This is a genomic window from Kribbella sp. NPDC026611, assembly GCF_040638345.1.
In the GTDB taxonomy this organism is placed as follows: domain Bacteria; phylum Actinomycetota; class Actinomycetes; order Propionibacteriales; family Kribbellaceae; genus Kribbella.
The window spans coordinates 1-230,686 of the sequence record NZ_JBEZYC010000013.1 but is presented as its reverse complement, the minus strand read 5'-3'; the positions used below and the strand labels follow the sequence as shown (position 1 = coordinate 230,686).

General features: G+C 69.0%; 198 protein-coding genes, 1 tRNA gene, 1 other RNA gene and 3 pseudogenes (1 of these 203 cut by a window edge). 118 read left to right on the top strand and 85 right to left on the bottom strand.

From position 1 onward, the window contains the following. Positions 1-1,821, bottom strand: the 5' portion of a protein-coding gene (locus tag AB0E69_RS38225) for a CBM35 domain-containing protein (RefSeq protein ID WP_360158242.1). The gene continues 240 nt to the left of window position 1, outside the view; only the first 1,821 of its 2,061 coding nucleotides appear in the window; it begins with the start codon at positions 1,819-1,821; its stop codon lies beyond the left edge, outside the window. A gap of 343 nt (positions 1,822-2,164) precedes the next feature. Between AB0E69_RS38225 and AB0E69_RS38220 the strand changes: the two genes are divergently transcribed. Next, positions 2,165-3,508 carry a lysyl oxidase family protein gene (locus AB0E69_RS38220; RefSeq protein WP_360158239.1) on the top strand — a complete coding sequence of 448 codons (1,344 nt, stop codon included), beginning with the start codon at positions 2,165-2,167 and terminating at the stop codon, positions 3,506-3,508. Positions 3,509-3,607: 99 nt separating this feature from the next. On the opposite strand, the gene AB0E69_RS38215 is transcribed toward AB0E69_RS38220, so the two are convergent. Next, positions 3,608-5,128 carry an MFS transporter gene (locus AB0E69_RS38215; protein WP_360158235.1) on the bottom strand — a complete coding sequence of 507 codons (1,521 nt, stop codon included), beginning with the start codon at positions 5,126-5,128 and terminating at the stop codon, positions 3,608-3,610. A gap of 108 nt (positions 5,129-5,236) precedes the next feature. Here AB0E69_RS38215 and AB0E69_RS38210 point away from each other — a divergent pair, with 108 nt between their 5' ends. Further along, on the top strand, positions 5,237-6,121 hold the full coding sequence (locus AB0E69_RS38210; RefSeq protein WP_360158232.1) for a LysR substrate-binding domain-containing protein: 885 nt from the start codon (positions 5,237-5,239) through the stop codon (positions 6,119-6,121). Here the strand turns inward: AB0E69_RS38210 and AB0E69_RS38205 are convergent. Beyond that, positions 6,118-6,930, bottom strand: a complete 813-nt coding sequence (locus tag AB0E69_RS38205) for a UbiA family prenyltransferase (RefSeq protein ID WP_360158229.1) — start codon at positions 6,928-6,930, stop codon at positions 6,118-6,120. The two genes, AB0E69_RS38210 and AB0E69_RS38205, sit on opposite strands and share 4 nt — an antisense overlap. Before the next feature lie 18 nt (positions 6,931-6,948). On the opposite strand from AB0E69_RS38205, the gene AB0E69_RS38200 reads away from it, so the two are divergent. From AB0E69_RS38200 to AB0E69_RS38190, 3 genes are read left to right on the top strand one after another with little or no spacing between them, the layout of a single operon-like run. Next, positions 6,949-8,001: a type III polyketide synthase gene (locus AB0E69_RS38200; protein WP_360158226.1), complete on the top strand. Its 1,053-nt coding sequence runs from the start codon at positions 6,949-6,951 to the stop codon at positions 7,999-8,001. Next, positions 8,002-8,514, top strand: a complete 513-nt coding sequence (locus tag AB0E69_RS38195) for an isoprenylcysteine carboxyl methyltransferase family protein (RefSeq protein ID WP_360158223.1) — start codon at positions 8,002-8,004, stop codon at positions 8,512-8,514. Continuing rightward, positions 8,511-9,533, top strand: coding sequence for an FAD-dependent monooxygenase (locus AB0E69_RS38190; RefSeq protein WP_360158220.1), 1,023 nt, complete (start codon positions 8,511-8,513; stop codon positions 9,531-9,533). The genes AB0E69_RS38195 and AB0E69_RS38190 overlap by 4 nt, the downstream gene beginning before the upstream one ends. A gap of 205 nt (positions 9,534-9,738) precedes the next feature. On the opposite strand, the gene AB0E69_RS38185 is transcribed toward AB0E69_RS38190, so the two are convergent. Continuing rightward, positions 9,739-11,280: a helix-turn-helix domain-containing protein gene (locus AB0E69_RS38185; protein WP_360158217.1), complete on the bottom strand. Its 1,542-nt coding sequence runs from the start codon at positions 11,278-11,280 to the stop codon at positions 9,739-9,741. Between the two features lie 90 nt (positions 11,281-11,370). Here AB0E69_RS38185 and AB0E69_RS38180 point away from each other — a divergent pair, with 90 nt between their 5' ends. Together AB0E69_RS38180 and AB0E69_RS38175 are read left to right on the top strand one after the other, a co-directional pair. Beyond that, the gene (locus AB0E69_RS38180; protein WP_360158214.1) at positions 11,371-12,636 is read left to right on the top strand and encodes an FAD-dependent oxidoreductase; all 1,266 of its coding nucleotides are present in this window, start codon (positions 11,371-11,373) and stop codon (positions 12,634-12,636) included. Between the two features lie 270 nt (positions 12,637-12,906). Continuing rightward, on the top strand, positions 12,907-13,308 hold the full coding sequence (locus tag AB0E69_RS38175; RefSeq protein WP_360158211.1) for a VOC family protein: 402 nt from the start codon (positions 12,907-12,909) through the stop codon (positions 13,306-13,308). On the opposite strand, the gene AB0E69_RS38170 is transcribed toward AB0E69_RS38175, so the two are convergent. After that, the gene (locus tag AB0E69_RS38170; RefSeq protein WP_360158208.1) at positions 13,289-13,777 is read right to left on the bottom strand and encodes a hypothetical protein; all 489 of its coding nucleotides are present in this window, start codon (positions 13,775-13,777) and stop codon (positions 13,289-13,291) included. The two genes, AB0E69_RS38175 and AB0E69_RS38170, sit on opposite strands and share 20 nt — an antisense overlap. Before the next feature lie 34 nt (positions 13,778-13,811). Between AB0E69_RS38170 and AB0E69_RS38165 the strand changes: the two genes are divergently transcribed. Then, positions 13,812-14,651: a hypothetical protein gene (locus AB0E69_RS38165; protein WP_360158205.1), complete on the top strand. Its 840-nt coding sequence runs from the start codon at positions 13,812-13,814 to the stop codon at positions 14,649-14,651. Positions 14,652-14,657: 6 nt separating this feature from the next. Here AB0E69_RS38165 and trxA read toward each other — a convergent pair whose 3' ends face one another. Together trxA and AB0E69_RS38155 are read right to left on the bottom strand one after the other, a co-directional pair. Next, on the bottom strand, positions 14,658-15,047 hold the full coding sequence (gene trxA, locus AB0E69_RS38160) for a thioredoxin (protein WP_360158202.1): 390 nt from the start codon (positions 15,045-15,047) through the stop codon (positions 14,658-14,660). Positions 15,048-15,183: 136 nt separating this feature from the next. Next, complete coding sequence (locus AB0E69_RS38155) at positions 15,184-16,059, bottom strand: aldo/keto reductase (protein ID WP_360158199.1); 876 nt, start codon at positions 16,057-16,059, stop codon at positions 15,184-15,186. A gap of 754 nt (positions 16,060-16,813) precedes the next feature. On the opposite strand from AB0E69_RS38155, the gene AB0E69_RS38150 reads away from it, so the two are divergent. The 8 genes from AB0E69_RS38150 to AB0E69_RS38115 all read left to right on the top strand — a co-directional run bounded on the left by AB0E69_RS38150 (position 16,814) and on the right by AB0E69_RS38115 (position 26,840). Continuing rightward, entirely contained in the window at positions 16,814-17,776 is a 963-nt protein-coding gene (locus AB0E69_RS38150; RefSeq protein ID WP_360158196.1) for a conjugal transfer protein, read from the top strand. A gap of 52 nt (positions 17,777-17,828) precedes the next feature. After that, entirely contained in the window at positions 17,829-18,113 is a 285-nt protein-coding gene (locus AB0E69_RS38145) for a hypothetical protein (protein WP_233714649.1), read from the top strand. Continuing rightward, positions 18,113-18,676 (top strand): hypothetical protein, encoded by a 564-nt coding sequence (locus AB0E69_RS38140; RefSeq protein ID WP_360158192.1) that lies wholly within the window; start codon positions 18,113-18,115, stop codon positions 18,674-18,676. Before AB0E69_RS38145 ends, AB0E69_RS38140 begins: the two co-directional genes overlap by 1 nt. Beyond that, complete coding sequence (locus AB0E69_RS38135; protein WP_360158189.1) at positions 18,673-21,651, top strand: ATP-binding protein; 2,979 nt, start codon at positions 18,673-18,675, stop codon at positions 21,649-21,651. The genes AB0E69_RS38140 and AB0E69_RS38135 overlap by 4 nt, the downstream gene beginning before the upstream one ends. Continuing rightward, positions 21,648-23,657, top strand: a complete 2,010-nt coding sequence (locus AB0E69_RS38130; protein WP_360158186.1) for a hypothetical protein — start codon at positions 21,648-21,650, stop codon at positions 23,655-23,657. Before AB0E69_RS38135 ends, AB0E69_RS38130 begins: the two co-directional genes overlap by 4 nt. Before the next feature lie 156 nt (positions 23,658-23,813). Next, on the top strand, positions 23,814-24,593 hold the full coding sequence (locus AB0E69_RS38125) for a hypothetical protein (protein WP_360158183.1): 780 nt from the start codon (positions 23,814-23,816) through the stop codon (positions 24,591-24,593). Positions 24,594-24,608: 15 nt separating this feature from the next. Beyond that, complete coding sequence (locus tag AB0E69_RS38120; RefSeq protein WP_360158180.1) at positions 24,609-25,757, top strand: hypothetical protein; 1,149 nt, start codon at positions 24,609-24,611, stop codon at positions 25,755-25,757. Positions 25,758-25,781: 24 nt separating this feature from the next. Beyond that, complete coding sequence (locus AB0E69_RS38115; protein ID WP_360158177.1) at positions 25,782-26,840, top strand: M48 family metalloprotease; 1,059 nt, start codon at positions 25,782-25,784, stop codon at positions 26,838-26,840. A 176-nt stretch (positions 26,841-27,016) separates the two neighbouring features. Here AB0E69_RS38115 and AB0E69_RS38110 read toward each other — a convergent pair whose 3' ends face one another. Next, the gene (locus AB0E69_RS38110) at positions 27,017-28,120 is read right to left on the bottom strand and encodes a winged helix DNA-binding domain-containing protein (RefSeq protein ID WP_360158174.1); all 1,104 of its coding nucleotides are present in this window, start codon (positions 28,118-28,120) and stop codon (positions 27,017-27,019) included. 250 nt (positions 28,121-28,370) lie between these two features. Between AB0E69_RS38110 and AB0E69_RS38105 the strand changes: the two genes are divergently transcribed. From AB0E69_RS38105 to AB0E69_RS38080, 6 genes are all read left to right on the top strand, one after another. After that, positions 28,371-29,834, top strand: a complete 1,464-nt coding sequence (locus AB0E69_RS38105) for a M36 family metallopeptidase (protein WP_360158171.1) — start codon at positions 28,371-28,373, stop codon at positions 29,832-29,834. A 43-nt stretch (positions 29,835-29,877) separates the two neighbouring features. Continuing rightward, on the top strand, positions 29,878-30,801 hold the full coding sequence (locus AB0E69_RS38100; RefSeq protein WP_360158168.1) for an oxidoreductase: 924 nt from the start codon (positions 29,878-29,880) through the stop codon (positions 30,799-30,801). Positions 30,802-30,937: 136 nt separating this feature from the next. Then, positions 30,938-32,467, top strand: a complete 1,530-nt coding sequence (locus tag AB0E69_RS38095; protein WP_360158165.1) for an alpha/beta fold hydrolase — start codon at positions 30,938-30,940, stop codon at positions 32,465-32,467. Beyond that, positions 32,464-33,465 carry a lactonase family protein gene (locus tag AB0E69_RS38090; RefSeq protein WP_360158162.1) on the top strand — a complete coding sequence of 334 codons (1,002 nt, stop codon included), beginning with the start codon at positions 32,464-32,466 and terminating at the stop codon, positions 33,463-33,465. The genes AB0E69_RS38095 and AB0E69_RS38090 overlap by 4 nt, the downstream gene beginning before the upstream one ends. A gap of 78 nt (positions 33,466-33,543) precedes the next feature. After that, positions 33,544-36,021, top strand: coding sequence for a LamG-like jellyroll fold domain-containing protein (locus AB0E69_RS38085; RefSeq protein ID WP_360158159.1), 2,478 nt, complete (start codon positions 33,544-33,546; stop codon positions 36,019-36,021). 85 nt (positions 36,022-36,106) lie between these two features. Further along, complete coding sequence (locus AB0E69_RS38080; RefSeq protein WP_360158156.1) at positions 36,107-36,892, top strand: aldo/keto reductase; 786 nt, start codon at positions 36,107-36,109, stop codon at positions 36,890-36,892. 16 nt (positions 36,893-36,908) lie between these two features. Here the strand turns inward: AB0E69_RS38080 and AB0E69_RS38075 are convergent, their stop codons facing one another. Next, on the bottom strand, positions 36,909-37,772 hold the full coding sequence (locus AB0E69_RS38075) for a hypothetical protein (RefSeq protein WP_360158153.1): 864 nt from the start codon (positions 37,770-37,772) through the stop codon (positions 36,909-36,911). 224 nt (positions 37,773-37,996) lie between these two features. On the opposite strand from AB0E69_RS38075, the gene AB0E69_RS38070 reads away from it, so the two are divergent. The 3 genes from AB0E69_RS38070 to AB0E69_RS38060 are packed head-to-tail and all read left to right on the top strand — an operon-like array spanning position 37,997 to position 40,976. Continuing rightward, a complete protein-coding gene (locus tag AB0E69_RS38070) occupies positions 37,997-39,031 on the top strand; it encodes a MoxR family ATPase (protein ID WP_360158150.1) in 1,035 nt (344 codons plus the stop codon). Positions 39,032-39,060: 29 nt separating this feature from the next. Beyond that, positions 39,061-40,023: a DUF58 domain-containing protein gene (locus AB0E69_RS38065; protein ID WP_360158147.1), complete on the top strand. Its 963-nt coding sequence runs from the start codon at positions 39,061-39,063 to the stop codon at positions 40,021-40,023. After that, positions 40,023-40,976 (top strand): VWA domain-containing protein, encoded by a 954-nt coding sequence (locus AB0E69_RS38060; RefSeq protein ID WP_360158144.1) that lies wholly within the window; start codon positions 40,023-40,025, stop codon positions 40,974-40,976. Before AB0E69_RS38065 ends, AB0E69_RS38060 begins: the two co-directional genes overlap by 1 nt. Positions 40,977-41,031: 55 nt before the next feature. Here AB0E69_RS38060 and AB0E69_RS38055 read toward each other — a convergent pair whose 3' ends face one another. Then, positions 41,032-43,173: a glycoside hydrolase family 9 protein gene (locus tag AB0E69_RS38055; RefSeq protein ID WP_360158141.1), complete on the bottom strand. Its 2,142-nt coding sequence runs from the start codon at positions 43,171-43,173 to the stop codon at positions 41,032-41,034. Between the two features lie 179 nt (positions 43,174-43,352). Here AB0E69_RS38055 and AB0E69_RS38050 point away from each other — a divergent pair, with 179 nt between their 5' ends. Further along, on the top strand, positions 43,353-44,360 hold the full coding sequence (locus AB0E69_RS38050; protein ID WP_360158138.1) for a LacI family DNA-binding transcriptional regulator: 1,008 nt from the start codon (positions 43,353-43,355) through the stop codon (positions 44,358-44,360). A gap of 141 nt (positions 44,361-44,501) precedes the next feature. Then, the gene (locus tag AB0E69_RS38045; protein WP_360158134.1) at positions 44,502-44,999 is read left to right on the top strand and encodes a DUF3145 domain-containing protein; all 498 of its coding nucleotides are present in this window, start codon (positions 44,502-44,504) and stop codon (positions 44,997-44,999) included. A 269-nt stretch (positions 45,000-45,268) separates the two neighbouring features. On the opposite strand, the gene AB0E69_RS38040 is transcribed toward AB0E69_RS38045, so the two are convergent. From AB0E69_RS38040 to AB0E69_RS38010, 7 genes are all read right to left on the bottom strand, one after another. Beyond that, the gene (locus tag AB0E69_RS38040) at positions 45,269-45,814 is read right to left on the bottom strand and encodes a dihydrofolate reductase family protein (RefSeq protein WP_360158131.1); all 546 of its coding nucleotides are present in this window, start codon (positions 45,812-45,814) and stop codon (positions 45,269-45,271) included. An 88-nt stretch (positions 45,815-45,902) separates the two neighbouring features. Next, positions 45,903-47,327 carry a carboxyl transferase domain-containing protein gene (locus AB0E69_RS38035; protein WP_360158128.1) on the bottom strand — a complete coding sequence of 475 codons (1,425 nt, stop codon included), beginning with the start codon at positions 47,325-47,327 and terminating at the stop codon, positions 45,903-45,905. 19 nt (positions 47,328-47,346) lie between these two features. After that, positions 47,347-48,582 (bottom strand): beta-ketoacyl-ACP synthase II, encoded by a 1,236-nt coding sequence (gene fabF / locus AB0E69_RS38030; protein WP_360158125.1) that lies wholly within the window; start codon positions 48,580-48,582, stop codon positions 47,347-47,349. Between the two features lie 146 nt (positions 48,583-48,728). Further along, positions 48,729-48,977, bottom strand: a complete 249-nt coding sequence (locus AB0E69_RS38025) for an acyl carrier protein (RefSeq protein ID WP_130380551.1) — start codon at positions 48,975-48,977, stop codon at positions 48,729-48,731. Positions 48,978-49,065: 88 nt separating this feature from the next. Beyond that, positions 49,066-50,064, bottom strand: a complete 999-nt coding sequence (locus AB0E69_RS38020; RefSeq protein ID WP_360158122.1) for a beta-ketoacyl-ACP synthase III — start codon at positions 50,062-50,064, stop codon at positions 49,066-49,068. Then, positions 50,061-51,254 (bottom strand): acyltransferase domain-containing protein, encoded by a 1,194-nt coding sequence (locus tag AB0E69_RS38015; protein WP_360158119.1) that lies wholly within the window; start codon positions 51,252-51,254, stop codon positions 50,061-50,063. The genes AB0E69_RS38020 and AB0E69_RS38015 overlap by 4 nt, the downstream gene beginning before the upstream one ends. A 79-nt stretch (positions 51,255-51,333) precedes the next feature. Beyond that, entirely contained in the window at positions 51,334-52,563 is a 1,230-nt protein-coding gene (locus AB0E69_RS38010) for a helix-turn-helix domain-containing protein (RefSeq protein WP_360158116.1), read from the bottom strand. A 39-nt stretch (positions 52,564-52,602) separates the two neighbouring features. On the opposite strand from AB0E69_RS38010, the gene AB0E69_RS38005 reads away from it, so the two are divergent. Both AB0E69_RS38005 and AB0E69_RS38000 read left to right on the top strand, forming a co-directional pair. After that, positions 52,603-53,643, top strand: a complete 1,041-nt coding sequence (locus AB0E69_RS38005; RefSeq protein WP_360158113.1) for a PHP domain-containing protein — start codon at positions 52,603-52,605, stop codon at positions 53,641-53,643. A gap of 801 nt (positions 53,644-54,444) precedes the next feature. Next, a complete protein-coding gene (locus tag AB0E69_RS38000) occupies positions 54,445-55,452 on the top strand; it encodes a pirin family protein (RefSeq protein ID WP_360158110.1) in 1,008 nt (335 codons plus the stop codon). Between the two features lie 70 nt (positions 55,453-55,522). Here AB0E69_RS38000 and AB0E69_RS37995 read toward each other — a convergent pair whose 3' ends face one another. The 8 genes from AB0E69_RS37995 to AB0E69_RS37960 form a co-directional block, all read right to left on the bottom strand. Next, positions 55,523-56,050 carry a hypothetical protein gene (locus tag AB0E69_RS37995; RefSeq protein ID WP_360158107.1) on the bottom strand — a complete coding sequence of 176 codons (528 nt, stop codon included), beginning with the start codon at positions 56,048-56,050 and terminating at the stop codon, positions 55,523-55,525. A 79-nt stretch (positions 56,051-56,129) separates the two neighbouring features. After that, a complete protein-coding gene (locus AB0E69_RS37990; RefSeq protein WP_360158104.1) occupies positions 56,130-57,758 on the bottom strand; it encodes a helix-turn-helix transcriptional regulator in 1,629 nt (542 codons plus the stop codon). A gap of 34 nt (positions 57,759-57,792) precedes the next feature. Next, on the bottom strand, positions 57,793-58,878 hold the full coding sequence (locus tag AB0E69_RS37985) for an NAD(P)/FAD-dependent oxidoreductase (RefSeq protein WP_360158101.1): 1,086 nt from the start codon (positions 58,876-58,878) through the stop codon (positions 57,793-57,795). Between the two features lie 69 nt (positions 58,879-58,947). Beyond that, positions 58,948-59,955: an ABC transporter ATP-binding protein gene (locus tag AB0E69_RS37980; protein ID WP_360158098.1), complete on the bottom strand. Its 1,008-nt coding sequence runs from the start codon at positions 59,953-59,955 to the stop codon at positions 58,948-58,950. After that, on the bottom strand, positions 59,948-61,021 hold the full coding sequence (locus tag AB0E69_RS37975; protein ID WP_360158095.1) for an ABC transporter ATP-binding protein: 1,074 nt from the start codon (positions 61,019-61,021) through the stop codon (positions 59,948-59,950). Before AB0E69_RS37975 ends, AB0E69_RS37980 begins: the two co-directional genes overlap by 8 nt. Beyond that, positions 60,996-62,105, bottom strand: a complete 1,110-nt coding sequence (locus tag AB0E69_RS37970; protein ID WP_360158092.1) for an ABC transporter permease — start codon at positions 62,103-62,105, stop codon at positions 60,996-60,998. The genes AB0E69_RS37975 and AB0E69_RS37970 overlap by 26 nt, the downstream gene beginning before the upstream one ends. Next, positions 62,102-63,097: an ABC transporter permease gene (locus AB0E69_RS37965; RefSeq protein WP_360158089.1), complete on the bottom strand. Its 996-nt coding sequence runs from the start codon at positions 63,095-63,097 to the stop codon at positions 62,102-62,104. The genes AB0E69_RS37970 and AB0E69_RS37965 overlap by 4 nt, the downstream gene beginning before the upstream one ends. Before the next feature lie 26 nt (positions 63,098-63,123). Next, entirely contained in the window at positions 63,124-65,100 is a 1,977-nt protein-coding gene (locus AB0E69_RS37960; protein ID WP_360158086.1) for an ABC transporter substrate-binding protein, read from the bottom strand. A gap of 129 nt (positions 65,101-65,229) precedes the next feature. Here AB0E69_RS37960 and AB0E69_RS37955 point away from each other — a divergent pair, with 129 nt between their 5' ends. The 3 genes from AB0E69_RS37955 (at position 65,230) to hisD (ending at position 68,783) form a co-directional block, all read left to right on the top strand. Beyond that, entirely contained in the window at positions 65,230-66,030 is an 801-nt protein-coding gene (locus AB0E69_RS37955) for an IclR family transcriptional regulator (RefSeq protein ID WP_360158083.1), read from the top strand. Positions 66,031-66,118: 88 nt separating this feature from the next. Beyond that, positions 66,119-67,510 (top strand): hypothetical protein, encoded by a 1,392-nt coding sequence (locus tag AB0E69_RS37950; RefSeq protein ID WP_360158080.1) that lies wholly within the window; start codon positions 66,119-66,121, stop codon positions 67,508-67,510. A 10-nt stretch (positions 67,511-67,520) separates the two neighbouring features. After that, a complete protein-coding gene (gene hisD, locus AB0E69_RS37945; RefSeq protein ID WP_360158077.1) occupies positions 67,521-68,783 on the top strand; it encodes a histidinol dehydrogenase in 1,263 nt (420 codons plus the stop codon). Here the strand turns inward: hisD and AB0E69_RS37940 are convergent. The 9 genes from AB0E69_RS37940 to aceE form a co-directional block, all read right to left on the bottom strand. Next, positions 68,771-69,733 (bottom strand): dihydrodipicolinate synthase family protein, encoded by a 963-nt coding sequence (locus AB0E69_RS37940; protein WP_360158074.1) that lies wholly within the window; start codon positions 69,731-69,733, stop codon positions 68,771-68,773. The two genes, hisD and AB0E69_RS37940, sit on opposite strands and share 13 nt — an antisense overlap. A gap of 37 nt (positions 69,734-69,770) precedes the next feature. Continuing rightward, positions 69,771-70,514 (bottom strand): amidohydrolase family protein, encoded by a 744-nt coding sequence (locus AB0E69_RS37935; protein ID WP_360158071.1) that lies wholly within the window; start codon positions 70,512-70,514, stop codon positions 69,771-69,773. Further along, complete coding sequence (locus AB0E69_RS37930) at positions 70,511-71,386, bottom strand: amidohydrolase family protein (RefSeq protein ID WP_360158068.1); 876 nt, start codon at positions 71,384-71,386, stop codon at positions 70,511-70,513. Before AB0E69_RS37930 ends, AB0E69_RS37935 begins: the two co-directional genes overlap by 4 nt. After that, positions 71,383-72,486, bottom strand: coding sequence for an enolase C-terminal domain-like protein (locus AB0E69_RS37925; protein WP_360158065.1), 1,104 nt, complete (start codon positions 72,484-72,486; stop codon positions 71,383-71,385). The genes AB0E69_RS37930 and AB0E69_RS37925 overlap by 4 nt, the downstream gene beginning before the upstream one ends. Then, positions 72,483-73,241 carry an amidohydrolase family protein gene (locus AB0E69_RS37920; RefSeq protein WP_360158062.1) on the bottom strand — a complete coding sequence of 253 codons (759 nt, stop codon included), beginning with the start codon at positions 73,239-73,241 and terminating at the stop codon, positions 72,483-72,485. The genes AB0E69_RS37925 and AB0E69_RS37920 overlap by 4 nt, the downstream gene beginning before the upstream one ends. Beyond that, positions 73,238-73,912: a creatininase family protein gene (locus tag AB0E69_RS37915; protein ID WP_360158059.1), complete on the bottom strand. Its 675-nt coding sequence runs from the start codon at positions 73,910-73,912 to the stop codon at positions 73,238-73,240. The genes AB0E69_RS37920 and AB0E69_RS37915 overlap by 4 nt, the downstream gene beginning before the upstream one ends. A gap of 47 nt (positions 73,913-73,959) precedes the next feature. Further along, the gene (locus AB0E69_RS37910; RefSeq protein ID WP_360158056.1) at positions 73,960-74,937 is read right to left on the bottom strand and encodes a Gfo/Idh/MocA family oxidoreductase; all 978 of its coding nucleotides are present in this window, start codon (positions 74,935-74,937) and stop codon (positions 73,960-73,962) included. A 79-nt stretch (positions 74,938-75,016) separates the two neighbouring features. Continuing rightward, positions 75,017-75,538 (bottom strand): GNAT family N-acetyltransferase, encoded by a 522-nt coding sequence (locus AB0E69_RS37905; RefSeq protein WP_360158053.1) that lies wholly within the window; start codon positions 75,536-75,538, stop codon positions 75,017-75,019. Positions 75,539-75,636: 98 nt separating this feature from the next. Further along, on the bottom strand, positions 75,637-78,363 hold the full coding sequence (gene aceE / locus AB0E69_RS37900; protein ID WP_360158333.1) for a pyruvate dehydrogenase (acetyl-transferring), homodimeric type: 2,727 nt from the start codon (positions 78,361-78,363) through the stop codon (positions 75,637-75,639). Positions 78,364-78,671: 308 nt separating this feature from the next. On the opposite strand from aceE, the gene AB0E69_RS37895 reads away from it, so the two are divergent. The 3 genes from AB0E69_RS37895 (at position 78,672) to AB0E69_RS37885 (ending at position 79,656) form a co-directional block, all read left to right on the top strand. After that, the gene (locus tag AB0E69_RS37895; RefSeq protein ID WP_360158050.1) at positions 78,672-79,115 is read left to right on the top strand and encodes a DUF3052 domain-containing protein; all 444 of its coding nucleotides are present in this window, start codon (positions 78,672-78,674) and stop codon (positions 79,113-79,115) included. Next, positions 79,112-79,570 (top strand): peroxiredoxin, encoded by a 459-nt coding sequence (locus AB0E69_RS37890; protein ID WP_360158047.1) that lies wholly within the window; start codon positions 79,112-79,114, stop codon positions 79,568-79,570. Before AB0E69_RS37895 ends, AB0E69_RS37890 begins: the two co-directional genes overlap by 4 nt. A 14-nt stretch (positions 79,571-79,584) precedes the next feature. Continuing rightward, positions 79,585-79,656 (top strand) — tRNA-Val (locus AB0E69_RS37885). On the opposite strand, the gene AB0E69_RS37880 is transcribed toward AB0E69_RS37885, so the two are convergent. Then, a complete protein-coding gene (locus AB0E69_RS37880) occupies positions 79,616-80,320 on the bottom strand; it encodes a DUF4097 family beta strand repeat-containing protein (RefSeq protein WP_360158330.1) in 705 nt (234 codons plus the stop codon). The two genes, AB0E69_RS37885 and AB0E69_RS37880, sit on opposite strands and share 41 nt — an antisense overlap. 145 nt (positions 80,321-80,465) lie before the next feature. Here AB0E69_RS37880 and AB0E69_RS37875 point away from each other — a divergent pair, with 145 nt between their 5' ends. Further along, entirely contained in the window at positions 80,466-81,407 is a 942-nt protein-coding gene (locus AB0E69_RS37875) for an ATP-binding cassette domain-containing protein (RefSeq protein WP_360158044.1), read from the top strand. Then, positions 81,404-82,147: an ABC transporter permease gene (locus tag AB0E69_RS37870; protein WP_360158041.1), complete on the top strand. Its 744-nt coding sequence runs from the start codon at positions 81,404-81,406 to the stop codon at positions 82,145-82,147. The genes AB0E69_RS37875 and AB0E69_RS37870 overlap by 4 nt, the downstream gene beginning before the upstream one ends. On the opposite strand, the gene AB0E69_RS37865 is transcribed toward AB0E69_RS37870, so the two are convergent. Beyond that, positions 82,131-85,253 carry a BTAD domain-containing putative transcriptional regulator gene (locus AB0E69_RS37865; protein WP_360158038.1) on the bottom strand — a complete coding sequence of 1,041 codons (3,123 nt, stop codon included), beginning with the start codon at positions 85,251-85,253 and terminating at the stop codon, positions 82,131-82,133. The genes AB0E69_RS37870 and AB0E69_RS37865 overlap by 17 nt on opposite strands. A gap of 393 nt (positions 85,254-85,646) precedes the next feature. Here AB0E69_RS37865 and AB0E69_RS37860 point away from each other — a divergent pair, with 393 nt between their 5' ends. Beyond that, positions 85,647-96,038: an amino acid adenylation domain-containing protein gene (locus AB0E69_RS37860; protein ID WP_360158035.1), complete on the top strand. Its 10,392-nt coding sequence runs from the start codon at positions 85,647-85,649 to the stop codon at positions 96,036-96,038. Between the two features lie 508 nt (positions 96,039-96,546). Here the strand turns inward: AB0E69_RS37860 and AB0E69_RS37855 are convergent. Further along, positions 96,547-97,476 (bottom strand): ROK family protein, encoded by a 930-nt coding sequence (locus AB0E69_RS37855; RefSeq protein WP_360158032.1) that lies wholly within the window; start codon positions 97,474-97,476, stop codon positions 96,547-96,549. 225 nt (positions 97,477-97,701) lie between these two features. Between AB0E69_RS37855 and nagZ the strand changes: the two genes are divergently transcribed. Continuing rightward, on the top strand, positions 97,702-99,213 hold the full coding sequence (gene nagZ, locus AB0E69_RS37850; protein ID WP_360158029.1) for a beta-N-acetylhexosaminidase: 1,512 nt from the start codon (positions 97,702-97,704) through the stop codon (positions 99,211-99,213). Positions 99,214-99,240: 27 nt separating this feature from the next. Here the strand turns inward: nagZ and AB0E69_RS37845 are convergent, their stop codons facing one another. Continuing rightward, complete coding sequence (locus AB0E69_RS37845) at positions 99,241-100,449, bottom strand: ROK family transcriptional regulator (RefSeq protein WP_360158026.1); 1,209 nt, start codon at positions 100,447-100,449, stop codon at positions 99,241-99,243. A 107-nt stretch (positions 100,450-100,556) separates the two neighbouring features. Here AB0E69_RS37845 and AB0E69_RS37840 point away from each other — a divergent pair, with 107 nt between their 5' ends. From AB0E69_RS37840 to AB0E69_RS37820, 5 genes are all read left to right on the top strand, one after another. After that, entirely contained in the window at positions 100,557-102,194 is a 1,638-nt protein-coding gene (locus AB0E69_RS37840; RefSeq protein WP_360158023.1) for a glycoside hydrolase family 13 protein, read from the top strand. 204 nt (positions 102,195-102,398) lie between these two features. Then, a complete protein-coding gene (locus tag AB0E69_RS37835; RefSeq protein WP_360158020.1) occupies positions 102,399-103,220 on the top strand; it encodes a Nif3-like dinuclear metal center hexameric protein in 822 nt (273 codons plus the stop codon). A gap of 75 nt (positions 103,221-103,295) precedes the next feature. Beyond that, a complete protein-coding gene (locus AB0E69_RS37830; protein WP_360158016.1) occupies positions 103,296-104,009 on the top strand; it encodes a C4-type zinc ribbon domain-containing protein in 714 nt (237 codons plus the stop codon). Beyond that, entirely contained in the window at positions 104,006-105,130 is a 1,125-nt protein-coding gene (locus AB0E69_RS37825; protein WP_360158013.1) for a bifunctional RNase H/acid phosphatase, read from the top strand. The genes AB0E69_RS37830 and AB0E69_RS37825 overlap by 4 nt, the downstream gene beginning before the upstream one ends. Positions 105,131-105,134: 4 nt before the next feature. After that, complete coding sequence (locus tag AB0E69_RS37820; protein WP_360158010.1) at positions 105,135-106,568, top strand: RNB domain-containing ribonuclease; 1,434 nt, start codon at positions 105,135-105,137, stop codon at positions 106,566-106,568. A gap of 20 nt (positions 106,569-106,588) precedes the next feature. On the opposite strand, the gene AB0E69_RS37815 is transcribed toward AB0E69_RS37820, so the two are convergent. Then, on the bottom strand, positions 106,589-107,152 hold the full coding sequence (locus tag AB0E69_RS37815; protein ID WP_360158007.1) for a TetR/AcrR family transcriptional regulator: 564 nt from the start codon (positions 107,150-107,152) through the stop codon (positions 106,589-106,591). A gap of 48 nt (positions 107,153-107,200) precedes the next feature. Between AB0E69_RS37815 and AB0E69_RS37810 the strand changes: the two are divergent. Then, positions 107,201-107,692: pseudogene (locus AB0E69_RS37810) on the top strand (GNAT family N-acetyltransferase); the annotation flags it as partial. A gap of 1 nt (position 107,693) precedes the next feature. Here the strand turns inward: AB0E69_RS37810 and AB0E69_RS37805 are convergent. Then, on the bottom strand, positions 107,694-108,611 hold the full coding sequence (locus AB0E69_RS37805) for a hypothetical protein (RefSeq protein WP_360158004.1): 918 nt from the start codon (positions 108,609-108,611) through the stop codon (positions 107,694-107,696). Positions 108,612-108,668: 57 nt separating this feature from the next. Further along, a complete protein-coding gene (locus AB0E69_RS37800) occupies positions 108,669-109,814 on the bottom strand; it encodes a hypothetical protein (RefSeq protein ID WP_360158001.1) in 1,146 nt (381 codons plus the stop codon). Between the two features lie 102 nt (positions 109,815-109,916). Here AB0E69_RS37800 and AB0E69_RS37795 point away from each other — a divergent pair, with 102 nt between their 5' ends. Together AB0E69_RS37795 and AB0E69_RS37790 are read left to right on the top strand one after the other, a co-directional pair. Then, on the top strand, positions 109,917-110,648 hold the full coding sequence (locus AB0E69_RS37795; protein WP_360157998.1) for a DUF899 domain-containing protein: 732 nt from the start codon (positions 109,917-109,919) through the stop codon (positions 110,646-110,648). A gap of 26 nt (positions 110,649-110,674) precedes the next feature. Then, positions 110,675-111,664 (top strand): ABC transporter substrate-binding protein, encoded by a 990-nt coding sequence (locus tag AB0E69_RS37790; protein WP_360157995.1) that lies wholly within the window; start codon positions 110,675-110,677, stop codon positions 111,662-111,664. A 937-nt stretch (positions 111,665-112,601) separates the two neighbouring features. On the opposite strand, the gene rnpB is transcribed toward AB0E69_RS37790, so the two are convergent. Together rnpB and AB0E69_RS37780 are read right to left on the bottom strand one after the other, a co-directional pair. Next, positions 112,602-113,000: RNase P RNA component class A (gene rnpB, locus AB0E69_RS37785), an RNA gene on the bottom strand. 9 nt (positions 113,001-113,009) lie between these two features. Continuing rightward, a complete protein-coding gene (locus AB0E69_RS37780) occupies positions 113,010-113,378 on the bottom strand; it encodes a DUF952 domain-containing protein (RefSeq protein ID WP_360157992.1) in 369 nt (122 codons plus the stop codon). Positions 113,379-113,497: 119 nt separating this feature from the next. On the opposite strand from AB0E69_RS37780, the gene AB0E69_RS37775 reads away from it, so the two are divergent. Then, the gene (locus AB0E69_RS37775) at positions 113,498-114,973 is read left to right on the top strand and encodes a peptidase S10 (RefSeq protein ID WP_360157989.1); all 1,476 of its coding nucleotides are present in this window, start codon (positions 113,498-113,500) and stop codon (positions 114,971-114,973) included. A 122-nt stretch (positions 114,974-115,095) separates the two neighbouring features. Next, positions 115,096-115,425 carry a GNAT family N-acetyltransferase gene (locus tag AB0E69_RS37770; RefSeq protein ID WP_360157986.1) on the top strand — a complete coding sequence of 110 codons (330 nt, stop codon included), beginning with the start codon at positions 115,096-115,098 and terminating at the stop codon, positions 115,423-115,425. On the opposite strand, the gene AB0E69_RS37765 is transcribed toward AB0E69_RS37770, so the two are convergent. Next, positions 115,413-115,646: a hypothetical protein gene (locus AB0E69_RS37765; protein ID WP_360157983.1), complete on the bottom strand. Its 234-nt coding sequence runs from the start codon at positions 115,644-115,646 to the stop codon at positions 115,413-115,415. The genes AB0E69_RS37770 and AB0E69_RS37765 overlap by 13 nt on opposite strands. Next, the gene (gene map, locus AB0E69_RS37760; RefSeq protein WP_360157980.1) at positions 115,643-116,491 is read right to left on the bottom strand and encodes a type I methionyl aminopeptidase; all 849 of its coding nucleotides are present in this window, start codon (positions 116,489-116,491) and stop codon (positions 115,643-115,645) included. The genes AB0E69_RS37765 and map overlap by 4 nt, the downstream gene beginning before the upstream one ends. A 54-nt stretch (positions 116,492-116,545) precedes the next feature. Between map and AB0E69_RS37755 the strand changes: the two genes are divergently transcribed. Further along, complete coding sequence (locus tag AB0E69_RS37755) at positions 116,546-116,734, top strand: hypothetical protein (protein ID WP_360157977.1); 189 nt, start codon at positions 116,546-116,548, stop codon at positions 116,732-116,734. Positions 116,735-116,824: 90 nt separating this feature from the next. Here AB0E69_RS37755 and AB0E69_RS37750 read toward each other — a convergent pair whose 3' ends face one another. Then, a complete protein-coding gene (locus AB0E69_RS37750) occupies positions 116,825-117,412 on the bottom strand; it encodes a histone H1-like repetitive region-containing protein (RefSeq protein ID WP_360157974.1) in 588 nt (195 codons plus the stop codon). Between the two features lie 295 nt (positions 117,413-117,707). On the opposite strand from AB0E69_RS37750, the gene AB0E69_RS37745 reads away from it, so the two are divergent. Both AB0E69_RS37745 and AB0E69_RS37740 read left to right on the top strand, forming a co-directional pair. Continuing rightward, positions 117,708-118,454 carry a helical backbone metal receptor gene (locus AB0E69_RS37745; RefSeq protein WP_360157971.1) on the top strand — a complete coding sequence of 249 codons (747 nt, stop codon included), beginning with the start codon at positions 117,708-117,710 and terminating at the stop codon, positions 118,452-118,454. Between the two features lie 62 nt (positions 118,455-118,516). After that, positions 118,517-118,693 (top strand): hypothetical protein, encoded by a 177-nt coding sequence (locus AB0E69_RS37740; protein ID WP_360158339.1) that lies wholly within the window; start codon positions 118,517-118,519, stop codon positions 118,691-118,693. Here the strand turns inward: AB0E69_RS37740 and AB0E69_RS37735 are convergent. Beyond that, on the bottom strand, positions 118,690-119,187 hold the full coding sequence (locus AB0E69_RS37735; RefSeq protein ID WP_360157968.1) for an NUDIX domain-containing protein: 498 nt from the start codon (positions 119,185-119,187) through the stop codon (positions 118,690-118,692). The two genes, AB0E69_RS37740 and AB0E69_RS37735, sit on opposite strands and share 4 nt — an antisense overlap. A gap of 111 nt (positions 119,188-119,298) precedes the next feature. Here AB0E69_RS37735 and AB0E69_RS37730 point away from each other — a divergent pair, with 111 nt between their 5' ends. Beyond that, entirely contained in the window at positions 119,299-120,198 is a 900-nt protein-coding gene (locus AB0E69_RS37730) for an aldo/keto reductase (protein WP_360157965.1), read from the top strand. On the opposite strand, the gene AB0E69_RS37725 is transcribed toward AB0E69_RS37730, so the two are convergent. The 6 genes from AB0E69_RS37725 to AB0E69_RS37700 form a co-directional block, all read right to left on the bottom strand. Further along, positions 120,143-120,583, bottom strand: a complete 441-nt coding sequence (locus AB0E69_RS37725) for an alpha/beta hydrolase (protein WP_360158327.1) — start codon at positions 120,581-120,583, stop codon at positions 120,143-120,145. The genes AB0E69_RS37730 and AB0E69_RS37725 overlap by 56 nt on opposite strands. A gap of 24 nt (positions 120,584-120,607) precedes the next feature. Then, positions 120,608-121,768 (bottom strand): alpha/beta fold hydrolase, encoded by a 1,161-nt coding sequence (locus AB0E69_RS37720; RefSeq protein WP_360157962.1) that lies wholly within the window; start codon positions 121,766-121,768, stop codon positions 120,608-120,610. A 117-nt stretch (positions 121,769-121,885) separates the two neighbouring features. Then, positions 121,886-124,078, bottom strand: coding sequence for a 3-methyl-2-oxobutanoate hydroxymethyltransferase (panB, locus tag AB0E69_RS37715; RefSeq protein ID WP_360157959.1), 2,193 nt, complete (start codon positions 124,076-124,078; stop codon positions 121,886-121,888). Positions 124,079-124,290: 212 nt separating this feature from the next. Next, the gene (locus AB0E69_RS37710) at positions 124,291-126,063 is read right to left on the bottom strand and encodes an NAD+ synthase (protein WP_360157956.1); all 1,773 of its coding nucleotides are present in this window, start codon (positions 126,061-126,063) and stop codon (positions 124,291-124,293) included. A gap of 52 nt (positions 126,064-126,115) precedes the next feature. Then, positions 126,116-126,637 carry an AAA family ATPase gene (locus AB0E69_RS37705; RefSeq protein ID WP_360157953.1) on the bottom strand — a complete coding sequence of 174 codons (522 nt, stop codon included), beginning with the start codon at positions 126,635-126,637 and terminating at the stop codon, positions 126,116-126,118. Continuing rightward, positions 126,634-127,353, bottom strand: a complete 720-nt coding sequence (locus AB0E69_RS37700) for a GNAT family N-acetyltransferase (protein ID WP_360157950.1) — start codon at positions 127,351-127,353, stop codon at positions 126,634-126,636. Before AB0E69_RS37700 ends, AB0E69_RS37705 begins: the two co-directional genes overlap by 4 nt. Here AB0E69_RS37700 and AB0E69_RS37695 point away from each other — a divergent pair. After that, positions 127,352-128,500 (top strand): DUF418 domain-containing protein, encoded by a 1,149-nt coding sequence (locus AB0E69_RS37695; protein ID WP_360157947.1) that lies wholly within the window; start codon positions 127,352-127,354, stop codon positions 128,498-128,500. The genes AB0E69_RS37700 and AB0E69_RS37695 overlap by 2 nt on opposite strands. Here the strand turns inward: AB0E69_RS37695 and AB0E69_RS37690 are convergent. After that, positions 128,467-129,117: a dihydrofolate reductase family protein gene (locus AB0E69_RS37690; RefSeq protein ID WP_360157944.1), complete on the bottom strand. Its 651-nt coding sequence runs from the start codon at positions 129,115-129,117 to the stop codon at positions 128,467-128,469. The two genes, AB0E69_RS37695 and AB0E69_RS37690, sit on opposite strands and share 34 nt — an antisense overlap. An 81-nt stretch (positions 129,118-129,198) precedes the next feature. Further along, a complete protein-coding gene (locus AB0E69_RS37685; RefSeq protein ID WP_360157941.1) occupies positions 129,199-129,834 on the bottom strand; it encodes a peptidoglycan recognition family protein in 636 nt (211 codons plus the stop codon). 81 nt (positions 129,835-129,915) lie between these two features. Here AB0E69_RS37685 and AB0E69_RS37680 point away from each other — a divergent pair, with 81 nt between their 5' ends. Both AB0E69_RS37680 and AB0E69_RS37675 read left to right on the top strand, forming a co-directional pair. Beyond that, positions 129,916-130,395 (top strand): hypothetical protein, encoded by a 480-nt coding sequence (locus AB0E69_RS37680; RefSeq protein ID WP_360157938.1) that lies wholly within the window; start codon positions 129,916-129,918, stop codon positions 130,393-130,395. Next, positions 130,392-131,342 carry an HTTM domain-containing protein gene (locus AB0E69_RS37675; RefSeq protein ID WP_360157935.1) on the top strand — a complete coding sequence of 317 codons (951 nt, stop codon included), beginning with the start codon at positions 130,392-130,394 and terminating at the stop codon, positions 131,340-131,342. The genes AB0E69_RS37680 and AB0E69_RS37675 overlap by 4 nt, the downstream gene beginning before the upstream one ends. On the opposite strand, the gene AB0E69_RS37670 is transcribed toward AB0E69_RS37675, so the two are convergent. After that, entirely contained in the window at positions 131,268-131,675 is a 408-nt protein-coding gene (locus tag AB0E69_RS37670; RefSeq protein WP_360157932.1) for a hypothetical protein, read from the bottom strand. The genes AB0E69_RS37675 and AB0E69_RS37670 overlap by 75 nt on opposite strands. Positions 131,676-131,833: 158 nt before the next feature. On the opposite strand from AB0E69_RS37670, the gene glnA (AB0E69_RS37665) reads away from it, so the two are divergent. The 5 genes from glnA (AB0E69_RS37665) to AB0E69_RS37645 all read left to right on the top strand — a co-directional run bounded on the left by glnA (AB0E69_RS37665) (position 131,834) and on the right by AB0E69_RS37645 (position 136,616). Next, positions 131,834-133,174 carry a type I glutamate--ammonia ligase gene (glnA, locus tag AB0E69_RS37665; RefSeq protein ID WP_360157929.1) on the top strand — a complete coding sequence of 447 codons (1,341 nt, stop codon included), beginning with the start codon at positions 131,834-131,836 and terminating at the stop codon, positions 133,172-133,174. Between the two features lie 335 nt (positions 133,175-133,509). After that, on the top strand, positions 133,510-133,713 hold the full coding sequence (locus AB0E69_RS37660) for a hypothetical protein (RefSeq protein WP_360157926.1): 204 nt from the start codon (positions 133,510-133,512) through the stop codon (positions 133,711-133,713). 862 nt (positions 133,714-134,575) lie between these two features. Next, positions 134,576-135,589: an acyltransferase domain-containing protein gene (locus tag AB0E69_RS37655; RefSeq protein WP_360157923.1), complete on the top strand. Its 1,014-nt coding sequence runs from the start codon at positions 134,576-134,578 to the stop codon at positions 135,587-135,589. Between the two features lie 106 nt (positions 135,590-135,695). Further along, the gene (locus AB0E69_RS37650; protein ID WP_360157920.1) at positions 135,696-136,121 is read left to right on the top strand and encodes an Imm1 family immunity protein; all 426 of its coding nucleotides are present in this window, start codon (positions 135,696-135,698) and stop codon (positions 136,119-136,121) included. A 222-nt stretch (positions 136,122-136,343) separates the two neighbouring features. Continuing rightward, positions 136,344-136,616, top strand: a complete 273-nt coding sequence (locus AB0E69_RS37645) for a hypothetical protein (protein WP_360157917.1) — start codon at positions 136,344-136,346, stop codon at positions 136,614-136,616. Between the two features lie 15 nt (positions 136,617-136,631). Here AB0E69_RS37645 and AB0E69_RS37640 read toward each other — a convergent pair whose 3' ends face one another. Continuing rightward, on the bottom strand, positions 136,632-137,114 hold the full coding sequence (locus AB0E69_RS37640; protein ID WP_360157914.1) for a hypothetical protein: 483 nt from the start codon (positions 137,112-137,114) through the stop codon (positions 136,632-136,634). 136 nt (positions 137,115-137,250) lie between these two features. Here AB0E69_RS37640 and AB0E69_RS37635 point away from each other — a divergent pair, with 136 nt between their 5' ends. From AB0E69_RS37635 to trmB, 4 genes are all read left to right on the top strand, one after another. Continuing rightward, entirely contained in the window at positions 137,251-140,235 is a 2,985-nt protein-coding gene (locus AB0E69_RS37635; protein WP_360157911.1) for a bifunctional [glutamine synthetase] adenylyltransferase/[glutamine synthetase]-adenylyl-L-tyrosine phosphorylase, read from the top strand. Between the two features lie 1,075 nt (positions 140,236-141,310). Next, positions 141,311-141,625 (top strand): helix-turn-helix domain-containing protein, encoded by a 315-nt coding sequence (locus tag AB0E69_RS37630; protein ID WP_360157908.1) that lies wholly within the window; start codon positions 141,311-141,313, stop codon positions 141,623-141,625. Further along, the gene (locus AB0E69_RS37625; protein WP_360157905.1) at positions 141,622-142,059 is read left to right on the top strand and encodes an SRPBCC domain-containing protein; all 438 of its coding nucleotides are present in this window, start codon (positions 141,622-141,624) and stop codon (positions 142,057-142,059) included. Before AB0E69_RS37630 ends, AB0E69_RS37625 begins: the two co-directional genes overlap by 4 nt. Before the next feature lie 10 nt (positions 142,060-142,069). After that, on the top strand, positions 142,070-142,780 hold the full coding sequence (trmB, locus tag AB0E69_RS37620) for a tRNA (guanosine(46)-N7)-methyltransferase TrmB (protein WP_360157902.1): 711 nt from the start codon (positions 142,070-142,072) through the stop codon (positions 142,778-142,780). Here trmB and AB0E69_RS37615 read toward each other — a convergent pair. Then, positions 142,761-145,370 carry a family 78 glycoside hydrolase catalytic domain gene (locus tag AB0E69_RS37615; protein ID WP_360157899.1) on the bottom strand — a complete coding sequence of 870 codons (2,610 nt, stop codon included), beginning with the start codon at positions 145,368-145,370 and terminating at the stop codon, positions 142,761-142,763. The genes trmB and AB0E69_RS37615 overlap by 20 nt on opposite strands. Positions 145,371-145,509: 139 nt before the next feature. On the opposite strand from AB0E69_RS37615, the gene AB0E69_RS37610 reads away from it, so the two are divergent. From AB0E69_RS37610 to AB0E69_RS37585, 6 genes are all read left to right on the top strand, one after another. After that, on the top strand, positions 145,510-145,608 hold the full coding sequence (locus tag AB0E69_RS37610) for a putative leader peptide (RefSeq protein WP_360157896.1): 99 nt from the start codon (positions 145,510-145,512) through the stop codon (positions 145,606-145,608). A 64-nt stretch (positions 145,609-145,672) separates the two neighbouring features. Continuing rightward, a complete protein-coding gene (locus tag AB0E69_RS37605; RefSeq protein WP_360157893.1) occupies positions 145,673-146,590 on the top strand; it encodes a sulfite exporter TauE/SafE family protein in 918 nt (305 codons plus the stop codon). A 30-nt stretch (positions 146,591-146,620) separates the two neighbouring features. Next, positions 146,621-147,685: an ABC transporter substrate-binding protein gene (locus tag AB0E69_RS37600; protein WP_360157890.1), complete on the top strand. Its 1,065-nt coding sequence runs from the start codon at positions 146,621-146,623 to the stop codon at positions 147,683-147,685. A gap of 10 nt (positions 147,686-147,695) precedes the next feature. Next, the gene (locus tag AB0E69_RS37595; RefSeq protein ID WP_360157887.1) at positions 147,696-148,493 is read left to right on the top strand and encodes an ABC transporter ATP-binding protein; all 798 of its coding nucleotides are present in this window, start codon (positions 147,696-147,698) and stop codon (positions 148,491-148,493) included. Further along, positions 148,480-149,382 carry an ABC transporter permease gene (locus tag AB0E69_RS37590; protein WP_360157884.1) on the top strand — a complete coding sequence of 301 codons (903 nt, stop codon included), beginning with the start codon at positions 148,480-148,482 and terminating at the stop codon, positions 149,380-149,382. The genes AB0E69_RS37595 and AB0E69_RS37590 overlap by 14 nt, the downstream gene beginning before the upstream one ends. A gap of 180 nt (positions 149,383-149,562) precedes the next feature. Further along, positions 149,563-149,919: a PLD nuclease N-terminal domain-containing protein gene (locus AB0E69_RS37585; protein ID WP_360157881.1), complete on the top strand. Its 357-nt coding sequence runs from the start codon at positions 149,563-149,565 to the stop codon at positions 149,917-149,919. 7 nt (positions 149,920-149,926) lie between these two features. On the opposite strand, the gene AB0E69_RS37580 is transcribed toward AB0E69_RS37585, so the two are convergent. The 5 genes from AB0E69_RS37580 to AB0E69_RS37560 form a co-directional block, all read right to left on the bottom strand. After that, on the bottom strand, positions 149,927-150,223 hold the full coding sequence (locus AB0E69_RS37580) for a WhiB family transcriptional regulator (protein WP_360157878.1): 297 nt from the start codon (positions 150,221-150,223) through the stop codon (positions 149,927-149,929). A gap of 187 nt (positions 150,224-150,410) precedes the next feature. Continuing rightward, positions 150,411-150,809 (bottom strand): fluoride efflux transporter CrcB, encoded by a 399-nt coding sequence (gene crcB / locus AB0E69_RS37575; RefSeq protein ID WP_360157875.1) that lies wholly within the window; start codon positions 150,807-150,809, stop codon positions 150,411-150,413. Continuing rightward, positions 150,773-151,168 carry a fluoride efflux transporter CrcB gene (crcB, locus tag AB0E69_RS37570; RefSeq protein ID WP_360157872.1) on the bottom strand — a complete coding sequence of 132 codons (396 nt, stop codon included), beginning with the start codon at positions 151,166-151,168 and terminating at the stop codon, positions 150,773-150,775. Before crcB (AB0E69_RS37570) ends, crcB (AB0E69_RS37575) begins: the two co-directional genes overlap by 37 nt. Further along, positions 151,161-151,706 carry a histidine phosphatase family protein gene (locus AB0E69_RS37565; RefSeq protein ID WP_360157869.1) on the bottom strand — a complete coding sequence of 182 codons (546 nt, stop codon included), beginning with the start codon at positions 151,704-151,706 and terminating at the stop codon, positions 151,161-151,163. The genes crcB (AB0E69_RS37570) and AB0E69_RS37565 overlap by 8 nt, the downstream gene beginning before the upstream one ends. Before the next feature lie 9 nt (positions 151,707-151,715). Beyond that, positions 151,716-152,096 (bottom strand): hypothetical protein, encoded by a 381-nt coding sequence (locus AB0E69_RS37560; protein ID WP_360157866.1) that lies wholly within the window; start codon positions 152,094-152,096, stop codon positions 151,716-151,718. A gap of 269 nt (positions 152,097-152,365) precedes the next feature. Between AB0E69_RS37560 and AB0E69_RS37555 the strand changes: the two genes are divergently transcribed. Genes AB0E69_RS37555 through AB0E69_RS37545 form a run of 3 tightly spaced genes read left to right on the top strand, consistent with a single transcriptional unit; the run spans position 152,366 to position 156,873 of the window. Further along, positions 152,366-153,448 carry a 3-deoxy-7-phosphoheptulonate synthase gene (locus tag AB0E69_RS37555; protein WP_360157863.1) on the top strand — a complete coding sequence of 361 codons (1,083 nt, stop codon included), beginning with the start codon at positions 152,366-152,368 and terminating at the stop codon, positions 153,446-153,448. 53 nt (positions 153,449-153,501) lie between these two features. Continuing rightward, the gene (locus tag AB0E69_RS37550; protein ID WP_360157860.1) at positions 153,502-155,571 is read left to right on the top strand and encodes a phosphocholine-specific phospholipase C; all 2,070 of its coding nucleotides are present in this window, start codon (positions 153,502-153,504) and stop codon (positions 155,569-155,571) included. A gap of 18 nt (positions 155,572-155,589) precedes the next feature. Continuing rightward, positions 155,590-156,873 (top strand): glycoside hydrolase family 32 protein, encoded by a 1,284-nt coding sequence (locus tag AB0E69_RS37545; protein WP_360157857.1) that lies wholly within the window; start codon positions 155,590-155,592, stop codon positions 156,871-156,873. Here the strand turns inward: AB0E69_RS37545 and ybaK are convergent. Together ybaK and AB0E69_RS37535 are read right to left on the bottom strand one after the other, a co-directional pair. Further along, on the bottom strand, positions 156,860-157,345 hold the full coding sequence (gene ybaK, locus AB0E69_RS37540) for a Cys-tRNA(Pro) deacylase (protein ID WP_360157854.1): 486 nt from the start codon (positions 157,343-157,345) through the stop codon (positions 156,860-156,862). The two genes, AB0E69_RS37545 and ybaK, sit on opposite strands and share 14 nt — an antisense overlap. Continuing rightward, a complete protein-coding gene (locus tag AB0E69_RS37535; RefSeq protein ID WP_360157851.1) occupies positions 157,332-158,003 on the bottom strand; it encodes a helix-turn-helix domain-containing protein in 672 nt (223 codons plus the stop codon). Before AB0E69_RS37535 ends, ybaK begins: the two co-directional genes overlap by 14 nt. 75 nt (positions 158,004-158,078) lie before the next feature. Here AB0E69_RS37535 and folE point away from each other — a divergent pair, with 75 nt between their 5' ends. Next, positions 158,079-158,690 carry a GTP cyclohydrolase I FolE gene (gene folE / locus AB0E69_RS37530; protein WP_360157848.1) on the top strand — a complete coding sequence of 204 codons (612 nt, stop codon included), beginning with the start codon at positions 158,079-158,081 and terminating at the stop codon, positions 158,688-158,690. Positions 158,691-158,745: 55 nt separating this feature from the next. On the opposite strand, the gene AB0E69_RS37525 is transcribed toward folE, so the two are convergent. Beyond that, on the bottom strand, positions 158,746-159,069 hold the full coding sequence (locus AB0E69_RS37525) for a hypothetical protein (RefSeq protein ID WP_360157845.1): 324 nt from the start codon (positions 159,067-159,069) through the stop codon (positions 158,746-158,748). A gap of 269 nt (positions 159,070-159,338) precedes the next feature. Between AB0E69_RS37525 and AB0E69_RS37520 the strand changes: the two genes are divergently transcribed. From AB0E69_RS37520 to AB0E69_RS37475, 10 genes are all read left to right on the top strand, one after another. Beyond that, positions 159,339-160,736 (top strand): 3' terminal RNA ribose 2'-O-methyltransferase Hen1, encoded by a 1,398-nt coding sequence (locus AB0E69_RS37520; RefSeq protein ID WP_360157842.1) that lies wholly within the window; start codon positions 159,339-159,341, stop codon positions 160,734-160,736. Next, positions 160,733-163,252, top strand: coding sequence for a polynucleotide kinase-phosphatase (locus tag AB0E69_RS37515; RefSeq protein ID WP_360157839.1), 2,520 nt, complete (start codon positions 160,733-160,735; stop codon positions 163,250-163,252). The genes AB0E69_RS37520 and AB0E69_RS37515 overlap by 4 nt, the downstream gene beginning before the upstream one ends. Before the next feature lie 104 nt (positions 163,253-163,356). After that, positions 163,357-165,225, top strand: a complete 1,869-nt coding sequence (locus AB0E69_RS37510) for a beta-L-arabinofuranosidase domain-containing protein (protein ID WP_360157836.1) — start codon at positions 163,357-163,359, stop codon at positions 165,223-165,225. Beyond that, complete coding sequence (locus AB0E69_RS37505; RefSeq protein WP_360157832.1) at positions 165,225-166,919, top strand: ABC transporter substrate-binding protein; 1,695 nt, start codon at positions 165,225-165,227, stop codon at positions 166,917-166,919. The genes AB0E69_RS37510 and AB0E69_RS37505 overlap by 1 nt, the downstream gene beginning before the upstream one ends. After that, the gene (locus AB0E69_RS37500; RefSeq protein ID WP_360157829.1) at positions 166,916-167,872 is read left to right on the top strand and encodes an ABC transporter permease; all 957 of its coding nucleotides are present in this window, start codon (positions 166,916-166,918) and stop codon (positions 167,870-167,872) included. Before AB0E69_RS37505 ends, AB0E69_RS37500 begins: the two co-directional genes overlap by 4 nt. Beyond that, a complete protein-coding gene (locus tag AB0E69_RS37495) occupies positions 167,869-168,852 on the top strand; it encodes an ABC transporter permease (protein WP_360157826.1) in 984 nt (327 codons plus the stop codon). Before AB0E69_RS37500 ends, AB0E69_RS37495 begins: the two co-directional genes overlap by 4 nt. Continuing rightward, positions 168,849-169,652, top strand: a complete 804-nt coding sequence (locus tag AB0E69_RS37490; RefSeq protein WP_360157823.1) for an ABC transporter ATP-binding protein — start codon at positions 168,849-168,851, stop codon at positions 169,650-169,652. The genes AB0E69_RS37495 and AB0E69_RS37490 overlap by 4 nt, the downstream gene beginning before the upstream one ends. After that, entirely contained in the window at positions 169,649-170,470 is an 822-nt protein-coding gene (locus AB0E69_RS37485) for an ATP-binding cassette domain-containing protein (protein ID WP_360157820.1), read from the top strand. Before AB0E69_RS37490 ends, AB0E69_RS37485 begins: the two co-directional genes overlap by 4 nt. Beyond that, on the top strand, positions 170,463-171,740 hold the full coding sequence (locus AB0E69_RS37480; RefSeq protein WP_360157817.1) for an alpha/beta fold hydrolase: 1,278 nt from the start codon (positions 170,463-170,465) through the stop codon (positions 171,738-171,740). Before AB0E69_RS37485 ends, AB0E69_RS37480 begins: the two co-directional genes overlap by 8 nt. A gap of 57 nt (positions 171,741-171,797) precedes the next feature. Next, positions 171,798-172,484, top strand: a complete 687-nt coding sequence (locus AB0E69_RS37475; protein ID WP_360157814.1) for a GntR family transcriptional regulator — start codon at positions 171,798-171,800, stop codon at positions 172,482-172,484. Here AB0E69_RS37475 and AB0E69_RS37470 read toward each other — a convergent pair. Then, entirely contained in the window at positions 172,472-173,065 is a 594-nt protein-coding gene (locus AB0E69_RS37470) for a TetR family transcriptional regulator (RefSeq protein WP_360157811.1), read from the bottom strand. The two genes, AB0E69_RS37475 and AB0E69_RS37470, sit on opposite strands and share 13 nt — an antisense overlap. A gap of 76 nt (positions 173,066-173,141) precedes the next feature. Between AB0E69_RS37470 and AB0E69_RS37465 the strand changes: the two genes are divergently transcribed. After that, positions 173,142-173,561, top strand: coding sequence for an ester cyclase (locus AB0E69_RS37465; RefSeq protein WP_360157808.1), 420 nt, complete (start codon positions 173,142-173,144; stop codon positions 173,559-173,561). A 1-nt stretch (position 173,562) separates the two neighbouring features. Here the strand turns inward: AB0E69_RS37465 and AB0E69_RS37460 are convergent, their stop codons facing one another. Then, positions 173,563-174,537, bottom strand: a complete 975-nt coding sequence (locus AB0E69_RS37460; RefSeq protein WP_360157805.1) for a carbohydrate kinase family protein — start codon at positions 174,535-174,537, stop codon at positions 173,563-173,565. 105 nt (positions 174,538-174,642) lie between these two features. On the opposite strand from AB0E69_RS37460, the gene AB0E69_RS37455 reads away from it, so the two are divergent. From AB0E69_RS37455 to AB0E69_RS37430, 6 genes are read left to right on the top strand one after another with little or no spacing between them, the layout of a single operon-like run. Then, on the top strand, positions 174,643-175,278 hold the full coding sequence (locus AB0E69_RS37455) for a class I SAM-dependent methyltransferase (RefSeq protein ID WP_360157802.1): 636 nt from the start codon (positions 174,643-174,645) through the stop codon (positions 175,276-175,278). 56 nt (positions 175,279-175,334) lie between these two features. Then, positions 175,335-175,940 (top strand): ABC transporter ATP-binding protein, encoded by a 606-nt coding sequence (locus AB0E69_RS37450; RefSeq protein ID WP_360158324.1) that lies wholly within the window; start codon positions 175,335-175,337, stop codon positions 175,938-175,940. Further along, positions 175,937-177,496 carry a DUF6297 family protein gene (locus AB0E69_RS37445; RefSeq protein ID WP_360157799.1) on the top strand — a complete coding sequence of 520 codons (1,560 nt, stop codon included), beginning with the start codon at positions 175,937-175,939 and terminating at the stop codon, positions 177,494-177,496. The genes AB0E69_RS37450 and AB0E69_RS37445 overlap by 4 nt, the downstream gene beginning before the upstream one ends. A 51-nt stretch (positions 177,497-177,547) precedes the next feature. Beyond that, positions 177,548-177,889, top strand: a complete 342-nt coding sequence (locus tag AB0E69_RS37440; RefSeq protein ID WP_360157796.1) for a PadR family transcriptional regulator — start codon at positions 177,548-177,550, stop codon at positions 177,887-177,889. Further along, a complete protein-coding gene (locus tag AB0E69_RS37435; RefSeq protein ID WP_360157793.1) occupies positions 177,886-178,389 on the top strand; it encodes a hypothetical protein in 504 nt (167 codons plus the stop codon). Before AB0E69_RS37440 ends, AB0E69_RS37435 begins: the two co-directional genes overlap by 4 nt. Beyond that, positions 178,386-178,952: a hypothetical protein gene (locus AB0E69_RS37430; RefSeq protein WP_360157790.1), complete on the top strand. Its 567-nt coding sequence runs from the start codon at positions 178,386-178,388 to the stop codon at positions 178,950-178,952. Before AB0E69_RS37435 ends, AB0E69_RS37430 begins: the two co-directional genes overlap by 4 nt. Positions 178,953-179,021: 69 nt before the next feature. Here AB0E69_RS37430 and AB0E69_RS37425 read toward each other — a convergent pair whose 3' ends face one another. Together AB0E69_RS37425 and AB0E69_RS37420 are read right to left on the bottom strand one after the other, a co-directional pair. Next, positions 179,022-179,888 carry a peptidoglycan recognition family protein gene (locus tag AB0E69_RS37425; protein WP_360157787.1) on the bottom strand — a complete coding sequence of 289 codons (867 nt, stop codon included), beginning with the start codon at positions 179,886-179,888 and terminating at the stop codon, positions 179,022-179,024. Between the two features lie 106 nt (positions 179,889-179,994). Beyond that, complete coding sequence (locus AB0E69_RS37420; RefSeq protein ID WP_360157784.1) at positions 179,995-181,050, bottom strand: LLM class flavin-dependent oxidoreductase; 1,056 nt, start codon at positions 181,048-181,050, stop codon at positions 179,995-179,997. 79 nt (positions 181,051-181,129) lie between these two features. On the opposite strand from AB0E69_RS37420, the gene AB0E69_RS37415 reads away from it, so the two are divergent. From AB0E69_RS37415 to AB0E69_RS37395, 5 genes and pseudogenes are all read left to right on the top strand, one after another. Further along, positions 181,130-182,548 (top strand): DUF2252 domain-containing protein, encoded by a 1,419-nt coding sequence (locus tag AB0E69_RS37415; RefSeq protein ID WP_360157781.1) that lies wholly within the window; start codon positions 181,130-181,132, stop codon positions 182,546-182,548. Positions 182,549-182,727: 179 nt separating this feature from the next. Continuing rightward, positions 182,728-183,114 (top strand): DUF4234 domain-containing protein, encoded by a 387-nt coding sequence (locus AB0E69_RS37410; protein WP_360157778.1) that lies wholly within the window; start codon positions 182,728-182,730, stop codon positions 183,112-183,114. Between the two features lie 55 nt (positions 183,115-183,169). Further along, positions 183,170-183,697 (top strand): annotated as a pseudogene (locus AB0E69_RS37405) (aldo/keto reductase); the annotation flags it as partial. Beyond that, positions 183,693-183,968, top strand: coding sequence for an aldo/keto reductase (locus AB0E69_RS37400; protein WP_360158321.1), 276 nt, complete (start codon positions 183,693-183,695; stop codon positions 183,966-183,968). The pseudogene AB0E69_RS37405 and the gene AB0E69_RS37400, both read left to right, overlap by 5 nt. Positions 183,969-184,063: 95 nt before the next feature. After that, on the top strand, positions 184,064-185,938 hold the full coding sequence (locus AB0E69_RS37395; protein WP_360158318.1) for a glycoside hydrolase family 76 protein: 1,875 nt from the start codon (positions 184,064-184,066) through the stop codon (positions 185,936-185,938). 302 nt (positions 185,939-186,240) lie between these two features. Here the strand turns inward: AB0E69_RS37395 and AB0E69_RS37390 are convergent, their stop codons facing one another. Continuing rightward, a complete protein-coding gene (locus tag AB0E69_RS37390) occupies positions 186,241-187,254 on the bottom strand; it encodes an aldo/keto reductase (protein ID WP_360157775.1) in 1,014 nt (337 codons plus the stop codon). Positions 187,255-187,362: 108 nt separating this feature from the next. On the opposite strand from AB0E69_RS37390, the gene AB0E69_RS37385 reads away from it, so the two are divergent. Next, the gene (locus tag AB0E69_RS37385) at positions 187,363-188,196 is read left to right on the top strand and encodes a helix-turn-helix transcriptional regulator (RefSeq protein ID WP_360157772.1); all 834 of its coding nucleotides are present in this window, start codon (positions 187,363-187,365) and stop codon (positions 188,194-188,196) included. Here AB0E69_RS37385 and AB0E69_RS37380 read toward each other — a convergent pair. Then, on the bottom strand, positions 188,171-188,740 hold the full coding sequence (locus AB0E69_RS37380) for a helix-turn-helix domain-containing protein (protein ID WP_360157769.1): 570 nt from the start codon (positions 188,738-188,740) through the stop codon (positions 188,171-188,173). The genes AB0E69_RS37385 and AB0E69_RS37380 overlap by 26 nt on opposite strands. Before the next feature lie 84 nt (positions 188,741-188,824). Here AB0E69_RS37380 and AB0E69_RS37375 point away from each other — a divergent pair, with 84 nt between their 5' ends. Beyond that, the gene (locus AB0E69_RS37375; protein ID WP_360157766.1) at positions 188,825-189,694 is read left to right on the top strand and encodes an aldo/keto reductase; all 870 of its coding nucleotides are present in this window, start codon (positions 188,825-188,827) and stop codon (positions 189,692-189,694) included. 6 nt (positions 189,695-189,700) lie between these two features. Here the strand turns inward: AB0E69_RS37375 and AB0E69_RS37370 are convergent, their stop codons facing one another. From AB0E69_RS37370 to glnA (AB0E69_RS37360), 3 genes are all read right to left on the bottom strand, one after another. Beyond that, entirely contained in the window at positions 189,701-191,464 is a 1,764-nt protein-coding gene (locus AB0E69_RS37370; RefSeq protein ID WP_360157763.1) for a hypothetical protein, read from the bottom strand. A 77-nt stretch (positions 191,465-191,541) separates the two neighbouring features. Continuing rightward, positions 191,542-193,230, bottom strand: a complete 1,689-nt coding sequence (locus tag AB0E69_RS37365) for a sialidase family protein (protein WP_360157760.1) — start codon at positions 193,228-193,230, stop codon at positions 191,542-191,544. A 153-nt stretch (positions 193,231-193,383) separates the two neighbouring features. After that, positions 193,384-194,808 carry a type I glutamate--ammonia ligase gene (glnA, locus tag AB0E69_RS37360; protein ID WP_360157757.1) on the bottom strand — a complete coding sequence of 475 codons (1,425 nt, stop codon included), beginning with the start codon at positions 194,806-194,808 and terminating at the stop codon, positions 193,384-193,386. A gap of 190 nt (positions 194,809-194,998) precedes the next feature. On the opposite strand from glnA (AB0E69_RS37360), the gene AB0E69_RS37355 reads away from it, so the two are divergent. Further along, positions 194,999-195,457, top strand: coding sequence for an RDD family protein (locus tag AB0E69_RS37355; protein WP_360157755.1), 459 nt, complete (start codon positions 194,999-195,001; stop codon positions 195,455-195,457). Here the strand turns inward: AB0E69_RS37355 and AB0E69_RS37350 are convergent. The 3 genes from AB0E69_RS37350 to lipA form a co-directional block, all read right to left on the bottom strand. After that, a complete protein-coding gene (locus AB0E69_RS37350) occupies positions 195,454-196,734 on the bottom strand; it encodes a cyclopropane-fatty-acyl-phospholipid synthase family protein (protein ID WP_360157752.1) in 1,281 nt (426 codons plus the stop codon). The genes AB0E69_RS37355 and AB0E69_RS37350 overlap by 4 nt on opposite strands. 149 nt (positions 196,735-196,883) lie before the next feature. Beyond that, positions 196,884-197,579, bottom strand: a complete 696-nt coding sequence (locus AB0E69_RS37345) for a DUF4191 domain-containing protein (RefSeq protein WP_360157749.1) — start codon at positions 197,577-197,579, stop codon at positions 196,884-196,886. Between the two features lie 11 nt (positions 197,580-197,590). Beyond that, the gene (gene lipA / locus AB0E69_RS37340; protein ID WP_360157746.1) at positions 197,591-198,529 is read right to left on the bottom strand and encodes a lipoyl synthase; all 939 of its coding nucleotides are present in this window, start codon (positions 198,527-198,529) and stop codon (positions 197,591-197,593) included. Positions 198,530-198,585: 56 nt separating this feature from the next. Between lipA and AB0E69_RS37335 the strand changes: the two genes are divergently transcribed. Together AB0E69_RS37335 and AB0E69_RS37330 are read left to right on the top strand one after the other, a co-directional pair. Then, complete coding sequence (locus AB0E69_RS37335; RefSeq protein ID WP_360157743.1) at positions 198,586-199,932, top strand: sensor histidine kinase; 1,347 nt, start codon at positions 198,586-198,588, stop codon at positions 199,930-199,932. After that, entirely contained in the window at positions 199,929-200,603 is a 675-nt protein-coding gene (locus tag AB0E69_RS37330; protein ID WP_360157740.1) for a response regulator transcription factor, read from the top strand. Before AB0E69_RS37335 ends, AB0E69_RS37330 begins: the two co-directional genes overlap by 4 nt. Here AB0E69_RS37330 and AB0E69_RS37325 read toward each other — a convergent pair. Continuing rightward, entirely contained in the window at positions 200,558-201,901 is a 1,344-nt protein-coding gene (locus AB0E69_RS37325; protein ID WP_360157737.1) for a hypothetical protein, read from the bottom strand. The genes AB0E69_RS37330 and AB0E69_RS37325 overlap by 46 nt on opposite strands. Positions 201,902-202,095: 194 nt before the next feature. On the opposite strand from AB0E69_RS37325, the gene AB0E69_RS37320 reads away from it, so the two are divergent. From AB0E69_RS37320 to AB0E69_RS37310, 3 genes are all read left to right on the top strand, one after another. After that, positions 202,096-202,977 carry an ATP-binding cassette domain-containing protein gene (locus AB0E69_RS37320; RefSeq protein WP_360157734.1) on the top strand — a complete coding sequence of 294 codons (882 nt, stop codon included), beginning with the start codon at positions 202,096-202,098 and terminating at the stop codon, positions 202,975-202,977. Continuing rightward, complete coding sequence (locus AB0E69_RS37315) at positions 202,974-204,125, top strand: ABC transporter permease (RefSeq protein WP_360157731.1); 1,152 nt, start codon at positions 202,974-202,976, stop codon at positions 204,123-204,125. The genes AB0E69_RS37320 and AB0E69_RS37315 overlap by 4 nt, the downstream gene beginning before the upstream one ends. 109 nt (positions 204,126-204,234) lie before the next feature. Next, the gene (locus AB0E69_RS37310) at positions 204,235-205,197 is read left to right on the top strand and encodes a LysR family transcriptional regulator (RefSeq protein ID WP_360157728.1); all 963 of its coding nucleotides are present in this window, start codon (positions 204,235-204,237) and stop codon (positions 205,195-205,197) included. Positions 205,198-205,205: 8 nt separating this feature from the next. Here the strand turns inward: AB0E69_RS37310 and AB0E69_RS37305 are convergent, their stop codons facing one another. Next, a complete protein-coding gene (locus AB0E69_RS37305) occupies positions 205,206-207,059 on the bottom strand; it encodes a hypothetical protein (protein WP_360157725.1) in 1,854 nt (617 codons plus the stop codon). A 129-nt stretch (positions 207,060-207,188) separates the two neighbouring features. On the opposite strand from AB0E69_RS37305, the gene AB0E69_RS37300 reads away from it, so the two are divergent. Next, complete coding sequence (locus tag AB0E69_RS37300) at positions 207,189-208,571, top strand: sulfatase-like hydrolase/transferase (protein WP_360157722.1); 1,383 nt, start codon at positions 207,189-207,191, stop codon at positions 208,569-208,571. Here AB0E69_RS37300 and lipB read toward each other — a convergent pair. After that, positions 208,553-209,224 carry a lipoyl(octanoyl) transferase LipB gene (gene lipB, locus AB0E69_RS37295; protein ID WP_360158315.1) on the bottom strand — a complete coding sequence of 224 codons (672 nt, stop codon included), beginning with the start codon at positions 209,222-209,224 and terminating at the stop codon, positions 208,553-208,555. The genes AB0E69_RS37300 and lipB overlap by 19 nt on opposite strands. A 181-nt stretch (positions 209,225-209,405) precedes the next feature. Between lipB and AB0E69_RS37290 the strand changes: the two are divergent. From AB0E69_RS37290 to AB0E69_RS37280, 3 genes and pseudogenes are all read left to right on the top strand, one after another. Next, positions 209,406-209,864: pseudogene (locus tag AB0E69_RS37290) on the top strand (protein kinase); the annotation flags it as partial. Between the two features lie 2,190 nt (positions 209,865-212,054). Beyond that, positions 212,055-212,234: a hypothetical protein gene (locus tag AB0E69_RS37285; RefSeq protein WP_360158336.1), complete on the top strand. Its 180-nt coding sequence runs from the start codon at positions 212,055-212,057 to the stop codon at positions 212,232-212,234. A gap of 100 nt (positions 212,235-212,334) precedes the next feature. After that, entirely contained in the window at positions 212,335-212,919 is a 585-nt protein-coding gene (locus AB0E69_RS37280; RefSeq protein WP_360157719.1) for a dihydrofolate reductase family protein, read from the top strand. A 42-nt stretch (positions 212,920-212,961) separates the two neighbouring features. On the opposite strand, the gene AB0E69_RS37275 is transcribed toward AB0E69_RS37280, so the two are convergent. The 3 genes from AB0E69_RS37275 to lpdA all read right to left on the bottom strand — a co-directional run bounded on the left by AB0E69_RS37275 (position 212,962) and on the right by lpdA (position 217,541). Beyond that, positions 212,962-213,852, bottom strand: coding sequence for a TIGR01777 family oxidoreductase (locus AB0E69_RS37275; protein ID WP_360157716.1), 891 nt, complete (start codon positions 213,850-213,852; stop codon positions 212,962-212,964). 88 nt (positions 213,853-213,940) lie between these two features. Then, a complete protein-coding gene (gene sucB, locus AB0E69_RS37270; protein WP_360157713.1) occupies positions 213,941-216,040 on the bottom strand; it encodes a 2-oxoglutarate dehydrogenase, E2 component, dihydrolipoamide succinyltransferase in 2,100 nt (699 codons plus the stop codon). A gap of 127 nt (positions 216,041-216,167) precedes the next feature. Beyond that, positions 216,168-217,541: a dihydrolipoyl dehydrogenase gene (gene lpdA, locus AB0E69_RS37265; protein ID WP_360157710.1), complete on the bottom strand. Its 1,374-nt coding sequence runs from the start codon at positions 217,539-217,541 to the stop codon at positions 216,168-216,170. A gap of 195 nt (positions 217,542-217,736) precedes the next feature. Here lpdA and AB0E69_RS37260 point away from each other — a divergent pair, with 195 nt between their 5' ends. Both AB0E69_RS37260 and AB0E69_RS37255 read left to right on the top strand, forming a co-directional pair. Beyond that, positions 217,737-218,054, top strand: coding sequence for a hypothetical protein (locus AB0E69_RS37260; protein WP_360157707.1), 318 nt, complete (start codon positions 217,737-217,739; stop codon positions 218,052-218,054). A gap of 11 nt (positions 218,055-218,065) precedes the next feature. Next, entirely contained in the window at positions 218,066-218,395 is a 330-nt protein-coding gene (locus AB0E69_RS37255) for a cupin domain-containing protein (protein WP_360157704.1), read from the top strand. Here AB0E69_RS37255 and AB0E69_RS37250 read toward each other — a convergent pair. Continuing rightward, on the bottom strand, positions 218,384-219,880 hold the full coding sequence (locus AB0E69_RS37250) for a leucyl aminopeptidase (RefSeq protein ID WP_360157701.1): 1,497 nt from the start codon (positions 219,878-219,880) through the stop codon (positions 218,384-218,386). The genes AB0E69_RS37255 and AB0E69_RS37250 overlap by 12 nt on opposite strands. A 98-nt stretch (positions 219,881-219,978) precedes the next feature. Between AB0E69_RS37250 and gcvT the strand changes: the two genes are divergently transcribed. The 7 genes from gcvT to AB0E69_RS37215 all read left to right on the top strand — a co-directional run bounded on the left by gcvT (position 219,979) and on the right by AB0E69_RS37215 (position 230,563). Next, positions 219,979-221,085 (top strand): glycine cleavage system aminomethyltransferase GcvT, encoded by a 1,107-nt coding sequence (gcvT, locus tag AB0E69_RS37245; protein WP_360157698.1) that lies wholly within the window; start codon positions 219,979-219,981, stop codon positions 221,083-221,085. 115 nt (positions 221,086-221,200) lie between these two features. Then, positions 221,201-224,023 carry a BTAD domain-containing putative transcriptional regulator gene (locus tag AB0E69_RS37240; RefSeq protein WP_360157695.1) on the top strand — a complete coding sequence of 941 codons (2,823 nt, stop codon included), beginning with the start codon at positions 221,201-221,203 and terminating at the stop codon, positions 224,021-224,023. 386 nt (positions 224,024-224,409) lie between these two features. Next, entirely contained in the window at positions 224,410-225,417 is a 1,008-nt protein-coding gene (locus AB0E69_RS37235; RefSeq protein ID WP_360157692.1) for an ABC transporter permease, read from the top strand. Between the two features lie 41 nt (positions 225,418-225,458). Next, positions 225,459-227,216 (top strand): ABC transporter substrate-binding protein, encoded by a 1,758-nt coding sequence (locus AB0E69_RS37230; protein WP_360157689.1) that lies wholly within the window; start codon positions 225,459-225,461, stop codon positions 227,214-227,216. Between the two features lie 97 nt (positions 227,217-227,313). Then, entirely contained in the window at positions 227,314-228,306 is a 993-nt protein-coding gene (locus AB0E69_RS37225; protein ID WP_360157686.1) for an ABC transporter permease, read from the top strand. Positions 228,307-228,437: 131 nt separating this feature from the next. After that, on the top strand, positions 228,438-229,475 hold the full coding sequence (locus AB0E69_RS37220; RefSeq protein ID WP_360158312.1) for an ABC transporter ATP-binding protein: 1,038 nt from the start codon (positions 228,438-228,440) through the stop codon (positions 229,473-229,475). A gap of 17 nt (positions 229,476-229,492) precedes the next feature. Beyond that, entirely contained in the window at positions 229,493-230,563 is a 1,071-nt protein-coding gene (locus tag AB0E69_RS37215) for a dipeptide ABC transporter ATP-binding protein (RefSeq protein ID WP_360157683.1), read from the top strand. Positions 230,564-230,686 lie beyond the last annotated feature (123 nt).

Genomic DNA, 230,686 nt, shown 5'->3' with positions numbered 1-230,686 from the left:
GACGCTGATGCCGTTCAGCGTCACGCTGGCGTCGTACCCGATGTTGCCGATCTTCTGACCGCCCGAGCACAGGTTGCAGCCGGAGATCCCGGCGTTGCCGGTCAGCGTGCTCGTCGACGCCTCGGCCTCGTAGCGGACCGGTCCGCCCGACTTCGACGTGTACATCGTCACCGGCGCACTCGCGCTGGAGGCCCGGCCGTGGTCCACGCCCCGCACCGTGAAGCTGTACTGCGTCTGCGGCAGCAGCCCGGTGACCACCACGCTCGTGCTCGAGCTGGTCGCCACCTGCCTGCCGTTGGCGAACACCTGGTACGACGACGCGCCCGTGCTCGGCTGCCACTTGAGCGACACCGTCGTACGGCTGACGTCGGTCGCGGTCACGCCGGCCGGAATCGTCACCGACGGACGGTTGTTCGGCGTGATCTTGTACAGCTTCGAGCCGTGGGCAGGCAGCTGGGCGCTGACCGACCCGGACACGTTGCGGGTGTTCTGGCCGGCCCAGATGTCGCGGACCGTGGCCTTGCCGTCGATGCCGACTTGAGCGAAGTCCCCGGTCACCGTGGCCGGGGTGTCAGCCAGGTTGAAGAGCGCGACCGTGACGCTGCCGTCGGCGTTCTTGGCGTACCAGGTCTGCTGCAGCTGGTCCTGGTTCAGCGGGCGCGCCGGGACGCCGGCCTGGTCGATCGCGATGACCTCGCGGTTCGTCAGCAACTTGAGGCCGTACGCGTCGAGCTTGGTCAGGTCGTCGCCGGAGAACAGCGGCGCGGCGTTGATCGCCCAGAACGTCATGTACGACTGGCGCTCGGTCTCGTTGAGGCCGTCCATCGCGCCGACGCCGACATCGAGCGCGTCCAGGTTGTTCCAGTGGCCGGGTCCGGCGTCGTCGACCCACTGCGCGACGTCCCACCAGCGCTGCTTCACCGAGGAGTCCCACTTGACGATCGTGTCGCAGTAGCACTCGACGTCGGTGTCGATCCGCCAGCCGTTCGAGTTCTGCTTCCAGACGTCGGCGTACCGGTGGCTCAGCGACCAGGACAGCGTGTACTGCATCGGGCGGCCGGCGTTCTGCACCGCACGCCACCACGCCTCGACGTCCTCGGTGTTGTTGTGGTTCGGGTCGTCCGGCGCGCCCTTCCAGGAGCCGGGGCCGACGCCGTCCATCTTGATGAAGTCGACGCCCCAGGAGGCGAACAGCTTCGCGATCGAGTCGGCGTACTTCTGCGCGCACGGGCTCGCGTAGTTGATCTTGTACGCCGCGTCCCAGCCGTTGGTCTTGCGGAGGTCGGGGTACACGATGTCGCGGGTGAAGCAGCCCGGCGCGTCGTAGATCGGCGTGTTGCCGTCGCGGTACACGTCCACGCCCAGGCCGACGGTGGTGTAGATGCCGAACTTCAGGCCGAGCTTGTGGATGTCGTCGCCGACGGCCTTCATTCCGCGCGGGAAGCGCTTCGCCATGGCGACCGGGCGGCCGTACTCGTCGCCGCCGTCCTGCCAGCCGGCGTCGACGTTGATGTACTCGTAGCCGTACGGCTTGAGCTTGGTCGCCAGCGCCTGCGCCTGGGTGAGGATGTTCTGCTCGCTGATGAAGCTGCCCGGACCGTCCGGGTTGACGCCCGGATAGTTGGTCGACTGCAGGCTCCAGCTGCTCCAGCCCATGTAGGGCTTGGCCGCGATCTGCGGGTACCTCGCCGGAGTCGGCTGAGCCACCGCGGCGGTGGGGGCTGCGGCGGTAGGGGCTGCGTCGGCGGGGGCGATCACGGCGGCCGTCGATACCAGGGCGACGGCGGCGAGCACGATCGTGGAACGGCGTCTCAAAGACATGCGATGTTCCTCCGGGGGAGGAGTGAGCGGACGCGGCCGAGCCTAGGGCCGCTTAATTTACGGCGTCAAGTATTCAGCGTCTGTGACTTGCTGTAACGAGACCGCCATGGAGCTGTGATCAACTTCCGCTGGCCCGGGGCGTCTACCGAAGGAGAGCCGGCTCGTGAGGACGCCGGCCCATGCATGAGGGGGTTCCATCATCAGTACCTCGAGAAGAGCCGGCCGGACGGCGATTGCCGCGGCCGGTGCTGCCGGACTGGTCGCGCTCGCGGTCACCGGCGCGTCCGCGGCCTCGTCCGCGACCGCGCGGCCGGCGCTGAAACTCGTTGCTGGTAGCAACGATGTGACGCTGGCCTACGACCCGGAGTACGGCGTCGCCCTGGACCTCGGCACCCACCTGGTGGCCGGGAACGCACCGATCGAGGTGCGGGCCAACCGGGCGAGCTACTCGTCCCCGGTGGTCGCGTACCAGTACGTGAACGGCAAGAAGGGGAGGCAGCTGCCGAAGGGCCTGGTCACGGACTTCAACGGGCTCGGGACGTTCCTGCACGTCACGATCACCGACTCGACCGGCAAGAAGGTCGTCGACAAGGATCAGACGATCTGCCTCAACGGGGATGGCTCGCGGACCCGGCCGGACGCGCCGGCCACCTCGCCGTACCCGGAGGGCTGCTCGGCGAACCCGTTCACCAAAGGTGCGGTCTGGGGTCTGCAGACCGGCTGGTCGGCGAACACCTTCTGGTACGGCGACGAGCCGACGCAACTGCCGGAGGGGAGCTACAAGGCCACGGTCACGGTGAACAAGGCGTACCGCGACTTCTTCAAGATGGCGGCGACGTCGCTGGCGCTGAACGTGACCGTGAAGAAGATGGACGACTGCCCGCACGGAGTCCGGGGCTGCCTCGCGGCCAAGGGCAAGGCGAACCCGAAGGCGGCGGCACTCAAGCCGCACGCGGCCCGGCCGACCGGGGCGGCGAGCGTGCCGAAGGGCCCGAAGCCGGACTTGGTGCCGGTGCCGGCCTGGGGGATCCAGGCGATTCCGGGTGAGGAGGGCACGCCGCAGGCGGCCCGGGACTACCTGCAGTTCTCGGCGACCGTGTGGAACGCAGGTCCGTCGCCACTGGTGCTGGACGGGTTCCGGCAGCAGGGCAAGGACCTGATGGACGCGTACCAGTACTTCTACGACGCGAACGGGAAGGAGATCGGGTACCACACCACCGGCACGATGGAGTGGGACGGACGGGACGGCCACAACCACTGGCACTTCACCGACTTCGCCCGCTACAGCCTGCTGAACGCCAAGCAGTCCGAGGTCGTGCGCAGCCAGAAGGAGGCGTTCTGCCTGGCCGCCACAGATGCGATCGACTACACGGTGAAGAACGCGAACTGGCACCCGTGGAACACCGACCTGCACACCGCCTGCGGCAACCACGGCTCACTGTCGGTGCGTGAGGTGCTGGACGTCGGCTCCGGTGACACCTACGTGCAGTCGCTGCCCGGCCAGTCCTTCGACATCACGGACCTGCCGAACGGCACGTACTACATCCAGGTCACCGCGAACCCGGAGAACCGGCTGTTCGAGGCGAGCACGAAGAACAACGTGGTGCTGCGCAAGGTCGTCATCGGCGGCACGCTGCACCACCGGACCGTGAAGGTCCCGCCGGTCGGCGTGATCGACGCACCCTGAGATCAATCTCTTGACCCCCAGGAGGTAGCTCGCTACCTCCTGGGGCACCAATCGTGCAGGGTCGAGTAAGAGGGAGCAACTCGACCCTGCACGGTGCGGTCAGCGGTGGAGGGGGCGGCGGCGGGTTCGCGCTGGGTGTAGGTGGGAGTCTGCGCGCGCGTGCTGTCTGCGGCCCAGGAGGAAGGGGCGCGACGTGCGGGCCGTGACCACCGGGGGTGTGGGGGCGGCCAGCTGGATTTCTGTTCGCTGGAGGTTGAGGCGGAGGGGCACCTGGCGCCAGGGGGAGCGGGTGAGGACCAGTGTGAAGCGGCCGTCTCGGCGCAACCGCAGACCGATGGCGACGGTGGCGATCGCCGGGATCAAGCCCGAGAGGAGCAGGGCTGATCGAGCGCCGAAGTGCTGGGCCAGGTAGCCGACCGTGGGCCCGCCGATGGCGCCGCCGCCGATGAAGACGAGGTTGTAGATCCCGGACACTCGCCCGCGGAGACCGTCCGGGGTGGTGAGCTGGACCATCGACTGTGCCGCGGTGAGGAACATCAGCGTCGCCATCCCCTGCGACGCGAGCACCGGGATGAACGTCCACAGCGACGGCTGCAGCGCGGCCAATACTTCGGTTGTCGTGAGCAAGCAGGCGATCCCGATCAGGTTCCGCAGGCGGCTCGGGCGGACCCGCCGCGCGGACAGCAGCGCCCCGGCCAGTGCCCCGACCGCGACGACGGAGTTGAGTACGCCGTACCCCGAAGCGCCGGTGTGGAAGACGCGATCGGCGAAGGCCGTCAGCGTCACCGGCAGGCTGATCGTGAACATCCCGTAGATCCCGACCAGCGCGATCGCCCACCGCACGGCCGGCTCGTGGAACGCGTACTGCAGGCCGGCCCGGAGACCGTCGCGGATCCGCAGCCCCGCACTCGCCTTGCGGGCGGCGTGGAGACCAGGCATCTCGCTCTCGCGCATCCGCAGCAGCGCGGTGATCGACGCGAAGAACGTGAGCGCGTTGAGCGCGAACGACCAACCGGCGCCGAGGGTGCCGAGCAGCACCCCGCCGAGCGCCGGCCCGATCAGGCTGCCGAGCTGGAACGTCGATGAGGCCATGCTGATCGCGTTGCGCAGCCGGTCGCGGTCGACGAGCTCGGTGACGAACGACTGCCGGGTCGGGTTGTCGACGGCGGTTGCGAGGCCGAGGAACGACGCCATCAGGTAGACGTGCCAGACCTGGACGCCGCCGGTGAAGGCGGTGGCCGCGAGAACCGCGGCGCAGGTGCCCATCGTGGCTTGGGTGACCAGCAGGATCTTGCGCTTCGGGAAGCGGTCCGCGATCACCCCGCCGTACAGGCCGAGCAGCAGGGTGGGCAGGAACTGCAGCGCGGTGGTGATGCCGACCGCGGTGGCACTGCCGGTGAGCGTGAGCACCAGCCAGTCCTGCGCGATGCGCTGGATCCAGCCGCCGGTCGAACTGACCAGCAGACCGCTGACCAGGAGGCGGAAGTTGCGGACCTGCAGCGCGCTGAAGGTGTCCTTGAAACCGGGGCGGCGCTGCGGCTCCCGGAGCTGGTTCGGGTTGGTGGTGCGGTGGAGGTGGAAGTCGGTGGACGGGACAGAACCGGTGGCCCGGGTGGTCAAGAGGAATCCCTACACGAGTGGGCTTACAGGGGAGGACATCTCCATCCTTGCGGTTCGGTGCTGGATTCTGACAGCGAATTACTCCTATTAGTCTTATAGCGTCACGTAATGGGAGGTGCATCGATGTACGACCCGGACCAGTTGCGCACGTTCCTGGCGGTCGCGCAGTCGCTCAGCTTCACGCAGGCAGCGGAGCGGCTGGGCATCCGGCAGCCGACGGTGAGTCAACACGTGCGCAAACTCGAGGCGGCGGTCGGTCGTCCGCTCTTCGTCCGCGACACCCGCACGGTGACGCTGACTGCGGACGGAGAGGCGATGGCTGGGTTCGCGCGCACGATCCTGGCCGCGCACGAAGAGGCCGCCGGATACTTCACCGGTTCCGAGCTCCGCGGCCGGCTGCGCTTCGGCGTGACCGACGACCTCGCGCTCACTCCGCTGCCGAAGATCCTCCGCGACTTTCGCCAGCTGTACCCGCGGATCGACCTCGAGCTGACCGTGGCCCAGAGCCCAAATCTGCTCCGCCGGGTCGAGTCCGGTCACCTCGACCTCGCGTACGTCAAGCACAGTGGTGGCGGCTACGAGCCGAACGGCCGGCTGGTACGGCGTGATCCGCTGGTGTGGGCCGGGATCGCGGGGACCCGCATCGCCCCGGACGGACCGGTCCCGCTGGTCGCGTACCAGGCACCGTCGCTGAGCCGCTCGCTCGGCGTGCAGTCGCTCGAGCAGGCCGGGCGGACGTGCCGGATCACCTGCATCGTCCGCGGCGTCAACGGCGTACTCGCAGCCGTCCGGGCCGGGCTGGGGATCGCGATCTTCGCGCGCTCGCTGATGCCGGCCGACCTCGTCGAGCCGCCGCCGAGTGCTGGGCTGCCAGAGCTCCCGCCGGTCGATCTTGTGTTGATCACCAATCCGCGTGCGGCGAAGGAGCCGGCCGAGGCACTCACCGCCGCGATCCTTGGGAGCAACGCGCCGCTGAAGCCGGACGCAGCCTAGACCAGCGCGTCTCCGCGCAGTACGAGGGTGACGATGCTGACCGCGGCGATGCCGATGGTCACGAGGAACGGTGCGTTGCGCCAGAGCAAGATGACCGCCAGCAGTGCAGCGACGACAACCAGAGCTATCCAGCCGACGACGCCGAGCGGACCGGCCGGTGCGATCACCAGGAGCCCGGTAGCGGCGGCCAGTGGGAGTGGCGCGAGCAGACGGGCGTAGGAGCCGAGCCGCTGCGGCCAGCCCCGCACACCGGTGGCCAGGTCGTCGGCCAGATCGGGTACGACGTTCGCCAGGTGGGCACCTACCCCTAGGAGGGCGCCGGCCGCGGTCGCCCACCACGGGGCCCAGACGTGGGCCGTGCCGAGGGTGACGAACGAGGGGAGTGCCCCGAACGCGACGGCGTACGGGAGCCAGGAGACCGCGGTCGACTTCAGGCCGAGGTTGTACGCCCAGGCGCAACCGACGAAGAGCAGATGAACCAACCCGGCCACCAGACCGTTGGCAAGGGAGACCGGAATTGTGACCACCAGCATCACCCCGGCCCCGACGGCCAGCACCCGGCGACTCACCAGTCCACGCACCACGGGCTTGTCCTGCCGGTTCACACTGGTGTCGCGGGCGGCATCTATCGCGTCATTGCTCCAGCCGATCGAGAGGTGGCCGGTGAGGATGGTTGCTGCGACGAGGAGACACCCGGCGGGACTACGCCCGGCCGACCACGCGACAGCCGTGACGAACGCGGTGACGGCGACCGTTGGTCCGGGGTGGCATGCCAGCGCCAGACCTTTCAGCGTCCTCAGGATCCGCACCGACGTAACGATGCCACGATGACGCGGATCGCAGCGGTCCGGCCCGCGTTGCCGCCGTACCGCTATCCGCAGTCAGAGCTGACGGAGGCGTTCGAGTCGATCTGTCTGCCCGACGGACGCGGCGCGGCCCTGCTACGGCGGCTGCACGCGAACGCGGGGGTGTCGCACCGGCATCTGGCCTTGCCGCTGGAGCAGTACGCCGCGCTGAAGGACTTCGGTGCGGCGAACGACGCGTGGATCGCGGCCGCGGTCGAGCTCGGGGCCGAAGCGGTCGCGGGTGCAGTGAAGGATGCCGGGCTGACGCTGGACGATGTCGACGTACTGATGTTCACCACGGTGACCGGGGTGGCGGCGCCGTCGATCGATGCTCGGGTAGCGATGCGGCTCGGGCTGCGGGAGGATGTCAAGCGGCTGCCGCTCTTCGGGCTCGGCTGCGTCGGCGGAGCGGCCGGGGTCGCTCGGCTGCACGACTACCTGAAGGCTTGGCCGTCACACGTCGCCGTACTGCTGTCGGTGGAGCTTTGCTCTTTGACGTTGCAGCGAGACGACGCCTCATTGCCCAACCTGGTCGGTGGCGCCTTGTTCGGTGACGGCGCGGCTGCGGTGGTGCTGACCGGGTCGGAGCATCCGGCGGCGACCGGGCCGTCGGTGGTCGCGACGCGCTCGCGGCTGTACCCGGACTCGGAGCGGGTCATGGGGTGGGACGTGGGCTCCGGTGGGTTCCGGATCGTGCTGGGGGCAGACGTACCGGAGGTGGTCCGGAGGTACCTCGGTGGCGACGTAGAGGGGTTTCTGTCGACGTACGGCCTGACGGTGCCGGACATCGGCACCTGGGTGAGCCACCCGGGTGGACCGAAGGTGCTGGAGGCGGTGTCGGAGACGCTGGGGCTGCGGCCGGGCGCGCTGGATCTGACGTGGAAGTCGCTGGACGCGGTCGGCAACTTGTCGTCGTCGTCGGTGCTGCACGTGCTCGGTGACACGCTCAAGCTGGATCCTTCTCCTGAGGGTCCTGGCGTGATGCTCGCGATGGGACCGGGATTCTGTTCCGAGCTCGTGCTGATGGAGTGGTAAATGTACGGCTGGTATCTGGGGTTAGTGCTGCTGGTGGCCGCTGAGCGGGTGGCGGAGCTGGTGGTGTCGCTACGCAACGCGCGCTGGAGTTTTGCGCAGGGCGGTGTGGAGTCCGGGAAGGGGCACTACCCGTTCATGGTCGCGCTGCACACGCTGCTGCTCGCGGCGTGCATGGTGGAGGCGCTGCACCGTCCCTTCATCCCGGCGCTCGGGTGGACGATGTTCGCGGTGGTGCTGCTGTCACAGGGGTTGCGGTGGTGGTGCATCTCGGTCCTCGGACACCAGTGGAACACGCGGGTGATCGTCGTACCCGGTCTGCACCTGGTTGCTCGTGGCCCGTACAGGTGGCTCCGGCACCCCAACTATGTGGCGGTCGTGGCGGAGGGGATCGCGCTGCCGCTGGTCCACACCGCGTGGGTCACCGCGCTGGTCTTCACGGTCCTGAACATCCCGCTGCTCGCTGTCCGCATCCGCAGCGAGGAAGCGGCGCTGAAGTCCGCACTGGTGACGTGAGCGACTTCGACCTCCTGGTCGCCGGCGCGGGTCCTGCGGGTGCTGCCACAGCCATCCGGGCTGCCCTCGCCGGCCTCTCGGTGGTCGTTGTCGAGCCGCGCTCGTCTCCGATCGACAAGGCGTGCGGCGAGGGGGTCGCGCACAGTGCGGTCGACTACCTGACCCGCCTGGGCGTGGAACTCGACGGCCACCCGTTCCACGGCATCCGCTACCTCGACGGGGTACACCAGGTCGACGCCCGCTTCACCGCCGGCCCCGGCCTCGGAGTACGCCGTACCACGCTCCAAGCGGCCCTGTCCGCCCGCCTGAAATCCCTCGACATCCCAGTCCTCCAAGCGCGCGTAGGCGCCATCACCCAAAACCAAACGTCGGTAACGGCCGCCGGTCTGACCGCCCGCTACCTGGCCGCCGCCGACGGCCTCCACTCACCCATCCGCCGCCAGCTCGACCTGTCTGCCCCGGGCGGTGATGAGGTACGGCGCGGGCTCCGGCAGCACTTCCAGGTCGCGCCATGGACCGACCTCGTCGAGGTGTACTGGTCCCGCCTTGGCGAGGCCTACGTGACGCCTGTTGCCGACGACCTGGTGGGTGTTGCTGTGCTCACCTCTGCTCGGGGGAGCTTCGACTCGCACCTCGACGCCTTCCCCGCGCTGAAACGACGGCTGGCCGGCGCTCGGCCTGCCAGCGCAGTCATGGGCGCCGGCCCGCTGAGACAGCGCGTGCGGTCGCGCACCGCCGGGCGGGTGCTGCTGGTGGGTGACGCCGCCGGGTACGTCGACGCGCTCACCGGCGAAGGCATCGCGGTAGCCCTCCGCACCTCCGCCGAGCTGGTCGACTGCCTCCGCGCCGACCGCCCGCAGGACTACGAAGCGGCCTGGCGACGCGTCTCCTGGGAGTGCCGGTTCCTGACCGCATCGTTGCTCTGGGCCCGCAATCGAAAGGCGCTGGCCGCACGCATCGTCCCCGCGGCCGCCGCGCTGCCCGACGTGTACGCAACCATCGTCAACCGGTTGTCGTAGGCAAACATGCCGCGGGCCCGGCGATCACTCAGACAACCGCCGGGCCACGCAAAGCCCGAGCTTCCTGGTGAAAAGCTCGGACCGAAGCCGTTCCGGCCTCCTGGTGAAAGGCCGGACCGGCTGGCAGGAACGACTCTGTCAGCCGGATGTTGCCCGGCAGTTGCCGGAATGTGAAGCCTTGTTACACGGCGTTGTGGCGTAGGTCTCAGTGCTCCGTTCGCACCGTCGCGATCTGCAGCTGCAGGGCGAGCCGCTGCATCGGATCCGAGAGCTCGAGCTCCGCAATCTCACCGATCCGCTTCATCCGGTGCCGCAAGGTGTTGGTGTGCAAGTGAAGCCGGCGCGCCGCCCGCTGCGGCTGCCCGGGGTAGTCCAGCCAGGCTTGCAACGTCTCGACGAACCCGGTGTCGTGCTCGATGTCGTGCCGGAGCAGCGTGGCGAGCGGACCATCCAGCTTGGTGGTATCAAGTGAGGTAACCGCTCGATGGACGGTCAGCACGTGCCACGCCTCTTCCACGCGCAGCGCAGGCCCCGCCGCGACACCTCGCCGTACCAGACCGAGCAGCTCGACCGCCTCGGCCCGTGAGCTCGGCAGGTCGGCCGGTCCGCGCGCCGGACCGCCGGCTGCGGCGACCGTACCCGGCGAGGACTCGACCACCAGCTTCTGCAACCAGTTCCACGACCCAGGTCCGTCCGCGTCCGCGGTGACGACTGCCAGCACGGTCCCGTCGAGGTCAGCCAGCTGCGGCTCGCTCCAACCATGCCGGCGGCCGATCGACTCCCACAGGTCCAGCTGCTGCGGTACGTCGTAGCCGTCCGGCGAGCCGAGCGCGACCACACGCCACGGGTGCGGCGGAAGGCGTACGTCGACCGGACTGTCCGGCGAGAACTGCCGCAGCATCGTCCGCAACCGGTCAATCGCACTACGCCGCGCCACGTCCGCCTGAGCCCGCAGCCGCAGCAGGTGCAACGCCAGCACCGACGCAGCGTCGCTGAGCTTCGCAGTGACCTCGTCACTCACCGGACCGTCCACTACAGCCCAGATAGACCCCAGCCACTCGCCACCAGCCCGGACAGGTACGACGAGACGCGGCCGGATGCCGTTAGGACCCGCAGGGACCAGGAACGGATCGCTGGACCGCGCCAGGCGCCGGAAGATGCCCCGCGCCCGGAAGTGAGCGATCACCTCCGGCGGTACTCGACGGCCGACGATCGTGGAGACCCGGGCCGGGTCGGTGAAGTCCTGCCCCGACGAGTACGCCAGTACTCGCGACTGGTTGTCCTCAATGGTCACTGGGGCGTCCACGATCGCGGCAGCCGCGTCAGCCAGTGCAAACAGCTCCTGGTGCACACCGGCGTCACCAGCGGCGGGGGAGTCCGGTGCGCCGGCCCGGTCGATGACGCCGCGCAGCAGCCAGACCACGTGGGCCCACGTGACGCCCGGCTGCAGCGCGACGAGCGTGAGCGTCGACCGCTCCGCTGCGGTGACCACGGCCGCCTCGTGCGCGAGCGCAGTACGCAGCACCACACCGGACGCAGCGCCGGCCGCACAGCGCTCGACCAGCTCTACCGCATCCTCTGCGTCGCGTAGACCGACTCCGAGGACCAGATCGCCCGGCTGGCCGGTCGCCGGCTCCTGCGGGTCGGCCAGGAACACGTCCCGCACCTCGCTGTCGCCCTTGCCGGTCACCACCACCTCGAACAGGGCAGGGCCGACGGCGGTGATCAGGTCAGACGCGGAGATCATAAGGTTATTGTGCGATGAGCACCGTAATTTGTCGCGTATATGGTGTGATCGCACCATGACAGCGGCTCTCGGCGGCCGCACCATCGATACATGACCACCGTTGGTTCCACGCATATCGTTCCGGATCGCGTCGCCGTCGTCGGCGCGGGCATGGTCGGTCTGGCCACTGCCTGGTTCCTCCAGGAGGCCGGTGTCGACGTCACCGTGCTCGACCGCGAGGGCGTCGCCGCAGGCGCGTCCTGGGGTAACGCCGGCTGGCTGACCCCCGGCCTGGCCACCCCGCTCCCGGAGCCGGCCGTCCTCAAGTACGGCGTCCGTGCGGTGCTGAGCCCCTCCTCCCCGGTGTACGTGCCGCCGTCCGCGAGCCCCCGGCTGGTCAAGTTCCTCACCCGCTTCGCTCGCAACAGCACCGCAGGCCGCTGGCAGACCGCGATGGAGTCGCTGGTCCCGATCAACCGGCAGGCTCTGACGGCGTTCGACTTCCTGGCCAAGGCCGGCGTCGAGGCGCAGACGTACGAGGCGAAGTCGTTCCTGGCGGCGTACCGGACCGTCGAGGAGCGGAAGGTCCTGCTGGAAGAGATCGAGCAGATCCACGCTGCCGGCCAGGGCATCGAGTTCGAGGCCATCACCGGCGACGACGCCCGCGAGATCGAGCCGTCGCTGTCCGACGAGATCGGCGCGGCGATCCGGCTGCACGGCCAGCGCTTCATCAACCCCGGTCAGTACGTCCAGCTGCTGGCCGACTCGGTCCTCGCCCGCGGCGGGCAGATCATCAGCGGAGTCGTGGTCAAGGACATCGTCGACGAGATCCGGGGCGTCCGGCTGATCACCGGCGACGGCGAGACCGACCCGTTCGACGCGGTCGTGATGGCGACCGGCGCCTGGCTGGGCGACCTGGCCCGGCAGTTCGGTGTCCGTACCGTCGTCCAGGCGGGCCGTGGGTACAGCTTCAGCGTGCCGATCGCGCACGTACCGGCCGGCCCGGTGTACTTCCCGGCGCAGCGGATCGCCTGCACGCCGCTGGGCGACCGGCTCCGCGTCGCGGGGATGATGGAGTTCCGCAAGCCCGAGGCGAAGCTCGACCCGCGCCGGATCGGCGCCATCGTCGAGGCCGCCCGGCCGCTGCTGCGCGACGCCGACCTGGACGCGCGGACCTTCGAGTGGGTCGGCCCGCGGCCCTGCACCCCGGACGGCCTGCCGCTGATCGGCGCCACCGCGTCGCCGCGCGTGTTCGCGGCCGGCGGGCACGGGATGTGGGGGATCACCCTCGGCCCGATCACCGGCCAGTTGCTGGCCGAGACCATCACCACCGGCCGTACTCCGGAGGAACTGCGCCCGTTCAACCCCCTCCGCTGACGACCCTCCGCTGACGGCCAGGAGGGGCCCAAGGACGTGGCCCCTCCATCCTGCTGACCGTTTCTGCGAGCAGCCCCTCTCGGTGACCCTGATCGGGCAGTGCTCCTCACACTGCCCGCGCCTCCGCCGGCCACCAACGTCGCCGCTCCGGTCAGCCACAGAGCGGGCCCTGGCTTTGTTTCCCTGCCCAGGGCCCGCTCTTCTGTCTTCTGCCGGCCCTGTTGTCTGCCGGCTTTGGTTTCTGTCGGTGGCCTCTGCCAGGGTGTCCGCATGGTTCTTCGCTGGTACACGGTCGTGGTCGACTGCCACGACGTTCGCAAACAAGCCGCGTGGTGGGCCGAGGCCATCGGCTGGAAGACGATCTACGCCTCCGACAACGAGTGCGTGAACATTCCGGGCTGGGTGGACGAGGCCGCGACGGAGGACACTCCGTGGGAGCAGATCGGGCCTGGCATGGTCTTCGTGCCGGTGCCCGAGGGGAAGACGGTGAAGAACCGTCTGCACTTCGACTTCGCGCCGCACACCTCCCAGGACCGGGACGCCGAAATCGCTCGGCTGGAGCAGCTGGGCGCGACGCGGGTGGACATCGGTCAGCCCGACAGCGCGAGCTTCACGGTGCTCGCCGACCCCGAGGGCAACGAATTCTGCGTGCTCAGCTCACGCGACTCGTAGTCCGGGTGCGCGCAGCCGACCGGAGTAGCGCGCCCAGGCCGAGCGCGCCGAGTCCGCCGGCGAGGTTCGTCGTACCCCACCAGAAGCCGTGCCGCGGACGCGCTTCCGGTGCGACGCTCCTCGCGTAGGCGTCGACCTGGTCCTGGATCTGCTCCTGGTCGTCCGCCGACAACCCGCCGTCGTCCGCGAGCTGCTCGGCCAGCGCGATCACGTCCGAGTTCTGCTCCTCGGTGAAGCCCGGGAAGGCTGCGGTCGTGCCGGCCGGCGCCGTCGGCAACGACGTACAGAACAGTGGCCTCCCGCTCTCCAGGCTCAGCTGGACCTTCTGCACGCCACAACCGTCGCCCGAGTGCTTGAACCCGACCTGGTAGTCGCCGTGCTGCAGCCACAGCTCGAGTACGCCGTACCCCGTCAGCGCGAGTCCGCCGACGACCAGCACCACCGTTGCAACCGCCCCGATCAGCCGCATGTCCCCATCCTCTCCTGTGGAAGGTGGCTAATCGGTGCAGATCCGGGTATGGATGGGGGCGATCAGCGATCGGGGACGACGTACGGAGGCGGCGGCGATGTCCGAACAAGCTGAGCACGGGGCTGCGCACCGGCAGAAGAACACGCCGGGGTGGACGGTGACCGCGCGTCCGATGATCGATGTGGCGGGGCGGATCCTGTGCCTCGTCCTGGGTGCCGCGCTGCTGGTCGCCGGGCTGGTGGGGCTGTTCACCGGCGCGACCGAGGGCGAGCTGCTGATCGTGCTCGCGGCGGGGCTGCTGCTGCTGGTGATGCCGTCGATCGTCGACCGGCTGGTCAAGCTGCGGGCCGGCCAGTTCGAGGTCGAGCTGATCCGGCAGATCGCGGTGAACGCGCGGAAGACCGCCGAGGCGCTCCGCCGGCTGGGTCTCGCCGACCAGCTGGATGCGTACGCGACCATCTACACCGAGCTGCGCGACCCGGAGCTCAAGGGCATTCGCGGCGAGGTCCTCGACCGCATCGTGCAGCGGGTGTCGAACGCTGCCGCGGTCGAGAAGTTCGACAAGGCGGAGGTACGGGAGCTGTTCCTGAACGGCTCACCGATCGTCCGGGTCCTCGCCCTCGGGCTGATGCAGGGCGACCTCTCGCTCGTCGACGGCGACGTCCTGCAGGAGGCGATCGACAGGTCGCTCACCGGCAACGAGCAGTACCACGCGCTGAAGGTGGTCCGGGACGGCTGGGGTCGGCTCTCGGACACCCAGCGGAACCAGCTCGTCAACGCGATCAAGACCAACGCCCGGATCGAGCGCGGTCCCGCGCGCCGCGAGGTGGCAAAAGAAATCCTGGGACTCGGGGTGAGTCCCAGGATTCCGTGAACTGAATCAGTGCGTGTGCGGCTCGGTGCCGTGCTCCGCCTCGTGGGCGGCGATCTGGGCCTTGACCTCTTCCATGTCGACCGCCTTGAGCTGGCCGATCAGGTCCTCCAGGCTCGCGGCCGGCAGGGCGCCCGGCTGCGCGTACAGGACGACGCCGTCGCGGACCGCCATCAGGGTCGGGATCGACCGGATGTCGAACGCCTGCGCCAGCTCGACCTGTGCCTCGGTGTCGACCTTGCCGAACTTGATGTCCGTGTGCTCTTCCGACGACTTCTCGAACACGGGTCCGAACATCTTGCACGGGCCACACCACTCTGCCCAGAAATCAACCAGCACCAGGCCGTCGCTACCGACCACCTCGTTGAAGTTCTCCTGGGTCAGCTCGACCGTTGCCACTACGACCTCCGAAAGTAGATGAGTACAGCGGTGTCAACAGCGAACTGCCCCGAAGTTGTTCCCGCGCGCCTCGTACCCAACCACGCCGTCCCGAAGCGACCGGAATCCGGAGCCGGGTTGTGACCTGGGCCACGTGTCAGATCGGCATGTCCACGAACGGTGACTCGTAGTCATGGACCTCCTGCAGGATCGAGGCGGCGGCCTCGGGGGTCAGGTCGGCGCGCTCGCGCTCTGCGACGATCATCTGGTTCAGCAGCCGGGTCTCACCCGCGGTCGCGAGGCCGGTGATCTCCGGGTGCCCGTTCAGCAGCCAGGCGGTCGCGGCGGTGATGTACCGCTGCTCGTCGAACGGCCGGTACCAGGTGTCGTACGCCTTCTCCTCGCCGTCGTGCCAGTTCCGCCGGGCGATCATCTTGATCGTCATCAGCGCCGCGTCGGACGCCTTGACGGCCTCGACCAGCGCCGCGTAGTCAGCGGCGTACTGCGGGTCGGTGGAGAGTTTGTAGTTGAGCGGCGTGAGCACGCTGTCGAAGTCGAACCGGCGCAGGCCCTCGGTGTGCACGGACGGCGCCTGCGCGGTGTGACCGGTGATGCCGATCGCGCGCACCATGCCCTCGTCCTTGGCCCGGACCGCGGCCTCGAGCGAACCGCCCTTGCCGGTGACGAGATCAAGGTTCTCCAGGTCGCAGACCGCGTGCATCTGAATGAGATCGACGTGATCGGTCTGCAGCCGCTCCAGCGACCGGTTGATCTCGCTCCAGGCCTCCTCGAAGGTGCGGCGGCCGGTCTTGGTGGCGAGGAAGATCCGGTCCCGGATCTCCGGCATCCGCGGGCCGAGCCGGAGCTCGGCGTCGCCGTAGTCCGCCGCCACGTCGAAGTGGTTGATGCCGGCGTCCAGGGCCTCCTGGATCGAGGCGTCGGCGCGGTCCTGGTCGACGCCTCCGAGCGAGGCGGCACCGTAGATCAGCACCGAGCTCTGGTGGTCGAGCCGGCCCAGTCGGCGAGTTTCCATCCTGGTCCTCCAGGGGTAGCAGGGTTACCACGACCTTATGCCCGCGCGGGCCGTCGGCAAGCGGTTGTCCACAGCCCGATTTTGACCCCTGCGGCACGGGAGAGTTTTCCACAGGGGCACCGGTAGATCGGTTACTATGCGTGATCAGTTGATCGGTTCTTTACCATGTTGTTCGCACGGATTTTCGAATCTGTCCGCGGCGTGTGGCATGGTGTGCGCTGCCTGGGCGACCGGAACGGGGATGAGAGAGGAGCTATGACGACGGTACCGAAGGTGTCACGCTTGCCCGGTGAGGGTGACACTGCCCGCGAGTGGGGTAACAGTATGGCTGCGGGGAGCGATGTTGCCTCCGGATCCTCGGCTGAGGTCTCCCGGTGGACAGTCGCTTGCCGTATTCTCCCGGCTACTGTCCGCGTAACTGCTGTCTGAGGGGCGGGTAGGGATGAGTTGGTGGCGAACTGCACTGAATCTGCCGCCAAAAGGTGAGCATTGGTCGGACCAGCGCCGGACCAAGAAGGCGAGCAGAGGTCGCCCACAGAGCACCGCACCGGAGTGGTGGGACCACCCCGGTGGACCGGTGTCACCCACCCCTCGCCAGGCGCAGGGCGTAGCAGCGCAGTACTCCGCTCCCCAGAACCAGGGCCCGCCTCCCAACGGTGGTGTGATGGCTCCGCCGCGTCGTCCTGCGTCGCGGCCGTCGGATGCTCCGCAGCACCAGCAGCCGCCGCAGCCCGGACCGCGGACACCCGAACGTTTGAAACAGCGTTCCCCCCATGGTGCCCACGGCGCGCACGCCGCGCCAGGGCCTGCGCGTGAGGTTCTCGAGCCGGGGCAGACCCCGTGGTCGACCGAGCCCGAGTCGTCGTTCTCCACCTGGGCCCGGCGTTTCTTTCGCGGCCTGGTGGTGGTCGTGCTGCTCCTGGCCGCGATCAGTGGCGTCCGGTCCTGGATCGCGCCGAACCGCACGCCGGAGACCGTGGTCACCGGGCAGAACAGCTTCCCGTCCGACGAGGCCCGCGCGGTCGCCACGCGGTACGGCGTCTCCTACCTGACGTGGGACGAGGACAACCCGGACCAGCGGCCCGCCCAGATCGGTCTGGACCTGGCCGCCGGACTGGACAGCCGCGCCGGCTGGAACGGTCGCGGCAAGCAGACCGCCTCGGTCGCCTACCCGGGCGAGGTGACGGTCGCGCCGGACGGGATCACCGCCGCGGTCGACGTCCGGGTCCGGATCCAGACCTTCGTGAAGCGCGGGAAGGTATGGGCCGCCGGACCGTTCAGTTGGGACCGGCTGTCGGTCCCGGTCGCCCGGACCACGGGCCGGGTGGTGGCCAGCGGGCCGCCGACGTTCGTACCGGACACCCGGGCGGCGCTGCCGGACAACATGCCGGACGCCGGCGCACCGGACGACGAGCTGACCAAGGCGACGGAGAAGGACGCCCAGGCGTTCTTCAGTGCGTACGCCGAGTCGGACGACAAGGTGTCGGCAGTGGCCGCACCGGGCTCGAACATCCGCAGCCTGGGCGGCGCGGTGAAGTTCGGCGACCTGAAGGACTGGCAGGTCTACGCGGGTAACGACGACGAGCGGCGGGCGACCGCAGCCGTCACCTGGGACGGGGTGGGCGAGACCACTCTGGACCAGACTTACACGCTCACGTTGAGGCGTACTGTCGCCACGGACGGAGCACAACGATGGCAAGTGGCAGCCGTCGGATGACCACAGCGACGAGCCGTCGGACGACCGAGGCAACAAGGGAGACACCGCAATGATGACGCACGAACTGGCTGCGAGCGTGGTTCAGCTTGCCGTGCCCATGGCCGACCCCAACGTCCCGACGGGTGCGGACTTCAAGGACTGGGTCCTGGTCATCGCGGGCAACATCTTCATCGCGATCCTCGTGCTGCGCGCCATCGGGCACTACTTCAAGCGCGAGTGGGGCGAGCTGTTCGGCCATATCGCGGCCGGGGTCCTGGTCGGTGGGCTGATCTACGCCAACAACCAGACCATCAACGTGCTCAAGGGCTTCTGGGGATTGCTCTCCGGGGGTAATTGATGCGAGTCGGCCGTACCCTCACTCACCACTTCGAGATCGAGACCCGGCAGTACGACCTGCTCGGCATCGATCTGGGAGAAGGCGCCCGGAGGCGGATGATCATCTTCGGTGCGGTGATCATCGTGCTCTGGGTCGCGCTGCTGTTCCCGTTCATCGGGGTGCCGCAGAAGACCACCGTCAGCCTGTACATCGTCCCGCCGTTCGTGATCACCGCGTTCGGCTGGCGTCCCGGTAAGTTCCACGAACGCCGCCGCCGCGTGACCGAGTGGGCCTTGTCGGTCCGCTACGCGTTGCGGGCCCACCGCCCGATCATCGGGCTCGGTGCCCGGGCCGCGGACAAGACGGAGTACCTGCCCTGGCGTGAGCGCGTCGCGACCCGCAAGGTGGCGGACCTGGCCAAGGCCAGAGTGACGCCGGAGTGGGAGCGCGAGGTCGTGGTGGAGCTCGATCCGATGGTCCGCGCCGGTGCGGACATCACCGTGAACCAGCGGGCCCGCCTGCTGGGTTCGGATCACGTACAACGGGTCAGTCGCAGGACGTCATCAGGGAAGAGGCCTGGATGAAGATCGCTGACAAGCTCCTGAACCTGGTGGGCGTCGGCCGCGAGCGCGGCCTGCCGCCGCCCCGCCTGGTCGCCATCGCCGACGGCTTGCTGGTGACCGAGCGCAGCGCCGAGGCGTGGTTCCTGATCTCGGTGGCGAACACCGACCTGGCCACCGAGGCCGAGCAGGACGCTGCCCTGGACGCGGCCGTCAGCGCGGCCGCGACGATCCTGGGCGACCGGCTCAGCCACCTCAAGGTCGTCTGGGGCCGCTCGACCGGCCAGGACTACATCGACTCCATCGCCGGCCACTACCGGCTGGGCGACCACGAGGCGTGGGCGCAGACCCGTGCGGACCGGATCGACGAGATGCGCATGCCGGAGCGGTATGTCGCTCTCGGCGTACACCTGTCGGACCGTGATCCGCGGGCGACCGCACAGGTCCGTGGGTCGATCAGCGACGCTCTTGGCACGACCTCCTGGCGCGTCAGCGCACGTGAGCTCGCGCACCTGGACGAGCGGGTGCGCAAGCTCGCTCGTCAGCTCGGCTCGACCGTGTGGCGGGCGCATACTGCGCCGGCTGAGGTCATCTCGTGGCTGATCAGCCGGGAGATGCACCGCGGTGCCGTGGCTGCGCCGCGGCGTGGTCTGATCACCGGTGCGTCGCTGGCGCGGCTGACGTCCGGCCGGGTGGTGCCGTACACCGACCACCTGCGGATCTACGACACGCGTGGGCAGATCGCGGCGTACACGACTGTGCTGGCGATGACGGACTTCCCTGAGGAGCTGGAGACGCCCGGCGCGGGGGAGTGGCTGCGGACGCTGTCCGAGATCAAGGCGATCGACGACGACGGCGACGAGATCGACGTCACCGTCGAGGCCTCGGTGCGGTTCCGGGTGCTCACCAAGAAGACCGCGCGGCACCTGGTCGACGAGACCCGGAAGAGCGCGAAGGAACAGCGCAGGTCGGCCGCGAAGGGTACGGCGGAGGAGACCGCCGACGAGATCGTCGAGACCGAGCGGGTCATGCGTGAGGTCAAGCGCGACATCAACCGGAGCGGTCTGACGCTGGTGGAGGACCACCCGCGCCTGCTGGTGAGTGCGGACACGCGTGAGGACCTGGAGGCGTACGTCGACGCGGTCATCGCGCACTACGCGGACCGGGGCATCACCGTGGCCGCAGGTGCCGACGAGCAGCGGGACCTGTGGCTGGAGTCGCTGCCGGGCGACCAGCTGCGCGTGCCCGACCTCGGACACGTGCGAGAGTCGACCGCCTTCTTCGGCTCGTGGTTCTGGGGCGGTGCGTCGATCGGTGACGCCACCGGGCCGGCCATTGGGTACCTGACCGGGTCTACGCCCGGTCTGGTGCGCTTTGACGCGGCTGCAGGCTCTGCGCTCGGTGACGCGACCACCACGCTCTTCCTGGGCCGGTCCGGTCGAGGCAAGACGACTGCGGCCATGATGGGCGGCCTTGACTCGGCCTTCGCCGGCGCATGGGTGCCGTTGCTCGACCTGAAGGGCGACGCGGCGGGCGTATCCGCGGTTGCTGCCGAGTACGGCGTACCGACTGCTGTCATTGAGATCACGGCCCAGTTCTCCGGTGCCGCGGACCTGCTGCGGGTGCTGCCGGTCGACGACGCGTTGCTGCAGGCACCGTCGCAGCTGATGCTGCTGCTGCCTCCGCACCTGCGTGGCGCGGCCGAGGCGCCGGTGATGGCGGCGACCCGTGCGGAGATCCAGTCGCCCGACCCCTCGTCGTGGGGAGTCATCCAGCGACTCTGCAACTCCGACTCCGAGACCGTCCGCACCGTCGGCTTCGCGTTGCGCGACCTGGTCGAGACGGGCCTCGGCTCGGTTGTCGCCGGCCCGCCGTCCGGTCTGTCGTCGCTGACCACCAACCCCGGTCTGTGGGTCGTCCAGATGCCCGGCCTGACCCTGCCGTCGCCCGAGTCGGCGCCGGAGTCCTGGTCACCGATCGAGCGCGTCGGTATGGCGTGTCTGCGCGGCTGCCTCGCCTGGATGGTCCGTACGACGGGCCGCCGCGAGTTCCGCGGCCGCTCGAAGGTCGTCATCGTCCCCGAGGTCCACCTGCTGACGAAGACGCCCGACGGCGCATCCTTCCTCGACTACATCGCCCGTGTCGGCCGTGCCCTCGGCGCGTCCCTCGTCCTGGACACCCAGGACCCGGCGTCGATCCTGAAGCTCCCCGGCCTGGTCGAGCAGATCACCACCTTGTTCGCCTTCAGCCTCCGCTCCCGCGAACAGGTCGACTCCCTCCTCGAACTCCTGGGCCGCCCGCAGACAGCGCCGTACCAAACGCTCGTCCGCGGCATCAACACCGCCGCCAACGGCAAGTCCATCCGCCACGGTCACTGCATCATGCGCGACCGCTGGGACGAGGTAGCCACCGTCCAGATCGACATCCCCAGCCAGCGCGTAGCAGCCCTCCTCCGCACCACTCCCGAATCCGAACACGCCAACACGCCCGCGGCTCCCGCCCCAACCCCCCAGCTACCCGCGGACCCCTTCGCCGAAGACTACGAAGAACCCCTCGAACCAGCCGCCACAGCCCAGGCCCACATCCCCTACGAAGAACCCCCCACCACCCCCCTCCAAGACACCCCCACCCCGGCCGCCCCACCGCCGCACGCCCCCTCAGCGCCGGTAGCCCAAGCTGCGGCCCCAGTAACCCAACCCGCGGCGCCGGTAGCCCAAGCCGCACCTCCCGTAGCCCAACAAACCGGCCACCCCCCAACCCCCAACGGCCAAACCCACAATCTCCCCGCCGCTGCCACCCCCGCCGCACCCTCCAACGGCCACACCCCCACAGAGCCCCCCCAACCCCCCGTCCGCTACGAATCCCCCATAGGCCCAGACGAGGTCTACGACCAGGAAGCAGACGAAGCGGCCTACAACGAGGCCATGTACCCCGCCCACAACGATTCCCCCCCAGACCCCAACCGCCCCCCACCCACCAACAAGGAGCACGTCGCATGAGGTGGCCCCGCCGCCTCCGAACCGCGGCCACCGTCCTCACCATCTCCTTCATCGTCACCGCGCAGGTAGCCCTCGCCGCCGACCCCAACCAAGGTCCGACGAACCCCACCGGCTTCGCCGACCTCCTCCCCACCCCCGACCTAACCCACGGCGACACCCGCACCCTCTTCGAGCAGTACACACCGATGGCGTACGGGCTGGACTTCGACACCGGCCTGACCGACACGTTCAACATGATCTTCAACGGATATGCGTACCTCGTGATGATGTACATCGTCGCGATCACGAGGGCGGCGATCTCCGTTGGTTGGTGGCTTTTCTCCTTCACGGATGTCAAGCCGCTGACGGACGCCACGTCGGCGACGATCGGTGCAACTGGTACACAGTTGGTGGGTTGGCTGCTGCCTTCGGCGCTGGCCTTCGGCGCCGTCGCCGCTTACACCCAGCGCCGTGCGACCGGGAGCGCGCTCGGGCAGCTGATCTGGGTATTTGTGGCAGGCGTGCTGAGCATCAGCTTCGCTGTTGCGCCCGCGACTTGGCTTAGAGGCGTCGACGGAGCGCGGCAACTCGGGGCAGGGGCAGTGATGTCCGCATCATCCGACGCGCTGGGTCCGACGATGCAGAGCCCCATCGCCTGGCCCGAGCCAGGATTCACGGGAACTGCGAAGGACACATTGTTGCGAAAGTCCGCCGACGCGAGTTGGCGCGGATTTGCGGTGACTCCATGGTGCATCGCCGAGTTCGGCTCGATTGCTGCTTGTGAGCGATATGGCAAGGGAATGCTTGACGTCGGGGTCAACCCGAAGGACAGAGCGGACTATGTGAACAAGGTCGTTGTCCCGGCTGAGGGCGGTGAGGATTCACCGACCGCGAAATGGGTGAAGGGAGACAACCCATTCGGCAGGACTGCCGTGGTCATGCTTGCGGCAATCGCGGCGACACTGTTCGGGTTCCTCAACATCGGCTTGGCCTTCACTGCGCTCATGGCATTCGTCGGCGCATTGCTTCTCCTCGTCGTCGGTGTTTTCTTTGCCTGTTTGTGGATTATTCCAGGCAGGCCGCGCCAATGGGGACTCAACTGGTTCGAGGCGCTCGTCGGATTGGTGCTCCAATCATTCCTGGCCATGCTTGTCTTCGGGACGGCGCTCACCTTGGTGACAGCGGTGTTCACCCTTACCGGCACGTTGGGCTGGCTGCCCGTAACTGGTCTTTCCATCGCGGTTCTCATCGTCGGCTTCCGGTTGCGGCGGTTGCTCGACAGTTTGACGACGATGATGCGGCCGGGCGCTGGAAGCATCATGCTCGGTGGAATGGCTCGGCGTGGGGCGATGAGCGTGGTCAGACGAGCCATGGGGGCACTCAGCAGTCGAGGTGCGTCCCCTGCGCCGACTGAGCGCAGCCGTGATCGCGTTCGCAGTACAGAGCCCAGCACTCAGCGCGTCTCTTCGGTTCGTGTGTATCGGCAGGCTCCGGTTGCTGGTTCTTTGGGTCGGGGCGGAGCCGCGAGTTCGCCTTACGAGTTGACGACCGGGGCCGAGCGGAGGCGGGCTGATGCCGGTGCATCGCCGGGTGGATTTGGGCCTGGCGGGCAGCAGGCCGCAGGCGCTGCAGCCGGTGGTCGGCTGGCTGCCGCCGCGAATCCCACGCGGACGAGTTCGGCGCTCAATCTTGCGCGTTCTCGGGCGCAGTCCAGGGATGCCAACAAGCGTCCCACCATCACCGTGACGTCGGCTGGTGTTGCGTCTGCTGGTGGGAGTTCGAGTAGTGGGAGTCGTGGCAACGCTGAGGCGCAGCGTGCCCGGCATTCGCGGCGGCCGGTGCAGGCGTCGGTCAATGAGGTTCGGTACGAGCCGCGGATCCACTCGCACTCGGCGAGCCTTCGGGAAGGACCGCCGAAGGGGCAGCGGGTGCGCCGGAAGGCGCCGAGCTCTCAGCCGCGCAGGTTCCGCGACTACTCCGCCGTCACGAAGGACGGCGTGACGGTGCACGTGCCGACGCGTAGGTGATGCCGGATGGCCCGGAAACCACGTTCGCCGCACGACCGCCGGGAAGGCGCGAGCCAGTCCCGTCATCGCGCCCCGGATCCGCAGGACGCGGACACCGGTCGTCAGCGGTCCGGAGGTCGGCAGCGGCCAAACGAGCCGGACGGTTGGCGCTCGTTGATGAGCACCGACTACGACTATCCCGAGGAGCTGGACGACCTCAGCGGCCGGGAACGCCGCCGCGCCAAGAAGACCTGGCGCCGTGACGACCACGCGCAGCGGATGGCCTGGTTGCGGAATCAGCGTCAGGCCGAGCCGACCAGCCCTGTGACGATCCTGGTCCTAGTTGTCGTGCTCGCGATCGTCATTCTCGGGATCGGCGGCGGACTGCCGCGCCTGTTGGGCGGGAAGAGCAAGGACGACGGCGCTCCGATCAGTTTGCTCACGCCCGGGCGCTCCGTCGTACTCCCCACCGCTCCCGGAACGCAGCAGAGCCAACCGACCGCGCCAACCTCCGCCGCCCTCACCACGCCGCCACCTCTCACCCAGCGCCCGTCGTCCGAGGCGACCGCGTTGGCGACTGATGTGGTCGGCGCCTGGGCAAGAGCCTTCTACACGCGCGACCCGAGCGCGGAGACGTACGCCGCTCTGGTGTCGAAGTGCGCGAAGTACATGACCCCCGAGGTGGCTTCGAGCTTCAGTGCGGCAGGCGACCCGACGTACGACGCTCTCAAGACTGATGGCGGGAAGTCGACAGTCATCTCAGTGCCGGTCGGCGCGCCTCCGGCCACCGCCGAGGCTCCTGTGGACACACCTGACCGGATCACGCGGTTCGTGAAGGTCACCATCGATGTCACCGGCAAGCACCCCCAGCGGTTCGAACTACCCCTGCTCGTCACCCTCGGCAATCCGAACGGCCAGTGGGTCATCAGTGAGGTGTCTGGCGGTACGGGGCCATGACGGCGGGGGACTGCGATGTTCGACGAGCGTGATCTCGGTCGAGGACTCCTCTCGGTCGCCAGCCGCGGCGTGTTCGTCAAAGGCGCTGCGGTGCTCGCGATTATCGGAGTCGCGAGCTTGCTGATGCTGGCGCCGTTCGGCGGTACCGGTCAGTCGCAGGCTGCCTGCCTTCCAGGCATCCCCGGACAGGTCGGCGACCCGAAGACGCGGATGCCGGTTCGCCTGGCGCAGGTCGGGTTCGCCAAGCTGATCGATCAGGTGGCGGTGCAGCGCGGTCTGCCGGGCAAGGCAACGCTCATCGCGCTGATGACCGCACTGGTCGAGTCGGACCTGCAGAACCTGACGTACGGCGATCTCGACTCGGTCGGTCTGTTCCAGCAGCGGCCCGCTGCCGGCTGGGGAACACGCGACGAGATCCTGAATCCGCACTATGCGATCGAGGCCTTCTTCGGAGGAGCAGAGAAGCCCGATCCGCCCGGCCTCGTGGACATCAACGGTTGGCCGTCGATGAATCTCGGAGACGCTGCCCAGGCGGTGCAGGTTTCGGGCTTCCCGGAGCGTTATGCGACACGCGAGACGGAGGCGCGTGAGATCGCCGCGCAGGCCGGGATCAATCTGACCAGATCCGGCGATCCGTACGCCGGTCGCGCGGATGCGCCGACCGGTGGTTCGGCTGCGGACGGACTCCAGGATGCGAATGAGTGTGGCCAGATCGGCGGCGGTCTGGTCGACGGCAAGCCCATCAACGGGGTCTGGCCACCGGAGGCCCAGAGCGTCACGGACCCGACCGGCACGGGTGGTCTGGTGACCCCTCGTACGGCGGCGTGGGTCGCGCTGGCTCGGAAGAACCTGGGCAATCTCAGCATGAGCTGCTGGGACGCCCATGCTTGGAACCCGACCAGTGACCATCCACGTGGCAAGGCGTGCGATGTCATGGTGGGCACTGACGCACGAAAGTCGGCGCCCGCCAGGGCTCGCGGCGACCAGATCGCCAACTGGGCCGTCAAGACCGCTGGGCAGACAGGCGTGCACTACGTGATCTGGTACGGCAAGATCTGGTCAGCGCGCCGCGGCACGTGGATCCCGTACAACGGCGGCGGCGTCTACGACCCCACAGACGCCACCGGCGGCCACTTCGACCACGTCCACGTCTCCCTCTACTAACCCGCCACCCCAAGGAGAACCCCAATGACCGGCCCTGGTGAGCCGAACGAGCAAAACGGCAGCTGGCAGGGCCCGTCAAACCAAGGCCCGATCCCCCCACCCCACGACCTCCCTCAAGGCAGCCAGCCGCCACGGGAACTGCCGGGTGCCGGCGGCGGTGATCCGACTCCGCCACGAGGTGCGGCGGCCTTTATCCCGGAGCCGTCCGCCTGGATCTCGCTTCTGACGGCTGTGCCGTGGTTCTTCTGGAGCTTGATCCTGGTCGTTTGGGTCGCCGGAGCGATCGGATTTGGCTGGGGGTGGATTGTGATCGCACTCTGGATCGCTTCGGGAGCGGTTACCTTTCTGGCCCCGACCGAGGCTGCCCTCGCGCGCTACCTGTTCCGCCTGCGCGAACCAACCTTGATCGAGCAGCAGCGTCTCGCGCCAATCTGGCATCAGTTGTTGCAGCGGGCCGACGTTCGCAGCGCACGGTACACGCTCTGGATCCAAGAATCGGAGGACGTCAACTCGACGCCGACGCCCGGACACCTCGTGGCTGTCACGCGGTGGGCGCTGTACACCCTGCCCCCGTCGCATCTCGAATCTGTCTTGGCGCACGAGCTTGGCCACCACCTCGGCGGCCGGTCGTGGCTCAACATGCTGAGCTTCTGGTATTCGATCCCGGCTCGGTGTGGATTGATCGCGGTGCGGGCCGTCGCCAGGTTGATGCGGCGAGTACCAGCGCTGGGGTGTTTGATCGGCGGTTTCCTCGGGATGGCGTACATCGGCCTCATCCTCGCGGTCTTCGCACTTGGGCACGGCTACATCTGGCCATTCCTGTTCGTCACGCCGTTTATCGCTCCGCCGTTCCTGGCTTGGCTCAACCGGTGGCACGTCAAGCAGGCTGATCAGAAGGCAGCTGCACTGGGCTATGGCAGCATGCTCGTGCAGGTCCTCTACGGCTGGCAGGTGCAACACCAGCAGACACTCGGTCGCGACGAGAGCCGACGCGCCCAGGTCATGTCGAGCAGACCGTCGCTGATGGAACGTGTACGCACCCTGGAGCGGACCGAGGGCATTCCGCCCAAATCCTGGGGCTGATCAGCGCGGCGCGGCCGAATGCGCACACCAGAGCGAACCTGGTGACGTCGCACGGGATTTCGGAGGCCGCAGCACACGGAGTTCGGATCCAAGAGATGCGCCGCGGCCTCATCGACGTCAACGGTGTTAGCGCACCTCTGCCGACGTCAGAACCCTACCGGAGCTTGTGGTGTGCGTCAGCCGTCGATCCGTTTGACCTCGTGAGTTGTGTCTGGGCTGGTAAAGGCCAGGAGGTTGTGGGCTTCGGCTTCTATTAGTTGCCAGGCTTTGGGGGTGAGTTTGATGAAGGGGGTGATTTCTAGGGTTGCGGTTTTATTGGTTTGTTTGGGGTGGGTCCAGAGGGCTGTGGGGGTGGCGTTGTGGAGGAGGGTGCCTTTGGTTAGGAGGGTGTTGAGGGGGAGGGATTGGCGGGGTTGGGGGGACTGCCAGCGGGTGCGGTCGGCGTGGGAGAGGAGGAGGTTGTCGTATTCGGGGAGGAAGCGGGTGGGGGCGGGGGTGTCTTCGGGTGGGAGGGTGAGGTGGGGGAGGTCGTAGAGGGTGCGGCCGGATTCTGCGTCGGTGTAGGTGCGGAGGTCGAGGCGGTCGAAGACTTCGTTGAGGCGGGTCAGGCCTGACCAGTTCTGGGCGTCGGCGATGGTGGCTGGGCCGTAGGCGGCCAGGTAGCGGAGGACCAGGTCGTCTGGTGACGGGGTGGCGGTGACCGAGGTGTTGAGCCACAGGTCGGCAGTGGAGATGGCGGCGTTGCCGCTCTGCTTCCAGAGGCCTCTTGGCGGGGTCTGGATGGTGGGGAGCAGGCAGCGGACGGCGTGGGCGAGGGCTGCCGGGTCTCGGTCGGGCCAGAGGGCGGAGAGGTGGTCTCGGAGCTGGGATGCGGTGGCGGGGCCCTCGGTCAGGCGGGCGACGCCGGCGGCTAGGACTGCGTTCATGTCGAGGCCTTCCAGGCGGTGGCGGCCGTAGGTCATGTTCTGGTAGACCTCGCGTTCCAGGCGCGGCTGGAGGAGCGGGCGGAAGGACAGGAAGTCGCGGCTCGAGACGAGGTGGATGGTTGCGCGCATCATCGAACCTCGGACGGCAACCCGGTCCTCCAGCAGGCGGACGAGATCGTTGGGGTCGAAGTTGGTGAGGCGGGTCCAGAGGCCGACGTACGGCGCCTGTGGGGACTGAGCCTGCATGCCGACCAGGTGCTCTATCGCTTCCAGTGCGGTTGCGTCGTGGCGGTCGAGGAGCCACTGGCGGTCGAGCGTGGCGCGGTTCAGGGCCTGGAGGCTGAGCTTCGGCATGGCGGGATCCTCTCGTGGTGAGCGGGTTCCACGCTAGGCCGGTTAGCGGACAGGACTTGTCCTCTACTCATCCGGCTGAATCGGACAGCGCGGTGCGGGCGAGGAGCACCACGGCAAGGCGGGTGAGAGGTTTTCCCTTGCGCGGGGGAAATGCCGGAAAGTTTTGCTTCCCAGGCGGGTGTCGGCCGAACTAGGGTTCGACGGATTGTAGTGGTTGCGTTACGCAAACACGGATGTGGGAGGGAAACGTATGAGTAGACGCCGCAAGGCGCTCGTGGCCGTTACCGCTGGGTTGGCCACTGTTTCGCTGGGGTTGTCCTTCACGAGCGCCGCGGGGGCCGCGCCGGGAGCGAAGACCGACCCGAACGGCCTGAAGCTGGTCAAGACCAAGACGTCGCTGTTCGGCACCCACTACTGGTACCAGCAGACCTTCAAGGGCCTGCCGGTCATCGACGGGTACTACGCCAAGCACGTGACGAAGAGCGGTACTACCGAGATTGCGGACGGGCGGGACGCCGTACCGGCGGACCTGGACGTCAGCGCCAAGGTCCAAGCGGCGAGCGCGACCCAGTCCGCGAACTCGGCCGTCACCGCGCGGGCGAACCGGGCCCGGATCGCCGGACCGGGGAAGAGCCTCACCCAGCAGCCGGCCGCGACCAGCGGGGCCGCGCAGCTCGCCGTCATCGGCGGACCGAACGCGCGCCTCGTCTGGAACGTCACCAGCCGTTCGACGGAGGGCGTCAGCCGTTCGCTCGTCGACGCCAAGACCGGCAGTGTGGTCGCCTCGAAGGTGATCAGCGACAACGTCGACGGGCACGGCTCGGTCTTCGACCCGAACCCGGTGGTGAGTGAGCAGAACGAGAAGCTCACCGACATGAACGACAAGAACCAGGACGCGTTGTTCCTGGCGCAGAAGAACGTGATCCTGCGCAACCTGGACGGTTCGGGCAAGCTCAACGGCAGCTACGTCAACATCAAGGAAGCCAAGGGCGGCATCGCGCAGAACAAGAACAACAACTTCATCTACCAGCGCGCGAACGACAAGTTCGAGCAGGTGATGGCGTACTACCACGTGAACCAGACGCAGGAGTACATCCACTCGCTCGGGTTCACCGACGTGAACAACGAGTCGCAGGACTTCTCGATCGACACCTTCGCCGGTGACAACTCGTTCTACGACCCGTCGACCGACATGATCACGATGGGCGAGGGCGGTGTCGACGACGCCGAGGACGCCGAGGTGATCTGGCACGAGTACGGGCACGCCATCCAGGACGACGTCGTACCCGGGTTCGGCGAGTCCGAACAGGCCGGCGCGATCGGTGAGGGCTGGGGCGACTACTGGGCGGTGACCAACTCGGTCCCGGTCAGCAAGGGCTTCAACCTGCCGTGCGTGATGGACTGGGACGCGACGTCGTACACCACCGACGAGCCGCACTGCCTGCGCCGGACCGACGGCACCAAGACCACCGACGACATCGACGGTGAGGTCCACGACGACGGCGAGATCTGGTCCCGCGCGCTCTGGGACATCCACCAGAACCTCGGCCGCACCAAGGCGAACAAGCTGATTCTCGAGGCGACGTTCTTCTACGACCCCGACACCTCGTTCGCCGCCGCGGCCCAGGACACCGTCCAGGCTGCCCGGCTGCTGTACGGCAAGGCCGCGGCCCAGACCGTGACCGACGCCTTCAAGGCCCGCAAGATTCTGTGAGTAAGTAAGTTACAGGTCATGCGCCCATGGTTACTGTGGGCGCATGACCTGGAGTACTGCGGACATCCCTGACCTGACCGGGCGACGGGCGCTCGTCACCGGCGCCACCAGCGGCATTGGGTACCAGACCGCGCTCGAGCTGCTGAAGCACGGCGCCGACGTCCTGATCGGTGCGCGCGACGCGGCGAAGGCCGAGCAGGCGGTGCAAGATCTGGCCCGGGCGGCAGGCCGCGCGCCGGCCGTGGTCGAGCTCGACCTCGCCGACCTCGGCAGTGTCGAGAAGGCGGCCGGCGAGGTCATCAAGACCTACGACCGGCTCGACATCCTGGTCAACAACGCCGGCGTGATGGCGCCGCCGTACCGGCAGACGATCGACGGGTTCGAGCTGCAGGTCGGCACCAACCACCTCGGCCACTTCGCTCTCACTGGTCGGCTGCTTCCTTTGTTACTTAAGGGAAGCAGGGTTGTCACGGTCAGCTCGTTCATGCACAAGACCGTCAGCGGGATCAGTGAGCAGGACTTCCGTCAGGGGCCCAGCGGCTATCGCAAGTGGGAGGCGTACGCGAAGTCGAAGCTCGCCAACCTCCTCTTCATGCTCGAGCTCGACCGCCGCGCCCGCGCCGCCAACGCCTCGGTGCTCAGCGCCGGCTCCCACCCCGGCTACGCCGCCACGCATCTCCAGGCCGCCGGTCCGGAGCTCGCCGGCCGGCAGTTGCAGGCGCGCGTCTGGAGCGCCGCCACCCGCCTCGTTGCGCAGTCCGCCGCGGCCGGTGCCTGGCCGAGCCTGTACGCCGCCACCGAGCCTGGCCTCCGCCCCGGTTCGTACGTCGGACCCGGCTTCCTCGAGTACCGCGGTACGCCGAAGCTCGTGCTGCCGACCCGTACCGCCCAGGATCCCGAGCTGGCCGAGCGTCTCTGGGAGTGGTCCGTCGAGGCAACCGGCGTGAACCCGACACCCACCGCGTGAATCCGGCACCCACCGCGTGAATCCGGCACGCCCGGGTGACTCCGACGCCCCACAGGAATCCGACACGCACCGTGCGGAACTAGTGACACAGGGGCACAACCTGGTTACCCTCCAGTAACGCTCAAGGAGGTCACCAGTGCGCCGTCTCGTCGCCGCCCTCGCAATCGCAACCGCCCTGATCCTGCTGACGCTCGGCCCGCCCGCTCAGGCAAGCCCCGGCTTCACCACCGCGTACGAGCGGATCCCGGGCGCCGGCGGGATCGAGCTCGGCGCCGTCGTCCTGACGCCGACCGGCCAAGGCGACGGCCCGTTCCCGCTCGTCGTGATGCCGTCGAGCTGGGGCGTCCCCAACGTCGAGTACGTCGGCCAGGGGAGCAAGCTCGCCACCGCAGGCTTCCAGGTGATCTCGTACTCGAGCCGCGGCTTCTGGGACTCGGGCGGCGCTATCGACATCGCCGGCCCGCCCACGGTCGCCGACGTCAGCAAAGTGATCGACTGGGCCGGCCAGCACACGCCGGCCGACACCAGCCGGGTCGCCGCGGTCGGGATTTCGTACGGCGCGGGTACGGCGCTGCTCGCCGCCGCGCAGGACCCGCGGATCAAGGCGGTCGGCGCGATGAGCGGCTGGGCCGACCTGATCCGCTCCCTCGACCCGAACGAGACAGTCGCCCTCCAGTCGGTCGCCGGACTACTTGCCCTCGGCAACCTCACCGGCCGGCCGGGGCCGGAGATGGCGTCGTTGCAGACCAAGTTCGTCACCGGCGACTTCGACGGCGCGATCGCCGAGGCCAAGCAGATCTCGCCGGTCCGGTCCGCCGCGACCGCGGTCGACCGGATCAACGCCAGGCAGCCCGCGGTGTTCCTGGCCAACGCGTTCGAGGACTCGATCTTCCCGCCGTCGCAGTACACCGACTTCTTCACCAGCCTGACCGGACCGAAGCGCCTCCTGCTGGCCCACGGCGACCATGCGACGCCCGAGGTGACAGGCGCGATCGGCCTGCCCAACGAGACGTGGGACGAGCTCGCCACCTGGCTCCGGCACTACCTGACCGGCGCGCCAGGCGACTCGAACCAGCCGGTGCAGCTCAAGTCGCAGCGCGGTGTCTGGCGCGGCTACCCGGACTGGGCAGCGGTCGGCCGACCGACCACGTCGTACCTGACCAAGACGGGCCTGTCGCAGACCGCGACCACATGGAGCACGAGGATCGGCGCGGGCGTGCCGACGGTCGCCGACAGCGGCGTGGCGCTGGTATCCGGCGCGCTGCAAGGCCTGCTGTCCATCCCGACCGGCGTAGCGACGCCGCTCGTCGACCGCAACTTCGCCGGCATCTGGTCAGGCCCGACGTACAGCCGGCCGACCGTCGTCAACGGCTCACCCACGCTGCACCTGACCGTCAATCCGTCGGCGACCACCAGCCTGTTCGCCTACCTGTACGACGTCGACGCGCTCGGCGTCGGCTCGCTGATCTCACACAAGCCCACCACGCTGCAGACCGCCGGCGCGATCGACCTGCGGTTGGAGGCGACGAGCTGGGAGGTGCCGGCCGGTCATCACCTCACCCTGGTCGTGGACACGGTCGATCCGCGGTACCTCGGCCGGAGCACGCTCGGCAGCACCGTCACCTTCGGCTCACCGTCCTGGCTCACCGTCCCGGAGGCGTCGTGACCGTCAGCCGTCGAGGATTCCTCGGCCTCGCCGCAGCCGCGGCCGTCCAGCTTCACCGCGCACCGAGCAACACCCTCTACCTCGGCACGTACGGCGCCGGCATCGGCATCGCGACGTACGACGCCAACGGTAAGCTCACCGCGTCCGGCACAATCGCGGGTGTGCCCAACGCCTCGTTCGTCATCCGCAGCGGCACATTCCTGTATGCCGTCAACGAGCAGGACGCCGGCGCGGTGACGGCGATCGACATCTCCGGCCCGCCGCGAGTGCTGAATCGTCAACCCAACAAGGGATCTGGCCCGTGTCATTTGGCGCGCATCGGCAACTATCTGCTGAGCGCCAACTACGGCTCCGGTGACATCGCGGTGCATCCGATCGCGCCAGACGGGAGCCTGGGGCAACAAACGGATCTGGTCCGGCACGAGGGTGCCGAGCCGCATGCGCACCAAGTCGTTCAGGCAGGCAACTATGTGCTGGCCGTGGATCTCGGGACCGACTCGATCTACAGCTACGCGCTCGCCAACGGCAAACTCGCGCTGAAGCACCAGGCGAAGGTGGAGGCCGGAGCCGGACCGCGCCATCTTGCCTTCGACCCCTCGGGGCAGTTTGCCTACGTTGCCGACGAGTTGGACAGCACGGTCACCATCTGCAGGTACGACGATGGTGTGGTGACGCCGATTTCGACCCAGCCGACGGCGCCGGCCGGTCCGCAGAACTACCCTGGCGAGGTGGTGGTCTCCAACGGCTTCGTCTACGTGACCAACCGTGGGCACAACAGCATCGCGGTCTTCCGTGCGCACGGCGCCGAGCTGGAGCTGGTCGGCACGCCGAGCTGTGGTGGTGACTGGCCGCGGCACTGTGCGTTCGATCCGAGCGGCCGGCTGCTGTTCGTGGCGAACCAGAAGTCGAACAACGTGACCACCTTCGCGGTCGACGGCGGCACGCTGACCCAGACGGGAGACTTCAGCACGCCGACCCCGGTCTGCGTGAATGTTTGATTCTGCGCGAGCTCTTGCGTTTCTGTGATGAGAACGTTTCCATGGGGACTGCCTTTCTCCGCCCTGAAAGGAAGCCCCATGCTCAGAGTCCTCGTTGCCGCGGCCCTCACAGCCTCCGCAATCCTGGCCCCGACGGCCCAAGCCCAAGCACCCCAGGCCCAAGCACCCCAGGCCCAGGCCCAAGCGGCCCCGTCGCTCACCACCCCGTGGACCAAGGACGTCTCACCGACCAACGCCCTCCCCGAATACCCGAGACCCCAGCTCACCCGCCCCGAGTGGCGCAACCTCAACGGCCTCTGGGAGTGGGCCCCAGCCGCCCCCGACGAGCAACCCCCGATCGGCCGCACCCTCACCGAGCAGATCCTCGTCCCGTACCCGATCGAGTCCCAGCTCTCCGGCATCCAGCGCCACGAGGACCGCATGTGGTACCGCCGTACCTTCACCGTCCCGAGTGATTGGAAGGGCAAGCGCCTGATCCTGCACTTCGGCGCCGTCGACTACGACGCCAAAGTCTGGGTCAACGGCCGGCAGGTCGCCACCCACCGCGGCGGGTACGACGGTTTCGACGTCGACGTCACCACCGCCCTGCACGCCAAGGGCCCGCAGGAACTCATCGTCTGGGCCGAGGACCTGACCGACGAGACGTACCAGCCGATCGGCAAGCAGCGCGAGACCCCCGACCACGGCATCTTCTACCAAGGCAGCTCCGGCATCTGGCGCACCGTCTGGATGGAGCCGGTCAACACGGCCTCGATCGAGCGCCTGCAGATCACCCCGGACCTGCCCAGCAAGTCGTTCAAGCTCACAGCGGTCACAGCCGGCCCGACGGGTCAAGACGTCGAGGTCACGGCGTACGACGGCCGCCGCCAGGTAGCGCAGCTCCGCGGCAAGGCCGACCAGGAGCTGAGCCTGCCGATCCCGAACCCGAAAACCTGGTCACCGGACAGCCCGTTCCTGTACGACTTCAAGGTCCGCCTGATCGACCGCGGCAAGACCGTCGACCAGGTCGGTTCGTACGCCGGGATGCGGTCCGTCGGCCTGAAACCGGGCGCCGACGGCAAGCTCCGGATCGCGCTGAACGGGAAGATCCTCTTCAACCTGTCCACGCTCGACCAGGGCTTCTGGCCGGACGGGCTGAACACGGCGCCGACCGACGCGGCGCTCAGGTTCGATCTCGAGCAGCACAAGCGGCTCGGGTTCAATACCGTCCGCAAGCACATCAAGGTCGAGCCGGATCGCTGGTACTACTGGGCCGACAAGCTCGGCCTGATGGTCTGGCAGGACATGCCGGCGTCGAAGACCGACGCGATGCCCGAGCCGTGGCGGACGCAGTGGAAATCCGAGCTGCGGGAGATGGTCGAGGAGCACAAGAGCTTCACCTCGATCACGGTCTGGGTGCCGTTCAACGAAGGCTGGGGTGAGTGGGACCAGGCCGAGACCGGCCGGATCGCCGACAGCGTCAAGGCCGAGGACCCGTCCCGTCTCGTCAACGCGCACAGCGGCGTGAACTGCTGCAACTCGCACGGCGACTCCGGCCGCGGTGACCTGATCGACTACCACGCGTACCTCGGCCCGGCGACGACCGCGCCGGCCGGTACCAGGGCCGCGGTGGACGGCGAGCACGGCGGGTTCGGGCTCAAGGTCCCGGACCACATGTGGTTCGGTGACGGGTTCGCGTACGAGATGACGCCCGACTCGGCCACCCTGACGAGACGGTACGTCGAGAATCAGCGCGACGTACTCAAGTCCGCCAACCAGTGCGGGATCGGCGGCTCGGTGTACACCCAGCTCACCGATGTCGAGGGCGAGCTGAACGGTTTCTTCACCTACGACCGGCGGGTCCCGAAGATGGACTTCGCCCAGGTCCGGACGGTCAACCGGCAGATCATCGCCGGCGCGGACGGCAGCGGCACCGGCGGACCGAACCCGGGCCCGGGCACACCAGGTGCTGACGGCATCCACTTCTACCCGCTCGACGGCAGCGCAGAAGATGCTGTCGGCAACAACGACGGCACATTGCAGGGCGGCGCGGTCTTTGCCGAAGGCAAGAACGGCCAAGGCGTTGCGCTGAACGGATCCGGGCAATATGTCGACACCGGCGCCGCGCTGCTCGACACCAGCGGCAACTACTCGGCGAGCGCCTGGGTCAAGCTGAACAAGGCCGACGGCTCGTTCCAGACCTTCGTCAGCCAGGACGGCGACCGCGACAGCGCGTTCTTCCTGCAGTACTCCGGCCAGGACCAGCGGTTCGCGATGAGCTTCCCAGGCATCCGTGCGCTGTCGCCGACCAAGCCGAACCCGGACCAGTGGTACCACGTCACCGGCGTCCGCGACGTGGTCAAGGGCGAGCTGAAGCTGTACGTCGACGGTCAGTTGGTCGCGACCAAGAGCGCCTGCAGCCTGGACGCGAGCTCGACCGGCAACACCGTCATCGGCCGGGCCAAGTTCGGCGGCAACCAGGTCGACTTCCTGGACGGCACGATCGACCAGGTGCACGTCTACGACCGCGCACTCACCGACGAGGAGGTGCGCGCCCTGTACGAATCCGGTCGATAGGGCCCCGGGCCCTCGTTCGAGATGCGAAGTCGTCGCAAACCCCCGATCCTGGTACTACCCAAACCGACCTGGGGAGGTGAGCGCGGTGGCCGCACCGAGTCACGTGCTCTCTCCCCGGTCGACGGTCGGGTTCCGGCCGCCGCGGTTCGGCCTCAGCGGCTCGCACCTCGGCGAGCCGGCGCCGGACGCCGCGGTCGCCACCGTGGACGCGGCGTACCAGGCCGGGATCCGGTTCTTCGACACGTCACCGGCGTACGGCGACTCCGAAGTACGACTCGGTACGGCGCTGCAGAAGCGACCCCGGGGTGAGTTCCTGGTCTCCACGAAGGTCGTCGGCGACCCTGAGGAGTCTGTGCAAACGAGTCGTGAACGGCTCGGCCTCGCCGTCGACCTGGTGTTCGCGCGCGAGGAGTCGGCGTACCCGGTCCTGGACGGGCTGCGGCGGGACGGGGTGATCAAGGCCGTCGGTGCGGTGTCGGACGACTGGATCCAACTCGACCACCTGGTCCGCGACGTCGCCCTCGACTGCGTCCTGCTGACTGCGCACTACTCGTTGCTCGACCGGTCCGCAGCGCCGCTGCTCGATCGTTGCGTCGCCCGCGGCGTCTCGGTGATCGTGTCCAGCGTCCTCACCCCGCAGGTCCTGCAGGCCGAGTCGGTCCAGGCCCGGCGGATCTCCGCGGTCTGCGAGCGGTACGGCGTCTCGCTGCCGCAGGCCGCGCTCGCCTTCCCCAGCAGGCATTCCGCGGTCACGTCAGTACTGATCGCGGCCGCCAGCCCGGCCGAGATCCGGGCCGACGCGGCGCTCGTCCGGCAGCCGGTGCCGGAAAAGCTGTGGCGGGATCCCGAGCTGCTGCGCCTGCTGTCCTGAGCCGGACCGCCGGCAGCTAGAACTTGTCGCCGCCGGTCGGCGACGCGCTGCCGGACGGGAGCCCGGTCGGGACCGGGACCGTATCGGTCGAGGTCGGGTTCGGCGTCGCCGGCGTGCTGCCGGTCGTCGTCGGCGTACCGCCCGTGCCCGGCGGGGGAGTGGTCGGCGTCACCGTGATGGTGATCGTGTTGGTCGGCGTCGGGATGACGGGTTCCGGCTCGAGCGGCTGGGCGTTGTGGAACAGCAGCCAGGCCAGGAACACGGCCAGCGCCATGATCAGCGCCATCGTCAGCAGCGCCAGAGCCAGCGCCCAGCGGGATGCCGGGCGCAACGCGTTCGGCCAGGGCAGCGGCCAGATCCGGAACAGGCCGGGCCGGCGGCGGTTCTCCCAGTAGTGCCGGAAGTCGGGTCCGCGCAGCCTGCCGAGCTGCGGAACGCGGTCCATCAGGACCGCGGACAGCACGTCCTCGCCGCGGCGCTCGGCGAGCAGCCGCTCGTCGGACGCCGCACTGCTTCCGTCGTCGGTGCGGATCGGGCCGATCGCGGCCCACAGCGCGAGGTCGTCGTCGTCCGCGTCGTTGTGCGCGAGGACCGCTTCCTCGGGCAGCTCGTCGACCGCGGTGACGAACCGATCCCGGGCGGCCGCGTCGTCCGCGGAGCCTTCGGTCATCATCGCGACCACGGCGTCCCGGCCGGTCTCGTCGCTGGCGACGTACAGGTAACCGGCCGCGTTCGCGCCGAGCCGGCCGCGGAGCCAGAACTCGCCGACCCGGGGCGGGTCCTCCGGCTGCAGCGGCAGCGCCTCCGGAATCGCCCGGGCAGGCGTCTCCGCCGGCGTTTCCGCCGGTGGTGCCTGGGGCTGGGATTCCGTCGCTGTCATCACTCCAATCCCACCACATCCCCGGTAGCACTGTCGCCACGGCCGTCAGCTGACTGTCAGCCGCCCGGTTGACGGCGCCCGATTTGGCCGGGAGGGGCAGGATGGGGAAGGACCTGGTGGGCCGTGCACCGCTGGCCCCGCCGATCTGATGGAATGGCCGGTGTTGCGAAGTGGGGAATGGCCAGTAACAACATGGTCCCGGCGCGGACCCCGGAAGGACAGGCATGACCGAAACCACGGTGCCGACAGGCTCGGTGGCCCAGCAGTCCCGGCTGATCGGCGAGGCGATCACCGAGGTGAAGCGGGTCATCGTCGGCCAGGAGCACATGGTCGAGACCCTGATGGTGTCGCTGCTGGCGAAGGGTCACTGCCTGCTCGAGGGTGTCCCGGGCGTCGCCAAGACGCTGGCCGTCCGGACCTTCGCGTCCGTGGTCGGCGGCACGTTCGCCCGGATTCAGTTCACCCCGGACCTGGTCCCCTCCGACATCGTCGGCACCCGGATCTACCGGCAGACCCGGGAGACCTTCGACATCGAGCTCGGCCCGACCTTCGTCAACTTCGTCCTCGCCGACGAGGTCAACCGGGCGCCGGCCAAGGTGCAGTCGGCGATGCTCGAGCTGATGGCCGAGCGGCAGGTGTCGATCGGCGGCCAGACCTTCCCGATGCCGAAGCCGTTCATCGTGATCGCCACCCAGAACCCGATCGAGTCCGAGGGCGTCTACCCGCTCCCGGAGGCGCAGCGGGACCGGTTCCTGGTGAAGATCGACGTACCGCACCCGCGGGGGCACGAGGAGTTCGAGATCCTGCGCCGGATGAGCGTCGACCCGCCGGAGCCGCGGCAGGTGCTGAAGCCGGAGACGATCATGGAGCTCCAGCGGTCGGCCGAGCAGGTCTTCGTGCACAACCTGGTCGCGGAGTACGCCGTCCGCCTGGTGATGGCGACCCGGACGCCGACCGACTTCCACCTCCCGGACCTCGAGCCGATCATCGAGCTCGGCGTCAGCCCGCGCGCGACCCTCGGCCTGATCGCGGCCGGCCGCGCGCTGGCGCTGATCCACGGCCGCGACTACCTGCTGCCGAGCGACATCCAGACCGTCGCGCTGGACGTGATGGGTCACCGCCTCGGCCTCACCTTCGACGCGGTCGCCGACAATATCGACCCACGCGCGGTGATCGAGCGCATCCTGGCCACCGTCCCACCGCCGCAGCCCGTCTGGCGCGACGGCACCGACGGCACCGGCCGCCCGGAGTTCGTGTAGTGCCCAACCGTCCCGATCCACGAGTTGCGATGACGATCTCGCAGCTCGCGCCCGAGCGTGCGCTGCGGCGGCTGGAGCTGACCGTCGTACGGCGGCTCGAGGGCTACCTGCACGGGGAACACCTGGGGCTGCTGCCCGGACCAGGAACCGAGCTTGCCGAGGCCCGCGCGTACCAGGTCGGCGATGACGTCCGGCGAATGGACTGGGCGGTCACCGCCCGGACCACGATCCCGCATGTCCGTGACCTGATCGCGGACCGCGAGCTGGAGACCTGGGCGCTCGTCGACCTGTCCGGCTCGATGGACTTCGGTACGTCGACGCTCGAGAAGCGGGAGTTGGCCGTCGCGGCCGTCGCCACGGTCGGGTTCCTGACCCACCGGCTGGGCGACCGGTTCGGCGGGCTGATGCTGCGCGACTCGGCGTTGCGGCGCTGGCCGGCGCGGTCCGGTCGGCTCGCGCTCTACGGCCTGCTGCGGGCGTTGCTCCAGGAGCAGTTCTCCGGTGACGAGGAAGTACACCGCAGCGACCTCGCCGCGGCGCTCGAGTCGATGGCGCGGACGCAACGCAAGCGGGGACTGCGCGTCGTCGTGTCCGACTTCCTCACCCCGCAGGACGGCGAGGTCGACAGCCGGCTCGAACCGTCCTGGGAGCGCGCGATGCGCAAGCTCACTGCGCAGCACCAGGTGCTCGCGGTCGAGATCGTCGACCCGCGCGAGCTGGAGATCCCGAACATCGGCGTGGTCACGATCGGTGATCCCGAGACCGGTGAGGTGCGCGAGCTGGATACCCGCCGGCGCAAGGTCCGGGAGGCGTTCTCGGTCGCCGCGCTCGCGCAGCGGGAACGAACCAGAGCCGCCCTGCGTAGGGTAGGTGCGGGACACCTCGTACTGCGGACCGACCGGGACTGGGTCGCGGACACGGTCCGGTTCGTGCTCGCCTATCGGCGGGTCGCGCCTCGCCTGCACCAACCGCCGAAGGGAGTGGCTCGCTGATGGAGTTCATCTCACCGGGTCGGTTGTGGTGGCTGCTGCTCATCCCGGTCGTCGTCGCCGGCTACATCTTCCTCCAGCACCGGCGGTCGCAGTACGCGCTGCGCTTCACCAACATCGCGCTGCTGGACCGGGTCGCGCCGCGGCGGCCGCAGTGGCGCCGGCACCTGGCAGTCGGGCTCGCGTTGCTCGCGGCGATGACGTGCATCCTCGCGTTCGCCCAGCCGAAGGACAAGGTCAAGGTGCCGCGCGAGCGGGCCACGATCGTGGTCGCGATCGACGTCTCGCTCTCGATGATGGCGACCGACATCGACCCGAACCGGCTGGAGGCGGCGAAGAAGTCCGCGAAGAACTTCATCAACCAGCTGCCGTCCAAGTTCAACGTCGCGCTGGTCAACTTCGCCGGTACCGCGTCGATCATCGTGCCGCCGACGACCGACCGCGCGACGGTACTGCGCTCGGTCGACGGGCTCGAGCTCGCCGAATCGACCGCCACCGGTGAGGGCATCTTCACGTCGCTGCAGGCGCTCACCCAGGTCCCGCCGGATCCGGACCACCCGCACGACCCGGCGCCGGCGCGCATCGTGCTGCTGTCCGACGGCAAGCGGACCGTCGGCCGGACCGCGCAGGAAGGCGCGCAGGAGGCCAAGGCGAAGCACACCCCGGTCTACACGATCTGCTTCGGCACCGACTCGGGCTTCATCGAGATGGACGGCATCCGGCAGCGGGTCCCACCGGACCGCGCCGAGCTGCGCAGCGTCGCCGAGATCAGCGGCGGCGAGGCGTACACGGCGGAGTCGGCCGGCGAGCTCGAGGACGTCTACAAGGACATCGGTTCCTCGGTCGGCTACGACGAGGTGGACAAGGAAGTCACCGCCCGCTTCGCCGGGATCGCAATGCTGTTCACCCTTGCCGCAGCCGGCGCCGTCATCGCCCTCGCCACCCGCTTCCCCTGATCGGCGCCCGCCACCCGCTTCTCCTGAGCGGTACCTGTGGCCGGTGCCGGGCTCGTCACCGCTTTGCCTGTGAATCGGCGTACGCGGTCAGCCAGGCGAGCGCTGAGTTCCAGTTGATTGCGACCTCGTTGGTCGAGTACGAGCCGATCTCGTCGAGGTAGCACTTCGCCGGGGCGCAGCCCGGGAGGTTGCGCTGGGCAACGGGATCCTGCAGGTGCGAGTTGGGTCCACCGGCCAGCGAGCCGGGGTACGGCGAGGGGAGCGCGGGGTTGAGCGAGTGCGCCCAGAAGCGGTGGTGCTGGTTGTGGCTGGCGCGTTCGCCGTACCCGGTGACGTAGGACTGGTTGATCGCGTTGCGGCCGAGCAAGTAGTCGAGGGACTCCAACGCAGCGTCACGGTCGCCGGCGAGGGCGAGGATCATCGCGTTGTTCGCGACGGCGCTATTGGAGCCCCAGACGTACTGGCCGTCGGCCGGCCTGTAGGGGTTCGCGTATCCCTGTGACTTCATGTCTTTGAGGTATTTAGCGGCGACGTTCGTGATCCGTTGGTGGAGCTTCCGCTGGTCGGGTGGTGACAGGCGCTCCGGCACGCGGGCGAGGGCGAGGTCGGCGAGGCCGCCTGTCTCCTGCCAGGAGAAGCCGTCCGCGGTCAGGGTGGTGGTGATGGCGCGTTTGTACGCCGCTTTGCCGGTGGTGGCGAACAGCTCCGCAGCGGCCCAGGAGAACTCGTCCGTGACCTTGGTGTCGTCGTACGCACCGCCGCCCTCGCCACCAGGTGGTGCGTAGACGTCCGGGTGCTGTTGAGCGGCCTTGTAGGCCGTCTGGGCGGCGGTCAGGCAACGGGCGGCGAAGGCGTGGTCCCAGCGCGCATAGACGCGGGCGCAGCGGGCGCCGACGGCAGCGAGGTTGAGGGTCGCCGCGGTCGAGACCGGGTAGAGGTAGCGCGGCTGCGGGTCGGCTGCGGGCGGGGTGCCGAGGGCGGTCCATTTCTCGTCGTGGACCTTGTGGTGGACCATGCCGGTCGGTGCCTGCATGCGGAGGAGGAAGTCGAGCTCCCACTTGGCCTCGTCGAGGACGTCGGGGATCCGGTTGCCGGCCTCCGGGATGTTGAGGGCAGGTCCGCCGCCGGTCTGCTCGTAGAGGTCGAGGAGCTGCCAGGCGGCGAGTGCGCCGTTGACGACGTACTTGCCATGGTCGCCGGCGTCGTACCAGCCGCCGCGGACGTCGAGGCTGTAGTCGCACGTGCCGGGGTAGCAGGGGACGTTCGTGTCGCCCTGGTTGGGTGCGATGCCGAGGTGGCCTGCTGGGCGGGCGTATTCCTCGCCCACGTACTTCGCCTCGATCGGGATGCCGCTGCGGTTGTTGTAGAAGTAGGCGAGCGCGTCGCGACGGAGGCCGGCGTACAGGTGCTTGCTGATGTCGAAAGGCTCGCTGACGTCGTTGCCTATGGCTAAGCGCAGGCCGGCACTCACGGTCCTGTAGTTGCTGAAGTCAATGAGTTGGACGTCATCACCGGAGAGGGCGTCGTGGCCGTAGGGCTTGGTCTTGCCAGTGGCAACGATCTGGTTGCTCTCGTCAACGAGGCGCCACTGCTGGGCGATCGTTGCCTCGGTCACGTAGGTGGCTCGCTTCGGGCCGTTGGCGACGTACCCGACTTGGTTGACGTGGACCGGTGAGCCGAAGTCGCGGATGCCGCCGGGCGGGAGGACGCCGCCGGTGACGGAGATGTTGTCGAGACACAGCGTGTACGGCGTGGTCGCGCCGCCGGCCTGGAACGAGATCTGGCCGTGCGTGTCGGTGACGGGGGAGGTGGCGGTGAACGTGAACGTCTGCGGGGTCGTTGTGGTGCTGACGGTCTGGTTGAGGACCGGGCCGTACGGCGCTGCCGCCTGCTGGAGGACGGCGTGGAACTGGGCCGGTTGGCTGGTCGATGCGTCGAAGGTGACCGTGTACGGCTGGTCCTGCTCGATCGGCACGTCGTCCTGGCCGATCATCGCGTCCCACGGGTTGGCGGTGCCTGCCGGGATCTCGGCGCACAGGCGGCCGTCGGTGAGCGCAGCGGGGACGTTCGTCCACCAGGGATCCTTCGTGGTGTCGAAGGTGCCGTTGAGGACACGTTCGTACGGCGGGTCGGCGGCGACGGCCGGGGTGGTGCCGAGGGGGAGCAGGATGGCGAGCAGCAGGGCGGGGCGGCGCATGATGCCTCCGACGGACTGGGAGCGCTTTCAGCTTTCGGCCATGCTGACCCCGTGCCAAGTGGTCGGTCAAGAGCTGAGGTCAAGTTTGGGAGCGCTACCAGATTTCAGCCCAGCGTCGGTCGTGCCCACCGGCTCGTGAGCGCTACTCTCTACGCACCCCCGACGCGCGAAGGACCCTGGTGAAGCTCCCGAAACGGCAAGTCACGCTCGACGAGGTCGCCGAGCGTGCCGGGGTGTCCCGGTCGGCCGCGTCCCGGGTGATCAACAACGCGCCGCACGTCAGCAAGGCGAAGCGGGAGGCGGTGCAGCGGGCGGTCGCCGCGCTCGGGTACGTGCCGAACGCAACGGCTCGCGCGCTCGCCACCCAGCAGGTCGGGGCGGTGGTGCTGGCGATCTCCAGCGACAACCCGCAGGTGTTCGCGGATCCGTTCTTCGCGGAGGTCGTGGTCGGGATCAGCTCGGTGCTGGAGGAGACGGAGCTCGAGCTGATTCTGATGATGGCGACGTCGAGCCGAGGTCAGACCCGGTTGGAGCAGCTGCTGCGGTCCCGGCAGGCCGACGGGGTGATGCTGATGTCGATGCACGGGGACGATCCGCTGGCGCGGCTCGCCGAGCAGGCCGACGTACCCGTGGTGTTTGGTGGGCGTCCGGTCGGCTTCGAACCGCGGTACTACGTCGACGCGGACAACCGCGGTGGCGCCCGGCTGGCGACTGAGCACCTCATCGCGGGCGGCCGAACGCGGATCGCGACGATCACCGGACGTATGGACGAGGGCGCCGGGACAGCGCGGTACAAGGGCTATCAGGAGGCGCTGGCGGTGGCCGGCCTAGACGCGAGCCGGGTCGTCCACGGCGACTTCTCCGAAGAGAGTGGCACTCGCGCCATGCATGAGCTGCTAGCCAGACACCCCGACCTGGACGCCGTCTTCATAGCCTCCGACCAGATGGCCATCGGCGCCCTCCGCGTCCTGCAGGATGCCGGCAAACAGGTCCCAGACGATGTAGCGGTAGTCGGCTTCAACGACATCACCACAGCCCGCCACACCACCCCACCCCTCACCACCATCAGCCAGCCAATCCAATCCCTGGGCAACCAAATGGCCCAAATGCTCCTCTCCCTCCTCGCCGGCAACCAACCAACCCCCCTCATCCTCCCCACCCGCTTGGTACTGCGCGCCTCAACCTGAGCCTGCGACACGATGGTGATGTAGTTGACACGGCGAGGTTACTGGTGTTGGAGGGGGTGGTGGTGCAAGATGTACCCGCCGGGATCTACGAGGTTGTTCGAGAACGCTGGGGAAGGCGCCCCTCGAGCACAGGAGGTCCCGGTGGCGACGACTCGTGGCGTTCTTTACGTCCACACCGTGCCGTCCGCGTTGTGCCCGCATGTCGAGTGGGCGGCGGGCGGCATCCTTGGCGTGCCCGTGAAACTGGATTGGACACCGCAGCCGGCGGCCCAGGGTCAGTACCGGGCCGAGCTGTCCTGGCAGGCGGAGGTCGGCACCGCGGCCAAGCTGGCGTCCGCCCTGCGCGGGTGGCAGAAGCTGCGGTTCGAGGTGACCGAGGAGCCGGGCAGCGGTGCGGAGGGCGAGCGGTACTCCTTCACGCCCACGCTGGGCGTCTTCCACGCGACCACCGGCGTACACGGCGACATCATGGTGCCGGAGGAGCGGCTGAAGGCGGCGATGCTGAAGGCGGCGAGCGGCGAGGCTGATCTGACCGAGGAGGTCGAGCGTTTGCTCGGCCGGCCGTGGGACGACGAGCTCGAGCCGTTCCGGTACGCCGGCGACGGCGCGCCGGTCCGCTGGCTGCATCAGGTCGTCTGAGGGGATCCTGAGAAGTTCAGAAGAAAGCTGTGAACCGGGCAGACTTCGCCGAACTTTTCGATGAGACTGAGCATCAGACATTCCACCAGGGTGGGAGGGGCCGTGGCCGCTGGGCCACCGGGTGTCGGGACACCCCCGGTTGTCGCACACAGCGGCCACTACCACGGTGAAGGGCGCGGACCTCAGGGTCCGCGCCCTTCGTGCGTCCCGCAGTACCCCCGAAGCCGCGCTGCCGCAGTACACCGAAACCCGGTCGTCCTGGGGTCGGGTTAGTGGGGTAGTTGGTAGGTGGCGAGGATGTAGCCCGACGGGGTTTGTGTGCTGTGGGCGAGGTGCAGTGGCGTTGCGGGGAGGGCGTTGAGGAGTTGGCGGCCGGTGCCTACGACGGTTGGGACGATGACGAGTCGGAGCTCGTCGACGAGGCCGGCGGTGAGCAGGGATCGGGTGACCGAGATGCTGCCGTGGATTCCGATGTCGCCGCCAGGCTTGCTCTTGAGGTCGCGGACGAAGTCGGTCAGGGCGCCGTCGATCCGGTGCGAGTTGGCCCACTCGGCCTCGAGCGGTGTCGAGGTCGCGACGTACTTCGGGGCGGCGTTGACGAACGACGCGAACGGTTCGATGTCGCTGGTCGGCCAGAACCCGGACCACTCGTCGTACGTGCGGCGCCCCAGGACGACCGTGTCCTGGGATGCGATGAGCTTGGCGCCGGCGGCGTCCACCTCGTCGTCCCAGCCGGTCAGGAACTGGTCAGCACCCTCGGCCACTCCATCGAGCGAGACGAAGAACGCTGCAACGACCTGGCGAGTGTTTGGCATGGGTGAACTCCTTCGGATGACTTGCTGGTCACCACTGCGTCGAGCAAGCCACCCGATTTTCGACACCACCGCCGAAAGCCGCCGTCCTCTACAGCGGAATGTTGCCGTGGGTGCCGCGGATCGGGCCGGTGATTTCGGCCTTGGCTATTGCGGTTGCCAGGGCTGAGCGGGTTCGGGTTGGCGAGACGACCTCGTCGACGACGCCGATTTCGCGGGCTCGGTCCAGGCCGCCGGCGATTTGCTCGTGTTCGGCGGCCAGTTCGGCTTCCACGGTGGGGCGGAGCTCGGGGTCGACCTCGGCCAGCCGGCGCCGGTGAAGGACCCGGACCGCGGCCACCGCACCCATCACGGCCACCTCGGCCCGCGGCCACGCGAACACCCGGGTCGCTCCCAGCGACCGCGCGTTCATCGCGATGTACGCCCCGCCGTACGTCTTCCGCGTCACCAACGTCACCCGCGGTACGACGGACTCCGCGAAAGCGTGCAGCAGCTTTGCGCCCCGCCGTACGACGCCGTCCCACTCCTGCCCGACCCCCGGCAGATACCCCGGTACGTCGACCAGCACCACCAGCGGCACCCCGAACGCGTCGCACATCCGCACGAACCGGGACGCCTTCTCCGCCGACAGCGCGTCCAGGCACCCGCCGAGCCGGAGCGGGTTGTTCGCGATCACGCCGACGGTCCGGCCGCCGAGCCGACCGAGCGTGGTGACGATGTTCGGCGCCCAGCGCTGGTGGAGCTCGACGGCGGAGTCCCCGTCGAGCACCCCTCCGACCAACGGGTGAACGTCGTACGCGCGCTTGGCCGACTCAGGCAGGAACCCGGACAGGTCCGTGTCTTCGACGTCGGTCGACATCGTGCCCTGGTTCGCGAGCAGATCGGTGAGCCGACGGGCCTGCGTCAGCGCCGCGGCCTCGGACTCGGTGGTGATGTGTACGACGCCGGACCGCCGCCCGTGCGGCTCGGGGCCGCCGAGGCGCAGCATGTCGACGTCCTCACCGGTCACCGAGCGGACCACGTCCGGCCCGGTGACGAAGATCCGGCCCTCCGGACCGAGGATCACGATGTCGGTGAGCGCCGGCCCGTACGCCGCTCCACCCGCCGCCGGGCCGAGCACGACCGAGATCTGCGGGATCTTCCCGGACGCCTGCGTCATCGCGTAGAAGATCCTGCCGACCGCGTGCAGGCTGAGCACGCCCTCGGCCAACCGGGCGCCGCCCGAGTGCCACAGGCCGATGATCGGGACCTGCTCGGCGCGGGCGACGTCGTACGCCCGGACGACGACGTCGCAGCCCTCGTCGCCCATCGCGCCACCCATCACGGTGGCGTCGGAGCAGAAGGTGACCACCGGCGCCCCGGCAATCCGTCCGCGAGCGGCGATCATCCCGGACAGGTTGTCCGGGGTGATCAGCTCCAGGCTGCCCGGGTCGAGCAGGTTCGTGAGCCGGGTGACCGGGTTCCGTGGGTCCAGCTCACGGGGCAGTTTCGCGGGTTTTGCCGGGGCGGTGGTCATGGGGTCCTCCTGGGTGCGGTTACACCGTTTTGAAGGCGATCGCGGCGTTGTGGCCGCCGAAGCCGAAGGAGTTGTTCAGGGCCGCGATGTCCCCGTCGGGCAGCTTGCGCTGCTCGGTCGCGACGTCGAGCTCGATCTGGTCGTCGAGCTTGTCCACGTTGATGGTGGGCGGCGAGACCCGGTGGTGCAGGGCGAGCACGGTGGCGACCGACTCGACCGCGCCGGCGCCGCCGAGCAGGTGGCCGATCATCGACTTCGGCGCGGTCGCGACCGCGTGGTCGGCGTCCTTGCCGAGCGCCTGCCGGATCGCCAGCGACTCCGCGATGTCACCCTGCGGCGTCGAGGTCGCGTGCGCGTTGATGTGGAAGATGTCGGCCGGGGTCAGGTCGCCCTCGGCCAGCGCCCGCTGCATCGCCCGCCGCGCACCGGAACCGGTCGGGTCCGGCTGCGCGATGTCGTGGCCGTCGGCGGAGACACCCGCACCGGCGAGCTCGGCGTAGATCGTTGCGCCACGCGCCTTCGCGTGCTCGTACGACTCCAGGATCAGCGCACCCGCGCCTTCACCGAGCAGGAAGCCGTCGCGGTCCACGTCCCACGGCCGCGAGGCCCGCTCCGGGTCGTCGTTGCGCTTGCTGAGCGCCTGCATCATCGCGAACGCGGCCACCGTCAGATCGAGGATGCTGCCCTCGGCGCCACCGGCGATCATCACGTCGGCGCGGCCGAGCCGGATCTGGTCCAGCGCCAGCCAGATCGCCTCGTTACCGGAGGCGCAGGCCGAGACCGGGGTGTGCACACCGGCCTTCGCACCGAACTCCAGGCTGACGTAGGCGGCGCTCGAGTTCGGCATCAGCATCGGGACGGCGAGCGGCGACACCCGGCGCGGGTTGGTCTTCAGCGCGTCGTAGTTCGTCAGGGTGGTATGCAGGCCGCCGATCCCGCTGGCCATCGCGACCCCGAGCCGCTCCTTGTCCAGGCCCGCGTCCTCGAGTCCTGCGTCCGCCCACGCCTCGCGCGCCGCGACCAGCGCGAACTGCGCGGTCCGGTCCAGCCGGCGGGCCTTCACCCGCTCGATCACCTCGGTCGGCTCGACCGCGGCCGGGGCGGCGATCTGCACGGCGAGCCGCTGGGCCCACTCGTCGGTCAGCCGCTTGGCGCCGGACCGGCCGGCCAGCAGACCTTCCCACGTGCTGGTCACGTCGCCCCCGATCGGGGTCGTGGCACCGAGCCCGGTGATGACGACTCGGGTCTTCGACATGGTTACCTCATCCTTCACGGGATAGCTGGGTCAGGGAGCGAGGGGCTGGTACTGCGGTACTGCTGACGTGCTGAAGCGCTGTGGCCGGCCGGGTGGTGCTCACCGAGGGGACCGGTGAGCACCGGCCAGCACACGGGCGACTGAAATCAGCCGTTCTGGGCGCGCTCGATGAACGCGACCGCGTCGCCGACGGTCTTCAGGTTCTTCACCTCGTCGTCGGGGATCTTGACGTCGAACTTCTCCTCGGCGGCCACCACGACCTCCACCATGGAGAGCGAGTCGACGTCGAGGTCGTCGGTGAAGGACTTGTCCAGCTGGACGTCCTCGACCGGGATGCCGGCGATCTCGTTCACGATCTCGGCGAGGCTGGAACGGATCTCTTCGGTGCTGGCCATCTCTTGGATTCCCTTTCGGATTTGCATTGGGTGCTACACCCGGTGCGGCCACCTGAGCCGCCCCGGACAACTATGGACTACCCCTGACTCAGGGCAGCCGTACGACCTGGGCGGCGTACACGAGGCCGGCGCCGAAGCCGATGATCAGGGCGAGGTCGCCGCTCCTGGCCTCACCGGACTCGCGCATCGCGGTGATCGCGAGCGGGATCGAGGCGGCCGAGGTGTTCCCCTGGCGCTCGATGTCGCGGGCGACCTTGACGTGCTCGGGCAGCTTGAGTGCCCGGCGCATGGCGTCGATGATCCGCATGTTCGCCTGGTGCGGGATGAACAGGTCGAGCTGCTCGGCCTTCACCCCGGCCAGGTCCAGCGCCTGCTGGGCGGTCCTCGCCATTTCGAACGACGCCCAGCGGAACACCGGGTTGCCGTCCATCCGCAGGTGCGGCCAGTTGTTGCTGGCGGCCGACTCCTGCCAGGACTCCTTCTGGCTGATCACCTCGTGCTGGGTGCCGTCCGAACCCCAGACCACAGGCCCGATCCCGGCCCGGTCGGCCGGTCCGACGATCGCGGCGCCGGCGCCGTCGGCGAAGAGGAACGCCGTACCGCGGTCGCTCCGGTCGGTCAGGTCGCTCAGCCGCTCGACACCGATCGCGAGCACGTACTTCGCGCTGCCGCCGCGGACCAGGTCGCTGGCCATCGCCACGCCGTAGCAGAAACCCGCGCAGGCCGCCGAGATGTCGAACGCGGCCGCCGTCGGGGCGCCGACCTCGACCGCGATCTGGGTCGCGATCGCGGGCGTTTGGTACAGGTGCGTGACGGTCGCGACGATCACGCAGCCGATCTCGCTCGGGTCGATCCCGGCGTCCGCGACCGCGTTCTTGGCCGCGTTGACCGACATCATCCGCACGGTCTCGTCGTCGCTCGCCCAGCGGCGTTCCTTGATGCCGGACCGCGTCTGGATCCACTCGTCGCTGGAGTCGATGTGCTCGAGGATCTCCGCGTTCGGAACCACCCGCCGCGGCCGGTACGACCCGACGCCGAGAATCCCGGCGTACTGCGCGCCCGACGACGCTTTGATGTCTACGGTCATGCGTTGCTCCCTGCGGGGTGGAGGCGGACCAGCGGTTGACCCGGCGCGACCGGGTCGCCTTCCTCGGCGAGCCACTCGACGACGATGCCGCCGTGCGGGGCGGTGACCTCGATCTCGTCGCGCAGGCTCTGCACCGTGGCGACCACCTCGCCGGCAGCCACGGTGTCACCAATCTCCCGGCGTACCGCGGCCGCGCGGGTGAAGGTGCCCTTGATCGGGGCGACCAGCAGGCGCCAGGTCGGACTCGCGTCGATCTCGGACGGGCTGCCGTGCCTCTCGACGAACGCGCGGGCGTCGTCGAGCTGATCCGGCGTCTTCAGCGCGAACGTCTCGACCCCCTTGAGCGCGCGCCGGGCGATCCCGGTGAGCGTGCCGGCCGGCGGCAGCTCGAGGATGCCGGTCACCTCGAGGTCGGCCATGGTCTGCATGCAGAGGTCCCAGCGGACCGGGGCGTTGACCTGCTGGACCAGTCGCTGCAGGACCTCGCGGCCGTCGTGGACGACGTGGCCGTCCCGGTTCGAGATCAGGCGGGTGCGCGGGTCGTGTGTGCTGATCGCGGTCGCGTACTTCGCCAGCGTCTGGACGGCCGGCTCCATGTGCTTGGTGTGGAAGGCGCCGGCGACCGAGAGCGGGATCAGCCGGGTCTTCGCGGGCGGGTCGGCGGCCAGCGCGGCCAGCTCCTCGACGGTGCCCGCGGCAACGATCTGACCGGGGCCGTTGTCGTTCGCGGCGGTCAGGCCGTGCTCGGCCAGCTTGGCCAGGATCTCGTCACGGTCGCCACCGAGGACGGCGGTCATCGACGTCGCGGTCTGCGCCGCGGCGGCAGCCATGGCCTTGCCGCGCTCGCGGACCAGGACCATCGCCTGCTCGGCGCTCAGAACGCCCGTACCGGCTGCGGCGGCCAGCTCACCGACGCTGTGGCCGGCGACCGCACCGACCTTGGTGAACGCGTCGGACGGCTGCGGGAAGACCGCCAGGGCGGCCAGCATGCTGGACGCGACCAGCAGCGGTTGCGCGATCGCGGTGTCCCGGATCGTGTCCGCGTCGGCCTGCGTGCCGTAGTGGGCGAGGTCGAGACCGGCGACCGCGGAGAGCCAGTTGAGCCGGCTCTCGAACACGGGATCCGCCAGCCACGGCTCGAGGAATCCTGGGGTCTGGGCACCCTGACCGGGCGCGACGATAACGAGCACGTCCTTACTCTCCCTCAGCGCGACCCCTGGTGAGCCGCAAGGCGAGCACGAATTCTACCGGCCCGGATTTGTGGGGATCCTACAAAACCGCGCTGCCCGGGTCGGGATTGAGCAGGCGACCCAACGTCAGTGCGACACGAAGTGTGAAAGCGTCGCGCGGATTGAGCGGGTTGTACCCCGTGATGTCGGCCACACGCTTCAGCCGGTACCGCACGGTGTTGGCGTGGATGAACATCGTCCGGGCCGTCGCCTCGATCGAGCCGCCGGAGTCGAGGTACGCCGAAACCGTGCCGAGCAGGACGCCATCGCCCACGGTGAGCGGGCCGTAGACCTCGTTCGCGAGCTGCCGGCGGGCGTGGCCGTCTCCGGAGAGTGACCGTTCGGGGAGGAGTTCGTCGGCCTGGACCGGCCGCGGAGCGCCCGGCCAGGCGGGTGCGGCGCGGAGCCCGGCGACGGCCGCGCGGGCCGACGTCACGGCCGACATCAGGTCTTTCACGACCGGGCCGACGACGATCGGGCCTGGTCCGAACCACTGGGCGAGCTTTTGTACGATCTCCACAGGTTTGCTTGTACCACCGAGTACTACGACCAGCCGGTCGCCCTGCATCGCGCACAGAGCGTCAGCACCCGCCTCGCGGGCCGCGTGCCGGACCATGTCGGCGACGTTGACCGTGCCGGTGCCCTCACTGGGCCTGGGCGGCACATCGGTGTCCCGGGCGCGTCCGACGACGACGGCGACCTCGGTGGATCCCGTCGTACCGGCTGCTCCGGTCCAGCCGAGGGCGGAGGCGCGGGAGCGGACCGACTCGTCTGCCTCGCCGCGGATGACGGAGTCGACGACGAGCGCTTCGAGTCTCGCGTCCCAGGCGCCGCGCATCTCGGCCGCCTGGGCGTAGACGGTGGCGGCGGCGAACGCGACCTCGCGGGCGTAGCGCTGCATCGCCTCGTGCACGACCGGTACGTCGGCCGGCGGGAGGAGGGTGCCGATGGTGTTCTCGATGGTCTCGATCGTGGTCCGCACGAGGTCGACGGTCTGGTGCAGCGAGATGACCCGGGTGAATTCCCGCGGCGCGGACCCGAAGATCCGGGTCGGCATCGAGGAGTGCGCCTCCGGGTCGCGGAACCACTCGACGAAGGCGGAGATCCCGGACTGCGCCACCAGCCCGATCCACGACCGATCCTGCGCCGACAGCTTCCCGAACCACGGCAACTTCGCGTCCATCGCCGCCATCGCAGCCGTAGCCAACGCTCCGGTAGCCCCCTGCAACCGCTCTGCCCGGGCCAGATGCACATCCACTCGCCGAGCCACCCTCCGACCATAACCCGTCACATGGCGGAGGATGGGGGTATGAGTGACAAGGCGGGTGTGGCGGAGGCTGTGGCCGCGTTGCGGGCCATTGGGTACTACCTCGAGCGGGACCGGCAGCCGACGCACCGGGTGAAGGCCTACCGTCGGGCCGCCGATACCATCGCCGCGTTGCCGGCCGCCGAGGTACGGGCGCGGAAACGGGCCGGGACGTTGACGGAGTTGCCGGGGATCGGGCCCAAGACGGAGGCCGTGATCCTGGAGGCGATGGACGGCGCGACACCGTCGTACCTCGTGAAACTCGAGGAGGCGGCGGGGGAGCTGACCACCGCCGGGCGGGAGATGCGGGCGGCGCTGCAGGCCGATCTGCATCTGCACTCGGAGTGGTCCGACGGTGGGAGCCCGATCGAGGAGATGGCGCGGACGGCGCACCGGCTGGGGCACAAGTACATCGCGCTGACCGACCACTCGCCGCGACTGACGGTCGCGAACGGGTTGTCGCGTGAGCGGCGGTTGCAGCAGCTCGAGGTCGTTGCCGAGCTCAACAAGAAGCTGGCCGACGAGCTCGACGGTTTCCGGATCCTGAACGGGATCGAGGTCGACATCAACGAGGACGGCACGCTGGACTGCGACACGGAGATCCTGGCGCGGTTGGACGTGGTCGTCGCCAGCGTGCACTCGAAGCTGCGGATGGCGTCCGAGCCGATGACCGAGCGGATGGTCCGCGCGATCGCGAACCCGCACGTCGACGTACTGGGCCATTGCACCGGTCGGCTGATCACCGGCGGCCGTGGGACGCGGCCGGAGTCGGACTTCGACGCCGAGGTGGTGTTCGAGGCGTGCCGTCAGTTCGGTACGGCGGTGGAGATCAACTCTCGCCCCGAACGGCTGGACCCGCCCAAGCGTCTCCTGTCCCTCGCTGTTGAAGCCGGCTGCTACTTCTCGATCGACACTGACGCCCACGCGCCCGGTCAACTCGACTGGCAACCGTACGGCTGCGAACGGGCCGAGGACTGTGGTGTCACCCCCGATCGCGTCATCAACACCTGGCCCGAAAACCAGCTCCTCGACTGGACCCACTGAAGTCCATCCCACGCGGTGCTACGCGCGGCTCCTCCGTCGCCGTGCTGCGCGCCGCTCCCACCCAGCCGTCTGTTCGGGGCTGGCGCCCCGGGGCTTCCGGCTGGCGCCGGGGTCTGCTCGCTGCGCTCGCGGTTGCGAGCTGGCGCTCGCTGCTGCGGGCTGGCGCACCATTCGCCGTACTGCTGGTGATGGGCTGAGGTGGTTCGACTCAGTCTAGGGGGCGCGGGAAATCTTCGGAGATTAAGTGCCACCAGGTGGCGTTTTTGTTCCGGAGACCTCACCGGGTGGAGGGAAGCCGGCGTGGTAGCTCGCGCGGATCGGCTACTGGCGTCGGACAAGGTGGTGAGGGCGACTAGCCCGGGCTGGCGTACTACGCGCCGTACCGCTTGCGCATGGTGCTGCTGGTAACCACCGCGGTGCTACGCGCGGCTCCTTCGTCGCCGTGCTGCGCGCCGCCCCACCCACCCTGTTGTTCGGCGGGCGCCCCGGTGTTCCCGGCGAGTGCCGGGGGTTCGCGGCTGCCGCCGCGGGGTTGCGAGCTGGCGCTCGCGGGTGACTACTCCGGGCTGGCGCCCGTGGGTGAACAGACGGTTCTATCGGATATTGCCGGCTGGTGCTGGGGTCCGATCGCTGATGCTCGCGGTGAGAGCTTCGGGATTGGTGGCGAGGAGTATTCCTGGTGCTGGTACGTGGTGCTGTTGGTGGCCACTGCTCGTGGGCCTGCAGGTTGGCGGGCGTGGGTTGACGAGATGTGGGGCGTCTGCTGGTTCTTCATCCCGGTCTGGTGTTCATAATCGTCGTGTGAGTGATCTGGAGCGGGATCCTGCGGAGACTCTTGGGTCTGGGGACTGTGATGGGCCGGCGCTCGAGGTGCTCGAGGGGCGGGAAGTGGTGTTGGGGCGGACTACTACGGTGCGGCGGCTATTGCCCAACAAGGATCGGCGGATGGTGGGGGCCTGGTGTTTCGTGGATCATTACGGGCCGGAGGACCTGAGTTCCCGGGTGGATTCCTACGGGGTGCCGGGGGAGCGGGGGATGCTGGTGCCGCCGCATCCGCATACTTCGCTGCAGACCGTTAGTTGGTTGTTCGAGGGGGAGATCGAGCATCGCGACAGTGTGGGGTCGCACGCGATGGTGCGGCCGGGGGAGTTGAACATCATGACGGCCGGCGATGGGATCGCGCACTCGGAGGTTTCGACGCCGACCGCGCCGCCGCGGCTGCATGGGGCGCAGTTGTGGGTTGCGTTGCCGGATTCGGTGCGGACTACTACTCCGCCGACGTTCAATGCGTACGCCGATCTGCCGCGGGTTGAGTTCGACGGGGCGCGCGGGACGGTGATGATGGGGACCGTGGCGGGAGCTACCTCGCCGGCGCCTGCCTACACGCCGTTGGTGGGGGCGGATCTGACGATCGACGCTGGCGGGACCCTTGACCTGCCGCTCGAGCCGGCCTACGAGTACGCCGTGCTGGTCGTGGATGGCGAGCTGAGTGTTGGGGAGCTGACGCCGGGGTTCGGCGAGATGGTGTATATCGGGGCGCGGCGGGAGGAGATCCGGCTGGTTGCTTCGCGCAATGGTGTGCGGTTCCTGCTGCTCGGGGGTGAGCCGTTCGAGGAGCAGTTGGTGATGTGGTGGAACTTCATTGGTCGGTCCCATGACGATATCGTTGCCGCGCGCAACGCCTGGCAGGACGCGATCAGTGCTGGAGGCAACGAGCGGTTCCGGATGGTGCCGGGGTACGACGGTGATCCGCTGCCGGCGCCGCCACTCCCGGCGACCACGCTCAAACCGCGACCGCGGTCCCGGTGACGACTCTCAAACCGCGACAGCTGTCCCGGTGACGACTCTCAAACCGCGACAGCTGTCCCGGTGACGACTCTCAAACCGCGACAGCTGTCCCGGTGACGACTCGGCGGCGGTAGTACGCCCAGGTGAGGACGAGCAAAGCCGGTCCCCACAGGTGCAGTGGGCTGTAGCAGGCGAGCATCAGCATCTTCCAGCCGGTGCCGGCGAACGGGATGAACGCGCCCCCGTACGCGTCCCGGAAGCCGTACGTCCAGATCGCGATCAGCGACAGCGAGCCCAGGACCGCCGGCACGATCGCGGCGGCGGGGTGGACCCGGCGGCCGCCGATGAGGGGGAGCCAGGTTGGGGCTACCTCGCCCCAGCGGCTGACCAGGCCCAGGGCGGTCAGCGCCAGGAGCTCGGAGACGATCGACAGGCTGACGACGTAGATCTTCGCCCCGACGCCGCCGAGGTGGCCGGGATTGCCGTTGGGGTCGAGCAGGCCCATCGAGGAGCCGAAGACCAGGCCCAGACGCCACACGCCGGACGGAAGCACCAGGAACGGAATCACATGGGCGAGGCGGTACGCCCAGCGCGGGACGGGACGCTCTGTGGTCTGCATACTCAGAGCATCGAACGACGACGCCAAGACCACCTCACCCGCGAGAGTGAGCCCCATCCCTCCCGAGAGCGTGAGCAGCTCAGAGCAGGTCGTGCTCCCGCGCGTACGCCACGGCCGCCGTCCGCGACGGGACGCCGAGCTTCGCGAAGACATTGGTCAAGTGCCGCGCGACCGTCTTGTCGCTCAGCACCAACCGCTCCGCGATCTCCCCATTACTGTTGCCAGCGGCCACTAATCGCAGGACGTCCACTTCCCGTGCCGTCAAACCACCAGCAACGCCCCGCCCCAGCAGCTTCTCTACAGCCAGCCGAGCCGGCGACGTCCCGAGCTCACCGAAGCTTCGGCAAGCAGCAGTCAGCTCAGCGAGCCCGGAGTCCTCGTCACCGAGCAGCCGAACCGCCCGCCCCACTACGACCTTGGCCCGGGCGACCTCGTAAGGAGCCCGCAGCTCGCCCCACAGCTGCATCGCCACCCTTGCCTGCGGCAACGCACGGTCCGGATCCTCATCCGCCAACGCCACCAGCGACAGACAGTACGCCGCCGACGCCCGCAACCCCGCACACCCGAACGCCGCCGCGATCGTCGACAACTCACCAGCCGCTGCCTCCGCCTCGGCCAACTCGTCGCCAGCGAGCAGTACCTCGACAGCACCCGCCAGCAACCGCGACCGATGCACCGGATCGCCCGTCTCCGCGAGCACCCGACGTACGGCGGCCACCGCGCCAGCGGCACGACCGCGCGCCACCATCAGCAACGCCCGGCCGGGCTGCGGCTCGTACCCGTACCGCGCCGCCTCGTCGTACGACGTCTCCGCCGCCGCGAGCTCCCCCCGGATCCGCAGGACGTCGCCACGCTCGCTCAACGCCAGCCCGGCCGCTACGTCCGACCCGGACGCCGCATAGCGCCGGCATGCGTCCTCGAACTCGGCGAGGGCCTCCGGATAGGCAGCGTGCAGTCGCAGGATCTGCCCGCGATGGACCGCGCACTGGCCGGTGAACGGGACCAGATCCGGCTGACTCTCGCACCACCGCGTGAGCGCGGTCGTCCAGGCGGACACCCGCCCGAAGTCCAGCACTTCCTGGCAGGCCTCGATCATCGCGCAGTACACAGTCCCGGCGAAGATCGGCGACAGTTCCCCGGCTGCGGCTCCGACCATCGCCTCGTCGAGTGTGGCCAGACCCTCCGGCACCTGACCGGCGTACATCAGCAGCCGGCCCTTGCACACCAATCCCTGCGCCAGCAGGTCCGGGTCGTCGTGCCGCCGCGCCACTGCGACGATCTCCTCCCCAATGGCCACCGCGCCGGCGAAGTCCGCCCGGTCAACGCATCGGAAGAAGTCGTGGATCAGGAGGTAACCCCGCTCGACCACGTCACCGGGACGATCGGCCAGCAGCCGTTCCGCACGCGCCGCCCAGCCGCTTCCGATCGCCGTCTCACCGCGCTCGTTCAGCACCCGCGCCAGCCAGAACGCGAACCGCACCGCGCCGAGCACCTCGCCGTTGCTGATCCGCAGCCGATAGCCGCGCTGCAGTGCCCGGATGCACGCGTCGGTGTCGCCGAGCAGGTACGCTGCCGTACCCAGCGTCAGCAGTTCGTCCGCACCGAGACCCGCCGAGCCGTCGGCCGCGGTCAGGCGGTCGTACGCAGCCGCCCAGTCGCGTCGCTCGAACGCGGACCGGGCGCGCTGCAGATCGTCGACAATCCCCATCAAGTGCCCCCAACCGCGAGCATGCACCGTCGACTCACGCGACGGCAAGGCTCCGGTCCGAGCGGGAGCGGGCCGCGATCCGGCGGGCGACGTACGCCGCGTCGCGGCCGACGCCGGGCAGCACCATCGAACTGAAGGCGTACTGGAAGCTCAGCCCGCAGAAGAACAGCCCAGGAGCGTTCTCCGCGACCCCGCGGAACTCCCGCGGCCAGCCGTCCGCGCCGGCGACCGGGACCTTGATCCAGTCGAAGACCTGCTGGAAGCCGGTCGCCCAGACCACGTTCGCGACGTCCAGCACGCGTCCGTCGGCGAGCATCGGCAGGCCGTGCTGCGTCCCCGTGACCCGGGCCGGCACCCGCTCGACCCCGCGCGCGAGCAGATCTGCCCGCTTGACCCGGATCATCGGACCGCCGTGGTGCCGGATCTCGGCCATCGCCTTCCGGCCGATCGGCGACCGGCGGGTCAGCACGTGCCGCCAGGCGAACAACATGACCGGCCAGAACAGGGCCTGACCCGGCCGGCCCGGCGTGAACGGCACCTGACCGGGATCGCGACCGCACAGGATCGTCTCGTGCGTCTGCGCGACCTCGTACGCGATATCGGTCCCGGAGTGCGAGCCGCCCACCACGAGAACGGCTCCGTCCTTGAGCTGCTCCGGCCGCTGGTACTCCGACGAGTGCAGTTGCCGGACGGCCGGATCCAGGTCGACCGCGAAGTCCGGGACGTACGGCGTCCGTCCGAAGGTCCCGGTGGCCACGACGACGTTGTCCGCGCTCAGCTGCTCGCGTCCGACGGTGACGATCCACCGGTCGTCGAGCCGCTCCAGCTTGTCGACCCGGGCGTTGTGCTGGATCGGCAGGTCGAACCGGGCGGCGTACGCCGTGAGGTAGTCGGCGACCTCGTCCTTGCCGGGGTAGTGCCAGGGCTCGCCCGGGAACGGCAGACCGGGCAGACCGTCGTACTTCGCCGGCGAGTAGAGCCGGAGGCTGTCCCAGTGCGACCGCCACTGGTCTCCCAGCCGCGCGCTGCCGTCGAGGATCGTGAACGGCTCACCGAGCCGCTGTAGGTGGTAGCCGGTGGCGAGCCCGGCCTGTCCCGCGCCGATGATGATGGTGTTCATGCCGTCGACGGTAGGAATTCCGGGGCACCCGCCGCGTCGGACGGACTACGCAACTTCGTCCCGCGCCGGCTACGAGGTTTGTCGTAGGTCGGTGTAGACGCCGGCGAGGCTCAGCTCGTCGGTGAAGTGGCAGCGCGGGATGCTCTCGGGCTCCTCAGCGGCACAGATCGGCTGGGCGTACGGGCACCGCGGCTGGAACCGGCAGCCGGTGAAGTCCTCCGAAGGCGACGGCACCTCCCCGGCCGGGAGTACGTCGTCCCGCCGCCGCAGGCGCGGATCCGGTCGCGGGACCGAACGCAGCAGCGCCTCCGTGTAGGGATGCCGAGGCTGCTCGAAGAGGTCCTCGGTCTCGGCCTCCTCCACGATCCGGCCGAGGTACATCACCGCCACCCGGTCGCACAGGTGCTGGATCACCGACAGGTCGTGCGAGATGAACACGTACGTCAGCCCGAGCTCGTCCTGCAGGTCCTCGAGCAGGTTGAGGATCTGGCTGCGGACCGAAACGTCCAGCGCACTCACCGCCTCGTCGGCGACGACCAGCTGCGGCTCAGTCACCAGCGCTCGCGCGATGCCGATCCGCTGCCGTTCGCCGCCGGAAAAGGCGTGCGGGTAGCGCCGCATCAGCTCCGGGCGCAGGCCGCAGCGGCGCAGGGTCTCCGCGACCCGATCGGTGAGCTCGCTGCCGGACGCCAACCGGTTCACGACCAGCGGCTCGGCGACGATCTGCCGGACGGTCATCCGCGGGTTCAGCGACGAGTTCGGGTCCTGGAAGACGGTCCGGATCTCGGTGCGCAGCGGCCGGAGCTCGGCACGCGAGAGGGCTGCCAGGTCGACAGGTCCCGCGGCGGAGTCGTAGATCATCCGCCCGGCCGACGGTTTGTGGGCGCGCAGGATGCAGCGTCCGAGCGTCGTCTTGCCGCAGCCGGACTCGCCGACGAGGCCGAGCGTCTCACCACGCCGTACGACGAGATCTACGTCGTCGACCGCGTGCACGGTCGCCCGGTTGCGCCGCCCGAAGAGCCCAGCGCCACCCGTGAACCGCATGGACAGCCCTTCGACCCGCAAGATCTCAGACATCAGCCGTCACCTCCAGCAAGTCACGCCCGCCGCGGATGCTCTCTGCAGTGGGGTAGTGCACACAGCGCACGTCCCGCTGCCCGTCGCCGACCAGCGGCGGGTTCGCCACCTCGCACTGCCCAGGTACGACGTGATCGCAGCGCGTGCGGTACGGACACCCGGTCGGCCGTTGCTGCGGATGCGGGACCTGACCGCGGATCGTCGGCAACCGCCGCCGCGCGCGCCGCTCGATCCGCGGCACCGACCGCAGCAGCGCCCGCGTGTACGGATGCCGCGGATCGTGGAACAGCGAATCCACGTCGCACTCCTCGACCACGTTCCCGAGGTACATCACCGCGACCCGGTCCGCGACCTCCGCCACCACACCCAGGTCGTGCGTGATGAACAGGATCGCCATCTCCCGCTCCTCCTGCAGCGTCCGCAGCAGCCGCAGGATCTGAGCCTGGGTGGTCACGTCCAGCGCTGTCGTCGGCTCGTCGGCGATCAGCAGCCGCGGTCGGCACGCGAGCGCCATCGCGATCATCGCGCGCTGCCGCATCCCGCCGGACAGCTGGAACGAGTACGCGTCGATCCGTCGCTCCGGCTGCGGGATCCCGACGCTGCGGAGCTCGGCGATCGCCCGCTCGCGCGCCTCCTTCTTGCCGAGCTCTTCGTGCAGCCGCAGTACTTCGACCAACTGCTGGCCGATCGTGTGCACCGGGCTGAGCGCGGCCATCGGCTCCTGGAAGACCATCCCGATCTCCTTGCCGCGGATCCGCCGCAGCTCCGGCCCGCCCGGGTCCAGCGCCGCCAGATCGACCACGCCCGCGGCCGAGCGAAACTTGATGCTTCCGGCAACAATGCGCCCAGGTGGATCGACCAGGCGCAGGATCGACCGCGCGGTCACGCTCTTGCCGCAGCCGGACTCGCCGACGACGCACACGGTCTGGCCGGGTTCGACCCGCAGGCCGACGTCGTCGACGGCCTTGACCACGCCGTCGGCAGTGTCGAACTGCGTGCTCAGCTCCGAGATCTCCAGCAGCGGTTCGATAGCAGCCCCCTCAGGACTCGTACGGATCGGCGGCATCCCGCAGACCGTCGCCGACGAAGTTCAAGGCCAGCACCGCGATCACCACTGCGGCTCCGGCGGCCAGCAGCCACGGCGCCGCGGTGAGGACGCGGATGCTCTGCGCCTCACCCAGCAGCACACCCCAGCTCACCACCGGTGCCTGCAGCCCGAGGCCGAGGAAAGAGAGCGCGGTCTCGCCGAGGATCATCCCGGGTACGGCGAGCGTCAGCGACGCGATGATGTGACTCGTGAAGGCGGGCAGCATGTGCCGGCCGACCACTCGGTGCCAGCGCGCGCCGTCCAGCTCGGCGGCGAGCACGAAGTCCTCGCCACGGATCTGCAGGAACCGGCTGCGGATCACCCGCGCCAGCCCGGTCCAGCCGATCAGCGACAGGATCAGCGTGATCGCGAAGTACGTCTTCAGCGCACCCCACCCGGGCGGTACGGCGGCCGCCAGCCCGAGCCAGAGCGGCAGCGTCGGGATCGACATGAAGAACTCGATGACCCGCTGCACGATCCCGTCGGTGAGACCGCCGAAGTACCCGGAGATGCCGCCGAGGAGCAGCCCGAGGATCAGTGCGGCGGCGACGCCGATCAGGCCGACCGACATCGAGATCCGGGCGCCGTAGATGATCCGGGACAGGTTGTCGCGGCCCTGGTCGTCGGTGCCGAGCAGATGGAACGGCGCGCCCGGCTGACTCGGCCCGATGAGGTGCCGGTCGGAAGGAATCAGCCCCCAGAGCTTGTAGTGATCACCTTTGGCGAAGAGCCGGACGCCGTACCGCTGCGACTTGTCGACGGCGTAGTCCCGGAGCAGCGTTTCCGGGTTGGCCTTGCCGGTGTACCCGTTGACGAACACGCGCGGGCTCGACGTCAGCGAGATCTTCACGACCTGCGGGGGAGCGAAGGCGCGGTCGGCGGCGTACGTGTCCTGCGCCTGCGGCGCCAAGAACTCGCAGAAGGCCGCGGTGAGATAGATGAGACCGACGATCCACAGCGACACCACCGCGAGGCGGTTGCGTTTGAAACGACGCCAGACGAGGGCTCGCTGGGACGCCAGTGCCAGCTCGGGTTCGGTCTCCAAAACCTCGACAGTGGTCATGTGCCGAACCCGATCCGGACCCGGGCGTCGACGGCGGCGAGCAGCAGGTCGGAGATCAGCGTGCCGATCACCGTGAGCACACAGGCGATCAGGATGATCCCGCCGGCCAGGTACATGTCCTGGCTCTTCAGCGCGTTCAGCAACAGCGGCCCGGTGGTCTCCAGCCCGAGGACGCTCGCGACTAGGACCTCGCCGTCGAAGAGCGCCGGGATGGTCCAGCCGATGGTCGCGATGAACGGGTTGAGCGCGACCCGCGTCGGGTAGCGCAGCAGCAACCGCCGCTCGTCGAGCCCTCGAGCCCGGGCGGCGGTGACGTACGGCTTGTGCAGCTCGTCGAGCAGGTTGGCCCGCAGGACCCGGATCGTGCCGGCGATACCGCCTGAGGCGAGGACGAGCACCGGCAGCCAGAGGTGCCGGAGCAGGTCGAGCACCTTGCCGAGGTTCCACGCGGCGCCCTCGAACTCCGGTGAGAGGATGCCGGACACCGTCCAGCCGAAGAGCTTGAACTGCAGGTACACCGCGGTCAGCGCGATCAGGAACCCCGGTACGGCGAGACCGAGCAACGTCAGCGTGGTGATCACGTAGTCGGCCTTCGAGTACCGCCGCGCCGCGGAGTAGATGCCGGCCACCAGCGCGACGCTCCAGCCGAACAACCACGTGACCAGGCCGAGGCCCATGGTCAGCGGCAGCCGTTCGCCGAGCAGCGTCGCGACCGGCTTGTTGTACTCGAAGGACTGCCCGAAGTCGCCGTGCAGGATGATGTTCGACATCCAGCGCAGGTACTGCTCGAACGGCGACTGGTCGAGCGCGTACTGCTGCTTGAGCGCCTCGAGCTGGTCGGAGCCGACGGTCTGGCCCTGCTGCTGCAGCCGGGCGACGACCGTGGTCAGGAAGTCGCCCGGCGGCAGCTGGATGATCAGGAACGACACCAGCGAGATCAGCAGGACGGTGGGCAGCATCGCCAGCAGGCGACGGAGCAAGTAGCCGGCCATCGGATCCCTTCTGCGTCAGTCGAAGGTCAGGAGTGCTTCTCCGGGGAGTCGAAGTACATCTGTTCCGGTGCCGACGCGTTCTCGTAGTGGGTGCGGTAGCTGGCGATCGCGTCCGGCCGGACGTTGCGCAGGTCACCGGCCGCGATCAGCGGCTGGAACGGGGTGGCCACGGTGCCGATGATCCACACGTTCTTGTCGTGGGCGCGGAGGATCTCCCGGCCGAGCTCGAGCCGTTTCGCGTCGTCCGCGGTGACCAGCAGCTGGTCGTAGGTCGTCTGCAGCTTGCGGATCTCGCCGGTCGGCTCGAGCGCGAACTTGTCCTTGTGGTTGCCGTACCAGTTGCCGTACTTCGGCGCCCAGTACGTCAGCCCGTTGGTGGGGATGTACCAGAGCGAGTCGATGTCCCACAGGATCGTGGCCGGCGGGTACGCGACCAGGTCGTAGTCGCCGTGCGGGATCTCGGCGTACCAGAGGTCGAGCGTCATCGGCTTGGCGACCAGGTCGATGCCGACGGCCTTGAAGTACCGGCGGCAGTACTCGAGCACGGTGATCGACGCGATCCCGACACCGACCTCGAAGCAGCGGCCGACCAGCTGCATCTTCTTCCCGTCCGGCCGCAGCCGCATGCCGTCCGGGCCGCGCTTGGTGAGGCCCGCGGCGTCGAGCCGCTTGTTCGCCTCGGCGACGTCGTACTCGATGAAGGTCTGGCCCATGCCGTCTTCCCAGTACTCGTCCTCGGGCTGCGCGCACGGGTGCCGGACGAAACCCTGCCCGGCGAGCAGGGCGTCGTTCATCTCCTTGCGGTTGATCGCGTGCGAGAGGCCGGCGCGGAAGTCGAGCTTCTGGAACAGCTCGCGGAGGACCGGATCGGGATGGCTCTGGTTCAGGTTGATCGAGGCGTTCGGCTCGGCGACCCAGCGGTTGACCTTGTAGCCCTTGGACTCCTGGTTGCGGATCAGCAGCGGCAGCTGCTCGGCCTGGATGTCGGTGACCTGGAGGTCGAGCTGCCCGTTCGCCGCGCGCAGACCGAGCGTCTCCGACGGCATCACGGTGTACTGCTGGCTGTCGATGTAGGGCAGTTGCCGGCCCTGCTCGTCGACCTTCCAGTAGTACGGGTTCCGCTCGAGCCGGGCCGTGACACCGGAGCCCTGCAGCGGCGCGACCAGCTTCCACGGGCCGAGCACCGGTACGTCGGCGTTCTTCCAGATGTCCCGCCGGCCCTTGAAGAAGTCGGCCCAGGTCGGCGCCGGGTTCTTCTTCATCGCTGCCTGCAGCTGCGCGGGGGTGGCGAAGTCCTTGTGGAACTGCTTCAGGTAATGGGCCGGCAGCAACAATGCGGACGACGAGTTGAAGCCGGTCAGGCCCATGAAGCACAGGTAGCGCAGAAGCAGACCGTGCGGTACCTCGAACTCCATCCGGAGCGTGGTGGCGTCGACCTTCACGAACTTGCCCGGCTTCCCGCCCGGGCTCAGCCAGTCCGGGAAGACCGGGTTCAGCTCCTTGTTCAGGAACGACTTCTCGTAGGCGAACATCAGGTCGTCGGTGCTGAACGGCTGGCCGTCGGACCACTTCAGGCCCTCGCGCAGGTGGAAGACGTAGACCTTGCCGTCCTCCAGCACCTCCCACTTCGCGGCCAGGCCGGGACCGACCTTGGCGGGCGTGGTCGGTGTCCACTCGAGCAGGCCGGCGAACTCGACGTACTGGTTCTGGGACGCGTTCCGGTCGATCTGGCCGCGCCGCAGGACACCGCCGTACTTGCCGGGGCTCTGGATCGGCTTGACCACCAGCGGGTCCTTGGGCAGCCGTTGCTCGAGCGGCGGGAGCTTGCCGTCCTTGACCAGTTTGGCCAGGACCGGCGACTCCTTGGCGCCCGCGTCGGCGGCGGTCGACGCACCGGTCTTCTTGGCGTCGGTGGAGAAGAACGAGCAGCCCGCGACGGCGCCGGCGGACAAGGAAAGGCCGGTGACCCGGAGGAACGTCCGGCGGCTCAGGGGATCGGACATGGCGACTACCTCCCTCTCCGGGACAGTGACACGAATCCTCTGATACTTCAAGATGTGAGGTACATCTTCGTGATCCTGTATATACGGATCTTCGAAGACAGCTTCCGGTGCAGGCGCTACACTCCAGGCATGCTCAGCGAAGCTGCCGGTGAGCGGTCGCCGTCACCCGCCGTGGCGCGGGCACTGACCGTGCTGGAGACCCTGGTCGAGTCCGACGAGGAGCTCACCCTCACCGCGCTCGCGAAGAAGGCGCGGATCCCGCTCGCCACCTGCGCGTCGATCGTCTACACGCTCGAGCAGCGCGACTACGCCAGCCGCCGGGTGGTCGGGCGCAGCCATTTCTGGCGGCCGACGCTGCGGCTGTACGGACTCGCCACCCAGCTGATCCGCAAGGTCGACCTGTCGTCGGTCGCGTCCCGCGAGATGCGCGAGCTGGCCGACCGGCTCGGGATGCCGGTGCACATCGGCGTCCTCACCGGGTCCTCGGTGGTGTACGTCGCGAAGGCGGCGATGCCCGGGTTCATCCAGTTCGACACCTACCCGGGCAAGGTCTCGCACTTCAACCTGACCGCGCTCGGCCGCGCGATCGCGGCGTACCTGCCGGACGACGAGCTGAAGCCGCTGCTCGACCGGCTGGAGCGTGGCTACGGGCCGAAGGGTAAGGACGTCGACGAGGAGAGCTTCCGCGCTGAGCTGGCCCGGGTCCGTAAGCAGGGCTTCGCGGTCGAGGACCAGGAGGAGCAGGCCGACATCGCCTGTGTCGCGGCGCCGTTCTTCACCGCCGGTGGGCAGGTGGCCGGCGCGGTCGGCGTCACGTCGTTTGCCCGGGACCTGACCCGGGACAAGCGGAAGCAGGCGCAGACCGGGCTGGTGCAGCTGGCCGCCACGGTCTCCGAGCGGCTCGGCGCGACCGACTTCCCGAACGCCTGAGGCTTGCCGGTCCGGCCACGCCGACTTAGGCTTTTCTGAGATCACGGAACTGTTTTCGAAATCTCGAAAAGTCTGAGGAGTGGTTCCGATGGGCCATCGCGGTCCGTACCCCCAGCCCGCCGGTGGGATCAAGGCCACCCTGACCGGTGGCAACACGGTCGGCGCGTCCGTTCGCGAGCGCGCGCCGCGCGCGGACGGCTACCGGCACCTCGACACGCCCGCGCTGATCCGCCGGCTGCGCGAGCTGAACGTGAACACGTACCTGTACTGCATCTGGGACTCGCCGACCGACTTCGACGACCTGTGCGAGGAGTTCCTGCCCGCCGCCGCGGCCGCCGGGATCGACGTTATCCCGTACATCGTGCCGCCGACCGAGACCTCGGAGTACGGCCGTGCCTCGCGCCCGTACCGGCTGGACTACGTCGGCTGGGCGAAGGCGTTCGCCGAGCTCGCGGTGAAGTACCCGAACTTCACGGCGTGGGCGATCGACGACTTCGAGGTCGGCAACAACGCGTCGCTGTTCACCCCGGAGTACCTGCGCGAGTTCACCGCCGCGGCGGCCGCGATCGCACCGGACCTGCGGTTCTACACCTGCGCGTACTTCGGCATGGCCACGAACGCCGAGTTCCTGGACGCGTACGGCGAGTTCGTCGACGGGATCATCTACCCGTTCCTCGACGGGCGCAACGAGAACACCACGGTCGCGGAATCGCTGGGCCCCTGCCTGGACGAGATCCTCGCGCTGACCGACCCGCGCGGGCTCGAGCTGATCCCGCTCATCTACACCGGCCGGTTCCTCGACGCCCCGCTGCACGCGACCCCGGAGTACTGCGCCGCGACGCTGACCACGGCCGCGGAGTACGTCGCCGCGGGGCGGATCCCCGGCGTGATCGCCTATGGCACCCAGCTGGACGACGGTCCCGCGCCGACCGCGGACAACAAGGCGCTGTACGGCAACGGCCGGCTCGCGCTGATCAACTCGCGTGCCCGAGCCGCGGCCGGTACGACGGCGTCGGCCACGCAGCGCGTGCAGGTCGACCCGGGAATGCCGCGCTACGAGGTGTCGTTCTGGTATCACCGCTGGTTCCTCGCGCCGGGGATCGAGCCCGGGGTCTACCAGCTGGAGCTGCTGATCGACGACGCCGTCGTCCGGACCATGGATCTGTACGAGCAGCGCTGGCCCGTGTGGACCAATGGCGACGGCATGGAGGGCCCGGTCGACGTCACGCAGTACGTTGCTGGACGCAACGAAGTCGAGCTCACCTTCCGCCTGCACGTGCTCAAGGACGTTGTAGGGCGGTACATCGACGTCGGCGTGGATCACGTCGAGTCCATCGGGCTGACCGTCCGCAACCCCGGGTTCGAGGCGGACGGCGACTGGATCCTGCGGGGCAGTGGTCCACTGCTGTCCGTCATCGACCACTACCTGGCCGATCGTCCCGCGCGTATCTTCGCGGCCATCGCGCGCAGCTACAGCTAGGAGGGCGATCATGCCTGAGTACCTCAAGACCGGGTGGCCGCAACGGGTCGAACGGCAGCAGGACGTCATCGACACCGTCAGCCGCATCCTCTCCGAGATCGAGCACGAGGGTCTCCCCGCCATCCGCCGCTGGTCGACCCAGCTGGACAACTGGGATCCCGACTCGTTCGTCGTCTCGGCCGACACCATCAAGGCGGCCACGGTCGACGACGAGTTGGCTGCCCACCTCGAATTCGCCCGCTCCCAGGTAGAACACTTCGCCCGAGCCCAACGCGAGACCCTCACGGACCTGGAAGTCGAAACCCTTCCGGGAGCAGTCCTGGGCCACCGGCACATTCCCGTGGCGAAGGTAGGTTCGTACTCCCCAGGCGGCCGCTACCCACTCATCGCGTCGAGCATCATGACCGTCACGGTCCCCAAGGTCGCGGGAGTGGACACGGTCGTCGCCGCAGCCCCACCAAGAGACGCCAACGGCATCTACGGCCCCCAGCTCTACACAATGAACCTCGCCGGCGCCGACGTCATCCTCTGCTTGGGTGGAGTGCAGGCCTTCGCAGCGCTGGCCTTCGGCGTAGAGGATGTCCCGCCAGTCGATCTGGTGGTCGGCGCCGGCAACGCGTACGTCGCCGAGGCCAAACGCCAGTTGTTCGGCACGGTCGGCATCGATCTGCTGGCGGGACCAACAGAGGTGGCCGTCATCGCGGACGAGTCTGCCGACGCCCGCCTGGTCGCCGCCGACCTGCTCGGCCAGGCGGAGCACGGACCCAACAGCCCAGCCCTGCTGGTGACGACCTCGCGAGATTTCGGCGCAGAGGTCATCACTGAGGTCGACCGTTGGCTCGCGGGAGATTGGCCTACCAAAGAGGTTGCCGGCGCCGCCTGGCGCGATCACGGCACCGTCGTCGTCTGCGAGTCCCGCGAAGAGGCCGTCCAGGTCTCGGACAGCTACGCCCCGGAGCATCTCGAAGTACAGACCGCCGACGACGACTGGTACGCCGCGAACCTGCGGAACTACGGCTCGTTGTTCATCGGCCCGGAAGCGACCGTCGCGTTCTCGGACAAGTCGATCGGGACCAACCACGTGCTGCCGACCGGACGGGCCGGGCGGTACACGGGCGGGCTGTGGGTCGGCAAGTTCCTGAAGACGGTCACCTACCAGCGGCTGACCGCCGACGGCGTCCGGTCGATCGCGCCCTCGACGGCGGCGATCGCGGACGCCGAGCTGATGTTCGGGCACGCGCTCACCGCGCGGCTCCGGGATCAGCCCAGGTAGGGCAGGAAGTCGGCGAACTCGGTCAGCAGCCGGTCGACCATCCGGATCTCTTCCTGGTCCGGGTGGTGGGCCGGCTCGCGGCAGTAGGCGCTCGCGAACAACCCCCGGCGGACCGAGATCAGCTTCTCGGCCGCGATGATCCGCTCGGTGTCGAGCATCCAGTACGAGATGTACGGCAGCAGCCGCCGGTGCAGGTCGACCCCGCCCTCCTCGTCGCCACCGGTCAGCCGGCGCCAGATCTCGACGTACACCTCCGTCAGCGAGCACCCCGGCTGGGTGCCGACCGCGCCACGCCGTACTGCGTCCGGCAGTTGAACCCCGGCGTACCCCTCGACCGCGGGGATCGACGGGCTGCCCGCGGCGAGCTCGGCGATCAATGGGCCGGGCGGGCTGGATTCGACCTTGACCAGGCGCAGGTTCGGGTGCTCGGTCGCGATCGCCCGAAGCAGGTCCGCGTCCAGGCTGGTTCCGGTCTCGGCCGGTGCGTACTGCAGCACGAGCGGCACTGGCGCGATCGCCTGCAGGACAGCCCGGACATGCGCGGCGAGCGAGTCTCGGGACGGCGACAGGAAGTGTGGTGGCAACAGATTGATCAGGTCGGCTCCGGCCGCCACCGCCTGCTGCGCGCGCCGCGCGGCGAGCTGGGTGGCGTGGTCCTGGACCGCGATCACCGCGGCCACATCGCCGCGGCCGCGGGTGTGCGAGAGCAGGATCTCGGTCAGCTCTTGGCGCTCGTCCTCGGAGAGCTTGTGGAACTCCGACGCGAAGCCGGGAAACATCACGCTGGTCACGCCGGTGGACAGCACGAACCGGACCACGCGGTCGAAACCCTCGTGGTCGACGTCGCCGTCGGCGGTGAACGGAACCTCGAGGACCGGGGAGACGCCGCGGACCAACAGCGACGCGTCGTTCCGCGCGTCGAGGTCGGTGCCTACCTCTGTGGTGGCCATCGCGCTTCCTCTCTGCGGACTCTGGGACTCTTCGGGCTCACCCTCGGCTCGCGCCGAGCAGGTGGGCGAGTGTGCCGCCGAGGACGGCGAACGTCTGCTCCGGCCGGACCGGCCAGTCCCGGATCCGGTCCAGCTCGGCGAGCGGGACCGTGTACGGCGCGTCGGTCGAGAACACCAGCCGCTCGGCCCCGATCCCCGGCTCGTTCAGGAACCCGGTCAGGACGGTGTCCCAGGGCGCGTACGACGTGTCGCCGTACAGGTTGGGCGCGTGCAGCAGGGCCGGTACGGCGTCGATCCAGAAGTCGGTCGCGCCGCTCTTGCCCATCACGACCGGTAGCTCGGGCCGCCGGCGGGCCAGGCTGGCGAGGGGGAGCGGGAGGGCACTGGCCGGCGTACCGGTGCGCACGTAGACGAACCAGCCTGCCTCGGCGGCGAAGTCGAGCAGTGGGTCGAGGAGGCCGTCGAGCAGGTCGAAACCTTGCAGGACGGAGTCGACCGCCAGGGCGACCGCTCCGGCATCGCGGGCTCGGTCGAGCTCGTCGAGCGCGGCTTGCCCGCGCCACGGGTTCGCAACGGCGTACGCGAGCAGGCGACCGTTCGACTCTGCTGCCGCGGTCGTGGTCGTCTCGTTGCCCTCGCGGTTGTCGTAGGCGATACAGCGCTCCGAGGGTGCGACCACGGCCTGGTCGATGCCGAGGGCATCCATCGTGGCGAGCAGCTCGGCGGGTGACAGGTCGACCTCGCGGCCGGTGCCGATCCGGACATGGGCGTCGATGATCATGCGGGCACCTCCAGCCCGAGGGCGCCGAGCGCATCGGCGTGCACGATGCCGTCGATGATCTCGGCCGGGACCTTCGGCAGGTTGGTCCCGGCGAGCATGTCGTTGACGGTGTGCAGCCCCGCGATCGCCTCGCCGGTGTTCGCGATCGGGAAGTCCGAGCCGAGCAGCAGCTTGCCGGCTGCACCCCACTCGACGGCGTTGACCAGCGACTGGTAGAGCACCCACGGACGCAGGTAGATCGATGACACGTCGGCGTACACGTTGGGGTGTTTGCGGATCGTGACGACGGTCTCGCGGCTCCATGGGTGGCCCATGTGCGCCATCACGATCTTGAGGTCGGGGTGCCGCAACGCGATCTCGTCGGTGACGAGCGGATGCGTGTAGCGCAAGGGCGCTGCGCGGATCGGCGAGGCGCCGGAGTGGAACAGGATCGGCAGCTGGTGACGCTCGCAGTACTCGTAGAAGGCGAAGGCGGGCTCGCCGAGCGGGTCGAAGTTCTGGTAGTTCGGGCCGAGCTTCACACCGACGAGACCGAGCTCGCGGCAGCGGTCGGCCTCGTCCAGAGCGCCGGGCCTGGTCGGGTTGACCGACAGGAAGCCGATCCGTCGGGTGGGGCTGTCCTTGACGAACTCGGCGGTGGCGTCGTTGCAGCGCTCCGGTGGGTACGGCAGTCCGGTGAGCGTCAGCGGGTCGTCGACGGCGATGTTGAACACGATCGACACGTCGGCCGCGGCCATTGCCTCGTTGTAGTCGGCCCACGAGTTCGTCGTCACCACCGGCCGATCGTTGCGCCAGTTCGTGTAGACCTGCCGTTCGTCGTCGGGTACGGCGTCGCGGTGTGTCGGGGTGTGCGCGTGAACGTCGACGATCATCGGAACTCCCGTAGCAGGTCGTCTCGCAAGGTCACTCCCAGGCCGGGTGCGTCACCCAGCCGAACTCTCCGCCCGTCGCTGTCGAGCGGCTTCGCCAGCACGTCCTCGGTGTAGTAGTGCGCGCCGATGATGTCGCTCGGGTACGACGAGAGTCGCGGTACCGCGGCCGCCACGTGCAACTGCGCCGCCGCGCCGATCCCGAGCTCGCCATTTGACCCAAGGAGCACTGGCAGCCCGTGCGCGGCCGCGACCTCGGCCATCCGCACCGCCCGTCCCGGCCCGCCGCTCTTCCCCACATACAAACTCACCACATCCGCCGCCTCCGCCTCGATCACGTCGACGAGATCGTGCATACCGAAAACTGATTCGTCGGCAATCACGGGCAGTCCTAGCTGCCTGACCGCCTTCGTCCCTCGTAGATCACGTGGTTCGAGTGGCTGCTCCAGGAACGCCACACCGAATGCCTTCAGCTGGGGGACTGCGGTGATTGCCTCTGCACGGGTCCAACCACCGTTCGCATCTGTGCCGAGGAAGGCGTCCGGTCCGGCCAGTTCGCGGGCTCGGCGGACTCGGTGCAGGTCGGTGGGGAGGTCGAGGCCGACCTTGACCTTGAAGGCTTCGAACCCGGCCGCGCGCGCCGCTGCGTAGGCACGCTCGAGTTGCTCGTCGTCGCCGGAGAGGGAGAGTTTGATCGGGATCTCGGTGCGGTGCGGTCCGCCGAGGGCTACGGCCAGTGGGACGTCCAGCGTGCGGGCGAACGCGTCCCACAACGCGATCGAGACGCCCGCCTTGGTGAAGTGGTTGCCGTGGAGCAGCTTGTCCATCAGGTCTTCGGCGGCGGCGACCGGCGTCAGGGGTTGGCCGGTAAGCGCGGGCGCGAGGAGCGTGCGGATGAAGTGGTCGGCCGTCGTACCGTCCTCGCCCGACCAGAGCGGGGTCGCGCTGACCTCGCCGTACCCCTCGACACCGTCGCTCGTGCTCACGCGGACGAGCAGGAACTCGGAGCGGTCGTGCGGGCCGCGGGCGCCGCGCACCAGGAGGTCCGGGTCGGCGTTCAGCGTGATGCGCGCGGTCTGGATCGCCGCGATGGTGGTCGTCACACGGGCTCCAGGAGGCGGCGCGGATTGTCGACGAGCATCGCCTGCCGCTGCGCATCGGTGATACCCCAGCCGTCGATCTCCTTGACCCGCGCGACCGCGTAGTCCTGGCTGGCCTGGTCGGAGAGTCCGGCGTCCGTCCCGAAGATCACCTTGTCCGGTGGGGCTTCCTGAAGGATCCGGCGGGCGGCGTACGGCGGCGTGCCGCAGATGCACAGGTAGAGGTTGGGCGTTTCCTGGGTCATCACCAGCGCCTCGCGCCACAGGTCGTGCAGGCCGCCGTGGCCGAGCACGACGCGCAGCTTCGGGTGCCGGCGGGCGAGGGCGGCGATCTGGCCGGCCGTCGAGTACGGCGGTGTGCCGTCGTGGCTCAGCAGGACGCCGCCGACCGCGGTGATCACCTCGCAGATCGGATCGAGCGCGCGCTCGTGCATGCTGAAGCCCTGCAGCCATGGGTGCAGCTTGAGGCCGCGCAGGCCGAGCTCGCCGACCATCCGCTCGGCCTCGTCCACCGCGGTCTTCCGGCGGACCGCGACCGTTCCGAAGCCGGTCATCCGGTCCGGGTGCGCGCGGACGAACTCGGAGAGCCGGTCGTTCGACTCCGGCGTGGGGTCGAACAGGCCGTCATGGCTCAGAACGACGGCGTGCTCGATCCCGGCCGAGTCCATGAACGCGACGAACTCGTCGGCGCCGAACGGCGTCCCGCCCAGCCAGGTCGCGGTCTCCCACGCCGGGGTATGGGTATGGAAGTCGATCACAGCACCTCCGCCAGCTCGATCAGACGGTCGCCGAGCGCGGCCGCCACCTGGTCGAACCACTTCCGCCCGGTCGCCGCATCGGCCGCCTCGGGGTGGTCCGTATAGCCGTCGATCCGCTGCCAGCTCTCGGCCGTGTGGAGGTCGACGTCATCCACTGCGCTCGTCGGTGGGCTGTCGCGGTGCTTGCGCTCGGCAACGAATCGCCCGTCCTGGGCCAGCATCAGGGCGGTCTCGAAGGCGCCGGCGTGACCGGGGACGGGTACGTCGAGGTCGCGAGCCAGGCGCCAGTAGTCGAGGTAGGCGACGTTGAGGTCGTACCTCGTCGTCATTGCGGCCGCGGCTGCCTGACAAACACCTCTGTTGCCGCCATGTCCGTTCACCAGGACGAATCGTCTACCACCGCAGGCCTGCACCGATCTCCCCAGATCGAGAAGAACAGCGAGCAGCGTCTCGGGTGGCAGCGAGAGGGTGCCGCCGAAGGGCAGGTGGTGGTCCGATGCACCGAACGGTACTGCGGGCGCGAGGACGAGTGGCCGGGTGGAGCGTTCGTGGGCCAGCGAGGCAGCTGCCCGGGAGACTGCTTCCGCGAGAATCCAGTCGGTGCCGGTCGCGAGGTGCGGGCCGTGCTGCTCCGTGGCCCCGACCGGCAGAATTACGATTGCTATAGGCAACAGTTCGCTGAGGATAGTCCGATTGCTGTGGTGCCAGTCGACAAGAGTCATCGCGCGCTCCTCGCCACGAGCTGAGCGGTGTGCAGTGCGGCGATGCCGTCGTCCAGTGAGGGATCGCCGGTCTTGCGGGTGCCGTCGTACAGGTCAATGAAGCGTTGGACCTGGCGGTCGAAGCAGCGGGTCATCCGGTCGCCGGGGAAGTGCACCTGGCGGTCGCCGTCGGCGGTGGTGAGCCGGAGGTCGAAGGTGAAGCCGTCGAGGGTGGCGAGGCCGCGGTCGCCGAGGACCGTGAGCTCGCAGCGGGGGAGCGCCGCGGTGAACCAGCCGAATTCGACCAGCGCCTGGTGACCGCTGGGATAGCTGAGCCGCGCGCCGGTCAGGTTGGGCGCCTGGAGGTCGCCGCGAGTTCTGCGCGCCCAGGCATCGTCCAGGCTCTCCGGCCGGCCGCCGAGCAGGTGGCTGAGCCAGTCGAAGAGGTGCGCGCCTTCGTGGACCACCGGGGTGCCGTGGGCCAGGGTCGCGGTGATCCGCGCGGTGTGCTCGACGTCGGCCGGGCGGAAGACCTCGTCGTAGATGTGGGCGCGCACGAGGACTGGCGTACCCAGCGTCCCGTCGTCGATCCACGTCTTCAGCTGCTGGATCGCCGGGTCGTGCCGATACGTGAGTCCGACCTGCACCCGCTGCCGCTGCTCGTCGTCGAGCTGCTCGTAGATCGCGGCGGCCTCGACCGAGGTGGCGACCGGCTTCTCGGCGAGGACGAAGAGGCCGGCCTGTGCGTACCGAACCACGAGCTCCGGCGTCACCCACGGCGGCGTCGCAAGCACGACACCGTCAAGACCGCCCGGCGCCAGCTCGGCAACGACTCGTACGTCGTCGGCTCGACCCGCGGACCGGGCGGTGAACGCTGACCGGCGGTCCGGATCGGGGTCCGCCACCTGCACCAATCGGACCGCGGGGTGCCGGCGGAGGGCGGGCAGGTGGGCGCCGAGACCGATGTCACCGAGTCCCGCGAGCCCCACCCGCATGGTCGCTCCTTCAGAATACCGGATTTAATTTCTGCTATCCGAAGCTTAAGAGCTACCCGCCCGCGCCGCAACGGGCTGACTAGAGCGTGATCCAGTACCGCCGCGCGACGCCGAGCCAGGTGTCGCGGATGTCCTCGAGCACCCCGCCGTGGCGCTCGATCGTCTTCGCGGACGCCTCGTTGCCGGCGTCGCAGGTCAGCAGCACCCGGTCCAGCCCGCGCGCCCGCGCTCGTTCGAGCACCTCACCCAACGCCCAGCTCGCGAGTCCGCGCCGCCGCGCCGACGGACGGATCCCGTACCCGATGTGGCCGCCACCCTCGAGCAGTTTCGCGTTCAGCGTGTGCCGCAACGTGATCGCGCCGAGGTACGTCCCACCCTCGACGATCCACCAGAACGTGGCCGGCACCAGGTCCTCGGTGACGCCGATGCTGTCGTCGCTCAGCTCGTGCAACCGCTTGGTCCAGGCGGCGAAACCCTCGACCGTGCTCAGATCCTCGGCCTCCCACAGACCAGCACCGTCCTGCGACTCGTCGCCCCACTCGCGCGCCGACTCCCTCCAGGAGTCCCGCAGGGCAACCGTCGGCTCGATCAACTCAGGCATGCCCACGAGAGTAGGGCTGGGCGCCGCGCCGGCCCACCGAGTTTCAACGCAGAAGGCCGCCCATCCCCGGGTAGGGGTAGGCGGCCTGGTGCGGTGTGTCAGGCTCCGGCGCCCTCTTGCTTGACGCCGGCGACGGCCGTGGGGTCGTCGATGCGGTACTTGCGGGCCGCTTCGGCGGCGACCTCCGGCTTGACGTCGCCGCGCTTGGCCAGGATCTCCAGGGTGGCGACGACGATGGACTCGGCGTCGACCTGGAAGTGGCGGCGGGCCGCTGCGCGGGTGTCGGCCAGGCCCCAGCCGTCGGTCCCGAGCGAGGTGTAGTCGTTCGGCACCCAGCGGGAGATCTGGTCCTGGACCGCGCGCATGAAGTCGCTCACGGCAACGACCGGGCCCTTGGTGTCCTTGAGCTGCTCGGTCACGAACGGAACCTGCTCCGGCTCCTCCGGGTGCAGCAGGTTGTGCTGCTCGGCGGCGATCGCGTCGCGGCGCAGCTCGTTCCACGAGGTGACGGACCAGATGTCCGCGGCGACGGAGTACTCCTCGGCGAGGATCTGCTGGGCCTTCAGCACCCACGGCAGGGACACGCCGGACCCGAGCAGCTGCACCCGCGGTACGTCGTCACCCTCGGCCGTCTCGTACTCGTTGAACCGGTACATGCCCTTGAGCAGCGCCGCCACGTCCAGGCCTTCCGGCTCGGCCGGCTGGTGGACAGGCTCGTTGTACACGGTCAGGTAGTAGAAGACGTCCTCGCCGTACGGCTTGTCCTTGTCCAGCCCGTAGCCGTACATCCGGCGCAGGCCGTCCTTGACGATGTAGGCGATCTCGTACGCGAACGCGGGGTCGTAGTGGACGGCCGCCGGGTTGGTCGATGCGAGCAGCGGCGAGTGTCCGTCCGCGTGCTGCAGGCCCTCACCGGTCAGCGTCGTCCGGCCGGCGGTGGCGCCGATGAGGAAGCCGCGGCCGAGCTGGTCGCCGAGCGCCCACATCCAGTCGCCGGTCCGCTGGAACCCGAACATCGAGTAGAAGATGTAGAACGGGATCATCGGCTCGCCGTGTGTCGCGTACGCCGTGCTCGCGGCCAGCACCGAGCCCATCGCGCCGGCCTCGCTGATGCCCTCGTGCAGCAGCTGACCCTGCTCGGACTCCTTCCAGGAGAGCAGCAGGTTGCGGTCGACGGCCTCGTAGTTCTGCCCGTGCGGCGAGTAGATCTTGGCCGTCGGGAACATCGAGTCCATCCCGAACGTGCGGTACTCGTCCGGGGCGATCGGGACGATCCGGTGGCCGATCTCCGGGTCCTTCATCAGGTCCCGGAACAGCCGGACCAGCGCCATCGTGGTGGCGACCGGCGCGTTGCTGCCCTTGGCCAGCGGCTTGTAGACCGCGTCGCCCGGCAGCGTCAGCGTGGTCGGCTCGACCTTGCGCTTCGGCAGCGAACCACCGAGCTGCTTACGCCGGTCCATCATGTACTGGTACTCCGGCGAGTCGGTGCCGGGGTGGAAGTACGGCGGGTTGTACGCGTCCTCGAGGTCCTTGTCCTCGATCGGCAGGTACAGCCGGTCGCGGAACGCCTTCAGGTCGTCCGAGGTGAGCTTCTTCATCTGATGGGTCGCGTTCCGGCCCTCGAGCGCCTCGATCGTCCAGCCCTTGATGGTCTGGGCCAGGATCACGGTCGGCTGGCCGACGTGCTCGGTCGCGCTCTTGAACGCGGCGTACACCTTGCGGTAGTCGTGACCGCCGCGCGGCAGCTTGCGCAGGTCGTCGTCGGACAGCCCGCTGACCATCTGCTGCAGCCGCTGGTCGCCGCCGAAGAAGTTGTTCCGGATGTACTCACCGGACTCGACCGAGTAGGTCTGGAACTGACCGTCGGGCGTGGTGTTCATCTTGTTCACCAGCGCGCCGTCGTGGTCCTGGGCGAGCAGGTTGTCCCACTCCCGGCCCCAGATCACCTTGATCACGTTCCACCCGGCACCGCGGAAGAACGCCTCCAGCTCCTGGATCACCTTGCCGTTGCCACGGACCGGGCCGTCCAGCTGCTGCAGGTTGCAGTTGATCACGAAGGTGAGGTTGTCCAGCTCCTCGCGCGCGGCCAGGCCGATCGCTCCGAGCGACTCCGGCTCGCCCATCTCGCCGTCACCCAGGAACGCCCAGACGTGCTGCTGGCTGGTGTCCTTGATGCCGCGGTGGTGCAGGTACCGGTTGAAACGGGCCTGGTAGATCGAGTTCAGCGCGGCCAGCCCCATCGAGACGGTCGGGAACTCCCAGAAGTCCGGCATCAGCCGCGGGTGCGGGTACGACGACAGGCCGTGGTGCGCCCCGCGCGACACCTCCTGGCGGAACCCGTCCAGCTGGTCGGCGGTCAGCCGGCCCTCGAGGAAGGCCCGCGCGTACATCCCGGGGGAGGCGTGACCCTGGATGAAGACCTGGTCACCGCCACCGGGGTGGTCCTTGCCGCGGAAGAAGTGGTTGAAGCCGACCTCGTAGAGGCTCGCGGCGGACTGATAGGTGGCGATGTGGCCGCCGACCTCCAGGCCCTTGCGGTTGGCCTTGCTCACCATCACCGCGGCGTTCCACCGGATGAAGGCCCGGATCCGCCGCTCGATGTGCTCGTCGCCGGGGAACCAGGGCTCCTTCTCCGGGGGGATCGAGTTGATGTAGTCGGTGCTCCGGAGCGCGGGGACGCCGACCTGTCGCTCCCGGGCCCGCTCGATCAGCTTGAGCATCAGGTAGCGCGCTCGCGCCTTGCCCCGGGCGTCCAGGACCGCGTCGAGCGACTCGACCCACTCCCGCGTCTCGTCGGGGTCGATGTCGGGGAGCTGGGTGGGCATCCCCTCGGTGATGATGGCTGGTGGTTCGTGTCCGGAAGCCACGGTGTCCTGCCGTTCTCTCTGGTTGTCTTCACCGCAATCCTGTCACCTGTTCGGAATGCGTTCTACTTCGCCTTCCACAGGGGCCTGATTCCGGTCGCCCGGGGCTGATCTGAGCGGACACGCACTGTACCCGCCACGCGGATACCGGACACGTCACGGATCCCTGGTGCATACTTGCGCGACGCGGTACGTCACGATGGACTATCGCCAGTAGCACAGTACTGACACCTACCCCCGGTCACAGCGGGGACCACGGAGGAGGACACGTGAGCGCGACCGCGGATCACGCGGACGGCAAGAGCGGCGGGCCGAACATGGCTTCCCGGCTCGGCCTGGAGGCCGGCTGGGTCGTTCAGGAGATCGGCTACGACGACGACTGCGACGACGACCTGCGTGACGCGATCCGGGAGGTCACCGGGGAGGAGTTCGTCGGTGACGACACCGACGAGGTCGTGGACGCGGTGCTGCTCTGGTTCCGCGAGGACGACGGCGACCTGGTCGACGCGTTCTTCGACATCCTGACCGACCTGAAGGCGGGCGGCGTCGTCTGGCTGCTGACCCCGAAGGTCGGCCGCGACGGGTACGTGGAGAGCAGCGAGATCGCGGAGGCCGCCCCGGTGGCGGGCCTGGCCACGACGAGCACGCTCAGCATCACCGACGACTGGTCGGCGACCAAACTGGTGGTCCCGAAGTCCGGCCGCCGCGGGTGAGCGTCCCGGCTGCAGGCAGCCGGGCCCCCGACTTCAGCACCCGGAACCAGTACGGCGAGCAGGTCCGGCTGAGCGACTTCGCCGGCCGTCGGGACGTCGTCCTGGTCTTCTACCCCTATGCCTTCAGCCAGGTCTGCACGAGCGAGCTGGCCGCGCTCCGCGATCGCCCCGACCTGCTGGCGGCGGCCGAGTTCCTGGCCGTCTCGTGCGATCCGATGTTCACGCTCCGCGCGTACGCCGACACGCAGGGTCTCGAGTTCGGTCTGCTGACCGACTTCTGGCCGCACGGCGCGATCGCGACGGCGTACGGCGTCTTCGACGCGGACCGCGGCTGCGCCGTCCGGGGCACCTTCGTGGTGGACCGGGACGGCGTCGTCCGCTGGTCGGTGGTGAATGCGATCCCGGAGGCGCGCGACCCGGAGGACTACGCCAAGGCACTGGCCGCTCTCAGGTAGACTCCTCCGGTCTCGGGTGAATAGCTCAGCGGTAGAGCGCTTCCCTTACAAGGAAGATGTCGGGGGTTCGATCCCCTCTTCACCCACTCGCTTCTGGTGCACGGTGATGTTGCCGCCGTGGGTGCGGGCCCGCACCTTCACTCCCTGGCCGGTCCGGGCCTGGCTGATGACGCGGCCGACCGTACTGCGGGCGTCCAGGTCGATGGCGACGCCGTCGGGCACGGTCAGCTCGACCTGGCCGGTGGCGGTGTAGAGGTCCACGGCGCCGGTGCCGATCTCGTGGACCCGGACGTCGCCGCTCGCGGTGCGGGCGTCGATCCCCGCCTGGGCAGTGCCGATGGTGATGTCGCCGTTGGCGGCGTTCACGCGCAGGTCGCCGGTGGCCCGCTCGACCTGGGTGTCGCCGTTCGGGGTCTTCAGCTGGACCGCGCCGACCGGCCCGTTGACGACGTACCCGCCGTTCGCCGTCTTGGCCTGGATGTCCGAGCCGGTCGGCAACGCGACCCGCACCGCGACGGTGCCGTACTTCGTGCTCCACAGCGTCCGGAGCTTCGGGTGTTTGACGATCAGCCGGCCGGACGTGAACTCGACGACGGCCTGCTCGGCGGCCTTGACGTCCAGCTCGTACGCCGGGTCGACCGGGCTGACCTCGACCACGGTGTCGGTGCGGTCGGTGGCGACGAAGGTGATGTCGCCGAAGATGATGTCGACGGTCGCGGAGATCGGCGTCGGAGTGATGAAGGTACGCATCTCGGTGTCTCCCGGAGGTAGTCGCTGAAGGTGCAACCACCGTCGCGGCCTCCGCTGACACGCCACCGCCACTGGGCTGACGCGCGGCGGTGCGGTGTCTGCGCGGTGTCAGGAGGGTGTCAGGGCGTCCCGCCACGGTTGAGCCATGACAAACCTGGCGATCACGGCCTCCGGGCTCCGGAAGGCCTACAAGGACAAGGTCGTGCTCGATGGCATCGACCTGAGTGTCGGTGCGGGGACGATCTTCGCGCTGCTCGGCCCGAACGGCGCGGGCAAGACGACAACAGTGAACATCCTCACCACTCTGGCCCAGGCCGACGCCGGTACGGCGCAGGTCGCCGGCCACGACATCGCGACCGAGACCAAGGCGGTCCGGGCCTCGATCGGCGTCACCGGCCAGTTCGCGGCCGTCGACGAGCTGCTCACCGGGCAGGAGAACCTGCAGCTGATGGTCGACCTGAACCGGCGGATCAGCGGCGACCGCAAACGGATCGTGGGTGACCTGCTCGAGCGGTTCGACCTGGTCGAGGCCGGGCCGAAGCCGGTCTCGACGTACTCCGGTGGTATGCGCCGCAAGCTCGACCTCGCGATGACGCTGGTGGGCAACCCGCGGATCATCTTCCTGGACGAGCCGACCACGGGTCTCGACCCGCGCAGCCGGCGGACGATGTGGACGATCATCCGCGAGCTGGTCGCCGACGGCGTGACCATCTTCCTGACCACGCAGTACCTCGAAGAGGCCGACCAGCTGGCCGACCGGATCGCGGTCCTCGACCAGGGCCGGTTGGTTGCCGAAGGCACCGCCGACGAGCTGAAGCGGCAGATCCCCGGCACCCATGTGCAGCTGCGGTTCGCCGGCGCCGCCGAGCTCGACGAGGCCGCACAGGCGATCGACGGCTCGACCAAGGACGAGGACGCACTCACGCTCCGGGTCCCCGGCGACGGCGGCACCAAGTCGGTCCGGGCGATCCTCGACCGGCTCGACGAGCACTCGCTCAACGCGGAGGAGTTCTCCGTGCACACCCCTGACCTCGACGACGTTTTCCTCGCCCTGACCGGCCACACCACGGAGGTAGCCGCGAAATGAAGTCCCCATCAGTGGTAATGCTGCGCCGCAACCTCAAGCACATCGCCCGGAACCCGACCTCGGTGTTCAACGCCGTGCTGATGCCGGTGATCGTGATGCTGATGTTCGTCTACATGATCGGCGACGCCTTCAACGTCGGCGTCAACTACGTCGACTACGCGACGCCCGGCCTGCTCCTGCTGGCCGTCTGCTACGGGCTCGGGTCCGTCGCGGTGTCGGTGAACTCGGACATGACCAAGGGCGTGATCAACCGGTTCAAGGTGATGGACGTACCGCGCAGCGCGGTGCTGACTGGTCACGTCGTCGCCAGCGTACTGACCAACCTGATCGCGGTCGCGGCGATCATCGGAGTGGCGTTCGCACTCGGATTCAACCCGTCGGCGAGCTTCATGCAGTGGCTCGAGGTGATCGGCATCGTCGTCCTGCTCGGGTTCGCCACCGGGTGGCTGACCGTCGCGCTCGGGCTGTTCGCCAAGACGCCGGAGACGGCGGGGATGGCCGCGATCCCGCTGATCATGCTGCCGTTCTTCAGCAGCGCGATCGTGCCGGCCGACAAGATGGGCCCGGGGCTGCGCGAGTTCGCGAAGTACCAGCCGTTCACGCCGATCATCGAGACGCTGCGCGGCCTGCTGGCGGGTGCGCCGGCGGCGAGCGACGTACTGCAGGCGCTCGCCTGGCTGGTCGGGATCGTTGTCGTCGGCTACCTGTGGGCGTTCGCGTCCTTCACGAAGCGAGCGTGAGCGCGGCCAGCTCCTGCCAGTCCGCTGTTGCTCCCACGTGCGTCGCCTCGGTGAACTTCGGGTCACCGAGGCGGCGCTGCGTTTCCGCTTCGATCCGCGTGAGGTCTGGGTTCGAGTGGTCGCGGAGCCCACGGACAGCGGTGCTTGCGGCGATCAATTGCGCGGCCAGCTCGTCGCGCTGCTGCCGCAGGGCAAGGTCTGCGAGTCCGACGAGGGCTAGCGCGACCAGCGGCGACGGCCCGCGATCGGTGGCCGCTTGGAGGGCCGCCGCGCGGTGGTCCCGCGCCTTGGCCAGGTCGTCGGTCAAGTAGCCGAGCAAGTCCTCGATCAGCGCGCGGGCGTTGGCCCGCTCGGCGTCGCTGCCCAGCCGCGTGATAGTGAGATCCAGCTGCCGGCGTGCTTCGTCGAGGTCGCCGCGCCAGCGGGCCAGGCTGCACCTCGCCAGCGCCAGCTCGGCGAGTGCCTCGGGCCAGGCGACGCGATCGGCGTACCGCTGTGCCTCGGCCATCGCGGCCGTGCTCGCCTCCTCGTCCCCGGCCAGCCAGTAGAACTGCGCCTGCCGGGGCCGCAGCCGTACGACGTCCTCGACCGCGCCGACCTCGGTGACGACCGCGACGGCGTCCTCGTAGTACGCCGCCGCTCGGGCGAACTCACCGCGTACTGCGACGCGCTCGGCCAGCTCGGTCAGCGCGAACGAGATGCCCCAGCGCTCGCCGATCGCGCGGAACTCACTGAGTGCCTGCTCGAGATCGGTATCGGCTTCGTAGCCGCCGGAGCCGACCATGGTTCGCATCTTGCCGAGCTGCAGCCGGGCCACCGCCCGGACCCACGGGTCGTCGTCGGCGAGCAGCGGCTCCCAGGTCGGCGCGAAGTCGTACGGCGCGTCCAGCAGCTTCTGCCAGACCGCGGCGAACCGGACGACCGGGTGCGGGCTCTCGATCCCGCGGCTGACCTCGTACGTCCGGTGGATCCACTCCGCCGCCTCGAACTGGTCGCTGCGGCCGGAGGATGCGAAGTTCACCAGGAACGCGTACACCCTGGCCCGCAGCTCGCGCGGAACGTCGCCGGGCAAGGCCACCGCCGCGGTGATCAGGTCCTTGCCTTCGGTCTTGTGACCGGCGAGCCACCAGTACCAGCCGGCCGCGCCGGCAAGGCGCACCGCACCCTCGGCTTCGCCGGCAGCGATCGCGCCGCGCATCGCGGCGCTCAGGTTGTCGTACTCCGGCTCGAGTACGGCGAGCCACTCCAGCTGCTCGCCGCGTCGCAGGTGCGGGTCCGCGGTCTCGGCCAGCTCGGTGAAGTACGCGAGGTGAGCGCGGCGGGCCGACTCGGACTCGTCTGCCTCGGCCAGGCGGTCGTCGGCGTACTCCTTGATCGTGCCGAGCAGGCGGTACCGCGGTACCTCATCGCCTTCCGCGACCACGAGCGACTTCTCGGTCAGGGCGGTGAGGAGCTCGAGCACCGCCCACGACTCGACGGTGTCGCTTGTACAGACGTGCTCGGCCGCGTCGAGGCTCGCGCCGCCGGAGAAGACCGCGAGCCGGCGCAGTACCAGGCGCTCGGCGTCGCTGAGCAGCTCCCAGCTCCAGTCGATCATCGCGCGCAGCGTGCGATGCCGGGGGAGTGCGGTCCGGCTGCCACCCGTGAGCAGACGGAAGCGGTCGTCGAGGCGGTTCGCGAGCTGGTCGAGGGTCATCGTGCGCAGCCTGGCCGCGGCCAGCTCGATCGCGAGGGGCATGCCGTCGAGGGCGCGGCAGACGCGGGCCAGGGTTTGCGGATCGGTCTGCAGGTCCTTGCGGACCGCGGTCGCGCGGTCCATCAGCAGCTGGACGGCCGGCGTCTTCTCGATCTGCGCCGGGTCGGCGTCCTCGGCGGGAAGGGCGAGCGGCGAGACCGGCCAGAGGGCCTCGCCGGTGATGCCGAGGGGCTCGCGACTCGTGGCGAGGATGCGGAGCCTCGGGCACTCGCCGAGGAGGCGGTGGGCAAAGGCGGCGGCTTCCTCGACGACGTGTTCACAGTTGTCGAGGATGAGGATCAGGGCGCGTTCGCGGATCGCGGCGATGACTCGGTCCGTCGCATCGGCGTCGGGTACTTCGCCGACCAACGCGTCGCGCAGTTTGAGGGCCGCGAGGGTCGCCTGGGCGACGTCGCCCTCGGGGCTGAGCGGTGCCAGCTCGACCAGCCAGACTCCGTCCGGTACGTCGGACAGCAGCGTGCGCGCGGTCTCCATCGCCAGCCGCGTCTTGCCGGACCCGCCTGGTCCGACGAGGGTGGCGAGCCGGTGGTCCGAGAGCAGGTCGCGGACCGCGGCGATGTCACCGTCCTTGCCGATGTAGCTGGTGAGTTCGGCGCGGACGTTGGTCTTGCGCGTCTCCTCCCGGCGCCCGAGCTCGCCGCGGAGGAGTGCGACATGTACGGCGGAAAGCTCGGGCGACGGGTCGACGCCCAGCTCGTCGGCGAGAGTCTCGCGGGTGCGCTCGTAGATCCGTAGCGCCTCGGTGTCGCGGCCGGTGGCGACGAGGGCGCGCATCAGAGCGGCGACGAGTCGTTCGCGCACCGGGTGGGCGGCGACGAGATCGGTCAGCTCGGTAATCAGGTCGGCGCCGTTGCCGAGGGCGATCTCGGCGTCGAAGCGATCCTCGAGCGCGGACAGCCGCAGTCCGTCGAGGCGGGTAACGGCGGCGTCGAAGGCCTCGCTGTCCTGCAGGCCGATGTCTTGGAGCGCGTTTCCACGCCACAGCGCGAGGGCTTCGCGGAGGCGCCGTACCGGCTCTTGTTCGGTGCGCGCTTGGGTGAGGAGCTGCTCGAAGCGGACGGCGTCGACCTGGTCGGGTGCGACGGCGAGTTTGTAGCCGTCGAGCTGGCCTTCGATCGACGCGTCCGGCAGTGCTTTCCGCAACCGGGAGACCAGGCGTTGCAGAGCGTTGGTCGCGTCGGCCGGTGGCTGCTCACCCCAGATCCAGTCGACCAGCGTCGCCTTCGGAACGACCCGGCCCGCTTCGAGGGCGAGGGCGGCCAGCAGGCCACGCAGGCGGGCGCCCGGTACGTCGACCACGACGCCGGCGTCCGTGCGTACCTCGAACGGTCCGAGCATCCCGATCTGCACCCGGCGATTGTGCCATCGGCCGCGCGGGTTTCCGCAGCGGCCGTATCGCGGGGCGTCGTCACTCGTTGGAACCAGCATGCGTGGTACCGGCCGGCGGCCAGAATTCTTAACCATCGGCTGGTGAGAACGGACTCCTCCAGGGCGGGTCGCGGCTGGTAGGGTTCACGGCTGTCGGTCGGCGCGATGACGCACCGGGTGCGCCCGGTCAGCATGGTTCCGGCAGGCGGAAAACGGGGCTTCTTGTCGAGGTGAAGTGAGGCGGGTCTGCCCTGAACCCGGCTCCGTCCAGTTGGGGAGGCGCGTGTCCGTGGGTCGCCAACCGGCCGGCGTCTCCAGCCGTCCTGCGTTCGCACGTGCGGATCGCGCCCGCTGCCCCTGGGCGGTGCTCGAGGCGTGAGAAGTGGTGCTGACCGGCCGGCGATCTCCACCGGGCCGGCGTTGATGATTCCCGCCGGGTACCCGCGGGACCTGCCGAGCGCCCTGCTCCGGGCCGCTCGCGACTTCAGCGCGGCTGGTGTCGTCGAGATCGGGCCGGACGGTCGCGAGACCAAGCTCGACTTCCCGACGCTGCTCGAGCTGGCAGCGCGGATCCTGGCCGGCTTGCGCGCGAACGGCGTACGGGCCGGTGACCCGGCGGTCGTGCACTGCACGGAACCGGTTGGTTTCTTCGCTGCGTTCTGGGCGTGCACGCTGGGCGGTATCCGGCCGCTGCTGGTTGCGCCAAACCCGGGTGGCGACCGGACCGAGGAGGGGCGCGAGCGGCTTCGGCGCATCACTGACCTGCTCGGGTGGACCGTACTGATCGGACGGCCGTCTGATCTGCCGAACGACCTGGGACTGCCGGTTCTCGATCCGGACGCGATGGCCGGGCACGAGCCGACGTCGGACTTCCATCGGCCGGCGGCCGACGACGTCGCCGTACTGATGATGTCGTCGGGGTCGACCGGTACGCCGAAGATCGTGCAGCTGACGCATCGCGGACTGGTGGAGTTTGCCGCGGGTACGCCGGCGATGCTTCCGGTGCGGCCGGGTCAGACGACGCTGAACTGGTTGCCGCTCGACCACAGTGGCGCGTTCTTGCTGTATCACCTGCTGCCGGTGTTCACCGGGTGCACGAACATCCACGTGAACACCGAGTGGGTGCTGTCGAACCCGCTGCGCTGGCTGGACCTGATGGATCAGCATCGCGTGAACCACTCGTGGTCGCCGAACTTCGGGTACCGGCTCGCGACCGCCGCGATCGCGGGGGAGCCCGACCGGCACTGGGACCTGTCCGCGCTGCGGAGTCTGGTCAGCGGTGGCGAGCAGATCACCGTGCCGGTGATGTCGGAGTTCTTGCGCGTGACGAACCGGTTCGGTGTGGTGCCGGAGACGTTCGTCGCGGCGTGGGGGATGACCGAGACGGTCACCGGGATCACGTTCGCGCGGCCCGGGCTGACGCCGAATGTGCATCGGGTCCGGATCCCGCCGACCGGGGTGGTCGAGTGGGTCGACCAGCGGCCGTCGTCGGGGAAGGTCGCGGTCGCGCGGCCGGGGAAGACGCGGACCGAAGTACCTGGTGTGCTGTCGCTGGTGTCGGTGGGTGCGCCGGCGCCTGGTACGACGGTGCGGATCGTGGCACCGAACGGCGCCGTACTGCCGGAGGGGCGGATCGGTCAGCTGCAGGTCGCGTCGGCTCGGGTGACACCGGGGTACCTCGGGAATCTCGAGGCGGACCGGGTCGCGTTCCCGGTGGGGAACTGGCCGGCGCGGAAGTGGCTCGCGACCGGCGATCAGGGTTTCATCACCGGTGGACAGGTCGTTGTCACCGGGCGGGACAGCGAGCGCATCATCATGTCCGGCAAGCTGCACTACGCCTTCGACATCGAGGCCGTCGCGGCTGAGGTTGTCGGGGCCGAGCAAGGCTTGGTCGCTGCCTGCGGGATCGCGGACGAGGAGTCCGGGACCGATCGGTTGGTCGTCTTCTACGCGCTGACGCCGGAGTCGGTGCCCGGCATGGACCAGGCCATTCGCAGCCTGATCTCCGCGCGGCTCGGTCTCGCGGCCGAGGTCGTCGGCGTCCCACGCCGCGACTTCCCCACCACCCCCGGCGGCAAGATCCTCCGCCCGCTCCTGAAACAACGCTGGATCGACGGCACCCTCCAAACCCACAACGGCCCCTTCATCGAACCCGCCGCCGCCAGCCCATCCTCAGGCCCCGCCGGCGAGGGCCCGTCCTCCGCGCCCACCCACACCACGCCGTACGCCGACGAAGACCCGTCCGAACAAACCACCGAACTCCCAGTAGCCCAACTGGCGTGGAAACGAGAACTCCAGCAATCCATCCCCACCCCACCCCAACGCCCCACCCTCGGCACCCCCACCCACCCCGCCCCCGAGCCGACTGCCGACGCGGCCACCGAGCCGCCCGCTGCCCCGGCCACTCCGCCAGAAGAAGACGCCTACTTCAACAGCACAGCCTTCACCCGCAAACCCCCACTCGACGACCCAACCCAAGCCGACGCCGCGAACAAGCCAACCGACGACAAGACCGCCGATGACCCGGCCCAAGCTGAGGTCGCGGGCGAGGCCGCCCAAGCTGAGGTCGCGGGCGAGGCCGCCCAAGCTGAGGTCGCGGACGAGCCGGCCGAGGCTGAGGCTGTGGAGGAGGCGACCCAGGCCGAGGTCGTGAACGAGCCGACTCAAGCCGAGGTCGCGGATGAACCGGCCGAGGCTGACGGTGTGGTTGAGCCGACCGACGATGAGGGTGCGGTTGAGCCGGCCGAGGATGAGGCTGGCGGCACGCTGAGCCAGGCCGAGGCCGCCGAGCCGACCCAGGACGAGCAGGCGGAACCGGCGTGGTCTGAGCGGATGGAACCTGCTGCCGGAACCGACGACCCCAGCGGGGCCTACGACGACCGCCGCGCCGACGACGACCCGGACGACGAACCCGAAACCACCATCCTCAGCACCAAGTCCATAGCCCAAGCCGGCCCACCACCCGAGACCACACCGTCCGACCCGCTCACCCCCACGGCCACCGAACAAACCCCAACCCCAGAGCCCGACCCGACCCCCGACCTGGCACAAGAACACCAGCCCGAGCCGGACCCAACGGCCGAGCCCCAGCTGGACCACGAGCCTGAGCCGACAGTCACGCCCGAGCCTGAGCCGACAGCCGAAGGCGAGCCGACGCCTGAGCCTGAGCCGACGCCTGAGGCTGAGTCCACGCCTGAGCCTGAGTCCACGCCTGAGCCTGAGTCCACGCCAGAGCCTGAGCTGACGGCCGAGCCGGAGTCCGAGTCACAGCTGGACGACCAGTCCGAGCTTGAGCCGGAGTCCCAGCAGCCCGAGCCGACGTCCGACCTGGGGCTAGAGCACCGAGCCGAGCAGGCATCAACGGCCGAGCCGGAGCTGGAACACGAGCCTGAGCCGACAGTCGAACCGGACCCCGAGCCGACGGTTGAACCCGAGCCGGAGGCCCGGCTGGAAGACGAGGCTGAGCCGGAGTCGCAAGGTGAACCGGAGTCGCAGGGTGAACCGGAGTCGCAGGGTGAACCGGAGTCGCAGGGTGAACCGGAGTCGCAGGGTGAACCGGAGTCGCAGGGTGAGCCGGAGTCGCAGGGTGAGCCGGAGTCGCAGGGTGAGGCCCAGCAGCCCGAGCAGCAGGTGGCGGAGAAGTCGGCGTACGGGCCAGAACGTCAGCTCGTACCGGGCTCGACCTCGGATGCTCCACCCGCGTCGGAAGCTGCCGAGGTACAACAGACAGCACCTGAGCCAGCAACCGCACCGGACGAGGTAGCCGCCCCGGAAGAGCCTGCACTCGACGAGGCAACCGCAGACTCCCACGAACCAGAAGCAGCCGTCGAGACGGTTGAGGTTGACGAGCAACCGTCGGTCGAGCCGCAGCCGTCTGCTGAGTCCGAGGACTCGGAGACGGACGAGCCGACCGAAGCAGCTGCTGTTGCGAACGAGCCGCCCGCAGCAGCTGAGCCGACCGACGTACCTGAGCCGTCTGCAACCGACGTACCCCCGGCAGACGAGCCTGCTGAAGCTGACGAAAGCACAGAGGCAGCCGAACGCGCCGAAACACCCAGGACTGTCGAGGAAGCTGAGCAAGCGCCTGAAGCGGCCCCCACGCCGATCACGGCCGAGGGTCAGTCGGACGAACTGGCCAACGCGAACGAACCGGCTGACGCTGAGGCCGCACCCACCCCGACCAACGCCGAGGGTCAGCCGGAGGATTCGGCTGACGGGGACGTACCGGCTGACGCCGACGAATCGGCGAACGCGGACGAGCTGGCCAACGCGGACGAGCTGGCCAACGCGCACGGGCTGGCTGAGGCGGACGAACCAGCTGGCGCCGACGAGTCGGTCGACGCGGACGGGCTGGCTGACGCGGAGGAGCTTGCGGAGGCGGACGAGCTGGGCGACGTGGGCGAGCGGGCCGGCGCGGACGGAGCGGTCAGCGGGGACCAGCGTGTTTCCGAGGTTGAGGAAGCCGGAGCGGTCGAGGGCGAGGCAACCGAGGGTGCCGGGTCTGCCGACGACGCAGGTGCCGACTCAGCCGAAGATGTCGAGGCCGAGGGTGCGGCGGCGGTTGCTGAAGGTGGCGAGCTGGCGGGTGACGCCGTCGATGTCGAAGGTGCGGCGGTTGCCGAGGATGCGGAGCTGGCGGACGATGCCGCGGTTGCCGAGGGTGAGGCGGTTGCTGAAGGTGCCGGGCTGGCGGACGATGCCGCGGTTGCGGAGAGTGCGGCGCTTGCTGAAGGTGCCGGGCTGGCGGACGATGCCGCGGTTGCGGAGAGTGCGGCGCTTGCTGAAGGTGTCGAGCTGGCGGATGACGCCGACGATGCTAAAGGTGCCGCGGTTGCTGGGGATGCTGAGCTGGCCGGCGAAGCTGGCGATGCCGAAGGTGTTGAAGGAGAAGTCCAGGCAGTTGGTGGTGGCGAGGCAGCTGACGAGGCAGTAGTTGCCGGGAGCATCTCGGTTGATGTACCGGATGAGGTTGACGGTGCTGCTCTGGCCATGGATGTGGCCGATGTGCCCGACGGTGCTACGGAAGCCGTCAAGGTGGCTTTGGTGGAGCCGGTGGCTGTGGTGGGGGTGGCTGGGCGGTTTCCTGGGGCTGAGACTTTGGAGCAGTTTTGGGACAACCTGGTTGCGGGTGTGGAGAGTGTGCGGCGGTTCTCGCCTGAGGAGGTGCAGGGCGGGGAGGGGGGCGTGGCGGTCAGTGGGGTGCTGGAGCATGTCGAGTCGTTCGACGCCAAGTTCTTCGGGTTGAGTGATCGTGAAGCGGAGTTGATGGATCCGGGGCAGCGGTTGTTCCTGGAGGTTTGTCATCAGGCGTTGGAGCATGGGGGCTATGCGGGTACGTCGAGCCGGGTAGGCGTGTTCGCCGGCTCGGGGATGAATCTGTACCACCGTCAGCAGCAGTCCCGGGACTCCCTGGCGACGCGGGTGGCTTACCGGCTCGGGCTGACCGGGCCGGCGATCGGCGTGCAGAGTGCGTGGTCCTCGTCGTTGGTCGCCGTACATCTGGCCTGTCAGGCACTCAGGTCTGGTGACGCGGACCTCGCGCTAGCCGGCGCCGCCGCCGTACAGGTGCCGCAGGCAACCAGTTACTACCCGGGTCCGGACTCGCTCCTCTCGCCGTCCGGTCACGTCAAGGCGTTCGCCGAGGACGCCGACGGCACAGTCGGCGGCAACGGCGTCGCCGCGGTCCTTCTCAAGCGCCTCGACCAAGCCTTGGCCGACGGCGACACCGTGTACGCCGTCATCCGCGGCACCGCGGTCAGCAACGAAGACACCCCGGCCGGCACCCCGATCGAGCCGATCGAGCGCGCCCTCGACCGCGCCGGGTTCGCCGCCGACTCGCTCAGCTACCTCGAGGCGAACGCGATCGGTAGCACCACCGCCGACGCCCAGGAGGTCAACGCCCTTTCCGCGGCCCTCCGCCGTCACACCGACAAGGTCGGCTTCTGCACGATCGGCTCGGTGAAGCCGAACATCGGCCACCTCGACACCGCCGCGGGGATGGCGGGCCTGATCAAGACGATCCTGATGCTCCAGCACCGCATGCTGGTCCCGACCATCAACTACACCGGCCCGAACCCGGACCTCACCCTCGACGACAGCCCGTTCGTGATCGCGACCGAGGCCCGCGACTGGACCGCCGGCGGCACGCTCCGCGCTGCGGTCAGCGCCCTCGACGTGGGCGGTACCAACGCCCAGGTGATCCTCGAGGAAGCCCCGCGCCAGATCCGCCGCGGCGACGACGGCCCCGTCGTACTCCCGCTGTCTGCACCCGACCCGGACGCCCTCGCCGACCTGGTCGAGCTGTATCGCACCGACCTCGGCCACGGCACCGGCCACCGCCTCATCGACCTCGCCGGTACGGCGGCTCTCGGCCGCCCCGCGCACCGCCACCGCATCGCGGTCGCCGGCTCCACCGAAGCCGAGCTCGTCGACGCGCTCGCCAATGCCCAGGCCACCGAAGTACCCCGCGGCGGCCCCGGCCCGCTCGGCTACGCGTTCACCGGCCAAGGTGCCGCCCGGCGGGGGATGGCGGCCGGCCTCGCCGCACGCTTCCCGGTCTTCCGCTCGGTTCTCGACGAGTGCGACCGCGTGTACCACGAGGAGACCGGCGGCAACCTGCTCGAGCTCCTTCTGACCCCGGCCGGTACGGCGGAAGGTGTCTGGCCGACCGAGACCGCGCAGCCGGCCCTCTTCGCATTCGAGCTCGCACTCGCCCGGTTGTGGCAGTCGTTCGGTGTGCAGCCGGCGCTCGTCGTCGGGCACAGCGTGGGGGAGTACGCCGCTCTGTGCGTCGCCGGCGCGCTGGAGCTCGCGGACGGCGTACGCCTGACCGCCAAGCGCGGCGAGCTGATGCAGCGCGGCACCGTACCCGGCGCGATGGTCGCGGTCCGGGCCGACGCCGACCGGGTCCGCGAGATCGCCCGCACCGCCGGCGTCGAGGTTGCCGCGGGCAACGGTCCGCAGAACTTCGTGCTCACCGGGTCCGAGGTGATCGTCGGTCAGCTGGCTGCCCAGCTGGACCGGCTGGAGGTCGCCTGGCAGCGGCTGGACGTGGACCGGGCGTTCCACAGTTCGTTGGTCGACCCAATACTGTCGGACTTCGCCGAGATCGTCCGCGAGATCACGCTAAAGCCGCTGCGGACGCCGATGGTGTCGAGCTGGTCGGGTGATCTGCTCGAGTCCGGGACCGTGCTCGACGGCGACTACCTGGTCGGTCAGCTCCGCCAGCCGGTGCTGTTCGGCGATGCGGTCGAGGCGGTGACCGCGGCCGGGTGTCGGCGGTTCCTGGAGCTCGGGCCGGACGCGGTGCTCAGCCCGGCCGGTCGGCGGATCGCGCCGAACAGCACCTGGATCCCGGCGCAGCGGCTCGGTCAGGACCCGGTCCTCGCGACGATGAACGGGCTGGCCGAGCTGTACGAGCAGGGCACCGAGATCGCCTGGGTGAAGGTGTACCCGGACGGCGGCCGCGTCCCGTTGCCGACGTATCCCTTCCGTCGCGTGCACCACCCGGTCGACCCGTCGGTGACGGTGATCGTCGGTCCGGGTACGGCGTCGGTTGGCGAAGGTACTGCGCTGCGTACGCCGAGCGCGTTCGAGCGGGCCGCGCGGGCGCAGGCGGTGGTGTTCGAGCCGTCGAGCGCGGCGGTGAAGCGGATCCCGCTCGACCCGCCGACCGAGCCGGAGCCCGTTGCTGCTGAGCCGGTGGACGAGGCCGAGCGGTCGGTGTTCGAGCTGCCGGCGGAGACGCATCAGATCGACGCCGACTACCTGGCGCAGGCCGGCGCGTTGTCCGGTGACGAGGTGTCGGCGGAGCGGTATCGGGAGTCGCTGGACGCCGTACTCGACCTGACGTGCGAAGAGCTGCACCTCGATCCGTACGACCTGACGGTGGACCACACGTTCGCCGAGCTGGGGGCGACCCCGGCGAAGCTCGCGCCGGTGCTGGACGAGATCAACCGGCGGTTCGCGGTCGCGTTCAACCCGGACGAGCTGTTCGTCAGCTATACGACACCGCACAAGCTGGCCACGGCGATTGCTGTGCAAGCCGACGAGGCGGACGAAGCAACTACCGGAGCGGAATCCACCGAGACCCCAGCACTGGGTGAAGAACTCGAGGTCCACGAGGTACGAGTCTCTGAGCGAGCGGTTACCGGGCCTGAGCGGGATGTGCATGAGCTCGAGCTCGAGGTGCGCGAGGTCCCCGTCTCCGAGCGTGAGGTCGACCTGCCGGTTGAGCCCGATGCGCGGACCGCCCTTGCCGTGCTTGGATCTGGGCTGGCTGAACTGGCGGCCAAGGTGGATGAGGCCGCGGCTGCGACCAGCGAGGCTGAGTTGCCGGGTAGCGGCATGGCGGCGCTTATGTCCCAGCAGTTGCGCGTTGCCGGACAGCTGGTGGACGGTGTCACCAAGCTGATGCGAGAGCAGCTCGCCATGCTCAGCGAGCCGGTGGAAGCAGCAGCCCCGGAGCCGTCCTGGGTCGAGGAGGTGGCGCCGGGCGACGTGCCGGTCAGGCCGACAGAGGACGAGCGCCGCCGCGACTTCGCCTACTGGGACTCGGCGCTGGCCGGTGCCGAGCCGTTGGTGCTTCCGGCAGACCGGCTCCGCCCGGCCGACGATGCCGTTGCCTCGGTCAAGCAAGAGCTGGCCGAGGACCTGGGTGACGCGGTCTTCGCGTACAGCCGCGAGCGCAAGGTCAGCCCGGTCATGACCATGCTCGCCGCCGTCGCGACCGTCGTCGGCCGGTTCGCGGACCAGGACGACGTCACGATCGGGTCGGCGCTGATCCGCCCCAAGGGCGACACCTCGACCACGGCCCGCCGTCCGCTCCCACTGCGCATCGACCTCTCCGGCGAGCCCGACCTCGGCGAGCTGGCGCAGCGCGTGCACGATGTCACCACCGCGGCGTTCGACCATGTCAGCCTCGATCTCGCCGTCCTGCAACGCGATCCGCTCTTCCAGATCCTCGTCGAGTTCGAGGACGGCGACGACGAGCTTCCGGCCGCGGTCGACCTCCGGCTCCGGCTGACCCACCACGGCGCCGGCATCACCTGTACGGCGGACTACCGCTCGGCCCTGTTCCACCAGACCACGATCGATCGCCTGCTCGGGTACCTCGAAGCAGTGTTGCGCAGGGCAACGACCACACCATCGCTCGCGCTCCCGCAGCTGATGCTGCCGATCGAGTCCGACCTCGAGACCCTCCGCGAACTGGAGGGCGACGTCGAGCCCACCGGTCCGATCGGGCGGGTACGCCGGGACGCCGTCGTCGCCGGCGAGCTCAGCGGCCTGCACACCCTGTTCGAGCGCCAGGTCGCCCGCACGCCGGACGCGATCGCCCTGATCCAAGGCGATCGCGAGCTGACGTACGCCGAGCTCGACCGCCGCTCCAACGCCGTCGCCTGGCAGCTGGTCGACGTCGGCGTGAAGCCGGGCCAGCTGGTTGCGGTACGAGTTGCCCGGGGTACCGAGTTGGTCGTCGCCGTGCTTGCGGTGCTCAAGTCGGGCGCGGCGTACCTGCCGCTCGATCCCGGCGTACCGGAGTCCCGGTGGGCGTTCATGATCCAGGACGCTTCTGCAGTCGCGCTGGTCGGCGACGACGCAGCACTCGCGGATCGCCTTAATCTACGACTGATTCCGGTCGCGGCAGCTGACGGCGATCCGCGCGCCCGCCAGGCCCCGCCGGTTCGGGCCGCCGCCGATGATGTTGCCTACTGCATCTACACGTCCGGATCGACCGGCAACCCCAAGGGTGTCGTCGTACCGCACCGCGGCCCGGTCAACCTGGTCCGGCACTACCTGCGTACCCGGCGGTCGTTGCGGACGCTGCAGTGGACCTCGTTCGGCTTCGACGTCCATGTGCAGGAGATGTTCACGACGCTGGCGTCCGGTGCCGCGCTGGTTCTGATCGGCGAGGACGACCGGTACGACCCGGACGCGGTCGTCGCGGCACTTCGTGACCACAAGGTCGAGCGGCTGTTCATGGCGTTCAGCCCGTTGACCGCGCTGCTGGCGACGATGCGCCGGCTGCCGGAGCTGCCCGGGCTGCGCGAGATCGTCGCGGGCGGCGAGGCGATGGTGCTGACCCACAAGGTGCGCGATTTCCTCGAGGCGCACCCGAACTGCCGGCTGTTCAACGAGTACGGGCCGACCGAGGCCTCGATCGTGACCACGATCCACGAGGTCGACCCGGCCGAGGACCGGCCGTCGATCGGGCGCCCGGTCGAGGGTGTCGTCGTACGGCTCCTGGACGAGGCGATGCGGCCGCTGCCGGTGGGCGCGGTCGGCGAGATCCACCTCGGTGGCGCCGCGGTTGCCCAGGGCTACATCGGCCGGCCCGAGGAGACCGAGCGGGCGTTCGTCCCGGACCCGGGTCACCTGGGCGCACGGCTGTACCGCAGCCGCGACCTCGGCCGCTGGCGGTACGACGGCACGCTGGAGTACCTCGGCCGCGCCGACGACCAGGTGAAGATCCGCGGCCACCGGGTCGAGCCGGGGGAGACCGAGCACGTGCTGGCCGACCAGCGGGGCGTGGTCGACGCGGTCGTCGTGGCGCAGCAGGACCCCGGCGGCGACACCTGCCTGATCGGGTACGTCGTCCTCGAGGACAGCGACCCCGCCGTGCTGGCCCGGCTGATGCTTGACCTGGGCAAGGAGCTGCCGATCTACCTGGTGCCGGCGGACCTGATCCCGATCGAGGAGCTCCCGCTGGATGACAACGGCCGCCTGGACCGCGACCGGCTGCCCGAACCGGAGTGGCTCAAGCCGTAAGCAGCGACCTGTTCTGCACCGTGGACGGGGGGTCAGATCGGTGGCGGCCCTCCCCGCCGCCACCGGCCGCCGTCCACGGTGCAGAACCCGCGTTCGATCCTCATCCCTCCACAGGATCGATCGCCCAGGGAAGCGCCATCAGCGCAGGAAGCGCGCGAGGTGCGGACAGCTGAGGTACGGCGACGTCCATCAGGAGCTCGGGTCTCTCTGGTTCGAGTGTTGCCCCGGGCAACACTGGCTGACGTTGCGGTACCGCGGTCCGGCGACACGGTTGCGGCGGGGAGTTTCCTCACCCGCCGCCCACGTGTCCGGTTGACCCAGGCCCCCCTTCGGTCAACCGCTTCCGGCTGGTCCAGGCCCCCCTGACCAACCGTGGATGACGGTGCCCCCACCCCATCCATCGGTTGCATCGGGTGGGACAGGGCCGTCGTTACAGAGATCGCCAGAATTCGTTAAAATTGCGCAAAGGTGCGCGAGCATGCCCTTTCCGAGCTACTCAACTTGCGCTTTAGGAGACGGCGGTCCACGCCTGGTGTGCGGCGCCCAGCAGGCCGGCGTTGTCCAGCTGCGCCGGCTCGACGCTGAGGTCGGTGACGAACGGCAGCTGAGCCAACCGCTTCACCCAAGCCTGCACAGGATCGAACAAGACCGACCCAGCCTTCGCGACTCCACCACCGATCACGACGGTGGTCAGGTCGACGGTCACCGCAGTAGCGACGATCCCGGCCGCGAGCGCCTGCGCCCCGTCGTCGAACGCCGCCAGTGCCAGCTCGTCCCCAGCAGCCGCGTCAGCCGCGAGTACGGCGGCATCCACGTCCTCGTCCATCCGCCAGCCGCTCCGCTTTGCGCGCGCGACCATCCGCGGCCCGCTCGCGTACGCCTCTACACACCCAAACGATCCGCAGGCGCACGACTCGCCGTCCTGGTCCACGACCACGTGCCCGATGTGGGCCGCGTTTCCGGACTGGCCGAGCATCGGCTTGCCACCGACGACGAGCCCGCCGCCGACTCCGGTCGAGACGACGATCCCGAGGAGGGTGTCGACCTCGCGCCCGGCGCCGGTCCAGTACTCACCCAGCGCGAAGCAGTGCCCGTCCACGCCGAGTGTCACGGGGACGTCGCCGACCAGCTCGCGGACCCGGTCGACGAGGGGGAAGTTGCGCCAGCCGGGGATGTTCACCGGCGAGACCAGGCCGTGCTGGAGGTCGAGCGGTCCGGCCGAGCCGATGCCGACCGCGAGCGGGGCGGCGTCACCGCGGACGCGGGTGATCAGCTCACCGAGCGCGGCGAACACCTGGTCGGCGCCACCGGGCGGAGTGAGGATCCGGTCCCCGTCGAGAATCGTGCCGTCGGCAGATACCAGAGCGGCGGCCATCTTCGTGCCGCCGATGTCGATTCCCAGTACGGTTCCCCGCGCCAGCGCTGTGTCGTCGCTCATCGTCCCCCCGTCTGGGCGGTCAAGGTCGAGAGACAACGTTATCCGTAGTCGGCCCGAACAGACAGGGGTGATTGAAACTATTCCGGGTAAACGCGCAGGGAAGACGGCAGTTCCCTGCCATGACACCTCCTGACAACGATCGCCCTGTAGGGGTCCAGAGCGCGGTAATTGTTGGCCGTCGGTGACCGGGTGGCGCCCGGCCCACGGACACGAGAGGGTGTGGGAATGACCGATGCCTTCCGCACCCCACCGACCCAGTCGCTGGATCGTGACGCCGCCGGCGCCCTGATCGTCGGCTTCAGCGGCACCACCGCTCCCGACGAGCTGCGCCGGGCCGTCGCCGACGGTCTCGGGGCCGTGATCCTGTTCACCCGGAACGTCGAAGGCCCCGAGCAGGTGGCCGCGCTGACCGCCGCCCTCCGCGCCGAGCGACCGGATCTGGTCATCGCGATCGACCACGAGGGCGGAGAGTTCAGCCACCTCGCGCCGGCCAACCCGTGGCCGCTCGCCTCACCTCGCGTGCTCGGCGATCTGGATGACCTCGACCTGACCCGCGCATCCGCCCGCGACGCCGCTGCGACGCTGGCGAGCCTCGGTATCGACCTGATGCTCGCGCCGTCCGTGGACGTGAACAGCAACCCGGCGAACCCGATCATCGCCACCCGCTCGTTCGGCACCACCGCGGAGCTCGTCTCCCGGCACGGGGTCGCGTTCGTCGAGGGCGTGCACGAGGCCGGTATCGCCGCCTGCCCGAAGCACTTCCCCGGCCACGGCGACGTGGCGGTCGACTCGCACCTGAGCCTCCCGCACGTCGACCGCTCGATCGAGGAGGTCAACGCGGTCGAGCTTGCGCCGTTCCGGGCGACCATCACGGCCGGAGCCGACGTGGTGATGAGCGCGCACGTCGTGTTCTCGGCGTACGACGATCAGCCGGCGACGCTCTCGCGCCGACTGCTGACCGGCCTGCTGCGCGAAGAGCTCGGGTTCACCGGCGTGATCACCACCGACGCGCTGGAGATGCAGGCGATCACGAACACCCGGTCGATCGAGGACGCCGCGGTCGCGTCGATCACGGCCGGCGCCGACCTGGCCATGATCGCGGTCGGGTCCGCCGACCCGCAGGCGCTGACGGCTCGCGTGGTCGAGGCCGTGCGTACCGGAATCCTCCCGGCCGAGCGCGTCGCCGAGGCTGCCGCCCGGGTCCGCACGCTCGCCGCCACACTGGCCGGCCGGACCCGCAACCCCGGTCTTGACGGCGCCCCGATCCGCGAGGTCGCCGCGCGGGTGGTTGCCGGCCAGACGTTCCCCGCCCTCGGACCGACGCCGTACGTCGTCGACCTGACGCAGGGCCTGCACCCGGCCTGGAACCCCTACTTCAGTGGTCTTCCGGAGATCTTCACCCGGATCGCTCCCGGCGCGGACGGCGTCGTACTGCGCGGCCAGCACCACCTCTCCGCCGACGCCACGCCGGGGACCGATGCCATCGGCCAAGCCGTCAAGGCTGCCGAGGGCCGCCCGCTGGTGATCGCGATCCAGGACGCCGTCCGTACGCCGTGGATGCGCGACGCGCTCACGCACCTGCTCCAGACGCACCCGGACAACGTCTTCGTGCTCTGCACCGGCATCCCCGAGGACCGTGCCATCGTCCCGGCCGACATCCCGACCGCGACCACCTCGGGCCGCAACGTCATCGTCCTGGAAGCCATCGCGAAGGAGCTGACCCGCCCGACGTCCTAGCGATCAGCTGCGCGGCGGGTCAAACCGCTACTTCGGACGGCACTCCAGCTCGAGGTCCAGCGCGTGCTGCTCGACGTAGTTGAGCGCGTGGCGGACGGCGCCGACGGACACGATCGCGTCGCCGAGCGAGGAGACCGCGACGCGGGGCGGCGTGCTGGTGTAGCCGGCGAGCTGTTTCTCGAGGTCGGGGAGGAGCGCGACGGCACCCTCGGCGACGGCACCGCCGAGGACGACCAGCTCCGGGTTGAACATGCTGCCGACCGTCGCGATCACCCGGGCGGTGCGGGCGGCGATGTCCTGAAGGATGCCTACGGCAACCGCATCGCCGTCGGCGGCCGCGTGGAACACCTGCTCGGCCGTCACCTTGCCGTCGATCGCGAGGGTCCGCAACGAGGTCGCCACGGCCGGGTCGGCGACGGCCGCCGTACCGAGCTCGCGGGCGATCCGGGCGATGCCATGGGTGTCGCCGACGCCTTCGATGAGCTTGAGGAACACCATTTCGCCGGCGCCGCCGCGGCTGCCGTGCAGCAACCGGCCGGAGTCCATCAGACCGGACCCGAACCGTTCGCCGGCGAGCAGGACGATCAGGTCGTCGACGTTGCGCGCCTCGCCCCGCCAGTGCTCGCCCAGGGCAGCCAGGTTCGCGTCGTTCTCCAGGAGGACCGGCCAGCCGTGCAGCGCGGTCAGGCGCTTCGAGAGGCCGGCGTCGAACCGGCGCCAGAACTCGTCGTCGACCAGGATGTTCCCCTCCCGGTCGACCGGCGCCGCGACCCCGGCCCCGGCGGCCAGCACCTGCGAGTCGTCGATCCCGGCCGCGGCCACCGCCTCGAGCACCGTCTCGTGCACGATCTCGGTGCGCTCGCCCGGCGTCTTCACCCCGGCCGCGGACCGGCCCGCCTTGGCGATCGTCTCACCGCGCAGGTCGGCGACGAGCACGGTCGTCTTCGCCGCGCCGATGTCGATCCCGAGCACGAACCCGGCCTTGCTGTTGAACTCGAACCGCCGCGAGGGGCGGCCGACCGACGTCCGGCCCGGCTGCAGCTCGACCACCCAGCCCATGTCGATCAGGTCGTTGCAGACCGCGTGCACGGTCGCGCGGGTGAGGCCGGTGGCCTCGATCAGGCTGGTGCCGGTCATCACCCGGGCACGGGTGAGCACGCCGAGCACCTTCCCGGCGTTGACCCGCCGAAGCATCGTCGGTGTCGCCGTCTCGGGGGTCGCCGGTGGTTTCGCCATCAAAGCCCCTTGACCTCGTCGTGAGTACCATCGCAGAATACTCTAGAATCTAAATTTAGAGCCTATATAAACAACTGGGCACGACGAGACATCCGAGTGAGGGCATCGTGACGACTCCGCACACGACCGATCCCGACTGGTGGCGGCAGGCGGTGGTCTACCAGATCTACCCGCGCAGTTTCGCCGACGCGAACGGCGACGGCGTCGGCGACCTGCCGGGCATCATCAGTCGAGTCCCGTACCTGGTGGCGCTGGGCATCGACGCGGTGTGGCTGAGCCCGTTCTACCCGTCCGCGCTGGCCGACGGCGGGTACGACGTCGACGACTACCGCAACGTGGATCCGCGGCTCGGCACGCTGGACGACTTCGACGAGCTGGTCGCGGCGCTGCACGAGTCCGGCATCAAACTGATCGTCGACATCGTCCCGAACCACACGTCGAACCGGCACGAGTGGTTCGTCGAGGCGCTCGACGCCGCGAAGGGCCACCCGGCGCGGGACCGGTACATCTTCCGCGACGGTCCGGATGGTGCCCCCGACCAGCCGCCGTCGGACTGGGACTCGGTGTTCGGCGGCTCGGCCTGGGCGCAGACCGAGGACGGCCAGTGGTACCTGCACATGTTCGCCGCCGAGCAGCCCGACCTGAACTGGGAGCACCCGGAGGTCCGTTCGGACTTCCTGGAGACGTTGAAGTTCTGGTCCGACCGGGGTGTCGACGGCTTCCGCGTGGACGTCGCGCACGCGTTGGTGAAGGACCTGTCCGAGCCGTTCCCGTCGAAGACCACGTTGCCCCGGCAGTCCGAGTCCAACGGGAAGCACCCGCTCTGGGACCAGGAGGGCGTGCACGAGATCTACCAGGAGTGGCGCACGCTCCTGAACCAGTACGACCCGCCGAAGTCGGCGGTCGCGGAGGCGTTCGTACCGGCTGCCCGCCGAGCCCGGTACGCGAGCGCCGACGGCCTCGGCCAGGCGTTCAACTTCGATCTGCTGCAGGCCGACTTCGAGTACGAGAAGTTCCGCCAGGTGATCGAGGCGAACCTCGCGCTCGCCGAGGAGAACGGCTCGTCGTCGACCTGGGTGTTCTCGAACCACGACGTAGTCCGGCACGCGACCCGCTACGGCCTGCCGAAGAACCCGAAGGGCGGCTGGCAGGACGGCAAGGACTGGCTGCTCAGCAACGGCACCGAGCCGACCGTGGACGTCGCCCTCGGCCTGCGGAGGGCCCGGGCGGCCACGCTGCTGATGCTGGCGCTGCCGGGTTCGGCCTACCTCTACCAGGGTGAGGAGCTCGGGCTGCAGGAGGTCGGCGAGCTGCCGGCCGCGAACCTGCAGGACCCGGCGTACTTCCGCTCGAAGGGTGCCGAGAAGGGCCGCGACGGCTGCCGGGTGCCGATCCCGTGGACCGTCGGCGGGCTGTCGTTCGGCTTCGGCTCGGGCGGCTCGCACCTCGTCCAGCCGAAGTGGTTCGGTGCGTACTCCGTCGAGGCGCAGGAGACCGACCCGGACTCGACGCTGAGCCTGTACCGCAAGGCGCTCGCCGTGCGGCGCGGACTGCGGACCGGCAACTCGCTGAGCTGGGTCGAGGGCTCCGAGTGGGTCCTGCACTTCACCCGGCCCGGCGGCTGGCAGTGCATCACGAACTTCGGCGCCGCGCCGGTCGAGCTGCCCGATGCGGCCGTCGTCCTGTCCAGCGGGCCGCTCGAGGGCGACAAGCTGCCGGGAGACACCACTGCCTGGTTGATCTAGGCAGCCAGTACTCGTTCCGGTCAGGTGGGTCGGCGTACGCCGGCCTCCCCCTCCCCCTGTGACCGGAGCGATCCCGTCGGTGCGAGACCTGTAGTGGAAGCGGCGGGGCGGCCGCTCCACGGCAGCGCATCGGCGGACAGTGGTTGTGGCGGGGGCACCGGGCGGCTGCCCCCGTCACAATCCATGCAAGGCAAGATAGGCCGCGTGCCAACCACGCTTGCCGACGTGATCGCGGTCCTCGACCAGCTGTACGACCCCTCCTGGGCGGAGTCCTGGGACGCGGTCGGGCTGGTCACCGGCGACCCTGAGCAAGAGGTACGCCGGGTGCTGTTCGCCGTGGACCCGATGCGGGCCGTGGTCGACGAGGCGATCGAGGGCGGCTTCGACCTGCTCGTCACGCACCACCCGCTGCTGCTGCGCGGCGTGAACAGCGTCGCCGCGACGACGCCGAAAGGCCGGGTCGTCCATGACCTGATTCGCAACAACGTCGCGCTGCACGTCTGCCACACGAACGCGGACAACGCGAACCCGGGCGTGAGCGACGCTCTCGCGGCCGCGATCGGCCTGCAGGACACGCGTCCGCTCCGGCCGCTGGCGTCCGATCCGACCGGCCGGCTGGGCGGCGGGCGCGTCGGCGTACTCGCGGAACCGCTGCCGCTGACCGACTTCGCGCGGCTGGTCGCGGAGAGCCTGCCGGAGACCTCGCAAGGCGTCCGGGTCTCAGGCGATCCGGAGCGGACGATCTCGTCGGTCGCGGTCTGCGGGGGAGCGGGGGACTCGGAGTTCGACCGGGTCCGCGCGGCCGGTGTCGACGCGTACCTGACCGCGGACCTGCGGCACCACCCGGCGACCGAGGCCCGGGCGTACGACGACCCCGCGCTGGTCGACGTCGCGCACTGGGCCAGTGAATGGCCGTGGCTCCCGGATGCCGAGCGGCTCCTGGTCGAGGCTTTGGCGGCCCGAGGCAGTACCGTGGACACTCACCTCTCCACGCTCCGCACCGACGCGTGGAACCTGCGGCTCTGAGACCCGCATCAAGTCATCTAACTGAACCGAGCTGAGGAGCCGACCCTGAACGCCGAGCCCGCCGTCCAACGCCGGTTGCTGGACCTGCAGGACCTCGACCTGCAGCTGGATCAGGTCGCGCACAAGCGCGGCGCGCTGCCCGAGCACCAGGCGCTCAAGGACCTGGCCGCCGAGAAGTCCGTGGTCGACCGCGAGCTGGTCACCGCGGACACCGAGGTCAGCGACCTGCAGCGTGAGCAGAAGAAGGCCGACTCCGACGTCGACCAGGTGCGCCAGCGCAAGGCGCGCAACCAGCAGCGGCTCGACTCCGGTCAGGTCACCTCGCCGCGCGACCTGGAGAACCTGCAGCACGAGATCGGTTCGCTGGACCGGCGGATCGCCGACCTCGAGGACGCCGAGCTCGAGGTGATGGAGAAGCTCGAGGCGGCCGAGGCGGTGCAGGCCGACCTGCGCGCTCGCGCCGAGGCGTTCAGCGGCCGGCAGGCCGAGCTGGAGACCACGCGCGATACCGCGCTCAAGGAGCTGGACGAGCAGCGGGCCGAGCTCGCGGGCAAGCGGACGACGGTTCTGGCGGAGCTGCCGGAGGGGCTCGTCACGCAGTACCAGCGGCTGCGTGAGCACAACGGCGGCATCGGCGCCGCGCCACTGGTCGGCAAGCGTTGCATGGGCTGCCGGATGGAGCTCGCGCCGTCCGACCTCAACGCGATCAAGGCCGCCGCGCCGGACGCCGTACTGCGCTGTGAGGAGTGCGGCCGCATTCTCGTGCGGACGTCGGAGAGTTCTGTATGAGTCTGGATCACGTCATCGTCGAGGCTGATGGTGGATCGCGCGGGAATCCGGGGCCGGCGGCGTACGGCGCTCTCGTGCGGGATCCGGCGACGGGTGCGGTGATTGCCCAGCAAGGGAAGACGCTCGGGCGGGCGACCAACAACGTCGCGGAGTACTCCGGTCTGATCGCCGGGCTCGAGCTGGCCGCGGAGTACGCGCCGAACGCCTCGATCGAGGTGCGGATGGACTCCAAGCTGGTGATCGAGCAGATGGCCGGCCGGTGGAAGATCAAGCACCCGGACCTGCAGCCGCTGGCGATGAAGGCGCAGGGGCTGGCGCCGTTCGGGACCGAGTGGACCTGGGTGCCGCGCGCGCAGAACGCGGCCGCGGACGCGCTGGCGAACATGGCGCTGGACGGCGTACCGATCCCGCTGAAGCCGGAGGCAGCCGGTCCTGGACCGGCCGTCGCGCAGGAGCCGTCGGATCTGCAGAAGGCCTTGCAGGGTTGGGGTGCGCAGGCCGAGCCGCCGACCCAGCTGATCTTCCTGCGGCACGGCGAAACGCCGCACACCGTGGAGAAGCGGTTCTCGGGTTCTGGCGGTGACGACCCGTCGTTGAGCAACACCGGGCGGGCGCAGGCGGCCGCGGCCGCGTCGTACCTCTCGCGGATCGGTGGGGTCGACGCGGTGGTGACGTCGCCGCTTCAGCGGACGCGTGAGACTGCGGCTGTGGTCGCTGCTGGGCTTGGTCTGGAGCCGGTGGTGGACGACGGCTGGGTGGAGTGCTCGTTCGGTGACTGGGACGGGTACACGTTCGCCGAGGTGCAGCAGAAGTGGCCGGACGCGCTCAACGCGTGGCTGGACTCGACGTCGGTCGCGCCGCCTGGTGGCGAGTCGTTCGACGCATGCGCGCGGCGGGTGCGCTCGGCGCGGGACGGCCTACTGACTCGGTACCCGGGCAAGACGGTCGTCGTGGTCACGCACGTCACCCCGATCAAGCTGATGGTCCGGTCGGTGCTGCAGGCCCCGATGGCATCCATGTTCCGGATGGAGCTCAAGCCGGCCACCCTCACCGAGATCAACTGGTACGCCGACGGCCTCGCGTCGCTCCGCTCCTTCAACGTCCAGCCATCGCTAGTCTGACCTCATGCCGCTGCAGAGGGTTCGTTTCGTCGAGGAGGTCCCGGAGGTCTTCCGGGCGTCGTTGCAGGACATCCGGCGCGAGCAGCAGGTCCCGGACAGCTTCCCGGCTGAGGTCACCGCGGCGGCGTTGGCGGCGGCCAAGAGTCCTCGGCTGCCGGCGCTGGACCGGACCGACATCGAGTTCGTGACGATCGATCCACCGGACTCGATGGACCTCGACCAGGCCTTGCACATCGAGCGGTCCGGCGACGGCTACACCGTGCACTACGCGATCGCGGACGTCGCGGCATTCGTCCAGCCTGGCGACCCGATCGACGCCGAGGCGCGCCGGCGCGGCGAGACGCTGTACGCACCGGACAAGCGGACCCCGTTGCACCCGCCGGAGCTGTCCGAGGGTGCCGCGTCGTTGCTGCCCGACCAGATCCGGCCGGCACTGCTGTGGACGATCACGGTCGATGCGACCGGTGAGGGTACGGGCGTCACCTGCGAGCGAGCCCTGGTGAAGTCGCGGGCGAAGCTCAACTACGCCGGCGTACAGCAGGACCTCGACGCTGGTACGGCGTCCGAGTCGCTCCAGCTGCTGCGCGAGGTCGGCAAGCTCCGCGAGCAGCGCGAGCTCGCGCGCGGGGGAGTGAACCTGCCGATCCCGGACCAGGAGGTCGTGACCTCCAACCACGGCTGGGGTCTGGAGTTCCGCGCGCCGCTGCCGGTCGAGGGTTGGAACGCGCAGATCTCGCTGCTCACCGGCATGGCCGCCGGCGAGCTGATGATGAAGGGCAAGATCGGCATCCTGCGCACCCTGCCCGAGTCGCACGACGACCTGCGCCGCAAGCTCGGCAACACCGCCAAGGCCCTCGGCATCAGCTGGCCCGAGGAGACGTCGTACGCCGCGTTCATCCACGGGCTCGACCCGAAGGTGCCGGCGCACGCGGCGATGCTCGCGGCCTGCACCGTGCTCTTTCGCGGCGCGGGGTACGTCGCTTTCGCGGGGACGGTGCCGGCGCAGCCCGAGCATGCGGCGATGAAGGCGGAGTACGCCCATGTCACCGCGCCGCTGCGCCGCCTGGTCGATCGGTGGGCCGGTGAGATCTGCGTGGCGCTGTCCGCGGGCACCGACGTACCGGCCTGGGTGCGGGATTCGATGGACGAGATCCCGAAGGTGATGGACGACGCGGACCGGCGCGCGCACGCGTACGAGCGGTCGATCGTCAGCATGGTGGAGGCCGGGCTGGTCGCGGACCAGGTCGGATCCACCTTCGACGGCGTGATCACCGACGTCGACGAGCGAGAGACGACCCGCGGCATCGTCGCGCTGTCCACGCTGGCGATCGAGGGCCGGGTGACCGGTCCGTCGCCGCTGCCGCTGGGCCAGCGGGTCCGGGTCAAGCTCGTCGAGGCCGACATCGCCAAGCGCACGATCGCCTTCGAGCTCGCCTAGGCCGTGTCTGGTGCTGGCTGTCAGCTGACGTAGTCCTCGACCGCGGCCGTGGTGCGGTCCAGGTCGCCGGTCGCGAGCAGGTCCATCAGCGCGCCACGGAGCATCGCGAGTACGCCGGTACGCCGGGCCGCCGCCTCGGGAGCGTCGGGATCGCGCTGACAGGCCTTGAGCAGGTCAAGCCAGTCGTCGACCGTCGAGCGGCCGAAGTCCGCCCACGGGCCTTCGGGTGCGACGAGCGAGCGCCCGTACGCCTCGACCCAGAACTTCATCAACGGCCGGCGCTCGGGAGCGGACAGCCAGGCCCACAGTTCGCGGGCGATCACGGTCAGCCCGGGCGGTTCGGCGTACTGCTCGTCGATCCTGCGGAGCAGCTCGAGCTGGTCGGCGCGGCCGCGGGCGAGCAGGGCCCGGATCAGGCCGTCCTTGCTGCCGAACAGGAACAGCAGCACGCGGGGGCTGGAGCCGATCGCGGTCGCCAGCGGGCGGAGGGACAGGTCGGCCAGGCCATGGGTCAGCGAGTACGCGTAGGCGCGCTCGAGCAGTTCGGTCTCGCGCGCGGACGGGGCTGGCTTCGTGGTCGGCACGGGGCTAGTATTACGCACTGAAACACTCGTGTCAGTAGATCGGGTAGGGACATGGCGAAACTCATCAGGAAACTCGGCGAGCGCCCCGGGGACCTCGGCTGGGTGGTGCAGGCGCATGCCGAGATCTATGCGGCGGAGTACGGCTGGGGACTGGGGTACGAAAAGCTGATCGCGGACATCGTCGCCAAGTTCGGCGCCGAGATGGACGACAAGGGCGTGCAGGCGTGGATCGCGGAGGTGGACGGGGAACGGGCCGGCAGCATCTTCTGCGTCCGCGGGCCTGACGACGGGATCGCGCAACTGCGGCTGCTGCTGGTGTCGCCGACCGCCCGCGGCCTCGGCCTGGGCGCCGACCTGGTCGACACCTGCCTCGCCTTCGCCCGCGCGGCCGGCTACAAGCGCATGGTGCTGTGGACCAACGATCCGTTGGCCGTTGCCCGCCGCATCTACCTCGCCCGCGGCTTCCAGCTGACCAGCTCGGAGAAGCACGAGCTGTGGGGCGACGAACTGGTCGGCCAGTACTACGAGCTGGACCTTTAGCTCAGTCGCCGACAAGCGGCAGGCTGTCCAGCCACAATGCCCGGAAATCGGCTGTGCTCTGGAAGGTCGCGGGGACCTTGCCGATGGCGTTGATCACCGTGTTCGCGCCGGCCGCCTGGCCGACCGCGTACAGGTAACCGGCGCCGCTGTCCTTGTCGATCCCGAGAAGTAGCGTGCCGTGCTGGCCGCATCGCTCGGCGAGCAGCCGCTCGAACCCTTGCCAGGTGGAGGTGCGGACCTTCGTCACTGTCGTCTTCATGGCGGTGGTGACGGGGATCCGGACGGTGTAGAGCGCACCGCCCTTGGTGTTCATCAGCAGGGTGTCGTACGTCGGCTTCTGGCTGATCAGCGTCATCGTCTTCACGGCCGCGAAACCGGCCACCGAGCCGCGCGCTGTCCACGTCTGCTGGTTGTGCACGTCACTGGTGACGAGCCAGCGCAGCAGAGTGCCGTCGGCGCGGAGCGCGTACTCGAACCGCTGACGACCGCCGATCGCCGGGTAGGAGTCCTCGAACGCGATCATCCGGTCCCAGCCGCCGCCGATCAGCTGCCTGGTCAGGACCTGGGTGGTGCCGGCCTGGTTGTCGACGGCGTAGATGACGTTGTACATCCGGGCGCCGACCACTGCATTGCCGCCGCGGGCGACCGGGAAGTCGCTGTCGCCGTTGTCGGTGTCGAACGAGCCGGCGAGCCGCACCGGTCCGGCCGGGAAGATGCCCGTGGCCGCGGTGCCCGCAGCTGCTCTTGGTGGGTTGGAGGCGAGGAGGGACTGGTAGGTGAAGTCACCGGCGGCGTTGAACGTGCCGGCTTGGAGGCTGCAGGACGTGGCCGCCGCTCGCGTCGGTACTTCGGCGTGGGCCTGGCCGGCGGGGACTGCCGCGGCCAGTGTCAGCGCCAGGGCGGAAAGCTTCTTCAGCATTCGATGCTCCAGGTGTGGGACGGGACTACCTGGATGATGCTGCTCGCGGGTGGAAAGTTATGAGCGGCAGGCGGGGGCGCCGGGGGCCGGGGTCTTGTAGAGGGCGTGGCTGAGGAAGGTGTTGAGGTAGCCGTTGGTGACGGTGAGGGCGTGCCGGGGGCCGATGCTGCCGAGCGGGAGGAACTTGCGGAGCGGGAGGGCCAGGTAGTAGACGCCGTAGTCGGTGAAGTTGAAGTGCCGGGCGCCGGGGACGGTGGCGCACCACGACGTACCTTTGCTTGCCTTGAGCAAGGAGATTGCGCGGTTGCGGTCGGCATCGTTCTTGGCGTCCGGGCCGCAGACGCTGGTCATGCAGGAGTCGTCGGCTCCGAGCAGCATGATCGGCGCGTTCACGCCTTTGGTGACCACGTCCCCGAACTGGCTGCCGTCGAGGTCGGCCGCGGCCGCGCACTTCGGGTCCAGCCGGCAGGCTTCGAGGGAGGCGGCGCCGCCGAACGAGTGGCCGACGTACGACGTCCCGACGGCGGACTGGACCGACCCTGGTAGTTGCTTCGCGACCATAGCCGCGGCGAAGCGTGCGTCCGCGGCCCAGATGGTGACGAGATGATCGCCGACCTTCTGCGCCGCGTCGCTGCTGTCGCCGAGGTTGGAGGGGTTGGCCTCCGGTTTGCTGGTGATCGCTTGGCCGTTGAGCACGGTGAGGTTGGCGCTGTACGTCGGGGTGACGCCGGCGACCAGGTAGCCGTGGCTGGCGAGGTCTTCGGCGAGAGCGGCGTACATGGGTGCGCTCAGGCCCATGCCGGGCATCAGTACGACGGTCGGGAACTGTCCGGGCGCGATGGCGACGCGGTCCAATGCCCTGTCCTGCAAGGTGTCGAACGGTCCTTGGAAGACCGACACCGGTTGCTTCAGGTGCAGACCGCTCCACAGGCCCGGCGCGTACTCGACGTGGCGGCCGGTCGTCGACTTGGCCACCGGGTACCAGAGCCAGACGGCGAGCTTGCGCGGACCTGCGGCGTACGGATCCCTGCGTGCGGTGTCGGTCCACTCGTAGGTGCGGCGGCCGACCTGATAGTTGCCCGTTGGCTCAGGCAAGGACACCGGTTCAGACCGCTGTACCAGCACCCATCCCACATACCCAGCCCCACCCAGCAGCAGGACAAGCAGCAGAATGACGACACCAGTCCGCACGCGCCTCCGCATGCGGCCAGTGTCTCATCCAGACGATCGCATCAGCTGGATGTCGAGGTCGGGCTGATGGCTCCGACGTACCGAGGTCCGTGTCGACTGCCTAGGAGTTGTGTGATGAGTTTGCCAGAGGTCGTGTCTCGCGAAGAGTGGCTGCAGGCTCGCCGTGCGTTGCTGGACGAGGAGAAGGCGTTCACCAAGGCGCGGGATGCGTTGAACACGCGGCGCCGGGAGCTGCCGATGGTGCGGATCGACAAGCCGTACACCTTCACCGGCCCGTCGGGCGAGGCCGGGCTGCTGGATCTGTTCGAGGGGCGCGCCCAGCTGGTGGTGTACCACTTCATGTACCCGCCGGAGTGGTCGGCCGGCTGCCCGAACTGCACCGCGTTCGTCGAGGAGATCGGGAAGGTCGACGCGATGCACGGGCTGAACACCACGTTCGCGCTGGTGTCGCGGGCGCCGTACGAGAAGCTGGTCGCTTATGCCGCCGAGCACGGCTGGGAGTACCCGTGGTACTCGTCGTTCGAGAGCGACTTCAACTACGACTTCCATGTGACGCTGGACGAGTCGAAGGTCCCGTTCGAGTACAACTACCGCTCGAAGGCCGAGTGGGACGCCCGCCCGAACAACGGCTTCATCCAGCAGGACCAGCCGTTCGATCTGCACGGCCTGAGCTGCTTCCTGTACGACGGAGACGCCGTCTACCACACGTACTCGACGTACGGCCGCGGCGCCGACTCCATGTCGTTCACCCCGACCGCGCTGGACCTGACCGCACTCGGCCGCCAAGAGCCATGGGAAAAGCCAGCCGGCCGAAGCCTCCCGGCCACCACGGACCACTGCCACTAGCCTCCGAAGCTTGTTGAATGGCTGGTATGACCATCCAGGTTGGTGCCCTCGCGCCGTTGACCCCACCCGGCTGGGCCGAGGCCGGCCGCCACCTCGTCGCCGGACTCGAGTTGGCCGTACACGACGTCAACGAGTCCGGCGGCATCGACGGCCAACCGCTGGAACTACTCGTCCGAGAAACTGCCGCCGACGCCGACCGCGCCACGGCGGCCGTGGACGAGTTCGCCGACCTCGGCGTGGCGGCGGTCGTGGGCGAGTACCACAGCGTCGTAGCCCGCGCCGCAGCCGCCGAAGCCGTCGTACGCCGCCTGCCGTTCCTCTGTTCGTCCGCCGTCCTGGACGCCCTCACCGACGAGCCCACCGACTGGGTCGCCCGCATCGCCCCACCGCAGTCCCGCGGCTGGACCCTGTACGCCGACTACCTCCGCACCCAAGGCCACACGAACATCGCGGTCATCACCCAACCAAGCATCTACTGGACCGCCGGCACCCGCATCCTCCAGCAACACCTGACCGTCACCGAACTCCCACTGACGACCCCGGCGGACACCTGCGCCGAGCTAGCACGCACCACCGTCACCGCCGTACTCCTCCTCACCGGCCACCCCGAGCCGGCCCTCACCCTCGCCCAAACCATCCGCCAAACCCTCCCCAACCTCCTGATCGGCGCCCCCGCCGGCCAACCAGAACTCCCCGAATGGGCCAACCAGTCCGGCGCCGGGATCCCCTTCCTCCGCTACCTCCCGCCCACCCTGACCCCCCTCGGTACCCGTGTAGCAGCCACCCTCCACAACCCATCCTTCGTAGCCTTCGAGGGCTACGACACGATCCTTGCCCTGGCCGACTACCTCCGCGCCAACAACTGGTCCCAGATCACCACCGAAGGCACCCGCGGCAAAATCACCTTCACCCGCACCCCCGAAATCCCCGTCTGGCAATGGACGCAGCCGCCCATCCAAGTCAGCGACCGCGACCCCGCCAACCCAACCCACTTCCGCACCCTCCACACCGGGTGAACCGGACAGCCAGAACGCGAGTACGTCGAGGATGTGCCGCCGGGTCCGTGGTCCGACCAGCAGCACGTGTTGACAGCGTGGACTTACGAAGAATTCACCCCGACGTATTCACCGCGAGCGCAGCGAGCAACCCCGCGGCGCCAGCCAGGTGCACCGGGGCACTCGCCCCCGAACAGACGGTGGGTGGGGCGGCGAGTAGTGCGGCGACGAAGGAGCCGTGCGTAGCACCGCGCTGGGTTAACCACCTGCACCACGCATCAGCAGTACGGCGCGTAGTACGCCAGCCCGGGCCAGTCGCCCTCACCACCTTGTCCGACGCCAGTAGCCGATCCGCGCGAGTTATCACGCCGCCTTCCCTCTACCCGGTGAGATCTCCGGAACAAAAATGCCACCTGGTGACACTTAATCTCCGAAGATCACCCGCGCCCCGCAGGCCGAGTCGGGCCACCTCAGCCCATCACCAGCAGTACGACGAGTAGTACGCCAGCCCGGGGTAGTCACCCGCGAGCGGCAGCGAGCACCCCCGCGGCGCCAGCCGCGAACCCGCGAGCGGTAGCTCGCAACCCGCGAGCGCAGCGAGCGAACTCCCGGCGTCAGCCGGAACACCGGGGCGCCCGCCCCGAACAAACAGGGTGGGTGGGGCGGCGCGTAGCTCGGCGACGAAGGAGCTGTGCGTAGCACCGCGATGGGACTACCACCAGCACCCGACACCAGCAGTACGACGCCTAGTACGCCAGCCCGGGGTAGTCACCCGCGAGCGGCAGCGAGCAACCCCGCGGCGCCAGCCGCGAACCCGCCAGCGGCAGCTGGCAGGAAGCCGGCGCCAAGCCGGAGGGTGGGTGGGAGCGCACGTAGTGGCCGCGTAGGAGGAGCGGAGCGACGACAGAGCGGCCGCGGAGCTACGCGTGGGGCGGATACACACGCGGGGTGGATAAGAGGAACGGGTCGGTCTGTAAGCCGGATTCTGTGGTGGCGATCATCCATCTACGGTGGCCGTTGCCGGGCACCTCCAGCGGCCTACCCGCGAGCTCGGGCGGGCAGCCCTCGGACGCTCGCGCGGGCGGTGGTTGCCCATCGCCCTTCTTGGCCTTGCTCCACGTGGGGTTTACCGAGCCTCCGCAGTCACCTGCGGAGCTGGTGGTCTCTTACACCACCGTTTCACCCTCACCCGCACTCCGATGAACCACGGGGTTCACCGGAGCCGCTGGCGGTCTGTTCTCTGTGGCACTGTCCCGCGGGTTACCCCGGGTGGGCGTTACCCACCACGTTGCCCTGTGGAGTCCGGACTTTCCTCGGCGCCCTGTTGCCAGGGCGACGCGATCGCCCGACCGACCCGTTCCTGCTTTCAGGATACGGCTTCCGGCGCGACCTCCGGCCACCGCCCGTCGCTACCCCGGGTGTACGGGCGTACTTCGACCACCGCATCCAGGTTCAGCGGCCCGTAGATGTGCGGGAAGCTCATCCCGGTCCCGTCCAGGTCCTCGTCGCACAGGGCGGAGACCAGCCGCTCGGTGTCGATCACGAGCAGGCACAGCGGTACGTCGACATCGTCGTACGCGAAGTTGGCCACCATCGCGACCTGCTCCGGCCGGGAGGCGTGGATGAACGTCGCGCCGTCGTCGAGGCTCTTCCCGCGGGTCGACCACCGGTAGCTGCCGGCCTCCTGGGCGGCCGCCCACTGGTCCGCGAACGCGAGGTGAAAGATCGTCGCCATGCGCCCCAGACTAGAACGCCGACCACCCGCCCGCGCCTCGCCACGTCGACCGCGATCAGGTCCGGCGCCAAACCAGCAACCCGGGATCGACGCTTTCTCGGTGCGGTAAGTTTCGCGGCATGGCGAGTGCTGAGGAGACCGACAAGCCGCGTACGACGGAGCCGCCGAAACCGGTCGACGACCTGGTGACGACGCGGCACACGCTGACCGTCGACGGGCAGGAGCTGCGGTACACCGCGACCACCGGGCGGATCGTGCTCCGGCAGGAGGTGATCACCGACGGGAAGTTCGACGGGCTGAAGCCGAAGGCCGAGGTCTTCCTGACCGCGTACACCCTGGACGACGCGGAAGCAGCCGACCGGCCGGTGACGTTCGCGTTCAACGGGGGGCCGGGTTCGTCGAGCATCTGGCTGCACCTCGGTCTGCTCGGCCCGCGCCGGGTCGTGTCCGGCGACGTGGGCGACCTCGCGCCGCCGCCGTACTCGATCGTGGACAACGCCGAGACCCTGCTCAAGCACAGCGACGTGGTGTTCATCGACCCGGTGTCGACCGGGTTCTCGCGCGCGGTCGAGGGGGAGAAGCCGGGGGACTACCACGGCTTCACCCGCGACCTGGAGTCGGTCGGCGAGATCATCCGGCTGTGGACGTCGCGGAACGGGCGGTGGATGTCGCCGAAGTTCCTGGCCGGGGAGTCGTACGGGACGACGCGGGCGGCCGGGCTGGCCGCGCACCTGCAGGAGCGGTACGGGATGTACCTGAACGGGGTCATCCTGATCTCGGCGGTGCTGGAGTTCGGGACGCTCGACTTCACGCCGGGCAACGACCTGCCGTACACGCTGTTCCTGCCGACGTACGCCGCGATCGCGCACTACCACGGTCTCGTCCCGGACCGGTCGCTCGAGGAGCTGCTCGCGGACGCGGAGCGGTTCGCGGCCGGAAGGTACCCGAATGCGCTTGCCCAGGGCAACCGTATTCCGGCGGACTACCGGGCCGAGGTCGTCACCCGCCTGGCCGAGCTGACCGGTCTCAGCGAGGACTACATCGACCGGGTGAACCTGCGGATCGAGCACATGCGCTTCTTCGGTGAACTGCTGCGCTCGCGCCGGCAGACGGTCGGGCGGCTCGACGGGCGCTTCACCGGCTGGAACCCCGACTACGGTTCGGAGACGCCGGACCGCGACCCGTCGTTCAACGCGATCACCGGGCCGTACGCCGCCGCGCTGAACCACTACCTGCGGATGGAGCTCGAGTACCACAACGACCTGCCGTACGAGGTACTGAGCATGGACGCCGCGAAGAACTGGTCCTACAAGGAGTTCGAAGGCCAGCAGATCACCGTCGCCGAAAAACTGGCCGAGGCGATGCGCGTCAACCCCCACCTCAAGGTCCACGTAGCCTCCGGCCACTACGACGGCGCCACCCCGTACTTCGCCACCGAGAACACCCTGTCCCGCCTACAGATCCCCGCAGACCTCACCACCAACATCGAGGTCAAGTACTACCCCGCCGGCCACATGATGTACGTCCACAACCCCTCCCGAATCCAACAATCCGCAGACCTGGCAACCTTCATCACCACGTCCTCCAACCGTTGATCCTCATCCGCCAACCGGCGCCGATCCAGGCACCGCCGTCAGCCGGCGCGACGCTCCGTCCACCCACGCCGGCCGACACCCGACCCCTGGGCCGCTTGTACTTCGAGGCTTACGACCCGGGCGTGGCCTCGGCAACTCTCGACGAAGCCGTCGAAGACATCCGGCTCACCTTCGAGTCGGCGTACGGCGTGCTCGATCCAGCGCTGAGCCGGTTGGCGTGGGATGGGGATCAGCTGGTCGGTGCGAGTCTCGTGGTCGAGCGGGCCCCTTGGCCGGACACCCCGGACTGCCCGTTCATCATCGAACTCTTCACCGCCAGAACCCACCGCCGCCAAGGCCTCGCGCATCTGCTCCTGACTCCGTGCGCAAGCACCACCGTCGCCCTCAGAGTCGATGCGAACAACACCCCGGCAATCACCCTCTACCGCAGCCTGGGCTTTCAGGACGGGTAGATGCGGAAGCCGGTGAACTTGCGGTGGTCGAAGGAGGTGTAGAAGGCTTCGGCGGTGTCGGTGACCAGGTCGCCGTCGAGGGCTACGACTGTGGTGACGCCGGGGGCGGTGAGGACGGCGTGGGAGCGGGTCGGGTCTGCTACCAGGCTTGGCCGGCCTTCGGCTTCGCACAGTGCGATTACGCCCGCGAGGTGGGCGCGCTCGTACTGCGTGATCGTCACGGCAGGGTGAGGACTTCGGCGCCGGTGTCGGTGACTACGAGGGTGTGTTCGAACTGGGCGGTGCGGGACTTGTCCTTGGTGGTGGCGGTCCAGCCGTCGTCCCAGAGGTCGTAGTCGTAGGTGCCGAGGGTGAGCATGGGCTCGATGGTGAACGTCATCCCGGGTTCGATCACGTCGTCGAAGCGTTCGTCGTCGTAGTGGGGGATGATCAGGCCGGAGTGGAACGACGTCGCGATGCCGTGGCCGGTGAAGTCGCGGACCACGCCGTACCCGAAGCGTTTGGCGTAGGACTCGATCACCCGGCCGATGATGCTGACCTGGCGTCCGGGCTTGACCGCCTTGATGCCGCGGTTCAGCGCCTCCTGCGTGCGCTCGACCAGCAGCCGGCTCTCCTCGTCGACGTCGCCGACCAGGAACGTCGCGTTGGTGTCGCCGTGCACCCCATCCAGGAACGCGGTGATGTCGACGTTGACGATGTCGCCGTCCTCGAGCTCGCGGTCGTCGGGGATGCCGTGGCAGATTACCTCGTTCACCGACGTGCACAACGACTTCGGGTACCCGCGGTAGCCCAGCGTCGACGGGTACGCACCGCGCTCGACCAGGTACTCGTGACCGATCGCGTCCAGCTCGTCCGTCGTCACGCCCGGCTTCGCCGCGGCGCCCACCGCCTGCAACGCCTGCGCGGCCAGCTTGCTCGCGACCCGCATCTTCTCGATCAGCTCGGGCGACGTCACATAAGAACCGTCGTACGGCGTCGGCGCCGGCTTGTCCACATACTCCGGGCGCGGAATGGATACCGGGACTTCACGACGCGGCGAGATGACGCCAGGGCTAATGATCGACATGGTGGGATCATTCTAGAGAGCTGCGACAAGACTCCCGGGAGGTAGGTCATCCAGATGAGCGACGATCACAGCAACGAGTGGTACTACAACACGAAGACCGGCAAGGTCGAGCCGTACCAGGGCGCCAAGTCGGGCGACCGGCTCGGTCCGTACAGCTCCCCGGAGGAAGCCGCCCGGGCCCTCGAGAAAGCGCAGGAGCGCAACGAGGAGTGGGACAACGACCCGAAGTGGAACGACGACTGACCGACGACTGACCGCGGCAGCACCGAGGGGCACCACCCGCGAAAGGTGGTGCCCCTCAACTCTGCGATGACGTCCGTCGCCGGGCCCGGATCAGCGGGCGACGCGACGCGCCGGTGCCTTACGGGCCGGCGCCTTCTTGGCGACGGTCTTCTTGGCCGCGGTGCGAGCCGGGGCCTTCTTCGCCGCTACCCGCTTCGCCGGCGCTTTCCTGGCCGCCGTTTTCGCGGGCGCCTTCTTCGCGGCGACCCTCTTTGCGGGCGCCTTCTTGGCGGCCGTCTTGCGTGCGGTCGTGGCCTTCTTGGCGACCGTCTTCTTCGCTGCCGTCGTCGTCTTCTTGGCGGCGGTCGTGCGCTTCGCCGGCGCCTTCTTGGCAACGGTCTTGCGGGCCGTGACCTTCTTCGCCGGGGCCTTCTTCGCAACGGCCTTCTTGGCGGTGGTGGCCTTCTTTGCAGCCACCCGTTTGGCCGGGGCCTTCTTCGCCACCGTCTTCTTGGCGGCGGTCGTCTTCTTGGCCGCACTCACCTTCTTCGTCACTGTCTTCTTCGCGGCGCTGACCTTGCGCGTGGCCGTCGACTTCGCGGCGACCTTCTTGGCCGGCGCCTTCTTGGCGACAGTCTTCTTGGCGGGAGAAGCCTTTTTGGCTGTCGCCTTCCCTGCGGCTGCCTTCTTGGCTGGCACTCTGCCTCCTTGGTGCGGCTGAGGAAAACCACGGTGGATTCCTCGTCGTCACGATGATGACAACACTTGTGCCTTACGTAAAGCACCCGAAACGTCCACAGGTTAAGGAGAAGTCGCGGCAAAACGGCCGGGATTTGCCGGAAATCCTTGTGCAGAAGGGATTTCGCGCCGCTCCGAGCATGCCGGAACGGGCCAAGAATTTCTTGGCGACACGCGCACGATCTGCGCGTCTTCGGGCCCGATCGGGGAGTGTTGTCGTCGGCAACGTCCTGCGCGAGAGAGGTGCGAGAGCCCGATGACGACCCGGTACGACGACCTCCACAACGCCGTCGAACTACCGCGCGACGTGACCCGCGTGGTCAGCATCGTGCCGTCGTTGACGGAGTCGATCGCGGCCACGCACGTGTCCTTGATCGTTGGTGCGACCGACTGGTGTACGCATCCCGCGGACCTCGACGTGACGCGGGTTCGCGGTACCAAGAATCCCGACCTCGACCGCATCGCCGAGCTCGCACCGGACGTCGTCGTCGCGAACGCGGAAGAGAATCGCGGACCCGATCTCGACGCGTTGCGAGACCGTGGAATTGCGGTCTGGATCACCGCGCCGACAACCGTCCCCGAATCACTCGACTCGCTCGAGCGCATGCTGTCCGCGATCACCGGCGACGTACCGGCGTGGTTGCACGAAGCACGCGCGGTGTGGAGCACGCCGTACGACGGAATGCGCCGGCGGGCCGTGATTCCGATCTGGCGGCGGCCGTGGATGGCGCTCGGCCGCGACACGTTCGCGGGCGATCTGCTGTCCCGGATCGGCATCGACAACGTGCTGAAGGAATCCGGCGAGCGTTATCCACGGTTCGACCCGGCCGACTTACCGGAGTACGACGTGGCGGTGCTTCCCGACGAGCCTTATGCGTTCAACCCGGCGGACGGACCGGAGGCATTCGGCAAACCCGCGCGCTGCGTCTCGGGCCGCCATCTCACCTGGTACGGCCCGTCCCTGGTCGAAGCGCGGGAATTGCTGAGCGGACAGCTGGCGTGACGTCCGCCACGATCACCCGCCGACCTCTAGCCGGTTAGGTGTGCCTCACCTACACTCGCCGGGTGCCGTCGATGACCGCGAAGAAGAAGTGCTGCAAGGACAAGCCGAGGTGCAAGAAGTGCCCGGTGGTGCTGATGCGCCTGTCCAAGGCCGGCTGCGCGGAGCGGATCGACAAGGTGCACTACAAGGTGGACAAGAAGGTCCCGAAGAAGATCCTGAAGGAAGCCCGCGCCCGTTAAGAAGCGCGGCGGAGGGTGATCGCGTCCGCGGCCTGGCGGAGCAGCGCAGGGATCGTGACGTGCGCGGCCTGACCGGTCGCCTCGAGGTCGTCGCCGTACCACCAGCCGTGCGCGCTGATCGTCTGCAGCTCGAGCTCCTCCTGGTTCGCGAACGTCACGTCGACGCCGTCCACCGCGACCGCGAAGAACGTCTGGTGCTGGATGATCGGGCACCCGCCCCACTCGAACTCGATCGTGTTCGTCGCCACCGGCGCACCGAGCGCGTCGACCGGCAGCACGATGCCGACCTCCTCCCGCAGCTCCCGGCTCGCGGCCTCGGGGACAGTCTCGCCGTCCTCGACCCCGCCGCCGATCGTGAACCAGTACGGCGTCTGCGGTTTGAGCGGGTCCCAGCCGTGCAGCAGCAACACCTTGCCGTCCGGGCGCACCGGCAGCACGCGTGCCGTCGTCCGTCGACGCACGGTGCCTGGCGGGGGCAACTGGTATTCGCTCACACCACAAAACGGTAAGCGACCCGAAGCATCGCCGGTCGACTCGTGCGGCGCGTCTCACACGCCCATGTCACAGGACGTCGCCTTGTTGCCCCGGACACCTACGATCGAAACATGGCAAGCATCGGTCTGGGTCTCGCCGCCCTCGGGCGTCCTGGCTACATCAACCTCGGCCACGACGAGGACCTGTCGGCAGGACGTGCGGTCGAAGACCTGCGCCTCCGCACGCACCAGCTGCTCGAGCAGGCCTGGCAGGCAGGAGTTCGGTACTTCGACGCCGCGCGTTCGTACGGCCTTGCCGAGAAGTTCCTCGGCGAGTGGCTGACGCCGGAACGCCGTACCCACCTGACGATCGGCTCGAAGTGGGGCTACACGTACGTCGCCGATTGGCGGCACGACGCGGACACGCACGAGGTGAAGGACCACAGCCTGGCGACGTTCGAGCGGCAGTGGCCGGAGACCTTGCAAGCGCTTGGTGGACCGCCGGACTTCTACCTGGTGCACAGCCTGACCACGGACAGCCCAGCGCTGGACGACAAGCGCTTGCTCGACCGCCTGCGCGAGTTGGCCGACACCGGGGTTCGCGTCGGACTGTCCACGAGCGGTCCGCACCAAGCCGAGACCCTGCGCAAGGCGCTGAAGCTGGGCGGCCCGTTCAGCGCAGTACAAGCCACCTGGAACGTACTGGAGACGTCAGCCGCGCCGGCGCTGGCCGAAGCGCACGACGCCGGCTGGTTCGTGGTCGTTAAGGAAGCCGTCGCCAACGGGCGTCTCACCGCACGTGCCGGTGAGACGCCCTTCAACACCTTCGCTGCCAAGCACCACCATGCGCCGGACGCGCTGGCCATCGGTGCGGCGATGTCCCAGCCGTGGGCCGACGTGGTCCTGAGTGGCGCGATCACCTCCGAGCAGCTCGAAAGCAACCTCGCCTATCAGGTCGACGGCCCACTCACTGAGTTCACCCAACAGGTCGAGGAGTACTGGACCGAGCGATCAGCGCTGCCTTGGCGTTAGCCTTCGCAGCGGAGGCCGCAGCAGCTCCGACGAGTGCAGTGGTGGGTTCCGGCGCCGGCACCGGGTCGCACTGGACGTCGGATCGGTTGCCCTTGACCCGCGCCGGCAAGGCACCGGTCGCCAGGTAGGCGGCGATCTTGTCGTCGGTGCACGCCACGCCGGACAGCGACCCGGCGTGCGTCGTACCGCCGACGCCCTCGATCAGCACCGAGTTCGGGAACGTCTTGCGGGTCTGCAGCGCACCGGAGTACGGCGTGGCCGGATCCAGCGTCTCGCTGATCAGCAGCGCGGACTGCACCTTGCGGCCGTCGACCCGCACCGGTGTGCCCGCCTTGGCCGGCCAGAACGCGCACGGCGCGTTGAACCAGGCGTTGGCCCAGGTCAGGAACGGCGCCTTGGCGAACGTCCGCTAGTTGTCCCGCTGCCACGTGCGCCAGTTCGTCGGCCACTTCGTGTCCGTGCAGGAGACGCCGAGGTAGACGGCGTACCCGTTGTCGTCGAAGGGCGGGCTGCCGTACAGGTCGACGAGCGGCTGGGCGTTGCGGTTGTGCACCCACTCGGAGAACGCGGTCGCGACATCGACCCAGCCGTACACGTAGTACGCCGCCGAGGTGAAGATGTCGGTCCACTCGTCCGGACCGATCTTGCCGTCGGCTGGGTGCCCGACGAGCTTGGCGAGCTCCGAGTAGTACCGCAGTTCGACTGCCTTCTCGGTGGCGCCGAGGTGCCAGGTCGAGTTGTGGGCGGCGACGTACTGGAAGAACACCGTGATCGTCTTCTGGAACGCGACGTCCTGGTCGAGGTTGGCGGCGTACCAGACCCGGGTGGCGTTCACGACGCCGTCGAAGATGACGCGCCGCAGCCGGTTCGGGTAGAGGGTGCCGTAGACCTGGCCGAGGTACGTGCCGTACGAGAAGCCGTAGTAGTTGATCTGCGGAGCGCCGAGCGCCTTGCGGATGCTCTCCAGGTCGTACGCCGACTCGCGGGTGGTCAGGTGCCCGAGCAGCGCGTGCTGCGCGGCGTCACACGCCTTCGCGTACGCCTTGGAGCGTTGCAGCCAGACGTTCTCGAGGTGGGCTGTCACCGGCACGTAGAGCGGCCGGTTGTAGCCGGCGTAGTCCGGGATGCAATGCAGCGACGGCAGGCTCGCGCCGACACCGCGCGGGTCGAACCCGATCCAGTCGTAGGACTGACCCGCGTCGTTCGGGATGAAGTCGCGGAACACCGAGTAGATCAGCCCTGACGCGCCCGGTCCGCCCGGGTTCACGAGCATCGGCCCCTGCGCCTGCGCGTCCGGCGTCGTGTGCCGCAGTCGCGAGACGGCCAGCTGGATCTTCGTCCCGTTCGGATGGCTGTAGTCCAGCGGTACTTCGACGAACCCGCAGTCCGCGCCACGCCGCGCGAGCCGTGGATCGGCGCACGTGCCCCACGTCACCGCTGGTGGTGTGTAACTCGCCGGTCCCGAAGGTGTGGACGGTACGGCGTGCGCTGCCGGTAGCGTGACCGCCAGCGGCCCCGCGACCAGTCCGAACGAAACCCCGGCAGCGACGATCAATCGACGAATTCTCATCGGCCCTCCCTGTGCCGCCAACAGGGTGACCCGGTGGTTACCGTCCGGCAAGGCCTAACTCGGCCGGACCGGAAGATACTTCGGACCGCTATGGAACGACTGCGAACCGCAACCGGTCTAGAACGTGTGCTCGTCGCCCGGGAAGGCGCCGGAGGCAACGTCCGCGACGTATTCGGAGACCGCCGAGGTCAGGATTCCGCGCAGATCGGCGTACTGCTTGACGAATCGCGGCATCGTGCCCGCGCGGAGTCCGGCCATGTCCTGCCAGACCAGCACCTGGGCATCCGTGTCGCGGCCCGCGCCGATGCCGATCGTCGGGATCGTCACCCGCTTGGTGATCTCGGCCGCGACATCACCGGGAACCATCTCGAGCACGACCGAGAACGCGCCTGCTTCGGCGAGAGCGACCGCGTCGTCGATCAGACCGGCGGCCTGGTCGCCACGACCCTGCACGCGGTACCCGCCGATGCTGTGCTCGCTCTGCGGCGTGAAGCCGATGTGCGCCATCACGGGGATGCCGGACTGCGTCAGCTTCTCGACCATCGGTACGACGGTCCGCCCGCCCTCGAGCTTGACCGCGTGCACGCCGGCTTCCTTCATGAACCGGACGGCCGTGTGGAACGCCTGCTCGGGGGAGGCCTGGTACGAACCGAACGGCAGGTCCGCGACCACGAGCGCCCGCTCGACCGCGCCGGCGACGGCGCGGGCAAGAGGGATCAGCTCGTCGACGGTGACGCGCAGCGTGGTGTCGTACCCGAACACGTTGTTCGCGGCGGAGTCGCCGACGAGCAGGACCGGAATGCCGGCCTGGTCGAAGATCTCGGCGGTGTACTGGTCGTACGCCGTGAGCATCGCCCACTTCTCGCCGCGGTGCTTCATGTCGCGCAGGTGGTGCACGCGGTACCGGCGCGGGCGCTTGCTGCCGTCGGACTGACTACCGCTTGCGGGCCGGTTCTCGGCGGGTGTGGACGTGCCTTCGACACCGGGCGCCGTACTCGCGGACACCTGGGCGCGACGGGCTGCGCGGTGCGAGGAGACCTGCTCCGACGTGACCTGCGGCGGGGCGTCCTGCTGGACGTCTGCGCGGCGACGGCCCCCTAGTCGCTTGGGCTCCTCGGACACGGGGGCGTTGCTCTCGTACTCCGCGCTCGGGTCCGACAGGTAGCCGCTGTCCTGCTTGCGCGGCTGCTCCTGCTGGTAGGCCTCGATCGCCTCGGGCATGTACGCCGTGATCGTCGGGTTCTCCACCGGGTAGTTCGCCGGGGAAGTAGGCGCCTGCCGCTGCGGCCCGGACTCCTGCTGCTCGGGCTGGTGCTGCTCGGGCTGGAGTTGGCCTGACCTGCGCTGCTCCTGCAGGCGCTGCTCCTGTCGGTGCAGCTCGGCGAGCAACTGTTCCGCACGCAGCTTCTCCGGGCGCGACTCGTCCAGGCGCGGCTGCTCGGACCTGACCTGCTCGGACCTGACCTGCTCGGACCTGACCTGCTCCGACCTGACCTGCTCCGACCTCACTTGCTCAGGCCTGCCTTGCTCGGGCCGGAGTTGGGGGTCTGGTTGGCGGGGCTGTTGCTCCTGGGCTTGCGGTGCCGGCGGAGTCTGCTGCGGTGGCCGCGGCGGTTGCTGAGTCAAGCCGTTGCCCACACCGTTGCTCTGGGCAGGGTTTGGCTGCGGTGCCTGACCGCTCCAATTGGCGCTGCCGTTGGAGCCCTGCGGAGCCTGGGGCCGATGGCTGACACCATTGCTCGACGACGAGGCCTGAGGCGGCGCGGGCGGACGCTGCGGCTGCTGTTGCTGCGGCGGTGCTGCCGGCGGCTGCTGACGGCTCGGCGTGACGCCGTTGGAGCCGTGACCGTTGCTGCCGTGGCCGTTGCTCCCACTTCCCGGCCCGAAGGGGCTGGGCCGCCCCTGCTGCGCGGGAGGTGTCTGCTGCGCCGGCGGTTGCTGCGGCCGGAACGGGCTCTGCTCCTGGTAGTCCCCGTAGTACTCCTGCCGCTGCGGCTGGTCGCCGTACCGTGGTTGCTGGGGCTGGGCAGGTTGCTGCGCGGGAGGTGGTGGCGGGGCGGCCGGCAGGTACGGCGGCTTGGGGACGTACGGCTGCTGCGGCACCGGGCCGCGCTCGTACGTGCGGGGTGCGTTCGGAAGCGACGGCGACGGGTCCAGGCCGGAGCTCGCGCCCCGCTCCCGCCAGTTGTCGTTGTCGTAGTCCGAGCGGCGGTGCTCCTCGGTTGTCCGGTTCTTCGGTCCGGTCCCGTACGGCGAGGGCAACTCCTCGTCGTCGCCCTGGGTACCGGCCGACAGGAAGTTGTCAACCATGCCTTCATCGTCCCACCGTCGCGGAGGGTGAGCGCCACCGGCTGTGGGTGAGCGATCGCTCACATCGTCCCGGTGCGGATCCCGGTGCGGATCCCGGTGCGGATCCCGGTGCGGATCCTGGTACGGCTCTTTGGGCAGGCCGGAGCGGTCGTGGGTCTCCTCGGACGAGGCCCACGGGTTGTCTGTGGAGGGGCGGTACCGCCAGGAGTCGCTCAGTGCTCGGCTGCCTTCCGTGCGTCCTCACGCCATACGTTCGTGATCGGCAACCGGCGGTCCCGGCCGAAGGCCTTGTGGGTGATCTTCGGGCCCGGTGGGTACTGCCGGCGCTTGTACTCCGCGCGGTCGACCAGCTGGATCACCTGCGTGACCAGCTCGGCCTCGAAACCCGCGGCGACCAGTTCGGCGCTGCCGCGGTCCTGCTCGACATAGTCGTCCAGCATGTCGTCGAGGAGATCGTACGGGGGCAGCGAGTCAGTGTCCTGCTGCCCCGGCCGCAACTCCGCCGACGGCGGTTTGGCGATCGAGTTCGCCGGGATCGGGGGCTGCTGACCTCTCGCCTTCGCGTCCTCGTTGCGCCACTTCGCGAGCCGCCAGACGACGGTCTTCGGGACGTCCTTGAGCGGTGCGTACCCGCCGACGGCGTCGCCGTAGATGGTCGAGTAGCCGACGGACAGCTCGGACTTGTTGCCGCAGGCAAGCACCAGGTGGCCGTCGGCGTTCGACAGACCCATCCAGATCACCGCGCGGACCCGGGCCTGCAGGTTCTCCTCGGCCAGACCGGTCAGGCCGAGGGTGTCGATGAACGGCTGCACCATCGGCTGGATCGGGATCACCCGGTAGTTCAGGCCGGTGCGCGCGGCCAGGTCCGCGGCATCGTCCTTGGAGTGGTCACTGGAGTAGACGCTCGGGTTGGAGATCCCGAAGACGTGCTCGGCGCCGATCGCGTCGCAGGCGATCGCGGCGACGAGGCTGGAGTCGATGCCGCCGGACAGGCCGAGCAGGACGGACTTGAAGCCGTTCTTCTGCACGTAGTCGCGGAGGCCGGTGACGATGGCGTGGTACATCTCCGCTTCGTCGGACAGCCGCGGGGCGATCGCGGCGTCCATTGCGTCGTACGGCGCGACCGGGTCCTCGTGGATGACCGTGTGCACGATCTCGATGCCTTCGTGCGTACCGGACGGAGTACCTGATGCGGCAGGCAGCTCGAGGTCGACGACCATGCTGCCCTGCTCGAACTGCGGTGCGCGGGAGAAGATCTTGCCCTCGGCATCGGCGATCAGCGAGTCGCCGTCGAAGACGAGCTCGTCCTGGCCACCGACCAGGTTGACGTAGGCGAGCGAACAGCCGGCCTCGCGGGCGCGGCGGCTGACGAGCTCGCCGCGGAGGTCGTCCTTGTTGGCCTCGTACGGCGAGCTGTTGATGACGAGGAGGAGGCCGGCGCCGGCCTCGCGCGCGACCGCGACCGGTCCACCGTCCTGCCAGAGGTCCTCGCAGATCACGATCGCGACGTCGACGCCGTGGATCCGCACGACCTGCAACGTGTTGCCCGGGACGAAGTGCCGGAACTCGTCGAAGACCCCGTAGTTCGGCAGGTGGTGCTTGACCGCACTCGTCACCACGCGCCCTTGGTGAATGACCGCGGCCGCGTTGGTCGGCGACCCCTTCGGTCGTCCGAGCCGGTCGATCCCCATCGCCGTACCACTCGCCCGGTCGAGGTACCCACACACGACGACGATGTCGCCGAGCCCCTCGTCGTTCAGCCGCTCGGCAAGCTTCCGGATCCCGGCCTGCGACGCATCGACGAACGACCCACGCAACGCCAGATCCTCCACCGGATACCCGGTCAGGCACAGCTCCGGAAACGCCACCACGTGCGCCCCACGCTCGACCGCATTCCGGGTCCACGCGACAACCTTGTCCGCGTTCCCGGCAATATCACCCACGGTCACATCAACCTGAGCCAACCCCACCCGAACCTGAGCCACGGGAGCACATTACTGGGTCCCGCGGATCTTCCCCACGCCCCTCACCAGGTCCTTACGAATGCCGAATGAACTCCCGCACCCGATCGAGGTTGCGCCGCACCGAATCCATCGCATCCACAGTCAGGCGCGAACCCGTCAACCCCGGGTACTCCACCCGCATCCTCTCCACGTGCTCCCACCCCACCTCAGCCCACCCCGGAATCCCACGCCGCCGCCCCTCGAGCCGACTCCGATGCACCCGTTGATCAGTACAAACACACTCAACAATCCGCAGCCGCCCACCGAGCCCCGTCACCAACTCGTCCCACCGCCCGACGATCTCGTCGTTGACCAGACAGTCGACGATCGCGGACTGCTCGAGCATCAGCTGTCGTTTGGCCAGCGTCTCCAGCAGGTCGTAGTACATCGCCAGGAACGCCGGCCGGTCGAGGCCGGTCAGCACGCCGTGCGGTCTGAGGGCCCCGAGCAACCAGTCGCCTGCGAAGGCGGGCACTCCACTCTCCACCGCGAGCGCTTCGGCCGGGGTTGACTTCCCGGTGCCCGGCAGACCGGTGAAGACGATGAGCTGCTTCATACGGGGGACGGTACTGGGGTGCGGGCGACGACGAGGTTGGTGAGTGTGGTCCAGCCGAGTGAGTGGTAAAGGGAGCGGCCCTCGCAGGAGGCCGATAGCAGGCCGGTGGTGGCGGATTGGTGGTGGGCGGCTTGGGTTAGGGCTGTCATGGTGGCTTTCGCCAGGCCTCGGTGGCGGTGGGCGGGGGTGGTGTAGATCATGTCGGCGATGGCGTCGCTGCGGAGGACCGTCATCCGGCCGGAGGCGGCGAGTTCGCCGTAGCCGTAGATGTGGGCGTCGATGACCGCGGGTCTCGCGGTGACCTCGAGGCGGTACGGCGGGGGGACCGGGTGGATGGGGTGATCCGCGAGGGCGATCGTCATCAGCCACTCGGTGCGGAGGAGCTCGAGTGGGGCGATGGCGGCGGGGTCGTCGGCGGCGATCGCGAGCCACGACGTACCTGGAGGGTGGCCGTCGGTCTGGGCGAGTTTTACGGCGGTGGCCGCATGTTCTGACGTGGTGACGTACTCGACGCGGCGGTCGGGCTCGCCGATGTTCACGGTCGTGACGCCGTCGGTGCTGCTGTAGTCGATCCAGCCGCGGGCCAGCGACCAGCCGCGCTGCCAGCGGGTGAGTACCTCGGCGTGCATTCCGTCATCGAACAGCGACGAAGGTTCACCACCCGGAAACTTTCGGCGGACGCGAAAGGTCTCGACCACCGGTTCACTCGAAGGCATGAGCGGACCAACCGGCCTGAGTGAGCGCGCCCTGGGCCCGGACCTCGCACGCGGCTTCATGCTGCTCTTCATCGCGCTCGCCAACTCGCACTACTTCATCTACGGCGACCGCGTCTTCGGCGGCTTCCCGACCGGCGGCTCCGCGCTCGACCGCGGTATCGGCATGCTCATCGCGACGCTGGTCGACGGTCGCGCGTTCCCGATGTTCGGCGTCCTCTTCGGGTACGGCGTCGCGCAGATCGTCCGTCGGCAACGCGAGGACGGCGCCGGCTGGTGGTCGGTACGGCTGCTGCTCTGGCGCCGCAGCCTCGTCCTCGTCGTCCTCGGGTTCGTCCACGCGATGCTGCTCTACATCGGCGACATTCTCGCGGCGTACGGCGTACTGCTCTTCTTCGGCGTCTGGGCCCTGCGCTGGAAGGACCGCTGGCTCTTCATCGTCGCCGCGGCAGTTCTCGTCCTGACCGCACTACCCAGCGACGACTCGCTCGCCACCGCCTCCGACGCGGCCGACCCGGCGATGCTGCCGCCCGACTTCCTCGGCCAGTTCGCCGACCGGATCGTCGTCCAGCCGTTCATCGCCGGGATGGGCTGGATCGGCTTCGTGACTCCGGCTCTGATCGGACTCTGGGCCGGCCGCCGGCGCATCCTCGAACGCCCGGAGCAGCACCGCACCCTGCTCCGCACGACCGCGATCCTCGGACTCACGATCGCGATCGCCGGCGCTCTCCCGCTCTCACTCGTCACCGGCGGCGTACTCGCCCCGCCGAGCACGCACGCCCAGACCATCCTCGGACCGTTGCACGACGCAACCGGTGTCTTCGGCGGTTTCGGGTACGCCGCCCTGATCGTCCTGATCGCCGCCCGACTCCGCAAAGGTCCGGTCACCCGAGCGATCGCCGCCGTCGGCCAACGCTCGCTGACGTGCTACCTGTCCCAATCGGTGGTGTGGGCGGTCGTCTTCACGCCGTACCTGCTCGACCTGTCCCACACACTCACGACGACCACGACCGCAATCCTGGCGATCGCGACCTGGCTGGCGACCGTCTTCATGGCCGACCAGATGCGCCGCCACGACTATCGCGGCCCGTTCGAACTCCTGATCCGCCGCATCACCTACGGAAGGTCCTTGCGCGTGAAGGTCAGGTGAGTGACGCCGGACGGGCTCGAGATCGCCTCGATGTCGTAGGTCTGCTCCAGCCCTTCCTGCCCGTCCCACACCCGCTCGCCGCGGCCGAGAACGATCGGGACCTGCGCGAGGTGCATGTAGTCGACCAGCCCCGCGGACAGGAACTCCCGGATCACGGTCGCCCCGCCGCCGAGCCGGATGTCGGCGCCCTCGGCCGCTGCGCGCGCCTGCTCCAGCACCTCGGCCGGCTTCGCGTCGACGAAGTGGTACGTCGTACCACCCTCCATCTCGATCGAGGGCCGCGGACGATGCGTGAGGATGAACGTCGGGCTGTGGAACGGCGGGTTCGGACCCCACCAGCCCTTCCACTCCGGATCGTCCTGCCATCCGGGCGGACCGAACTTGTTGGCGCCCATGATCTCGGCGCCGAATCCCTGCTCGTGCTGCTGGGCGAAGGCGTTGTCGACGCCGAGCGTGCCACCGGCTTCGCCACGCATCTCCTGGAAGAAGCGAGTGACGACGTACCAGTCGTGCAGCCGTTCGCCGGCATGGCCGAACGGCGCCTCGAGCGACTGGCCCTCGCCGGTACCGAACCCGTCGAGCGAGATCGCGAAGTTGTGGATGCGGACCTTGGACATGGCTGGGGCTCCTTCTCTCTGGTGGGTGCGTTCACCACAGGGTCGGAGCCGTCACGCCAGTCTTGACATCAGTTTCGGGCGTCAACCCTGAAGGACCGCCGCGACCCGGTCACGCAGCTCCGGCAGTCTTGCGTAGAACACGTCGCCCGGGCACACCGTCGTCGCGACGTAGTCCCGGTGCCCGACGATCGCGACGTGCGGATCGAGGTTGTACTTCGTGCACAGCCACGCGCACGTCAGCACCGACATGTCGAACAGCGCCGTCGTCGGGTCGGCGTTCGTGTAGATGCCCTCGTGCTCGATCCCGATCGTATGACTGTTGTTGTTCGCGGTCTGCGCGCCGAGCACGTTCTGGCCGTTGTTGATCGCCGACAACGACTTGCTCCGGCCCTCCATCAGGAACCCGCCGCGGCTGATCGTGAGCTGGTTGCCGATGTCGATCCAGCCGTTGGTGTCCATGTGCAGGTCCTGGATCCAGTGCTGGACCTTGTACGCCGCCGCGAGCGAGTAGTCGGTGACGTTCGGGCTCGCGGTGTGGTGGATGACGATGTGGTCGGGCTTGCCGATCACCTGCGTCGGGGACTTGGGCGGGCGCGCCGACCATTCGGTGCGCGTGTAGCAGCGGGGCGCCGGAGCGGCCTGGGCTGCGCTGGGCAGGAGGGTGCCACCGAGCAGTACGCCGCCGGCGGTCGCGCCGAGCAGGGTACGCCGGGACACCCGGGCACGTTGGATATTTTCTGGGGCGGTCATGTTCCAGAAAATTCCCTACTAACTCGGTCCCGAAACCGGAATGATCTAATGACCGGCGTGACAGATCGTGAGCAGCCGGGCGACGTCCGCCTGGGGAGGGCCGGCAAGACCGTGCGGGTCCTCGTCGCGGTGGTCGGCATCGGGCTGCTGATCAACGGATCGGTCCGCGCCTCCGACGACGCGTGGCCGTTCGGTCCGATGTCGCAGTACGCCGGTTCCGTCGCGGACGACGCGAAGATCGACTACACCCGGATCAGCGCGCTCACGGACGCCGGTACGACGGTCGACGTACCGCTGAACATCGAGGGCGCCGGCGTCGCCCGGGCCGAGATCGAGGCGCGCGCCGGGGAGATCGTCAAGAACCCGTCGCTGCTGCAGCAGGTCGCGGACGGGTGGGCGCGGAAGCATCCGGACCAGCCGAAGTACGTGAAGCTCGAGCTGATCCGTGACACCACTCAACTGGTGAAGGGACGGGTCGAGGGACCGCCCACGTCCCAGGTGCTGGCGACCTGGGAGGTGCGCAAATGAGCTGGTTCACTCCGGCGATCGCGCTGGCGCGGGTCGCGTGGCTGCGCACTGTTCTGTACTTGTTCGTCATCCTCGACATGCACGCGTTCGTCCGCGACACCCGCGACAAGGGTGAGCACCCAGGGCTCTACCAGCCGTTGCTGCTCGCCCGGCTGCTCGACCTGCCGAGGCCGTCGGTCGCCAACACGACTGTCCTGTACGTCGTCCTGATCGTCGCCTGCCTGGTCGGTGCATCGAACTACTTCCCGCGGATCGCCGGGTGGATCGTCGCGCCCGCGTTCACGTGGTGGGTGCTGATCGGGATGAGCGACGGGAAGGTCGACCACGATCACCTCGCGCTGGTGATCGCGCTCTGGGCCCTTCCGACCGTACGCGCCGGCTCCCGCGGACGCGCGTCGTTCGGCGACCAGACCCGGACGGAAGCTGCCGGGTGGGCGATCCGGTGCATCCAGATCTGCGTGATCGCGACGTACTTCCTGTCCGCGATCGCGAAGCTGCGGGGTGCGGGGTGGGCGCTGACCTGGCCGGGGAGCGCGATCCTGACCTGGGCGATCGTGCGGCGGCCGCACCCGGTGGGGGAGTGGTTGCTGCACTACCCGTGGATCCTGCACGTGATGCAGTGGGTCGGGATCATCGGGGAATTCCTGTCGCCGCTGATCCTGTTCGTGCGGGGGCGGTGGCAGTTGTTCGGGGCGCTGTTCTTCATCGGGTTCCACGTGGCGAACACAGTGATTCTGCTGATCCACTTCCTGCCGACGGTGGTGTGCTGGCTGGCGTTCGCGCCGTTGGAGCGGATCGTGCCGTGGTGGCGGGTCCGCCGTACTGCGCCAGGCCGGCTGGGGTCACGCCGGCTGGAGTCAGGGCGGGCTGCCTCAGACCGCGACGCCCGAGAGGCCGAAGACCAGGCCGAACAGGGCCGGCAGGCCGAGCAGCAGGCCGGCGCGTAGCCGGAAGCGGCGGCCACCGGGACCCGGAGTACGGACGATGCGGGAGAGGACGGCACCGGCGTACCCGAAGACGACCGCGGCGAGCAGGATCTGCTTCGTCGGCAGGTTGTCGGCGTCGTGGTGGGTCAGGCCGAGCGTGACGAGCCCGGGGCAGCAGAACGCGACCATGCCGAACCCGAGCTCCGGGATCGGCAGCCAGCGGCGGCCCAGCACGTCCCGCTCCGCGCCGCGCCGGTGCCGCAGCGACTGGACGAACCGTCCGGTGCTGAGCAGCAGGTCGCTGACGCAGAGGATCCCGGCCACGGCGAGGGCTACGTGGAAGATCGTCCGCACAAGGGGACACGCTAGGCCCCTCGGCGCCCGGTTGTCCGCCCCGGCACGTAACGTCTGCTTAACAGAGGCGGGGCACACTGTGAGAGTCCCGCACTCGTTTGAGTTGTTTCGGGTTGTTCCAGGTGGTTTCGAGTGGTTTCGGTGGAGAGGTGGACCTGATGGACAAGCAGCAGGAGTTCGTGCTGCGCGCGCTGGAGGAGCGCGACGTACGCTTCGTGCGGCTGTGGTTCACCGACGTGCTCGGGTTCCTCAAGTCGGTCGCGGTGGCGCCGGCGGAGCTGGAGAACGCCTTCGCCGAGGGGCTCGGGTTCGACGGGTCGGCGATCGAGGGGTTCGCGCGGGTGACCGAGGCGGACATGCTGGCCAAGCCGGACCCGTCGACGTTCCAGATCCTGCCCTGGCGGGGCGAGACGATGGGCACCGCGCGGATGTTCTGCGACATCAACATGCCGGACGGGTCGGCGTCGTTCGCCGATCCTCGTCATGTGCTGAAGCGGACCCTCTCGAAGGCCGCCGAGCTGGGGTTCACGTTCTACACGCACCCGGAGATCGAGTTCTACCTGTTCAGGTCGCTGACCGGCGCCCCGGGGACGACGCCGGAGCCGGTCGACTCGTCCGGGTACTTCGACCACACGCCGCAGGGCATCGGCAACGACTTCCGCCGCGAGGCGATCACGATGCTGGAGTCGATGGGGATCTCGGTCGAGTTCAGCCACCACGAGGGCGGTCCGGGACAGCAGGAGATCGACCTGCGGTACGCCGACGCGCTGTCGACCGCGGACAACATCATGACGTTCCGCGTGGTGGTGAAGGAGGTCGCGTTGTCCCAGGGCATCTACGCGTCCTTCATGCCGAAGCCGCTGTCGGACCAGCCCGGATCCGGGATGCATACCCACATGTCGCTGTTCGAAGGCGACCGGAACGCGTTCTTCGAGGGCGGGGCGCAGTACCAGCTGTCGAAGACCGGGCGGGCGTTCATCGCCGGGCTGCTGCAGCATGCGGGTGAGATCACCGCGGTGACGAACCAGTGGGTCAACTCGTACAAGCGTCTCGCTGTTGGCGACGAGGCGCCGTCGTTCGTCTCCTGGGGTCACAACAACCGGTCTGCTCTGGTGCGCGTCCCCATGTACAAGCCGCACAAGGGTCAGTCCTCGCGTGTGGAGTTCCGCTCGCTGGACTCCGCCACGAATCCGTACCTGGCTTTCGCCCTCATGCTGGCCGCCGGCCTGAAGGGCATCGAGGAAGGCTACGAGCTCCCCGCCGAGGTCGAGGACGACATCTGGTCGCTCACGCCGCGCGAACGCAAGGCCCTGGGCATCAAACCCCTCCCCGGCAGCCTCGCCGAAGCCATCTCCGCCATGGAAGACAGCGAACTGGTCGCCGAAACGCTCGGCGAACACGTCTTCGACTTCTTCCTCCGCAACAAACGCGCCGAATGGCAGGACTACCGCCGCCAGGTAACCCCCTTCGAACTCAACAAACTCCTCCCCGTCCTGTAAGTCCTTCCCACACAGCCTCCCCACGCGCACTCCGCGCCCGCTCTGTCGTCGCTACGCTCCTCCGCCGCAGCCACTACGCGCCCTCCCACCCACCCTCCGGCTTAACGCCGGCGTGCTGCCAGCTAGCGCTGGCTTGTTGCGGGCTGCCGCCCGCGTGTTCGCGGCTGCCGCCGCGACTTGCTCGCTGCCGCTCGCGGGTGACTACCTCGGGGCTGGCGTCCTACTCGTCGTACTGCTGGTACGTGGTGCTGCTGGTAGTCCCATCGCGGTGCTACGCGCGGCTCCTTCGTCGCCGAGCTACGCGCCGCCCCACCCACCCTGCTCGTTCGGGGCGAGTGCCCCGGTGTTCCCGGCTGGCGCCGGTTCTGCTCGCTGCGCTCGCAGGTTGCGAGCTGCCGCTCGCGGTTTCCGGCTGGCGCCGGGAGTTGCTCGCTGCGCTCGCGGGTTCGCGGCTGGCGCCGCGGGGTTGCTCGCTGCCGCTCGCGGGTGACTACCTCGGGCTGGCGTACTACTCGTCGTACTGCTGGCGCGTGGTGTAGGTGGTTAACCCAGCGCGGTGCTACGCGCGGCTCCTTCGTCGCCGTGCTACGCGCCGCTCCGGCCGCCCTGTTGTTCGGGGCGCGTGCTCCGGTGCTCCCGGCTAGTGCCGGGGTTCGCTCGCTGGGCTCGCGGTGTTGCGAGCTGCCGCTCGCGGGTGACTACCCGGGCGGGCGCACTACTTGTCGTACTGCTGGTGATGGGCTGAGGTGGTTCGACTCAGCCTGGGGGGCATGGGATCTTCGGAGATTAAGTGTCACCAGGTGGCATTTTTGTTCCGGAGATCTCACCGAATGGAGGGAAGCCGGCGCGGTAACGCACGCGGATCGGCTCCTGGCGTCGGACAAGGTGGTGAGCGCGACTAGCCCGGGCTGGCGTACTACGCGCCGTACCGCTTGCGCATGGTGCTGCTGGTAGTCCCATCGCGTACTACGCACAGCTTCTTCGTCGTCGTGCTACGCGCCGCCCGACCCACCCTGCTTGTTCAAGGCGGGCGCCCCGGTGTTCCCGGCTGGCGCCGGGAGTTGCTCGCTGCGCTCGCGGGTTTCGCGGCTGCCGCCGCGGAGTTGCTCGCTGCGCTCGCGGGTTTCGCGGCTGCCGCCGCGGAGTTGCTCGCTGCGCTCGCGGGCGACTGCCGTGGGCTGGCGTCCCTCGTGAATGGACTGCTGTTACGGGTACTGCTGGTAGTGCCAGCCGGGGGGGCTGTGGACTTGTGTTTGTCGGGCGTGGCGTTGGGGGTCCATCGTTCCGTGCCCAGGTTCCATCAGGCTCGGCCGGGGGCCTGGCTGCTAGTTTGTTGGAGGGAAACCCTTAGGTCCCCCCTTGAGATGAGTCTGTTTGCAGGCTCTCGAGTGAGGGGTGTGGATGATGGCCGTTGGGTGGCGAGGGTTGAGTGCGGGGGATGTTTCGCGGCGGCTGGGGTTGGCCGGTGAGGTGATGGCGCGCCTGGCGCCTGTGTCGCGGGTCGGTGGGCCGGAGGTTGTGTTGCCGGCTGAGGGGGTTGCGGCGCGACTGCTTGCCAGACTCGGGCTTGAGGAGGCTGATCGGGAGTCGACGTTGGCGGCTCGGCCCGATGTGAGGCGGGAGCCTGAGTTGTGGTGGGTGCTCGACCGGTCTTACCGGTTGTTACTGGCGCAGATGGGGCAGCGGCGGGCGGGTGATCCGGCTTGGCGTGCGCTGCCTGATCGCACCGGGGCTGTCGGGCGGCACTTATTTGTTTGGGTGTTTTTGGCGGTGGTGCCGCAGGTGCGGGATTATCACGCGGCGATCGGGCTCACCGACGAGGAATCCTGGGATTCGCTGAGTGCGTTGGGAGACGAGCTCGCCTCGTCGCGTCGGCTGACGGGGCGGGCGGGGTTGGATGCCACGTGGGGTTTGCCGTTGGTGTTCACCGGTGTGGGGTTTCGGCTCGGCAGGCTTGGATTTGAGAGGTCTTGTCCGGAGAGCGGCGAGCATGAGTTTCTCCAGGTAGGTGAGAGTGTTCTCAACACCCACGTTCCAGCCAGTCGTACGCCGTTGACCGACGAAGCATGCGACGCCTCGTTTGCGCGCGCAATCGCGCTGGCTGGGCAGTTTCCGGAGCGGGTGGTTGGGTTTGCCTGTCACTCCTGGTTGATGGATGAGCAGTTGACGCAGTACCTGCCCTCGACGTCGAACATCCTGAGATTTCAGCGGCGTTTTACGACGTTCACCGATCGCGTCAGAGCCGACTGGGCGCCAATCGAGCACGTCTTTCACCGGCGTTTCGACGGGGACGACGTACCCGGTGCGCTTCTTGACGAGTTACCTCAGCGGACCACGCTTGAGCGCGCGATCGTGACTCACCTGCGAAGCGGCGGGCATTGGCACAACCAGACCGGCTGGCTCCGCACGCACTAAAGGTAAGAACCAGTTCGGGCCACGCGGTGACCGGCGCCGCACCGGTGCCGGTGGTGTACGGGCCGGACGACTACAAGAAGACCTACTACGGAGAAACGGAGGCCTCATGACTGTGGTCAAGGCCTACTACAAGCACGAGCACGGCGACCAACCGCAGCGCCTTGAGACCGCGGCTGATGTTGACCAGTTGATCGACGGCTTACTTACAGAGGACTACAGCAACTCCGTCGCTGCGCTGTACGTCGAAGGCCGCCTCAACGCAGCTGGGGTCCCCGATCACGAGCTGCTCGTCGCGATCAACAATCAGGATGGCGACGTCGGGGCACTGCGCTACATGGGCGGTGCCGGGACGTACTACACCAAGGGCGTATCTCACGCTGACACCGACCCCACCTACTACTACACCGGTAGCGGCCGCGAGTTCCCGGCCGACTCCGAACTACCCATCCAGCAGATTCGCCGTGCGGTTCAAGAGTTCGTCGCTGGCGGCCAGCGGCCGGGGTCGGTGGCATGGCAGGTCGCGACGGATTAAGACTAACCAGCTCTCCGTCGTCGGCTGGACATTCGCCCAGATTCTGTTCCGCCCCGTCTTCGCTTCTCTGCAGGCATCAGCCAGGTCGTATCGGACGACGGTCGGATGTGGAGTAGGCCGCGGTGCGGCTGCGTAAGCTGTCGGCTCGTGCATCTCAAGACGAAGGGCTGAGCTGTGAGCGACCGGCCTGAGATTGTGTGTGTCTGTGGTTCGGCCCGGTTTATGGAGGAGATGCTTGCGGCTAACCGCGGCCTGACTCTCGCTGGTGTCATTGTCGTCGCGCCAGCCGTCCTCAGTCGTCCCGGGGATCGCGAGACCGACGAGATCACCGACGAGCAGAAGACTGCGCTGGGCGCACTTCACCTGCGGAAGATCGACCTGGCTGACCGGGTTCTGGTGGTCAACCCCGGTGGGTATGTCGGCGAGTCCACGAGCCGGGAGATCGCGTACGCCCGCGCCACCGGCAAGCCCGTCTCATTTACCGACCCCGTCTGACCGAGCGAAGAGTGGTCAGACGCCGGCGGTCTGCGGTGGGGCGTCGTCTGAGGCGTGTTGGGAGGTCCAGCGGGCGGCTGCGGTTGAGTGGCGGTACGGCGGGTCGGTCGGGGTGGGAGTCGATGGTGCCGGTGGCAACGACTCTGCGGCCGGGAACATCGGCGTACCGTCGGCGGCGAGCGCGTGGACTTCCTCGACTGTCAGTAGTCCGACCGGGCGGACTCCTTCGGTGATCACCACGATGCAACCGGGGATCACCTGCTGGGCGCGGTAACCGACTGCGGGCACGAGCATTCCCTCGGTCGACGTCCGCCACGCGCCCGGTGCGAACCGGCGCAGCGCGATCCCGGCCTGGCCGTCCTCGGGTGTTCGCGGCGGGAGGTAGGCGGTCGCCGTGTAGTCGTAGTCGTAGTCAGGCTCCGGCGGGCCCGACACCCGCCCGCCTTGCTGCGGTGTCAGCCACACCACCGTCCCGCGCACCGCGAGCGTCCCCGTCATCATCACCATGGTGAGCCATCATGCCCATTACTGAGCGAATTCGCTACACAACGCCGTGTATTCACCGCAACCATTTCGCGACCTCTCTGCGATGTCCCCATCATCCCACCACCGGGCGGCCGGATAACCTGCGGTGGTGGCGGATGGGCGGATGGGGTCGTGGGAAGGCCGGCTGGCCCGGCTCGGGTTCGCGGATCCGCACCGCGCCGGGGTGCGGCTGGAGGAGCTCGACCGGCTGGACGCGCAGAGCCCGATCGTCACCGAGCAGCTGATCACGACGCTCTCGGAGTCCGCCGATCCGGATCTCGCGCTGCTCGGCCTGTGCGGGATGGCCGAGTCGCTGCACCGCCACGAGTACGACGTCTCCGCGTTCGCGCGGACGCTGGAAATGGACGACGACTTCCGCCGCCGGCTCGTGTACGTCCTCGGCGCGAGCGAGGCCCTCGGCCGGCATCTCGCCGTACACCCGCGGCACTGGTACGACCTCGCCGACCCGGCCCTCGCCGGAACGCGGCCGTCGCCGGACGATGTCGCGGCCCTGCTCGCCACCGCGGTCGACGCCGAGCACCCGGTTGACGCGCTGCGCGTCGAGTACCGGCGGTTGCTGCTCCGGCTGGCCGCGCGCGACCTGGCCGAAGGGCTGCTGGTCGACGAGGTGGCCGCCGTACTCGCGGATCTCGCCGGGGGAGCGCTCGAGACCGCGTTGCGGATCGCCCGCAACGAGTACTTCGCCGCGCACCCCGCCGCCGCTGACTGCCGGCTGGCGATCATTGCCATGGGCAAGTGTGGCGGCCGCGAGCTGAACTACGTGAGCGACGTGGACGTCCTGTTCGTCGCCGAGCCGCTCGACGGCGAGCCGGAAGCACCGGCGCTCAAGACCGCCTCCAACCTCGCCGCGGCCGCGATGCGGATCTGCTCGGCGCACACCGGCGAGGGCACGCTCTGGCCGGTCGATGCCGCGCTCCGGCCGGAGGGGAAGTCTGGCCCGCTCGTCCGCACGCTCGACAGCCACCAGGCGTACTACCAGCGCTGGGCCAAGACCTGGGAGTTCCAGGCGCTGCTCAAGGCGCGTCCGATCGCCGGCGACGCCGAGCTCGGGCAGCGATACGTCGAGATGATCGGCGGGCTGGTCTGGTCGGCGGCCGACCGTGAGGGTTTCGTCGACGACGTCCAGGCGATGCGGCGGCGCGTGATCGACCACATCCCGGCGGCGGATGTGGATCGCCAGCTGAAGCTCGGGCCGGGTGGGTTGCGCGACGTGGAGTTCGCCGTACAGCTGCTGCAGCTCGTGCACGGCCGGAGCGACGACAAGGTCCGGAGCGGTACGACGCTGGTGGCGCTGGAGTCGCTGACGACCAGGGGGTACGTCGGCCGGACGGACGGCGCCGTACTCGCGGACGCGTACCGGTTCCTGCGGTCGATGGAGCATCGCATCCAGCTCTACCGGTTGCGTCGTACCCATCAGGTGCCCGAGGACGAGGACGACCTGCGGCGGCTCGGGCGGTCGCTCGGCTTCACCAAGAACCCGGTCGACGACCTCACCGCGGCGTGGAAGAAGCACGGGCTCGAGGTACGGCGGCTGCACGAGAAGCTGTTCTACCGGCCGCTACTCGCGGCGGTCGCGCGGATCCCCGGCGACGAGGTGCGGCTGACGCCGGAGGCGGCCAAGCAGCGGCTGACGGCCCTCGGGTACGCCGATCCCGCATCGGCGCTGCGGCACATCGAGGCGCTGTCCGAAGGGGTGTCGCGGCGGTCGTCGATCCAGAAGGCGCTGCTGCCGGCGATGCTCGGGTGGTTCGCGGAGTCGCCGGACCCGGATGCCGGGCTGCTCGCGTTCCGCACGATCTCGGACGCGCTCGGATCGACACCGTGGTACCTGCGTCAGTTGCGCGACGAGGGCGCGTCCGCCGAGCGGCTGGCGCACCTGCTGGCCAGCGGTCGGTACGCCGTCGACCTGCTGCAGCGGGCGCCGGAAGCGACGGCGATGCTCGCGGACGATCGGGAGCTGGTGCCGCGGACGCAGGAGGGCCTGCTGTCGGAGATGTCGGCGGCGGCGCGCCGACAGGACGATCCGGTCGCGGCGGTGGCGGCGATCCGTGCGGCGCGGCGGCGCGAGCTGTTCCGGACCGCGGCGGCTGACCTGTCCGGGCTGCTGGACGTCGAGACGGTCGGGCTGGGGTTGACGGCGATCTCGGTCGCGACGTTGAGCGCGGCGCTCGAAGTCGCGCGGCGGGCGGTCGCGAAGGGGAAGCCGGAGCCGACGCGGATGGCGATCGTCGCGATGGGGCGGTTCGGGGGACATGAGCTCGGGTACGGCAGCGATGCGGATGTGATGTTCGTGCACGATCCGCTGCCGGGTGCCGAGGAGAAGGCGGCGACCGACTTCGCGACGCAGGTGGCGACGGAGCTGCGGCGGTTGCTGGCGTTGCCGGGGGCCGATCCGGCGGTCGCGGTTGATGCGGATCTGCGGCCGGAGGGTCGGCAAGGGCCTCTGGTACGGACGTTGGCGTCGTACGCCTCCTACTACGCGCGCTGGTCGGCGGTGTGGGAGGCGCAGGCGTTGCTGCGGGCCGATCCGCTGTGTGGCGATGTCGAGTTGTGCGAGGCGTTTCGCGCGCTGATCGACCCGCTGCGGTATCCGGCGGCGGGGTTGAGCGAGCGGGACGTGCGGGAGATCCGGCGGATCAAGGCGCGTGTCGACGCCGAACGGCTGCCGCGCGGCGCCGACCCGGCGACCCACACCAAACTCGGTCGCGGTGGACTGGCCGACATCGAGTGGACCGTCCAACTCCTGCAGCTCCGCGAGGCCCACCGCGTCCCCAGCCTGCAAACCACCCGCACGATCGGTGCGCTGCGGGCCGGCGTGGAAGCCAACCTGATCGACCCCACCGAGGCCGACACCCTCCGCTCCGCCTGGGAGCTCGCCACCCGCGTCCGCAACGCCGTCATGCTCGTCCGCGGCCGCCCCAGCGACTCCCTACCCCGAGACCCCCGCGACCTGGCCGCAGTCGCCCAGATCTGCGGCTACCCACCCGGCGAATCCAGCGCCTTCCACGACCACTACCTCCGAACAACCCGCCGAGCCAGCAACACAGTCGCCCACCTCTTCTGGGACGACTAACCCCAGCAGGTACGCCGAGCGTGCTGCCGGTGTTGCGGGTGCGGCGGGTGCAGCTGGTACTGCGTACGTGCTGTAGGTGCCGCGGGGACGTGTAGGAGTTCGGCGGGTACGGCGGGTGCAGCTGTTAGCGCGAGGGTGCTGCGGGTGCAGCTGGTACGGCGCACGTGCTGTAGGTGCCGCGGGTACCGCGAGGACGTCGGGTGCGGCTGTTAGCGCGAGAGTGCTGCAGGTGTTGCGGGGTCCGGCGGGCTACAGGTCGGGCGGCGCAGGGTGCTGCAGGTTGCCGTAGGTACGGCGGGAAACAGCTAAACCGCAGGACCCGGCGGCACGGCTGGCGTTGGCAGGAGCGTCGGGTACGGCGGCGGTTGCGGCGGCGACGCAGGCGTACGGCAGTCGGGGACAGCTGGTACGGCGAGCGTCCTGCGGGTGCTGCCGGTACGGCGGGTACGGCGGGACGCGGACGTGTGCGGCGGGTGCAGCTGGTACCGCGTGCGGGCTGTAGGTGTCGCGGGTACGGCGGGGACGTCGGGTGCAGCTGTTAGCGCGAGGGTGCTGCGGGCTCCGGCGGGCTACAGGTCGTTCGGCGCGTGCCGCAGGTTGCCGTAGGTACGGCGGGAAGCAGCAAAGCCGCAGGACCCAGCGGCAGGGGTGATGTTGGCAGGAGCGTCGAGTGCCGCGGTGACGCAGGCGTACGGCAGTCGGGGACAGCTGGTACGACGAGCGTCCCGCGGGTGTTGCGGCCGCTGCGGGCGCTGCCCGTACGGCGGGTACGGCGGGACGCGGACGTGTGCGGCGCGTGCAGCTGGTACGGCGGGTACGGAAGAAGCCCCGGGGGCGGGTAGTGGCGAAGGTGCTGCGGGTGGTGCGGGGACGGCCGGTGGTCAGGTACGGCGAGTGTGCTGCTGCGCCCAGGGGCCAGGGGAGGGGCTCGGTCGGGGGAGGGTGGAGAAGGGGTCGGCGCGTGGGCAACTGCTCTTGTGGGGTGGGCTGTGGGTGGGGAAGGGCGGCGACTTGGCGTAAGGCTGTGGGGAGAGGTGGATTGACAGGCAACCTTTTGGTTGCCTATGGTGGTGGGGTGGAGTTGGTGTTCAAGGCGCTTGCTGATGATGGGCGTCGGCGGTTGCTGGATGCTTTGCGGGAGCGGAATGGGCAGAGCTTGCTCGAGTTGTGTGAGCTGCTGCCTGACCTGACCCGGCAGGGGGTGACGAAGCACCTGCGGATTCTGGAGGACGCCAACCTGGTGGTGACTGTCCGGCGGGGGCGTCACAAGTTGCATTACCTGAATCCTGTGCCGATCAACGAGATCGCCGAGCGGTGGCTGAGTAACTACGAGCGCGACAAGCTCCGAGCGCTCAGTGCGCTGAAGGCGGCATTGGAGGAGAGAGCATGAGTAAGCCGGCGATGATTCACGTGACCTACATCGAGACGACCCCGGAGAAGTTGTGGGAGGCGCTGACCTCGGGCGCGTTCACTCAGCTCTACTGGTTCGGTCGTCGGATCGAGTCGGCCTGGAGTGTCGGTGACCCGGTGCGGTTCTACGACAGTGCCGACGACAGCCTGACCGACTCCGGTGACGTGCTCGTGTACGACGAACCGAAGACGCTCGCTTACACCTTCAAGAACGAGTCAGTAAAGGACGTCCCGGCGAGCCGCGTCACGTTCACGATCGAGTCGGCCGGTCCGTCCGTGGTGAAGCTGCAGGTCGTGCACGACGAGATCACCGCGGACCAGGTCGAGGGCTGGCGCATTGGCTGGTCGCCGATTCTCGCCAACCTCAAGACCTACCTGGAGACCGGCAAGGTCCTGGAGATCAGCACGCCTTAAACTCGTGCTGGTGGAGGCGAAGGAGCAGGTCAGGCAGGCGGGTGTCTTCAGCACCGTCCGGCGGAGTGTCCGGATGACGGTGGGGCAGCAGCGGGTCTGGCAGTCGCACTGGTCCGAGCTGGGCCGGATGCAGGAGGATCTCCCACCCGGTCCGCTGGACCTCGCCGAGTGGTTCGGCCGCGACGCGCCGACCGTCCTGGAGATCGGCTCCGGCATGGGTGAGGCGACCGCTCAGCTCGCCGTCACCGCACCCGAGGTCAACCACGTGGCTGCCGAGGTCTACCCGGCCGGCCTCGGGCAGCTGATGTTGTGGGTGGAGAAGTACGGCCTCGACAACGTCCGCCTGCTGAAGGGCGACGCGCTCGACTTCCTCCGCGACCACGTGAGCCCCGGCACGCTGGCCGGCGTACGCATCTACTTCCCCGACCCGTGGCCGAAGAAGCGGCACCACAAACGCCGCCTCGTCACCGCCCCGTTCGTCGCCCTGATCGCCTCCCGCCTGCAACCCGGCGGGACGTTGCACCTGGCAACCGATTGGGCCGATTACGCCGACAGCATGCGAAAGGTGTGCGAGGCCGAGCCGTCGCTGCGCAACCAGTACGCCGGCTGGGCCCCGCGCCCCGAGTGGCGCCCGGTCACCAAGTTCGAGTCCCGGGCCCAGGCCGAGGGTCGCGACGTCCGCGACCTGATCTACACCAAGCTCACGCCGACCGGCTGGTGAAGTGCCACTGCCCGGCGCCCACCGTGTAAACAGCCCACCCATCGGCGTACGTCGCTGACCCCGCGAACGGCGCCGGCACGACGCTCACGTCCGACCCCACCGCCGACGGCACATGCACCTCGGCCGTAGCCCCGACCGGCACCAGTACCTCGAGCGAGAACACCCGGCTCCGCTGCTTCCACGCGACCGCCACCCGCCCGCGAATCGTCTCGGTCCGGATACTCGCCGAGCCGACCGATCCGCGCGCGTCCGGCCGCACCACGATCCGCTCGCAGCCCGCGCCGGCGACCCGCAACCCGGCAACGTTCTCGAAGATCCACTGCACGACAGTCCCTTGGAAGTAGTGGTTCCGCGACCGCGAGTCGTCCTCCCACATCTCCCACATCGTGTCCGCGCCCAGCTCGAACCAGTGCCCCCAGCTCGGGTACGTCCGCTGCAACGCCACTTTCGTCGCCGCCTCGCCGTACCCGTGCTCGGTCAGCACCGGCAGCAGCACGCCGACGCCCAAACACCCCGTGTTCAGGTGGAACCCACGCGCCTCGACATCCGCAGCCAACCCGGCCGCGACCACCGGCACCAGCTCGTCCGGAACGATGCCGAAGGCAAGCGGTACGGCGTTCGACGTCTGCCGGTAGTCCGGATCGTCGGCCGACCGGTACCGCCCGGCCTCCCGGTCGAGAAACGCCCGGTTCAACCCGTCCGCGAGCTCGCTCGCCACCTTACGGTACTCGTTGGGCTGCCCAATGAGCTCGCCGATCTCCGCGGCCGCGAGTAGCGCCCGGTACAGGTACGCCGTACCCGTCAGCCGCCGGTCTTCCGGCGCCGGCCCGTTGCTGTACCCCGGCGGCAACCAGTCGCCGAGCACGCTCACCGACAGCCCGTCCTCGACCCGCCCGAGCTCCCAGCCGAGATACCGAGACAGCGCTTCCCAGTGTTCCCGGAGCAGCCGCTCGTCGCCGTACCACCGGTAGAGCTCGCGCAGCAGGAACGGGTACACCGTCGGCCACTCGGTCGCAGGGGACAGCTCGCTGAACCCCCACCCGCTCGACGGCACGATCACCGGCAGCTGCCCGGACTCCGCCTGGCTGTCCCGGATGTCCCCGAGCCACTTGGTGAAGAACCGCGCCAGGTCGAGCGTTGCGAGCATCGTCGGCGCACCGACCTGCGCGTCGCCGGTCCACCCGTTCTTCTCGTAGAACGGCGTGTCCGTGGGGATCCCGTGCAGGTTGCTCAGGATCGTCCGCCGCATCGCACGCTCGAACTGCCCGTACGGCGCCTGCGACGACTCGAACCGGGTCACGCTCGCGACGTCCGAGTTCGCCACCCGCATCCGCACCTGCGCCGGAGCGCCCTCGATCTGCACGTACCGGAAGCCCTTGTAGGAGAACTTCGGCTCCCACGTCTCCACCCCGGTGCCCGCGGCAACATACTCGTCCCGCTGGATCCGGTCGCCCTCGACGTGCTGGTTGACCGCTACCACGTTGCCATCAGCAACTGTCTCGCCATGGGTCAGGCCAACGACGGTCCCGGCCGGCGCGGTCACGGTCAGCTCGGTCCACCCAGCCACGGTCCGTCCGAAGTCGGCGATCCACACCCCCGGCCGCACTTCGGAAACGTCCACCGGCGAGACCGTCTCGACCACTCGGATCGGCTCGTGGGCCTGCGCCACCAATCTCCCCGCCGGCGCCGCAACGATCTCCGCCGCAGCCCAGCCCGCGTCGTCGAACCCAGGCGTGTCCCACCCGGGGAGCGCCCTCCGGGCGTCGTACGTCTCGCCGAGATAGAGCGAGTCCGACAGCGTCGGTCCACCCGTGATCCGCCACGACGAGTCCGTGACGACCTCAGCCGTCCGCCCGTCGTCGTACTCGATCACCAGCCGCGCGATCAACCGCGGGTCCGCCGTCCACGGTGCCTGGTGCCACCGCCACACGTTCGGCGAGTTCATCCCAAAGAACCCACGCCCGAGCTCGGCCCCGACCACGTTGTCGCCGGCTTGAAGCAGCTCGGTCACATCGTGCGCGCTGTACAAAACGGTGTGGTCGTAAGCAGTAAAACCCGGGTCCAGCACCGCATCGCTGACCGCCCGACCATTCAGTCGCAGATCCGCATACCCGAGCCCGCTCGCATACAGCCGCGCCCGCCGCACGGCCCCGTCGACCGAGAAACCGCGCCGAAGCAGCGGCGCGCTCTCGGTCATTCCACCGATCCAGCGAGCCCCGAGGAAGCCCTCGTCCAGCAGTCCAGTCTCGAACCACGAGGGCTCGGACCAAGAGCCGATCCGGTCCAGACCGTCCCACAACCGGACCTTCCAGTAGTACCGCGTCCGCGCAGCCGACGGCCCCTCGTACTCCACGCCGAACGTCCGCGCCGACTCGACCTTCCCCGAGTCCCACGCATCCTCAAACCCATCCGAGGCGGCGACCAGCACCTGGTACGCCGTCTGCGTCCCGCCGTACCCCGGCGCGGAAGCGACCCAACTCAGCCGCGGTCGCGAAACATCGGTCCCCAACGGGCGAACCGCGTACTCGGTCTTGAGGGTCGTGGCGGTCAATGGACCACCCGGCGTCCAGCCGTCCGGCAGAAGAGTCACGCAGCAAGTCTGGAAGCCGCGCCCGCAGCCCGCCACCCAAATGTCCGGACACGGACAGCGCTGCGGTCACATAGCGGATATTTGTCCCAGCATGTGAAACCTGAGCAAATTGCTCGACTTTGTCCGCTTTCATAGTCCTATGCAGATCGTCTCGAACGCGCCCGGCGACGCGCTCACGCGTCGTCGGCACGTCGATCTGCTCCGGGTGAACTCCTCCGGTTGTCGGCGCACGGCGTAGCACCTCAGCTCCAGCTCGCTCCAGCTACTGCCTGTCTCCGCACCCGACCCGTAGGAGCAGTCCCGTGCGTCGTCTCATCCTGATCGCGTTGCTGGGCGCTGTCGCCCAGCTCGTCGACGGCACCCTCGGCATGGCGTACGGCGTCACCGCCAGCACCGCCCTGCTGATCACCGGCATCACCCCGGCCGTCGCCTCGGCCTCCGTGCACCTCGCCGAGGTCGGCACCACGCTTGCCTCCGGCCTGTCGCACTGGCGGTTCGGCAACGTCGACTGGCGTGTGGTCGCGTTGATCGGCGCACCGGGCGCAGTCGGCGCGTTCGCGGGCGCTACGTTCCTGTCCAGCCTGTCGACCGACTCGGCCGCGTTGTGGGTCGCCGGTCTGCTGCTCCTGCTCGGTTTTTACATCCTGGTCCGGTTCGGTACCGGCAAGGTGCGGGCCGTGATCGAGGGCCGTCCGGCCGGGAAGTTCCTCGGACCGCTCGGTCTCGTGGCCGGCTTCATCGACGCCACCGGCGGTGGCGGCTGGGGCCCGGTCGCGAACTCCGCGCTGCTGTCCAGCGGCAAGCTCGCGCCACGCCGCGCGGTCGGCTCGGTGAACGCGGCCGAGTTCATGGTCTCGGTCGCCGCCAGCATCGGCTTCCTGTTCGGGCTCGGCAAGAACAACCTCCCGTACGGCATCGTCGCCGCGCTGCTGATCGGCGGCGTACTCGCGGCGCCGCTGGCCGCGTGGCTGGTGTCCCGCTTGGCCACCCGCTGGCTCGGTGTCGGCGTCGGCCTGGTGCTGATCCTGACCAACGCACGCACGCTGCTCAACGGCCTCGACGTGACCACCGGACCGCGGTTCGCCGTGTACGCCGCGCTCGTCGCCGGCTGGGCCGCCATCGTCACCTACGGGATCCGGCTCGCGAACCGCCGTACTTCGACAGCGACAGGGACAGCGACAGTCCCCGCCCGCGAGCGCGAGCTCGAACCCGTCGCCTGACTCTTTCTCCCACAAAACAAAGGCATTCCAGTGCGCATCTTCCGTCCTGCCCGCTTGCTCGCCGCAACCCTCACACTCGTTGTCGCGGCCGCAGGTTGCTCGCGCGCCGACCGCGGCGACGAGACCGCCGCGGCCTCCACCGACAAGGGCCCGGCCACCGAGCTACGGCTCGGCTACTTCCCGAACGTCACCCACGCCGCCGCGCTCCTCGGCCTCGGCAAGGGGTTGTTCACCAAGGAGCTCGGGAGCACCAAGCTCGTCCCGACCAAGTTCAACGCCGGCCCGGAGGCCGTCGGAGCGCTGCTCGGCGGCTCGCTCGACGCGTCGTTCATCGGCTCCGGCCCCGCGATCAACGCCTACGCGAAGTCGCACGGCGAAGCCGTCCGCCTGATCGCCGGCGCGACGTCCGGCGGCGCGCAGCTCGTCGTCAAGCCGACGATCAGCAAGCCCGCCGACCTGGTCGGCAAGACCGTCGTCACGCCGCAGCTCGGCAACACGCAGGACGTGGCGCTGAAGAAGTGGCTGGCGCAGAACAACCTGACCGGCAAGGTCAAGGTCACCAACCTGGAGAACGCCCAGACCCTGGACGCCTTCAAGAAGGGCGACGTCGACGCGGCCTGGCTGCCCGAGCCCTGGTCGTCGCGGCTCGTCCTCGACGCCGGTGCGAAGGTGCTGCTCGACGAGGCCACGCTGTGGCCCGGCGGGAAGTTCCCGACCACCGTGCTGATCGTCCGCACCCAGTTCCTGCAGGAGCATCCCGAGACGGTGAAGGCGCTGCTCTCCGGCCTGGTCGCCTCGATCGACTACGCCAGCTCCAACCCGGCCGACGCGAAGACCGTGGTCAACGCCCAGCTCAAGGAAGCGACCGGCAAGTCGCTGAAGCCGGCCGTCATCGATCGCGCCTTCGCCCACATCCAGATCACCGCCGACCCGATCGCGTCGACGTTCCCGCAGCTGGCCAAGGACCAGGTCACCGCCGGGATCGCCAAGGACGCGCCGACCGTGGCCGGGTTCGCGGACCTCGGCCCGCTGAACGACGTACTGAGCAAGGCCGGCAAGCCGGCGGTCGACGCCGCCGGGCTCGACACCAAGTAAGGGGACGGACATGACGGCGACCGTGGAGACCCTGCAGAAGGTGCCGCAGGTGCACAGCCCAGTGCGGTTTCACCACGTGGGCAAGGCGTTCGGGACTGGACGGAAGGCGGTCGTCGCGCTCGACGGCGTCGACCTCGACGTCCGCCCCGGCGAGTTCGTCTGCCTGCTTGGCGCCTCGGGTTGTGGCAAGACGACCTTGCTGAACCTGGTCGCCGGTCTGGATCGGCCGACGAGCGGCCGGATCGAGCTCAACTCGTCCCGGCCGGCCGTCGTGTTCCAGGAGGCGGCGTTGATGCCGTGGCTGACCGCGGCCGGCAACGTCGAGCTCCCGTTGCGGATGGCCGGCGTACCGAAGGCTCAGCGGAAGGCGAAGGCTGCCGAGTTGCTGGAGCTGGTGCGGCTGGCCGGGCTGGGGGACAAGCGGCCGCACGAGCTCTCTGGCGGGATGCGGCAACGCGTCGCGCTTGCGCGGGCGTTGGCGTCGACGACCGACAGCGCCGATGCCGGCAAGCCGTCGTTGCTGCTGATGGACGAGCCGTTCTCCGCGCTCGACGCGATCACCCGCGACGTCCTGCAGGGCGAGCTGCTGCGGATCTGGCGCGCGACCGGTACGGCGATCCTCTTCGTCACGCACGACGTCCGCGAGGCCGTCCGCCTCGGCCAGCGCGTAGTACTCCTGTCGTCCCGCCCCGGCCGAGTCGTGCAGGAGTGGGATGTCGAGGATCTCGCCGGGGCGGCCGAGGCCGGCGCTGTCGACGAGGTCAACACCGCCTTGCGCAGGGTGATCAGCAGCCATGCCGCAGCCTGACCTGCAGGACAGCACCGCAGCGCCGTCGGTCGGTCCAGGATCGGTTGAGGCCGGGCTCGACGCCCTGGATACCCCGGTCGCCGCACCCGAAGGATCGCGGGTACGGCGGATCGGCGCCCGGCTGCTGCCTCCGGTCGGCGCGATCGTGGTGCTGGTCGCGATCTGGCAGGTGTTGTGGGCGGCGGCGTTCTGGCCCGAATTCAAGCTGCCGGCGCCGGTCGACGTCTGGAGCCAGGTCTGGGCGCTGGTGACGAGCGGCAAGATCGTCGAGCTGTTCTGGGTCTCGGTGCACCGGGCGGTGATCGGGTTCGCGATCTCGCTGCTGATCGCCGTACCGCTGGGACTGGCGATCGCCAACTTCCGGGTCGTCCGGCGCGGGATCGGCCCGTTGGTCTCCGGGCTGCAGAGCCTGCCGTCGGTGGCCTGGGTGCCGGCGGCGATCCTGTGGTTCGGGCTGAACGACCGCGCGATCTACTGGGTCGTGCTGCTCGGCGCGGTGCCGTCGATCGCGAACGGGCTGGTGTCCGGTCTGGACCAGGTGCCGCCGATCCTGCCGCGGGTCGGGAAGGCGCTCGGGGCCGGCTGGTTCGGTGGGATCCGGTACATCCTGCTGCCGGCCGCGTTGCCCGGGTTCCTCGGCGGGCTCAAGCAGGGCTGGGCGTTCTCCTGGCGGTCGCTGATGGCGGCCGAGCTGATCGCGACGTCGCCGGAGCTCGGCGAGGGCCTGGGGCAGTACCTGCACAACGGGATGTCGCTGTCGGACATCTCGATGGTGTTCGCCGGCATCATCCTGATCTTCGTCGTCGGCGTCGGCATCGAACTCCTGGTCTTCCGCCCCCTCGAGAACACAGTCCTGAGGGCGCGCGGCCTCACCGCTTCCGCTCGTTAGTGCCCCTCGTCGGGTCTTCTTTGGCGCTTGCGGCGCCCAGGCACGCACCTCGCGGCAGCGGAGGAACGGCCACGATGGAAAAGCATCGAGGCCGCTCCTCCGCCACCGCGATGCACGCACCTGGACACCGCAATCACTCAAACAACACCCGACGAGGGGCACTAGCCGTACTGTGGGTACGTGGTTCGATTCCTGCCGTTCCTGATCAGCTTGGTGCTCAGCGTCTACGCGCTGTTCTCCTGTATCCAGACGCCCGACGAGGACGTGCCGCACCTGCCGAAGCTGGTGTGGATCGTCCTGATCGTGTTCGTCCCGTTCGTCGGACCGATCGTCTGGCTGCTCATGTCGCGGACGCCGGGCGGCCGGCGCGAGCCCGTCGTACGGCGTCCGTCAGCGCCACCGTCGCGCCCGGTCGCGCCGGACGACGACCCGGACTTCCTCAAGTCGCTGGACCGCTACCGGGACCCGCGCACGACGATGAAGCCGCCCGAGCCCGAAGACCCGGACGACGACACCGGCGACAGCAGTAAGAACTGAGTTGCTCCTACGCAGACTTGCGGTGCTCGGGCAGGAGGGTGGTGTTGTCCCGTTCGGACTCCGTGGTGCCACCCCAGACGCCGTACGGCTCGCCGACGGAGAGCGCGTGCTGGCGGCACTCGGGCTGGACCGGGCAGGTGCCACAGAGCGACTTGGCCACCATCTCGCGGGCGCGTTTGCGCACGCCACGCTCCGATTCAGGGGAGAAGAACAGCTCCGGGTTGACGTCGCGGCACGCGGCCTGCGACTGCCAGTCCCACAGATCCATGAGCGGGCGGGGTAGGCGAGGCATCCCTCTCGACATGGCAACCTCCTTGACTCACCGTGAGCGCGGACGGGCGCTCGGTGAAAACTATGCTCAACTCACAGCGAGTTCAACCCTTGTTGTCTCGAACTTCGGTCCTTTCGTTATCGCGGCGTGTCGTCGCGGCCCGTGATCGGCCCATTTCCAGCGGCATCCGTGGTCACGCCATCACCTGGTGTGACATGAGTCACTTGATCGACCACGCACCGAGTACGGCGGCCAGCAGCCCGAATCCGAGGTTGAGGGCAACGTTCAGCAACGCCTTCGCGACGTGTCCGGACCTGGCCAGGGCCGTCGTCTCGGCCGCGAACGTGCTGTACGTCGTGAACGCGCCGCAGAATCCGACGCCGGCCAGCAAAGCGATCGTGTGATTGCCGACGCCGGTCAGCACGCCGAGCAGGAAACTGCCCAGAACGTTGACGGTGAAGGTGCCCCAGGGCAGCGGCGTCTCGATCCGGGCGCTGAGCAACAACCGCGCGACCATGTGCTTGTCCACCAGGAATCGCAGCGGTGCGCCGGCCGCGGCGCCGATCGCGACCCAGAGGACGGTCATCGCCGGCGACCGCCGGACATCCCGCCCAGCCACTCGCCGATCGTTGCCGCGACCAACGCTGCGGCGACCGTGCCGAAGTAGTAGACGAATGCAAGGAACGTCTGCACGTGCAGCAACTTCTGGGTATCGACGGCGAACGTCGAGAATGTCGTGAAGCCGCCGAGGATGCCGGTCCCGAGGAACGGGCGCAGCAACGGGTGCGACCGCGGGGTGAGGCGCGCGAACAGGATGCCGATCGCCAGACAGCCCAGGACGTTCGTGACGAACGTTGCCCAGGGAAAGCTTGCCGGCCCGTGCGGAATCGCCTCAGCGAGCCCGTAGCGGGCCAGTGAGCCGGTCACGCCGCCGAGGGCGACGACACCGAGGATCCGGGGAAGGCCAGGGTCAGACACTGTTCGGATCGTAGCGGTAGTACTCGTGCGCGCCGTGGGCCGTCGCCTGCTCTCCGGTCAGGGCCCGGATCACCATCGCGTGGGTGACCGCGAGGACCGGTCCGTCGGTGCTCGCGGCATGCCGCGCGAGCGCCGCTTGGGCGCGTTCGCGGACCTGCGACAGCGGCTCCCAGGGACGCTGGATGCCCTCCGGCCACTCCCCGTCGTACGTCTCGAGCTCATCCTTGGCGGCGCGTACGTCGGTTACGCTCCGCCACCGTCCGGTCTGGTCCGGAAGCCAGTCGCGGAGGTCGTAGTCGACCCGGACACCGAGCGCGAGCCGGTGCCCGATGATCGCCGCGCTGTGCAGCGCCCGGGTGAGCGGGGAGCTGACCAGGTAGGTCGCGCGGATGCCGCCGAGCAGGTCGGCAAGCTCCTCGGCCTGCTTGCGGCCGAGGGCGGTGAGTGGGGCGGAGTCGGCGGCCATCCCGGGGAGGCCCCGGGAATCGATCGGTTCGTAGTCCGGCTCACCGTGCCGGACCAGGTAGATCTGCGTCACAGCCATGTTCTACCGGAGATGCCGCGCCCCCGCCCATCCACGGTTGTGGCTGGGCGGCGCCGGTTCGGTCAGGGAGGTCGGCGGCCGGACCTGGTGCAGCTCGTCGAACAGGTCGCCCGGGGTCTTCGCCCTCGGTGCATCAATCTTGGGTGCTTCGATCTTGGGCGCTTCGATCCAGCGCACCTCGGTCGCGCCCTGGTGGCCGTGCACGGCCAGCACGGACTCCAGGTTGGGCCAGACCGCGGTCGCCGGGTTGTCCCCACGCCACCGCAACGCCACCGAGCCGTCGGTGAACTCGCACCCCTCCGCGACCACTCCCGTCCCCGACACCCCACTCGGATCCCGGTACCGAACCAGCTCAAAGGTCCGCGGCCTCACCACCTGCAGCACTTCCCGTCGTCTAGTCCCCGTCTTGCAGCCCTCAACGAGCCCGGACCACCGACGGTTACTGATCGAGTGCTATCGTCAACCTCGTGAAGCGCAGCTATTGGCGATTTTTTGAGTGGCCGGCTCTGGTGCCGGGTTGCTGAGCTGATTGCTGACGCCTGACCGTAGACACCACAGCCGGCCCGAAGCCAAGGACAGTCGTCCTTGGCTTTTCTCGTTCTCAGCCGGTTGCCTGCGACCTTTCGCGGTGGTCCGGCGGAAAGGTCCCAGGAATGAACACCCTCCCGAAGCAGCAGGAGAGTCCCAGCTCCGTCGTCGATCGGCGGATCGAGAAGACCGTCCCGTTGCTCACCCCGCAGGCGCTGCACGACGAGTTCCCGCTCGGCGACGAACTGTCCCGAACCGTGGCCACCGGCCGGCAGGCGGTGGCCGACGTACTCGACGGCACCGACGACCGCCTCCTGGTCGTCGTCGGCCCGTGCTCGGTGCACGACGCGAAGGCCGCGCTGGAGTACGCCGAGCGCCTCCGCCCGGTCGCCGAGCGGCTGTCCGACGGCCTGCTCGTGGTGATGCGGGTGTACTTCGAGAAGCCGCGCTCGACGCTCGGCTGGAAGGGCCTGATCAACGACCCGGGACTGGACGGTTCCGGCGACGTGAACCGCGGGCTGCGGATCGCTCGACAGCTGCTCGTTCAGGTGACCGGGCTCGGGCTGCCGGTCGGTTGCGAGTTCCTCGACCCGATCACCCCGCAGTACATCGCCGACACCGTCGGCTGGGGTGCGATCGGCGCCCGGACCGTGGAGAGTCAGGTGCATCGGCAGCTCGCGTCCGGCCTGTCGATGCCGATCGGGATGAAGAACCGCCCGGACGGCTCGATCGCCACTGCGGTCGACGCGATCAAGGCCGCCGCCGTACCGCACGTCTTCACCGGGATCGACCACGACGGCGCCTCGGCGATCCTGCACACCCGCGGCAATCCGGACTGTCACCTGGTACTGCGTGGCTCCGACAGCGGACCGAACTACGACACCGAGTCGGTCGCCGGCGCGGTGGAGCTGCTCCGCAAGGCCGGACTGCCGGAGCGGGTCGTCGTCGACGCCAGTCACGGCAACAGCCGGAAGGACCACAAGCGGCAGCCGATCGTGGCCGGCGAGATTGGTGCCCAGGTCGCGGCCGGCAACCGGGCGATCGTCGGCGTGATGCTGGAGTCGTTCCTGCAGGCGGGCCGCCAGGACCTCGACCCGACCCGGGAGCTGACCTACGGACAGTCGATCACCGACGCGTGCCTGGGCTGGGACACGACGGTCGACGTACTCGAGGACCTGCGCGACGCGGCGATCGCCCGCCGGGGATAGCTGTTCACCTGAAGGTCTCGCGACGGCTACAGGACCCTCCTAAGGTCCGGACCATGACTGAGATCTCCCGGCGTCTGGTGCTCGGTTCGGCGGTGGGTGGGGCGGCGGTCTCGCTGCTCCCGCCCTCGCTGCACACCGCGATGGCGCAACCTGTGCGGCGTGGTGGTCTGCGCGCGATCGAGCACGTGATCGTGCTGATGCAGGAGAACCGCTCGTTCGACCATTACTACGGGATGCTCCGCGGCGTCCGTGGGTACGGCGACCGCCAGCCGCTGCGGCTGCGCAACGGCAAGAGCATCTTCCACCAGCCCGTCAAGGCCGGTGGCGAAGTGCTGCCGTTCTCGGTGCGCAAGGCGGCCACGGACGCGGGCCGCAAGCCCGACGACATCCAGTACCTCGGCGCGCTGGCCCACGGCTTCGGCGACGCCACCCAGGCCTGGGCGGGCGGCTGGAACGACGACTGGGTCCAGGCCAAGACCGCGGCCACAATGACCCACTACGAGCGCCGCGACATCCCGCTGCAGTACGAGCTCGCTGAGACGTTCACGATCTGCGACGCGTACCACTGCTCGGTGAACGGCTCCACCAACCCGAACCGGAACTACCTGTGGTCCGGCACCACCGGCTACGAGCCCGGTACGACGCAGCGCGCGGTGACGAACGCGGCGTACGACTACAACCACGCCGGCTACGACTGGACGGCGTACCCGGAGCGGCTCGAGCAGGCCGGTGTCTCCTGGCAGATCTACCAGGAGTGGGACAACTTCACCGACAACGCGGTCGAGTACTTCAAGACCTTCAAGGACATCGGGCACAGGATCCTCGCCGGCGTGCCGGGCGGCTACCGGACCACTGAGGAGTTCTACGACAAGATCTTCGCCAAGACCGAGGCCGAGCGGGCTGAGGCGCTGCAGCAGCTGGACGCGGCGGTCGCGAAGCTCTCTGAGGCCGACCAGAAGCTCTTCCGCAAGGCTATGTACCGGTCCGAGCCCGAGTCGCTCGTGCCGCGGCTGAAGGCGGACATCGAGGCCGGCGCGCTGCCGCAGGTGAGCTGGCTCGTCCCGTCGGCGGTCGACTCCGAGCACCCCGGTTCGTCCACGCCGGTCGGCAGCGCGAACCTGATCTACGACGTCCTGGACGCGATCGCCTCCGACCCGGAGACCTGGTCGAAGACCGTGCTGCTGATCAACTTCGACGAGAACGACGGGTACTTCGACCACGTGCCGCCGCCGGTCGCGCCGAAGCCGGCGTCCGGCGAGGGCGACGACTGGTACGCCGGCCGTCCGATCGGGCTCGGCCCGCGGGTACCGATGACGGTCGTGTCGCCGTGGTCGGTCGGCGGGCACGTGAACTCGCAGGTGTTCGACCACACCTCGGTGATCCGCTTCCTCGAGCTCTGGACCGGCGTCCACGAGCCGAACATCAGCACCTGGCGACGGACCGCCTGCGGTGACCTCACCACGGCCTTCGACTTCGACCGCGGCTACCGCCGGCCGAACGTCGACCACCCCGGCCCGGTCCCGGCCCCGATCGACCGCTGGCACCCGGCTCCGCCGGCCGACCAGGCCGTCCCGGTCCAGGAGCCCGGCCGCCGGCCCGCCCGCGCAATCCCTTACCAGCAGTCGGTCTCAGCGCATGTTGCCGACGGCGACTTAATGCTGGCCCTGGGCAACGAAGGCGCGGAATCGGTCCACTTCGCTGTCTACTCGTACAGCGGCGAGCTCCCCGCGCCGGTCCACGTGGACGTCCGCCGCACGTCCATCCAGAAGGTACCCGTGAACGGCCCGTTCGAGATCGCAGTCCAGGGCCCGAACCGCCTCTGGGCCGAGGTGGCCGGTTCGTCGGACGGCGCCGCAGCGTCCCTCGACGTCCGCCTCGACACCCACCACAGCCGACTCGAACTGGTCAACGGCTCTCGCAAGCCGCTGACCGTGAAGCTCAAGTCCCGCGGCTACACCAGCAGGACCACCACGCTCGAGCTGCGCGGCAAGCAGTCCAAGACGATCACCTGGCCGACCGACCACGGCTGGTACGACGTAGAGGTCACCACCCTCGAAGACACGACGTACCGCCGCCGCCTGGCCGGCCACCTGGAGAACGGCAGGCCCAGCATCACGGGGTGATACACCTACGGTGGACACATGACCGACTACGACGAAGAGAACCGTGGCCAGTTCCACTTCTCCAGTCGCCGCGGCTGGATGAACGACATCAACGCACCCGTGTACTACCGCGGCGTCTACCACCTGTACTTCCAGCACGCCCCGAACAGCCTGGTGTGGGACACCATGCACTGGGGGCACGCCACCAGCACCGACCTCGTGCACTGGCAGCAGCAACCCAACGCGCTCGACCCCGCTGTCCATCCGGGCGACCTGTGGTCCGGGGGCGGGGTCGTCGACACCGCGAACGCGAGCGGGCTCAAGAACGGTGACGACGACCCGATCATCGTCTACTCAGGAACGAACGGCGTGACCGTCTTCTACAGTCTCGACGGCGGCACCACGTTCTCGACGTACGCCGACGGCCGCAAGGTGGTCACGCCCGGCGGTACCAGCCGCGACCCGAAGGTGTTCTGGGACCCGGTCTCGGAGACGTGGGGGATGGTCGTCTGGTCCGACGAGGGCGGCAACGGCGTCGATTTCAGTGTCTCCACCAACCTGCTCGACTGGACCTTCGCAACCCGCTTCACGGCGGACTGGCTCTTCGAGTGCCCGAACTTCATCCGGATGCCCCTCGGCGACGACCACCACTGGGTCCTGCACGCGGCCAGCGGCAAGTACGTCGTCGGCGACTGGGACGGTACGACGTTCCGCACGGACTGGACCGGGCCGGAGCGGATCAACCAGACCGAGACCTTCGCCGGTGCCGGCTACTACGCGGGCCTGACCTTCGAGAACGTCCCGGACGGCCGGATCGTCTCGATGGCGTGGCAGGGCGAGAACAAGGGCTCGGTCTGGACCGGCAACGCGTCCTTCCCGGTCGACTTCACCCTGCACGACACCCCGGACGGCCTCCGCGTCTTCAGCACCCCGATCCCGGAGATCGCGCTGCTGCGCACCAGCTCCGAGACCTTGGAAAACCGCACCGTCGAGGACGGCACCCAGCAGCTGGCAGCCGGCGACACCTACGAACTGGAGGCAACGATCGATGTCCGGGAGGCGACGCGGTTCACCCTGAGAATCGGACGCGACCTGGTGTACGACGTGGCGGCCGGGATGCTGGAGGACGCCAAGTTCCCGCCGGTCGATGGGAAGCTCGAGCTCCGCCTGCTCGTCGACCGAGATCAGCTGGACGTGTTCGGGAACGACGGCGCGATCTACCAGAGCTACAACCTTCGTCCCACCGAGCTGGAGCTGGTCGCCGAGGGGCGCGTGCACGTCGACACGCTCACCGTCCACCAGCTCGGTTCTATCTGGCGATAGCCGCCGTCCGCGCGTTCGTCACCGCGAGCAGATCCGCGGGGGAGAGGCCGATGTCGAAGCCGCGGCGGCCGCCGGAGACGTAGACGGTCGGGTGGTCGATGGCGGTGCTGTCGACCACCGTCGGCAGCGCGCGCTTCTGGCCGATCGGGCTGATGCCGCCGACGACGTACCCGGTGGTGCGCTCGGCGGCGGCCGGGTCGGCCATCACCGCCTTCTTGCCGCCGGCCGCGGCCGCGATCGCCTTCAGGTCGAGCTGCTTGCCGACCGGTACGACGCCGACCGTGAGCTTCCCGTCGACCTCGACGAGCAGGGTCTTGAACACCTGCTCCGGATCGAGCCCGAGCGCCTCGGCCGCCTCCAGCCCGTACGACTTCGCCGCCGGGTCGTGCTCGTACGCGTGCGTACTGAACTCGACCTGCGCCTTCGTCAACGCAACGGTCGCCGGAGTCCCCAGCGCCTTATTCTTCGCCACCCGGCGAGCTTACGAGACGCACACAGCACCCCGTCGCCTGCGGGTCCAGCTGCGCCTGCATGCCAGTCTCGCCAACGGTCTCGAGCAGGCCGGTCAGCAGGTTGAGGTTCATGCCGCACACGAGCCGCGGGTACTCGGCGGCCAGTCGCCGGAACGGGCAGTTCGCGAGCGCGATCGCGTCGCCGTCCGGCCGGGGTTCGAACCCGTGCGCCTCGAGGACCTCGGTGAGGTCGGTGCCGGTCCGTCCGAGCGTCTCGCCGTACGCACGGGCACGCCGGTTCACCGCCTCGCGGGGCAAGATCGCCTCGTCCTCGGCGTCCTGGATCGCGGCGGCGAGGAGGTGGCCGGCGACGGCGTACTGGCGTTCGGGGAGGGTGATCTCGATCTCACGGTCGGAGCGGTGGTAGAGCTTCGCGGGACGGCCCGCGCCCGGTCCGGTGCGGCCGGTACGGCGCTCGTAGCAGGTGTCGAGCAGGCCCTCTTCGGTCAGCTTGTCCAGGTGGAACGCGGCCGTCGTCCGTGCGAGGCCGAGCGCGCTCGCGGCCTCGTCGCGGCTGACCGGCGCCGGGCGGCCGACGACGTACTCGTAGAGCCGGCGCCGGGTCGGCTCCTCCAGGGCGGCGACCGCCTGGACCCGGACATCCCACGAGTTGTTCACGGAATGATTCTATCGACAACATCGGTTGGTCTAACAGTATGATGGCAATTCGTTGAATCTTCAGGGAGTGATCCGATGGCGATCTCGGCCGATCTCGAGCCCGTCCCTCTGCACATCGTCGCGCGGCGTGCGGAGATCGATCTGCCGGCGGCGCAACGCGCGGTCGCGGACCTGCTGACCGCGCTCGGGCGGGACCCCGAGAGCGCGCACCTGGCGGACACCCCGCGCCGGGTGGCGAAGGCGTACGCGGAGATGCTCACTCCCCGCGAGTTCGAGCTGACCACGTTCCCCAACGACGAGGGGTACGACGAGCTCGTCCTGGCGAAGGACATCCCGGTCCAGTCGCTGTGCGAGCACCACCTGCTGCCGTTCGAGGGCGTCGCGCACGTCGGCTACCTGCCGGGCGACCGCATCCTCGGGCTCTCGAAGCTGGCTCGGGTGGTGGAGCTGTTCGCGCGCGACTTCCAGGTGCAGGAGCGGCTGACCAAGCAGGTCGCCGACTGGTTGCAGGACCACCTGCAACCGAAGGGCGTCGGCGTCGTGATCGAGGCCGAACATCAGTGCATGTCGCTGCGCGGTGTCCGCGCGGTGGGGTCGAAGACGGTGACGTCGTCGCTGCAGGGGATCCTGCGGGACAGCCCGAGCTCGCGGCAGGAATTCTTCGCGCTGACCGGCCTCACCCCGTAGGTCGGGCGGCCAACGGAAGCAGGTTGGGAAGCAGGTTGGACTGTCGCTGCGCTGATCAGGCGGAGGCGACGGCCGGCGGGTGGTGATGGGTTCGACGGCCGGTGGCGAGGATGTGCGCCACCTCGCCGGGCAGGAGGTCCGTGCCGGGGACCGTTTCCATCTCGGAGACGTCCAGCCAGCGCACGACGGTGGCGCCGCAGTGGCCGTGGACGGCGAGGATGGAGTCGAGGTCCGGCCAGACGGCCGTCGAGGGGTTCGGTCCGTGCCAGCGGAGGGCGACCGAGCCGTCGGTGAAGACGCAGCCTTCCGCGACGACGCCGGTTCCGGACACCCCGCTGATGTCGGTGTAACGGACGAGTTCGAACGTTTGGGGTCTCACCGGCGGCACCCCAGCTGGCGTGAAATTTCTGCCATGATCCTTTCCCCGTAGTGGCGTGGATGGGCGCTCGCCACGGACCGGGGACAAGTACCGACTGTCAGCGGGGAAGGACGGTCTGTAGCGACTCAACTTCTCAACACAAGCTAGATCCAAACCGCCCGGACGCGCCAGAGGTCCGACCGCGTGTCTCAAGCCTCGGTTCCGCTGAAACGCTTACGTCCGGACATATTCGGTGCGGAAGTGAGCGCCTGCCGTGATCGAATACAGCGGTGTTCCTGACCCTTGGTACCGATCTGTCCGGACTGGCCGCACCCGCGAGCGATTTCGGGTTTCTGTTGCACAAGAACCCGGCCCGACCGCAGGCGATCGATGTCACCGGTGGATCGGCGCATGTCTTCTACCCCGAGGCGACCGACGAGCGCTGCACGGCGGCCGTGATGCTGGAGATCGACCCCATCGGCCTGGTCAAGGCGAGCCGCGGAAAAGCCGCCGAAGGATTCACCCTCGGGCAATACGTGAACGACCGCCCGTACGCCGCGTCCAGCCTGCTCGCGGTCGCGCTCGGCAAGCTTTTCCGGACGGCGATGAACGGCCGCTGCGACGCCCGCCCGGAATTGGCCGCCACCGCCATTCCGCTCGACATTCACGTCCCCGCGCTTCCGTGCCGTGGCGGTGCGGACTTCGTTGCCCGCCTGTTCGAGCCGCTCGGTTGGACCGTCGACGCGCAGCCGGTCCCGCTCGACCCGGAGATCCCGGAGTGGGGTGCTTCGCGGTACGTCGACCTTCGTCTGACCGGCGTACTGCGGCTGGCCGACGCGCTCAACCATTTGTACGTGATGCTCCCGGTGCTCGACGACGCCAAGCACTACTGGGTCGGCTTGGACGAGGTCGACAAACTTGTCCGGGCCGGCGAGGGCTGGCTGGCCGCACACCCCGAGAAGGACCTGATCTCGCACCGCTACCTCGCCCACCGGCGGTACCTGACTGATGCGGCGCTGGAGCGACTCACCGAGGCGGACGGTGCCGAGCTCGCGGAGGAGCCGCCGGAGGATTCGGTCTCGCTCGCGGTCGAGCGCCGGACGACGGTCGCCGACGTACTGCGAGAGCTCGGCGCGCGCTGGATCGCCGACATCGGCTGTGGCGAGGGCGCGCTCGTGGGTGAGCTGCTCAAGGACCCGATGATCGGCGAGCTGATCGCGACCGACGTGTCCGCTCGGGCGCTGATCGCGGCCAAACGCCGGCTGCACTACGACGACCTGCCCGACCGGCAGCGGGAGCGGCTGCGCTTCCTGCAGTCGTCCGTGACGTACGCCGACCAGCGACTGGCCGGCCTGGACGCGGTCGTGCTGATGGAGGTCGTTGAGCACGTCGACCCGCCCCGCCTGCCCGCGCTGGCCGACTCGGTCTTCCGGGCGGCGCGCCCCGGAGCGGTCGTGATGACCACGCCGAACCGCGAGTACAACGTCCGCTTCGACTCCCTGCCGGCCGGCGAGTTCCGCCACCCCGACCACCGCTTCGAGTGGACCCGCACCGAGTTCCAGACCTGGGCCCGCTCGGTGGCTGCCCGCTACCAGTACGCCGTTGAGTTCCGCGCCGTCGGTGCGGTGGATCCCGAAGTAGGTCCGCCCACTCAGCTGGCGCTGTTCAGGGTGGAGGAGGCCCGATGATCGCCATTCCGAACCTGTGTCTGGTCGTGCTGGTCGGTGCGAGTGGATCGGGGAAGTCGACCTTCGCCGCCAAGCATTTCAAGTCCACCGAGGTGATCTCCAGCGACTTCTGCCGCGGCCTCGTCTCCGACGACGAGAACGACCAGGCCGCGACGAAGGACGCCTTCGAGGTGCTCAACTTCATCGCCGGCAAACGCCTGGCCGCCGGCCGCCTCACGGTCATCGACGCCACCAACGTCCAGCCCGACGCGCGCAAGGAGCTCGTCAACCTGGCCCGGGAGTACGACGTACTCCCGGTCGCGATCGTTCTCGACCCGCCGGAGCGCGTCTGCATCGAGCGCACCGAACAGCGCGCCGACCGGACCTTCGGCGCCAAGGTGATCACCCGGCAGCGCTCGCAGCTCAAGCGCGGCCTGCGCAGCCTGAAACGCGAGGGCTTCCGGACCGTCCACGTGCTGACCGACGTCGCGGAGATCGACGCCGTCAGCATCGAACGCACCCGGCTCTACAACGATCTGACCGATCGGACCGGCCCGTTCGACATCGTCGGCGACGTCCACGGCTGCCGCCCGGAGCTCGAGCAGCTGCTCGCCGACCTCGGCTACACGCTCACCCGGGACGACCTCGGCCGCCCGATCGACGCCGTACACCCGGAACGTCAGGCTGTCTTCGTCGGCGACCTCGTCGACCGCGGTCCGGACTCGCCCGGCGTGCTCCGGCTGGTGATGGGGATGGTGGCCGCCGGCCACGCGTACTGCGTCCCGGGCAACCACGAGGACAAACTCCTCCGCGCGCTCCGGGGCAAGAACGTGAAGATCAGCCACGGCCTGGAGACGACTCTCGAGCAGCTCGCGACGGAGTCGCAGGAGTTCCGCGACCAGGTCGAAGCCTTCATCGACGGACTGATCTCGCACTACGTCTTCGACGGCGGCAAGCTGGTCGTCTCGCACGCCGGCCTGGTCGAGCGGATGCACGGCCGGACCTCCGGCCGGGTGCGCTCGTTCTGCCTGTACGGCGAGACGACGGGGGAGACGGACGAGTTCGGGCTGCCGGTCCGCTACCCGTGGGCGAACGACTACCGCGGCCGCGCGATGGTCGTCTACGGCCACACGCCGACGCCCGAACCGGAGTGGATCAACAACACGATCTGCCTCGACACCGGCGTCGTGTTCGGCGGCGCGCTCACCGCGCTGCGGTACCCGGAGCGCGAGCTGATCCAGGTCCAGGCGGCCAAGGAGTACTACCCGCCGGCCAAGCCGTTGCACGTGGCAACGGCTCCGGAGCGGGAGCCGGACGTGCTCGAGCTGACCGACGTGACCGGCCGGCGCGTGATCGAGACCGCGACCCACGGCCGGCTGAGCGTCCGCGCCGAGCAGGCGGGTGCGGCGCTGGAGGTGATGAGCCGGTTCGCGATCGATCCGCGGTTCCTGCTGTACCTGCCGCCGACGATGAGCCCGGTGTCGACCTCCGACGTACCGGGGTTGCTCGAGCACCCGCAGGAGGCGTTCGAGACGTACCGCGGGCAGGGCGTGACCGAGCTGGTGTGCGAGGAGAAGCACATGGGTTCGCGGGCGGTCGTGCTGCTGACGCGGGACGACGACGTGGCGGAGAAACGGTTCGGTCTTGCCGGTCGCGGCTCGATCCACACGCGGACCGGCCGCTCGTTCTTCGACGCCGCGCTGACCGATGAGCTACTGGCGCGGCTGCGTTCGGTCGTCGAGACGGCCGGCATCTTCGCCGAGCTGAACACGTCCTGGCTGCTGCTCGATGCGGAGCTGCTGCCGTGGAGCGCGAAGGCCGGGGACCTGCTGCGCAACCAGTACGCCGCCGTCGGCGCCGCCGCTCGTACATCGTTGCCCGAAGCAACCGATGCGCTGCGATCGGCTGTCGCTGCCGGGCTTGACGTAGGCGAGTTGCTCGCGGCAACCGAGCGTCGTACGACGAATGCGGAGCGGTTCACGGAGGCTTATCGGAGGTATTGCTGGCCCACAGACGGGCTGGACGGGATCCGGATTGCGCCGTTCCAGGTGCTGGCGTCCGAGGGTGCGACGTACCAGGAGCGACCGCACGCCTGGCACCTGGCGCTCGCGGATCGAATGGTTGCTGACGGCCCCGGACTGGTCACGCCGACGCGGCGGTTGTTCGTCGATGCCGGTAATTGGGCGGACGGGATCGCGTGGTGGGAGGAGCTGACGGGGGCCGGCGGCGAGGGGATGGTCGTGAAGCCGGCGGTCAACCTCACCCGGACTGCGAAGGGCCTGGCGCAGCCGGGGCTGAAGGTCCGTGGGCAGGAGTATCTGCGGCTGATTTACGGGCCGGACTACACCGAGCCGGCCAACTTCGCGCGGCTGCGGGACCGGAACCTCGGGCACAAGCGGTCGCTCGCTCTCCGCGAGTACGCGCTCGGCCTCGAGTCGCTGGATCGGGCGGCTCGGGGTGAGCCGCTGTGGCGGATCCATGAGTGCGTCTTCGCCGTCCTGGCGCTGGAATCGGAGCCCGTCGACCCCCGTCTGTGAACTCCGCTGTGAGCCTCGCTGGGATCTCCGCCGTGATCTCCGCGCGGTAAACGTTCGCCGTAATCCCTTGGCAAGGTGTGACATTGCACCTTAAGGTCTGTGCAATGTCACACGGCACAGCGCTGCGCATCGAGCTGACCGGTGGGCTGCTGCACGGCTGGCAGCAGCGGAACCGGGCGGCGACGATCCCGCATGCCATCGGCGAGCTTCGCAAAGCCGGGAACCTGGAGAACCTGCGCCGGCTGGCCGACGCGACGGTCGGCCCGTACCGCGGGCGGTACCCGTTCCTGGACACGGACCTCTACAAGACGCTCGAGGGCCTCGCGTACGAGGTCGGTCGCGAGGACGCACCGGCCGGAGCGCGCGAGTTCTACGACGAGGTCGTCGAGCTGCTCGGTCGGGCCCAGGCCGGGGACGGCTACCTGAACTCGTACTTCCAGGACCCGGACCAGCCGAAACAGCCCTGGTCCGACCTCGGTTGGGGCCACGAGCTCTACAACCTCGGCCACCTGATCCAGGCCGCTGTCGCGGCCCGGCGCCGGCTGGGCGACGACCGGCTGCTGACGGTCGCGCGCAAATTCGCCGACCTCGTGGTCGCGAAGTACGGCGAGCACGGGGCCGAGGTGATCGACGGTCATCCCGAGGTCGAGATGGCGCTGGTCGAGCTTTATCGTGAAACCGGTGAGCAGGACTACCTGACCCAGGCCCGGCTGTTCGTCGAGCGCCGGGGGCGCGGCAAGCTCGAGCACACGATCTTCCCTGGCGAGTACTTCCAGGATCACGTCCCCTTCCGCGACCTGCCGTCGGTCACCGGGCACGCCGTCCGGATGGCGTACCTCGCGGCCGGCGTGACGGACGTGTATCTGGAGACCGGCGACGCGACGCTGCTGGCCGCGCTCGAGCGGCTGTGGGACGACATGGTCGCGACCAAGCTCTACCTCACCGGTGGACTCGGCAGCCGGCACTCCGACGAGGCGATCGGCGACCGCTACGAGCTGCCGTCTGAGCGGGCGTACGCCGAGACCTGCGCGGCGATCGGGACCATGCAGTGGGCGTGGCGGATGTTCCAGGCGACCGGCGGGTCGAAGTACCTCGATGTGTACGAGACCGTGCTCTACAACGCCTATGCCGTCGGGCTGTCGGCGGACGGTACGGCGTTCTTCTACGACAACCCGTTGCAGCGGCGGCCGGACCACTCGCAGCGCTCCGGGATGGAGGACGGTGGCGAGCTGCTCCGGCGGGCGTGGTTCGGCTGCCCGTGCTGCCCGCCGAACATCATCCGCTGGATGTCTCAACTGCAGGACCAGGTGGCGGCTGTTCGCGATGGGGTGTTGTACGTCGGGGTTTATGCGGACGCACGCGTTACTTCCGGGGATCTCAAGCTCGACATCACCACTGACTATCCGTGGGACGGGGAGATCACGCTCACCGTCGAGGAAGCCCCCGACGAGGAACGAACCATCGCTTTGAGGGTCCCGCAGTGGTGCCCCAGTGCTGAGCTGGAAGAGCAGAGCGCGGGGCGTCGGGGGGTGGGGCCGGGGTGGGTTGTGGTGCGGCGGAGGTTTGTGGTGGGGGATGTGGTGCGGTTGACGTTGCCGATGGCGCCGCGGGCTCATGGGGCGCATCCGTATCTGGATGCGGCCCGGGCGGGGATCGCGGTTGCCCGGGGGCCGTTGGTTTATTGCGTTGAGCAACAAGATGTGGAAGCGCCGGTGGACGACCTGTTGCTGTCGCCGGGGGCGGTACACCGGGCGGTCGTGCGCCGGCGGGGCGACCATCTCGTGCTCGAGTTGACGGTCGGTGTGGCCGAGGCTCCGGCGACCGAGCTCTACCCGGTGCTGACCGAAACGACCGAGCCGACTAGGGAGACCGCTGCATGCACCGTGCCGGCAACCTTCGGCCCGTACTTCCTCTGGGGAAACCGTCAGGCCCTGGCCATGCGTGTGTGGCTGCGAACCGAAAGAGACTGCTGATGAAGAGAACTTCCCTGCTCGTGGCGCTCGCGGCAACCGCCGCGCTCACCCTCAGCGCCTGCGGTGGCGGCGCCTCCGGAGCCAAAGGTGAGTCCGCCGGCCCCGGAGCCAAGGCCGCGCGAGGCGGCACCCTCCAGATCCTCGCGAACGCCTCGTTCTCGCACCTCGACCCGGCCCGTGGCTTCGACGGCGGCGTGAACAACTTCTACCGGCTGATCTACCGCACGCTCACCACCCAGGGCGCCGCGCCCGGTGCCGAGGGCACCAAGATCGTGCCGGACCTGGCCACCGACACCGGCAAGCCGTCCGACGGCGGCAAGACCTGGACCTTCACGCTGAAGGACGGCCTGTTCTTCGAGACCGGTGCGCCGATCACGAGTGCCGACGTGAAGTGGGGTGTCTCCCGTGCGTGGGACCCGGAGCTCGGCATCGGCTCGCCGTACGCGAAGCAGTTGATCGAGGCGCCTGCGTCGTACCAGGGCCCGTACAAGTCAGGTGCCCTGGCAACGATCGAGACGCCGGACGCGAAGACGATCGTGTTCCACCTGAAGAAGCCGTTCGCCGACTTCGGCAGTGTGGTTGCCCAGAGCACCTTCACGCCGGTGCCGAAGGGGCAGAGCGCCGGCAACCAGCTGGACGCCAAGCCGATCGCCTCCGGCCCGTACAAGGTTGCCGCCTACAAGCCGGGCGCATCGCTCGAGCTGGTTCGCAACGACAAGTGGGACAAGAAGACCGACGACGTCCGGACGGCGAACCCGGACAAGTTCCACTGGACCTTCGGCCTCGACCCGGCAACGATCGACGAGCGGATGATCGCCGGGCAGGGCGCCGACGCCGACGCGATCGCCGGCACTGTTCAGGCCGCCAGCGTGGCCCGGATCCAGGCGCCGCAGCTCAAGCAGCGGACGATGACCGGCATCAACGGCTGTACGACGTACCTGGGCCTGAACACCACGAAGAAGCCGCTGAACGACGTCAAGGTCCGGCAGGCGATCAACCTCGCGATCAACAAGCAGACCGTGCGGGACGCGGACGGCGGGTCCGCGCTGGCCGAGATCGGGACCAGCATCCAGCCGCCGACGGTGGCCGGCCGGGTGGACTACGACCCGTACCCGAGCCCGGACCACAAGGGTGACCCCGACGGCGCCCGCAAGCTGCTCACCGCGGCGGGCGTCGCGGCCGGCTTCACGATGACGCTCGATACCCGGGCGGACCCGAAGATGCAGGCAATGGCGGTCGCGATGCAGCAGGCGCTCGAGCCGCTCAAGATCACCGTCAAGATCAACACCATCGACACCGCGACGTACTACGAGGTGATCGGGACGACGTCGCAGCAGCACGACGCCGCGATCACCGGCTGGTGCCCGGACTGGCCGTCCGGCCAGACCTTCCTACCGCCGCTGTTCGACGGCCGCAACATCACCCCGAAGGGCAACACCAACCTGTCGCAGCTGAACGACCCGGCGGTGAACGCGAAGATCACCGAGATCGCCGCGATGACCGACGTGACCGCCGCGAACAAGGCGTACGGCGACCTGGACAAGCAGATCATGGCGCTCGCGCCGGTCGTCCCGCTGCTGTACGAGAAGGTCCTGCTGCTGGTCGGCAGCAACGTCGGTGGCGCCTACCTGCACGACGGGTTCTCGGGCGGGATCGACCTGGTGTCGGTCGGCCTCAAGGACCCCTCGAAGTGACCACCAGCCCCACACTGGCCGAGATCGAGGAGGTGGGTTCGCCGGCACCGGCCGGCGGCCCGCCCGCCTCGGGCCGGCGGATCCTGACCACGATCGTCCGGGACAAGGGCGCGCTCGCCTGCCTGGTGTTCCTGGCGATCGTGGTGCTGATGGCGGTCGCCGCGCCGCTGATCGTGAAGCTCAGCGGGTGGGGGCCGTACCAGTTCGACTCGGCCGCGATCGACTCCGGCCTCGGCGGCGTACCGCGCGGGGCGCTCGGCGGGATCAGCGGCTCGCACTGGTTCGGCGTCGAGCCGCAGAACGGCCGCGACCTGTTCGCGCGGGTCGTGTACGGCGCACGGGTGTCGATCACGATCTCGCTGTCGGCGACGGTGCTGACCGGGATCCTCGGCGTCGTGCTCGGCATGCTGGCCGGGTTCTACCGCGGCTGGGTGGATCAGGTGATCTCGCGGCTGATGGACTTCCTGATGGCGTTTCCCGCGCTGATCTTCATGATCGCGATCCTGTCCTCGCTGCCGTCCGGGAATCGGCCGGCGCTGCTGGTGCTGGTGATCAGCGTGTTCGGCTGGCCCTACCTGGCCCGGGTGATCCGCGGGCAGACGATGACCCTGGCCAACCGCGAGTTCGTCGAGGCGGCGCGGGCGTCCGGGGCGACGGACACCCAGGTGGTGTTTCGGGAGATCCTGCCGAACCTGCGCGGCTCGATCGTGGTGATGACGACGCTGGCGATCCCGGGCTTCATCGGGACCGAGGCCGGCCTGTCGTTCCTCGGCGTCGGTGTCTCGCCGCCGACCGCGTCCTGGGGCCAGATGATCTCGAGCTCGGTGAGCTGGTACTCCGTCGATCCGATGTTCTTCGCGATCCCGGGCACGTTCCTGTTCCTCACCGTCCTGTCCCTGACCGTCCTCGGCGACAAGATCCGCACACTCATCGACCAGGGGGAGGCGGCGTGACGCGGTACGTCCTCGGCCGGCTCGGTAGCGTCGTACTCATCCTGCTGGCCGTCTGTCTGTTCACCTACCTGATCTTCTTCAAGCTCTCGCCGGATCCCGCGGTGATGATCTGCGGCAAGACCTGTACGCCGGACCGGATCACCTCGATCCGTGACGTGCTCGGGCTGAACCAGCCGATCCTGACCCAGTTCTGGGAGTTCCTGCACGGCATCTTCGCGGGTCGTCAGTACGGCTCGGTGCACTGCCCTGCACCCTGCCTCGGGTACAGCTTCCAGACGAATGAGTCGGTGTGGAGCATGATCACCGCGCGGCTCCCGGTGAGCGTCACGGTCGCTGTCGGTGCCGCCGTACTCTGGCTGCTCGCCGGTGTGATCGGCGGTCTGGTCAGTGCGGTCAAGCAGGGCACCTGGTGGGACCGTACGGCGATGGCGCTCGCGCTCGGCGGGGTCAGCGTGCCGAACTACGTACTCGCGCTGGTCCTGCAGTACGTGCTCGTGGTGAAGCTGCAGGTGCTGCCGTTCCCCTCAGCGGTGCCGTTCGGCGACAACCCGGTGCTGTGGTTCGAGTCGTACCTGATGCCGTGGGTCGTACTGGCGGTCGGCTACGCCTGCCTGTACGCGCGGCTGACCCGGAGCAATGTGATCGACACGTTGTCCGAAAACTACTACCGGACCGCACGGGCCAAGGGACTGAGCGGTGCGCTGATCATGCGCCGGCATGCGCTCCGGCCGGCGCTGACGCCGATCACCACGATCTTCGGGATGGACTTCGCCGGCCTGCTCGGCGGCGCGCTGATCACCGAGACCGTCTTCGGGCTGAACGGCATCGGCAAGCTGGCCGCCGACTCGATCGCCAAGAACGACCAGCCGGTGATCATGGCAGTGACCCTGCTGGCCGCCTTCTTCGTTGTCGTCGGCAACGTCGTGGTCGACCTGCTCTACACCGCGCTGGACCCGCGAGTGCGGGTGGTGTCGTCATGAGCGAGGACCTGTTCGTGGTCGAAGACCTCACGGTCACGCTGCCGACCGGTCGCGGTCCGGTCGACGTGGTGAAGAACGTGTCGTTCACGGTCGGCCGGGACGACACGCTCGGGATCGTCGGCGAGTCCGGGTCGGGCAAGTCGATGACAGCCCTCGCCGTCCTCGGGCTGCTGCCGCGTGGCGCGCAGACGTCCGGCAGCGTCCGGCTGGACGGGACGGAGTTGCTCGGGCGATCGGACCGGGAGCTGCGGCCGGTGCGCGGCGACGCGATCTCGATGGTGTTCCAGGACCCGTTGTCGTCGCTGAATCCCTACTACACCGTGGGTCTGCAGATCGAGGAGATGTACCGGACGCACCGCGGCGGCTCGCGGCGGGCGGCCCGGCAGGTGGCGATCGAGGCGCTCGAGCGGGTCCGGATCCCCGACCCGGGCCGGCGGGTCGACCACTACCCGCACCAGTTCTCCGGTGGCCAGCGGCAACGGGTGATGATCGCGATGGCATTGTGCTGCGCGCCGTCGCTGCTGATCGCGGACGAACCGACGACCGCGCTCGACGTCACCGTACAGGCGCAGATCCTGGAGCTGCTGGCCGAACTGCAGTCCACGACCGGAACCGGGCTGATCTTCATCACCCACGACCTCGCGGTGATCAGCTCGATCGCCCGGCGGGTGCTGGTGATGCGGTCCGGCGAACAGGTCGAGTACGGGACCGCCGAGCAGGTGTTCTCGGACCCGCGGCACGACTACACGCGGATGCTGCTGGACGCCGTACCGCGGATCGACGACGAGGTGGCCCGATGACGTTGCTGACGGTGCGCGGGGTGACCAAGGAGTTCGTCACCCGCGGCGAAGGGGCGATGGCGCGCAGGTCGACGTTCACGGCCGTGGACGACGTGAGCTTCGACGTCGAGCTCGGCGAGACGCTCGCGATCGTGGGGGAGTCGGGTAGCGGGAAGTCGACGACCGCGCGGATCGCGGCCCGCCTGCTCGAGCCGACCCGCGGCAGCGTCGTCTTCGACGGCCAGGATGTGACCCGGGCGCGCGGGAAGGACCTCGCGCGGTTCCGGAACGACGTCCAGGTGGTATTCCAGGACCCGTTCTCGTCGCTGAACCCGCGGTACCCGGTCGAGCGGATCATCACCGCGCCGCTGACCTACCAGGGCATCACCCCGCCGAACGGGCGGCGGGCGTTCGCGCAGGAGCTGATGGCGCGGGTCGGGCTGAACCCGGACCAGTTCCGGCGGTACCCGGCGCAGTTCTCCGGCGGGCAGGCGCAGCGGATCGGGATCGCTCGGGCGCTGGCGGTGAACCCGAAGCTGGTGATCTGCGACGAGGCGGTCTCGGCGCTGGACGTGTCGATCCAGGCCCAGGTGCTGGAGCTGCTGATGCGGCTGCAACGGGAGAGCGGCTTCAGCTATGTGTTCATCGCGCACGACCTGGCCGTGGTCCGTCAGATCTCTCAGCGGGTGGCAGTGATGAACCGGGGGAGGATCGTCGAGCTGGGCTCCCGGGAACAGGTGTTCGGCGACCCTCAGCACGACTACACGAAGACGCTGCTGGCCGCCGTACCGCGGATCAATCCCGAGTGGGACGCCCGACGCAGGAGGCGCGATGGTTGAGTACACGATTCCCCGGATGCACGTCCGGGAGCACACCGTTTCGGTGCCCCTCGACTGGTCGGACCCGGGTGCGTCGATCACAGTGTTCGCCCGCGAGCTGGTGGATCCGGTGCGCAAGGACGAGGGCCTTCCCTGCCTGCTGTTCCTGCAAGGTGGGCCGGGCGGGAAGGGGCCGCGGCCGATCAAGCTGGAGGGGTGGATCAAGCAGGCGCTGAAGGCGTACCGCATCGTGCTGATGGACCAGCGCGGGACCGGGCGGAGTACGCCGGTCACCAGGCGGAAGCTGGCGTCGATGTCGGCCGAGGAGGGCGCCGACTACCTGGCCTGCTTCCGAGCGGACTCGATCGTCGCCGACGCCGAGCACCTGCGGACGGCGGTCTTCGGCGGCAAGCGCTGGTCGACGCTCGGACAGAGCTACGGCGGATTCCTGACGCTCACCTACCTGTCGAAGGCGCCGGCCGGTTTGAGCGCCTGCTACGTGACAGGTGGGCTGGCCTCGATCGATCCGTCGGCGGCCGAGGTGTACCGGCGGACCTATCCGCGGGTCGCGGCGAAGAACCGCGAGTTCTACCGGCGCTACCCGCACAACGTGGAGCGGGTCGGCCGGATCGCGGACCGGCTCGCGGCCGACGACGTACGACTCCCCGACGGTGACCGGTTGACGGTACGGCGGTTGCAGTCGCTGGGCATCGACTTCGGGATGAAGCCGGGGTACGAACGAATCCACTGGCTGCTCGACGAGGCCTTCGACGGCGACGAGCTGTCCGATGTCTTCCTCGGCCAGGTTCTCGGATCGTCGTCGTACCTCGGCAACCCGCTGTTCGCGGGGCTGCAGGAGAGCATCTACGCCTCGGGCGAGGGCGTCACCGGCTGGGCGGCCGAGACCGAGCGGGCCCGGCACCCCGAGTTCGCCGAGGACACGCGGCCGCTGCTGTTCACCGGCGAGATGATGTATCCGTGGATGTTCGCGGAGATCCGCGGACTCCGGCCGTTCCAGGGCGCGGTCGAGGTGCTCGCGCAGCGGACGCAGTGGTCCGAGCTGTACGACCTGGAGCGGCTCGCGGCGAACGACGTACCGGTGGCCGCCGCGGTGTACTTCGACGACATGTACGTCGACTCCGGGCTGCAGCTGGACACCGCGAACCGGGTCGGGAACCTGCAGGCGTGGGTGACGAACGAGTACGAGCACGACGGCCTCGGGTCGGACCGGGTGTTCGAGCGGCTGACCGAGCTGGTCGCGTCCGTCGGGGGTGGCCTCCGGGATCTGTGACGACCCGTGGTCGACAATAGGCCGACAACAGCCCGAGACCCCCAGGGAGGTGAACCGATGGCTGCCGACTCGATCGGACCGCTGCCCAGCGTCCGGCCGCTGCCGCAGCGGGAGAACCTGCGCGACAGCGTCGCCAACGCGCTCCGCGCCGCGGTGATCTCCGGCGAGCTGAAACCGGGGGAGGTGTACTCGGCGCCGACGCTCGGTGCGCGGTTCGGGGTCTCGCCGACGCCGGTCCGCGAGGCGATGCTCGACCTGGTCCGCGAAGGTCTGGTGATCTCGCTGCGCAACAAGGGCTTCCGGGTCACCGAGGTGTCCGACGAGGACCTCGACAACCTGGCCGCGCTGCGGCAGCTGATCGAGCCGCCGACGATGCGCGAGGTGGTGCCGCTGATCCCGGCCGCCGACTATCCGCGGCTGCGGCGGCTGGCCGAGGACATCGTGGTGGCCGCGGAGGCGGGCGACCTGATCGCGTACATCGAGGCAGACCGGGTCTTCCACGTCACGCTGCTCGCGTACTCCGGCAACCAGAAGCTCGTCGACGTGGTGTCGGATCTGCGGTCGCAGACGCGGCTGCTCGGCCTGACCCCGCTGGTGGAGAGCGGCCGGCTGGTCCCGTCGGCGACAGAGCACCACGAGCTGATCGACCTGGTGGAGGCCGGCGACGCAGATGGTGCCGAGCAGCTGATGCGCCGGCACATCGGGCACGTCCGCGGGCTGTGGGCCCGCTCTCAGAGCAGCTGACGTTGGAGCGAGTCGGCGACGAAGGTCTCGAACTCCGCTGGGGTCCAGCCGGACTCGTCGACGAGCTCCTGGTACACGCCGGGCGCGGCGAGCGCGCGGTACACGGCCTGGGCCTGCTTCAGCGGGACGCGCAGGTCGCTCTCCAGGGAGGCGATGATCGCGTCCATCACCTGGTTGCGTCCAGCCAGCTTCGAGCGCAGCAGCGCCCTGGTCTCGGCGCTCTCGTCGGTGGCCGCCTCGAAGATGAGGACGACGTCAAAGCCGGCCGCGTAGAGGTTCGTCAGCCAGCCCGCCCCGTCCCGTAGGCGCGCGACCGGGTCCTCGATCGCGAACACCTGCTGAGCCCGCTCCAGCGCGCCCGCGTCCTGCAGCCAGAGGTCGCAGATCAGCGAGAGGATCTCGCGCTTGGTGCCGAACGCCGAGTAAACGGTCCGGGTCGCGACACCGGCGTCCTTGGCGATCGCGTCGATGCTGGTCGCGCCGTACCCCTGCGCGGCGAACAGCCGCCGCGCGGCCTGGGCGATCCGGACGCGGGTCTCTTCCGCCTGCACCTGGCGATAGGACTTGACACCCTCGGGCATGTGGGAACACTATCACTGTGGTCAGTGCAGTGATACTGCATCGAGTGCACAATCAGTGCAAAGCAAGGGGGAGTCAATGAACGGACCACGCGAGGTGCTGGAGCGGATCCTGCACGAGGGCTTCGCGACCGGGAACGACGCGATCGTCGACGAGGTCTGCGCGCCCGACCTCATCGAGCACCAGTTCGGCCTGGCCGGGAGGGGTGCCCAGGCCCACGAACAGGTGAAGGCGGCGATCCGGCAGGTGCACGAGCTGATGCCGGACATCGAGTACACGGTCGAGGACGCGGTCGTCTCCGGCGACACCGTGTGGGCGCGCGGGCGCGCCCGCGGTACGGCGACCGGCGGCTTCTTCGGGCCGCCGAGCAATGCGCCGGTCGACATCGCGCTCTTCGAGGTGGCGCGCGTCGTCGACGGCAAGGTCGTCGAGCACTGGGGCTGCCCGGACCGGTTCGCGCTGCTGGCGCAAACCGGCGGCCTCGCGCGACTCGGCTGAGCTAGCTGAGGGCCTGCTTCGCCACTGCGGCGGCGTCCGCGCCGTACGCAGTGGTGAGGCGGTCGAGGAACGTGGTCTGGTCGAGGGTGTACTCCTGGGTGCCGACGGTCTCCAGGACCGTGGTGGCGAGGGTGCACCCCAGATGGGCGGCGGGCTCGTGGTCGAGACCCGCCGAGCGGCCGGTGAGGTAGCCGGCGCGGAAGGCGTCGCCGCCGCCGGTGGGGTCGACCAGACCCGGGGCGGGCACGGCCGGGACCTTGGCGAGGATGCCGGTCTGGTCCTCGATGACCACGCCGTCGCCGCCGTGGGTGGTGATCCGTACGCCGACGCGCTCGAGGACCTCGTCGTGGCTCCAGCCGGTCTTCTGCGTCAGCAGGCCGGCCTCGTACTCGTTGCTGAACAGGTACTGCGCGCCGTCCACCAGCTTGCGGATGGCGTCGCCCTCCATCCGCGCCAGCTGCTGCGACGGGTCCGCCGCGACGGCGATCCCGTGCTGCTTGGCCAGCTCGGTGTGCTTGACCATCGCGTCCGGGTCGTCCGCGCCGATCAGCACCAGGTCGATCCCGCCGCTGGCCCGGTGGATCGCGCCCAGGTCGAGCTCCCGCGCCTCGGCCATCGCGCCGGTGTAGAACGAGGCGATCTGGTTCGCGTCCAGGTCGGTGGTGCAGGTGAACCGGGCGGTGTGTACGTTCTCGCATACGCGGACGTGGGACACGTCCACGCCGGCCGCCGTCAGCGCCTCGCCGTACTCGGCGAAGTCGGCACCGACCGAGCCGACCAGCAGCGACTGCTGACCGAGCTGGGCCATGCCGTAACAGATGTTCGCCGCGACGCCACCGCGGTGCACGACCAGCTCGTCGACCAGGAAGGACAGAGACACCTTGTGCATCTGTTCCTCGAGGAACTGGTCCTTGAACCGGCCCGGGAACGTCATCAGGATGTCGGTCGCGATCGATCCGGCGACGGCGATGCGCATACAGGTGCTCCTCGAGCAGGGGTCGGTGTGCGGGGTTCGTGCAACCCATAGAGACTACAGGCGACCGATCTAATACATGTTCGAGCCAGAAGAGGGTGGGAATTCATGGGCCATCAGGTACCGGTGACCGAGGAACTGCACGATTACATGCTCGCCCACGGCATGCAGCTGGACCAGATCGCGACCGAGCTCCGGGCCGAGACCGAGCGGCTCGGCAGCCCGGCCGGGATGCTGACCACTGCCGACCAGGCCGGCCTGCTGACCACGCTGACCCGGCTGATCGGCGCCCGCCGCGCGGTCGAGATCGGCACCTTCACCGGGTTCTCCGCGCTCGCCATCGCGCGCGGACTGCCGGAGGACGGCGAGCTGATCTGCCTGGACGTCAGCGACGAGTGGACCTCGATCGGGCGCAAGTACTGGGAGCGGGCCGGCGTCGCGGGCCGGATCGACCTGCGGATCGGCGACGCGCACGACTCGGTGACGAAGCTCGAGGGTGAGTTCGATCTGGCCTTCGTGGACGCGGACAAGGACTGGTACATCAAGTACTACGAGACCGTCCTCCCGCTGATCCGGCCGAACGGGCTGCTGCTGTTCGACAACACGCTGGCCAACGGCCGGGTGATCGACGCCGACGGTCCGGCCGACCGCAAGGAGTTCAACGCGCACATCGCCAAGGACGCGCGGGTCGACGTGGTCATGCTCGGCATCGGCGACGGACTGACGCTGGTCCGCAAGAAGTGAGCAAGTCCGGGAGCAGGTCTGGTGGCAAGTCGGCGCCACGCCTCGCCGTACAGGGTCTGCAGCACAAGTACGGCGACCGGCCGGTGATCGAGGGGCTGACCTTCACGCTGGCCGCCGGTCAGGCGATCGCGCTGGTCGGCCCGAACGGCGCCGGCAAGACGACCGTGCTCAAGTGCATCGTCGGCTCGGCCGAACCGGCCGCGGGGAAGATCCTGCTCGACGGCCTGCCGATCGACGAGCGGGCCGCGGTGGTTCGGCGGGACGTCGCCACCCTGCTCGACGACCTGGACTTCTTCCCGGACCTGACCGCGGCCGAGCATCTCGACCTGCTCGCCCGCGCGCACGGCAACGCCGCGCCCGAGGACCTCGTCGACACCACGCTCGACGACATCGGGCTGCTCGGGGCTGCCGACCAGCTCCCCGGCTCACTCTCGTCCGGTCAGCGTCGTCGCCTCGCACTGGCGACGGCGCTGGTCCGGCCGCGCAAGCTGATGGTCCTGGACGAGCCCGAGGCCCGGCTCGACACGGACGGCGTGCAGTGGCTGTCCAACCGCCTGGTCGAGGAGAAGAAGTCGGGTACGTCGATCCTCTTCGCCAGCCACGACCCGGCCCTGGTCGAGGCGGTGGCCGACTCCGTCGTCACGTTGACCCCGCTGCCATGAGCGGGGTGGTCGAGTTCGACCCGTCGGACTTCGGAGCGATCCCGACGCCGCGCGTCCTGCGGCGCTGGATGCGGGACACCCGCCGCAAGCACGCGGACCGGTCGTTCTGGCAGATGTTCGAGGACGCCTACCTGGTCATTTTCACCCTCGCCATGGTCGGCGCCTGCGGCGGCAACGTCGTCGAGCACCTGAACTCCAACGCGGCCCGGTGTACGTCGTTCACCTGCCACCACCTGTCCACCTGGATGCCGTGGATCGCCGTACCGTTGCTGTTGGCAATCACCATTCGCGTGCTGCTGAGCGTCGGCCCGGTGTCCGCCTCCCGCGCCACCGGCTTCTGGCTGCTCGCCACCCCGGTCAACCGCGCCACGCTGCTCCGCCCGACGTACCGCCTGGTGGTCGCCGTCGTCGCGGTCGCCGGCTTCCTGGCCACGCTCGTCATCTGGGCGCTGATCGGCTCGACGTGGATCGAGATGCTCGGCGCGGCTCTGCTGCTGGCCGCCTTGCTGGTGTGCTCAGCGGTCGCCACGGTGTGGGCCCAGCAGAGTTCCCGACGCTCCCGATGGACGCTGCGGGTGGCGGACCTGCTGCTGATCGCTGCGGTGGTGCCTGCCGTCCTGCTCGCCTTCCAGCGCAGGTCGGACACCAGCAGCTTCAGGAACTTCATCGTGACCGGCCAGACTGTCGAGTCGATCCCCTTCAACATGTATTCCGAGCGTGTTGTCACCACCTCTCAGGTCCAGCTACTGCTGGCGTGCCTGGTGGTCATCGTGCTGTGTGTCGTCCTGACGGTCATCGCCTCGCACACACTGGACAAGCTCAGCCGGACCAGCGTGATTGCTGGTGGTGAGCTGTTGGCGGGGCTGGCGGGCGCGGCGAGCAGTCTGGATCTCAGCATGCTGGCCGACGTAGTCGCCGGTCGGCACTGGCGGTTGAAGGGGCGGGCGCACACGCGGCGCGGGCGCGGTTCGGGTGGGGCTGCGATCGTGCAGCGGGAGTTCGTCCGGATCCTGCGCTGGCCGCGACGGCTCATCATCGGCTTCGCGTTGCTCGTCGTCCCGTACGCCGTCGCGGGTGCCGGCTTCGACGTACTGGTCCCGGTCGCGGCTGGGTTCGCCGGGTTCGTCGCCGTACGGCCGTTGATGGACGGGCTGCGATCCGTCTGCCGGTCCAAAGGGCTGGTCCGTGCCCTCGGGTGGGAGTTGCGTGAGCTGCGGGTCGTGATGGCGGTCGTGCCTGGGCTGGTCGCGATCCTCTGGGCGGCGCTTGCGTCGCCCGCGATCGGCAGCCTGGAGGCGACGTTCGCCGTGGCCGCGGGGATGATCTCGGGCGCGGTACGGCAGGCCTCCGCGCGGCCGCCGTCGTACAGCGGACCGCTCGTCGCCTCGCCGATGGGCGCGATCCCGCCAGGCATGTTCTCCCAGCCGGCCCGCGGGTTCGACCTGCTGCTGATCTGCCTGGCGCCGGTCCTGCTCGGCCTCAGCTCCACGTGGGTCCTGGTGATCCCGGCCGCCGTGCTGATCATCATGTTTGCCGTCGGCCCCAAAACCGACTGACGCTGACCCTCGGCTTGGCTTATCTTGGTGTGAGCAGGTACCTTGTCTCGCATGGTAGCTGAGAAGGTCTTCACCCAGCTGCGGCGCGGCACGCTGGAGTACTGCGTGCTCGCCTTGTTACAGGGAGAGCCTCGCTACGGTTTCGAGTTGGTCAAAGCGCTCGGGGAGGTGGACGGACTGGTGACGACGGAGGGCACGATCTACCCGCTGCTCGCGCGGCTGCGGCGCGAGGGTCTGGTGGAGACGACCTGGCAGGAGTCGGAGTCGGGCCCACCGCGGCGGTACTACACGTCGACGGCTGACGGCAGCCGGGCGCTGGCGGACTTCACGGCGGACTGGGAACGGTTCCGCACTTCGGTGGATGCGATCTTGATGAAGGGGAAACGGCGATGAACCTGGACAGCGATCGCTTGGTCGACGCGTATCTGGACGACGTGGCGAAGGAGGCCGCGACGCTCCCGGCGGGACGGCGCGACGAGCTGCTCGCGGACCTGCGGGCGCACATCGCTGAGGCACGCATGTCCGGGAGCGACACCGGGGAGGTGCTGCAGCGGCTCGGTCGTCCGAGTGAGATCGTCGCCGCGGCCACCGAGGGGCTGGTGCTGGTCGAGATCCCACCGCGGATGCGGCCGCGAGACTTCGCCGCGGTCGCGCTGCTGCTGATCGGCCCGTTCGTGTTCGGGGTCGGCTGGGTGATCGGCGTTTGGTTGCTCTGGACCTCGAACCGCTGGACCAGGGTGTGGAAGCTCGTCGGGACGATGGCGTGGCCGCTGGCCTACGCCGCGGCCCTGGTCGCCGAATTCGTCCAGCCCCCGTTCTGGGGCAGTATCGCGATCGCCGCCGTCGTCAACCTCGGCCTGCTCGGCGCTCTGGTCAAGAACGCCCGCGCATGACCACCCAGCACACCAGCGACGAGTTGGTGGCGGCGTACGTCGACTACCTGACGAAGTCGGCCGAGCCGCTGCCGGCGGAACGCCGTACCGAGCTGCTGGCCGAGGTGCGGTCGCACATCGCCGAGGCGCGCGCGGCCGGCGCCGATTCGCCCGACGAGATCCGTCGGGTACTGCGTCAGCTCGGCGATCCGGACGAGATCGTCGCGTCGGCGACCGATGGGCTGAGGCTCGTCGACCGCGACCGCACCCGTCTGCGGGGCAAGGAGATCCTCGCGATCGCGTTGCTCGCGCTCGGCGGCTTCTTCGTCTTCGTCGGCTGGATCGCCGGCGCGGTCCTGCTGTGGACCTCGAACCGCTGGACGACCCGCGAGAAGTGGCTCGGCACGCTGATCTGGCCGGGCGGTCTGGTCTTCGTGCTCTTCATCGTGACCGGGCAGTTCGGCTTCGTCCTGCCGGTCTGGCTGGGCCTCCCGGTGGCGATCCTGGTCGGCCTGGCGCCCTTCGTGGTCTGGGCCATGCTGATCAAGAACGCCCGCCCCGAACGCGCCACTCACTCCGCGTAGACCAGGCGCGCCCGGATACCCAACCAGGCCCCACCGACGGTCGGTGCGGCCTGGTCAGGAGGGCGGAGCTCAGGGGGTCGGGTGGCCGCCGTTCGTGGCCGGCGGCGTCGGGAACGGGTCGAGGTCCGGGAGGTCGGGGTCGGGGTCGACGTTCGGGTCCGGGGCGGTCGGCTCGCCTGTAGGCGGGGTGTCGACCTGCAGGCTCTTCGGGGCCGTGGCCCAGACCGCGGCGGCCGCGCGGGCCGCGTCGGCGGCGTCGGTCTGGCGCTCGTAGTTCTTGATGTCGAGCGCGTACGTCCGCACCACCGCGGACAGGTCCTTCCGCAGTTGCCGGTACGTCCAGAGCGCGTAGGCCTGCGTCCGGGCCTCGATGAAGTTCTTCAGTTCCTGCATCTGGGCGGGGGTCATGTCGTCCTCCGAGTGGCCTGGGGTGAAGTCGCCGCGGGCGATCGCGGCACGAGCGGGATCGCCGGGGCAGTCGGTCGGCTCCGGCCGGACCGCTGAGTGCGGGCGGATCGCCGTCCCGCGCGGGTAGAGCTTGCGGAAGTCGGCGATCACCGCGCGGGTGGTCGCCTTCATCGCGGCCGACGGCTGTTCGCCGGTGACCAGGACCAGCAGGATCGCGCCGTACCTCTCGTTCACGTCGTTGTCGCCGTTGGCGCCGGACTGGGTCCGCAGGCCGCGCAGCGTCCAGGCCCGTCCGGCCTGGTCGACCGCGACCTGGTAGGCGATGTCCGACCAGCCGCGGGTGTCCATGTGGTAGTCCTGCCAGCCCCGCAGCGCGGACGCGACCGCCGCCTGGGTGTGGATGACCTTTGTCGTCCCCGTCCCTGGCCAGTGGATCACCGCGCCCTCGACCCGCGAGACGGTCAGGTTCCCCGGGCCGCCGTTCGGTGGCCGGGCGTTCCAGGCCGACCTGGGCAGATATGTGACCAATTCAGTACTCCTCACGTGCCTCACAGCACCGCATACCCACCGCTGGCGCTCGGTAATCAACCGATCACAGTCGGCACGCGCGCGTCAAGGCGGTGGCCCCATCCAATCAGCCCGCGGTGAGCAACGGGAGTAGCTGATCACCGATCCGGACGGTCTCGTCGCGGTACGGCGTGTCGGAGAGGATGAAATGAGTGAGGCCGAGGTCGCGGTACTTGATCAGGGACTTCGCGACGTCTTCGGGGGAGCCGACCAGCCAGGTGGTGCCGGCGCCGCCGCCTCCGTACTTGCCGGGAGCCGTGTACAGGTTGTCGTCCAGGACCTCGCCGCGGTCGTGAAGGTCGAGCAGTCGTTGCTGGCCGACCGCCTTGAACCAGAGGCGGTCGCGTGAGCCCTGAGCTGCGGCCAGCTGGGCGACCTTGGCCTCGGCGTCGGCCCAGGCTTGGTCGGTGGTGTCGCGGACGAGCGTGGTGATACGCAGACCGAACTCCAGCGGTGGGTGCTGCCGGTCCAGCTGCTGTTCCAGGGTTTTGAGCTTGGCGATCCGCTCGGCGATCCCGTCCAGCGGCTCGCCCCAGAACAGCTGTACGTCGGCGTCCGTCGCGGCCACGCGCTGCGCAGCGTCCGACGCGCCACCGAAGTACAGCGTGGGATGCGGGCGTCCTTCGCGTACGACGGGACGCGTTGCGACCGTGGATCCGGTGACGCCGAAGTACTCCCCGGTGAACGTCACGTCCTCCTCGGTCCACAGCCGCCGTACCAGCTGGAGGAACTCCTTGGTCCGGGCGTAGCGCTGCGGCTGGGCGCCCTCGCTGTCGCCGTACGCCGCGAGGTTGTCCTGGCCGGAGACGATGTTGATCAGGAGCCGGCCGCCGGTGAGCTGGTCGAGCGTGCTCGCGGCGGACGCGAAGTGGGCGGGGTGCCAGTAGCCGGGACGGATCGCGGCCAGTGGCTGGAAGGTCGTCGTCCGCGCGGCCAGAGCGGTCGCAACGGTGAAGGTGTCGGGCCGGCCCCAGCCGGTGCCGAGCAGTGCGCCGGCCCACCCGTGGTCCTCGGTGAGCCGGGCCAGCTCGGTCAGGCGGTCGAGGCTGTTGTGTCCGGTGCCGGCGTCGTCGCCGCGGTGTCCGGGGTCGACCTGGTTCGGGATGTACCAGAGGAAAGTCATACGAAGCAGCTTAAGTCGACTAATTTGGTCGACTTTGGGTGTCTTGCGGACTGGTCAGCCGGAGCGCGACGCTGAGCCCATGGCGGTCGTGGCAGGGGTTGTGGCGGGGCAGTTGAGCGCCGAGGAGCGGGTGGCGCGGGGGAAGGCGGTCCGGAAGGCCGTCCCGCTGGAGTCGCAGGCCGAGGTCAGGCTGAACCCGGCTCGGGACCCGGTCGACCTGCTCGTCGGGCAGGCCGCGGGGCGGGTTCCGGATCTGGTGCCGATCCGGAACGGGCGGATGCTGGCGTCGCCGTTCACGTTTTACCGAGGCTCGGCGTTGGTGATGGCCGCAGACCTGGCCGAGACGCCGTCGACCGGGTTGACGGTGCAGTTGAGCGGTGACGCGCACCTGTCCAACTTCGGTGCCTACGCGTCGCCGGAGCGGCGGTTGGTGTTCGACCTCAACGACTTCGACGAGACGCTGCCGGGGCCGTTCGAGTGGGACGTGAAGCGGCTGGCGACGAGCTTCGTGGTGGCCGGGCGGGACAACGGGTTCAGTACGAAGCAGTGCCGCGAGCTGGCGTTGACCGCCGTACGGAACTATCGCGAGGCGATGCGGGGGTTCGCCGGGCAGCCGATTCTGGCGGTCTGGTACGCACACCTCGATGTCGAGGACGCGGTCAAGCAGTACAAGGAGACGGTGTCGGCGGGCAGGCAGCGCAAGGACGTCGTGTTCGCCGAGGGCAAGCTGGCGAAGGCGTACACCCGGACCAGCATCCAGGCGATCGGGAAACTGACCAGGGTGGTCGACGGCCGGCGCCGGATCGTCTCCGACCCACCGTTGGTCGTCCCCATGGACGAACTGGTCGACATCGACGGCGCGCAGCTGCTCGCCCAGGTGCAGCAGATGGTCGCGGCGTACCGCGAGACGCTGCAGCAGGACCGGCAGCATCTGCTCGACCACTTCCGGCTGACCGATGTCGCGCACAAGGTGGTCGGGGTGGGGAGCGTGGGGACCCGCGCATGGATCCTGCTGCTCGAGTCGACGGTCGGGGACGAGGGGCTGCTTCTCCAGGCGAAGCAGGCCGGGCCGTCGGCGTTGTCGACGTACGCGGGTGTCTCGGAGCACGGCAACCAGGGGGAGCGGGTCGTCGTCGGGCAGCGGCTGATGCAGGCGGCGAGTGACATCTTCCTCGGCTGGCTCCGGGCCGAGACCACGGACGGTGAGCAGGACTACTACGTCCGCCAGCTCCGCGACTGGAAGCTGTCCGCCGACATCGGAGCCCTCAACCCCGAGGCGATGAAGCTGTACGCCCGCCTTTGCGGCTGGACCCTCGCCCGCGCCCATGCCCGCTCCGGTGACCGCTTCGCCATCTCGGCCTACCTCGGCAAATCCACCCGCTTCGACAACGCGATCGCAGAGTTCTCTCTCACCTACGCCGACCAGACGATCACCGACCACGCCGCCCTGGCCACCGCCGTCGCCGAAGGCCGGGTCGAGGCCACCACAGGAGTTTGATCAAGAGCTGCTGTAACGCTTCGTAGCCGTCGAGCGATGTAGCGGCCGTACGCGTTGCGCTCAGTGTTCGGCGGCAGGGGGGACTTGCCGCCGGCGCAACGTCCTTGGGAGGGGTATTCGTGGGACAGCAGATCGTCTTGCCGCAACGGGGTGGAACTCCGGTTGCGCAGGGGATGCAGATGAAGCAGCGGCACCCCGTCGGCGCCTGGCTCGGGCTGCCGTTGGTCACGCTCGGGATCTACCACCTGGTCTGGTACTACAAGATCCACAAGGAGCTGGCCCACTTCGACCGTCGCCGGGTGGTCCCGGTCGCCGGCCCGATGCTGGTGCTGCTGCTCCTGGGCTGGACCGTAATCGCCCCGATGATTTCGTACTTCCGGACCGGCAAGCGGATCGCCGAGAGCCAGCGGGCCGCCGGGCTGCCGGCCACCTGCAGTGCCGGCGTCGGCCTGCTGCTGATGTTCGTCCTCGGCCTGGGCACGCTGTACTACCAGCTCGAGCTCAACAAGGTGGTCAACTCGTACGGCGACGCTCCGGCGGGCGCACCGATCTCCTTGTACGTCTGACTCATCGCTGCGAGTTGTCGGGCCCAGTACCAACGGGCGGGAGCGTGATCTGGTGATGGAAACGTTCCCGTTCTCGGTCGGAGGGTGTACGGGGTGCGGGCACAGCGAGAAGCTGATCGGCCAGGCGCTCGGCGACGTCCGGGACGAGATCGTGATCGCGTCCAAGGCCGGACACACGTACGTCGAGGAGACGCGCGAGGCGCCGGGTGAGAACGGGGATCCGGCGTACCTCCGGTGGGCCTGCGGCGAGTCGCTGCGGCGGCTCGGGACCGACCGGATCGACCTCTACCAGTTCCATCTCGGCGGGTAGGACCTGGCCAAGGCGGACGAGGTGCTCGCGGTCTTCGAAGAGCTGGTTGCCGCGGGCAAGGTCCGGGCGATCGGGTGGAGCACGGACGATCCCGAGCGCGCCGCGGTGTTCGCGAAGAGCGAGCACTGCAAGGCGATTCAGCAGCACTTCAACGTCTTCGGGGGCAACGCCGAAGTCCTCGAGCTCTGCCAGCAACGCGGGCCGGCGAGTATCGTTCGTGGTCCGCTCGGGATGGGCCTGCTGACCGGCAAGTTCGACCAGGAGCAGCCTGCCCGCGGGCGACGTACGGCACGGTTGGGACTTCCGTTCCGGCGACCAGGCCGAGTGGCTCCGCCGCCTCGACGCGATCCGCGACGTACTCACCTCCGACGGCCGGACCCTCGCTCAAGGCGCGCTCGGCTGGCTCTGGGGGCGCAGCGACGCCTTCGTCCCGATCCCGGGCTTCAAGACCGTCGCGCAGGTGGAGGAGAACGCCGGCGCACTCCAGCACGGTCCGCTCACCTCGGCACAGCTGGACGAGATTGCCGCGATCCTGAGCCATTGACATCGTTGTCGGCGGCGACGACGATACTCCTCGATACCAGGCTGAAACGTTTCCAACCTCGGTCCGCCGACCGCCACGAAGCAATCGAGGAGACCATGAGCGTGAACCGTCCTGCGCGTTTGCTGCGCGTCCTGACCGCCGGCGCGGTGCTGCTGGCCGCCGCCCTGGCGGCTCCGGCGCCGGCTGGTGCAACCACCCCCGCCGCCGAAGGCCCGACCGCGACCGCCCGCGCTCGCGTCGCCGCCGACGTACTGATGAGCTCGTACGAGCCGAACAAGGCCTGGTTCCCCTCCAGCTGGTGGAACTCGGCGGTCGCGCTGCAGACGATCGGCGACTACATGCAGCGGACCGGCGACCGCCGCTACCTGGGGCAGCTGGACAACACGTTCGAGAAGGACAAAGGCGCGTTCCCGCCCGGCTATCTGTCCGGCGACCCGCTGCTCGGCAACTTCACCAGCCGCGCGATCGACGACTCCGAGTGGTGGGGTCTGACCTGGGTCCAGGCGTACGACCTGACCAAGAACCGCAAGTACCTCGACATGGCGGTCAAGATCGCGGAGTACGTCGAGGGCTACTGGGACCCGAGCACGTGCGGCGGCGGCGTCTGGTGGGACGCGGAGCGCACGTACAAGAACGCGGTCACCAACGGCCTGTGGATCCGGCTCACCGCCGAGCTGCACAACCGGATGCCCGCCGACACGCGCTGGCTCGGCCGGGCGAAGGAGGGTTGGACCTGGCTCAACAACAGCGGGATGATCAACGCCGACGGCCTGGTGAACGACGGCTTGAACAACTGCGCGAACAACGGCGGCACGGTCTGGAGCTACAACCAGGGCCTGGCGATCGGCGCCGGCCTCGAGCTGTACCGCGCCACCCGCGACCCCAAGCTGCTGACCACGGTACGTCGGCTCGCCGACGCCGCGATCGCGCCGGGCGGGTTGGTCACCGACGGTGTGCTGACGGAGTACTGCGATGCGCCAGGCCGGACCTGTGACGACAACGGCAAGCAGTTCAAGGGCATCTTCATGCGGTACTGGATGGACCTCGCCGACACGACCAACGACCACCGGTACGTCGACTTCGTCGCCCAGCAAGCGGCGACGGTCTGGGACCACGACAAGGACGCTGCGGACCGGCTGGGGGAGCGGTGGTCCGGCGCGACCCCGAACGTCTTCGACTGGCGGACCCAGGCTAGCGCACTGAGCGCGCTGATCGCCGCTGTGCCGCGACCGGCGCCGGTGCAGTCGTTGTCGGCAACGACGAGCCCAGCCCAGCCGATCGTGATGCCCGCGACCGGGGCGTCCACGCACGTGAAGCTGACGGTCAAGCTGCAGGCGACCGGGTACGCGCCGCTGCAGGTCGCCGTACGGGCAGCGGCTCCGGCCGGCTGGACCGTGACGCCTGCCCGGGCCACCGCCAGCCTGCAACCGCACGGCAACGCCGCACCGGTCGCGAAGACGGTTGATCTCGACGTCACGATCCCGGCCGGGACGCCGGACGGCACTTACGCGGTGACCGCCACGGCGACCTCCGGGCCGCTGCTCTCCTTCACCACGCGGGCCGACATCCTGATCGCCCACGGCGCCGACTTCGACACCGGTACGGCGGCCGAGAGCCCGTGGCTGTGGGACGCGGACGGTTCGCAGAGCAACGGCGTACAGAACCGGTTCGCGGACGGTCACTCGTACTTCGTCTACCGCTTCCCGTTCCCGGCCGACGCCACAGCGGCCTCGGCGACGCTGACGATCGACAACGAGTTCGTCGTGCAGGTCAGCGGCGACGGCCAGAACTGGACGACCGTGGCGACCGAGACGAACGAGTACCACGACGGCCAGAACAAGGCCCCCCGCACCTTCGACCTCACGCCGTACCTGGGCGCAGGCAAGGCCGGCTACATCCGAGTCTCCGACTCCTACCCCAACGACGGCTGGGGCGGCCGCGTCTACCACGTGACTGCGACGTACAAATAGTTTATTGATTTGAAGAGAAAAACAGAGAAAGAGAGATTTTAGAGTGGTGGCCGGCTTCAGTGGTCCACCGGAGGTTTCCCGACGCGACGTACTGTTTCAGGCCGGGTGCCACAGGAGATCTCCATCGTCACGGCCGTATAGGACTGCCGTCGCAGGCCGACCGCTGGTTGACCGGTGAAGCCGGTCACCACTCTAATCTCTCTTGTCTTTCTTTAAACTTCTGCGTGCAGGCCTACTCTGAACTTCTGAATGATCTTCTTTTGTTTTTCTGGGTGTTTTTGTTCTGGAGGTTTGACGTCTGTTCAGGCTGCCGCGCGGTCGTCGGACGGGCGGCGGCGGAGGGTGGGGTTGAGGAGAGGTGGGGTGTCGTAGTCCATGTCGAGGCGGCCGACGTCCGTGCCTGGTGGGACGATCTTGTCGAGCTGGTCGAGGACGGCGTCGTCGAGTACGACGTCCTTCCCGGCCAGCGCGTCGTCGAGATGTTCCATCGTGCGGGGACCGATGATCGCCGAGGTGACGGCCGGGTGTGCGATCGCGAACGCCAGCGCGAGGTGGGTCAGCTTGAGGCCGGCCGCGTCGGCGACCGGGATCAGTTGCTCGACGACCGCGAGCCGCCGTTCGTCCGACATGTGCTGGTACCGCGCCGTACGCCGAAGGTCGGCCGGCGCGCGACCCGTCAGCTGACCTTGCGCGAGCGGGCTCCAGACGAGGGCGCCAAGGCCGTACTTCTGCACCATCGGCAGCACCTCCCGCTCGATCCCGCGGTTCAGGATCGAGTACGGCGGTTGCTCGGTGCGGAACCGCTCGAGGCCGCGGCGTTCGGCGATCCACTGCGCCTCGACGATCTCGCTGGCCGGCGTGGTGGACGAGCCGATCGCGCGGACCTTGCCGCTGCGGATCAGGTCGGTCAACGCGGACAGCGTCTCCTCGACATCGGTGTCCGGGTCCGGGCGGTGCATCTGGAAGATGTCGATGTAGTCGGTGTCCAGCCGGCGTAGCGAGTCCTCGACCGCGGTCATGATCCAGCGGCGGGAGTTGCCGCGCTGGTTGGGGTCGTCGCCCATCGGCAGATGCGACTTGGTGGCGATGACGATGCGGTCGCGGCGGCCCTTGACGGCCTTGCCGACGATCTCCTCGGACTCGCCGTGCGAGTAGATGTCCGCGGTGTCGATCAGGTTGATCCCGGTGTCCAGCGCCTTGTGGATGATCCGGATCGACTCGTCGTGGTCCTGGTTGCCGACGGCACCGAACATCATCGCGCCGAGCGCATAGGGGCTGACCTTGATCCCGGTCCGCCCGAGGGTGCGGTAGTGCATTGGGTTCCTCCTTGGGTTCTCCTTCACCCTCTGCCGCCCGGCGACCATGGAGAAGGCCCAGCCCAGCCACGGACAGGTTGTCCCTGGCTGGCGCTTGGGCAGTCGCGGATGATGGTTGACGTGATCGATCGCGACGGCCTGGCCGACTTCCTCCGCCATCGCCGCGAGCTGCTCCGGCCCGCGGACGTGGGCCTGCCGCCGGGTGCACGCCGCCGTACGCCGGGACTCCGCCGCGAGGAGGTCGCGCAACTGGCCGGGATGTCGACGGACTACTACTCGCGACTCGAGCAGTCCCGCGGCGCGAACCCGTCAGAGCCGATCGTCGCGAGCCTCGCCCGGGCGTTGCGCTGCGACCTGGACGAGCGTGACCACCTGTACCACCTGGCCGGCTTGGCGCCGCCGCTGCGCCGGGCCGACCGTCACGTCAGCCCCGGGCTGCTCGCGCTGGTCAGCCGGCTCACCGACATCCCGGTCTTCATCTGCACCGACATCGAAGAGGTGCTCTGGCAGAACCCACTCGCGGACGCACTCGTCGGCGCGGCAGTCGGCCGGAACCTGACCTGGCTGTGGTTCACCGAGCCCGACACCCGGCGCATGTTTCCCGAGGAAGACTGGGACGTGCTGTCCGCCGCGCACGTAGCCGACCTCCGCGCCGCCCAGGCCCGTCGCATGGGCGACACCGACGTCAACGAGCTGGTCTCATCGCTGCTCGCAGACAGCGCAGAGTTCCGCGAGTTGTGGGCCCGCCACGAGGTCAACACCCGGCGGCTCGGCCACAAGCGGATCATCCACGCCGAGGTCGGCGAGCTCGACGTACTCTGCGAGACGCTGCTGACCCCTCAGGCCGACCTGCGCGTCCGGGCGTTCTTCCCGGTGGAGGGCACCGACGCCCGCGAAAAGCTCGACCTACTCCGCGTCATCGGGACCCAGACCTTCGCCTGAGTCCGTCCACCAGAAGCACCAGCAGGCGCTCGGTCTGCGCACGCTGCTGATCGGGATCGGCGGCGATCACCGCGCCGGCCATGGCGGCTACGACGTCCCCCGGTTGGACGTCGGTGCGGAAGATCGGCGCCTGCAGGAAGTGGGCCACTGCCTCGGTGAGCCGGGCGCGGGTGTCCGACTGCGTGATCGCGCCGGAGGCCACCATGGCACGCAGGTTGACGCCCATCGCCCGCTTGGAGTCGACGAAGTCGAGGTAGCGGTGCATCCAGGCGAGGAGCGCCTCGTCGGCGGACCCGGACGCTGCCATAGACGGCGCGGCGTCGCACAGCCGCGTGAGCTCGTGCCGATAAACCGCCTCCAGCAGCGCCTCCCGAGTGGGGAAGTGCCGGTACAGCGTGGCGATGCCGACGCCGGCCCGCGCCGCGACCCGGTCCAGCGAGAGGCGGACCGGCTCGCCGTCGCGCGCAGCCACAGCCAGGTCGACCAGCTCCGCGCCGGCCGCACTCACCACCTGCTCACGCTTTCGCGCCGCGTCTGCTCGCATAAATGGAGAAACCTCCAGTTAGTGCTATCGTCGTTGGAAGTGGAGAAACCTCCACTTCTCACTCTACCTCTGGGGACACCGCTGATGACTTCGCAACGCCCAGGCGGCACTGTCTGGCTCGGCCGCCACGAGATCGGCCGGATCGGGTACGGCGCGATGCAGCTCGAGCACGTCGACACGGCCGCGGCGACCGCCGTACTGCGGCGCGCCGTCGAGCTCGGCGTCAACCACGTCGACACCGCGTCCTTCTACGGCCACACCACCGTCAACCAGCACCTCCGCGCCGCCCTCCACCCGTACGACGACCTCGTCATCGTCAGCAAGGTTGGCGCCCGCCGCGTGGACACGCCCGCTCGGCTCGCGCTGGCCCAGCGACCGGCCCAGCTGCGCGAGCAGGTCCACCTGGACCTCGAGTCCCTGGACCTGGACCAGATCCCGGTGGTCAACCTCCGGCGCGCCGACCAGGGCCCGGGGCTCATCGCTTCGGGCGACGACGTCGTACCCCTCGACGACCAGCTGGCCGAACTAATTGCCCTACGCGACGAAGGTCTGATCGGTGCCATCGGCCTCAGCAACGTCAGCATCGCCCAGCTGCAGCAGGCTCTCCCCGCCGGCATCGTCTGCGTCCAGAACGCGTACAGCGTCCTCGACCGCTCCAGCGAAGAGCTCCTCACCCTCTGCGCGGCCCACGACATCGCCTGGATCCCGTACTTCCCCCTCGGCTCAGCCTTCGACCGCATCCCCTCACCCACCGACCTCCCCGCCGTACAGAAGATCGCCACCCGCCTGAACACCACCCCCGCCGCCATCTGCCTGGCCTGGATCCTCGTCCACGACAAACACACCGCCCTCATCCCAGGCACCCGCACCATCGCCCACCTAGAGGACAACCTCCGCACAGCAGACGTCGAGCTCGACGACCAATCCCTCGCCGAGCTCGACGCCTTGGTGTAGCCGGCATCAGTCGCCGCCGAGCGCCGCAATCAACAGGCTGCGGGTCGCCGCCCGGAGATTGCGCAGCACGCCGTGGGTGAAGTCCAGTTCCGGATCGGCCTCTCCGACCATCCGGTCAAGCTGAAGCCCGAAGGACTTCTCCAGGCCGTGCAGCTTTCCCTGGTGCGCGGTTTCGTTGCGGAGCGTGTAGTACGTGTTGATGAGCTCGGCGGCGTCCTCCTCGTCCAGCACTGTCTCCAGGGCGGTCCGGAACCTCAGCTTCGACAATCGTCCCGGGATCGTGCGACTCCCGTAGGTCTCGCAGCACGTGACGAACGCAACCATCGCGAGCGACGGGTGCTCGCGGTACAGCAGCATCCCTTCGTAGAAGGCGTCGAGCGCGTCCGACAGGTTCGAATCCTCCTCGATCCGCTTCCAGGCGGCCGTCAGCCAGGACGGGAGTTCGACGACCTCCGTCGAGTTCAGGCTGTTCGGCTGCTCGAGCGGCGGCTCCTCGACGTCGGGAACGATCCCGGCCGGGACCTCCCAGTGCGGGCGCAGCTTGATCGTCCAGCAGCGATTCCAGGCCAAGGAGAGCAGCGCGCACATCCGGCGGGCCCGAAGGCCTTCCTCGTGCGCATACATGCCCCCGTCGTGATCGTTGCGGACGGCACCTTCGAGCAGCACCGGGCGGATCTCACGGTCGGTGTCGTCGTCCAGTCCGACGATGCCGGTGCGCTCCTCGACCGGGACGCACGGCGTGATTTCGATGCCGGCGACGGTGCCCGCGGAGCGCAGGCGCTGATCGGCGTACTCGAGCATGACTCCCGGGGTGGTGCCGATCACTGCGAACCAGGTGGAGTCACCCGGGTCCCGGAATCCGGTCACCGCCTCGTCGACGATCGCGCGCCACAGCCGGAGGTCGGGGTCCTGCACCGGCGTTCCGTCGGTGGAGGTGACGACGAACCGGACACCGGCACTGGTCGGTTCCGTGACCAGGGTTGATCGCAGCGTCGGCGCCTCGATGTCGAACACGAACGTCAGCTCGGACTCTCGGTCGTACCCGCCGCTACGGATCAACGGCACCGTCCACCCGATGGCGTTCTGCAGCCGGCGCAGGAGATCGGGGTGAGCGTCGCGCCATGACAGGTCGCACTCCTCGACAACGACTCGGGTAGGTCCCGTCGTACGGTCGCCCGGCTCATCCCGGTAGATCCGCCACGCTTCGAGCGAGCGCCCGGTCCTGGCCAGCGCGTGCGTCAGGTTCCAGCGAATCAGGTCATCCTCGGGATCGAGCTCGAGCGCTGTCCGGAAGAACCCCACGGCCCGCGCGTGGTCTCCCGAGAGCCCGTGCGCGGCGGCGAGCGCATGACAGATCGACGCCGATCCTGGATGCCGTTCCTGTGCTGCCGTGAAGAGCTCGATCGCCTCGTCCTCGAGCCCGAACCCGAGCAACGCCCGCAGCACGTCACCCACCGTGGCCGGCCCCAGATCCACCGCCTGCCGGTACGCCGTCATCGCGGCAGGGAGCTGCTCGTCCAGAACCAGGGCGTCCCCGAGGTGCGCCCAGAGCTCGGCGTCACCAGGTCGCAGTTCCGTTGCCATGCGCAACGTATCGGCACGCTCTCCCCAGTGCTCGAGCTGCCCGAACCCGTCGGCCACCAGCAACAACTCCGCAGCACCGACCGACTCCCGAGCTGCCCGCAACGCCGCCAGCGCTCCCGCCACCCGCCCCCGCTCGATCAGACTCTCGACATCCTCCGACCCGCGCAACTCGACCACATCGTCCATCAGCCAGTCTTACCAGCTCACGAAAGTTACGAGGCCACCTGATCCGCTCGCGGATCAGGTGGCCTCGACGGGTGTCGTCAGTGCCTGAGTTGGATGCTTTGGGTGTAAGCGTCCTGGTTGGGGGTGTTGACGCCGGGGCGGCCGCGGAAGTCGGTCCAGCAGGGGTGGATTCTTAGGTCGGAGCCGATGGCTACGGCGGCGTAGTCGCCGATGAAGACGCCTTGGACCTCGGTGCCGTCGGGTTGGACGCTGAGGAACTGGACCTGCGGGTTCTCGGAGGCCGTGGTGATGCGTTGCGTGGCGGCTCCGCCGAGGGACCGGGTGCCGGAGGCGGCCCAGTAGGCGAAGTCGAGGTTGATCCCGTTCGGGTCGTAGTGCCTGGTGTACGACGCGATCGCGACCTTGCCGTCGCGCGCCGCGACGGCGCTGAAGAACTCGTCCTGGGGGGTGCCGATGACCAGCGGGCCGGACCAGGTCCTGCCGTTGCCGGACGAGGACACCACGTTGTCGCCGTTGGTGCGGACAGAGGCGCCGGTGGTTGCGTCGTAGAGCCCGTTGCGGTCGTCGGACCAGACCACGGTCAGCTTCTCGCTGCGCCGGTCGTAGGCCAGCTGCGGGTAGCTGTTCAGGCGGAAGTTCTCCCCGGTCAGCGTGTCCGGGAAGTCGTAGTTCGTGTCGACGATTGCGTGCTTGAAGGTGCGCCCGTGATCGGTCGACGTGGCAACGACCGTGGCGTCGCGGTCGTTCGCGCCGTCACACGCCGCGGTCGCACAGACCGAGGCCTCGTAGGCGACGTACAGCTGCCCGTCGTTGCCGACCTGCGGGTTCGAGCCCTGGTCGTACGGCGTAACGCCGCCGGGGAAGTTCGTCAGCGACGGCGGGATCCGGACCGGCGTCCCGAAGTGCGAGCCGAAGTCGACGCTCGCCGACTCCATGATCGGCGACTCGAGATAATTGTCGTCGGTGTCGTACGTGAACTTCGTCCAGGTCACGTACACCCGGCCGCTGGCCGGATCCGCGGCGATCCACGGCTTGTCGTTGAAGATGTGGGTCACCGCCGGTGTCCCGTCCGCGTTCACGCCGTCCATCGCGACGACGTGCGGACCGCCCCAGTGCAGGCCGCCGTCGTGGGACACGTTGACGACGATCGCGCTGGCGTCCTGCCCGCCGAGCGGTGCGGACCGGCTGAACAGCAGGCTGGCGAAGTACACCGTGTTGCCCGGTCCGAACGCGACGACCGGGTCACCGGAGCCGTCGAACCAGCGGAACGCGCCGGTCCCGCCCGAGGTGTAGGTCAGGCCGGGGATCTGCCGGTTCGCCCAGCTGTGCCCGCCGTCGAACGACGTGTACGCGAAGCTCGAGCTGTCGTTGCGCTGCTCGCGGTCGTTGAACACCCGGTAGTCGTTCGCGCCGGCGACGATGTTGCGCGGGTTCCAGGAGTTGACCGCGATCGTGGTCTCGTTCTGGGCGGCGCTGCAGCCCTTCTGCGAGCCCACCGGGACGACGGTGTCGCCGACGATCTGGTCGACGTTCGGCGCCGGGTTCCCGTACGGGTTCGGATGACCGAGGTACCCCTGGCACAGGGCGGACTGCGCCGGGTCGTCCGGCTGAGGCTCCTCCTCTTCGGCGAGCACCTCCTTGAGCAACGGGTTGTGCACGGCAACGGCGCTCGGCGCCGCGGTGGCGGGCGTGGCGACCAGTGCGAGCGATCCCACCAGAGCGATCGCCCCGAGCATCGCGGACCGGCGCATGATTGACGGCCTCACTGTGGTTCCCCCTTCTCTGCCCCCGAGGGATGTCACAGCGCATTCTGCGCCTGACCCCCACAGCATGAGAAGACCCCGCCCGGACGAACCGGACGGGGCCTCTCAGCTGACTCTCAGCTACAACTTCGGTACGACTGGGTACGACGCGGTAACTCAGACGTCGTAGTACAGCTCGAACTCGTGCGGGTGCGGGCGGAGCTGGATCGGGGCGATCTCCTGCTCGCGCTTGAGGTCGATCCAGGTTTCGATCAGGTCCTCGGTGAAGACGTCGCCCTCGAGCAGGAACGCGTGGTCGGCCTCGAGGGCGTCGATCACGGCCGGCAGTGAGGTGGGGACCTGCGGGATGCCCGCGTGCTCCTCCGGCGGCAGCTCGTAGAGGTCCTTGTCGACCGGGTCGATCGGCTCGATCTTGTTCCGGATGCCGTCCAGGCCGGCCAGCAGCTGCGCCGAGAAGGCCAGGTACGGGTTCGCCGACGGGTCGGGGCAGCGGAACTCGATCCGCTTCGCCTTCGGGTTCGACCCGGTGATCGGGATCCGGATGCAGGCCGAGCGGTTGCGCTGCGAGTAGACCAGGTTCACCGGAGCCTCGAAGCCCGGCACCAGGCGGTGGTAGGAGTTCACCGTCGGGTTGGTGAAGGCCAGCAGCGACGGGGCGTGCTTGAGCAGGCCGCCGATGTACCAGCGGGCCACGTCGGACAGGCCGCCGTACCCGGACTCGTCGTAGAACAGCGCGTCGCCGTTGGCAAACAGCGACTGGTGGCAGTGCATGCCGGAGCCGTTGTCACCGAAGATCGGCTTCGGCATGAAGGTCGCGGTCTTGCCGGCCGCCCACGCGGTGTTCTTGACGATGTACTTGAACTTCTGCAGGTTGTCGGCGGTCTTCAGCAGCTCGTCGAAGCGGAAGTTGATCTCCGCCTGGCCCGCGGTCCCGACCTCGTGGTGGGCGCGCTCGACGACCAGGCCGGCGCGCTCCAGCGACAGCGTGATGTCGTCGCGCAGGTCGCCGAAGTGGTCGGTCGGCGCGACCGGGAAGTAGCCACCCTTGTAGCGGACCTTGTAGCCGCGGTTGCCGCCGTCCTCGACCCGGCCGGTGTTCCAGGCGCCGGCGACGGAGTCGATCGAGTAGTGCGCCGAGTTCGACTTGGTCTCGAAGCGGACGTCGTCGAAGACGTAGAACTCGGCCTCCGGCGCGAAGAACGCGGTGTCCGCGATCCCGGTCGACTTCAGGTACTCCTGCGCCTTCCGGGCGATGTTCCGCGGGTCGCGCGAGTACGCCTCACCGGTGAGGGGGTCGTGCACGAAGAAGTTGATCGCCAGCGTCTTCGTACCGCGGTACTCGTCGATGAACGCCGACGTCGGGTCCGGCAGCAGCTTCATGTCGGACTCGTGGATCTGCTGGAACCCGCGGACGGACGAGCCGTCGAACATCAGGCCCTCTTCGAAGACCTCGGGACCGAACGACGACACCGGGACGGTGAAGTGCTGCATGATGCCCGGCAGGTCGCAGAAGCGGACATCGATGATTTCGATGCCCTCGTCCTTGACGTAGGCGAGCAGCTCCTCAGCGCTGGAAAACATACGTACTCCTCGGGGTGGCTCAGAGAATGCATCTGAACGTAGGGCCTGCCGGTTTCCCGGCCGTGACCCCGGTGTTTCACGGGTGTTACGCCCAGCGTGTCCGCGCTGACCCACTGGCGTACGACGGTAACGCACTGAGATATCCGGGTGCGCCGGTGAAGCGTCGTACCTGCATCCGTAGGCTAGCGCTATGGCCTCCTCCGCGCAGCCGGGACCCGCACCGACCGACGAGTTCCGGTATCCGGGGAGCCGGCTCGGCCTGCCCGAGGAGGGTCCTGGATCGGTGGCCGGCTGGGGCCGGCGGATCCTGCAGCTGCTGATCGACTGGCTGCTCGCCGCCCTGATCGCCTCGCCGGTGGTCGGCAAGCCGATGTGGGCCGGTGGGAACGACTACAACACCTCGCACCTGGTCATCTTCTTCGTGATGACCACGCTGCTGACCGGCCTGATCGGCGGCACCATCGGGCACCGGCTCTGCGGCCTGCGCGTGCAGTTCCTGGGGGAGCAGCCGTCGTCGGCGCTCGAGCTGCTCCTGCGGGCCGCGATCCGTGCGCTGCTGCTCTGCCTGCTGATCCCGGCCGTCGTCTACGACCGCGACCGCCGCGGCCTGCACGACCGCGCCGCGAACACCGTCGTCGTCGTACGTTAGCGGCGCGTCAGCAGCAGCTGGACGTCGTCGAGGTACCCGGTCCGGAAGCCGGCCTCGGAGTACGCGAGGTAGAACTCCCACATCCGGCGGAAGGTGTCGTCGAAGCCGAGGTCCGCGATCACCGGCCAGCGCTCGTTGAAGCGGTTCCGCCAGACGCGGAGGGTGCGGGCGTAGTCGCCGCCGAGGTGCCGGATCACCTCTGCGCGCAGGCCGGTGTGCTGGGCCGTGACGTCCTCGATCACCTTGATCGACGGAATCAGACCGCCCGGGAAGATGTACTTCTGCACCCAGGTGAAGGTGTTCCGGGTGGCGAGCATCCGCGCGTGCGGCATCACGATCGCCTGCACCACGCCGACGCCGCCCGGTGCCAGCCGGCGCTCGATGGCGTCGAAGTACACCGGCCAGTACTTCTCGCCGACGGCCTCGATCATCTCGACGCTGAGGACGGCGTCGAACTCGCCGATCTGGTCCCGGTAGTCGCGCAGGGCGACCTGCACGCGGTCGCTGACCCCGGCGTCCGCGATCCGCCGCTGCGCGAGGAGCGCCTGCTGCGAGGCGATGGTGATCGCGGTCACCCACGCACCACGCTGCGCGGCCCGGATCGCGAGGCTCGCCCAGCCGCAGCCGATGTCGAGCACGCGGGATCCGGACTGCACGCCGGCCGCGTCGAGGATCGAGTCCAGCTTGCGCAGCTGGGCGTCGCTGAGCTCGTCGTACGACGCCGTGGCGAGATCGGCCAGCGGATCGTTCCGGAAGTACGCCGCCGAGTAGGTCAGCGTCGGGTCGAGGAACTCGGAGAACATCCCGTTGCTGAGGTCGTAGTGCCGACTCACGTTCTCCCGGGCGCCGGCCCGGTCGTTCTCCTGCTCGCCCGGCTGGGACCGCGTCACCAGCCAGCGCAGCGACTGCGCCCACTTCGGCAGCAGGTGCCGGGTCTCCTCGTTGCTGAACCGCTCCGCGAACGGGACCAGCAGGTCGGCCAGATCGGTGCCCGGCTCCGGATCCCAGTCACCGGCCAGGTACGCCTCCCCGAACCCGGACCCGGCGTCGTGCCCGAGCCGGTCGAGAAAGGCCGACGTACGGTGCACCCGCATCGCCGGCCCACCCAGCCCGTACGACCGATTCCGATCCAGGTGAATCGTCGCAGGCAGATCCTTGGCAATCATCCGAATCGCAGCGGCCGCACCGGCCCGCCGTACCGGGTTCGACCGCGGCCGCGCGAGCGTCGGCCACGTGTCGGTCGCCGGCTGGTGGACCGCCGGCATCAGATCCGTCATCTCTGCTGTTTCCCCTGCCATCCGTCCTGGTCGCACCCTAAGGCCAACCAGCCTCCCCACGGCGCGACACCAAGGCACACTCGTGCCACGTCACGACAGATCAACTACCGAACCGCTGCTGGGTTACCCCACTGTCACCCAGCGTCCGCTCAGCGGCCGCGCATGGCCTGGCGGGCGCCCTTGAGGTTGCTGGGGACCGGGCCCTTGGGCATCGGGACCTGGGGGCGGACGGCGTCCAGCGCCTTCAGGCGTTGCAGCAGGTCGGTGATCTCGGAGGGCTGCATGACGGCCGGCAGCTTCATCACGTGCTTGGTGAGCTTGCGGATGTCGACCTCGTCCTCGCCCGTCCCGGCGATGATCTGGGTGACCGGGGCGCCGCCGGCGACCCGGCTGTGCTTCTTCGCCTCGGCGCTCAGCAGGTTCTTCACCCGGCTCGGCTGGCCCTCGCCGACCAGGACGATGCCCGGCCGCCCGACCACCCGGTGGACGATGTCCGCGTTCTTGGTGACCGCGACCGCGGGCGACACGGTCCAGCCGCGGCGCAGGGTCTGCAGCGCCGACGCGGCCGCACCGGCCTGGCCCTCGATCTGGCTGTACGCCGCCTTCTCGACCTTGCGGCCGAAGACGATCGTGGCGCCCAGGAACCCGAGCGCAACGCCGAGCGGGATCCAGATCAGCAACGGCCCGACCAGCAGACCGCCGGCCACTCCCACCGCGGCGACGCCGAGGAAGATCCCGGCGAGCACCAGACCGACCGTCGGGTCGGACTTCCTGGTCAGCTTGTACGCCGACACGATCTGCTTGAGCCGGCTGGTCTTCTCTTCGGGCGCGTCGTTCTTGGCCATCTCTACCTGCTCTACCTGTCCTGGTTGTTCATACGTGACTCAACGGCCTGGCGGTACAACCGGCCGGCGCGGTACGAGGACCGTACCAGCGGACCGGACATCACACCGGCGAAACCGATCGCGGTGGCCTCGTCCTGGAGCTCGACGAACTCCTCGGGCTTCACCCAGCGCTCGACCGGGTGGTGCCGCACCGAGGGACGCAGGTACTGCGTGATCGTGATGATCTCGCAGCCCGCCGCGTGCAGGTCGAGCAGCGCCTGGCTGACCTCTTCGCGGGTCTCGCCCATGCCGAGGATCAGGTTCGACTTGGTGACCAGGCCGTAGTCGCGGGCCTGGGTGATGACGTCCAGCGAGCGCTCGTACCGGAAGCCGGGCCGGATCCGGCGGAAGATCCGCGGCACCGTCTCGACGTTGTGCGCGAACACCTCCGGGCGGGACGAGAACACCTCGGCCAGCTGCTCGGGGACCGCGTTGAAGTCGGGCGCCAGCATCTCGACGCCGGTGCCCGGGTTGAGCTCGTGGATCTGCCGGATCGTCTCGGCGTACAGCCAGGCGCCGCCGTCGTCCAGGTCGTCGCGGGCGACGCCGGTCACGGTCGCGTACCGCAGGCCCATGGTCCGGACCGACTCGGCCACCCGGCGCGGCTCGTCGCGGTCCAGCGCCTCGGGTTTGCCGGTGTCGATCTGGCAGAAGTCGCAGCGCCGGGTGCACTGGTCGCCACCGATCAGGAAGGTGGCCTCCCGGTCCTCCCAGCACTCGAAGATGTTCGGGCAGCCGGCTTCCTGGCACACCGTGTGCAGTCCTTCGGACTTCACCAGCTTCTGCAGCGCCTGGTACTCCGGGCCCATCTTGGCGCGGGTCTTGATCCACTCGGGTTTACGCTCGATCGGGGTCTCCGCGTTGCGCACCTCGAGCCTGAGCAGCTTCCGTCCTTCTGGGGCGATCGTCACGCCCTCAAGAGTACGCGTCCCCGCTCAGGGCCGTTTCACCCGTACGCTCGTGATCTATGTCCTCAGTTGAGCTCCGTACGGCCGCCGCGGCCGAGGCCGAGGCGGCGCCCGCGGTCCGGGCGTGGGTGCGGCCGGGTCCGACCGCGAAGGAACGCCGGTACGACGTACTCCTCGGGCTCGGGATGGCGCTGGCGGCCGTGTTCGGGACCGAGCTGGCCCGTGGCGGCTCGGCGACCCACGTTGACCTCGGGATCGGCGGGGTCGAACCGTACGTGCTGAGCGCGGCCGGCGCGCTGCCGCTGTGCTTCCGGCGCCGCTTCCCGATCCCGGTGATGCTGGTGGTGGCCGCGCTGTTCGTCGTGACCGGCGAGCGCGCGCTGTTCGCGTTCAGCGCCAACCTGGTGACGCAGATCTCGCTGTTCATGTCGATCTTCGCGGCGGTGGCCTGGGGCCGGGACCGGCGGCTGGTGAAGGCGGCCTGCGGGCTGGTGTTCCTGGTGATGTTCGGCTGGCTGACGATCAACTTCGTCCAGGCGCTCCGGGCGAACGCGATCGAGGGGCCGAACCACGGGCTGTTCTCGCCGTACGTGTCGAACGTGATCATCACGGTCGCGCTGAACGGGCTGTACTTCTTCGGGGCGTACTTCTGGGGCCGGACCGCCTGGGCCACCGCGCGGCAGCAGCTGGAGCTCGCGCAGCAGGCGTCGGAGCTGGCCACGCAGCAGGAGGCGAACGCGCGGCGCGCGGTGATCGACGAGCGGCTGCGGATCTCCCGCGAGCTGCACGACGTGGTCGCGCACCACATCAGCAGCATCGGCGTCCAGGCCGGCGGTGCGCGGCGGGTGATGGACACCGACCCGGACGCGGCGAAGAACGCGCTGAACGTGATCGAGGAGTCCAGCCGGAGCGCGGTGAACGAGATGCGCCAACTCCTCGGCATGCTCCGGGCGGCGGACCCCGATCTCGACGTGACGGCCGAAGTGAAGGCGCCGCAGGCCGGGGCGGACCGGCTGCCGGCGCTGATTGCCGAAGTCAACGGGCTCGGTCTGGAGGTCGGCTTCCACCAGATCGGGGCGCCGGTCGAGCTGCCGAAGACGGTCTCGGTGTCGGTGTACCGGATCGCGCAGGAGGCGTTGTCGAACGTCCGGAAGCACTCCACCGCGCGCAGTGCGCACCTCACGCTGCGGTATCTCGAGGAGTCGGTCGAGCTCGAGGTGCTCGACGACGGTCGGCCGAAGCACGCGCCGGTGGGGAGCCGGCTCGGGCACGTCGGGATTCGTGAGAGGGTCGGTCTGCTCGGTGGCGAGAGCGAGATCGGGCCGCGCCCGGTCGGTGGCTTCCGGGTCCGGGTCCGGCTGCCCCTCGACCCGCAGAACCGCCCGCTTTCTGGAGGTCAGGGATGACGGAGAACCCGATGCGGGTGCTGCTCGTGGACGACCAGGACCTGGTCCGGGCCGGCTTCCGGATGATCCTCTCGGTCGAGCCCGATATCCAGGTGGTCGGCGAGGCTGCGGACGGCTCGGCGGCCGTCGAGCTGGCGCTGGCGTTGCGGCCCGACGTCGTACTGATGGACGTCCAGATGCCCGGGACGGACGGGATCACCGCGACCCAGCAGATCGTCGCGGCCGACGCCGGCAAGGTCGTCATCCTCACCACCTTCGACCGCGACGACTACCTGTTCGAATCGCTGGGCGCCGGTGCCAGCGGCTTCCTGCTCAAGAACACCGCGCCGGAGGACCTGGTCGAGGCCATCGAGATCGTCCACTCCGGCCACGCCCTGCTCGCCCCTGAGGTCACCCGCCGAGTCATCAAGCGCTTCACCGGCGGCGGCGAACGCGTCTACCGCCCCGACCTCCTGGCCGAACTCACCGACCGCGAACGCGAAGTCCTCGGCCTGATCGCCCGCGGCCTCACCAACACCGAAATAGCCACCCAACTCTTCGTCGGCGAAGCCACCGTCAAGACCCACGTCTCCCGGATCTTGCTCAAGCTCGGCCTCCGCGACCGAGTCCAAGCCGTCGTCTTCGCCTACGAATGCGGCCTCGTCACCCCCGGAGACGACGCGTCCGCCTGACCGTCGTTGGTCACCGGTTCAGCAGCGTTCCAGAGACGCTCGGCCTCGCCGCGGAACTGAGCGAAGCCGGCATCGCCCGGCCGGAGCACGAACTTGGGCTCACCTGGTTCCTGGTAGGTGTAGTACTCGACGAAGAGCGCGCCGGGGTCGTCGGGACCGGCCCCGTCCAGGTTCACGCCGACCACCCCAGCCGCCATCGGGTGCGTTGTCAGCCGGACCTCCAATTGCCCATTCGTCGAAGCCGAAAGCGACTCCAGCAGCCGGAGGGAGTGCTCGATGCGGCTGACAGCCGAGACTCTCTCGCGCCCGGCGTAGTACCGGTCGGCCGCGATGTCGAGCGTCGCAGCACCCGGCGCCATCAGCAGGACTCGCACCCGGCACCCTGCGTTGAGCCGCTCCTCGAACATGCCGAAGTTGGCGGTCAGCAGCGTGTTGCGGATGATCCCGGTGATGAACAGATCGTGGGCCGACGTCATCGCGTCGAGGAACTCTGGCCCGAACTGCTCCGTGAACTGAGGTCGGATCGCGGAGCTGAGACGGTGCTCGAGCGTCGGCGGCCATGGCGTCCCGGCGGCCCACATCCGCTCGGCCTGCTGCTCGTACCTCCGGAACCAGATCGTGTCTGCTTCGCTCAGGTGCAGGATCGGACCGGGTTCGCCCGTCGGGCCGAACTCGGAGTGCTGCACCGTCAGAGTGGTTTTGCCGGCGCCGCGGAGCAGGTTCACGCCGATCGCAGGAAGAAACTGCGTCACTCTGACTTCGAGGTTGCCGCCGGTGCTGTGCTGCAGCTCCACCAGCTCGTCGAGGGTGCCTCGGACGCGCTGCGCGAGCAGGGCCGAGCGGCCGGGGGAGCGGAACTTCGCCGCCTCGGCGATGATGCGTTCATCGGTCGGATCCAGCACGAGGACTCTGATCCGGGCGCCATGAGTGAGCGAGCGGTACAGCTCGTCCCTGGAGCCCTGGATCGTGCGGGCCATCGCTACGCCGATCAGCAGCACGTCGTTGGCATCCGCTCTGGCCTCCGCCAGCTCGGCCGGGAACGTCGGCAGCAGTACTACGGCTGATGCGTTCTGATGTGCCTGCGCGATCTCGGCGACCAGCTTCCGGGACCGGATCTGCGCGAACGCGAGCACCGCCAGCAACGCCAGGATCGCGGCGCTCAGCACACTGATACTCACCACGTTCACAATTCCCAGGACCGTGAACACCCCGGCCGCGGCGGTCAGCAGCCACAGATCGACGTTCTCGTCGGTCAGAACTGCGCGCACACTGCGAAGCCATCCACGGAGAAGTTTCACGGCGGTCATGCTACGGATCGGAGCGCTCCCGTCGGCAGTGCGAAGCGGGTGGTAATTCGTTCCGGGTCCGCCCGGCGGATGACGCGGGTGATCACCCTCGCGGGCGACGTGGGGGTGGGCTTGTCCTGACTAGGTTTTGGGCAAGGTCGGGTGCGTGTCCGGCTGGGGGCTGAGCTGATGGGAAACGGTGACAGATGCTGAGGGTGGCGGGACTCACTCGGCGGTTCGGGGATCAGCTGGCGCTGGACGACGTCGCGTTCGACGTCGTACCGGGACGGATGACCGGGTTCGTCGGGGCCAACGGGGCCGGGAAGACGACGGCGATGCGGATCATCCTCGGTGTGCTGGCCGCGTCCGCGGGCGAGGTGCGGTGGAAGGACGCTCCGCTGTCGCAGGAGGTACGGCGGGACTTCGGGTACATGCCCGAGGAGCGCGGGCTGTACCCGAAGATGAAGATCCGCGACCAGCTGGTCTTCTTCGGTCGACTGCACGGGCTCTCGCCGGACCTGGCGTTGGAGCGGACGGACAAGCTGCTCGAGCGGCTCGGGCTGGCCGAGCGTGCGGGGGACGTGCTGGAGACGCTGTCGCTGGGCAACCAGCAGCGGGTGCAGATCGCCGCCGCCCTGGTGCACCAGCCGATCGCCCTGGTCCTGGACGAGCCCTTCAGCGGACTGGACCCGCTCGCTGTGGACGCCATGGTCGACCTGCTGCGCGAGGAGGTCACACCGGAGGTACCTGTGCTGTTCTCGAGCCACCAGCTCGACCTGGTGGAGAGGCTGTGCGACGACCTGGTCGTGCTGTCTCGCGGCAAGGTGGTCGCGGCCGGGTCCGTCGCGGACCTGTCTGCCGGGTCGACTACGACGTACCGCTTGGTGGTCGACGGGGACGCCGGCTGGCTGCGCGACATCCGAGGGATCCACGTGCGTGACGTGGCCGGAGGTACTGCGCTCTTCGACGTCGAGGACCGCGCTGCGGAGCAGGTGGTGCTGCAGTCTGCTGTTGGTCGGGGACCTGTGCTGGAGTTCGCGCCGGAGCGAGTGGCACTGAGCGACGTCTTCCGGGAGGCGACCCGATGAACACGCTGGACCGCCCGGCAGTGCTGATCGCCGAGCGCGAGATCAGCACCAAGCTGCGGGACAAGACCTTCATCGGCTCGACCCTGGTCATGCTGCTGATCGTCATGGCCGCCGTGATCATCCCCGCGATCATCGCGGGCAGCAGTGGGCCGGACAAGATCGCTGTGGTCGACGACGCCGGTGCACGCGTCGTACAGCAGGCTACGCAGCACTATGAGGTGGTGCGGAGCCCTTCCGAGGCGGCGGCTCGGCAGTCGGTCACCGACGGGAACGCGAAGGCTGCGCTCCTTCCCGCTTCGAACGGCTACGTCGTCGTCGGTAAGGACAAGGTCGACACGGAGATCGAGAGCGGGCTGCGGCAGGCGGCGTCGACGGTCGGCATGGAGGCGAACGCCTCGCGCGCCGGGCTGACCCCGTCCGAGTTGCGGGCCGGGACGCAGGTCGACATACAGCTGATGAACCCGGGCAAGCTGCCCGGCATCGTGTCCGGCTTCGTCACCATCGGGCTCGCGCTGGTCTTCTACATGACCGCGCTCGGCTTCGGGATGATGATCGCGCAGAGCGTCGTGCAGGAGAAGGAGAGCCGGGTCGTGGAGATCCTGGCCGCCGCCGTCCCGATCCGGTCGCTGCTGTGGGGCAAGGTGCTCGGCAACACCGTGCTCGCGCTCTCCCAGATCGTGGTGATCGCGGCAGCCTCGCTGATCGGGCTGCTGGCGACCGACCAGGCCGACGTACTCGAGGTGGTCGCGCCGGTGGCCGGCTGGTTCGTGGTGTTCTTCGTGCTTGGCTTCGTGGCGCTGGCCGGGCTGTGGGCGGTGGCCGGCTCGCTGGCCACCCGGCAGGAGGACCTCGGGTCGACCACGCTGCCGGGGCAGATGATCCTGATGATCCCGTTCTTCTTCTCGGTGTTCGCCGGGTCGTCGGCCAAGACCGTCGCGTCGTTCGTGCCGATCGCGTCGTCGATGTCGATGCCGGGGCGGATGCTCACCGAGGACGTACCGCTCTGGCAGCCGCTGCTTGCGATCGCGATCCTGCTCGCCACCACGGTGCTGATCGTGCGTCTCGGAGCGCGGCTCTACGAACGCACCCTGCTGCAGACCGGCCGGCGGTTAGGGTACCGCGAGGCGCTGCGACTCGATGCGTCGTAAGACATCGTTACAGCCGGGCCCAGCGTTACAGGGGAGGGCCCGGCTGTGATGAAACCGCAATGTAGGGTAGCTGTGTGCTGTGCCCGCACCTCGACTACGGTCTCAACGCATGAACGTCGAGCTGCGACACCTGCGGGTGGTCGTCCTGGTAGCCGAAGCGGGGTCCGTCGGACGCGCCGCCCGCTGGCTCAAGGTCAGCCAGCCGAGCCTGACCGCGCAGCTCAAGCGCATCGAGGGTGCCTTCGGCGGTGAGCTGTTCGAGCGCTCCCGCACCGGGGTGAAGCCCACTCCGTTGGGCCGGTACGCCGTGGATCGCGCGCGAGCCATCCTGGTCGACGTCGACCACCTGGCCGCGACCGTGTCCGCGATGACGGCGGTGGAGTCGTCCGCGGTGCGGCTCGGTGGATTCCCGACTGCGCCGATGTCCGGGATCGCGTCCCGGCTGCGCGACCACGGGGAGATCGAGCAGGTCAGCATCGAGGTCGAGTGGTCCTCGAGCGTCCTGCTCCAGCAGCTGGAGAGCGGACGGCTGGACTTCGCGCTGCTGCGTGAGTTTCCTGGCTTCGAGCTGCGGCTGCCGACCGGGGTCGAGTCCACCACAGTGGTCGAGTCGGAGTCGGCGTACGTCGCTCTCGCCGCCGATCACCCGGTGGCGTCGCGAAATCCTGGTGCGCTCGACCTGTCCGAGCTGGCGGGCGAGGAGTGGATCGGGGAACCACCGGACGACAGCGGATTCCACGTGCTGTTCCGCGCGGCCTGCGAGGCGGCCGGCTTCCAGCCGAAGGTGGAGCACCACTCGGTCGACACGTCGGTGCTGATGGGTTTCGTGACGAGCGGCCAGGGCGTGGCGCTCATCTCGCCCACGTCGTACCGGATGCTCTCCTCAGACGTCACCACCCGCAGCCTCACCGGGGACCCCATTCACCGTCGGCTGGTCCTGGCGTGGAGCGCGGAGTCCCCGCGAGCGCAGATGTCCGCCGACGTCCTCCAGATGGCCACCGAGGCGTACGACGAAGCCATCATCGAACACGCCCGCCGGGACAGCCAGCAACACCGCATGCACGTCGCCTGACCCGCGCACTACGCGGGCTTGATCACCGGATTCTCGAACGCAGTCAGGTGAAACTCCCCGGTGTCCTCCGGACTGTCCATCCGCTCCCGATACTGCGACCCCATCTGCTCCTTGCCACCCACCACCGGCGCCCGCTCCATCTTGTCCTCCGGCTTGCGCTCCTGCGCAACCGGCGGCTCCGGCTCCACCACAGGCATCGGCCGAGTCGCGTCCCTCTCCCCAACAGGCATCACCCGAGTCTCATCCTGACCCGCCACCTGCGAGGAACCCTGCGACCCCCCACCCTCCGACTGCCCCGGAGCCGACTCCGGGGCGGCTGACTGACCCGCCGTCTGGGGCTGGACTGGAGCTGACTGCGGCTGCGCGGCAGCCGCCTCCGACGCGGGCGCCTGGCCCGCCGCCTGCGGCTGCACTGGCGGTGACTGCGGCTGCGCGGCAGCCGACTCCGGGGCGGCTGCCTGGCCGGCCGCCTGCGGCTGCACTGGCGGTGACTGCGGCTGCGCGGCAGACGCCTCCGGCACCGGAGTCTGGCCCGCCGCCTGCGGCTCGTCTGTGGTCTGCGGTTGCGTCGGCACCGATTGCTGTGGCGCCGGTGACTGGCCTGACGTCTGCGGCCGGTCCGTGGTCTGCGGTTGCGTCGTCGCCTGGGGTTGCGTTGAAGCCTGCTGCCGCGGCTGTTCCTGCGGCTCCGGCCTCGAAGACTCGTCCACCGGGGCCACAGGCTCCTGCCCCACAGGCGGTTGCGTCTGTGCTGCAGCAGGCGTCGGCGCAGCTGCCTGCGATCCCGCCCCGCCCTCCGGCTCTACCGGACCGCCTACCTCCGACTGCACCGCCTCCGGGCGCTGCGCAGAACCTGCTGGCAACTCCCCGTCACCCGCGTGCTCATCAACCGAGCCCCCAGCGACCGAGCCCCCAGCAACCTGCTGCCCGGCCACCGGCTGCCCACCTGCCGACTGCCCACCTGCCGACTGCCCAGCCACCGGCTCCTCACTCGCCGCCCGCCCGGCCTGGCCATGCTCGCTTCCTGGCTGCACCGCTTCAGTCGGGTCCTGGGGCTGCGGCTCGTGCTGTCGGGTCACCTGATTCGCCGGCGCGGTGTCCTCCGGCGCCACACCTTCAGGCTCGTGCGGCATGTGCATCGTCTCGTCGCGGTCGGTCGGCACCAGCACCGTCGCGTCCCCGTCGTCCGGGTAGTTGCCGTGGGCATCGGGATACTCCGCGGTGTGATCGACCCCGTCAGCCGGGAACGAATCAGTCTGCTCCTCCGCCTGACTCCGCGGCCGCACCGGCTCCGGCTCGTCGAACAGATCGTCGTACCGGTTGCTGTTCCCGAACGCCGTACCAGCGTAAGAGTTCTCCGCCTGATAGGTGCCCCCAGCAACCGGATACACCGCGGCCGCATCGGCCTCCTGCTGCGCCTGCGCCGCCTCCTGCTCGCGCTGCAGCCGCTCGGCTTCCGCCCGCTCCCGCCGACGCCGCTGCGCACTCCGCACGATCAGCTGGATCGCATACACCAGCGAGATCACGGTGAGAATCGGCACAACACCGTTCAGCGTGTACTGCTTGGACCCCTCGATCATCCCGTTGGTGACCCCCGGGACGTCGTTCAGGAAGTTCGTGGTCCGGTTCGGGATCCACAGCCAGCAGTAGACCAGCGTGCCGAACGCGACGAACGCCCCGAGCGCACCGGCGCCGGAGAAGTACGACACCACGGCCCAGAAGACCAGCGCGCCGATGCCGAAGGCAAGCGCCATCCCCTTCGCATTCAGCTCGACACCGCCCGGGGCTGCCAGTACGCCGAACACCGCCGGCCCGGCCAGCGCGACCGCTACGCCGAGCAAGAACCCAAGAAATTTGGCCACAGACCCAAGGTAGCGACGATCCGCCGTCACACCCCGCAGACGCTCCGACACCGCCCCGGAAGGGCAACCGGTTGCCTAGGGTGGTGCTGTGGACAGATCAGACCGCCGCTTCTACGAGAGGATGAGCCGTTGCCTTCGCCCAACATCCTGCTGATCGTTTCCGACGACCACGGGTACGCCGACCGCGGCGGCCTCGGCATCCACCCCGACGTACGCACGCCGGCCCTGGACCGGCTCGCGGCCGAGGGCGTCAGCTGCACCGACGCGTACGTGACTGCGCCGATCTGCAGTCCGTCCCGGGCGGCCATCATCTCCGGGCGGTACCAGCAGCGGTGGGGCGGTCAGTGGTTCGACTCGGCCGCGTTCCCGCCGGACGACGTACCCACGCTGGCAGAGCTCCTGCGCGACGCGGGCTACCGCACCGGGTACTTCGGCAAGGTGCATTACGGCGGCGAGTCCGTAGGGGACCGGGCCTGTCCGCCCCACCACGGGTTCGAGGAGACGCTCTATGGGCTGGCAGGTCAGTCCTTCGGGCGCCTGAACTACCTGCACCATTCAGAAGCAGCCGTCGAGTCCTACGGGCAGCCGGCGGCGCATCACATGGCTGTGCAGCCGTTGCTGTCGGGCGATGTACCCGTTGAGCACGAGGGCTTCCTGACCGCTGAGCTGGGCAGGCGGGCCACCGAGTTCATCGATGCGGACGACGAGCGGCCGTACTTCTGCATGGTCGCCTTCAACGCCGTCCACAACTTCTGCTGGCAGCTGCCGGACTCTGAGCTCGAGGCCCGTGGGCTGCCGGCGTTCCGCGACTGGACGCCGGAGGTGAACGAGTCCTTCCCCGAGTGGTACGACGACGTGATCGTGCCGAACCTGCCGCACGGACGCGAGTACTACCTGGCGCAGCTGGAGCTGATGGACGCCGAGATCGGGCGGCTGCTCGACCAGGTAGGCGAGGACACGATCGTGGTGTACGTGACCGACAACGGCGGATCGACCTGCAATTTCGGCGACAACACGCCACTGCGGGGGACGAAGTACACGCTGTGGGACGGCGGGATCCGGATTCCGATGATCTGGCGCTGGCCCGGGCAGCTGCCTGCTGGCCGGCGTACGGACGCTGTGGTCAGCACGCTCGACCTGGTCCCGACGCTCGCTGCTGCGGCCGGTGCTCGTGCCGACGGTGTCGACGGCCTGGACATCCTGCCGACGCTGGCAGGGGAGTCGGACACGCAGCACGAGGCGCTGCACTGGGATTGCGAGTTCCAGTGGGCCGTGCGGTCCGGCCCGTGGAAGCTGAGCTGGGTGGCTGACGACGAGAACACGCAGCACCTCAGGTCCTACGAGCACGCGCCGATGGGGGAGGGCTGGTTCCTAGCGAACCTGTCCGACGACGTAGCGGAGCAGACCAACCACCTGTCGGCTCAGCCGGAGGTGGTGGCTCGGCTACGCGACCTGCACGCTGCTTGGCGAGCAGACGTGGGTCTGCACCCGCATCAGACGGTCAGCCCGTAGGTGATCGCGCTCGGCGGCTCTTCCTGGTGGTCGATGTCCGGGCTGCGCTCGTAGTCGTCCCAGGCGAGCAGCCGGTCGAGGTGACGGCGTACGGAGTCGAGCACCTCCCGCACGGGCACGTCCCGCCCGAGCTCCTTGGACAGCGTGGTGACGTCGGCGTCCGAGATCCCGCACGGCACGATCCGGTCGAACCAGCTCAGATCGTTGTCGCAGTTCAGCGCGAACCCGTGCATGGTCACGCCCTGAGCGACCCGGATCCCGATGGCGGCAATCTTCCGCTCCCGGCCACGATCGTCGGCCGCAACCCAGACCCCGCTACGCCCCTTCACCCGCCCGGTCTTGACCCCAAGCTCCGCACAGACCGCGATCAGCGCCTCCTCGAGCCGCCGCACGTAGTCCACGACGTAAACGTGGGAGGCCAGCTTCACAATCGGGTACCCCACCAACTGCCCCGGGCCGTGCCAGGTGATCTTTCCACCCCGGTCCACATCCACCACCGGCGTCCCGTCCACCGGCCGCTCATGAGGCTCGGTCCGCTTACCCGCCGTGTAGACGGGCAGATGCTCCAGCAAAATAACGGTATCCGCCCCAACCCCCTCGGCAACCTCCGCATGCAACCGCCGCTGCTCAGCCCAAGCAACCTCGTACTCCACAGCCGCCGCGCCGAACCCAGCCTCCACATACCGAATACCCGTCACACCCCCGAGTGTAGGCGCCATCGCTGCCCTCACCTGGGCTCGGTATCTCGGTTGGCACTCCGGCTGGTACTCCGGACCGGCTGGGGGCTGTGGATAACTTGCTCGGGGGTCGGGCGATCGGTGCATCCTCTTGGGCATGGACCTCGACGACCTCGACGATCTGGCTGGTTACAGCCTCCGCCGGAAGCTCCGGTCCGGATCTGCCGGCACCGTCTGGCAGGTCCGCGACCGAGCGACCGGCCGCAACGCCGTGCTCAAACACCTACCCGCCAGCATCTTCCCCGACCAAGCCCGACTCCGTGCCGACCTCAACATCCTCCAACGTATCGACCACCCCCACATCGCCCGCCTGGTGGAGTACCGCGAGACCGGCACCGCCTGGATCCTCATCACGCAGTACCTAGCCGCCGGCAGCCTCGCCACCCTCCTCACCCGCCGCCCCCCACTCTCCGCCGGAGAGCTCGTAACCCTCCTCACTCCGCTAGCCGAAGCCCTGGATCACCTACACCGCTCCGGCCTGACCCACGGCGCCCTGACCCCCACCAACATCCTCTTCGACACCGAAGGCCGACCAGTCCTCACCGACCCCGCCCTCCGCCCAACCCGCCCCACCCACGACCGCCAATCCCTAGCCACCCTCGCCCACCACCTAGGCGCCGACCCCACCCTCTTCACCCCCACCCTCTTCCAAACAACCCCACCCAGCACCCTCTCCCGCCGCCTCCTAACCCTCTCGCCGCCCATCCCCATAGACCTATCCATCAACCCACCCACACCCGATCCATCCACACCCCCAACCTCTTCGCCGCCCTCGCCTACAGACGTTTCAGCCCGGTTGGCGCCGGCTCGCGAACCCGCTAAGGGTTCGGCCCCGGGTGTGTCAGAAGACGATGCGTTCTCACCCGCAGCCACAGCGGGTCTGCCCGACGTACCGGACGAGTCGTCTGGACCCACAACTGTGTCTGTCAGCTCGCAACCCACCCGCGATCCGCACCCACCAACGGAGGGCTCAGCTTCGCCCGCGACAGCCAACGACTCGCCAGCGACAACAAATGATCCGATGTCGCCCGGAGAACCGGCGGAAACCCAACGCCCGCCTCTCACGTCTCGACCACCCAAGCCATCGCCACCAATCCAGCCTCCGCTCCGGCCCAACCCCACAAAGCGAATCAGCAAACGCACCCGCCCATGGCGACGCCACCAAACCCTCCACCGCCGCTTCGCCGACAACTTCCAGCGCCTCCGCCCCGGCAGCTCAGGCACCACCCAGCGACCTACCCCGACCTCTCGCAACAACCAGCAACCCCCTACCCCAACATCTCGCGACGACAAGCCACGCTCTGCCTCGCCCTTCGCCAACGACGGATGGCAGCCCCACTCGACCCTCCCTGGCGATCGGCAGCCGCCTGACTCTCCCTGGACCAACTCCCAACGCAGCCCCGGCTCTGCACTATCCGACGACCAACGCAGGCCCGGCTCTGCACTGTCCGATGACCGTCGCAGGCGTGGCTCTGCATTCCTCGGGGGCAACGCCGAAGTCCCCGCGCTATCCGACGACGAGCGCAACTCCGGCTCTGCCTCGTCCGACGCCTGGCAGTGGCCGGGTTTCGAGGCCCCAGCGGCGTTACGGCGGACCGGCCCCGCCTTTCCCGGCGGCGACTGGCAGCGGTACGACGCCGACTCGACCGACGAGTTGCAACAGCCCGTCTCGGGTCTCCCCACCGGACGGAAGCAATCTGACTCCGCCTTCTCCGACGACGAGTGGCGCGCCGACGCAGCCCTGTCCAGTGATCGTCGACCTAGCCCCGACAACGCCGAAGACGCGCGAGAATCCGGCTCGCGGTCCGCGGGGGAACAGCAGCCCCACTCTGACCTCCGTACCAGCCTCCAGCGCACCGCCCATGGTTCGTCTCGAGGAGCGCAGCGGTTTGGTGCTGGGTTGGCGCGGCGTGGAGGAGGTGGTCGGCGCGGGGGTTTCAGGGTGTGGCCGGGGTACGGGGTTCTTGGGGCGGTTGGGCTTGGGGCGCTTGTCGTTCTCGTGATTGGTGTTGTGACGCTGGGTGCCTTGGATGACTCGGGTTCGGCGCAGTCTTCTGGCGTACCGAGCGCGCCGGGTGGTTACCAGTCGAGTTCGGCCGGTACAGCCGGAGCAAGCAAGCTGTCACCATCGCCGCCGCGCTCGGCCCCCACCGCCACGCCGACTCGGCCAGGCACACCCGTCGCGACGAGTCAGCCGGCCACGCCTGGCTGTCGGGGGGCGTCGAGCCAGCTGGTCACGCCTGGGTGTCAGGGTGCGTCGGGTCGGCCGGGAACGCCCGCGTGCGTGGGTGCTTCAACTCAGCCGGTCATGCCGGCATGTCCGGGTGTGTCGGGGCGGTCGGTCGCATCTGTTGGGCCGGGAGCGTCGGGTCGGTCGGTTGTGCCGGGACGGTCGGGTACGCGGGGTGGGTCGGGCACGCCGGGTGCGCCGGGTACGCCGGGTGGGTCGGGTGGGTCGGGTACGCCAGGTGGGTCCGGTTCGCCGGGTGGGCCGGGTGCTTCGGTGGGGCCGGGGGTGGTGGGGCGGTCGGTGGGGGAGCGCGGGGCGGGGGATGCGGTTGTTTGGTTGCAGCGGGTTCAGGTGCTGGATGGGTGGCGGGCGCGGGCGTTCTGGTTGGTTGATGTGGGGGCGCTGGATCGTGTTTACGTGCCTGGGTGTCGGGCTGGGGAGGTAGATCGGGGGCTGGTGGGGAGTTATCGGGAGTTGGGGGTGCGGGTTCGGGGGCTTCGGATTCAGATTGATCGGTTGAGCGTCGTTCGGCGTACGAGGGATGCGGTCACGCTGCGGGTTACCGACCATCTGACGGCGGGTGAGGTGGTCGACGGGGACGGTACGACGACGGCGCTTCCGCGGGGGACGCCTGCTGCTCGGCTGATCACACTCGTCGGGCCGAGTTGGCGGATCAGTGCGATCACCTTGGCTTGAAAGAGCTTCGACATTGCTGGCGGCCGGGTGTCGGAACGGACCGTCGGACTTCGTGGGGGATGTGAAGAGCCTGGCTTACCAACAACTGAGGAGAACGGTTATGAGCGCGACGTACACCTGGGATGTTTTCTGCACGCTCGATGGGTTCGGGTCGTATGGCGAGGGTGGGGACTGGGGTGGTTACTGGGGGAAGCAGGGGCCGGAGTTTCTCGAGCGGCGGCTGGCGATGGTCAGTGCTGCGCAGCGGGTGGTGATCGGCGGGAACACGTTTCGGCAGTTCGTCGAGGTGCTTGGGCCCAGCGTCGAGGAATCGACGGTGGATGATCCGGTGAATACGCGGATGATGAGTCTGCCGATCACGGTGGTGTCGGCGACCGTCGAAGGACCGGTTCGCTGGCCGGATGTCACGATCGCGGCAGGCGATGCTGTGGACGTCGTCCGCCGGCTCAAGCAGGAGTCCGACGTGCCGCTTCGCTCGTACGGCAGCGTGGCTCTCAACCGCTCGCTGATGGCCGCCGGGCTGGTCGATCGCATTCAGGTGACGGTGTTTCCGGTGATCAGTGGGCAGACCGGGACCGCTCCCATCTTCCACAACGCCGCCGACTTCGACCTCGAACTCCTCGAGGCCCGCACCCTCGACACCAACACACAGGAGCTCATCTATCACCCGACCCTCCACCCATGAGCCGCCGAAACTCCGTTGTGGAAGGCGATCCGTGAGGAATGGTCAGGCGGAGAGGGCTGCTGAGAGGGCTGAGGCGATGGTGGGGTGGTGGAAGGCGAAGTCGTTGGATTGGAGGCGGGTTGGGAGGGCCCGTTTGCTGCCGAGGAGTTCCCAGGCGAATTCGCCCAGCAAAGTTTTCAGAGCGAAGGCGGGCACGGGCACGAAGGCGGGACGATGCAGAGCCGTGGCCAGAGACTGGGTGAACTCTTCGTTCGTGGTCGGGACGGGGAGGACCACGTTCACCGGGCCCGACATGGCGTCGTTCTCGGCTACGAAGCGGACGGCCCTCAGCCAGTCGGTAAGGGAGACGACCGGGAAGTACTGCGTGCCGTCGCCGAGGCGCCCTCCCAGCCCGAGCTTGAACGGGAGCGACTGAAGCTGGAAGGCCGGTGCCTTACGGTCCAGGACGACGCCGGTGCGCAGGGCGGCTACTCGGCTGCCGGCGGCGCGAGCGGGCTCGAGAGCGCCCTCCCAGAGGCGGACGACCTCGGACAGGAAGCCGTCGCCAAGCTCTGAGTCCTCGGTGAGGATGCGGTCGCCGCAGTCGAGGCCGTAGCCGCCGATGCCGCTCTGCGTGATCAGCACCGGCCGGCGCTCGAGCTGCGCGGCCGCCTCCGCCAGCGTTGCCGTCGTACTGACGCGGCTCTCCCGCAGGATGGTGCGGTACGTCGGGGTCCACGGGCGGCCGATGGTCGCGCCGGCGAGGTTGACCAGTACGTCGGGGTCGTCCAGAGCCGACGGATCGAGGTCGCCGCGGGCGGGGTCCCAGCGGATCTCGTCCGGCCCGCTAGGAGTACGCCGTACCAGCCGGCGGACCTGGTGGCCGTCCGCGGCCAGGTCGCGCGCGAGGGCCTTGCCGAGGAAGCCGGAGGCGCCGGCCAGTACGTACTTCATCCCGTGAGGCTCCTAGTCTCTGGAAGACAACGGCGCCGGTACCCGTCTCGGCGGAGACGGACACCGACGCCGGCGTTGTCCGGGTGGATCAGACGTCGAACTGGGCCTCTTCGAGACGCTGCTTGACCGCGGTCAGGTAGCGCGCCGCGTCGGCGCCGTCGACCAGACGGTGGTCGTAGGTCAGGGCCAGGTACACCATCTGCCGGATGGCGATGGTCTCGCCGAGCTCCGGGTGGGTGATGACGACCGGGCGCTTCACCACGGCACCGGTGCCGAGCATGCCGACCTGCGGCTGGTTCAGGATCGGGGTGTCGAACAGCGCACCCCGGCTGCCGGTGTTGGTGATGGTGAACGTACCGCCGACCATCTCGTCCGGCGTCACCTTGTTGTTGCGGGTGCGGTCGGCGAGGTCGGCGATCCGCTTCGCCAGGCCGGCGATGTTCAGGTCACCGGCGTTGTGGACGACGGGGACCATCAGGCCGCGCTCCACGTCCACCGCGATGCCGAGGTGCTCGGCGGCGTGGTACGTGATCTCGCCCTTCTCCTCGTCGATGGACGCGTTCAGCTTCGGGTACTGCTTGAGCGCGTCGACCGCCGCCTGCGCGAAGAACGGTAGGAAGGACAGCTTGACGCCCTCGCGGGCCTCGAACTCGGCCTTCTTCGCGTTCCGCAGCTTGGAGATCTCGGTGACGTCGACCTCGACCACGGTGGTCAGCTGCGCCGACACGCGGAGCGAGTTGACCATGTGGGACGCGATTGCCTTGCGGATCCGGCTCATCTTCTCGGTCGTACCGCGCAGCGGGCTGATCGTCGCTGCCTTCGCCGCGGGGGCTGCCGCGGCCGGCGCCGAGGCGGCCGGAGCTGCTGCTGCGGCGGCCTTCTTGGCGTCCGCGGCGGCGATGACGTCCTGCTTGCGGATGCGGCCGCCGACGCCGGTGCCCTGTACGTCGTTGAGGTCGACCTGGTGCTCGGCTGCGAGCTTCCGGACGAGCGGGGTGACGTAGTTCGGGCCCTCGGAGCTGGAACCGTTGGCCGACGGAGCCGGAGCGGTCTGGGTGCCCTGCGGGGCGGGGGCCTGGGCGGCCGGTGCCTGAGCGGCCGGTGCCTGGGCAGCAGGAGCCTGAGCGGCCGGCTGGGCCGGGGCTTGGGCGGCGGGGGCTTGCGGGGCCGGGGCCTGGGCGGGAGCTTGTGCCGGTGCCTGGGTGGTCTGCGGTGCCGGAGCCGACTGCGCGGGCTGGGCCGGTGCGGACTGGGCGGGCTGGGCCTCGGGGGCGGCCGGGGTCTCTGCGGGTGCAGCTGGGGCCGACTCGGCGGGGGCTGCAGGGGCGGAGGAGGAGGCGGGGGCGGCGTCGCCGGAGCCGACGATGGCGAGTTCGGCGCCGACCTCGACGGTTTCGTCCTCGGCGACCTTGATCTCCAGGAGCTTGCCGGCGACGGGGGACGGGATCTCGGTGTCGACCTTGTCGGTGGAGACCTCGAGGAGGGGCTCGTCCACGGCTACGTCGTCGCCGACCTGCTTGAGCCAGCGGGTGACGGTGCCCTCGGTGACGCTCTCGCCGAGGGCGGGGAGAGTTACCGATGTACCGGATGCGCCACTGCCGTTGGAGGCGGCCGCGTCCGAGGTTGCTGAAGCGTCTGCCGCAGGGGCAGGGGACTGGCCAGCAGGGGCCTGTGCGGCGTCGGCGGAGGAGTTGGCGGGGGTCGGGGCGGCCTCGGCGGCCGGGGACTCTGCGGGGGTCGAGTCGGCGGCGGCCGCATTGGACGTTGCGGATGCGTCTGCCTCAGGGACCGGGGACTGGCCGGCGGGAGCCTGGGCGGAGGCGTCGGCCGGGGCCTGCGTGGAGTCGGCCTGGGCGGCGTCGGCGGGGGCCTGGGCGGCGTCGGCGGAGGAGTCGGCCGGGGCCTGTGCGTCGGCGGCGGCTGGGGCGTCGGTGGAGGAGGGGGATTCGCCGGCGTCGCCGATGATGGCTAGTTCGGCGCCGACCTCGACGGTTTCGTCCTCGGCGGCCTTGATCTCGAGGAGGGTGCCGGCGACCGGCGACGGGATCTCGGTGTCGACCTTGTCGGTCGAGACCTCCAGCAGGGGCTCGTCGACGGCAACCGTGTCGCCGACCTGCTTGAGCCAGCGGGTGACGGTTCCTTCGGTGACGCTCTCCCCGAGGGCCGGCAGGGATACAGAGGTCGGCATGACGGTCGTTGCTCCTTCGTCTGATCGGTCGAGGTCAGCCTACGGTGCCGCCGGAGCGAGCAGGATCCGGGTCACGGCGTCCCGCCACGCTCCGACAGCTCAAACCTACTTGGGCAACCCAGCAGGGTCAGTCATGGAAGTGCAAAGGTTTACCGGCGAGGGCGAGGTGGGCTTCGCCGAGGGCTTCGTTCTGGGTTGGGTGGGCGTGGACGAGGGGGGCGACGTCGGCCGGGTACGCCTCCCAGTTGTAGATCAGCTGCGCCTCGCCGATCAGCTCGCCGACGCGCGAGCCGACCAGGTGCAGCCCGACCACGGCGCCCTCGCGGGCGCGCACCAGCTTGACGAAACCGGAGGTCTTGAGGATCTGGCTCTTGCCGTTCCCGCCGAGCGGGTAGTTCAGGATCTCGACGTCGCCGTACTTCGCCCGCGCCTGCTCCTCGGTCAGCCCGACCGACGCGACCTCCGGCTCGGAGTACGTCACCCGCGGGATCCCGGCCTCGTCGATCGGCGTCGGCGCGAGACCCGCGATGTGCTCGGCGACGAAGATGCCCTGCTGGAACCCGCGGTGCGCGAGCTGCAGCCCGGCCACGATGTCGCCGACGGCATACACCCCGGGCACGCTGGTCTGCAGCGTCGAGTCGACGCTGACGAACCCGCGGTCGAGCGCGACCCCGACCTCCTCGTACCCGAGCCCGGCCGTGTTCGGACCGCGGCCGACCGCGACCAGCAGTACTTCGGCCTCGATCACCTCACCACCGGCCACCCGCACCTCGACGCCGGACTCCGTCACCGAGACCGACTCGAAGCGGGTCCCGGTCTTGAACGCGATCTTCCGCTTCCGGAACGCGCGCTCCAGCGCCTTGCTGCTGTCCGCGTCCTCGGCCGGCACCAGCCGCGGCAGCGCCTCGACGATCGTCACCTTGGTCCCGAACGACGTCCACGCGGACGCGAACTCGACCCCGATCACCCCGCCGCCCAGCACCACTGCCGACTCAGGCACCCGGTCCATGGTCAGTGCGTGCTCGCTGGCGATCACCCGGTTCCCGTCCAGCTCGAGACCCGGCAACGTCCGCGAGTAGGAGCCAGAGGCAAGGATCACGTGACGGCCGGTGTACGTCGTGTCGCCGACCTGCACGGTGGTGGGGGAAGTCAGGCGTCCTTCACCCTCGACGACCGTGATGCCGCGCGCCTTGAGCTGGCCCTGCAGCCCTTTGAACAGCCGGTCGACGACGCCGTCCTTGTACTTGTTCACGCCGCCCATGTCGACGCCCTCGAGCGTCGTCCGGACCCCGAACTGCTCGCCCTCGCGGGCCAGGTCGGCCACCTCGGCGGCGTGCAGCAGCGCCTTGGTGGGGATGCAGCCGCGGTGCAGGCAGGTCCCGCCGACCTTGTCCTTCTCCACCAGGGCCACCGACAGCCCGAGCGTGGCGGCCCGCAGTCCGGCGGCGTACCCGCCGCTGCCGCCGCCGAGAATGACCAGGTCGTACGTCGTCGAGCTCACAGGATCCTCCGTGGGGTCCGAAACGGGTCCGAAACGGTGAGCGGCCCCGGATCGCGGGACCGGCCCGGCCGTCATCCTTTCACCGATCACCGCCGAAACCATGCGCGGCCCGGCTCGCGCCACGGACTCGTCACCCACCGCAACCGTTATCCAGGATTTCGGCCGGTCCTTGCACAGATAGTGGACACTTGCTCCATGAAGTGGTTCGGTCGCCGGCAGAAGGCCGGAACGATGCGCCGGGCGGAGAATCCCGACCAGGAGCACCTGCGAGAGTTTGCCCAGACCCGCCAGGGCGTGGAGGGTTTCGTCGAGCCGCGGACGGCGGTGACGGAGTACACGCTGCTGCTGGTCGCGATCGACGGTGAGTGGACCCGGCGCCGGGTCCCGTCGGTGCAGTGGGCGCACAACTTCGCCAACAAGCTCGGCATCCCGTCGTACGACGCGGCCGTGGTCGGCTACCCGCCCCGGATGCGCGAGTACAACGCCCGGATGAAGAAGAACGGCCTCAACTAGAGGCCGGACGGATGAAAGCTGAGCAGGAGTTCTTCGCGGCCGGGTCGGGACCGTGGCACGACGTGGGCGGCGGGATCGCCGAGCGGGTGCTCAGCTCGGGGCCGGACGGGATGTTGACCAGGCTGGCGCGGTGGGCGCCGGGGACGGCCACGGACCAAGGCGTCATTCGGCACGAGTACGTGGAAGAGGTCTACCTGCTGGAGGGTGAGCTGACCGATCTCACCCTGCAGCAGACGTTCACCAAAGGCGACTACGCGTGCCGGCCGCCGGGGATGGCGCATGGGCCGTACCGGACGGCGACCGGTTGCACGATGCTCGAGATTCGTTACTCAGCTCGCTGAGGCGGCCAGTTCGACCAGGGTGCGGACCGCGTACCCGGTGCCGCCGGACGGCGTGTAACCCGAGGCGCCGCCGTCGTTGAAGGCCGGCCCGGCCACGTCCAGGTGCACCCAGTCGATGCCATCGGCAACGAAGTCGCCGAGGAATGCGGCCGCCGCGAGCGCGCCGCCCCACGGCTCGCCGGTGATGTTGGCCAGGTCCGCGACCTTCGAGTGCGACTTGAGCTTGTCCAGCATCTCGGCCGGGATCGGCAGCGGCCACATCGACTCGCCGGCCGCCACCGCCGCGTCCACGACCCGGTCGCGGGCGCTGTCGGTGTTCGCGAACGCCCCGGCCACCTTGGTGCCGAGGGCAACGACACAGGCGCCGGTCAGCGTGGCCACGTCGATGATCAGATCGGGTGCGTCCTCGGAGGCCCGGACCAGCGCGTCGCCGAGCACCAGCCGGCCCTCGGCGTCGGTGTTCAGCACCTCGACGGTCTTGCCGCCGTACATGGTCAGCACGTCGGACGGCCGGGCGGCCGAGCCGGACGGCATGTTCTCCGCCATCGCGGCGTACGTCGTCACCTGGACCGGGAGCTCGAGCCGCGCGATCGCCAGGGTCGCGCCGATCACCGCGGCGGCGCCGGCCATGTCGGACTTCATGCTCACCATGCCGGTCGACGTCTTCAGCGACAGGCCGCCCGAGTCGAACGTGATTCCCTTGCCGACGAACGCCAGGTGCGTGACCGGCTTGCGAGGCGTGTAGCTCAGGCGAACCAGCCGCGGCGGGTTGGCCGAGCCCTGGCCGACGCCGAGGATGCCGCCGTACCCGCCCTTGACCAGCGCCTTCTCGTCGAGGACCTCGACCTTGACGCCGAACTCCTTGCCGAGCCGGACCGCGTCGGCGGCGAAGCCGACCGGGTTCAGGTCGGAGGGCGGCGTGTTCACCCAGTCGCGCACCTGGACGACGGCCTCGGCGGTCACCTGGGCGCGCTCGAGCGCGGCCTTGGCGTCCTTGTTCCGGGCCAGGTCGGTGAGCACCGTGATGGCGCCCGGAGCCCCGTCGGCAGCGTCGCCCGACTTGTACGCCGTGAACGCATACCGGCCGAGCAGCGCGCCCTCGGCGACCGCGCGGACGCAGTCGGCATCCGGCGTCGGCAGCGCGAAAGCGACCGACTGCGAGGCCTTGGTCGCGCGGACGCCGGTCCCGGCCGCGGTGCGCAGGTCCTCGGTCTTGAGCTCGCCGTCCGGTGCCGCGCCGAGCCCGACCGCGATCAGCGTCGCCGACTTCCCAGGCTTCGGCCCCGGCACCTTGGTCACCTCGCCGGTCTTGCCGGTGGCGCCGAGTCCGGACAGCACCTCCACCAGCTTCCCGCCGTACGCGGCGTTCAGCGACTCGGTGCCGGCCGGCAGGGCGACACCGCCGCCGAGTTTGACCACGCCGATGACCACGGCGTCGGTCTTGACGCCGACGGCATCGGACTTGCTCAGGGTGATGGGGGTCACGAAATCCTCAGTCCTCCTTGACCGGCGAACCTGGCGGCCGGTCGTGACGGTACGTGCATGCTGCCTCCGCATGCTACGCGTCAGGTAGTTTCGCCTCCATGACCGAGTCGGCTGTTCTGAAGAAGTCCCCGCTGCACGAGCGCCACGTCGCCCTGGGTGCCAAGTTCGCCGAGTTCGGCGGCTGGGAGATGCCGCTGGAGTACTCCGGTGTCGTCGCCGAGCACACCGCCGTCCGGACCTCGGTCGGTGTCTTCGACGTCAGCCATCTGGGCAAGGCGACCGTGCAGGGCCCGGGCGCGGCGGCGTACGTGAACGCCTGCCTGACCAACGACCTGAACAAGATCGCGCCGGGCGCGGCGCAGTACACACTGTGCTGCAACGAGCGCGGGGGAGTGGTCGACGACCTGATCGCCTACCTGCACGCCGACGACGACGTCTTCCTGATCCCGAACGCGGCCAACACCGCCGAGGTGGTCCGGCTGCTGCAGGCCGACGCACCGGACGGGGTCGTGGTCACCAACGTGCACGACGACTGCGCGATCCTCGCGGTGCAGGGCACCAACAGCGACGACGTGGTCGCGGCGATCGGTCTGCCGACCGGACACGACTACATGTCCTTCGCCACGGCCGACTTCGGCGGTACTGCGGTTGTCGTCTGCCGGACCGGTTACACCGGCGAGCGTGGCTACGAGTTGGTCGTACCGAACGCGGCCGCGCTGGCGGTGTTCGACGCGCTGCTCGAGGCGGGAGCGCAGTACGGCATCGTCCCGGCAGGGCTCGGCGCGCGGGACACGCTGCGGACCGAGATGGGGTACCCGCTGCACGGTCAGGACATCACGCCGGACATCACGCCGGTGCAGGCCCGCTCCGGCTGGGCCGTCGGGTGGAAGAAGGAGCACTTCTGGGGCGACGAGGCGCTGCGGGCAGAGAAGGAGCGTGGACCGGCCCGCATTCTGCGTGGTCTGCTGGCCGTCGGCCGAGGCATCCCGCGGCCGCACATGACCGTGCTCGACCAGGCCGGCACAGCACTGGGCGAGGTGACGTCCGGGACGTTCTCCCCGAGCCTGAAGAAGGGCATTGCTCTGGCGCTGCTGGACGCGACGGTGAAGGAGGGCGACCAGGTGGTCGTCGACATCCGTGGTCGCCAGGAGACGTTCGACGTGGTCAAGCCACCCTTCGTCACCGTCCACGTCCGCGAAAGCTGACCGCGGGTCAGCCCCAGTCCCAGGCGCGCGTCACGGCAGGTCCTCTCTCGGGGCGGTAGGTGCCGTCAGCGTGAGCGGTCCCTGTTACCCAGCGCCTACCACCTATGCTGTCCGCGTGGAATTCCGCTTGCTCGGCCCGGTGGAGATCTGGACGGACGGCAAGCTGGTCGGGTTGAAGCGGCGCCAGGAGCGGCTGCTCCTCGCAGTACTCCTGCTGGCGGCTGGCAAGCCGGTGCCGGCCGATCGGTTGATGGAGCTGCTCTGGCCGGACGCGCTGCCGGCCAACCCGCGCCGCGCGCTGCAGGTCTACATGTCCCGCCTCCGGGCAGTGCTGGATGTCGAGCTGACCAGCGGTCAGGCCGGGTACGCCATACAGACGCCGCCCGGTAGCACCGACGTAGAGCAGTTCACGACGTTGGTGGCGCAAGCCCGGATGCAGGACGAGCTGGAACGCCGCAGCAAGCTGCTGACCGACGCGCTGCAGCTCTGGCGAGGCCCTGCGCTCGCCGACGTCACTACTGAGGACGTGCGGCGCCGGCTGGTCGGTGGACTCGAAGAGGCGCGCTGGGCGGCCGAGGAGCTCCGGCTGACGACAGAGCTGGCTCTCGGGCACCACCAGGAGCTGCTGCCCGCACTGGCGGAGCTCGCTGCCGCGCAGCCGGCCCGAGAGACCTTCACCTCGGCGCTGATGCTCGCCCTCTACCGGTCCGGCCGTCAGGCGGATGCGCTGGCGGCCTACACCGACCTGGTCCGGTACCTGGACGAGGAGCTCGGCGTCGAACCCGGCTCGGAGCTGCGTGAGCTGCAGGTCGCGATCCTGCGACAGGACCCGTCGCTGGACTTCACGACGGCCAGCGTGGTTCCGCGGGAGCTCCCACCGGACGTCGGGCTGCTGGTCGGCCGCGACGACGTACTGCGTGAGCTCTCTAGCGTCCTGCAGGGCGCCGGGCATCCCGGCGTACCAGCTGTGGTCTGTCTGTACGGCGCTGCCGGGACGGGGAAGTCGACGGCGGCCGTGCGCCTCGGGCACGAGCTCGCAGACAGGTACCCGGACGGACAGCTGTTCGCGAGGCTGCAGGACGTCGACGGACAAGCCCGAGAGGTACGCACGGTCCTCGGGCAGCTGCTGCGCTCCCTCGGGGTGGACGACGTACCGGACACCGTTGACGAAGGCTCGGCGTTGCTGCGAAGCCGAGTGGCCGACAAGGCGGTGCTGCTGGTCCTGGACGACGCGGTCGACGCCGGTCAGCTACGGCCCTTGCTACCGGCCACCGTTGGCTGCGGAGTCGTTGTCACGTCCCGGCAGCCGATGCTGGGTCTCGAGGATGCCACCCATCGCGAACTGGGACCGTTGCCCGACGACACGAGCGCAGCGTTGCTCGGCACGCTCTCAGGGCTTGGCAACGATGAGGTGGCTGATCTCGTACCGCACTGCGCCGGTCTGCCGCTGGCCTTGCGCATCGTCGGCGCGCGGCTGGCGCTGGTCCGTGAAGATGTGGCTGAGGTGGCCAAGAAGCTGGCCGACGAGTCACAGCGGCTCGACTATCTGGTCGCCGGCGACCGCGCGGTCCGGGCCAGCCTCCGGCTGACGTTGAGTGTGGCCGGCCCCGAGGCGCGCGAGCTCTTCGCGCGGATCGCCGTCGTCGACGCCGACGACTTCGGCGCCTGGGTGGCAGCGCCCTTGCTGGGCCTCGAAGACACCGCGGCGACGGCCGTGCTGGAGAGCCTGGTGTCGCTGGGATTGGTCCAGGTACGCCGTCTCGAGCCGAAACGCTACGGCCTGCACGGACTGGTCCGCGCGCTGAGCCGTGAGCTGTACGCCGACGACCAGGAGGTGGAGCAGCGCTACCTGGAGACACTGCTGCGCCTGGTCGTCATTGCCGAGGCCGAAATGGACGAGCCGGTAGAGACCGCGGTGGCTGTCGAGCTCGCCGAGGAGACACTGCTGACGGCGGAGCTCGACGCAGCGAGAGCTGGGGCCCGGTGGCTCGACAACGAGACGCAGGTGCTGCGGTCAGGGGTGCGGCTCGCCGCCCGGCGCTCGTCCCGAACGGCCGGGCTCCTCGGTGTCCGGCTCGCCGGGTTTCTCACGGTCCGCGACCTGCGTGAGGCCCGGATCGACATTCTCGAGACGGCCCGGGACGCGACCGCCGCCGATGGCCTGGTGGACCTGGAGGCTGAGCTCGACCGGGCCCTGTTCGGCGCGTATGCGCACGACGACCGGCCGCTCGACGAGATGGCCCGGCAGGCCGACCGCTGTCTCGACTCGGCGACCCGGGCCGGCAGCACCGAGCTGCGGGGTATGGCACTCAACCAGGTCGCCTGGACGGCGATCCAGACCTGTGACTTCGAGCGCGCCCTGGCAGTGGCCGACGAGATGCTGGCGATCGCCGACGCCGGCTCCGGGAACCCGGCGCTTCGGATGAAGGCGCTGGATCAGCGCAGCGCGGCGCTCTTCCACCTCGGCCGGGTGGCCGAGTCGCTCGAGGCCCGCCGGGCCACCGTCGACGCGGGGACGCCGGGCACCCGCATCCATGCGATCCGGCTGATCCTGCTCGCCGAGTTCCTGCTCGACGATGACCTCGGCCGCCCGCACGCCGAAGAGCTGACCAGGCTGGTCGCCGAGGCCCGGGAGATCGTCGAGCGGATCGGCGACACCCTCGGCCGGGCGCACGTGGACAACACCGACGCGATGACCCGGATCGCGGCCGGGCGGCCCGCCGGCGCCGACGAACTGCTCGATCGGGCGAGCGAAACCTTCGCCCAGCACCCCGATCCGGCCGGCGAGGCCGAGAACACCGTCGGCCGCGCCCGGCTGGCGGTGGCCGAGGGCCGCCCAGCCGATGCGAGCCGGCTGCTGGAGACCGCACTGGCGGCCGTCCCGGAGGGTCTCGAGCGGCGCGAGCTGGAGCTGCAGAAGCGGCTGCTCGGACTCTGAACAGCAGCGGCCCGGCCGGTAAATGAACTACGGACAGTTACGGGCACGATCAGCCATGAGCCATCACTGTCCGTGAAAAGCTGGCACAAAAAGGCCATTGTCGGTGCTGTGCCGACGCGTTTTGCGAGGGATTGACTGCGTTCGGTGACGGATCGCGGCAAATGTTCCGTTCCAGTACCCGTTCCGGTAACGATTTGTGCACTGGTGCCGGGCACCGCTGGTTTGGTGTCACAGTGTCAGGCAGGCTATCGCGCGGTTGTGGGAAATCCCGGCTGTCAAGGGGATTTGACGCAAGCCCACCACAAAGCAAAGGCTCGGCACGCTATCCACCGATACGTGCCGGATCCACGGTCCGAAATCCGGCCGACAGAGTTGACGGAGCGCGAATGACTATTGGGTCACCTGACTCGACCGTAGGCGTCGAGGACCACCCGGCGTCGGCGGAACCGGTCCGGACAGCGGCCACGCCGCACGGGAAGTCGCCCAGCCGGATCGCCTTCGACCGGCTGCGCAAGGACAAGATCGCGGTGACCTGCGCGTCGATCGTGCTCCTGTTCATCCTGGTCGCGGTGTTCGCGTCGGTGCTGTCGAAGATCGAGGGCCAGGACTACAGCACCTTCAACACCGACCTGGTCGACGAGTACGGCTTCCCGACCATCGCCTCGAACGCCCAGCACTGGTTCGGCGTCGAGCCGAAGACCGGCCGGGACAACTTCGCCCGCTGGGTGTACGGCGCCCGTCCGTCGCTGATCATTGCGTTCCTGGCCACCGTCGTCGGCACCGTGATCGGTGTCGGGATGGGGCTGCTGGCCGGCTTCCTCGGCGGCTGGGTGGACCGGGTGATCTCCTGGCTGATCGACTTCGTGCTGAGCCTGCCCTACCTGCTCTTCGCGATCGCGCTGGTGCCGATCGTCGAGTCGATGCGCGGCGGTTCGTTCAACCTGACGCCGGACGACCAGGCACAGATCCGCTTCTACGTGCTGATCTTCGTGCTGTCGTTCTTCGGCTGGGCGGGTCTGGCCCGGATCATCCGCGGTGAGGTGCTCTCGCTGCGCGAGCGCGAGTTCGTCCTGGCCGCCAAGGCGATCGGCGTCCCGACGCACCGGGTCCTGCTCAAGGAGCTGCTGCCCAACCTGGTCGCCCCGATCGTCATCTCGGCATCCCTGTCGCTGCCCGCGTACGTCACCGCGGAAGCCGGGTTGTCGTTCCTCGGTGTCGGGCTGGTCGAGCCGATCCCCTCGTGGGGTCAGACGATCGCCGTCGCCACCAACTGGTTCAAGGCCGACCCGTTCTACCTCTGGCTGCCCGTGCTCGGCATCACCATCCTGGTGCTCGCGCTGGCCCTGCTCGGAGACGCGATCCGGGACGCCTTCGACCCCAAGACTCGCCGGTAGTTCGGCGATTGCCCCAGCGGCAGAAAAGGAGAAACCCGACCATGCAGTGGAAACGGATCACCGCAGTCGCGGCGACGGTCATGCTCGCCGCCGCAGCCTGTGGCAGCCCGTCCTCGAACAGCGGGAACAACAGCGGTGGGCAGGACCTGGGGGGTGCCCAGGAAAAGGCGACCGACGCCACTGCCAAGGGCCCGGCCGCGGATGTGGACGGCGCGAAGAAGGGCGGCACCGTCACGGTGCTGGCCGACGTGAACCCGGACACCTTCGACCCGACCAACATCTACTACACCGACGGTAACCAGATCGGTAAGTTGATGTTCCGGGCGCTCACCCAGTACCGGCTGGACGGACCGGACCACAAGCCGGTCCTGGTGCCGGACCTGGCCGAGGACCTGGGCACGAAGTCCGCCGACGGCTTGACCTGGACGTTCAAGCTGAAGAAGGGCATCAAGTACATGGACGGCTCGCCGGTCCATGCGGTCGACTACGCGTACGCGATCAAGCGTTCCTTCGCGCACGACCTGTACGACGCCGGACCGACGTACCAGCTGCAGTTCTTCAAGGACCACGCGACCTACAAGGGTCCGTACGGCCCGAACGGCGACGCCTACAAGGGTGTCGAGACGCCGGACGACAACACCCTGGTGATCCACCTGGACTCGAAGTTCGACGATCTGCCCTTCTACGCGGCGTTCCCGATGTTCACGCCGATCCCGCAGAAACACGACACGCAGAAGAACTACGAGCAGCGTCCGTGGACGACCGGCCCGTACAAGGTCGACTCGCTGGTTCCGGCCACCGAGCTGAAGCTGTCGAAGAACCCGATGTGGGACCCGGCCACCGACCCGGTGCGGCACCAGTACCCGGACGCCTGGGACTTCAAGTTCCAGCAGGACACCATCAAGGCCCAGCGCCAGGTGCTCGCCAGCTCCGGACCGGACGCCAACGCGCTGAACTACAGCAACCTGGACGTCTCGCTGCTGCCTGAGGTCACGGACAAGTCGCAGCTCGTCACCGGTCCGGCGCCGTGCACCATCACCTACACGATGGACTCGCGCAAGATCCCGCTCGAGGTTCGGCGTCTGATCGCCAAGGCGTACCCGTACGACTCGTGGCGCAAGGTCGCGGGTCTGACCCCGGCCGACGCGATCCCCGCGTCGACGATCCTGCCGCCGGCCGTTCCTGGCTTCCAGAAGTTCGAGCTGCCAGGCCTGAACGGAACCGGTAAGGGCGCCGAGGACCCGGCCGTCGCCAGCGAGGTCAAGGACGGTCTCGCGAAGCTCGGCAAGTCGAACTTCGAGCTGTCCTGGTACTTCTCGATCGACGACAAGATCTCGACGCAGGTCAGCCAGCTGCGCTCGCAGGTGTTCGAGAAGGCCGGCTTCAAGGTGCACGCGATCGGTGTTCCGAAGGCCAAGCTGCGGACGTTCGTCGGCAACCAGGACGCCCCGGTCAACATCGGCAAGACCCCGGCCGGTTGGTGCTCCGACTGGCCGTCCGGTACCAGCTGGTTCCCGGTGCTCTTCAAGTCCGACGCGATCGCCCTGGGCAACAGCGTCGGCCAGCTGCAGGACAAGGCTCTGGACGCCAAGATCGACGCGGTCACGGCCAAGGACCCGAACCAGCAGCTGAAGGAATGGTCGAAGATCGACAAGGACATCCTGGAGAACTATCTCCCGGCCATCCCGCTGTACTACGCGGCGACGAACTCGCCGGTCGGCAAGAACATCGGGCACGCGATCAACGACCCGACGCAGGGTCTGCCCGAGTTCACCTCGATCTACCTGAAGCAGCCCTGATCGAGGCCCGTTCTGAAGCAGTAGCAGTCCAATGAACGGTGGAGTGGTGCCCGGACCACCGTCCGGGCACCACTCCGATCGGTGAGGAGACAATCCCGTGCTCTACTTCGTGGCGCGCCGTCTGGTCAGCGCGCTCAGCGTCGTTCTCGCGACGCTCATCGCGACCTTCGCGTTGTTCTTCATCGCGCCGACGGACCCGGCCGGCGCGATCTGTGGTGAGAAGCAGTGCACCCAGCAGCGCTACAACGAGATCAAGGCGAACCTTCATCTCGACCGGCCGAAGGTGCAGCAGTTCGCGGAGTACACCGCCGGGATCTTCACCGGCCGTGACTTCACCACCTCCGGGGTCACGCAGCACTGCGACGTGCCGTGCCTCGGCTTCTCGTTCAAGAACGACCGACCGGTCACCGAGATGATCAAGACCCGGTTCCCGGTGACGCTGTCGCTGGTCCTCGGGTACGCCGTGCTGGTGCTCACGATCGGCGTGTTCGTCGGGTCGATGGCGGCGAAGAGACGCGGGACCCTGGGCGACCGGGCCCTGATGACCAGCACGCTGGTGGTCAGCTCGGTGCCGTACTACATCGTGGCGCTGATGATCGCGCTCTACCTGACCGTGCTGTACCCGATCCTGCCCCGCGGGTCGTGGACACCACCCACAGACAATCCGGGCAAGTGGATCGCCGGGCTGATCACGCCCTGGCTGGTGCTCGGCATCTACAACTGCACGTCCTACGCTCGCTACTCCCGTGGTTCCATGGTCGAGACGCTGAACGAGGACTTCATCCGAACCGCGCGGGCCAAGGGCCTGTCCGACCGCGTGGTCACCTACAAGCACGCGCTGCGCTCCGGCCTGATCCCGGTGGTGACGATCTTCGGCCTGGACGTGGCCGGCAGCCTCGGCGGCGCGATCTTCACCGAACGGATCTTCGACCTGCCCGGGCTCGGCGTCCTGGTGCTGGACAGTCTCAGCGCCTACGACCTGCCGGTCATCATGGGCACGGTACTGGTCGCGTCGGTGATCATCGTCATGATGAACTTCCTGGTGGACGTCGGCTACAGCCTGATCGACCCACGAGTGAGGCTGTCGTGAGCACCCCCGCCCCCGAGGACCGGAAGGACAACGTGACCGAGAGCGCGCAGAACCCGGAGCGCCCGGCGGACGCCACCGCGGCCGCCAAGCGTGGTCCGGCGGTCGCCACCCGCGAGCGCCGGCAGGGTTCGATCAACCCGAGCGGCGAGACGCCGTACCTGGTGGTCGAGGACCTGACCGTGCGGTTCCCGACGGCGGACGGTCTGGTCAGTGCCGTGAACGGCCTGAGCTACTCCGTCCCGCTGGGCCGGACGCTGGCGATCGTCGGCGAGTCCGGATCCGGCAAGTCGGTGTCGAGCATGGCCGTGATGGGTCTGCACGACCGGAAGCGGACCCGGATCTCCGGGTCGATCCGGTTGGGCGGCGACGAGATGATCGGCCTGTCCGAGCACGACCTGATGAAGATCCGCGGCGACGCGGTGTCGATGGTGTTCCAGGACCCGCAGTCCTCGCTGCACCCGCTGTACACGGTCGGCAACCAGATCGTCGAGGCGTACCGGGTGCACCACAAGGTGTCCAAGGACGTCGCGAAGAAGCGCGCGCTGGAGATGCTCGACCTGGTCGGTATCCCGAACCCGATGCGCCGGTTCTCGCAGTACCCGCACGAGTTCTCCGGTGGTATGCGGCAGCGCGCGATGATCGCGATGTCGCTGGTCAACGACCCGAAGCTGGTGATCGCCGACGAGCCGACCACCGCGCTGGACGTGACCGTGCAGGCGCAGATCCTGGACCTGCTGAACAACTTGCAGAAGGAGTTCGGCTCCGCGATCGTGCTGATCACCCACGACCTGGGCGTGGTGGCCGAGATGGCCGACGACGTGCTGGTGATGTACGCCGGGCGCTGTGTCGAGTACGGCACCGCCGAGGACGTGCTGGCCAACCCGCGGATGCCCTACACCTGGGGTCTGCTGGAGTCGATCCCGACGGTGTCGGCGGCGAACGAGAAGCTGCGCCCGATCAAGGGCCTGCCGCCGAGCCTGCTGCAGCTGCCGGACGGCTGCTCGTTCAACCCGCGGTGCCCGTACAAGGACCGGGTCAAGGGCGAGCGCTGCACCACCGAACTGCCCGAGCTGCTGCCGGTCGACGGCGCCGGTGCCCACACGTCCCGTTGTCACCTGCACGACAAGGCCTCGATCTACGCGGCCGAGGTCGCGCCCTTACTGGGCTGAGGGGCTGAGGAGAGATCATGAGCGACGCAACAAGCCTCCAGGACGTCGTAGCGACGCCGGCGGCCGCAGGGGAGATGCTGCTCCAGGTCCGTGACCTGAAGATGCACTTCCCGATCAAGGAAGCCGCCGGCCTGGGCCGGACCAAGAAGGTCGTGCAGGCCGTCGACGGGGTGAACTTCGAGCTGAAGGCCGGCGGCAGTCTCGGCCTGGTCGGCGAGTCCGGCTGCGGCAAGTCGACCACCGGCCGGATGATCACCCGGCTGCTGACCCCGACCGCGGGCCAGATCCTGTTCAAGGGCACGGACATCGCGCAGCTGAAGGAGCGGGACCTGCGCCCGTTCCGGCGGCAGCTGCAGATCGTGTTCCAGGACCCGTACAGCTCGCTGAACCCGCGGCAGACGGTCAGCAACATCATCAGTACACCGCTGCGCGTGCACAACCTGGTGAAGAAGGGCAAGGAGCTCGACCGGGTCCAGGAGCTGCTGGAGCGGGTCGGCCTGAACCCGGAGCACCACAACCGGTACCCGAACGAGTTCTCCGGCGGTCAGCGCCAGCGGATCGGGATCGCCCGGGCGCTCGCGGTCGAGCCCGAGGTGATCATCGCCGACGAGCCGGTGTCCGCGCTGGACGTGTCGATCCAGGCGCAGGTGATGAACCTGCTCGAGGACCTGCGCCGCGACCTCGGCATCGCGTTCGTGTTCATCGCGCACGACCTCGGCGTGGTCCGGCACTTCTGCGACAACGTGGCCGTGATGTACCTCGGCAAGATCGTCGAGCAGGGTTCGCGGGACCAGATCTACAACGCCCCGCAGCACCCGTACACGCAGGCGCTGCTGTCCGCGGCACCTGACCTGGGCGTGATCCGGGGCGTGCCGCCGAAGGAGCGGATCCGGCTGGTCGGCGACGTCCCCTCGCCGATCGACCCGCCGAGCGGCTGCCGGTTCCGGACCCGCTGCTGGAAGGCCGAAGACATCTGCGCCACCCAGGAGCCGTTGCTGGAGATCAAGCCGCAGTCGGGCGCCGGCCATGTGGCCGCCTGCCACTTCGCGGAGCCGAAGGTCGACCTGACCGCTGCCGTCACCGCATAACCGCAGCCAAAGGTAGGGCCCCCGGTCTTGAACCGCTCCCCAGAAGTTGGACTGAGAATTCAGTTCTGATTTCTGGGGAGCGTTCGTATGGATGGACGTAGTTCGTTGTCGGTGGGGCAACGT

Bases quoted from the DNA above. Each gene is read 5' to 3' on its own strand.
- AB0E69_RS38200 (WP_360158226.1), top strand. From the start codon at position 6,949: ATGACGCGGATCGCAGCGGTCCGGCCCGCGTTGCCGCCGTACCGCTAT.
- AB0E69_RS37975 (WP_360158095.1), bottom strand. From the start codon at position 61,021: ATGCCGCCGATCCGTACGAGTCCTGAGGGGGCTGCTATCGAACCGCTG.
- AB0E69_RS37675 (WP_360157935.1), top strand. From the start codon at position 130,392: ATGAGCTGGTTCACTCCGGCGATCGCGCTGGCGCGGGTCGCGTGGCTG.
- AB0E69_RS37555 (WP_360157863.1), top strand. From the start codon at position 152,366: ATGAACACCCTCCCGAAGCAGCAGGAGAGTCCCAGCTCCGTCGTCGAT.
- AB0E69_RS37510 (WP_360157836.1), top strand. From the start codon at position 163,357: ATGTCACACGGCACAGCGCTGCGCATCGAGCTGACCGGTGGGCTGCTG.
- AB0E69_RS38185 (WP_360158217.1), bottom strand. From the start codon at position 11,280: ATGATCTCCGCGTCTGACCTGATCACCGCCGTCGGCCCTGCCCTGTTC.
- AB0E69_RS38100 (WP_360158168.1), top strand. From the start codon at position 29,878: ATGACCTGGAGTACTGCGGACATCCCTGACCTGACCGGGCGACGGGCG.
- AB0E69_RS37755 (WP_360157977.1), top strand. From the start codon at position 116,546: ATGAGCGACGATCACAGCAACGAGTGGTACTACAACACGAAGACCGGC.
- AB0E69_RS37655 (WP_360157923.1), top strand. From the start codon at position 134,576: ATGATGGCCGTTGGGTGGCGAGGGTTGAGTGCGGGGGATGTTTCGCGG.
- AB0E69_RS37415 (WP_360157781.1), top strand. From the start codon at position 181,130: ATGGCGGTCGTGGCAGGGGTTGTGGCGGGGCAGTTGAGCGCCGAGGAG.
- AB0E69_RS37995 (WP_360158107.1), bottom strand. From the start codon at position 56,050: ATGCAGACCACAGAGCGTCCCGTCCCGCGCTGGGCGTACCGCCTCGCC.
- AB0E69_RS38115 (WP_360158177.1), top strand. From the start codon at position 25,782: ATGACCGGCCCTGGTGAGCCGAACGAGCAAAACGGCAGCTGGCAGGGC.
- AB0E69_RS37445 (WP_360157799.1), top strand. From the start codon at position 175,937: ATGAGCGGGGTGGTCGAGTTCGACCCGTCGGACTTCGGAGCGATCCCG.
- AB0E69_RS37690 (WP_360157944.1), bottom strand. From the start codon at position 129,117: ATGTCCAAGGTCCGCATCCACAACTTCGCGATCTCGCTCGACGGGTTC.
- AB0E69_RS38105 (WP_360158171.1), top strand. From the start codon at position 28,371: ATGAGTAGACGCCGCAAGGCGCTCGTGGCCGTTACCGCTGGGTTGGCC.
- AB0E69_RS37310 (WP_360157728.1), top strand. From the start codon at position 204,235: ATGAACGTCGAGCTGCGACACCTGCGGGTGGTCGTCCTGGTAGCCGAA.
- AB0E69_RS38020 (WP_360158122.1), bottom strand. From the start codon at position 50,064: ATGACCGTAGACATCAAAGCGTCGTCGGGCGCGCAGTACGCCGGGATT.
- AB0E69_RS37720 (WP_360157962.1), bottom strand. From the start codon at position 121,768: ATGAGAATTCGTCGATTGATCGTCGCTGCCGGGGTTTCGTTCGGACTG.
- AB0E69_RS37280 (WP_360157719.1), top strand. From the start codon at position 212,335: ATGAGCGCGACGTACACCTGGGATGTTTTCTGCACGCTCGATGGGTTC.
- AB0E69_RS37435 (WP_360157793.1), top strand. From the start codon at position 177,886: ATGAACCTGGACAGCGATCGCTTGGTCGACGCGTATCTGGACGACGTG.
- AB0E69_RS38055 (WP_360158141.1), bottom strand. From the start codon at position 43,173: ATGCGCCGCCCCGCCCTGCTGCTCGCCATCCTGCTCCCCCTCGGCACC.
- AB0E69_RS37680 (WP_360157938.1), top strand. From the start codon at position 129,916: ATGACCGGCGTGACAGATCGTGAGCAGCCGGGCGACGTCCGCCTGGGG.
- AB0E69_RS37825 (WP_360158013.1), top strand. From the start codon at position 104,006: ATGAGTCTGGATCACGTCATCGTCGAGGCTGATGGTGGATCGCGCGGG.
- AB0E69_RS37215 (WP_360157683.1), top strand. From the start codon at position 229,493: ATGAGCGACGCAACAAGCCTCCAGGACGTCGTAGCGACGCCGGCGGCC.
- AB0E69_RS37910 (WP_360158056.1), bottom strand. From the start codon at position 74,937: ATGCGGGTGGGGCTCGCGGGACTCGGTGACATCGGTCTCGGCGCCCAC.
- AB0E69_RS37370 (WP_360157763.1), bottom strand. From the start codon at position 191,464: ATGGACGATGTGGTCGAGTTGCGCGGGTCGGAGGATGTCGAGAGTCTG.
- AB0E69_RS37385 (WP_360157772.1), top strand. From the start codon at position 187,363: ATGATGGTTGACGTGATCGATCGCGACGGCCTGGCCGACTTCCTCCGC.
- AB0E69_RS37950 (WP_360158080.1), top strand. From the start codon at position 66,119: ATGGGCCATCGCGGTCCGTACCCCCAGCCCGCCGGTGGGATCAAGGCC.
- AB0E69_RS38195 (WP_360158223.1), top strand. From the start codon at position 8,002: ATGTACGGCTGGTATCTGGGGTTAGTGCTGCTGGTGGCCGCTGAGCGG.
- AB0E69_RS37875 (WP_360158044.1), top strand. From the start codon at position 80,466: ATGACAAACCTGGCGATCACGGCCTCCGGGCTCCGGAAGGCCTACAAG.
- AB0E69_RS37505 (WP_360157832.1), top strand. From the start codon at position 165,225: ATGAAGAGAACTTCCCTGCTCGTGGCGCTCGCGGCAACCGCCGCGCTC.
- AB0E69_RS37390 (WP_360157775.1), bottom strand. From the start codon at position 187,254: ATGCACTACCGCACCCTCGGGCGGACCGGGATCAAGGTCAGCCCCTAT.
- folE (WP_360157848.1), top strand. From the start codon at position 158,079: ATGGCGATCTCGGCCGATCTCGAGCCCGTCCCTCTGCACATCGTCGCG.
- AB0E69_RS37345 (WP_360157749.1), bottom strand. From the start codon at position 197,579: ATGGCCAAGAACGACGCGCCCGAAGAGAAGACCAGCCGGCTCAAGCAG.
- AB0E69_RS37905 (WP_360158053.1), bottom strand. From the start codon at position 75,538: ATGCCTGAGTTGATCGAGCCGACGGTTGCCCTGCGGGACTCCTGGAGG.
- sucB (WP_360157713.1), bottom strand. From the start codon at position 216,040: ATGCCGACCTCTGTATCCCTGCCGGCCCTCGGGGAGAGCGTCACCGAA.
- AB0E69_RS38175 (WP_360158211.1), top strand. From the start codon at position 12,907: ATGGTTCTTCGCTGGTACACGGTCGTGGTCGACTGCCACGACGTTCGC.
- AB0E69_RS37355 (WP_360157755.1), top strand. From the start codon at position 194,999: ATGGCCTCCTCCGCGCAGCCGGGACCCGCACCGACCGACGAGTTCCGG.
- AB0E69_RS37490 (WP_360157823.1), top strand. From the start codon at position 168,849: ATGAGCGAGGACCTGTTCGTGGTCGAAGACCTCACGGTCACGCTGCCG.
- AB0E69_RS37545 (WP_360157857.1), top strand. From the start codon at position 155,590: ATGACCGACTACGACGAAGAGAACCGTGGCCAGTTCCACTTCTCCAGT.
- AB0E69_RS38075 (WP_360158153.1), bottom strand. From the start codon at position 37,772: ATGACAGCGACGGAATCCCAGCCCCAGGCACCACCGGCGGAAACGCCG.
- AB0E69_RS37980 (WP_360158098.1), bottom strand. From the start codon at position 59,955: ATGTCTGAGATCTTGCGGGTCGAAGGGCTGTCCATGCGGTTCACGGGT.
- AB0E69_RS38140 (WP_360158192.1), top strand. From the start codon at position 18,113: ATGCGAGTCGGCCGTACCCTCACTCACCACTTCGAGATCGAGACCCGG.
- AB0E69_RS37230 (WP_360157689.1), top strand. From the start codon at position 225,459: ATGCAGTGGAAACGGATCACCGCAGTCGCGGCGACGGTCATGCTCGCC.
- AB0E69_RS38120 (WP_360158180.1), top strand. From the start codon at position 24,609: ATGTTCGACGAGCGTGATCTCGGTCGAGGACTCCTCTCGGTCGCCAGC.
- AB0E69_RS37790 (WP_360157995.1), top strand. From the start codon at position 110,675: ATGACCATCCAGGTTGGTGCCCTCGCGCCGTTGACCCCACCCGGCTGG.
- AB0E69_RS37595 (WP_360157887.1), top strand. From the start codon at position 147,696: ATGACGGCGACCGTGGAGACCCTGCAGAAGGTGCCGCAGGTGCACAGC.
- AB0E69_RS37780 (WP_360157992.1), bottom strand. From the start codon at position 113,378: ATGGCGACGATCTTTCACCTCGCGTTCGCGGACCAGTGGGCGGCCGCC.
- AB0E69_RS37480 (WP_360157817.1), top strand. From the start codon at position 170,463: ATGGTTGAGTACACGATTCCCCGGATGCACGTCCGGGAGCACACCGTT.
- AB0E69_RS37705 (WP_360157953.1), bottom strand. From the start codon at position 126,637: ATGAAGCAGCTCATCGTCTTCACCGGTCTGCCGGGCACCGGGAAGTCA.
- AB0E69_RS37315 (WP_360157731.1), top strand. From the start codon at position 202,974: ATGAACACGCTGGACCGCCCGGCAGTGCTGATCGCCGAGCGCGAGATC.
- AB0E69_RS37375 (WP_360157766.1), top strand. From the start codon at position 188,825: ATGACTTCGCAACGCCCAGGCGGCACTGTCTGGCTCGGCCGCCACGAG.
- AB0E69_RS37695 (WP_360157947.1), top strand. From the start codon at position 127,352: ATGAGCGGACCAACCGGCCTGAGTGAGCGCGCCCTGGGCCCGGACCTC.
- AB0E69_RS37610 (WP_360157896.1), top strand. From the start codon at position 145,510: ATGCAGATCGTCTCGAACGCGCCCGGCGACGCGCTCACGCGTCGTCGG.
- AB0E69_RS37410 (WP_360157778.1), top strand. From the start codon at position 182,728: ATGAAGCAGCGGCACCCCGTCGGCGCCTGGCTCGGGCTGCCGTTGGTC.
- AB0E69_RS37930 (WP_360158068.1), bottom strand. From the start codon at position 71,386: ATGATCGTCGACGTTCACGCGCACACCCCGACACACCGCGACGCCGTA.
- AB0E69_RS38070 (WP_360158150.1), top strand. From the start codon at position 37,997: ATGACCGAAACCACGGTGCCGACAGGCTCGGTGGCCCAGCAGTCCCGG.
- AB0E69_RS38085 (WP_360158159.1), top strand. From the start codon at position 33,544: ATGCTCAGAGTCCTCGTTGCCGCGGCCCTCACAGCCTCCGCAATCCTG.
- AB0E69_RS38035 (WP_360158128.1), bottom strand. From the start codon at position 47,327: ATGACCACCGCCCCGGCAAAACCCGCGAAACTGCCCCGTGAGCTGGAC.
- AB0E69_RS37640 (WP_360157914.1), bottom strand. From the start codon at position 137,114: ATGACGGGGACGCTCGCGGTGCGCGGGACGGTGGTGTGGCTGACACCG.
- AB0E69_RS38155 (WP_360158199.1), bottom strand. From the start codon at position 16,059: ATGGAAACTCGCCGACTGGGCCGGCTCGACCACCAGAGCTCGGTGCTG.
- AB0E69_RS37730 (WP_360157965.1), top strand. From the start codon at position 119,299: ATGGCAAGCATCGGTCTGGGTCTCGCCGCCCTCGGGCGTCCTGGCTAC.
- AB0E69_RS38135 (WP_360158189.1), top strand. From the start codon at position 18,673: ATGAAGATCGCTGACAAGCTCCTGAACCTGGTGGGCGTCGGCCGCGAG.
- AB0E69_RS37935 (WP_360158071.1), bottom strand. From the start codon at position 70,514: ATGATCATCGACGCCCATGTCCGGATCGGCACCGGCCGCGAGGTCGAC.
- AB0E69_RS37855 (WP_360158032.1), bottom strand. From the start codon at position 97,476: ATGAGCGACGACACAGCGCTGGCGCGGGGAACCGTACTGGGAATCGAC.
- AB0E69_RS38025 (WP_130380551.1), bottom strand. From the start codon at position 48,977: ATGGCCAGCACCGAAGAGATCCGTTCCAGCCTCGCCGAGATCGTGAAC.
- AB0E69_RS37940 (WP_360158074.1), bottom strand. From the start codon at position 69,733: ATGGCCACCACAGAGGTAGGCACCGACCTCGACGCGCGGAACGACGCG.
- AB0E69_RS37965 (WP_360158089.1), bottom strand. From the start codon at position 63,097: ATGGCCGGCTACTTGCTCCGTCGCCTGCTGGCGATGCTGCCCACCGTC.
- AB0E69_RS38210 (WP_360158232.1), top strand. From the start codon at position 5,237: ATGGGAGGTGCATCGATGTACGACCCGGACCAGTTGCGCACGTTCCTG.
- AB0E69_RS37350 (WP_360157752.1), bottom strand. From the start codon at position 196,734: ATGACGGATCTGATGCCGGCGGTCCACCAGCCGGCGACCGACACGTGG.
- AB0E69_RS38005 (WP_360158113.1), top strand. From the start codon at position 52,603: ATGAGTGACAAGGCGGGTGTGGCGGAGGCTGTGGCCGCGTTGCGGGCC.
- AB0E69_RS37590 (WP_360157884.1), top strand. From the start codon at position 148,480: ATGCCGCAGCCTGACCTGCAGGACAGCACCGCAGCGCCGTCGGTCGGT.
- AB0E69_RS38130 (WP_360158186.1), top strand. From the start codon at position 21,648: ATGAGGTGGCCCCGCCGCCTCCGAACCGCGGCCACCGTCCTCACCATC.
- nagZ (WP_360158029.1), top strand. From the start codon at position 97,702: ATGACCGATGCCTTCCGCACCCCACCGACCCAGTCGCTGGATCGTGAC.
- AB0E69_RS37985 (WP_360158101.1), bottom strand. From the start codon at position 58,878: ATGAACACCATCATCATCGGCGCGGGACAGGCCGGGCTCGCCACCGGC.
- AB0E69_RS37970 (WP_360158092.1), bottom strand. From the start codon at position 62,105: ATGACCACTGTCGAGGTTTTGGAGACCGAACCCGAGCTGGCACTGGCG.
- AB0E69_RS37960 (WP_360158086.1), bottom strand. From the start codon at position 65,100: ATGTCCGATCCCCTGAGCCGCCGGACGTTCCTCCGGGTCACCGGCCTT.
- AB0E69_RS37805 (WP_360158004.1), bottom strand. From the start codon at position 108,611: ATGCTGAAGAAGCTTTCCGCCCTGGCGCTGACACTGGCCGCGGCAGTC.
- AB0E69_RS37470 (WP_360157811.1), bottom strand. From the start codon at position 173,065: ATGCCCGAGGGTGTCAAGTCCTATCGCCAGGTGCAGGCGGAAGAGACC.
- AB0E69_RS37460 (WP_360157805.1), bottom strand. From the start codon at position 174,537: ATGCGCATCGCCGTCGCCGGATCGATCGCGACCGACATCCTGATGACG.
- AB0E69_RS37475 (WP_360157814.1), top strand. From the start codon at position 171,798: ATGGCTGCCGACTCGATCGGACCGCTGCCCAGCGTCCGGCCGCTGCCG.
- AB0E69_RS37955 (WP_360158083.1), top strand. From the start codon at position 65,230: ATGCTCAGCGAAGCTGCCGGTGAGCGGTCGCCGTCACCCGCCGTGGCG.
- aceE (WP_360158333.1), bottom strand. From the start codon at position 78,363: ATGCCCACCCAGCTCCCCGACATCGACCCCGACGAGACGCGGGAGTGG.
- map (WP_360157980.1), bottom strand. From the start codon at position 116,491: ATGTCGATCATTAGCCCTGGCGTCATCTCGCCGCGTCGTGAAGTCCCG.
- hisD (WP_360158077.1), top strand. From the start codon at position 67,521: ATGCCTGAGTACCTCAAGACCGGGTGGCCGCAACGGGTCGAACGGCAG.
- AB0E69_RS37420 (WP_360157784.1), bottom strand. From the start codon at position 181,050: ATGACTTTCCTCTGGTACATCCCGAACCAGGTCGACCCCGGACACCGC.
- AB0E69_RS37235 (WP_360157692.1), top strand. From the start codon at position 224,410: ATGACTATTGGGTCACCTGACTCGACCGTAGGCGTCGAGGACCACCCG.
- AB0E69_RS37330 (WP_360157740.1), top strand. From the start codon at position 199,929: ATGACGGAGAACCCGATGCGGGTGCTGCTCGTGGACGACCAGGACCTG.
- AB0E69_RS37380 (WP_360157769.1), bottom strand. From the start codon at position 188,740: ATGCGAGCAGACGCGGCGCGAAAGCGTGAGCAGGTGGTGAGTGCGGCC.
- AB0E69_RS37645 (WP_360157917.1), top strand. From the start codon at position 136,344: ATGGAGGAGATGCTTGCGGCTAACCGCGGCCTGACTCTCGCTGGTGTC.
- AB0E69_RS37485 (WP_360157820.1), top strand. From the start codon at position 169,649: ATGACGTTGCTGACGGTGCGCGGGGTGACCAAGGAGTTCGTCACCCGC.
- AB0E69_RS38040 (WP_360158131.1), bottom strand. From the start codon at position 45,814: ATGCCAAACACTCGCCAGGTCGTTGCAGCGTTCTTCGTCTCGCTCGAT.
- AB0E69_RS37700 (WP_360157950.1), bottom strand. From the start codon at position 127,353: ATGCCTTCGAGTGAACCGGTGGTCGAGACCTTTCGCGTCCGCCGAAAG.
- AB0E69_RS38110 (WP_360158174.1), bottom strand. From the start codon at position 28,120: ATGCCGAAGCTCAGCCTCCAGGCCCTGAACCGCGCCACGCTCGACCGC.
- AB0E69_RS38145 (WP_233714649.1), top strand. From the start codon at position 17,829: ATGACGCACGAACTGGCTGCGAGCGTGGTTCAGCTTGCCGTGCCCATG.
- AB0E69_RS37580 (WP_360157878.1), bottom strand. From the start codon at position 150,223: ATGTCGAGAGGGATGCCTCGCCTACCCCGCCCGCTCATGGATCTGTGG.
- panB (WP_360157959.1), bottom strand. From the start codon at position 124,078: ATGGTTGACAACTTCCTGTCGGCCGGTACCCAGGGCGACGACGAGGAG.
- AB0E69_RS38060 (WP_360158144.1), top strand. From the start codon at position 40,023: ATGGAGTTCATCTCACCGGGTCGGTTGTGGTGGCTGCTGCTCATCCCG.
- AB0E69_RS37320 (WP_360157734.1), top strand. From the start codon at position 202,096: ATGCTGAGGGTGGCGGGACTCACTCGGCGGTTCGGGGATCAGCTGGCG.
- AB0E69_RS37800 (WP_360158001.1), bottom strand. From the start codon at position 109,814: ATGCGGAGGCGCGTGCGGACTGGTGTCGTCATTCTGCTGCTTGTCCTG.
- AB0E69_RS38065 (WP_360158147.1), top strand. From the start codon at position 39,061: ATGACGATCTCGCAGCTCGCGCCCGAGCGTGCGCTGCGGCGGCTGGAG.
- AB0E69_RS38170 (WP_360158208.1), bottom strand. From the start codon at position 13,777: ATGCGGCTGATCGGGGCGGTTGCAACGGTGGTGCTGGTCGTCGGCGGA.
- AB0E69_RS37430 (WP_360157790.1), top strand. From the start codon at position 178,386: ATGACCACCCAGCACACCAGCGACGAGTTGGTGGCGGCGTACGTCGAC.
- AB0E69_RS37515 (WP_360157839.1), top strand. From the start codon at position 160,733: ATGATCGCCATTCCGAACCTGTGTCTGGTCGTGCTGGTCGGTGCGAGT.
- glnA (WP_360157757.1), bottom strand. From the start codon at position 194,808: ATGTTTTCCAGCGCTGAGGAGCTGCTCGCCTACGTCAAGGACGAGGGC.
- AB0E69_RS37990 (WP_360158104.1), bottom strand. From the start codon at position 57,758: ATGGGGATTGTCGACGATCTGCAGCGCGCCCGGTCCGCGTTCGAGCGA.
- AB0E69_RS37465 (WP_360157808.1), top strand. From the start codon at position 173,142: ATGAACGGACCACGCGAGGTGCTGGAGCGGATCCTGCACGAGGGCTTC.
- AB0E69_RS37455 (WP_360157802.1), top strand. From the start codon at position 174,643: ATGGGCCATCAGGTACCGGTGACCGAGGAACTGCACGATTACATGCTC.
- AB0E69_RS37625 (WP_360157905.1), top strand. From the start codon at position 141,622: ATGAGTAAGCCGGCGATGATTCACGTGACCTACATCGAGACGACCCCG.
- AB0E69_RS37820 (WP_360158010.1), top strand. From the start codon at position 105,135: ATGCCGCTGCAGAGGGTTCGTTTCGTCGAGGAGGTCCCGGAGGTCTTC.
- AB0E69_RS37650 (WP_360157920.1), top strand. From the start codon at position 135,696: ATGACTGTGGTCAAGGCCTACTACAAGCACGAGCACGGCGACCAACCG.
- AB0E69_RS37845 (WP_360158026.1), bottom strand. From the start codon at position 100,449: ATGGCGAAACCACCGGCGACCCCCGAGACGGCGACACCGACGATGCTT.
- AB0E69_RS37745 (WP_360157971.1), top strand. From the start codon at position 117,708: ATGACGACCCGGTACGACGACCTCCACAACGCCGTCGAACTACCGCGC.
- AB0E69_RS37275 (WP_360157716.1), bottom strand. From the start codon at position 213,852: ATGAAGTACGTACTGGCCGGCGCCTCCGGCTTCCTCGGCAAGGCCCTC.
- AB0E69_RS37255 (WP_360157704.1), top strand. From the start codon at position 218,066: ATGAAAGCTGAGCAGGAGTTCTTCGCGGCCGGGTCGGGACCGTGGCAC.
- AB0E69_RS37775 (WP_360157989.1), top strand. From the start codon at position 113,498: ATGGCGAGTGCTGAGGAGACCGACAAGCCGCGTACGACGGAGCCGCCG.
- AB0E69_RS37440 (WP_360157796.1), top strand. From the start codon at position 177,548: ATGGTAGCTGAGAAGGTCTTCACCCAGCTGCGGCGCGGCACGCTGGAG.
- AB0E69_RS37870 (WP_360158041.1), top strand. From the start codon at position 81,404: ATGAAGTCCCCATCAGTGGTAATGCTGCGCCGCAACCTCAAGCACATC.
- AB0E69_RS37880 (WP_360158330.1), bottom strand. From the start codon at position 80,320: ATGCGTACCTTCATCACTCCGACGCCGATCTCCGCGACCGTCGACATC.
- fabF (WP_360158125.1), bottom strand. From the start codon at position 48,582: ATGTCGAAGACCCGAGTCGTCATCACCGGGCTCGGTGCCACGACCCCG.
- AB0E69_RS37395 (WP_360158318.1), top strand. From the start codon at position 184,064: ATGAGCGTGAACCGTCCTGCGCGTTTGCTGCGCGTCCTGACCGCCGGC.
- gcvT (WP_360157698.1), top strand. From the start codon at position 219,979: ATGACCGAGTCGGCTGTTCTGAAGAAGTCCCCGCTGCACGAGCGCCAC.
- AB0E69_RS38125 (WP_360158183.1), top strand. From the start codon at position 23,814: ATGAGCACCGACTACGACTATCCCGAGGAGCTGGACGACCTCAGCGGC.
- AB0E69_RS37335 (WP_360157743.1), top strand. From the start codon at position 198,586: ATGTCCTCAGTTGAGCTCCGTACGGCCGCCGCGGCCGAGGCCGAGGCG.
- AB0E69_RS37260 (WP_360157707.1), top strand. From the start codon at position 217,737: ATGAAGTGGTTCGGTCGCCGGCAGAAGGCCGGAACGATGCGCCGGGCG.
- AB0E69_RS38180 (WP_360158214.1), top strand. From the start codon at position 11,371: ATGACCACCGTTGGTTCCACGCATATCGTTCCGGATCGCGTCGCCGTC.
- AB0E69_RS37550 (WP_360157860.1), top strand. From the start codon at position 153,502: ATGACTGAGATCTCCCGGCGTCTGGTGCTCGGTTCGGCGGTGGGTGGG.
- AB0E69_RS37795 (WP_360157998.1), top strand. From the start codon at position 109,917: ATGAGTTTGCCAGAGGTCGTGTCTCGCGAAGAGTGGCTGCAGGCTCGC.
- glnA (WP_360157929.1), top strand. From the start codon at position 131,834: ATGGACAAGCAGCAGGAGTTCGTGCTGCGCGCGCTGGAGGAGCGCGAC.